219 protein-coding genes, 4 tRNA genes and 2 pseudogenes (1 of these 225 cut by a window edge) are annotated in these 230,686 nt (G+C 46.9%); 120 read left to right on the top strand and 105 right to left on the bottom strand.

The features are described 5' to 3' along the window. Positions 1 to 141, top strand: the final stretch of a protein-coding gene (locus T502_RS05200; RefSeq protein ID WP_042706078.1) for a hypothetical protein. Its footprint begins 705 nt before the window's first position; 141 of the gene's 846 nt are visible here — the last part of the coding sequence; the start codon falls outside the window, past its left edge; the stop codon is at positions 139 to 141. A gap of 51 nt (positions 142 to 192) precedes the next feature. On the opposite strand, the gene T502_RS05195 is transcribed toward T502_RS05200, so the two are convergent. The 4 genes from T502_RS05195 to T502_RS05180 form a co-directional block, all read right to left on the bottom strand. Further along, positions 193 to 1,173 carry a Vms1/Ankzf1 family peptidyl-tRNA hydrolase gene (locus T502_RS05195; protein WP_042706076.1) on the bottom strand — a complete coding sequence of 327 codons (981 nt, stop codon included), beginning with the start codon at positions 1,171 to 1,173 and terminating at the stop codon, positions 193 to 195. Between the two features lie 97 nt (positions 1,174 to 1,270). Continuing rightward, positions 1,271 to 1,792 (bottom strand): ZPR1 zinc finger domain-containing protein, encoded by a 522-nt coding sequence (locus T502_RS05190; protein WP_245597765.1) that lies wholly within the window; start codon positions 1,790 to 1,792, stop codon positions 1,271 to 1,273. 18 nt (positions 1,793 to 1,810) lie between these two features. Then, a complete protein-coding gene (locus T502_RS05185; RefSeq protein WP_042706074.1) occupies positions 1,811 to 2,182 on the bottom strand; it encodes a cell division protein SepF in 372 nt (123 codons plus the stop codon). A gap of 153 nt (positions 2,183 to 2,335) precedes the next feature. Next, the gene (locus tag T502_RS05180; RefSeq protein WP_042706073.1) at positions 2,336 to 2,836 is read right to left on the bottom strand and encodes an RNA-binding protein; all 501 of its coding nucleotides are present in this window, start codon (positions 2,834 to 2,836) and stop codon (positions 2,336 to 2,338) included. Positions 2,837 to 3,237: 401 nt separating this feature from the next. Between T502_RS05180 and T502_RS05175 the strand changes: the two genes are divergently transcribed. The 4 genes from T502_RS05175 (at position 3,238) to T502_RS09190 (ending at position 7,495) form a co-directional block, all read left to right on the top strand. After that, positions 3,238 to 3,465: an LSM domain-containing protein gene (locus tag T502_RS05175; RefSeq protein ID WP_042706072.1), complete on the top strand. Its 228-nt coding sequence runs from the start codon at positions 3,238 to 3,240 to the stop codon at positions 3,463 to 3,465. 38 nt (positions 3,466 to 3,503) lie between these two features. Beyond that, positions 3,504 to 3,683, top strand: coding sequence for a 50S ribosomal protein L37e (locus tag T502_RS08765; protein ID WP_084173062.1), 180 nt, complete (start codon positions 3,504 to 3,506; stop codon positions 3,681 to 3,683). Positions 3,684 to 3,687: 4 nt separating this feature from the next. Then, positions 3,688 to 5,118, top strand: coding sequence for an amidophosphoribosyltransferase (purF, locus tag T502_RS05170; protein WP_042706071.1), 1,431 nt, complete (start codon positions 3,688 to 3,690; stop codon positions 5,116 to 5,118). Positions 5,119 to 5,329: 211 nt separating this feature from the next. Then, entirely contained in the window at positions 5,330 to 7,495 is a 2,166-nt protein-coding gene (locus T502_RS09190; protein WP_052359177.1) for a PKD domain-containing protein, read from the top strand. Positions 7,496 to 7,629: 134 nt separating this feature from the next. Here the strand turns inward: T502_RS09190 and T502_RS05160 are convergent. Continuing rightward, a tRNA-Met gene (locus tag T502_RS05160) sits at positions 7,630 to 7,704 on the bottom strand. A 200-nt stretch (positions 7,705 to 7,904) separates the two neighbouring features. Next, positions 7,905 to 8,237: a 4a-hydroxytetrahydrobiopterin dehydratase gene (locus T502_RS05155; RefSeq protein ID WP_042706070.1), complete on the bottom strand. Its 333-nt coding sequence runs from the start codon at positions 8,235 to 8,237 to the stop codon at positions 7,905 to 7,907. Positions 8,238 to 8,418: 181 nt separating this feature from the next. Between T502_RS05155 and T502_RS05150 the strand changes: the two genes are divergently transcribed. From T502_RS05150 to T502_RS05130, 5 genes are all read left to right on the top strand, one after another. Further along, a complete protein-coding gene (locus T502_RS05150) occupies positions 8,419 to 8,958 on the top strand; it encodes a pyruvate ferredoxin oxidoreductase subunit gamma (protein ID WP_042706069.1) in 540 nt (179 codons plus the stop codon). Continuing rightward, entirely contained in the window at positions 8,958 to 9,215 is a 258-nt protein-coding gene (locus T502_RS05145; protein WP_042706068.1) for a 4Fe-4S binding protein, read from the top strand. The genes T502_RS05150 and T502_RS05145 overlap by 1 nt, the downstream gene beginning before the upstream one ends. Next, positions 9,215 to 10,378, top strand: a complete 1,164-nt coding sequence (porA, locus tag T502_RS05140) for a pyruvate ferredoxin oxidoreductase (RefSeq protein ID WP_042706067.1) — start codon at positions 9,215 to 9,217, stop codon at positions 10,376 to 10,378. The genes T502_RS05145 and porA overlap by 1 nt, the downstream gene beginning before the upstream one ends. Then, the gene (locus T502_RS05135) at positions 10,375 to 11,286 is read left to right on the top strand and encodes a thiamine pyrophosphate-dependent enzyme (protein ID WP_042706066.1); all 912 of its coding nucleotides are present in this window, start codon (positions 10,375 to 10,377) and stop codon (positions 11,284 to 11,286) included. Before porA ends, T502_RS05135 begins: the two co-directional genes overlap by 4 nt. 202 nt (positions 11,287 to 11,488) lie before the next feature. Next, the gene (locus tag T502_RS05130) at positions 11,489 to 12,274 is read left to right on the top strand and encodes a tetratricopeptide repeat protein (protein ID WP_042706065.1); all 786 of its coding nucleotides are present in this window, start codon (positions 11,489 to 11,491) and stop codon (positions 12,272 to 12,274) included. 123 nt (positions 12,275 to 12,397) lie between these two features. On the opposite strand, the gene T502_RS05125 is transcribed toward T502_RS05130, so the two are convergent. Next, positions 12,398 to 13,459: a DUF3821 domain-containing protein gene (locus T502_RS05125; RefSeq protein ID WP_042706064.1), complete on the bottom strand. Its 1,062-nt coding sequence runs from the start codon at positions 13,457 to 13,459 to the stop codon at positions 12,398 to 12,400. A 162-nt stretch (positions 13,460 to 13,621) separates the two neighbouring features. Between T502_RS05125 and T502_RS05120 the strand changes: the two genes are divergently transcribed. Then, positions 13,622 to 14,866, top strand: coding sequence for a YcaO-like family protein (locus tag T502_RS05120; RefSeq protein ID WP_281172079.1), 1,245 nt, complete (start codon positions 13,622 to 13,624; stop codon positions 14,864 to 14,866). After that, positions 14,820 to 15,521 (top strand): TfuA-related McrA-glycine thioamidation protein, encoded by a 702-nt coding sequence (locus T502_RS05115; RefSeq protein ID WP_042706063.1) that lies wholly within the window; start codon positions 14,820 to 14,822, stop codon positions 15,519 to 15,521. The genes T502_RS05120 and T502_RS05115 overlap by 47 nt, the downstream gene beginning before the upstream one ends. A gap of 61 nt (positions 15,522 to 15,582) precedes the next feature. Here the strand turns inward: T502_RS05115 and T502_RS08555 are convergent, their stop codons facing one another. From T502_RS08555 to T502_RS05085, 6 genes are all read right to left on the bottom strand, one after another. Continuing rightward, a complete protein-coding gene (locus T502_RS08555; RefSeq protein ID WP_052359175.1) occupies positions 15,583 to 16,071 on the bottom strand; it encodes an ArsR/SmtB family transcription factor in 489 nt (162 codons plus the stop codon). 137 nt (positions 16,072 to 16,208) lie between these two features. Next, a complete protein-coding gene (locus tag T502_RS05105; protein WP_042706062.1) occupies positions 16,209 to 16,991 on the bottom strand; it encodes a hypothetical protein in 783 nt (260 codons plus the stop codon). 180 nt (positions 16,992 to 17,171) lie between these two features. Continuing rightward, the gene (locus T502_RS05100) at positions 17,172 to 17,882 is read right to left on the bottom strand and encodes a hypothetical protein (protein ID WP_157197472.1); all 711 of its coding nucleotides are present in this window, start codon (positions 17,880 to 17,882) and stop codon (positions 17,172 to 17,174) included. 327 nt (positions 17,883 to 18,209) lie between these two features. Further along, a complete protein-coding gene (locus T502_RS05095) occupies positions 18,210 to 19,250 on the bottom strand; it encodes an AAA family ATPase (RefSeq protein ID WP_211248146.1) in 1,041 nt (346 codons plus the stop codon). Between the two features lie 3 nt (positions 19,251 to 19,253). Then, positions 19,254 to 19,976, bottom strand: coding sequence for a nicotinamide riboside transporter PnuC (pnuC, locus tag T502_RS05090; RefSeq protein WP_042706060.1), 723 nt, complete (start codon positions 19,974 to 19,976; stop codon positions 19,254 to 19,256). A 296-nt stretch (positions 19,977 to 20,272) separates the two neighbouring features. Further along, complete coding sequence (locus T502_RS05085; protein WP_042706059.1) at positions 20,273 to 20,917, bottom strand: NUDIX hydrolase; 645 nt, start codon at positions 20,915 to 20,917, stop codon at positions 20,273 to 20,275. 215 nt (positions 20,918 to 21,132) lie between these two features. Between T502_RS05085 and T502_RS05080 the strand changes: the two genes are divergently transcribed. From T502_RS05080 to T502_RS05070, 3 genes are read left to right on the top strand one after another with little or no spacing between them, the layout of a single operon-like run. Continuing rightward, positions 21,133 to 21,633 carry a flavodoxin family protein gene (locus tag T502_RS05080; RefSeq protein WP_042706058.1) on the top strand — a complete coding sequence of 167 codons (501 nt, stop codon included), beginning with the start codon at positions 21,133 to 21,135 and terminating at the stop codon, positions 21,631 to 21,633. 55 nt (positions 21,634 to 21,688) lie between these two features. Continuing rightward, positions 21,689 to 22,462 carry a DNA-methyltransferase gene (locus T502_RS05075; RefSeq protein ID WP_042706057.1) on the top strand — a complete coding sequence of 258 codons (774 nt, stop codon included), beginning with the start codon at positions 21,689 to 21,691 and terminating at the stop codon, positions 22,460 to 22,462. A gap of 2 nt (positions 22,463 to 22,464) precedes the next feature. Continuing rightward, positions 22,465 to 23,325, top strand: coding sequence for an MvaI/BcnI family restriction endonuclease (locus T502_RS05070; RefSeq protein ID WP_084173058.1), 861 nt, complete (start codon positions 22,465 to 22,467; stop codon positions 23,323 to 23,325). 80 nt (positions 23,326 to 23,405) lie between these two features. On the opposite strand, the gene T502_RS05065 is transcribed toward T502_RS05070, so the two are convergent. The 7 genes from T502_RS05065 to iorA all read right to left on the bottom strand — a co-directional run bounded on the left by T502_RS05065 (position 23,406) and on the right by iorA (position 30,048). Then, positions 23,406 to 23,996, bottom strand: a complete 591-nt coding sequence (locus T502_RS05065; protein ID WP_052359174.1) for a hypothetical protein — start codon at positions 23,994 to 23,996, stop codon at positions 23,406 to 23,408. A gap of 65 nt (positions 23,997 to 24,061) precedes the next feature. Next, a complete protein-coding gene (thrC, locus tag T502_RS05060; protein WP_042706055.1) occupies positions 24,062 to 25,264 on the bottom strand; it encodes a threonine synthase in 1,203 nt (400 codons plus the stop codon). Between the two features lie 135 nt (positions 25,265 to 25,399). Then, the gene (locus T502_RS05055) at positions 25,400 to 26,260 is read right to left on the bottom strand and encodes a metal-dependent hydrolase (RefSeq protein WP_042706054.1); all 861 of its coding nucleotides are present in this window, start codon (positions 26,258 to 26,260) and stop codon (positions 25,400 to 25,402) included. A gap of 24 nt (positions 26,261 to 26,284) precedes the next feature. Further along, the gene (locus tag T502_RS08550) at positions 26,285 to 27,151 is read right to left on the bottom strand and encodes a nitrilase-related carbon-nitrogen hydrolase (protein WP_052359173.1); all 867 of its coding nucleotides are present in this window, start codon (positions 27,149 to 27,151) and stop codon (positions 26,285 to 26,287) included. A gap of 134 nt (positions 27,152 to 27,285) precedes the next feature. Then, the gene (locus T502_RS05045) at positions 27,286 to 27,525 is read right to left on the bottom strand and encodes a hypothetical protein (RefSeq protein ID WP_157197471.1); all 240 of its coding nucleotides are present in this window, start codon (positions 27,523 to 27,525) and stop codon (positions 27,286 to 27,288) included. A gap of 105 nt (positions 27,526 to 27,630) precedes the next feature. Continuing rightward, a complete protein-coding gene (locus T502_RS05040) occupies positions 27,631 to 28,260 on the bottom strand; it encodes an indolepyruvate oxidoreductase subunit beta (protein WP_084173056.1) in 630 nt (209 codons plus the stop codon). Further along, on the bottom strand, positions 28,261 to 30,048 hold the full coding sequence (gene iorA / locus T502_RS05035) for an indolepyruvate ferredoxin oxidoreductase subunit alpha (protein WP_042706052.1): 1,788 nt from the start codon (positions 30,046 to 30,048) through the stop codon (positions 28,261 to 28,263). A 147-nt stretch (positions 30,049 to 30,195) separates the two neighbouring features. Here iorA and T502_RS05030 point away from each other — a divergent pair, with 147 nt between their 5' ends. From T502_RS05030 to T502_RS04980, 10 genes are all read left to right on the top strand, one after another. After that, complete coding sequence (locus T502_RS05030) at positions 30,196 to 30,825, top strand: DUF1648 domain-containing protein (RefSeq protein ID WP_042706051.1); 630 nt, start codon at positions 30,196 to 30,198, stop codon at positions 30,823 to 30,825. Positions 30,826 to 32,211: 1,386 nt separating this feature from the next. Next, on the top strand, positions 32,212 to 33,009 hold the full coding sequence (locus T502_RS05020) for a 2-amino-3,7-dideoxy-D-threo-hept-6-ulosonate synthase (RefSeq protein WP_042706049.1): 798 nt from the start codon (positions 32,212 to 32,214) through the stop codon (positions 33,007 to 33,009). A gap of 232 nt (positions 33,010 to 33,241) precedes the next feature. After that, entirely contained in the window at positions 33,242 to 34,024 is a 783-nt protein-coding gene (locus T502_RS05015; protein ID WP_042706048.1) for a 2-amino-3,7-dideoxy-D-threo-hept-6-ulosonate synthase, read from the top strand. Positions 34,025 to 34,072: 48 nt separating this feature from the next. Continuing rightward, positions 34,073 to 35,134 carry a 3-dehydroquinate synthase II gene (locus T502_RS05010; RefSeq protein WP_042706047.1) on the top strand — a complete coding sequence of 354 codons (1,062 nt, stop codon included), beginning with the start codon at positions 34,073 to 34,075 and terminating at the stop codon, positions 35,132 to 35,134. Positions 35,135 to 35,150: 16 nt separating this feature from the next. After that, positions 35,151 to 36,143, top strand: a complete 993-nt coding sequence (locus T502_RS05005; protein WP_084173054.1) for a prephenate dehydrogenase/arogenate dehydrogenase family protein — start codon at positions 35,151 to 35,153, stop codon at positions 36,141 to 36,143. Positions 36,144 to 36,162: 19 nt separating this feature from the next. After that, complete coding sequence (locus T502_RS05000) at positions 36,163 to 37,065, top strand: prephenate dehydratase (RefSeq protein WP_245597764.1); 903 nt, start codon at positions 36,163 to 36,165, stop codon at positions 37,063 to 37,065. Beyond that, a complete protein-coding gene (gene aroA, locus T502_RS04995) occupies positions 37,065 to 38,369 on the top strand; it encodes a 3-phosphoshikimate 1-carboxyvinyltransferase (RefSeq protein WP_042706045.1) in 1,305 nt (434 codons plus the stop codon). The genes T502_RS05000 and aroA overlap by 1 nt, the downstream gene beginning before the upstream one ends. Continuing rightward, a complete protein-coding gene (locus T502_RS04990; protein WP_342665747.1) occupies positions 38,333 to 39,877 on the top strand; it encodes a shikimate kinase in 1,545 nt (514 codons plus the stop codon). The genes aroA and T502_RS04990 overlap by 37 nt, the downstream gene beginning before the upstream one ends. A 38-nt stretch (positions 39,878 to 39,915) precedes the next feature. Continuing rightward, on the top strand, positions 39,916 to 40,932 hold the full coding sequence (locus T502_RS04985; protein ID WP_042706043.1) for a chorismate synthase: 1,017 nt from the start codon (positions 39,916 to 39,918) through the stop codon (positions 40,930 to 40,932). Positions 40,933 to 41,196: 264 nt separating this feature from the next. Continuing rightward, positions 41,197 to 42,003: a V4R domain-containing protein gene (locus T502_RS04980; RefSeq protein ID WP_042706042.1), complete on the top strand. Its 807-nt coding sequence runs from the start codon at positions 41,197 to 41,199 to the stop codon at positions 42,001 to 42,003. A gap of 243 nt (positions 42,004 to 42,246) precedes the next feature. Here T502_RS04980 and T502_RS04975 read toward each other — a convergent pair whose 3' ends face one another. Both T502_RS04975 and T502_RS08885 read right to left on the bottom strand, forming a co-directional pair. Next, positions 42,247 to 42,825 (bottom strand): HdeD family acid-resistance protein, encoded by a 579-nt coding sequence (locus T502_RS04975; protein WP_042706041.1) that lies wholly within the window; start codon positions 42,823 to 42,825, stop codon positions 42,247 to 42,249. Between the two features lie 206 nt (positions 42,826 to 43,031). Beyond that, the gene (locus tag T502_RS08885; protein ID WP_157197470.1) at positions 43,032 to 43,460 is read right to left on the bottom strand and encodes a hypothetical protein; all 429 of its coding nucleotides are present in this window, start codon (positions 43,458 to 43,460) and stop codon (positions 43,032 to 43,034) included. A gap of 13 nt (positions 43,461 to 43,473) precedes the next feature. On the opposite strand from T502_RS08885, the gene T502_RS04965 reads away from it, so the two are divergent. From T502_RS04965 to T502_RS04940, 5 genes are all read left to right on the top strand, one after another. Beyond that, entirely contained in the window at positions 43,474 to 45,045 is a 1,572-nt protein-coding gene (locus tag T502_RS04965) for a PKD domain-containing protein (RefSeq protein ID WP_042706040.1), read from the top strand. Positions 45,046 to 45,069: 24 nt separating this feature from the next. Beyond that, a complete protein-coding gene (locus tag T502_RS04960) occupies positions 45,070 to 46,284 on the top strand; it encodes a tRNA (N(6)-L-threonylcarbamoyladenosine(37)-C(2))-methylthiotransferase (protein ID WP_042706039.1) in 1,215 nt (404 codons plus the stop codon). Between the two features lie 333 nt (positions 46,285 to 46,617). Next, on the top strand, positions 46,618 to 49,611 hold the full coding sequence (locus T502_RS04950) for a methyl-accepting chemotaxis protein (RefSeq protein ID WP_084173052.1): 2,994 nt from the start codon (positions 46,618 to 46,620) through the stop codon (positions 49,609 to 49,611). Between the two features lie 52 nt (positions 49,612 to 49,663). After that, the gene (locus T502_RS04945) at positions 49,664 to 50,158 is read left to right on the top strand and encodes a chemotaxis protein CheW (protein WP_042706037.1); all 495 of its coding nucleotides are present in this window, start codon (positions 49,664 to 49,666) and stop codon (positions 50,156 to 50,158) included. A 194-nt stretch (positions 50,159 to 50,352) separates the two neighbouring features. Beyond that, a complete protein-coding gene (locus T502_RS04940; RefSeq protein WP_042706036.1) occupies positions 50,353 to 50,913 on the top strand; it encodes a hypothetical protein in 561 nt (186 codons plus the stop codon). A 151-nt stretch (positions 50,914 to 51,064) separates the two neighbouring features. Here the strand turns inward: T502_RS04940 and T502_RS04935 are convergent. The 4 genes from T502_RS04935 to T502_RS04920 form a co-directional block, all read right to left on the bottom strand. Then, positions 51,065 to 51,137, bottom strand: a tRNA-Ile gene (locus tag T502_RS04935). A gap of 100 nt (positions 51,138 to 51,237) precedes the next feature. Next, on the bottom strand, positions 51,238 to 51,705 hold the full coding sequence (locus tag T502_RS04930; protein WP_042706035.1) for a GNAT family N-acetyltransferase: 468 nt from the start codon (positions 51,703 to 51,705) through the stop codon (positions 51,238 to 51,240). Positions 51,706 to 52,399: 694 nt separating this feature from the next. After that, on the bottom strand, positions 52,400 to 52,594 hold the full coding sequence (locus tag T502_RS04925; RefSeq protein WP_042706034.1) for a helix-turn-helix transcriptional regulator: 195 nt from the start codon (positions 52,592 to 52,594) through the stop codon (positions 52,400 to 52,402). After that, the gene (locus T502_RS04920) at positions 52,578 to 53,015 is read right to left on the bottom strand and encodes a DUF2178 domain-containing protein (RefSeq protein WP_169736980.1); all 438 of its coding nucleotides are present in this window, start codon (positions 53,013 to 53,015) and stop codon (positions 52,578 to 52,580) included. Before T502_RS04920 ends, T502_RS04925 begins: the two co-directional genes overlap by 17 nt. A gap of 326 nt (positions 53,016 to 53,341) precedes the next feature. On the opposite strand from T502_RS04920, the gene T502_RS04915 reads away from it, so the two are divergent. Next, positions 53,342 to 54,343 (top strand): alpha/beta hydrolase, encoded by a 1,002-nt coding sequence (locus T502_RS04915; protein ID WP_042706032.1) that lies wholly within the window; start codon positions 53,342 to 53,344, stop codon positions 54,341 to 54,343. Positions 54,344 to 54,531: 188 nt separating this feature from the next. Here T502_RS04915 and T502_RS04910 read toward each other — a convergent pair whose 3' ends face one another. From T502_RS04910 to endA, 9 genes are all read right to left on the bottom strand, one after another. After that, a complete protein-coding gene (locus T502_RS04910; protein WP_042706031.1) occupies positions 54,532 to 54,726 on the bottom strand; it encodes a helix-turn-helix transcriptional regulator in 195 nt (64 codons plus the stop codon). After that, the gene (locus T502_RS04905) at positions 54,710 to 55,147 is read right to left on the bottom strand and encodes a DUF2178 domain-containing protein (protein WP_084173050.1); all 438 of its coding nucleotides are present in this window, start codon (positions 55,145 to 55,147) and stop codon (positions 54,710 to 54,712) included. Before T502_RS04905 ends, T502_RS04910 begins: the two co-directional genes overlap by 17 nt. A 195-nt stretch (positions 55,148 to 55,342) precedes the next feature. Beyond that, positions 55,343 to 56,533: an ABC transporter permease gene (locus T502_RS04900; protein ID WP_342665744.1), complete on the bottom strand. Its 1,191-nt coding sequence runs from the start codon at positions 56,531 to 56,533 to the stop codon at positions 55,343 to 55,345. Continuing rightward, positions 56,520 to 57,218: an ABC transporter ATP-binding protein gene (locus tag T502_RS04895; protein ID WP_042706029.1), complete on the bottom strand. Its 699-nt coding sequence runs from the start codon at positions 57,216 to 57,218 to the stop codon at positions 56,520 to 56,522. Before T502_RS04895 ends, T502_RS04900 begins: the two co-directional genes overlap by 14 nt. 16 nt (positions 57,219 to 57,234) lie before the next feature. Further along, positions 57,235 to 58,494 carry a hypothetical protein gene (locus T502_RS04890; RefSeq protein ID WP_042706028.1) on the bottom strand — a complete coding sequence of 420 codons (1,260 nt, stop codon included), beginning with the start codon at positions 58,492 to 58,494 and terminating at the stop codon, positions 57,235 to 57,237. Positions 58,495 to 58,686: 192 nt separating this feature from the next. Continuing rightward, entirely contained in the window at positions 58,687 to 60,327 is a 1,641-nt protein-coding gene (gene pheT, locus T502_RS04885) for a phenylalanine--tRNA ligase subunit beta (RefSeq protein ID WP_042706027.1), read from the bottom strand. A 2-nt stretch (positions 60,328 to 60,329) separates the two neighbouring features. Continuing rightward, complete coding sequence (gene pheS, locus T502_RS04880) at positions 60,330 to 62,054, bottom strand: phenylalanine--tRNA ligase subunit alpha (protein WP_052359170.1); 1,725 nt, start codon at positions 62,052 to 62,054, stop codon at positions 60,330 to 60,332. 3 nt (positions 62,055 to 62,057) lie between these two features. Further along, positions 62,058 to 63,314 carry a tryptophan--tRNA ligase gene (locus T502_RS04875; protein ID WP_042706026.1) on the bottom strand — a complete coding sequence of 419 codons (1,257 nt, stop codon included), beginning with the start codon at positions 63,312 to 63,314 and terminating at the stop codon, positions 62,058 to 62,060. A gap of 128 nt (positions 63,315 to 63,442) precedes the next feature. Beyond that, positions 63,443 to 64,609: a tRNA-intron lyase gene (endA, locus tag T502_RS04870; protein WP_042706024.1), complete on the bottom strand. Its 1,167-nt coding sequence runs from the start codon at positions 64,607 to 64,609 to the stop codon at positions 63,443 to 63,445. Between the two features lie 193 nt (positions 64,610 to 64,802). Here endA and T502_RS04865 point away from each other — a divergent pair, with 193 nt between their 5' ends. Continuing rightward, positions 64,803 to 65,801, top strand: a complete 999-nt coding sequence (locus T502_RS04865) for a 2-hydroxyacid dehydrogenase (protein WP_042706023.1) — start codon at positions 64,803 to 64,805, stop codon at positions 65,799 to 65,801. A gap of 22 nt (positions 65,802 to 65,823) precedes the next feature. On the opposite strand, the gene T502_RS04860 is transcribed toward T502_RS04865, so the two are convergent. From T502_RS04860 to fhcD, 5 genes are all read right to left on the bottom strand, one after another. Next, positions 65,824 to 66,717: a deoxyribonuclease IV gene (locus tag T502_RS04860; RefSeq protein ID WP_042706022.1), complete on the bottom strand. Its 894-nt coding sequence runs from the start codon at positions 66,715 to 66,717 to the stop codon at positions 65,824 to 65,826. Positions 66,718 to 66,757: 40 nt separating this feature from the next. After that, positions 66,758 to 68,170, bottom strand: coding sequence for an aldehyde dehydrogenase family protein (locus T502_RS04855; protein ID WP_052359168.1), 1,413 nt, complete (start codon positions 68,168 to 68,170; stop codon positions 66,758 to 66,760). Then, complete coding sequence (locus tag T502_RS08760) at positions 68,148 to 69,002, bottom strand: DUF7714 family protein (protein WP_157197469.1); 855 nt, start codon at positions 69,000 to 69,002, stop codon at positions 68,148 to 68,150. The genes T502_RS04855 and T502_RS08760 overlap by 23 nt, the downstream gene beginning before the upstream one ends. A gap of 168 nt (positions 69,003 to 69,170) precedes the next feature. Beyond that, complete coding sequence (locus T502_RS04845) at positions 69,171 to 70,124, bottom strand: tRNA(Ile2) 2-agmatinylcytidine synthetase (RefSeq protein ID WP_042706019.1); 954 nt, start codon at positions 70,122 to 70,124, stop codon at positions 69,171 to 69,173. A 129-nt stretch (positions 70,125 to 70,253) separates the two neighbouring features. Continuing rightward, entirely contained in the window at positions 70,254 to 71,138 is an 885-nt protein-coding gene (gene fhcD, locus T502_RS04840; RefSeq protein WP_042706018.1) for a formylmethanofuran--tetrahydromethanopterin N-formyltransferase, read from the bottom strand. Between the two features lie 919 nt (positions 71,139 to 72,057). On the opposite strand from fhcD, the pseudogene T502_RS09100 reads away from it, so the two are divergent. The 10 genes and pseudogenes from T502_RS09100 to T502_RS04790 all read left to right on the top strand — a co-directional run. Then, positions 72,058 to 72,291, top strand: a pseudogene (locus T502_RS09100) (4Fe-4S binding protein); the annotation flags it as partial. A gap of 209 nt (positions 72,292 to 72,500) precedes the next feature. Continuing rightward, positions 72,501 to 73,667, top strand: a complete 1,167-nt coding sequence (locus T502_RS04830; protein WP_042706017.1) for a 4Fe-4S binding protein — start codon at positions 72,501 to 72,503, stop codon at positions 73,665 to 73,667. A 15-nt stretch (positions 73,668 to 73,682) separates the two neighbouring features. Beyond that, positions 73,683 to 74,261, top strand: coding sequence for a CoB--CoM heterodisulfide reductase subunit C (gene hdrC / locus T502_RS04825; RefSeq protein WP_042706016.1), 579 nt, complete (start codon positions 73,683 to 73,685; stop codon positions 74,259 to 74,261). 6 nt (positions 74,262 to 74,267) lie between these two features. Further along, complete coding sequence (gene hdrB / locus T502_RS04820) at positions 74,268 to 75,173, top strand: CoB--CoM heterodisulfide reductase subunit B (protein WP_042706015.1); 906 nt, start codon at positions 74,268 to 74,270, stop codon at positions 75,171 to 75,173. Positions 75,174 to 75,187: 14 nt separating this feature from the next. Continuing rightward, on the top strand, positions 75,188 to 77,218 hold the full coding sequence (locus tag T502_RS04815; RefSeq protein ID WP_042706180.1) for a CoB--CoM heterodisulfide reductase iron-sulfur subunit A family protein: 2,031 nt from the start codon (positions 75,188 to 75,190) through the stop codon (positions 77,216 to 77,218). Beyond that, a complete protein-coding gene (locus T502_RS04810) occupies positions 77,218 to 77,634 on the top strand; it encodes a hydrogenase iron-sulfur subunit (RefSeq protein WP_042706013.1) in 417 nt (138 codons plus the stop codon). The genes T502_RS04815 and T502_RS04810 overlap by 1 nt, the downstream gene beginning before the upstream one ends. 9 nt (positions 77,635 to 77,643) lie before the next feature. Then, a complete protein-coding gene (locus T502_RS04805; protein WP_042706012.1) occupies positions 77,644 to 78,057 on the top strand; it encodes a molybdopterin dinucleotide binding domain-containing protein in 414 nt (137 codons plus the stop codon). 5 nt (positions 78,058 to 78,062) lie between these two features. Continuing rightward, positions 78,063 to 79,397 carry a formylmethanofuran dehydrogenase subunit B gene (locus T502_RS04800; RefSeq protein WP_042706011.1) on the top strand — a complete coding sequence of 445 codons (1,335 nt, stop codon included), beginning with the start codon at positions 78,063 to 78,065 and terminating at the stop codon, positions 79,395 to 79,397. Further along, positions 79,394 to 81,103: a formylmethanofuran dehydrogenase subunit A gene (locus tag T502_RS04795; protein ID WP_042706010.1), complete on the top strand. Its 1,710-nt coding sequence runs from the start codon at positions 79,394 to 79,396 to the stop codon at positions 81,101 to 81,103. The genes T502_RS04800 and T502_RS04795 overlap by 4 nt, the downstream gene beginning before the upstream one ends. 8 nt (positions 81,104 to 81,111) lie before the next feature. After that, on the top strand, positions 81,112 to 81,915 hold the full coding sequence (locus T502_RS04790) for a formylmethanofuran dehydrogenase subunit C (RefSeq protein WP_042706009.1): 804 nt from the start codon (positions 81,112 to 81,114) through the stop codon (positions 81,913 to 81,915). A gap of 217 nt (positions 81,916 to 82,132) precedes the next feature. On the opposite strand, the gene T502_RS04785 is transcribed toward T502_RS04790, so the two are convergent. Then, a complete protein-coding gene (locus T502_RS04785; RefSeq protein ID WP_042706008.1) occupies positions 82,133 to 82,342 on the bottom strand; it encodes a TOBE domain-containing protein in 210 nt (69 codons plus the stop codon). A 329-nt stretch (positions 82,343 to 82,671) separates the two neighbouring features. Here T502_RS04785 and T502_RS04780 point away from each other — a divergent pair, with 329 nt between their 5' ends. Both T502_RS04780 and T502_RS04775 read left to right on the top strand, forming a co-directional pair. Beyond that, positions 82,672 to 84,447, top strand: coding sequence for a formylmethanofuran dehydrogenase subunit B (locus T502_RS04780; RefSeq protein WP_084173046.1), 1,776 nt, complete (start codon positions 82,672 to 82,674; stop codon positions 84,445 to 84,447). After that, the gene (locus T502_RS04775) at positions 84,444 to 86,147 is read left to right on the top strand and encodes a formylmethanofuran dehydrogenase subunit A (RefSeq protein WP_042706007.1); all 1,704 of its coding nucleotides are present in this window, start codon (positions 84,444 to 84,446) and stop codon (positions 86,145 to 86,147) included. Before T502_RS04780 ends, T502_RS04775 begins: the two co-directional genes overlap by 4 nt. A gap of 71 nt (positions 86,148 to 86,218) precedes the next feature. Here the strand turns inward: T502_RS04775 and T502_RS04770 are convergent, their stop codons facing one another. Further along, positions 86,219 to 87,031 carry a PEGA domain-containing protein gene (locus tag T502_RS04770; RefSeq protein WP_042706006.1) on the bottom strand — a complete coding sequence of 271 codons (813 nt, stop codon included), beginning with the start codon at positions 87,029 to 87,031 and terminating at the stop codon, positions 86,219 to 86,221. A 139-nt stretch (positions 87,032 to 87,170) separates the two neighbouring features. On the opposite strand from T502_RS04770, the gene tsaA reads away from it, so the two are divergent. Further along, a complete protein-coding gene (gene tsaA, locus T502_RS04765) occupies positions 87,171 to 87,776 on the top strand; it encodes a tRNA (N6-threonylcarbamoyladenosine(37)-N6)-methyltransferase TrmO (RefSeq protein ID WP_084173044.1) in 606 nt (201 codons plus the stop codon). A gap of 62 nt (positions 87,777 to 87,838) precedes the next feature. On the opposite strand, the gene T502_RS04760 is transcribed toward tsaA, so the two are convergent. The 3 genes from T502_RS04760 to modA (T502_RS04750) are packed head-to-tail and all read right to left on the bottom strand — an operon-like array spanning position 87,839 to position 90,618. Then, positions 87,839 to 88,945: an ATP-binding cassette domain-containing protein gene (locus T502_RS04760; RefSeq protein ID WP_245597762.1), complete on the bottom strand. Its 1,107-nt coding sequence runs from the start codon at positions 88,943 to 88,945 to the stop codon at positions 87,839 to 87,841. Then, positions 88,938 to 89,756, bottom strand: coding sequence for an ABC transporter permease (locus tag T502_RS04755; protein WP_042706005.1), 819 nt, complete (start codon positions 89,754 to 89,756; stop codon positions 88,938 to 88,940). The genes T502_RS04760 and T502_RS04755 overlap by 8 nt, the downstream gene beginning before the upstream one ends. Before the next feature lie 46 nt (positions 89,757 to 89,802). Further along, the gene (gene modA / locus T502_RS04750) at positions 89,803 to 90,618 is read right to left on the bottom strand and encodes a molybdate ABC transporter substrate-binding protein (RefSeq protein ID WP_042706004.1); all 816 of its coding nucleotides are present in this window, start codon (positions 90,616 to 90,618) and stop codon (positions 89,803 to 89,805) included. Between the two features lie 279 nt (positions 90,619 to 90,897). Between modA (T502_RS04750) and modA (T502_RS04745) the strand changes: the two genes are divergently transcribed. The 6 genes from modA (T502_RS04745) to T502_RS04720 all read left to right on the top strand — a co-directional run bounded on the left by modA (T502_RS04745) (position 90,898) and on the right by T502_RS04720 (position 97,577). Further along, on the top strand, positions 90,898 to 91,749 hold the full coding sequence (gene modA, locus T502_RS04745) for a molybdate ABC transporter substrate-binding protein (RefSeq protein ID WP_084173042.1): 852 nt from the start codon (positions 90,898 to 90,900) through the stop codon (positions 91,747 to 91,749). Between the two features lie 152 nt (positions 91,750 to 91,901). Then, on the top strand, positions 91,902 to 92,717 hold the full coding sequence (locus T502_RS04740; RefSeq protein WP_052359164.1) for an ABC transporter permease: 816 nt from the start codon (positions 91,902 to 91,904) through the stop codon (positions 92,715 to 92,717). Next, on the top strand, positions 92,717 to 93,781 hold the full coding sequence (locus T502_RS04735) for an ABC transporter ATP-binding protein (protein WP_042706003.1): 1,065 nt from the start codon (positions 92,717 to 92,719) through the stop codon (positions 93,779 to 93,781). The genes T502_RS04740 and T502_RS04735 overlap by 1 nt, the downstream gene beginning before the upstream one ends. Positions 93,782 to 93,930: 149 nt before the next feature. After that, a complete protein-coding gene (locus T502_RS04730) occupies positions 93,931 to 94,116 on the top strand; it encodes a hypothetical protein (protein WP_042706002.1) in 186 nt (61 codons plus the stop codon). A gap of 312 nt (positions 94,117 to 94,428) precedes the next feature. Further along, a complete protein-coding gene (locus tag T502_RS04725; protein WP_042706001.1) occupies positions 94,429 to 95,640 on the top strand; it encodes a molybdopterin molybdotransferase MoeA in 1,212 nt (403 codons plus the stop codon). Next, positions 95,634 to 97,577 (top strand): substrate-binding domain-containing protein, encoded by a 1,944-nt coding sequence (locus tag T502_RS04720; RefSeq protein WP_052359163.1) that lies wholly within the window; start codon positions 95,634 to 95,636, stop codon positions 97,575 to 97,577. Before T502_RS04725 ends, T502_RS04720 begins: the two co-directional genes overlap by 7 nt. Before the next feature lie 27 nt (positions 97,578 to 97,604). Here the strand turns inward: T502_RS04720 and T502_RS04715 are convergent, their stop codons facing one another. Both T502_RS04715 and T502_RS04710 read right to left on the bottom strand, forming a co-directional pair. Then, complete coding sequence (locus tag T502_RS04715) at positions 97,605 to 98,105, bottom strand: peptide deformylase (protein WP_042706000.1); 501 nt, start codon at positions 98,103 to 98,105, stop codon at positions 97,605 to 97,607. Between the two features lie 209 nt (positions 98,106 to 98,314). Then, positions 98,315 to 98,914: a hypothetical protein gene (locus T502_RS04710; protein WP_157197468.1), complete on the bottom strand. Its 600-nt coding sequence runs from the start codon at positions 98,912 to 98,914 to the stop codon at positions 98,315 to 98,317. A 141-nt stretch (positions 98,915 to 99,055) separates the two neighbouring features. Between T502_RS04710 and T502_RS04705 the strand changes: the two genes are divergently transcribed. From T502_RS04705 to fmt, 19 genes are all read left to right on the top strand, one after another. Next, entirely contained in the window at positions 99,056 to 99,832 is a 777-nt protein-coding gene (locus T502_RS04705) for a formylmethanofuran dehydrogenase subunit C (protein WP_042705998.1), read from the top strand. 635 nt (positions 99,833 to 100,467) lie between these two features. Continuing rightward, positions 100,468 to 101,772: a coenzyme-B sulfoethylthiotransferase subunit beta gene (gene mcrB, locus T502_RS04700; RefSeq protein WP_042706171.1), complete on the top strand. Its 1,305-nt coding sequence runs from the start codon at positions 100,468 to 100,470 to the stop codon at positions 101,770 to 101,772. Positions 101,773 to 101,841: 69 nt separating this feature from the next. Continuing rightward, positions 101,842 to 102,267, top strand: a complete 426-nt coding sequence (mcrD, locus tag T502_RS04695) for a methyl-coenzyme M reductase operon protein D (RefSeq protein WP_342665743.1) — start codon at positions 101,842 to 101,844, stop codon at positions 102,265 to 102,267. A 1-nt stretch (position 102,268) separates the two neighbouring features. Beyond that, on the top strand, positions 102,269 to 102,889 hold the full coding sequence (gene mcrC / locus T502_RS04690; protein WP_042705996.1) for a methyl-coenzyme M reductase I operon protein C: 621 nt from the start codon (positions 102,269 to 102,271) through the stop codon (positions 102,887 to 102,889). Positions 102,890 to 102,908: 19 nt separating this feature from the next. Continuing rightward, positions 102,909 to 103,670 (top strand): coenzyme-B sulfoethylthiotransferase subunit gamma, encoded by a 762-nt coding sequence (mcrG, locus tag T502_RS04685; protein ID WP_042705995.1) that lies wholly within the window; start codon positions 102,909 to 102,911, stop codon positions 103,668 to 103,670. A gap of 5 nt (positions 103,671 to 103,675) precedes the next feature. Beyond that, positions 103,676 to 105,382 carry a coenzyme-B sulfoethylthiotransferase subunit alpha gene (mcrA, locus tag T502_RS04680; RefSeq protein WP_042705994.1) on the top strand — a complete coding sequence of 569 codons (1,707 nt, stop codon included), beginning with the start codon at positions 103,676 to 103,678 and terminating at the stop codon, positions 105,380 to 105,382. 213 nt (positions 105,383 to 105,595) lie between these two features. Then, positions 105,596 to 106,495: a tetrahydromethanopterin S-methyltransferase subunit E gene (gene mtrE, locus T502_RS04675; protein ID WP_042705993.1), complete on the top strand. Its 900-nt coding sequence runs from the start codon at positions 105,596 to 105,598 to the stop codon at positions 106,493 to 106,495. After that, positions 106,492 to 107,322: a tetrahydromethanopterin S-methyltransferase subunit D gene (mtrD, locus tag T502_RS04670; RefSeq protein ID WP_042705992.1), complete on the top strand. Its 831-nt coding sequence runs from the start codon at positions 106,492 to 106,494 to the stop codon at positions 107,320 to 107,322. The genes mtrE and mtrD overlap by 4 nt, the downstream gene beginning before the upstream one ends. A gap of 10 nt (positions 107,323 to 107,332) precedes the next feature. Beyond that, positions 107,333 to 108,193, top strand: a complete 861-nt coding sequence (gene mtrC / locus T502_RS04665; RefSeq protein WP_042705991.1) for a tetrahydromethanopterin S-methyltransferase subunit MtrC — start codon at positions 107,333 to 107,335, stop codon at positions 108,191 to 108,193. A 2-nt stretch (positions 108,194 to 108,195) separates the two neighbouring features. Continuing rightward, a complete protein-coding gene (gene mtrB, locus T502_RS04660; protein ID WP_042705990.1) occupies positions 108,196 to 108,483 on the top strand; it encodes a tetrahydromethanopterin S-methyltransferase subunit MtrB in 288 nt (95 codons plus the stop codon). Positions 108,484 to 108,494: 11 nt separating this feature from the next. Then, positions 108,495 to 109,223: a tetrahydromethanopterin S-methyltransferase subunit A gene (gene mtrA, locus T502_RS04655; RefSeq protein ID WP_042705989.1), complete on the top strand. Its 729-nt coding sequence runs from the start codon at positions 108,495 to 108,497 to the stop codon at positions 109,221 to 109,223. A 5-nt stretch (positions 109,224 to 109,228) separates the two neighbouring features. Then, positions 109,229 to 109,441: a tetrahydromethanopterin S-methyltransferase subunit F gene (locus T502_RS04650; RefSeq protein ID WP_042705988.1), complete on the top strand. Its 213-nt coding sequence runs from the start codon at positions 109,229 to 109,231 to the stop codon at positions 109,439 to 109,441. Between the two features lies 1 nt (position 109,442). Continuing rightward, a complete protein-coding gene (gene mtrA / locus T502_RS04645; RefSeq protein ID WP_042705987.1) occupies positions 109,443 to 110,186 on the top strand; it encodes a tetrahydromethanopterin S-methyltransferase subunit A in 744 nt (247 codons plus the stop codon). A gap of 15 nt (positions 110,187 to 110,201) precedes the next feature. Continuing rightward, positions 110,202 to 111,224, top strand: coding sequence for a tetrahydromethanopterin S-methyltransferase subunit H (mtrH, locus tag T502_RS04640; RefSeq protein WP_042705986.1), 1,023 nt, complete (start codon positions 110,202 to 110,204; stop codon positions 111,222 to 111,224). A gap of 162 nt (positions 111,225 to 111,386) precedes the next feature. After that, a tRNA-Glu gene (locus T502_RS04635) sits at positions 111,387 to 111,459 on the top strand. A gap of 207 nt (positions 111,460 to 111,666) precedes the next feature. Beyond that, entirely contained in the window at positions 111,667 to 111,912 is a 246-nt protein-coding gene (locus tag T502_RS04630) for a hypothetical protein (protein WP_042705985.1), read from the top strand. A gap of 120 nt (positions 111,913 to 112,032) precedes the next feature. Then, positions 112,033 to 112,106, top strand: a tRNA-Val gene (locus tag T502_RS04625). Positions 112,107 to 112,322: 216 nt separating this feature from the next. Continuing rightward, positions 112,323 to 112,925 (top strand): peptide deformylase, encoded by a 603-nt coding sequence (gene def, locus T502_RS04620; protein WP_084173040.1) that lies wholly within the window; start codon positions 112,323 to 112,325, stop codon positions 112,923 to 112,925. Continuing rightward, positions 112,926 to 113,936: a methionyl-tRNA formyltransferase gene (gene fmt / locus T502_RS04615; protein WP_245597761.1), complete on the top strand. Its 1,011-nt coding sequence runs from the start codon at positions 112,926 to 112,928 to the stop codon at positions 113,934 to 113,936. 280 nt (positions 113,937 to 114,216) lie between these two features. Here fmt and T502_RS04610 read toward each other — a convergent pair whose 3' ends face one another. Beyond that, positions 114,217 to 114,474: a ribbon-helix-helix protein, CopG family gene (locus T502_RS04610; protein ID WP_157197467.1), complete on the bottom strand. Its 258-nt coding sequence runs from the start codon at positions 114,472 to 114,474 to the stop codon at positions 114,217 to 114,219. Between the two features lie 102 nt (positions 114,475 to 114,576). Here T502_RS04610 and T502_RS04605 point away from each other — a divergent pair, with 102 nt between their 5' ends. Genes T502_RS04605 through T502_RS04585 form a run of 5 tightly spaced genes read left to right on the top strand, consistent with a single transcriptional unit; the run spans position 114,577 to position 119,253 of the window. Further along, complete coding sequence (locus T502_RS04605; protein WP_084173074.1) at positions 114,577 to 115,545, top strand: polysaccharide deacetylase family protein; 969 nt, start codon at positions 114,577 to 114,579, stop codon at positions 115,543 to 115,545. A gap of 19 nt (positions 115,546 to 115,564) precedes the next feature. Next, the gene (locus T502_RS04600; RefSeq protein ID WP_042705982.1) at positions 115,565 to 116,590 is read left to right on the top strand and encodes a hypothetical protein; all 1,026 of its coding nucleotides are present in this window, start codon (positions 115,565 to 115,567) and stop codon (positions 116,588 to 116,590) included. Positions 116,591 to 116,601: 11 nt separating this feature from the next. Beyond that, complete coding sequence (locus tag T502_RS04595; RefSeq protein WP_042705981.1) at positions 116,602 to 118,113, top strand: amino acid adenylation domain-containing protein; 1,512 nt, start codon at positions 116,602 to 116,604, stop codon at positions 118,111 to 118,113. 22 nt (positions 118,114 to 118,135) lie between these two features. Next, positions 118,136 to 118,975: a formyltransferase family protein gene (locus tag T502_RS08535; protein ID WP_157197466.1), complete on the top strand. Its 840-nt coding sequence runs from the start codon at positions 118,136 to 118,138 to the stop codon at positions 118,973 to 118,975. A gap of 50 nt (positions 118,976 to 119,025) precedes the next feature. Next, entirely contained in the window at positions 119,026 to 119,253 is a 228-nt protein-coding gene (locus T502_RS04585; RefSeq protein WP_042705980.1) for a phosphopantetheine-binding protein, read from the top strand. Between the two features lie 189 nt (positions 119,254 to 119,442). Here T502_RS04585 and T502_RS04580 read toward each other — a convergent pair whose 3' ends face one another. The 3 genes from T502_RS04580 to T502_RS08880 form a co-directional block, all read right to left on the bottom strand. Next, entirely contained in the window at positions 119,443 to 119,676 is a 234-nt protein-coding gene (locus T502_RS04580; RefSeq protein WP_042705979.1) for a plasmid mobilization protein, read from the bottom strand. 193 nt (positions 119,677 to 119,869) lie between these two features. After that, positions 119,870 to 120,064 (bottom strand): hypothetical protein, encoded by a 195-nt coding sequence (locus tag T502_RS04575; RefSeq protein ID WP_042705978.1) that lies wholly within the window; start codon positions 120,062 to 120,064, stop codon positions 119,870 to 119,872. Between the two features lie 166 nt (positions 120,065 to 120,230). After that, positions 120,231 to 120,383, bottom strand: a complete 153-nt coding sequence (locus T502_RS08880; RefSeq protein WP_157197464.1) for a hypothetical protein — start codon at positions 120,381 to 120,383, stop codon at positions 120,231 to 120,233. Positions 120,384 to 120,449: 66 nt separating this feature from the next. Between T502_RS08880 and T502_RS04570 the strand changes: the two genes are divergently transcribed. Together T502_RS04570 and T502_RS04565 are read left to right on the top strand one after the other, a co-directional pair. Further along, positions 120,450 to 121,532 carry a hypothetical protein gene (locus T502_RS04570; protein WP_042705977.1) on the top strand — a complete coding sequence of 361 codons (1,083 nt, stop codon included), beginning with the start codon at positions 120,450 to 120,452 and terminating at the stop codon, positions 121,530 to 121,532. Then, positions 121,513 to 122,967, top strand: coding sequence for an MBOAT family O-acyltransferase (locus T502_RS04565; RefSeq protein ID WP_042705976.1), 1,455 nt, complete (start codon positions 121,513 to 121,515; stop codon positions 122,965 to 122,967). Before T502_RS04570 ends, T502_RS04565 begins: the two co-directional genes overlap by 20 nt. 22 nt (positions 122,968 to 122,989) lie before the next feature. On the opposite strand, the gene T502_RS04560 is transcribed toward T502_RS04565, so the two are convergent. From T502_RS04560 to T502_RS04545, 4 genes are all read right to left on the bottom strand, one after another. Next, entirely contained in the window at positions 122,990 to 123,646 is a 657-nt protein-coding gene (locus T502_RS04560; protein WP_042705975.1) for a YczE/YyaS/YitT family protein, read from the bottom strand. 17 nt (positions 123,647 to 123,663) lie between these two features. Further along, positions 123,664 to 124,479, bottom strand: coding sequence for a hypothetical protein (locus T502_RS04555; RefSeq protein WP_042705974.1), 816 nt, complete (start codon positions 124,477 to 124,479; stop codon positions 123,664 to 123,666). 258 nt (positions 124,480 to 124,737) lie between these two features. Next, positions 124,738 to 125,226 (bottom strand): chemotaxis protein CheW, encoded by a 489-nt coding sequence (locus tag T502_RS04550; RefSeq protein WP_042705972.1) that lies wholly within the window; start codon positions 125,224 to 125,226, stop codon positions 124,738 to 124,740. A gap of 15 nt (positions 125,227 to 125,241) precedes the next feature. Continuing rightward, a complete protein-coding gene (locus T502_RS04545; protein WP_042706167.1) occupies positions 125,242 to 127,251 on the bottom strand; it encodes a methyl-accepting chemotaxis protein in 2,010 nt (669 codons plus the stop codon). A gap of 760 nt (positions 127,252 to 128,011) precedes the next feature. On the opposite strand from T502_RS04545, the gene T502_RS04540 reads away from it, so the two are divergent. From T502_RS04540 to T502_RS04530, 3 genes are all read left to right on the top strand, one after another. Beyond that, entirely contained in the window at positions 128,012 to 129,115 is a 1,104-nt protein-coding gene (locus T502_RS04540; RefSeq protein WP_052359159.1) for a glycosyltransferase family protein, read from the top strand. A gap of 189 nt (positions 129,116 to 129,304) precedes the next feature. Then, positions 129,305 to 129,988, top strand: a complete 684-nt coding sequence (locus T502_RS04535; protein ID WP_042705971.1) for a hypothetical protein — start codon at positions 129,305 to 129,307, stop codon at positions 129,986 to 129,988. Between the two features lie 34 nt (positions 129,989 to 130,022). After that, on the top strand, positions 130,023 to 131,219 hold the full coding sequence (locus tag T502_RS04530; RefSeq protein WP_042705970.1) for an Nre family DNA repair protein: 1,197 nt from the start codon (positions 130,023 to 130,025) through the stop codon (positions 131,217 to 131,219). Between the two features lie 30 nt (positions 131,220 to 131,249). Here the strand turns inward: T502_RS04530 and T502_RS04525 are convergent, their stop codons facing one another. Continuing rightward, complete coding sequence (locus T502_RS04525; RefSeq protein WP_042705969.1) at positions 131,250 to 132,902, bottom strand: ATP-dependent DNA ligase; 1,653 nt, start codon at positions 132,900 to 132,902, stop codon at positions 131,250 to 131,252. Between the two features lie 85 nt (positions 132,903 to 132,987). Next, the gene (locus tag T502_RS04520) at positions 132,988 to 133,773 is read right to left on the bottom strand and encodes an MBL fold metallo-hydrolase (protein WP_042705968.1); all 786 of its coding nucleotides are present in this window, start codon (positions 133,771 to 133,773) and stop codon (positions 132,988 to 132,990) included. Positions 133,774 to 133,889: 116 nt separating this feature from the next. Here T502_RS04520 and hisD point away from each other — a divergent pair, with 116 nt between their 5' ends. Continuing rightward, on the top strand, positions 133,890 to 135,137 hold the full coding sequence (gene hisD, locus T502_RS04515) for a histidinol dehydrogenase (protein ID WP_042705967.1): 1,248 nt from the start codon (positions 133,890 to 133,892) through the stop codon (positions 135,135 to 135,137). A 48-nt stretch (positions 135,138 to 135,185) separates the two neighbouring features. Here the strand turns inward: hisD and T502_RS04510 are convergent, their stop codons facing one another. From T502_RS04510 to T502_RS04490, 5 genes are all read right to left on the bottom strand, one after another. Then, positions 135,186 to 136,382 (bottom strand): hypothetical protein, encoded by a 1,197-nt coding sequence (locus T502_RS04510; RefSeq protein WP_042705966.1) that lies wholly within the window; start codon positions 136,380 to 136,382, stop codon positions 135,186 to 135,188. An 86-nt stretch (positions 136,383 to 136,468) separates the two neighbouring features. Further along, a complete protein-coding gene (locus tag T502_RS04505; RefSeq protein WP_052359158.1) occupies positions 136,469 to 137,566 on the bottom strand; it encodes an HD domain-containing protein in 1,098 nt (365 codons plus the stop codon). Between the two features lie 36 nt (positions 137,567 to 137,602). Continuing rightward, the gene (locus T502_RS04500; protein WP_042705965.1) at positions 137,603 to 138,313 is read right to left on the bottom strand and encodes a dolichyl-phosphate beta-glucosyltransferase; all 711 of its coding nucleotides are present in this window, start codon (positions 138,311 to 138,313) and stop codon (positions 137,603 to 137,605) included. A 93-nt stretch (positions 138,314 to 138,406) separates the two neighbouring features. Further along, a complete protein-coding gene (locus T502_RS04495; RefSeq protein WP_042705964.1) occupies positions 138,407 to 138,919 on the bottom strand; it encodes a DJ-1/PfpI family protein in 513 nt (170 codons plus the stop codon). A 66-nt stretch (positions 138,920 to 138,985) separates the two neighbouring features. Then, complete coding sequence (locus tag T502_RS04490; RefSeq protein WP_042705963.1) at positions 138,986 to 139,234, bottom strand: hypothetical protein; 249 nt, start codon at positions 139,232 to 139,234, stop codon at positions 138,986 to 138,988. Between the two features lie 82 nt (positions 139,235 to 139,316). Between T502_RS04490 and T502_RS04485 the strand changes: the two genes are divergently transcribed. The 10 genes from T502_RS04485 to T502_RS04440 all read left to right on the top strand — a co-directional run bounded on the left by T502_RS04485 (position 139,317) and on the right by T502_RS04440 (position 152,030). After that, positions 139,317 to 139,742 (top strand): PaaI family thioesterase, encoded by a 426-nt coding sequence (locus T502_RS04485; RefSeq protein ID WP_042705962.1) that lies wholly within the window; start codon positions 139,317 to 139,319, stop codon positions 139,740 to 139,742. A 205-nt stretch (positions 139,743 to 139,947) separates the two neighbouring features. After that, positions 139,948 to 141,525 (top strand): glutamine hydrolyzing CTP synthase, encoded by a 1,578-nt coding sequence (gene pyrG / locus T502_RS04480; RefSeq protein WP_042705961.1) that lies wholly within the window; start codon positions 139,948 to 139,950, stop codon positions 141,523 to 141,525. A 114-nt stretch (positions 141,526 to 141,639) separates the two neighbouring features. After that, positions 141,640 to 142,557: a glutamine-hydrolyzing GMP synthase gene (gene guaA / locus T502_RS04475; RefSeq protein ID WP_042705960.1), complete on the top strand. Its 918-nt coding sequence runs from the start codon at positions 141,640 to 141,642 to the stop codon at positions 142,555 to 142,557. A gap of 349 nt (positions 142,558 to 142,906) precedes the next feature. After that, positions 142,907 to 144,655: a S41 family peptidase gene (locus T502_RS04470; RefSeq protein ID WP_042705959.1), complete on the top strand. Its 1,749-nt coding sequence runs from the start codon at positions 142,907 to 142,909 to the stop codon at positions 144,653 to 144,655. A 161-nt stretch (positions 144,656 to 144,816) separates the two neighbouring features. Then, on the top strand, positions 144,817 to 146,526 hold the full coding sequence (locus T502_RS04465; protein ID WP_042705958.1) for a S41 family peptidase: 1,710 nt from the start codon (positions 144,817 to 144,819) through the stop codon (positions 146,524 to 146,526). 109 nt (positions 146,527 to 146,635) lie between these two features. Continuing rightward, a complete protein-coding gene (locus T502_RS04460) occupies positions 146,636 to 148,360 on the top strand; it encodes a S41 family peptidase (protein ID WP_042705957.1) in 1,725 nt (574 codons plus the stop codon). 237 nt (positions 148,361 to 148,597) lie between these two features. Beyond that, complete coding sequence (locus T502_RS04455) at positions 148,598 to 149,746, top strand: acetylornithine transaminase (RefSeq protein ID WP_042705956.1); 1,149 nt, start codon at positions 148,598 to 148,600, stop codon at positions 149,744 to 149,746. Positions 149,747 to 149,774: 28 nt separating this feature from the next. Then, on the top strand, positions 149,775 to 150,875 hold the full coding sequence (gene hisC / locus T502_RS04450; protein WP_042705955.1) for a histidinol-phosphate transaminase: 1,101 nt from the start codon (positions 149,775 to 149,777) through the stop codon (positions 150,873 to 150,875). Positions 150,876 to 150,921: 46 nt separating this feature from the next. Next, the gene (locus tag T502_RS04445) at positions 150,922 to 151,434 is read left to right on the top strand and encodes an adenylate kinase family protein (RefSeq protein WP_042705954.1); all 513 of its coding nucleotides are present in this window, start codon (positions 150,922 to 150,924) and stop codon (positions 151,432 to 151,434) included. Next, on the top strand, positions 151,431 to 152,030 hold the full coding sequence (locus tag T502_RS04440; protein ID WP_042705953.1) for a CDP-alcohol phosphatidyltransferase family protein: 600 nt from the start codon (positions 151,431 to 151,433) through the stop codon (positions 152,028 to 152,030). Before T502_RS04445 ends, T502_RS04440 begins: the two co-directional genes overlap by 4 nt. A gap of 52 nt (positions 152,031 to 152,082) precedes the next feature. On the opposite strand, the gene T502_RS04435 is transcribed toward T502_RS04440, so the two are convergent. The 3 genes from T502_RS04435 to cfbC are packed head-to-tail and all read right to left on the bottom strand — an operon-like array spanning position 152,083 to position 155,294. Continuing rightward, a complete protein-coding gene (locus T502_RS04435; RefSeq protein ID WP_052359157.1) occupies positions 152,083 to 153,417 on the bottom strand; it encodes a nitrogenase component 1 in 1,335 nt (444 codons plus the stop codon). After that, on the bottom strand, positions 153,404 to 154,513 hold the full coding sequence (locus T502_RS04430; RefSeq protein WP_042705952.1) for a nitrogenase component 1: 1,110 nt from the start codon (positions 154,511 to 154,513) through the stop codon (positions 153,404 to 153,406). Before T502_RS04430 ends, T502_RS04435 begins: the two co-directional genes overlap by 14 nt. After that, positions 154,473 to 155,294, bottom strand: coding sequence for a Ni-sirohydrochlorin a,c-diamide reductive cyclase ATP-dependent reductase subunit (cfbC, locus tag T502_RS04425; RefSeq protein ID WP_042705951.1), 822 nt, complete (start codon positions 155,292 to 155,294; stop codon positions 154,473 to 154,475). Before cfbC ends, T502_RS04430 begins: the two co-directional genes overlap by 41 nt. A gap of 202 nt (positions 155,295 to 155,496) precedes the next feature. On the opposite strand from cfbC, the gene T502_RS04420 reads away from it, so the two are divergent. The 13 genes from T502_RS04420 to T502_RS04360 all read left to right on the top strand — a co-directional run bounded on the left by T502_RS04420 (position 155,497) and on the right by T502_RS04360 (position 167,973). Continuing rightward, positions 155,497 to 156,477, top strand: a complete 981-nt coding sequence (locus T502_RS04420) for a Gfo/Idh/MocA family oxidoreductase (RefSeq protein WP_042705950.1) — start codon at positions 155,497 to 155,499, stop codon at positions 156,475 to 156,477. A 16-nt stretch (positions 156,478 to 156,493) separates the two neighbouring features. Beyond that, a complete protein-coding gene (locus T502_RS04415) occupies positions 156,494 to 157,465 on the top strand; it encodes a Gfo/Idh/MocA family oxidoreductase (protein ID WP_042705949.1) in 972 nt (323 codons plus the stop codon). A gap of 227 nt (positions 157,466 to 157,692) precedes the next feature. Further along, a complete protein-coding gene (locus tag T502_RS04410; RefSeq protein WP_042705948.1) occupies positions 157,693 to 158,679 on the top strand; it encodes an NAD-dependent 4,6-dehydratase LegB in 987 nt (328 codons plus the stop codon). A 7-nt stretch (positions 158,680 to 158,686) separates the two neighbouring features. Then, a complete protein-coding gene (locus tag T502_RS04405; protein WP_042705947.1) occupies positions 158,687 to 159,835 on the top strand; it encodes a LegC family aminotransferase in 1,149 nt (382 codons plus the stop codon). Positions 159,836 to 159,837: 2 nt separating this feature from the next. After that, positions 159,838 to 160,899 (top strand): nucleotidyltransferase family protein, encoded by a 1,062-nt coding sequence (locus T502_RS04400; protein ID WP_211248145.1) that lies wholly within the window; start codon positions 159,838 to 159,840, stop codon positions 160,897 to 160,899. Beyond that, positions 160,886 to 161,554 (top strand): acetyltransferase, encoded by a 669-nt coding sequence (locus tag T502_RS04395; protein ID WP_052359156.1) that lies wholly within the window; start codon positions 160,886 to 160,888, stop codon positions 161,552 to 161,554. Before T502_RS04400 ends, T502_RS04395 begins: the two co-directional genes overlap by 14 nt. Further along, positions 161,551 to 162,549, top strand: a complete 999-nt coding sequence (neuB, locus tag T502_RS04390; protein ID WP_042705945.1) for an N-acetylneuraminate synthase — start codon at positions 161,551 to 161,553, stop codon at positions 162,547 to 162,549. Before T502_RS04395 ends, neuB begins: the two co-directional genes overlap by 4 nt. Before the next feature lie 41 nt (positions 162,550 to 162,590). Continuing rightward, positions 162,591 to 163,430, top strand: a complete 840-nt coding sequence (locus T502_RS04385) for a formyltransferase family protein (RefSeq protein WP_245597759.1) — start codon at positions 162,591 to 162,593, stop codon at positions 163,428 to 163,430. Then, a complete protein-coding gene (locus T502_RS04380) occupies positions 163,427 to 164,086 on the top strand; it encodes a PIG-L deacetylase family protein (protein WP_042705943.1) in 660 nt (219 codons plus the stop codon). Before T502_RS04385 ends, T502_RS04380 begins: the two co-directional genes overlap by 4 nt. A 13-nt stretch (positions 164,087 to 164,099) precedes the next feature. Beyond that, on the top strand, positions 164,100 to 165,272 hold the full coding sequence (gene neuC, locus T502_RS04375; protein WP_042705942.1) for a UDP-N-acetylglucosamine 2-epimerase: 1,173 nt from the start codon (positions 164,100 to 164,102) through the stop codon (positions 165,270 to 165,272). Positions 165,273 to 165,298: 26 nt separating this feature from the next. Beyond that, positions 165,299 to 166,255, top strand: a complete 957-nt coding sequence (locus tag T502_RS04370) for a Gfo/Idh/MocA family protein (protein ID WP_211248144.1) — start codon at positions 165,299 to 165,301, stop codon at positions 166,253 to 166,255. A 3-nt stretch (positions 166,256 to 166,258) separates the two neighbouring features. Beyond that, a complete protein-coding gene (locus tag T502_RS04365; protein WP_042705940.1) occupies positions 166,259 to 167,209 on the top strand; it encodes a Gfo/Idh/MocA family protein in 951 nt (316 codons plus the stop codon). Continuing rightward, a complete protein-coding gene (locus T502_RS04360) occupies positions 167,206 to 167,973 on the top strand; it encodes an acylneuraminate cytidylyltransferase family protein (RefSeq protein ID WP_042705938.1) in 768 nt (255 codons plus the stop codon). Before T502_RS04365 ends, T502_RS04360 begins: the two co-directional genes overlap by 4 nt. Positions 167,974 to 168,037: 64 nt before the next feature. Here T502_RS04360 and T502_RS04355 read toward each other — a convergent pair whose 3' ends face one another. Next, positions 168,038 to 169,723 (bottom strand): UDP-N-acetylglucosamine 2-epimerase, encoded by a 1,686-nt coding sequence (locus tag T502_RS04355; protein ID WP_042705937.1) that lies wholly within the window; start codon positions 169,721 to 169,723, stop codon positions 168,038 to 168,040. 158 nt (positions 169,724 to 169,881) lie between these two features. Between T502_RS04355 and T502_RS04350 the strand changes: the two genes are divergently transcribed. Then, positions 169,882 to 170,928 carry a polysaccharide deacetylase family protein gene (locus tag T502_RS04350; RefSeq protein WP_042705936.1) on the top strand — a complete coding sequence of 349 codons (1,047 nt, stop codon included), beginning with the start codon at positions 169,882 to 169,884 and terminating at the stop codon, positions 170,926 to 170,928. Between the two features lie 228 nt (positions 170,929 to 171,156). On the opposite strand, the gene T502_RS04345 is transcribed toward T502_RS04350, so the two are convergent. The 30 genes and pseudogenes from T502_RS04345 to T502_RS09220 all read right to left on the bottom strand — a co-directional run bounded on the left by T502_RS04345 (position 171,157) and on the right by T502_RS09220 (position 205,129). Continuing rightward, on the bottom strand, positions 171,157 to 172,194 hold the full coding sequence (locus T502_RS04345) for a GNAT family N-acetyltransferase (RefSeq protein WP_042705934.1): 1,038 nt from the start codon (positions 172,192 to 172,194) through the stop codon (positions 171,157 to 171,159). A gap of 105 nt (positions 172,195 to 172,299) precedes the next feature. Next, positions 172,300 to 173,136, bottom strand: a complete 837-nt coding sequence (locus T502_RS04340; protein WP_042705933.1) for a class I SAM-dependent methyltransferase — start codon at positions 173,134 to 173,136, stop codon at positions 172,300 to 172,302. 230 nt (positions 173,137 to 173,366) lie between these two features. Next, positions 173,367 to 173,975 (bottom strand): acyltransferase, encoded by a 609-nt coding sequence (locus T502_RS04335; RefSeq protein ID WP_084173036.1) that lies wholly within the window; start codon positions 173,973 to 173,975, stop codon positions 173,367 to 173,369. A 5-nt stretch (positions 173,976 to 173,980) separates the two neighbouring features. Then, positions 173,981 to 175,405 carry a nucleotide sugar dehydrogenase gene (locus T502_RS04330; RefSeq protein WP_042705932.1) on the bottom strand — a complete coding sequence of 475 codons (1,425 nt, stop codon included), beginning with the start codon at positions 175,403 to 175,405 and terminating at the stop codon, positions 173,981 to 173,983. A 2-nt stretch (positions 175,406 to 175,407) separates the two neighbouring features. Next, positions 175,408 to 176,322, bottom strand: a pseudogene (locus T502_RS04325) (Gfo/Idh/MocA family oxidoreductase); the annotation flags it as partial. Between the two features lie 182 nt (positions 176,323 to 176,504). Then, the gene (locus tag T502_RS04320; RefSeq protein ID WP_042705930.1) at positions 176,505 to 177,590 is read right to left on the bottom strand and encodes a DegT/DnrJ/EryC1/StrS family aminotransferase; all 1,086 of its coding nucleotides are present in this window, start codon (positions 177,588 to 177,590) and stop codon (positions 176,505 to 176,507) included. A 342-nt stretch (positions 177,591 to 177,932) separates the two neighbouring features. Beyond that, the gene (locus T502_RS04315) at positions 177,933 to 179,111 is read right to left on the bottom strand and encodes a glycosyltransferase (protein WP_042705929.1); all 1,179 of its coding nucleotides are present in this window, start codon (positions 179,109 to 179,111) and stop codon (positions 177,933 to 177,935) included. Position 179,112: 1 nt separating this feature from the next. Then, positions 179,113 to 180,240 (bottom strand): non-hydrolyzing UDP-N-acetylglucosamine 2-epimerase, encoded by a 1,128-nt coding sequence (wecB, locus tag T502_RS04310; RefSeq protein ID WP_042705928.1) that lies wholly within the window; start codon positions 180,238 to 180,240, stop codon positions 179,113 to 179,115. Then, positions 180,240 to 181,349, bottom strand: a complete 1,110-nt coding sequence (locus T502_RS04305; protein WP_042705926.1) for a polysaccharide biosynthesis C-terminal domain-containing protein — start codon at positions 181,347 to 181,349, stop codon at positions 180,240 to 180,242. The genes wecB and T502_RS04305 overlap by 1 nt, the downstream gene beginning before the upstream one ends. After that, positions 181,346 to 182,401: a polysaccharide biosynthesis protein gene (locus tag T502_RS04300; RefSeq protein ID WP_052359155.1), complete on the bottom strand. Its 1,056-nt coding sequence runs from the start codon at positions 182,399 to 182,401 to the stop codon at positions 181,346 to 181,348. The genes T502_RS04305 and T502_RS04300 overlap by 4 nt, the downstream gene beginning before the upstream one ends. 138 nt (positions 182,402 to 182,539) lie before the next feature. Continuing rightward, the gene (locus tag T502_RS04295) at positions 182,540 to 183,451 is read right to left on the bottom strand and encodes a glycosyltransferase (protein WP_052359154.1); all 912 of its coding nucleotides are present in this window, start codon (positions 183,449 to 183,451) and stop codon (positions 182,540 to 182,542) included. Positions 183,452 to 183,999: 548 nt separating this feature from the next. Then, a complete protein-coding gene (locus T502_RS04290) occupies positions 184,000 to 185,088 on the bottom strand; it encodes a hypothetical protein (RefSeq protein WP_157197462.1) in 1,089 nt (362 codons plus the stop codon). 302 nt (positions 185,089 to 185,390) lie between these two features. Continuing rightward, entirely contained in the window at positions 185,391 to 185,615 is a 225-nt protein-coding gene (locus T502_RS04285; protein WP_042705924.1) for an acyl carrier protein, read from the bottom strand. A gap of 1 nt (position 185,616) precedes the next feature. Then, complete coding sequence (locus tag T502_RS04280) at positions 185,617 to 187,152, bottom strand: AMP-binding protein (protein WP_042705923.1); 1,536 nt, start codon at positions 187,150 to 187,152, stop codon at positions 185,617 to 185,619. 101 nt (positions 187,153 to 187,253) lie between these two features. Then, positions 187,254 to 188,204, bottom strand: a complete 951-nt coding sequence (locus tag T502_RS04275; RefSeq protein WP_042705922.1) for a glucosamine inositolphosphorylceramide transferase family protein — start codon at positions 188,202 to 188,204, stop codon at positions 187,254 to 187,256. A 406-nt stretch (positions 188,205 to 188,610) separates the two neighbouring features. Continuing rightward, a complete protein-coding gene (locus T502_RS04270) occupies positions 188,611 to 189,642 on the bottom strand; it encodes a UDP-N-acetylglucosamine 4,6-dehydratase family protein (protein WP_042705921.1) in 1,032 nt (343 codons plus the stop codon). Positions 189,643 to 189,773: 131 nt separating this feature from the next. After that, on the bottom strand, positions 189,774 to 190,703 hold the full coding sequence (locus tag T502_RS04265) for an NAD-dependent epimerase/dehydratase family protein (protein WP_052359153.1): 930 nt from the start codon (positions 190,701 to 190,703) through the stop codon (positions 189,774 to 189,776). Between the two features lie 109 nt (positions 190,704 to 190,812). Beyond that, positions 190,813 to 191,805 (bottom strand): glycosyltransferase family 4 protein, encoded by a 993-nt coding sequence (locus tag T502_RS04260; protein WP_281172083.1) that lies wholly within the window; start codon positions 191,803 to 191,805, stop codon positions 190,813 to 190,815. Positions 191,806 to 191,843: 38 nt separating this feature from the next. Continuing rightward, positions 191,844 to 192,932, bottom strand: a complete 1,089-nt coding sequence (locus T502_RS04255; RefSeq protein WP_042705919.1) for a DNA topoisomerase IV subunit A — start codon at positions 192,930 to 192,932, stop codon at positions 191,844 to 191,846. 99 nt (positions 192,933 to 193,031) lie between these two features. Beyond that, positions 193,032 to 194,843, bottom strand: coding sequence for a DNA topoisomerase VI subunit B (locus tag T502_RS04250; protein WP_042705918.1), 1,812 nt, complete (start codon positions 194,841 to 194,843; stop codon positions 193,032 to 193,034). A 370-nt stretch (positions 194,844 to 195,213) separates the two neighbouring features. After that, positions 195,214 to 196,587, bottom strand: a complete 1,374-nt coding sequence (locus T502_RS04245) for a hypothetical protein (protein ID WP_157197461.1) — start codon at positions 196,585 to 196,587, stop codon at positions 195,214 to 195,216. Positions 196,588 to 196,937: 350 nt separating this feature from the next. Next, a complete protein-coding gene (locus T502_RS04240) occupies positions 196,938 to 197,351 on the bottom strand; it encodes a GtrA family protein (RefSeq protein ID WP_042705916.1) in 414 nt (137 codons plus the stop codon). Positions 197,352 to 197,356: 5 nt separating this feature from the next. After that, the gene (locus T502_RS04235) at positions 197,357 to 198,673 is read right to left on the bottom strand and encodes an NAD(P)/FAD-dependent oxidoreductase (protein WP_042705915.1); all 1,317 of its coding nucleotides are present in this window, start codon (positions 198,671 to 198,673) and stop codon (positions 197,357 to 197,359) included. Then, on the bottom strand, positions 198,670 to 199,611 hold the full coding sequence (locus tag T502_RS04230; RefSeq protein WP_042705914.1) for an NAD-dependent epimerase/dehydratase family protein: 942 nt from the start codon (positions 199,609 to 199,611) through the stop codon (positions 198,670 to 198,672). Before T502_RS04230 ends, T502_RS04235 begins: the two co-directional genes overlap by 4 nt. A 28-nt stretch (positions 199,612 to 199,639) precedes the next feature. After that, on the bottom strand, positions 199,640 to 200,686 hold the full coding sequence (locus tag T502_RS04225; protein ID WP_042706158.1) for an NAD-dependent epimerase/dehydratase family protein: 1,047 nt from the start codon (positions 200,684 to 200,686) through the stop codon (positions 199,640 to 199,642). Positions 200,687 to 200,697: 11 nt separating this feature from the next. Continuing rightward, on the bottom strand, positions 200,698 to 201,390 hold the full coding sequence (locus T502_RS04220; RefSeq protein WP_052359152.1) for a class I SAM-dependent methyltransferase: 693 nt from the start codon (positions 201,388 to 201,390) through the stop codon (positions 200,698 to 200,700). 71 nt (positions 201,391 to 201,461) lie between these two features. Beyond that, complete coding sequence (locus tag T502_RS04215; protein WP_211248143.1) at positions 201,462 to 202,040, bottom strand: HAD-IB family phosphatase; 579 nt, start codon at positions 202,038 to 202,040, stop codon at positions 201,462 to 201,464. Positions 202,041 to 202,044: 4 nt separating this feature from the next. Then, positions 202,045 to 203,019, bottom strand: a complete 975-nt coding sequence (locus tag T502_RS04210; protein WP_281172082.1) for a decaprenyl-phosphate phosphoribosyltransferase — start codon at positions 203,017 to 203,019, stop codon at positions 202,045 to 202,047. Between the two features lie 201 nt (positions 203,020 to 203,220). After that, positions 203,221 to 204,456 (bottom strand): histidine--tRNA ligase, encoded by a 1,236-nt coding sequence (gene hisS, locus T502_RS04205; protein WP_042705913.1) that lies wholly within the window; start codon positions 204,454 to 204,456, stop codon positions 203,221 to 203,223. Between the two features lie 163 nt (positions 204,457 to 204,619). After that, positions 204,620 to 205,129, bottom strand: a complete 510-nt coding sequence (locus T502_RS09220; RefSeq protein WP_342665742.1) for a hypothetical protein — start codon at positions 205,127 to 205,129, stop codon at positions 204,620 to 204,622. 110 nt (positions 205,130 to 205,239) lie between these two features. Here T502_RS09220 and larB point away from each other — a divergent pair, with 110 nt between their 5' ends. From larB to T502_RS04185, 3 genes are all read left to right on the top strand, one after another. Next, positions 205,240 to 206,079 carry a nickel pincer cofactor biosynthesis protein LarB gene (gene larB / locus T502_RS04195; RefSeq protein ID WP_052359150.1) on the top strand — a complete coding sequence of 280 codons (840 nt, stop codon included), beginning with the start codon at positions 205,240 to 205,242 and terminating at the stop codon, positions 206,077 to 206,079. A 75-nt stretch (positions 206,080 to 206,154) separates the two neighbouring features. Then, positions 206,155 to 206,679 carry a nicotinamide-nucleotide adenylyltransferase gene (locus tag T502_RS04190; protein WP_042705912.1) on the top strand — a complete coding sequence of 175 codons (525 nt, stop codon included), beginning with the start codon at positions 206,155 to 206,157 and terminating at the stop codon, positions 206,677 to 206,679. A 21-nt stretch (positions 206,680 to 206,700) separates the two neighbouring features. Then, positions 206,701 to 208,017, top strand: coding sequence for a hypothetical protein (locus T502_RS04185; RefSeq protein ID WP_042705911.1), 1,317 nt, complete (start codon positions 206,701 to 206,703; stop codon positions 208,015 to 208,017). Between the two features lie 40 nt (positions 208,018 to 208,057). Here the strand turns inward: T502_RS04185 and T502_RS04180 are convergent, their stop codons facing one another. Next, complete coding sequence (locus tag T502_RS04180) at positions 208,058 to 209,257, bottom strand: MFS transporter (RefSeq protein WP_052359149.1); 1,200 nt, start codon at positions 209,255 to 209,257, stop codon at positions 208,058 to 208,060. Positions 209,258 to 209,452: 195 nt separating this feature from the next. Here T502_RS04180 and T502_RS04175 point away from each other — a divergent pair, with 195 nt between their 5' ends. Continuing rightward, a complete protein-coding gene (locus T502_RS04175) occupies positions 209,453 to 210,226 on the top strand; it encodes a nuclear transport factor 2 family protein (protein ID WP_042705910.1) in 774 nt (257 codons plus the stop codon). A 58-nt stretch (positions 210,227 to 210,284) separates the two neighbouring features. After that, positions 210,285 to 210,725, top strand: a complete 441-nt coding sequence (locus T502_RS04170) for an Rrf2 family transcriptional regulator (protein WP_042705909.1) — start codon at positions 210,285 to 210,287, stop codon at positions 210,723 to 210,725. A gap of 116 nt (positions 210,726 to 210,841) precedes the next feature. Here T502_RS04170 and T502_RS04165 read toward each other — a convergent pair whose 3' ends face one another. Together T502_RS04165 and T502_RS04155 are read right to left on the bottom strand one after the other, a co-directional pair. After that, positions 210,842 to 211,162, bottom strand: coding sequence for a hypothetical protein (locus tag T502_RS04165; protein WP_042705907.1), 321 nt, complete (start codon positions 211,160 to 211,162; stop codon positions 210,842 to 210,844). A gap of 259 nt (positions 211,163 to 211,421) precedes the next feature. Continuing rightward, positions 211,422 to 212,594 carry a redox-regulated ATPase YchF gene (locus tag T502_RS04155; RefSeq protein ID WP_042705905.1) on the bottom strand — a complete coding sequence of 391 codons (1,173 nt, stop codon included), beginning with the start codon at positions 212,592 to 212,594 and terminating at the stop codon, positions 211,422 to 211,424. A 138-nt stretch (positions 212,595 to 212,732) separates the two neighbouring features. On the opposite strand from T502_RS04155, the gene T502_RS04150 reads away from it, so the two are divergent. Both T502_RS04150 and T502_RS04145 read left to right on the top strand, forming a co-directional pair. Next, on the top strand, positions 212,733 to 213,326 hold the full coding sequence (locus tag T502_RS04150) for a pyruvate kinase alpha/beta domain-containing protein (protein WP_042705904.1): 594 nt from the start codon (positions 212,733 to 212,735) through the stop codon (positions 213,324 to 213,326). 36 nt (positions 213,327 to 213,362) lie between these two features. Further along, positions 213,363 to 214,217, top strand: coding sequence for a DUF7847 domain-containing protein (locus tag T502_RS04145; protein ID WP_042705903.1), 855 nt, complete (start codon positions 213,363 to 213,365; stop codon positions 214,215 to 214,217). Positions 214,218 to 214,225: 8 nt separating this feature from the next. Here the strand turns inward: T502_RS04145 and T502_RS04140 are convergent, their stop codons facing one another. Continuing rightward, positions 214,226 to 215,434: a TIGR00297 family protein gene (locus T502_RS04140; RefSeq protein WP_245597758.1), complete on the bottom strand. Its 1,209-nt coding sequence runs from the start codon at positions 215,432 to 215,434 to the stop codon at positions 214,226 to 214,228. A 194-nt stretch (positions 215,435 to 215,628) separates the two neighbouring features. Here T502_RS04140 and T502_RS04135 point away from each other — a divergent pair, with 194 nt between their 5' ends. After that, a complete protein-coding gene (locus tag T502_RS04135; protein WP_042705902.1) occupies positions 215,629 to 218,223 on the top strand; it encodes a valine--tRNA ligase in 2,595 nt (864 codons plus the stop codon). A 224-nt stretch (positions 218,224 to 218,447) separates the two neighbouring features. On the opposite strand, the gene T502_RS04130 is transcribed toward T502_RS04135, so the two are convergent. The 4 genes from T502_RS04130 to T502_RS04115 all read right to left on the bottom strand — a co-directional run bounded on the left by T502_RS04130 (position 218,448) and on the right by T502_RS04115 (position 223,172). Further along, complete coding sequence (locus T502_RS04130; protein WP_042705901.1) at positions 218,448 to 219,869, bottom strand: PAS domain S-box protein; 1,422 nt, start codon at positions 219,867 to 219,869, stop codon at positions 218,448 to 218,450. A gap of 373 nt (positions 219,870 to 220,242) precedes the next feature. Next, positions 220,243 to 221,667 carry a PAS domain-containing protein gene (locus T502_RS04125; RefSeq protein ID WP_042705900.1) on the bottom strand — a complete coding sequence of 475 codons (1,425 nt, stop codon included), beginning with the start codon at positions 221,665 to 221,667 and terminating at the stop codon, positions 220,243 to 220,245. Positions 221,668 to 221,863: 196 nt separating this feature from the next. Then, positions 221,864 to 222,460 carry a dTMP kinase gene (gene tmk / locus T502_RS04120; RefSeq protein WP_042705899.1) on the bottom strand — a complete coding sequence of 199 codons (597 nt, stop codon included), beginning with the start codon at positions 222,458 to 222,460 and terminating at the stop codon, positions 221,864 to 221,866. A 1-nt stretch (position 222,461) separates the two neighbouring features. Then, on the bottom strand, positions 222,462 to 223,172 hold the full coding sequence (locus tag T502_RS04115) for a HisA/HisF-related TIM barrel protein (RefSeq protein WP_042705898.1): 711 nt from the start codon (positions 223,170 to 223,172) through the stop codon (positions 222,462 to 222,464). 349 nt (positions 223,173 to 223,521) lie between these two features. Here T502_RS04115 and T502_RS04110 point away from each other — a divergent pair, with 349 nt between their 5' ends. The 6 genes from T502_RS04110 to hisE all read left to right on the top strand — a co-directional run bounded on the left by T502_RS04110 (position 223,522) and on the right by hisE (position 227,952). Further along, entirely contained in the window at positions 223,522 to 224,208 is a 687-nt protein-coding gene (locus T502_RS04110; RefSeq protein WP_042705897.1) for a (5-formylfuran-3-yl)methyl phosphate synthase, read from the top strand. Between the two features lie 9 nt (positions 224,209 to 224,217). Then, positions 224,218 to 225,681: an IMP dehydrogenase gene (gene guaB, locus T502_RS04105; RefSeq protein ID WP_042705896.1), complete on the top strand. Its 1,464-nt coding sequence runs from the start codon at positions 224,218 to 224,220 to the stop codon at positions 225,679 to 225,681. A 142-nt stretch (positions 225,682 to 225,823) separates the two neighbouring features. Then, positions 225,824 to 226,603 carry an ArsR family transcriptional regulator gene (locus T502_RS04100; RefSeq protein ID WP_042705895.1) on the top strand — a complete coding sequence of 260 codons (780 nt, stop codon included), beginning with the start codon at positions 225,824 to 225,826 and terminating at the stop codon, positions 226,601 to 226,603. Beyond that, entirely contained in the window at positions 226,593 to 227,039 is a 447-nt protein-coding gene (locus T502_RS04095) for a hypothetical protein (protein ID WP_052359148.1), read from the top strand. Before T502_RS04100 ends, T502_RS04095 begins: the two co-directional genes overlap by 11 nt. An 88-nt stretch (positions 227,040 to 227,127) precedes the next feature. Continuing rightward, positions 227,128 to 227,580, top strand: coding sequence for a NusA-like transcription termination signal-binding factor (locus tag T502_RS04090; RefSeq protein ID WP_042705894.1), 453 nt, complete (start codon positions 227,128 to 227,130; stop codon positions 227,578 to 227,580). Between the two features lie 78 nt (positions 227,581 to 227,658). Continuing rightward, positions 227,659 to 227,952, top strand: a complete 294-nt coding sequence (gene hisE / locus T502_RS04085) for a phosphoribosyl-ATP diphosphatase (protein WP_042705893.1) — start codon at positions 227,659 to 227,661, stop codon at positions 227,950 to 227,952. Between the two features lie 101 nt (positions 227,953 to 228,053). On the opposite strand, the gene T502_RS04080 is transcribed toward hisE, so the two are convergent. Then, positions 228,054 to 228,413, bottom strand: a complete 360-nt coding sequence (locus T502_RS04080) for a winged helix-turn-helix transcriptional regulator (RefSeq protein WP_042705892.1) — start codon at positions 228,411 to 228,413, stop codon at positions 228,054 to 228,056. Positions 228,414 to 228,493: 80 nt separating this feature from the next. Here T502_RS04080 and hcp point away from each other — a divergent pair, with 80 nt between their 5' ends. Beyond that, positions 228,494 to 230,071 carry a hydroxylamine reductase gene (gene hcp, locus T502_RS04075; RefSeq protein WP_042705891.1) on the top strand — a complete coding sequence of 526 codons (1,578 nt, stop codon included), beginning with the start codon at positions 228,494 to 228,496 and terminating at the stop codon, positions 230,069 to 230,071. Positions 230,072 to 230,686: the final 615 nt, after the last annotated feature.

Raw genomic sequence — 230,686 nt, 5'->3', positions numbered from 1 at the left:
GATTATGTTCCCGTAATTGCGGTGCCGACCGAGGCAACCGCGGTACCGACACCCGTTCCGACACAGGCATCCCCCGGATTCGGGTTTGTGATTGCCGTCATCGGCATTGTCGCGGCAATCGGAGCTGTGAGAAGGCTCTGAGCCCCCGCACTTTTTTTTCAATTCGGATATTTCGCGGATTACGTTCGTAATTTACAGTCTGTACCATCTTGCCGAGAAAAGTTCCCTGAATGCCTTATCTCCGCAATGTCTGTTGGGTTTTGTCTCAAACTGCCTGTAAACCGTTTTATATTCGCGCATTGCCTCTGCGCCCGCGATATCCGTTGCCGTCTTTTTGTCGCCGGCGATGACAATCGTATCCGTGATTCCGCGATATTCGTCAAGGATTTCAGTGAAGACCTCCGAAGCCTTCTCTATGTGATGGCGGATATCCTCATCGCGGAGTTTCTCGAAGCGCTTCTGTGACCAGCCGCCTTTGCTGTGCTTGTCCATGACGCTGCTGGATACGAACTCCTCTCTCAGGAGTTCCGATTCCGTGGCAAATCCCATGAACGACTCACCCGCATGACCTATGACGAATGCCGCATGCCGGCTGCGCTCGAAGATATCCTTTGCTTTGGCGCATTCAAACGAGGTACCGCGTATCATCTCGGTTTTGTCTGGCTGAAACGGCGGGACCGCAAAGAGCGAGAGGATAAACGGGGCTTCGGTATCGAAGAAACCGATAATTCCCGTCTCGGACTTGAGGCTCTCGATATAGATGCAGACATCCTCACCGAGACTCTCGCGGTTGGGTATCTTCTCGTTCGGGCGGAGATAGAGGGTTATCAGCGACTCTTTGGAGGACTTTATCGGGGCTATCTTATCGAGAAGTTCGAGTGAGCCTTTCTTCGGGAGGTAAAAGTTCTCTGCGCGGATATTTACGCCGAGTTCCTCAAGGGATTCCTCCCTCTCCAGAAATCCGACGCGGCTTTTAAGTGCTTCAATCTCAACGCGGGCACGCTTAAGCTCTTCGACCGTCTCCTGATAGCGCACGGGATCGCTCTGCGCTTTCTCCTCGCGTTTTGAAAGCCGCGTTCTGAGTTTATCGTTCTCTTTCTTAAGCGCCTCAATCTCCGCGCCGAGTTCGGCGACTTTCTCCTCAAGGTCCTTTCTGAAATAACTGCCTATCATAAAAAAGAAAAATTCGGTTTGATTTTGCCGTGAATTGTTTTAAACCGATTCAACGCAGCCTTAAATCCTGTTCTTCGGTCAGTACAATCCCGTATCCTCAGGCGGCGGTCTCCTGCGCGGTCTTTGGGAGTATCTCCTTAGCCGCCTTCTTGCTGACAATGCCCGAGTTGCCGCTCATGTCCTCGATGACAAGAGTAAATTCGAAGTTCCCATCGCGTGCCGCATCAAGTTTCTCTTTCAATGCGGCAATCTTCTCTTTCTCTTCATCGGTCGCGGTGCGTGCAATCGTATCGAGCGCATCGCTCATTCTGAGAAGCACCCCTTCCACATTCGAGATAAATGCCTCACACATGGGTCCCGGCGTCACCTCGATACCGAATTCGGGTATGCGCATCTCGGCGGAACTGCTTCTGATGACGCGGGCGGAGAGATCGTCGGCATTTTCAACTCTAAAAGTATATCTGACGGGCTCGCCGTCGCCCATGACATAAGTCTCGACCGATTTGAAACCGCAGTCGCAGACTGCCGATGCGAACATCACTTCCGCGAAATACGGTATCCTTTCGGTCTGATATATATATTGAATCTCTTTTGAACAGTTTGGGCAGGGTGCGGTCATTACGCGCCGCACGGAAGTTTATACCCCCCCGATCTTCTCGCGCGAGACCTTTACGGACATCGGTGTGAGAATTACGTATTTCTGGTCGCCGAGACCGACGATATCGCCGTTCACGTCTGCGGCAACGTCGCGGAGGTCTTTCAATACGCGCTCGTATGTTATCTTGTCCATCTTTAACCGTCCGATATCAACGATAACGATATTTCCGTTGTAGACCTCGTCTTTGATTCTGGGCGTGTCGCGGAGCTCGTTTATTGTAGCTATCTTGACGTACATTGATGCCGGACCCTCTCCGGGCGTGGTCTTTTCGATGGAGGCTAAGTCCAGCTCCATGTAGTCTGCTTCATCGGGCTGATTGTTCTTTTTAAAAAGAGAAGAGATCTTTCCCATAATAACAAAATGTCGACTGAATTTTATTTAACTGTATCCATTAAGGTCGGTGGTGCGGGTCGCGCTGCGGGTCCGACTTTTGTGTATTATTTTTGTATTTTATCGGAGTTATCGGGGTCGCGCCGCAGACCGCGGCATGAAACGCGGCGGAATTCAGATCTCCAGATTCCAGAGGTCGTCGCCGACATAGTGGATATTTTTAGCGACTTTTCCGGACTGCGCACTCTGCATCTCGTCCGCTTCCAGGAGGGCAATGCCGATTGCCAGCGGTTTTTTGTGATTGGCGTCCACGATAACGACGGGCTCGTCTTTTTTCACGTCATAGGAGATCTCAAGAACGCCGGGGCGCATGAGGTCTGCGCCCTTTACCATGAAGGGTATGGCGCCGGTATCGACGACGATTCTTCGCTTATCAAAGGGTTTTTCGACGGCGCCGCGGAGTGTCGGGAAGATATTGCCGTTAACCTCCATCAGATGCGGCTTTTTGTCGAGGAGATATACCACGATCTCGCCGCCGGACAACTCGGCGACTTCCACCATATCCGACTTGAAGAGTTCGGCGCTCTTGCCTATGGTTGCCTCAAGTTTTTTGTATATCTCGGAAAGCTTGGATTTTCGAACCGCATATCTCTTTCTTACTGTCAGTTTGCCCATCTTTAATCGCCTTAAATATCTGAAATATCTTAATTATCTTAATAATCTCACTAATCTTAATTTTCTTAATAGTGCATTTTATGAATCGGTAAGTATCTGATTACCGTTCATGATTCCCTTTCATTATTTACCGTATGGTGTAATTACTCTATCTTAGTACAATCTTAAGAGGCTGTTATCGGATATGCCGGATATGCCGGACTGTCATCTGATATGGCGGGCTGTCGCGTGTAGTGGAATGTTGCCGGCAGTTGCGGGAGCGCGTGCGTTTCCTTAAATACCGTCATCGAAAACCCGCTATGTGCGTTTTTCCGATGTACATGCGGGAGGGGTCTGCGCTATATTTATGTAGATTACGCTCGCAATTATAGTAATCCTCATAAAACTAATTAGGGAATCTCATGACACAAAGACCGTTGGAAATTTTAGATAAGGCTCTGAATCAGAAGCCTGTTATTGTCAGCCTGAAGGGCGGGAGAGAAATTCGCGGCGTACTTCAGGGCTACGATATTCATATGAATCTTGTACTTGAGAACGCAGAAGAGGAGACTGACGGTGCTGTCTCGAAATTCGCAACATTGATTGTTCGCGGCGATAATGTGATTTATATCTCGCCGTCAGTCAACTGAGAACTCTAAATGATAATTTTTTAACAAGGTGAATTAAGATGAAAGGAACTCCATCAAGAGGAAAAAGACAGACTCAGACACATGTAATCTGTAGAAGATGCGGTAAGATGTCTTACCACAAGCGCGATAAAGTATGCTCCGCCTGCGGTTTCGGCAGATCCAGCAAACTGCGCAAGTATAACTGGGTAACCAAGAAGTCAAGGGTACCTACCCACTGAAATTATGTGCGGAATCGTTGGCATCGTCGATGCTGGCGGCGTTTCATTCCCGCTTTACTATGCCCTGTATGCCTTGCAGCACAGGGGGCAGGAAAGCGCGGGAATCACTACTTTTAACGGCACGCAGCTCTTTAAACACAAAGGGCAGGGGCTGGTTTCCGAAGTTTTCGATGCATCCGTTCTCTCATCGCTTAAGGGCAATGTCGGTGTCGGGCATGTAAGATATCCGACGACGGGCGCAAAGATCCCCGAGAATGTGCAGCCGTTCAATTTTACGTTTCAGGGAAAAAATATCGCCGTTGTCCACAACGGCAATCTGACGAATACCGTTGAATTAAGAAACTATTTTGAGGAAGACCGCGGTCAGACCTTCTGCACGACAACCGATACCGAGCTTATCGGCAAGATCATCGTCGACGAACTGAGAGTATCCAATTCGATGACGGATGCGGTCCTTGCGTGCATGAAGAAGCTCGAAGGGTCGTATTCGGTCGTTGTTCTTGTCGACGATAAGGTGTATGCTTTCCGCGACCCTCTGGGTATTCGTCCGCTCTGTCTCGGAAAGACTCATGAGGGTCATATCGTCTGCTCGGAATCGGTGGCAATCGATGCGCTCAACGGGGAGTTCATCCGCGACGTCAACCCCGGCGAGCTTGTTACAATCTCCGCCTCCGGCGTCGAGTCGGTTCAGATAGCCGAGGCATCGAGCCATGCCCTCTGTATTTTCGAGTATATCTATTTTGCACGCGCCGATTCGGTTATCGACGGTCAGCTCGTCTATGATGTGAGAAGACGCATAGGAAAATCGCTTCATCTTGAGGCGCCGATTGATGCCGATATCATCTCGCCGGTACCCGATTCGGGAACGGCTCATGCAACGGGTTACTCCGAGAGCTCGGGTATTCCGTTCCGCGAGGGTCTCATAAAGAACAGGTATATGGGCAGAACCTTCATTATGCCGACTCAAAAGATGCGCGAGAATGCCGTCAGAATCAAGTTGAATCCCGTAAAGAAGCACCTGAACGGCAAGTCCGTCGTTCTTGTGGACGACTCGATTGTCCGCGGCACCACATCGCGCCGCCTCGTGGACCTTGTCCGTGCCGCAGGTGCCCGCGCAATTCACATGAGAGTGGGTTCTCCCGCAATCATTGCCCCCTGTTATCTGGGAGTTGACATGCCGACACGCGAGGAACTGATTGCAAGCAAACTCTCCTGCGAGGAGGTCCGTGAGAAGATAGGCGCGACCACGCTGCACCATATCTCAATCGAGTCGCTCATTCGCGCAACGGGGCATAATTATGACGATCTCTGCCTCGGATGTCTTACCGGCGAGTATCCGCTCTGCATAAAAGGCGAGAAGTCCTGCCCGCGGCACATCGATTTTATCGCCGGCACATATCAGTCCGATCTCGACGAGTTCAAGCCGAAGAAGTGATTTCGGGATATATTTCTCAGATGTCTCAGATAATATTTTATTTTTTTAATCCCCGGCAAAGACCTCGCTCAATGAACTTTGCACGTTAAAGCAACTTTTTTTTAATACGCGCTTAAATTACTATATACAGGTTAATGTTGCGGTATTTTGCGCGGATAATTCCGCGGGTTATTGCCGCAAAGATATGCCGTCTGTGTTTCCGTGGTTGCTTATGTCCGCTAAAATTGGAAGATTATCGGTTTATTCTTTATTTCTCGCGATATTTGTCTGTTCACTTGCCGCACCCGCAGGCGCAGCCGAGACTCTGGATTATACCGTCGCGGGCGATCTCAGATTTATCACGGACGACAACATGGCGCGCTGGAATCTCGATATCGACGGCGGCAAACTGATCTGGGTCGAGGGTAAGAACAGTCAGGCGCAGCAGAACATCTACTATTACAACCTGCTCTCCGGAAAAAAACTGCTCGTTACAAAGACGCAATACTCGGATGTTGACCCTGCGCTCTCCGGAAATTATGTCCTGTGGGGCGAAAGGAGCAGTTATCAGTCGCCTTCGCAGATAAACGGCTATTTCATGATAACCCGTCAGAAAGGCACCATTGACCCGTATCCGGCCAATCAGGGCAGCCCCGATTATGCGGGCGGCTATGCGGTCTGGCTTGACAGCCGCTACGGCGGGTTCATCAATATCATGATGAAGGATACGAAGACGGGCAAGTCGTATCTCTTCCACCAGTCCGGCACCAGTGACAAGCTGTCGCCGACAATCTCCGGCGGCTATGTCTACTGGGTCGAGAAGGGCAATCTCTACAGAATGGCGATAAGCAACCCGCGCGGCACTCCGCAGCTGATTGCCAAAGGAGTCCCGGGCGATTACTCGGTCGCGGACAACAAAGCAGTCTGGGAGATGAAGACTGCCGGCGGACACTACAGGGTAGTCATGCACGATCTCGAGAGCGGCAAGACCGTCGATATCACGGACGGCAGTTATGACTGCCGCCATCCCTGCGTATCGGGATCGATAATTGTCTATGAGTCCTACGTGAGCGGCGATTCGGATGTCTGGATTTACGATCTCTATACGGGCATCTCGGCATCGGCATGCAGGACGGGCGGCGACCAGATATCGCCGAAGATCTCCGGCGAGAGAATTGTCTGGATTGATCAGACAAACGGCAGATCCAATATCGCATACTTCAGGATAAATTCGGTTGCGGCGCCGAAGGCAGGATTTTCGGCTACGGCATCCTCGGTTCTGGACGGACTTGCGCCCTTAAGCGTCACCTTCCGCGGTATATCCTCGATATCCCCGGGAACCGCGACAAACTATGTCTGGGATTTCGGTGACGGCAGCACATCGACCGAGGGAGCGCCGACGCACACCTATCTGAAGCCAGGAGTCTACACCGTGACCCTTACGGTCTCGAACAGGTTCGGAAACGATGTCTCGGTGATAAAGGATTATGTAACGGTCGGCGAACTGCCTACGGTAACCTTCACCTGCGAGAACACTCTGGGCGCGATTCCGTTCGTCACCAGATTCCATTCGACGATAACGGGAAGCTACGATAAACATCTCTGGAACTTCGGCGACGGCGTTGGCTCGGTTCTCAAAGACCCGTATCATAACTATATCCGTGCCGGAACATATGACGTAAGTCTTACGGCTTACAGCAAATACGGCGAAGTCGTCGAGTATCGTAAGGATTACATCGAGGTCGGCGGCAAGCCCGAGTCGGCATTCGTCTACGCTTACGCTGCTGAGAGCACTGCAAAGAGCCCCGTGGTCAGGTTTACGAGCACCACTACCGGAAGTCCGACCGAATATCTCTGGTATTTCGGCGACGGCGAATTCTCGACCGAGGAGAATCCCGTGCACAGATTTAAAGCGCCGGGCATCTACGACGTGAGCCTCAAGACCGTAAACAGATACGGTTCGGATATCCATACCGAGTGGGGTCTCGTTATCGATGATGACAGCACCTCGTTTGTGCTGACGGACATGATGATTACGCCCGACAGAGTAGGCGCTCTGGTCGGCGATACCGTGCAGTTCGTGGCATCGGCAAAGGATTCCTCGGGTCAGAACAGGCTTGTCTTCCCCGAATGGTCGGTCACGAATCCCGAGGTCATAGAGATTACGCAGGACGGTCTCATGACGGCAAAAGGACGCGGAAGTTCATACATTACGTGCAGATACGGAAGCCTGATGGCGCAGGCAACGGTCATAGTCGGCGATGAGCAGTTCAGAAACGGCACTGCCGCACCTGCGCTTCTGATGCCGCATACGGATGATAACTCGGAGAAATCGTTTATCGATGAGATGCTGGAGAAGATTAACATCTTCAACATGTTCTCGGGTTCCGAGGACTGAAAAAGCGAATTGCTCCGAGAAAAAATAGCCTAAAAAACTAAATAAAACTCAACAAGACTGAAAAATAAATGAAATGTAGCTAAAAATACTGACAAAACAGCTAAAAATCTTAAAACTGAACCAAAACAGATGAGTAGCGAGGACTGGATTTGAACCAATGATCTACGGGTTATGAGCCCGTCGGGATTTCCTGACTACCCCACCTCGCTTCGTGTACCATACTACATGGTATTTTATGCATAAATATGTTTTGAAAGAGGATTAATTATATCTCTTTTTAATTATTTTGCCGCGATTATTCCGTTCTGTTTATAATACAATTTTCCTTCGGAATTATCTTCGTGATTCCCTTCGGAATTTGCTTTGTAATTATCTCTGAATAATCTCGGGAATAATCACTGCGGAATACTCACTGGAATCTGTCGCTGTGATTCATTCTGGACGCCATTATGAAATCATTTCTGGTAATGCCGCCGCATTTGTAGGTGTACCATGCAACCTCAAGGGATGAGCCTTTTGTAATCGAAACATCGGGGAAATGCCCTTCGCGTTTTGCAAGGTCGTCAAGCTCGGTAAGGAACCTGACGCAGTCCTCAAAACTCTCCTTCACATATATGCGCCTCAGTTTTCCGTCAACCACGGACCACCCCGGAACCACTCTGATTAACTCCAGTGTCTCTTTGCGTGTAAGTGGCGGCAATCTCTCAATGTTGGGGTTACAGCGCTCTGTACTCAGATCCATTGTATATTGATTATTCCCATGAACCAAAAAACTTTGTACAGATAATTCTTGATTGGGGATATTGCAGTAAATTGAATTTATTTTTGAAAAACAGCCATAATTTGTGCAGAATTATTTTGCGCAAAAGGTACGTATAGAAAATTCTTAATAAATAATCATGATAAATCTATTAGGGATTTTATTGAGAGAACTTAGAATACATGGAAGAGGAGGACAGGGCTCCGTGACCGCCGCCGAGCTTATAGCAATGGCGGCATTCAAGAGCAATGTCTATTCTCAGGCATTTCCCGCGTTTGGCGTCGAACGAAGGGGTGCACCGGTACAGGCATTCGTTAGGTTTGACGACCGCAAGATAAGACTTCGAAGTCAGATCTACGAGCCGGACTACATCATTGTTCAGGATATTACCCTTCTCAAAGACGTAAACGTATTTGCGGGACTGAAAGAAGGCGGCATTGCCGTAATCAACACCGAGAAGGATGTCGAGAACGCCCCCGCCGGCGTAAAGATCCTGAAGATAAATGCCACAAAGATCGCACTTGAGGTGCTCGGTCTTCCTATCGAGAACACCACACTCATGGGCGCGTTTGCGGCGGCAACGGGTGAAATCTCCCTCGATGCCCTCAAAGCCTCGCTTAACGAGAGATTTGCCGGACCTCTTGCCGAAAAGAACATACGTGCGGCAGAGACCGCCTACAATATCGTAAAGGGTGAGATGTAATGGCACTTAACGTAGGCGCGGTTGCGGCACCGGGACATGCACGCAACAATAAAACGGGCTCATGGCGTGTCTTCTGCCCGACGCTCGATACCGCAAAGTGTAACAAATGCGGCACATGTGCGCTAATCTGCCCCGAGGTCTGCATAACCCTGAGCGGTGAATTCTACAGCGTGGACTATGACTTCTGTAAAGGCTGCGGTCTCTGCGCGGAAGAATGCCCCAAGGATGCAATCACAATGAAGAAGGAGGAAAAATAATGCTTCAGATAACCGAAGGATCGCATGCCGTGGCGGAAGCGGTAAAGCTCTGCCGCCCGCAGGTTGTATCCGCATACCCCATCACCCCGCAGACGCATATAGTCGAGCGTCTTGCCGAGATGGTCGCAGACGGCGATCTCAACGGGGAATATATCTGCGTCGAGAGCGAGTTCTCGGCGCTGTCATCCTGTGTGGGTGCATCCGCCGCGGGTTCGCGCGTATATTCCGCAACGACATCACAGGGTCTAGCTTTCATGGCGGAGGTTGTCTTCAATGCCGCAGGTATGCGCCTGCCCATAGTCATGACGATTGCCAACCGTGCGCTCGGAGCGCCGCTCAATATCTGGAACGATCAGCAGGATTCAATCTTCCTCCGCGATTCCGGATGGATGCAGATATACGGAGAGGACGCACAGGAGGCAATGGATCTCCATTTCATCGCCTATAAGCTTGCGGAACGACATGATGTTCTGCTCCCGTGCTTTGTCTGCCTTGACGGATTCATTGTCTCGCACACCTTCGAGCCGGTCGATATCCCCTCGCAGAAAGAGATTGACGAGTTCCTGCCGGCATTCAACCCGCTTCACAGACTTGACGCGAAGAACCCGATGTCATTCGGTATGTATGCAACCCCCGACTGCTATCAGGAGTTCCGCTACGAGATTAACGCCGCCATGATACGTGCAAAAGCGGCATACCGTGAGATTGCCGCCGAATTCAAGGCGAAGTTCGGTCGCGACTACACGGGTCTCGTCGAAGGATACAGGCTTGAGGATGCCGAGACGGCAATCGTTGCCATGGGCTCGATATGCGGAACGGCAAAAGATGCCATCGATGAGATGAGGGATGCCGGCGAGAAGGTCGGTCTACTTAAGATCCGCTCGTTCAGACCCTTCCCGTCCGAAGAGGTCAGAACGGCTCTCAAAGGCGTGAAGAACATCGCCGTAATCGAGAAGAACATAAGTATCGGTTCGAGGATGCTTGGCGCGGTCGGTCTCGAGGTAAAGGATGCCGTCTACAAAGACAGTCCGAATATCTTCTCGTATGTCGGCGGTCTCGGCGGTCGCGACATAAGGAAGAGAGATATCAAACAGATAGTGCAGTGGGCAAAGGAGGGCAGAAATGACTGCTTCTTCGGTCTTCGGGAGGAGTTGCTGAAATGACAGGGAATACAGAGAAAGAGAACGTTTCCGTCGATTACTTCGAATCGGGTCACCGTGCATGCGGCGGATGCGGCCCGGCACTTGCGGGTAAACTGATTGCAAGGGCGGCAGGTCCGAATACAATCATAGTCGCGTCCACGGGATGTATGGAGGTCTTCTCGACGCCGTATCCCGAGACAGCATGGAAGACACCGTGGATTCACTCTCTCTTCCAGAATGCCGCGGCTGTCGCATCCGGCGTCGAGGCTTCGCTCAAGAGGCAGGGACGCGACGAGAAGGTAATCGTAATCGCCGGCGACGGCGCCACATTCGATATCGGCATGCTCTGTATCAGCGGCATGTTCGAGCGTGGTCACGATGTCACCTATATCTGCTACGATAACGAGGCTTACATGAATACGGGTATCCAGCGCTCGGGTGCGACGCCCTTTGACGCCAGCACGACGACAAGCCCCGCGGGTAAACTTTCGAACGGCAACTCAAGACCAAAGAAGGATATTCCCGCGATTCTCGCGGCGCACGGAAGTCCGTATGTTGCGACGACCTCGATTGCGACTCCGAAGGATCTCATGGACAAGGTAAAGCGTGCTTTAAGCATCAAAGGTCCCTGCTATATTCAGGTTCATGCACCCTGCTGCACCGGATGGGGCTTTGACGGCTGCAAGACCATGGAACTCGGAAGACTCGCGCTGAATTCAGGTCTTTGGGTCAATTACGAGATGGTAAACGGCGTTGTCGAGAAGGTAAAGAAGGTAAAGCGTATACCCGTCGATGATTATCTCAAGGCTCAGAAGAGATTCAGACATCTTTACAGGCCGCAGGAGAACAAAGACGAGATTGCAAAGATTCAGGCAATCGCCGACAGCAATGCTCAGAAATACGGCATTGATATTCCAGTAAAGAAGTAATATCACTGCTAAAATAGTAAATTCATAAATCATAAACTCATAAATTCATAAATTCATAGACACATAAATTCATGAACTCATAAAATCCTTAAAATCCCTAAAATCCCTATTTTTTTATTTTGCAGAGAAAAAGTCTGCATCCGTTTAACCGTTTCAATCCTAAATTTGAATACCGAGCAGATCTACTTAATATGAGAGATCCATGAAGATTAATATTGTAACAGTATCGGCAGTTCTCTTTATCCTGCTGCTTGCCGTATCTGCGGTATCGGCTGCGGAAAACGAGACAAATTCCGCCGGAGATTCCGTTAAAATCTCGGTCACAGGCGACAACGTTGTCGTCGAGACGCCGGCGGCGATTAAGTCCGATGACGGACTTGTGATGAGCGGTGCTCCCGTCTCCGCCATAGATTATTACAACAGGGCAAACGATCTTGCCTATCAGGGATATCTGGATAAGGCTCTTGAATATCTGGATCGTGCTGTCGAGTTAAATCCCAACCTCGCGGTTGCATATTCTGCAAAAGCCGGCATTCTGAGTATCAAAGCCGGCATCCTTAAGGAAAACGGCGAAAAGTATGACGGATTATATGATGAGGCACTGAAAGCGGCCGACAAGGCAATCGAGTTAAACCCGAAGCAGGGTGAAGGCTATGTCAACAAGGCATCTATTCTGAATGCGCTCGGCAGATACAATGAGGCAATCGCCGCCTGTGACACCGCACTTGCCCTGAATCTGAAGGATACCGAGACTCTTCTTGCGGCATACGCGAACAAGGGAACGGCGCTCGGCGGTCTCGGAAGATATGATGAAGAGATTGCGGTCTCGAAAGAGGGCTTGAAGATAGACCCGATGAACAATCTCCTTCTTGCAAATCTGAACTATGCGGAGAACAAGGTAGAGAAGAAGCAGACATCCCCGGTATCTGCGGCAGTTGTCGTTCTGGGCGTTATCGGTGCGGTATTCCTTGCGCTGAGAAGAAAATAACCTATATTCAAAACTGATACTAAGAATTAAGAATTAATTCTAAACTTAACTTTAATTTCGTTTTTTCCGATTTTTTCCGAGTGGCAATTTTGCAAAAAAGATATTGAAATTCGGTATTGGATTTCAGTCTTTTCTAATTGCCGCAAATGCTAAAATTCCGAGTATCAATGCGGACATAATGGTAACCGTGCCGAGCGGCGATGAGGGTGTTTGCGTCGGTACCGGAGTAGGTGCAGGTGTCTCGGTTACTGCCGCTGTCGGCTCGGCTGTCGAAGTCGGCGTTGGTGTGGGTGTTGCCGTCGTCGGTTTTGCCGTCGGCTTTACGGTCGGCGCCGTTGTCTTTATCGAACTCGGTGAACCCGAGGTCGAGACAGATGAAGTGGGTGTCGGCGTTGGGGTATCTATTCCCATGGATACCTCCTCGGTCTTTGTCTTCGTGCCTATTGTCGGCGATACGGTAACGCCCTGTATCGAGCCGAGATTATTGTAGATATTGTTGACATTTACCTTGGCATAGATTGTGTAATCACCCGTTTTGTATGCGGAATTTCCCGTATCCCATAAGCATGTCAGTGAGCCCGATGGCGCAAAGAACGAGGAAGTTGTGGGATGCAGATTAACTATTGAAACGGGGACGCCCGCACAGTTGTAAAGGGACGTCAGTGTGGCACCGTAATTATTGGTGAATACAATGTCCACTCCTTCATCCGAGGACGTGACACCCGTTCTGGAGAATATGGGGGCAAGATTGGAGTCGATTCTGAAGTCAAGAGTCTCACCCGAGACTATCTTTCCGTTCGTGATATCGAAGCTGTCGCCGCCGCGGTATGCGTATAGTCTCATATCAATGCTGGGATAGTCTACATAGAATGCCACATGACCGTTTTCCGCGCCTTTGGGATATGAATACCATGCACCCTGTCTGTCCTTAAATGTGCTTGCCATAACCGAAAAGCTTGACTTTGAAGGGGTATCTACGTATGCCGGGGCACCTGTCGTCTTACCCGATCCGAAGAACGCTATCTTTGTGTCATCGTCGTAAAAGACATCGTCGTTTAAATGCAGTCCGTCTTCGCCGACAAAGACCGTGTTTCCCTGATGAATTTCTGTGGTGGTTGCTCCCGCTATCGAGACAAGCGATAGCAGAATTAATAAAAATACTGAGAATTTGAAGATATCTGACATATTATCACTTCGCAAATATTACTGATGTAATCGTTAATGAATCTTTATGATGGTAAATAAAAATGTATTTTCACTTTTCCGGTTTACACATCTTCGACAGATATAAAAAAAGATCCGTCAATAATCTATTGAATGCTTCGAACCCGAACTCCTGCGGAAACTTTGGAGATTGTGTTGCCGCTGGCAAAAAAATGCGGAATTACACGCATTGCGGAGATAACCGGACTTGACAGGATAGGTATTCCCGTCTTCTCCTGCATACGCCCGGGGGCTGCCGACGGTGCAATATCGGTCTACAACGGCAAGGGGCTTACCGACGACGAAGCAAGGGTTTCGGCGGTAATGGAGGGAATAGAACGCTACTGTGCCGAAGTCGGCGACCGCAAACTGATATTTGACAGATATTCGAATCTGAATCCTGCGGAGGCTTTGGATCCCGCGGAACTGATTCTGCCGCAGGGGATTAGCCCCGATACCGTAATCCCGTGGTATCAGTGCCGCGATCTCGTAAGCGGCGACGAACTCCTTCTTCCGGCACATGCGGTCTTTCACCCCGTGCCGCATACCCACGGTCGATTCATGCGGACGAGCACAAACGGAATAGCGTCGGGCAACACCTTCAACGAAGCGGCGTTATACGGTCTTTGCGAGGTTATCGAGCGCGATGCGTGGTCGCTTGTCGAGGCTTCGGGCGTTGCGGGAAAGGTAATCGATATCGATACCATACCCGAAAAGCCCTCCGGAGCGGATGAGGCATCCGCATCTGCCGCGGGGGAATACCTTGATAAATGCGCCGAACTTCGTGAGCTTCTGAGGAGATTTGCGGATAACGGCGTTGACGTAATCCTGCGGGACATAACCGCTGATAACGGTATTCCTACTATTGCCGCCGTCAGCGACGACGTAAGACTCAAAGACCCGTCTCTTCTCTGCATAGGCATGGGGACGAGTCTTTCGCCGGCGGTCGCCGCGATACGTGCCGTTACCGAGACCGCACAGAGCCGTCTGACCCAGATACACGGCGCACGCGAGGATACGACCGAGGCCGAGTTTCGGAAGCAGATAGGCTACGATAGGACGAAGCGGCTTAACAAAAAATGGTTCGGCGTTCCCGAATCTAGGGCCGATATGCGGAACTTTGCCGATATTCCGCGGTTTGAGGCGGATTACGGCAGCGGCGTCTGCGATTTCTCGAAGGAACTTGAGTATATCTCGGAGAGGCTCGCGAGTTGCGGCACGAAACATATATTCGCGGCAAGTCTCTCTACCCTCGATGCCGATATCGAGGTGGTAAGGGTTATAGTCCCGGGGCTTGAATCTTTTGCAATAGATAATCAGAGAATGGGAGAGAGGTGCAGGAATGCCAGACGTAATCGTTTTTCTGGGGCCAAGTCTCAGACAGAGTGAGGCCGAACGCATTCTGCCGCGGGATTTCGACGGCGACTGCGGGAGAGTAAGCGTTGAATACATGCCGCCGATAAAGCGCGGTGATATTGAGTACGTGCTTGAACAGAAACCGCGGATTGTCTGCATCATCGACGGTCTTTTCTTCCAGGACTGTTCGGTGGGACACCGCGAGCTGCTCAGGGTCCTTAATGCCGGAATCGAGGTCTTCGGTGCGTCATCGATGGGTGCACTGCGGGCCTGCGAGCTGGATACCTTCGGCATGACCGGCGTGGGAAGGGTCTATGAGATGTATCGCGACGGCGTTATCGAGTCCGACGATGAGGTTGCGCTTGCCTGCGACCCGTTCACCAACGAAGCCGTAAGCGAGGCGCTTGTCGATATCCGCGCAAATCTGGATAACTGCGTTTATTCGGGAATTCTAACCGCGGATGAGGCGGCCGAGATGGTGCGGATTGCGGCGGCGGTCTACTATCCGCGGCGGAATTTCAATTCCCTTATCAAGGAGGCGGCATCGCGTAGGGTAATCTCGGATGCGGCTCTGAAACAACTCACGGAATACCGTAAAAGCCGCTGGTTCTCTCAGAAGGAACGTGACGCCCGCGAAGTGCTCGGCGTTGTTAAGGAGAGGATTGCGGAATTGAAGAGCAGGCGGTAATCGGACGGAATTGTGGTCGCGACCGAAACCGCAACTGCTTTCCTAAATTGTCAATCAGGTATCAATCAGTTTTTGCATATTCCGCATATCTCTTCCTGCATATCGTAATGTAGCCGAGGTAGACCGCCGCAAAGAGAAGGAACTCTCCGACGAAGAAGAAAACAGGATCGTGAAGGGTGAATGCCGCCGCGGCTTTGGGTTCATATCCGCGTATGAAGACTGCAAAGGAGTATATTGCGGCTGAAAACATCAGAATAGCCGAAAAGACAAATATGACGTTATGGCTGCTTCCGCCGTCAAGGATCTTCCTTGTTTCCCTCGTCAGCGAATAATACTTCCATTTTCTGCCGTCATCGTCGAGGTTAACCAGTCCCGATTCCGTGAGTTTTGTCATATGGTCGTGAACCGTGGAGACCGAAAGGTTAAGTTCTTCCGATATCTCCGATAATGTCATCCGGCGCCCTTTGAGCAGTTTCAATATCTCCCGTCTTGATTTTGATGACAGTGCGTCAATCTTTTCGGGATTTAAGATGATTTCATCGAGCGCCATTTATCAGTAATTTGATAGCAAAGGAATTATTATTTTCTGATTTGTTCTATTTGAAAGTATGAATGGCGCGAGAAAGATTTTAAAAAAAGGGTGTTTTGTTATCACAAATTTTATGTGGGATATGTAATTTTACATGTCTACTTAAAGCCGTTAACCGTGTAGACTGTTCCGTCCATTGCATCGATTGTTACATCGCCGCCCTGCGTAATCATGTCTTTGGGTTCGCCCGTAACCGTAATGAACCAGATAAGTTTTTGGTCTTTTCCGTTCGGATAATCCACAATAAGTTTTGAATTGCACTTGGCGCCCGATATGTCCTTATATTGTGCGACTGCAATTTCTTCTGCTTTTTCAATTGATATCTTAGGATTAAGAGATACATTAAGCGGACTGTTAATTGAGTTATAACTCATGACATCTCCGTTTGATGGATTAATTTTGATAATAACTCTGTTAAACAGCATTACATCATTTGATACTTCGCAGAATATAAAGTAATAATCCTTGAATGCCCCATGATCTTTCAGAGATTTCTCTATAATACTGAGTTCTCTTTTCTTGCCCCCTGAGGCATATTCAATGTATTTGCGTGCATACTCTTCCGCTTCATCCATGGTTATCAAGACATCCAATGTATTTCCGTCATCATAGTTCTCGGCGAAAAGTGCGCTGACAACATCTTTCAGATTTCCGTCAACCCGAAACATGCTTCCGTCTTTAGAGGTAAAGATGTAGTGCTTGGTAAAATACAAATCCTCAGTCCCTTTAAACGTCACATCGCGGTCTTTTGCCCCTAAAAATTCATGAAGTGAACTTTCCGCTATTTCCACCGCCGATTCGTTATTGCTATTTATTGCTGAAACGGAAAGAACTGCGATTAATACGGCAACAATTACTATCGGTATAATTCTCTTATTCATTAAAACACCTGATTTTCAAATACTGTGTGATTATCTGAATACTGCCCGAGCATCTTCCCTGTACTGCAATCATAATTATGGCGGCGATTTATATGAGATCTGGTTTTTCTTTCGGTTTTTTCCGAAATATCAAATAGCACTTATGCATCGGGGTAATATGATGAAAAAATGTTTAAGATCTCAAAGCGAGATACTCAATATGCCGCCCATATGTGTAAATCGTGCATTTTCAGGATCATGTCCGAATATTCTTACGTTGCTTCCTATATGCGGATCAGGATAACGTTCCAACAGTTTGTAATCTATCTCTATTTTCGGCAACTGAGTTTCGACATCGATTTCCGAATAACTTTTTGGCGGAATAGAAATATTCAGCGTATGGCGTTCATAATCATTGCCCGGATAATCATATTCCCTATTATAGATAACTGCCTGACCGTCAACATCCGTATACGCCCCTATTTCTGTTATTGAGACAGGCTCATCGCGGTAATTGAAGACCAGTATGTTATACTTCAGCGTGTTGTTTTCTATAACGGCATACGGATGATAGACTACATGCATGCACTGTGCGTATTTCGGATTGTAGTAATCCTGCGGCATCTTAAAATCCTTGGTTGAGACGACAGGGTAGGGTTCAAGCTGCTTAAAAGTATTATAATCGAGTATGTAGTAATGATCAAATTCTATCTCCGGCTCAAAAGAGCAGTTCAGCGCATAAGTATGATTCATGGGGTAGTAGATTATCTGATTGTCGGCATAATCTTTTGTGATCTGAAAAATACTGTGTGAATTATTCGCCGCGACAATTTCCTGAGTTATCCATGGGTTCATGAGACTTATGGAATATGGACCGAACCAATTCATCTCGACATAGGGAGTGTTTCTCATCCCGAAATAAGCGTATCCGCAGTATAGAATAACCAAAACATTGACTGCAATGATTATCATGACAAGAATAATTTTGGATATTTTTCTCAGATCGACGGGCATTAGTATTCCAAACAGAAATGGACTCTCGTAAGATATAATCCTGCGGAAATCTTTCGTAAAAAAGCGAAAATGAAGATGATGCCGTGATTCTTTCAACGATGAAGGGCAGAGATGTTTCTGAGTAAACAGCGTATTTTCTTAAAAAAGGTGCAGATCACGCAGATATGTGATCCGCATCGTTTGTGCATATAGTTTTTGAATATATTTTTTGTATATCGTTTCGGCTTATTTTTTATCGTTCGGTACAAAAAGCGCATCTATCAGTTTTATCGCTTTTTCGTATCTTTCGGCGTAGGTTCCCGAAATGTGTTCGCACCTGAACCCGAAGCGGTTGTAGAGTTTTTCCACACGTTCGCTGTAGTGCCTGCGATTTGCAGCCATTTTCTCGCTGCGGTCACCGTCCTGCACCCATTCGACGTCCGGTTCGGCAAGGAGTATGAGGTCATAGTGATTGAGTTTTGCAATACTTTCCGCAAGAGCCAGATTATCTTCGCTTTCGTTTTCGAGGAAATCCATAAAGAAACGGGTGATAAGACAGTCCGTATCCTCTATGAGTACCTTGTTGCTGAACTCTATAAGACGCATCTCCTTTGCCTTGTGCTCAAGAAGTATCCTTGTATAGTCTTCGGTGAGCATCATGGTCGGAGAACCTGAAAGAAAGGACATATCGCGTCCGACTTCTTCAAGAAAGTTTGTGTGGTAGTGGTGTGCAAGATTTATTGCAAGCACCGATTTACCGCAGCTTTCAATGCCGATTATCAGGACTTTCTTTACATAGTAGGGTCTTACGAATAACGGCAGCAGGTCCCAGTTCCCGTAAACATCATTGCGAATCGCGGTCGAGTTGCATCCGTCGCGTTCGAAGATTACGGGTTCGCTTTCCGGATAGCACTCTTTCCAGATGCCGTCCTTATCGTAGTCGCTGCCGAAGAAGACCGCGTCTATCTTTTCGCCTATCGCAGCTTTTATCTTTCGGCTGTCTTCCTCCCAGTATTTGCGTGTGTATTCGCTCTTGTTCTTCAGTCTGTCTTCGAGAAGGATTATCTTTACATTGCCGATGTGCGAAGTCAGTGTGTAGACCCAGCGGTATTTTACCTTTACGTCGATGTCGGATGCGTCGTTGCGGTATGAAATGACCACGAAGAGCTTTTCGCACATGGAAGCGGCTTTAAGAATGCATTCCATGTGACCGTTGTGCATGGGATTGAAAGCGCCGCCGTACATTCCGACATGATATTTCATTCCCGCTTTGAGTTCATTGCCCATAATTTACGCCCCCATCGGTTCTGCTTCGTATCTCATGGTTTCCGCTGAATCCCTGTACCATTTTACATACATTATGATTGCGTTGAGCAGGAAGATTATCCACATGAGGAGAACTGCAATGCTTTCGGTTCCGTTGAAGTATGCCGCAATCCACATTACAACCGAGACCGCGTCGACGATTATCCAGACTATCCACTGCTCGGTGAAGCGTTTGATCATGAGTATCTGTGCCACTACGGACAGAACCGTGCTCATACTGTCTATCAGCGGCAGATTGCCGCCGAGGGCTTTGAGAATCCAACTGTAGCCGATAATGCCCGCAATACAGATGACGGTTACGACTATGTCCTGACGTATGGTCATCCTCTTTTTGATGACCTCGCCGGTTTCGCTGTCCAGATACTTTTTCCACACAAACCATCCTATGATGTTGGCGGGGAGGTAGTAGAGGAGATTGAGCATTACGTCCCCGTAGTATTTTGCGTTCCATGCGACAACGGCGTATAATACCACGTTCACGGCTCCGAATATGTAGTTTGAAAGTTTACCTTTGCCGCAGAGTATTACGCAGGTGACACCGGTAAGTGAAGCAATTATTCCTATGGCAGTGTCGCCCATGTAAAGTGAGATGCCAAGGATAGCGACGTTGGCAAATGCAAGCCAGAATATTTCGCTTTTCTTCCATCCGGTGATCTCATTTTTCCAGAATTCGGTTAAGTTGTTCATACTGCACTATCCTTTGTGTAGTTTCCGCAGTGATCCCATACAAAGCGGCAATGACGGTTGCGCTGACAGTTACACTGAAACAGCGCTGACAGCAGCTATGACAGTTGTACCCGTCAGTGACTTAGTATAAGTTCACTACTTAGTAGTATATATGTACTAAGCATAGTATAAAAATACTACTATGTCGTGTGATAGTGCAGGCAAAAAAGTGATAATTTAAAATTGAAAATTTAAAAGTGTGAATTAAAATAGTGAGAGCGATGAGATGTGCCCTAAAAATAGTCAAAATTGCTATATCAGCCTTTTCTCCTGTAGAGTTTGCTCGGTCTGTGTGCCTGACCCGTGAGCATGTTTCCGGTCTCCTCTACGAGCGGCGATATCATTTTCCTGAAGTTTGCCTTGTAGAGTTTTTCGCCGAGGAGTATCTCGTAGACTCTCTGAAGCTGCGGCAGGGTAAACTCCTCGGGAACAAATTCAAAGGCAATCCCCGAGTAACTTACCTTCCCGCAGAGCCTTTTTCTGCCGTAATCTATCATCTCGCGGTGGTCGAAGGCAAGCGGCGAAATGCCTGCAAGTACTTCATTCACAGGCACAAGTGAGACTCCGTCGGCGTTATGAACGGCGATGAGCTTTTCGGGATCGGTGAGGGCGTAGTATGCCACCGAAACCGTCCTGTTTCGCGGATCGCGGTCGATAGCGCCGAAGGTGTAAAGTTGTTCGAGAAATATGTTTTTGAGTCCGGTGCGTTCTCCGACCGATCTCTCAGCCGCTTCCTCGAGAGTTTCCGATTCGCGCAGTGCAACTCCGGGAAGAGCGTATAAATCTTTGAACGGTTTTTCGTTTCGTTTTACGAGAACTATCTTGAGTGTGTCGTCTTCGACGGTGAAAATAAGAACGTCGATTGCGACCGATATCTTTTGATGCGGTGTATTATCCGTCATTTAAACACCCTTTTTGAGAATTTTTTTGCCGAACAATCGGTTTGCTGATCTATTTTGGTTAGTAGCATCTTTGTACTAATTATTATATAAAGATGCAACTTCTTATTTGATGAACTCCGTTTTTAAAAGACCCCAATCAGGCTGATTCGGCAGTTCTCACCATACGCAAATAATACGCAAATATATATCAAAACCCGTAAATTATTCATTACAAGATGAAAACGAAGATATTCTATTATTCATACTCGGGCGTGACACGCGAGCTTGCTCTGACTCTGAAAGCAAAGCTCTCGTCGGGTACCGACGATCTCGTCGATGTCGTTGAGATAAAACCGAAAAAAGCCTATAATTCGCTTACCGCGTATTCCGTCGGCATCAAGCGTGCACGCTGCGGTGACTGCGACCCGATTGAGGAGATAAATGCCGACGTCTCCGACTGCGAGGTCTTCCTTCTCGGAATGCCGGTCTGGGCGGCACGTCCCGCACCTCCGATAAACACGCTCATAAGCGATATTACGGGCGGCGCCGGAAAACCGGCGGTGATTTTTTCGACGATGAAGGGCAGCGGCGGCACGGAAACTCTTGATGCCGCGGAGAAACTGCTTAGTGAGAAGGGTGTGAAAGTCGCCGGCAAATTCGCGCTCACCGAGAAAGAATCCAGAATCGATGAGAAAATAGAAGAGATTGCCGCGGCTGCAAGGGCGGCTGTGCAGTAAGTCCTTCGGCAGTGATTATATTTTATCACTGCGTGAGTCATATCAATAAAGAGAGATGTCTAAATTAACCCTGCCGCTTGACAGGATCGTATGCGGCGATGTATTACCCGTTCTGAGGACTTTCCCCGACAATTCCGTTGATCTGGTAGTTACATCTCCGCCGTACAATCTCAAAAATTCCACGGGAAATGGGATGAAAAATCCCAATCACGGAAAATGGCAGAATGCGGCTCTGGTGCACGGATACGCAAACTATGATGACAATATGCCGCATGAGGAGTATGCGGCGTGGCAGCATGAGGTATTGCTTGAGTGTATGCGTGTACTGAAGGATGACGGGGCAATATTTTACAATCACAAATGGAGGGTGCAGGCGGGATTACTGCAAGACCGTGCCGATATCGTATATGACCTTCCTGTGCGGCAGATAATTATCTGGAGAAGAAAGGGCGGAATTAATTTCAATCCCGGTTATTTCCTGCCTACCTATGAGGTTATTTATCTTATTGCCAAACCGAAATTTAAACTCGTTCCCAAAGCCAATGCCTATGGAGATATCTGGGAATTTACGCAGGAACTCAATAATAAGCATCCGGCGCCGTATCCTGTGGCGTTGATAGACCGGATAATATCTTCGACAAATGCGCAGATAATTCTCGACCCGTTTATGGGAAGCGGCACTACTGCGGTAGCCGCTAAACAACTCGGAAGACACTATGTCGGTATCGAGATATCGCCGGAATATTGCCAAATGGCGGAAGAGAGGATTGCCAATACTAAGGCGGAATCAAAGAAACAGCCAATTTCATTGTATTCTTTTACGGAGTGATCATGACAGAATTAATTAGATGGGATGAAACGAACAAATGTGAGATACCATTTGATGTTCCCGCACATGTCGAAAGATACACAAAAAAGGAGTTAATAGCACGATTGCAGGAGATTGCGGAGTACGGATGGGTAAAAGGTACACGTAAAGGAAATTGCGGCTCTGCGGGAAACACATTGGAAGATCTGCTCGGTATGGTCGAGAATAATCTGCCGATACCGAACGCGGCAGAATGGGAGTTAAAAACGCATCAGAAAAATTCATCAAGTCTTTTAACTCTCCTTCACAGTGAACCTTCACCGCTTGCGTGCAAACATGTTCCGAAAACCCTGTTGCCCAAGTATGGATGGAAACACAAGGATGCGGGTGTAAGACATCCGGCGGATGAGATGAGTTTTAGGCAGACTATTTCAGGTCTGAGTTATTCCGAACGCGGTTTCAAGGTTATTGTTAATCGTGAAGAGAAGAAGATTGAGATATCCTTCAATGCCGATGCCGTTGATGAGAGCAAACATGCCGATTGGAAACAGAGCGTCAAAGACAGGGTCGGATTGGAAGATCTAAAAGATAAACCGTATTGGGGATTTGACGACCTTAAAAGTTTAATACACGTCAAATTGCGGAATTGCTTCTATGTGGAAGCTGACAGTAAAAAGATAAACGGCGAATTGTATTTCAAATTTGACCGTGCGCTGATGCTAAAAGACTTTGATTTTAACAAATTCCTTGATGCAATTGAAAGCGGCAGGGCATTCGTGGACTTTGATGCAAGAACAGGGCACAATCACGGCACAAAGTTCAGAATACAACAAAAACTCGTGCCCGAGTTGTATGCAGAGGTAAAGGTAGTTGTAGGTGACTGAACGCCTAAGAAAATCAGTGAATAAAAATAAGAATTTTTCTTAATAATTTGGTCTTCTTTCTTTTTTGGTATTTATCCATTTTATTCCATTCTGCGCCTTGTCATGATATACGGCACGGCGAAAATGGCGGCGACCGCAAGCCAGATTGATCCGAAAACTTCCAGCAGGAAGACCTGCTGATCGTCGTAGAATCTGCAATCCGCAAATGCACGATTCTGCCAGAAGACCTTAATCGTCCCGTTGCCGCCGGTAAACGTCACGTTCTTTGCGGCAAGCTCTTCCGTCAGATAACGTGAATCGACCGTGCTTACGACAGAGCCCGTGCCTGTCGCGCCGAGAAGCGGATTTCTCACATCGTAGCCCTGCGGCAGATAAAGCGTTATATTGTAAAGAGCGTTGAATATGAACTGGAAATTCTTGTTTTTCAGCGCGGCATCGTATTCTATCGTGTAATTGCCCTTCTCAAAGGAGATCGAGCGCCCGAAAGCATCCTCTTTGAACCCGGCCGCGGTCCTATTATCGGTATACCTGAGCGTCGTATTGGTCACGCTTCGAGGGACTTCCTCACCAAGAATGCCGGGCTCGACAAAAGCGTATCGCTCGGCATTAATTATCTCAATCTCGGCATGGAACGCTTCGGCGCCGTCATGCACGCAGAATGTCGCGTTCAAAGGCGCAGCCGCGCATACGGGAATGACAGCCGCAGCTAAAAAGAAGATTGCCGCTGATAAAAGTATCAGCGAAGAACGGCTCGAAGAGCGTCTATTGTCGCGTCTATCTCCGTCGGAGGTGCACATTGTTTGATAACTGTCTCGGGATCTTTTAACAGGTGTCCCGTAACCACGCATACAATCTTCTCATCGGCATCGAGGAGACCCTGCTCCGCCATCTTCCTGATACCCGCGACCGATGCCGCAGATGCAGGCTCGACTCCGATACCCTCTTTGCGTGCGAGATCGCGCTGCATTGCAAGTATTTCGTCGTCGGTGACGCTCAATGCATGACCGTTTGTCTTTCTGATTGCGGTAAGTGCCTTCTCGGCGTTTACCGGCGCACCTATTCTGATAGCGGTGGCGACCGTCTCGGGGTTAAGTTCGGGGACCAGAACATCGAGGTTATTCTTTATTGCGGAGACGACCGGCGCCGCACCTTCGGCCTGAACCGCGGTCATCTTCGGCATCGAATCCGTCCAGCCGAGTTCCTTAAACTCAAGAAGTCCCTTGTAGACCGCCGAGATATTGCCCGCGTTGCCGACGGGGAGTACGAATCTGTCGGGGACGCAGCCGAGCTGGTCTACGGCTTCGTATCCGATTGTCTTCTGACCCTCAAGGCGGTATGGGTTGACCGAGTTTAAGAGGTATATGCCGTCGGTAACGCAGAGCTCGTGCACCATCTCTAAAGCCTTGTCGAAGTTGCCGCGGATTGCGATAACTCTGGCGCCGTGCATGAGTGCCTGTGCAACCTTTCCGAGCGCAACTTTGCCTGCGGGCAGGAGAACGACGGCGGGAATGCCTGCTTTAGCCGCATATACCGAGAGACTTGCCGAGGTGTTTCCCGTGCTTGCGCAGGCAACCGTTCTCTTTCCGAGCTGCAGTGCCATCGAGACGCCGACCGTCATTCCCCTGTCCTTGAAGGATCCCGACGGGTTCATTCCCTCGTGCTTTGCGTAGAGGTGCTTGAGTCCAAGCTCTTCACCGAGTGCCTTTAAGTGATAGAGCGGAGTGCCGCCTTCCTGAAGTGAAATTGGTTCACGTGTGACGGGGAGAAGTTCTTTGTATTTCCAGAGACGTAAGGGTCTCTTGTCCATCTCTTTCTTGTCGATACCGATTGAGTCCAGGTCGTATTTTACGGTAAGAAGGTGGTCGCACTTCTTACATCTGTAGATAATCTCGTCCTGGCTGTATTCTGCGCCGCAATGCACACAGACTAAACGAAACATGATAACAGAATGTGTTTTCTTATAAATTATAGATATGGATGGTCATGAATACGAATAGTAATGTATACAGATGGTCATGATGCTATGGGTCATTGTGTGTATCCGCACATCCGCAACATCCTCTGCCTGCGGCGGCTACCCTCTGTGTGTTCCCGAGATGTAAAATGCCGTTATCCACGCGGCCGCAAGGTATATGATCGGCATTATCAGGTACGGTATCATCTCGGGTGTTACTGTCGATGCGGCTGCCAGGGTTATATCCGTCGTTATGTCTGCCGTTATGCTTTCCGTCAGGTTTATTCCCGTTATGCCGTTGATGCGATATGTATTGCCGAATGTTAGCGAGATTATTGCCGCGATTCCGAGTGTTACGACAATCAGCCAGTTTCTCCTGCCTTTCGGGGTCAGATTGCCCGAGAGCTTTACGCTACTGAACGGAAATAGCCAGTATACGCCTTCATGGGTGCATGAATCTTCGATGAGGTGCATGACGGCGCCGAAGAGTATGCCTGCGCAGAATGCCGGAAGATACGAATCGATGGCGGCAGTGACCTCCGCGGCAAAGATCGCCGCGAGCAGGATATCGGTAATCAGCCGGAGGTAGATTGCGAGGATTAGTGCGGCTGCGAGCGTTCCGAAGAGCGAGTGGAGGAGTCCGCGGTGTCTGGGTTTTATGCGACCGAGAGAGAATATGAACACCAGCGCCGATATCGGGTAGTATATGAGATAGCGGATGAGATATCCGAAGAAGGGCAGTATTATGACCGTATGACGTCTTGCCGTTCTCACCGTGCCTTTTCCGCCGGCAAGACCGTGCATTATCGCCGAGTCAGCCGCATCGGCGTCGGGTGCGAGAGAGCCTATGAAGACGCCGGCTGTGAAGACAATCAGTGCCGTAAGGGTCGTATACCCCGATGAGAGAAAACCGGCGAGTATGAGGGGGAGCAGAACGGCAAGCGAGAGAAGTGTGTAGAATACGTGCTGTTCACCCTTCATGGCGATTCATTCCTTTTGGATGAACTATCTTCGCCATTCCATGTAAAGTGATTCCCTGCGGTCCGAAAGTGTAGGAAGGTTTTGTCTTACGGCATTTACGCATTCGGAGTCGATTTCGGCAAAAAAGAGCCCCTCCGTGCCGTCCGCCTCAAGGATCGCGGCGCCTGCGGGGTCGATTACGTTGCTTTCTCCGAAATACTCATCCTGCGGGTTTTTACCTGCGATGTTGACGCCGATGAAGTAATACTGGTTCTCGACCGCCCTTGCTCCCGAGAGTATTCTTCTCTGTTCCATGCGTGCTTTCGCCCATGCCGACTGGTTAATGACGCAGTTGCAGCCGACTGCCGCGTAATAAGAGAACAGTTCCGGAAAACGCAGGTCATAGCAGATTGTAAGTCCGAATTTGAATCCTCCGTAGGTGCATACGGCGGGTTTCTCCCCCGCGACAAAACTTCTGTCTTCGCCTGCGGGGCTGAAGAGATGTATTTTTGAGTATTCGGCGAGGATTTTTCCGCTGTCGTCGATGAAAACCGATGTGTTCTCTTTTGGTGTGGTGTCGACATTATACCCGCAATAATCCCCGCAACTATCCCCTGCAATTTCCGCCGCATCATGCGCTTTGGCATCATGTGCTTTGTAATACGAACCGAGGACCGCGATGCCGTTTGCGGATGCTTCGTCCTTAAGCGCCGCGATTATGCCGTCCTGCTCTTCGCGTGAGTATCGTGTACACAGCGGGTCCCAGTTGTTAAAATACTGCTCGGGAAAGATGATTAAATCGGCATTGCTCTCGGCGGCGCTTTTTATGTATGACGCGGCAGTCGCGATGTTCTTTTCGACATTGTCTTTTTCGGGACTCAACTGAGCAAGTGCTGTCTTTAATTTCGTCATAAAAAGGAGTAATTCAGGTTGTTTTCGGTTGTGTCACGGATGCGTGCGAAGATCTTCACGGGAGACATACGCCTCCGAGACCTCTGCGTCTGTCACGTGTCTCAAGGTTTCTCGCGTTAACCGCAAAAACCGCATTATTTTGCGGGAGATGCCGCCGTTGTGCTCTCGGGACTCTCGTCCGCATTCATTTTGTAGATTATTGTAAATATCCCAACGATAAGAAGAACCGCAGTGCCTATAAGCGCGTATCCCACCCATGCGTCTACCTCGTTTCCCGCGTTTCTGGCAAGAATAATCATTGTAACCAGTACGCACGAGACCGTAAGGCTGGCAGCCGACAGCATAGCGCCGCCGTATATTTGTCGTTCATTCATGACTAGTACTTTTTCCTGTCACATTTTAATTCTTTTTAAACTCTTGCAATATTGCAAATATGCGGGACCGCATGATCCCCGCGGCAAAAAAGTCAAAATGAGAGCTTAAGCGCTCTCGTATCCCAGAAGGAAAGCCTTTTTGTTGATCTCAACCGTCTTCTTCGGGACAAGTTCTTCCACTGCTTTAAGAAGAGATTCCTTATTAAGCGGCAGTATCTTTGCGGCGGCGCCGAGCATCACGACATTCTGGGAGAGAATGCTTCCGGCATCCTTTGCCAGTTTTCCGGCATCGACCGTAATCAGTTTTATATCCGACATCTGCTCTTTTATCCAATCCGCGGACGGAATCTCGATATTGTTCTGGAATGCGGAGATGGGGACGACGATACCCTCAGCCGAGACCACGGTGCCGCTCGGCTTAAGGAAATGGCGATAGCGCAGTGCTTCAAGGAGATCGAACGAGATAATCATGTCCGCCGCACCCGTGGGGACAAGCGGACCGTATCTGCCGTCGATTCTGATATGCGTCTCGACACTGCCGCCTCTCTGTGCCATGCCGTGCGTCTCGGCGGAACGGACATTGCGCCCCTCGAGTATGCATGCCTCGCCTATGATGTTGGACGCCAGAATGGTTCCCTGACCGCCGACGCCTACGATAAGGAGATCAAAGCTGTCGTTGTCCCCGGTTCCGCGTGAAGTGCCTGCCTTTGTGCCTGTGCCTGCCTGTTGCGTCATTCAGATTACCTCCTGCGATATGGCTGATTTGGGACAAATCTCCGCGCAGATTCCGCATCCGCTGCAAAGTTCGGTGATTGACGCCGTCTTGTCGAAGAACTCTATTGCCGGGCATCCGAATCTGACACATGCCTTACAGCCTATGCAGACATCTGGGTTAACCGTAAGCCTTCTCCGTTTGAGTCCGCTCTTCTTTGCGGCGATAACGCAGGGCTGCCTTGCAATGATGACCTTGACGCCTTTCGTATCCTTTGCCTTTGTAGATGTCTGAAGGAGCAGAAGTAGATCGTAGGGATCGACGGTCTCGACAAAGGTCGCACCGCAGGCGCGACAGATTGCTTCGAGGGAGATTGTCGGCGATATTTCGCCCTTTGCCGTTATTCCCGTGTTCGGGTTGGGCTGATGTCCGGTCATTGCCGTGATTCTGTTATCGAGGATGACCACGGTCTGGTTTGCTCCGTTGTAAACGGCGTTGATGAGTCCCGGAATTCCCGTGTGCAGGAAGGTGGAGTCGCCGATTGTGCTGACAATCTGTTTATTGTCGACGTGGGAGATGCCGCTGCCGATTGTTATCGATGCACCCATACAGATTGTGGTGTCGACGGTTCCGAGCTGAATGCCCAGAGTATAGCAGCCGATATCCGAGGGGAAGACCGCATCTTTTCCGAATACCTTCTTCATCGCGTAGAATACCGCACGGTGTCCGCAGCCTGCGCAGAGAATCGGCGGTCTGGGCGGAAGGTCGGCGACGGGAGCGACCGGTGCAAAAGAGCGGCGGCTTTTTATGCCCGCTTTTTCGAATGCGGCGGATACTTTCTCGAGTGTGAGTTCGCCGTCGTAGGGGACGCAGCCGTTTTTCTTTCCGAAGACACCTGTCTTGCCGGCAACCTGCCTTACTTCCTCCTCGATGACCGGAGCAAGTTCCTCGACGACGAGGACTTTCTCATGCCGACCGACAAAAGAGGCGAGCCACTCCGTGTCAATCGGATATGCGCCTATCACGGCAAAGGACATGTCATCGGGCAGAATCTCTCTTACGTATTCCGCAGCGATGCCGCCGGCGATAACCGCGGTCTTGCTTCCTTCCTTTATCTCCGCACGGTTCAGACCGAGTTTGACGAGATGCTCTGCCATCGCATCCTGCTTCTCTATGAGTTTCTTGTGAAGGATGCGGGTATGCGCCGGAACGACGACATACTGCTTGGGGTCTTTACCGAAGTCGCCGGTTCTGTGCTCCGTTCCGACTCCGTCCTTACCTATTTCGTTTAACCCGACATTGCTCTTGGAATGGCAGATTCTTGTGGTCGGGCGGAAGAGGACGGGTATCTCGAACTCTTCTGACAGCGGATACGCTGTGAGTATCATGTCATGCGCCTCCTGGACATTTGCCGGGTCCAGACAGAAAATGCCGGCAAACTTCGCATATATTCTTGAATCCTGTTCGTTCTGTGAGCTGTGTGCATACGGGTCGTCTGCCGAGAGAATGACGAATCCGCCTTTTACGCCAGTATATCCGCTTGTCATGAGCGGGTCGGCGGCGACGTTAAGTCCGACATGTTTGGTGGTAAAGAGCGAGCGAACACCCGTCCATGCCGCTCCGAGTGCGTTCTCGAACGCCACTTTTTCGTTTACCGACCATTCAACGTAAAAATCGCGCAGTTTCTGTGCCCTGAGAGTGTCTATGACCTCGGATGAAGGTGTTCCCGGATATCCGCTTGCAAAGTCGAGGTTTGCCTCACAGCAGGCATATGCTATTGCCTCGTTTCCAAGCATGTATCTTGTAACCATATTACCAGTATTTGTATGTATATTGCCTTTAATCTGTCTGAATGAATTGTTATGCGGCATTTTTTATTATGCCGCCGCGACTGCCGCCGCCGTCACGGGTTTAAGTTCGTGTATCTTTTTTAGAGCGGAAATACAACATATATCCGAATGACGGCAAAGAAGTCCGTGAATAACGGCGGCAAGAACTGCGGTAATTACAGCGGCAATAAAGACAACAATGGCAGCGGTAATCAATACGGCAATAAAGACGGCAATAGCGGTGCAAAACATGCGGATACGGCTGCGAACACGATGAACCCGCCCGCAAAGAAGGGTATTGTTCTGACAAAAAAGCATGAAAAATGTCTGAAAATCGCGGTTCTGATACTTCTGGCACTTTATTTCGTAACGGCGTTCATTGCATATCCGATGATGCCCGATATAATGCCGACCCACTGGGGCTTAAACGGTGAGGTCGATTCGTATGCGGATAAGACGGTCGGCGTCTTCGCCGTTCCCGTAGCTATGGTGTGTATTGCGGGCTTTGTCTGGTATATGAAGAAGTATGACAGGCGCAGGAAGCATAAGAGCCGTCTTGAACTCGAGAGATACGATGCGGGAACTGCGGGGATTCTTCTGCTGATTGTACTCTATATGTATATCATTTATGTTTACACTCTGCTGTATGCGCTCGGAATGTACGGCGACATGACATATGTCATACTCATTCTTATGATTCCGATGTTTGCGGGGATGTTCTGGTTCTTCAATAAGATGGATCTGATAAAGCTGAAATAATGACGAAACTGCGTCAAATCCTTAACAATTCAAGATATCCGCGAATCTTTTTTTCCGCAGCGGTATCTTCATTGAACTTCTCCGTTCAATGCGGCAATACAAAACGGCAGACACTCCTCCGTATTTGTTATATCGACTCTCCTTGGGTATATTATTCATATATATGCCGCGGAATGGTTTTATTGTATAGAGTGTCGGAGAAGGGCAGACAACAAAAAGCAGGCAGAAACCTGCTCGGATAACCGCAAAATATCTGGGTCTTTCGGAAACCTGACAACTCGTCAAAATATACACAACGGCTACAAAGTAAGGAAAACTCCGTAATCATTCAAGCATAATCCAAACATACGGCACAGGAAAACATACAAACAAATCCAAACAAATCCAAACAAATCCAAACAAATCCAAACAAATCCAAACAAATCCAAACAAATCCAAACAAATCCAAACAAATCCAAACAAATCCAACCCTAAAAGAAATTCCAACCCCCAAAAAGATAAAGCAACCATAAGCAACCACAAACAGTCAAACTTCCAAAACCAAAAATCAAGACTTGCAAATCCATAAACTAAAACCACAAACCAAGTCCACAAGCACAAGCACAAACCGGAAACTAACCACAAACCACAACAAATCCGGAAACCACAAAACCGAATCTAAAGCTAAAACCCCAAAACCACAAAACCCCCAACCCCAAAATTTCAAGACCTGAAAACCTAAAGTCCTAAAAACCTGAAAATCTCAAGAACGAAAATCCAAAAACCCACACATCATACGGATAAGTCATCTTTTCATCCAACAAAACGTGCGTCAAGCACGAAAACCCACACGAAAAAGCAGAAAACCTCCCATAAGAAAAACCGGATATGACGCGGAATCAAAACCCGCGGATTATCTACAATTTTGCTTTTCAATTCTTGAAACTCGTCAAATTACGTCAAACTATTCTGTAAACGACTCTTTTTGCCGTACTCGTGCGTCCGTCTCCGGCGGCATAAAATATATTATCCGTCAGATTGACATATTATGGCATGTGCGGAGCACCGACTCAGTTATCGGCAAAAGTCCCTGAGCAGTTGCTGTCCGTACTCGCAGAATCATTCAGCGTATTCAGCGCATTCTTCTTTAGCTTTGGCTATTATCGCTATTTCTGGTATCGTCAGTAAGTAATGACTGCGCCGGAAATAAGCAAGCAAATATATCATATCGTGAGATTTTACTGTTTTTTCGGTGCAGCCGCAGCTATCGTCAATATCAAAAATCGTGATCCCGCAAAGTCTGAAGAGAAATCCGAAAATCCTGATGTAATCGGCAAATCGTAAAATTGCGTAAAGCAAACCCGAAAAACATTGAAAACGCAAAATTATCAAAAAAACGGGGTTAAAATGAGAGGAAAAGAGATAAGACTTGAAAGAATCATGAAGAGAGATACGAAAACGACGGTCATAGTGCCCATGGATCACGGAGTCACATCGGGACCGTTGCCGGGACTCATAAATCTCGACGAGACCGTAAACCTTCTTGCAAAGGGAGGGGCAAACGCCGTCATAGGTCATATCGGACTTGCACTCCACGGTCACAGAAAAATCGGTCCCGATATCGGTCTGATTCTTCATCTGTCGGCAAGCACCGATCTGGGTCCCGACCCGAACAACAAGGTAATCGTGAACACCGTCCAGAATGCGCTCAAGATGGGTGCCGACGGCGTATCGATGCACGTCAACATCGGCGCTCCCAGTGAGGCGCAGATGCTTGCCGATCTCGGTCGCGTCGCCGTAGAGTGCATGGAATGGGGAATGCCGCTTCTCGCGATGATGTATCCGCGCGGCAAATCGATAAACTGCGACAACACGCTCGAAGCCGTGAAGATTGCCGCACGCGTGGGCTCGGAGCTCGGCGCCGATATCGTAAAGACGGTGTATACCGGCGATCCCGACTCGTTCCGCGAGGTAACCGAGGGCTGCCATGTGCCCGTTGTTATCGCCGGCGGCTCAAAGACCGACGATCTGGCGACAATGGAGATTATCGAGGGCGCGATGCTCGGCGGCGCCGCGGGTGTATCCATCGGAAGGAATGCTTTCCAGCACAGCCGTCCCGACCTGTTCGTCAAAGCCGCAACCATGATAGTTCATGAACGCAGAACGGCGGCGGAAGCGATAGAGTTCATGAGATCGGAGATGTGATGCCGCATCGGAAATGTCACTCACCAAAAATAAAAAACCCATCAAGATCACTTAATATATACACCTGATAAGTACACCTGATTGATGTTCAAAAATGTTCGGGCATGAAAACCGTTCGAACTCTGAAAACAGCTCAAAAGAGTGAATATAAGGCTGAAAATAAGTCATATAATGTCTAAGAAAGTCTAAAATCGTCTAAAACAACGTATAAAAAATTAAAAAGAAGTGCAAAATGATTGGAAAAGCAATAAGACTCGAAAGAATAATGAATCGTAACACGGGAAGAACGGTTGTCATACCGCTTGATCACGGTTTCAGCATGGGACAGATCGAAGGGCTCGGAGATATGCCCAAGATTATAGCCGACATCTCGGACGGCGGCGCAAACGCAATCGTCCTGCACAAAGGAATGGTAAAAGCGGGACACAGAAAGCACGGCCGCGATATAGGGCTTATCGTTCACTTATCGGCAAGCACCTCGCTCAACCCCGACCCGAACGACAAAGTCATGGTCTGCACGGTCGAAGAGGCGATTGCACTCGGCGCCGACGCCGTATCCGTGCATATAAACCTCGGAGCGCCGCACGAATCCAAGATGATTGAAGAAGTCGGCAGGGTCTCCCGCGAGTGCACGAAGTGGGGAATGCCGCTTTTAATCATGATCTACCCGAGAGGAGAGGGTATTGACCCGAAATCTCCGCAGGCAATCGGTCACTGCGTCAGAGTCGCCGAAGAGCTGGGCGCGGATCTCATCAAGACAAGTTACACAGGCGATCCGGTGAGTTTCAAGAAGATTACCTCGGCATGTTCCGTCCCCGTTCTGATTGCGGGCGGCGAAAAAGCCGCGGATCTGGAGTCGCTCGAGACCGTCCGCGAGGCAATCACAAAGGGCGGTGCCGCGGGTGTGGCACTCGGAAGAAACTCGTTCCAGAGGGAGAATCCGAAAGAGTTCATTCAGGCGCTCTGCTGCGTTGTCCACGGGAACAAAGATCCCAGAGAGGCATTGAAGCTGTAAACTCAGGATTCGGGTTATAACCGATATCCATCATTTAACGGAATAATCATGAAGAAAGAATTCTGGGTAGATCTGCGCAGCTGGAACAAGGAATACGCGGTTACGGCGATTGAGTCGGGCGCCGACAGGCTTGTTCTTGACGGCGGCAGTCTGGATGAGGCAAAACGTCTGGGAAGGATAAAGGCGGTCATATCGTCCGATTCGGCGAACCCCGCGGCAAAAAAGTGCTCCCCGAAGGATGAACTCGTTCTCGGCGAAGACGTATTCGAAGTAGAGATAACTGACAAGAAGAGCGAGAACGAGGCGGTAAAACTCTCGAAGAAGGGCTATGTCGTTGTCAAAACAACGGACTGGAACGTGATTCCGCTGGAGAACCTTGCGGCACAGTCCGAGATGATTATAGCCGCGGTCTCGGATGCGAAAGAAGCCGCGATGGCTCTGGGCGTTCTCGAAAAAGGCGTAAGCGGCATTATGCTCAAGCCCTCGTCGCCGTCGGTGATATCCGATGTCGCAAAACTGATGAAAGAGAATTCGGGCAGCGTCGAGCTGACGCAGTTTAAGGTAAAATCCGTTGAGCCCGTCGGCATGGGCGACCGCGTCTGCGTCGATACATGCTCGCTCTTAAAAGACGGCGAAGGTATGATGATAGGCAGTTCCTCCTCGGCATTTCTGCTCGTTCATGCCGAAACGCTTGAAAATCCGTATGTTGCCCCGCGTCCCTTCCGTGTCAATGCGGGCGCGGTCCATGCCTATGCCGTGATGGCGGACGGCAGGACAAAGTATCTCGCCGAGGTTAAGGCAGGCGACAGCGTTCTGATTGCCGGTGCGGACGGAAAGACCTCCGAGGCGACGGTCGGGCGCGTGAAGATAGAGCGCCGCCCCATGCTTCTGGTGACGGCGGTCAGCGTCGGCAACGGCGGAAAATGTGACAGCGGCGGCAAGGAGATCTCGGCAATCCTTCAGAATGCTGAGACGATACGCCTCGTAAGCGGAGACAGGAAACCCGTCTCCGTCGTCGACCTCAAAGCCGGCGACATCATACTCGGAAGGGTCGAGGAAGGCGGGCGTCACTTCGGATATGCCGTAAAAGAGACTATTCTGGAGAAATAACCCGAGGTTCGATGCAATGACTGTTCGATGCGGTATCGGAGAAGGTTGCGCCTCATGCGGCGACCGTGCCTTAAACGGCGAGTCTGCATGTGCCGGATGTGCGGGACGCGGGTGCGGAAGTATCTCTTCCGCGGATAATAACGGTGTCCTTATCGGCATTATCGGCGGTTTCGGAGGCATGGGCACTCTCTTCAGAGGCATATTCGAGAGAGCCGGCATCGAGGTCATATGTTCGGGTGTCAATACCTTCTATTCCAACCGCTATCTTGCCGCCAAATGCGATATCGTGATTGTTTCCGTGCCCATTCACGAGACAATCGGGGTGATCGAAGAGATAGCGCCGATAATGAACAAAAATCAGCTCCTCTGCGATTTTACCTCCATTAAGACACCGCCCGTCGAGGCAATGCTCAAATCGGAAGCGCGGGTCATGGGGCTTCATCCCATGTTCGGACCCTCGCTTTCGTCGATAAAGGGTCAGACCATAGTCGCAACACCCGTGAGATGCAGCGAATCCGATAAAAAACTGCTCTTTGATATCTTCAGAAACGAAGGTGCGTCGGTCTGCATCATGACCCCCGGGGAGCATGACCGGGTAATGAGCATTGTTCAGGGGCTTGTGCATTTCGCAACGCTCTCGGTTGCCGAGGCAGTCCGAAATACGCTCGAAAAATCGGAGCAATCCGGAGATAAACTCACACTCGATACCGTGATCTCGGTGATGAGCCCCGTTTACCGCATAGAGATGGGGCTTATCGGAAGGATTCTCGGACAGGATGCGGGCTTATACGGCGATATTCTCAAGATGAACCCGTCAGTCGTTCCCGTTATCGAAGAGATGTCTGCGGCGGTCTCAAAGCTTAAGGGCATAGTCGAGGATGACTCAAAGGAGAGCTTTGATGACTTTGACAGGTTTTTCCTGAATAATCGTGAGGCTTTCTCATCGTATCTCCCGCAGGCAACCGCGGATACGGATAAGCTCATAGTTGCAATGACAAAGGAGGAATGATATCCTGACAATAGCAGTATTGGGTCCGAAGGGAACGTTCTCCCATGAGATTGCAGAGACGGTCTGCGACCGCGACGAAGAAATTATCTTTTTCCCGACGATTCGTGAGGTTTTCGCTGCTGTAACGGAGCGTTCATCCGAATATCCCGACCTCAGAGGCATTGTCCCCGTCGAGAACAGCGGTGCGGGAGGCGTCTTCGAGACTCTTGAGTGTCTTTTAAAAGAGGACTGCACGGTCCGTGCCGAGTATTATCTGCCGATTCGCTACGTATTTGCGGTCGCAAAGGGAAAAAGCGCGGATATGCGGGCGCAGGTGCTCGCGAAGGTCTATGCGCATCCGCAGGCGCATGCCCAGTGCAGTGCTTTTCTTGCGGGACTCGGCAATGCCGCGGTCGTTCACACGACGAGCAATGCAAAGAGCGCCGAAGAGACGTTAAACGATGTATCCGAGCTTACCGCCGCGGTTACCACGCGCAGTGCCGCGGGAATATACGGACTTGAGATTATCCGCGAGAATATTCAGAATTACGACACAAATACAACACGTTTCCTCGAGATCCGCAAGGCTGCGCCGGAGAAGCCCCGTGTGTACGGCAGTTCCGCGGATTCGGGAGATTGCTGCGGTTGCGACGGCAGCGACGGTTGCGGGACGAAATGCAGTATCGTGGTAATGCCCAAAGGTAACTACCCCGGGCTTCTGTATCGCATACTGAGCGTATTTGCCGGCAGGGAGATCAATCTGACAAGAATTGAGTCCCGTCCTTCGGGAGATATGATGGGGAAATACGTTTTCTTCATCGATTATGAGTTTGGTAGTGAGCTGGACGCCGACGGAAATAAGAAATTGCTTGACTGGCTGCGCACCATTACTGAGGTAAAGGAACTCGGATACTATCCGGAAGCGAATCTGGAGGGACAGTGATGGAGATAATCCTTCGGAAAGCGGCGAATATAAACGCGGAATTCACTGCCCCCGCTTCGAAGAGTTTTACGCATCGGGCGATAATCGCCGCGGCGCTCTCTGAAGGTCGCACGACTATAAGGAATCCGCTCTTCTCCGAAGATACCGAGGTTACGGTCAATGCCCTCAGGGCGCTTGGTATTGCAATCGAATGCAGCCCTTCGGAGATCGTCGTCGAGGGCTGTGCGGGCGTTATGCCGCAGTGCGGCAATCAGACCATAGACTGCAAAAATTCGGGGACAAGTCTGAGGCATCTCGTCACCCTCTCCCTGCTCTCGCCTTCGAAGACCGTACTTACGGGTACTAAGAGGATGCAGGAAAGACCAATCGGGGCGCTCTGCGAAGCGCTGAAAGGATGCGGCGCCGATATTGAGTATCTCGGCGCGGCAGGATGTCCGCCCGTAAGTGTCAACGGCGGCGGCTTTTCCGGCGGCAGAATCACGATAGACGCCTCAAAGAGCAGTCAGTATGTCTCCTCAATCCTCATCTGTGCGCCGTATGCGGAATCCGCGGTAGAACTGATGCCCAAAGGCAGTGTCGCCTCGAGGTCGTATATTGATCTTACAATCGCGGTCATGAGAACCTTCGGCGCCGAAGTCGATCTTACTCCGGACGGTATCTGGAAGGTAATGCCGGCGGTCTACAAAGCGCCCGACGGCGTTTATACGGTCGAGGGCGATTATTCCTCGGCATCCTACTTCTTTGCCGCCGCTGCCGTATGCGGGGGGTCGGTTACGGTAAAGGGACTGAATCCCGATTCCGTTCAGGGCGACAGGGTGTTTCTTGCGGCACTCTCGAAGATGGGCTGCCGCGTTTCGGTCGCGTCGTGCGGGGACAGTCCCGGCGACCCCGCGATAAAGGTGGAGTCCGACGGCAATCTGAACGGTATTGATATCGACATGAGTTCATCGCCCGATATCGTGCAGACTCTCTGTGCGGTTTGTGTCTTTGCGAAATCGCCGAGCAGAATACGCGGAATATCGCATCTCAGATACAAGGAGAGCGACAGGATTGAGGCAATCCGCATCCTCACCGAGTCCTGCGGATGCGGTTTTGTTCTCCGTGACGACGTTATCGAGATTATCCCGAGTGACGGCGGTGTTCACGGTTTCGAATGCGACCCTAATAACGATCACAGGACTGCCATGTCGGCGGCGGTAATCGGTCTGGGATGCGGCGATGTCCTTATCCGCGGCGCCGAATGCGTCTCTAAGTCGTTTCCCGATTTCTGGGAAAATTTGAAGGAGGCGGGATTATCAGAGTAGTATTAACAGGTTTTCGCGGAAGCGGAAAGACGACGGTCGGCGGCATTCTTGCGGATCGTCTGGGACAGCCGTTTATTGATACGGATAGCGAGATAGAGAATAAGAGCGGGATGCCGATTGAAGAGATCTTCAAAGAATACGGCGAGGCTCATTTCAGGAATCTTGAGCGCGAGGTTATCGCGTCACTTCCCGAATCGGACTGCGTTGTCGCAACCGGCGGCGGCTGTGTCCAGTCTGCCGAAAATGCGGCAAATCTGCGGCATGACTCCCTTGTCTTCTTCCTCGATGTAAGCCCCGATGTTTCTTACGGCAGGATATCGGAGAGCAGCCGACCGGCGCTCACCGACAAAGACCCCGTTGACGAGGTAAAATATCTGATAAATCTGAGATATCCCGCATATCTGAGGTCATCCGATTTCCGTATCGACGCCGACCGCGAAGCGGGTGCCGTCGCGGACGATATCGTCCGCATCATTGCCGATGCCGCAACCCCCGTATCGGATTCGGATATTGCCGCGGGCGAAGATTCCGCAGGCGTCCTGCGTTACCGTGAAGTCCTGCGGTCGTTTTCGGGTGTGCCCATGCCCGAAAGAAAGAGCGAGCAGCTCTTCTCTTATGTGAGGAAGCACCCGCTCGGCAGTATCTGTGCGATTGCGGGAAGACCGAGCGGTCACAGCAGAACGCCGTATCTGTTCAATACAATCTTTGAGCGTTACGGCATTCCCGCACACTGCACATATCTTGAGAAGGAGACCGCGGGCGATGTCGCAGACACCGTCAGATCCTGCGGACTGCGGGCGGTAAGCGTGACGATTCCGTTTAAGGAGGAAATTATCCCGTATCTTGACGAGATCAACGAGGATGCAAGGGCAATAGGCGCGGTAAATACCGTATTCAACACGGGCAATATGAGCAATACGGGCGGCGCCGGCGGCAGACTCCTCGGTTCGAACACGGACTGGTACGGCGTCATGAAACCGCTTGTAGAAAGCGGCGTTAAGGTGAAATCGAAGAAAGCGGTGGTAATCGGCGCCGGCGGAGCATCGAGGGCTGCCGTATACGCGCTCATGAAACTCGGCGCCGACGTTACCGTTGTCAACAGGACGGTCGGGAGGGCGGAGAAGCTTGCCGCGGATATGAACGCAAGTCTAATTGAAGGCGGCTGCCTTCAGACGGACGGCAAGCCCGTCGAAATTCCGTGCAAAGCGGGCGAAATCGAAATGTTGCGCGAGATAATGCCGGATATCATCATAAATGCGACATCAATCGGCATGCGTGCCGAGGATACGCCGGTTGACAGGGAGAACCGCGTATGCCTCAGAAAAGGCGTCTGCGTATTCGATCTTGTCTATACGCCGCCGGTGACCCGTCTGCTCTTCGAGGCGCGGACGGCTGGATGCACGGTTATCTCGGGAGTGGAGATGTTTGTTTATCAGGCGGCGGAACAGCTGTTCCGTTACTTCGGAATCCGCGTCGATGCCGATGAGATTAGGAATATTCTGAGATGATTTTAAGATAATAACGGGTAAACAGAGGAGTAACTGATATGAACACATTCGGCAGATTTTACAGATGCACGACTTTCGGCGAGAGTCACGGAAAGGCACTGGGCGTTGTGATTGACGGAGCGCCGTCGGGGATTCCTTTCCGCGAAGAAGATATAATCCCGCTTCTTCAGAGACGGCGCCCGGGTTTAAGTCCGCTCTCCACCCCGCGCAAAGAGGAGGATATGCCCGAGATTCTTTCGGGCGTCTTTAACGGGAAGACGACGGGAACGCCGGTTGCGATAATCGTCAGAAATACCAATCAGAACAGCGGCGACTACGAAGCCATCAAAGACCTCTGCCGCCCCGGACATGCCGATTATACATATGATGCAAGATACGGGCACGAAAACCGCGACTGGCGCGGCGGCGGGCGCAGTTCGGGACGCGAAACGGTCGCCCGCGTTCTCGGCGGCTCTCTTGCCGTGAAGATACTTGCGGAGCGCGGCGTCACCGTTCGGAGCAAAATCGTCTCGATTCACGGCGAAACCGCGCCGGAAAAGTTTGAATCCGAGATTCTTGCGGCGAAGGGGAACGGCGATTCGGTAGGCGGAGTTGCCGAGATAACGGTCAGCGGGCTTCCGGCAGGCATAGGAAACCCCGTCTTCGGAAAGCTCGACGCACTGATTGCCGACGCAGTCATGTCCGTAGGTGCGGTGAAGGGCGTTGAGATAGGCGACGGTTTTTCTGCCGCAGACGCCTTCGGAAGCGAGAACAATGACTGCATGCGGTCGCGGTCGGACAAATCCGCGGGGACGCCGTATCTCTCCAATCATGCGGGCGGTATCCTCGGCGGCATCTCGAACGGAAACGATATCGTCATCCGTTTCGCCGTAAAGCCGACGCCGTCGATCTCGAAAGTTCAGGAGACGATTGATGCCGACGGCAATAACGCCGAAATATCGGTAAAAGGCAGGCATGACCCCTGCATTGTGCCGAGAATTCTCGTGGTCGCCGAATGCATGACCGCGATGGTCATTCTCGACAGCTGGATGGAGAGTTCGGCGCAGTCATTCTGACAGGACAGTTCCCTTTTTTGATATCTCTCATCCGAAAAATTTCAAAATCTTTTTTGATCCCTGATTGCCGCGGACTGCGTTTGCGCATCATATTACGGGTGCGGCTGAATTGGTTGCGGCTAAAATAATAATTGCCGAATTATACAAATGTATAAATCTATATATTACTTGCGTTTAGTTTATAGTTGCGTTAATAATTAGCCATAAACCGAACAATTATATTATGTAAGTTCATAGTATATGTAATTTGGAGTGACCTTTGCTATGATTGCCAGAGCCGTGCCGGAAAAACTTCCCGAAGCGCTTATTTTTTCAAAGAATAACCGTACTATATTAGTCGACAGTCCGGCTAAAATAAAGATTCTCAGTATTATTCTGAATAAGGAATCCCGATTCGATGAGGTTGTCGACGAGATAGGCAAAGCCAAGTCGACGATCTCCGTTCAGATCAGGTCTCTTATAGACGACGGTCTTCTGGTTGAAAGGATTGACGAGGAAGATGCGAGGCGCAAAGTCCTGAGCCTCGGCGCCAAGTTCCTGGGCGTTGTTACGGGACCGTCCGCAAACGAGCCGCCCATGACTCCGATAATGCCGGAGCTGTCCCTCACAAGGTTTGACGATCCCGCAAAGGTATTTCGCGTCATCTTCAACTCGATACGCACGGGACTTATCGATAACGGCGTTAACGTTGAGCCCATCATGTATGCGGCGGGGACCTCGGTCGGCAAATACGTCGCTAAGCTCGTCTGCGACAGTTCGGACGATGTATTCTTAGAGAATCTTGCGGTATTCTTCTCCGGAAACGAGCTTGGAACGGTCACCGTCGACCAGATCTCTCCGTTCGTGCTTACCGTAAAGGGCTGCTATGAATGCCAGTCGCTGCCGCATATGGGCAGACCCGTCTGTTATTTCGATGCGGGACTTCTCTCCGAGGTCTTCTCGATTCAGAAGCAGGAGCGGTATGAGGCGGTAGAGACGCACTGTTATGCCGCGGGCGACGGTTTCTGCCGCTTTGTCGTCAGTAAAAAGGAGGATTCCCCGTCACAGGCGGTAAGCTGGACAATCATCTGAGAATCCGGCAGAATCTCATACTATAATTTATTTCGCTTCTTATTTTCATTCATTTAGCTTTCGCTGTTTTGCACGCTGTTTTGCAATATCTTCCCCGCCGTTTACATGAGATTGCGCGTATTGCACGTAGGATGATAAAACTCGGGCAATAAAAAAGGATTTTGGATTTTAGATTTTAGATTTTATATTTTTGAGTTTTGAGATTTTTAGTTTCGGTTTTGTCATTTCCGTTCGGATTTCTGCTTACTGTGATGCACCTTTTGCACATTTTGCGACGATGCCGGTTGCCACGTGCATGATTCCCCAGATCATCGCGAAGAGTCCGAATACCTGGAAGAGTATGACGTTACCGATGAACGGATATACGATAAGGTAGATTGCAAGAAGTACCGAGATGATACCCGCTATGATGAGCAGCGCTTTGTAACCGTTTCCGAAAGTGCCGTAAAATCCCATCAGTATATTCGAAAATCCCGTCATGAATGCCCATATGGCGACAAGGTAGTTGACAAGTAGCCATGTCGCAAGTATGTCCGTAAAGACGAATATGCCGACTATCAGTCCGAGAATGCCGAGTATCAAAAGCGCAAGTCTTGCGCCCGTTCCTTCTTTAGTCGTAATTCCCTGAATTATGGAGATTACACTCCATGCAATGACCATTATTCCGATAAGGTATCCTAACGAAAGTATGAATGCCGGCGTCCACGTAAATGCGAGGAAACCAAGGATTACCGCTATGATTCCGGTTAACACGAATGTCCACCATTCGGGTGTAATACTTAACGAAACCGCGGTACAGCTGGTTGATACTTCTTCAGTCATGATTATCACCGTTTTTCCGTATGATCCGGATAATTACTAATGATATTTTATGTTAAATAGATTTTTGCGTATTTTTGCCGGCGATATCATCCTGCCGTAAATTTAAGAAATTGCATAAAGAATATTATTGATTGCGTGTGAAAATTATTACAATAATATACCGTCCGCAAGTGTTTCTCCATGAAGTTAAGCCGTTCAGATTCATATTATAATTCCCCGTCCCGCACGGATGACTCCGCATTTTGCGGTTCATCGTGCAGAACTGCCGATACCTCGGGAAAGTCCGTGAAAAAATCAAAGATGCTGATCCTGTCGGGATTGCTGATTATCTTTTTACTTCTTTTTGCTGTTGTACCTGTATATGCTGACGGCGAAGGTAACACCACAGACACACCGACTTCGACCCCGACAACTACGGATACCGAACCGCCTACCGAAACACCTACTGAAACACCTACTGAAACACCTACTGAAACACCTACTGAAACACCTACTGAAACACCTACCGAAACACCTACTGAAGCACCAACAACAGCGACTTCAACCGCTACAGTGACACCCACACCTACGGGAACCACTACCACAGCACCCACAGCAACACCTACCGTAACAACCGCTCCGACTACGCAACCCAACGCAACATCCACGGTGGATAAAACCGCAACCTTAAACATTACACTTACGCCCGGAAAAACATGGTCGGACTTCCTGAAGTTGGAATATGCCGCTACCGTCTCATATGGAACTGCGACATATAAGTGGGACTTTAACGGTGAAGGTAGTCCCGAGGCGAAAAGCGGAACATTTACTTTTGGTACAACAGGCACTAAAACAATCACGGTTACCGCGACTCCGCCAAAAGGTGTAACTCTTAAAAATCCGACCGAGACAAAAACGGTTACAATCGCGGAGCCTAAACTTGAGCCTAAAATTTCCGTAGATGCTGTTGCAGGCACATATAAGATTAATTTCGAGGATAAAACGGGTGTCCCGGATGAATATGTCAAGTCAAGACTCTGGGATTTTGATGCAGGCAATACTTCTTCCAAGGCGACATCTGCCTCGAAGTCAGGTACTTATGAGTATAAGAATTCCGGAACATATACCGTCAAAATGAAAATTACCACTGTTGGCGGTCAGACCAAAACAGCCGAGCAGCCTATCAGTATAAAAGGGTTAACCGCCGATTTCAGTGCGGATCCGACATCTGGCGGAGCGCCTCTGGAGGTCAAGTTTACAGATAAATCCTCAAAGAATTCAGTTACGGGTGCGACGATTGATTTCTGGAAATGGGATTTCGGCGACGGTAGTTCACCGGTTTATGAGCAAAATCCGACTCACAAATACACTAAAGTGGGTAAGTATACAGTAACGCTTATGGTCAGCGATACGGACAGTTCGACGAAAACGTCCAACTCGGATACAGTTACGAAGAAAGATTATATTGTAGTCGATGAAGGTCTCTATCCGACGGCAAACTTCGACGTGGCGAGTTCTTCGTCAAGAAGCGGCAATGCCCCGCTGGAAGTTAAGTTCGTCGATAAATCCAAGCCTGCCGCATCGAGCAACGCGACCATAACCTCGTGGTCGTGGAAGATTACGAACTCCGGCGGTTCGACCGTAAAGACCGCAAGTACTCAGGATTTAACATATAAGTTTGAAGATGGCGGTAAATACACCGTATCGCTGACGGTAACCGATAAGAACGGCAAGTCCAATACCAAGACCGAGACGGACTATATCACGGTCAGTTCGGGACTGTCTGCGACCTTCACGGCATCGCCGACAAGCGGAACGGCGCCGCTCAACGTGCGTTTCGAAGCCAAACCCGATCCCGACAATACCTACGATATCGATGAATATGCGTGGAATTTCGGTGACGGCACTGCGGTATCCTACGGCAGGGTAATTTCGCATGTGTATCAGAGTGCGGGTACGTACACGGTCAAGATGACGGTCACGGATGAGAAATCCAAGACCTACACGGCGACGAGGAGCAACTACATTACGGTAACCGCCGCTTCAAAGACCGTGGCGCCGACAGCGACACCCACGGTAGCCGCCGGCAGTGAAAGCGATAAAACCAAGAGTTCAAAACTCTCCAAAGGAGACCGAATCTTCGGAATACCCGGCACCCAGCCAATACGCTCGGAGATGCAGAGAATGTACGGTTTCTTCGATGATTTCTTCACGCTCTTCTTCGGCATGTTCGGGAAATGAAGAGAGCGTATACGATTCAGATTCATGCATACCCTAAGAAACAAATCCGTATTCTTTGAGACATACGGATGCACCTTCAATTTTGCCGATACGGAAAAAATAAAGGAGATAGCCGCGGCTAACGGCTGTGTCATCGCCGAAAACGCGAAAGACGCCGATGCCGTCGTGATAAACACCTGTACCGTCGTATCGCAGACCGAGAGGGCGATGATACGGGCAATAAACGATTATGCGGATAAGGAAGTCTATGTAACGGGATGCATGCCCGTGGTTCAGAGAGAGAAACTCCTTGAACTGCGTCCCGATATTCATCTCATAATGCCCGACGAAATTTATGAGAACTCGGAGCGTGTCGGCGGCGTTGCTTTCGGAAACACTGGAATCGTTCAGATAGGTACGGGCTGTCTCGGAGCCTGTGCCTATTGCATAACGCGGTTTGCACGCGGGCGCCTTCGCAGTTTCGGTAAAGAGCGCATAATTGCGGAGGTAAAGAGGCAGGTTGCCGCCGGCGTCTCGGAGATACAGCTTACGGGACAGGATGTCAGTGCATGGGGAGCGGATATCGGCAGCAACCTCGGAGAGCTTCTCACCGCCGTCAATGACATCGACGGCAACTTTGCCGTCAGAGTCGGCATGATGAACCCCGCGACCGTGATGCCGCATATCGACGAAATAGCGGAGGCGTTCACCCTCGAAAAGATCTATGCCTTTATTCATCTCCCCGTTCAGTCCGGCTCGAACCATGTCCTTGAGACCATGAACCGCGGATATACCCGCGAGCAGTTCATAGACGTTGTCGGCGCATTTCGCAGACGGATTCCCGATGCCAGAATTTCGACCGACTTCATAGTCGGCTATCCGACCGAGACCGAGGAGGACTTTAACGAAACCCTCTCGCTCATTGAGGAAGTAAAACCCACAAAAGTCAATATAACGCGTTTTTCACTCCGCGAAGGGACACCTGCCGCCAAGTATTACGACATGCCGGACTGGATAAAAAAGAATCGTTCCAGAATGCTCACAATTGCCGCAAACAAAATCTATGACGCCAACAATGCCGCGATGATAGGGCGCACCGTTCATGCCGCCGTCACCGAGAAGAAGATGGCGGGAACGATTGTGGCACGCGACCGATACTATAACAATATCGTGGTAAAAGAAGACCTTCCGCTCGGCAAAAAACTCGATCTGCGGATTATCGACCACCACAGGCATTATCTTATAGCCGAAACCGTGTGAAAAGTTCCTTTCTGGTTTGGGTGCATTGTATAGCCTTATGTTTACCGTATCTTTATCGTAAGTTTACTGCATGTTTACGGGAAGTTCACGGGAAGTTTACGGGTATTCACGTGAGGTTGAGGGCACCGTCCGTGCCTTCGTGACCTTTCCGCATCGGCTCAAAAATGCGGTCGGTTTATGGGAAACAAACGCGCTTAAGGGGGCTGATATATTCCTTAATCCGTTAACCGAAAAGGATTGCGCAAAATATTATTTCGTTTTTTGATTGACAAAGACATAAATAATATATGTCTTTGAGTAATAGTCTATTTTAATAATAGGGAGACTTTTGTTATGTCAATATCTGATCTAAAAAGTACAGTAAAGAAATTTTTGGCAGACAGGAATTCCGCTGTGGTAAATCCCAACGATTATTCCGGTGATGAAAAGGAAATAGCCGAAATCATCGCAGAGCTGATGACGACAATCAAGGAAGAAGAGAAGGTCAACAGAGCACTTCAGAGACGTGCGGAACTCTTCGTAACCGACAACCCGCAGGGTATTGCCGTACTCGCTCCCGACAAGCACAGACTCGACCTTAACAAGGAATACGAGAGAATCTGGCACGGCACATACGACGAGCTGATGGCAAAGAAGCTCTACGACTTCAACATCGAGGTCACGGGCGACGACTTCTACAAGTCCTTCGAGACCAAGAAGAAGGCAGTCTCCGACATGAAGATCAAGTGGGAAGACGGCACGTTCAGCTACCTCAGACTCTTCCAGACACCTATCCTTGACGAAAACGGCGAGATCGATGTCAACTACTACATCTACCAGGACTTAACCGAGATGAAGGCACAGATCGAGTCGAACAAGGCACTCCAGAGACGTGCGGAACTCTTCGTAACCGACAACCCGCAGGGTATTGCCGTACTCGCTCCCGACAAGCACAGACTCGACCTTAACAAGGAATACGAGAGAATCTGGCACGGCACCTACGATGAGCTGATGGCAAAGAAGCTCTACGACTTCAACATTGAAGTAACGGGCGACGACTTCTACAAGTCCTTCGAGACCAAGAAGAAGGCAGTCTCTGACATGAAGATCAAGTGGGAAGACGGCTCGTTCAGCTACCTCAGACTCTTCCAGACCCCAATCCTCAACGAAGACGGCGAGATCGATGTCAACTACTACATCTATCAGGACTTAACCGAGATGACCGAGCAGCTGGAGTCCATCAAGACGCTTCAGCAGCGCACGGATGCAATCGTCCAGGAAAACCCGATGCCGATTGTCATCTGGAATACCGATATGAAAGCCGAGGTTACAAACAAGGCATTCCTCAAACTGTCCGGATACACGCCTGAGGAAGCAGCCAACCTTACAATAAAGGATATGATATATCTCAAGCAGGCGGGTAAATCCGTCAAGGAGACACTTGAGACAAAGACCGCAAGCCACGGCGAAGCGGCAGTCAGATTCCCCAGCGGCGACAAGGATGTCGAGAGATACAATATACCGCTCCTCACAGCCGGCGGCAAGGTGGACAGTATCCTTACGGTCTACAACGATATCACCGAACTGCGTAAAGAGATCGACAACTCCGCAAAGCTTCAGAGACGTGCCGATGCCTTTGTCAGAAACAACCCGCAGGGTATTGCCGTACTCGCTCCCGACAAGCACAGGCTTGACCTTAACAAGCAGTACGAGAAGATCTGGCACGGCAGTTACGATGAACTGATGGCAAAGAAGCTCTATGACTTCAACGTCGAGGTCACAGGTGCCGACTTCTATGAGTCATTCAACTCCAAGAAGAATGAAATCTCGGACATGACGGTCAAATGGGAAGACGGAACAAAGAGTTACCTCAGACTCTTCCAGACGCCTATTGTTGACGATAAGGGCGAGATTGATGTCAACTACTACATCTATCAGGACAGAACACCCGAGGTCACCCAGAGCGAGTACATGGATGTCCATGTCCAGCGTATAGCCGCAAGCCTTGAATCTCTGGCAACAGGAAACAAGGACGGTCTGCAGCTTGACGTCAACGATGCCGACGTATACACAAAGGAGATGCGTGCGCAGTTTGTCGAGATCTTCAACTCGGTCCAGCGTCTCAGAGATGTTCTTGCAGGTGTCATCACCGATATCGAGAAACTTGCGAATGCGGGTATTGACGGTAAACTCGAATACCGTATCGATGCCGATGTCTATCAGGGTCTCTTCAACCTGCTCGGTCAGGACCTGAACAAACTCATGGAGTCTGTTGCCACACCGCTGAACGAAGCAATGCAGATCTCGGAGTTCTACGCGGCAGGCGACTTCTCTGCCAGATTCTCCGAGGATATCGCCGTAAAGGGCGACTTCGACAAGTTCAAGCAGTCGCTTAACAATATCGGCGAGAAGGTCTCAGAGAATGTCCGCGAGTCCAACAAGGTCACAATGCAGGTCTCCCAGACCTCCGGCGAGATCATTAAGGGAACCGATGAGATTGCAAAGGCTGCAGAGAGCGTTGCCGGCGCAAGTCAGAGAGCTGCCGACCTGACAACCGCACTCTTCCAGAGCATTGAGGAGATCAGCAACCAGATATCCGATCTCTCGGCATCCAACGAGGAGATTGCAAGTACGTCACAGGAAGTCTTCAACGCGGCGAATCAGGTTGTCGACATCGGTAAGGAGGCACAGTCCCTCGGTAACGATGCAAACATAAAGATGAACAATGTCGAGAAGATTGCAAGCGGCAGTGTCCAGAGTATCTCCGAGCTCTCCGAGAAGATCAAGGAAGTCAGCAATGTCGTAAGGATGATCAATGCAATCGCGGGTCAGATCAACCTGCTGGCACTCAATGCGGCTATTGAAGCGGCACGTGCCGGTGAACACGGTCGCGGATTCGCCGTAGTTGCCGGCGAGGTCAAGAACCTTGCGGCAGAGGCCCGTGCGGCAACCGAGACCATCGAGAGCGTTGTCTCCGTGGTTCAGGCGAGCAGCGAGAAGACCGCCGAGGCAATCATCGCGGCAAACAAGGAGATTGTCGAGGGTGTCGACAGCGTCAACAAGACAATCGTCGCACTCAATACAATCATTGCGAAGTCCGGTCAGGTCACCAACGATATCGGCGAGATTACCCGTGCTATCGAGGATCAGGCAAATATCTCCAATAACATCGTAAAGGCTGCCGACAGCGGTACACAGAAGACCCGTGAGGTTCAGAAGGAGACCGAGGAGCTTGCCGCACTTGCCGAGGAGGAGAGTGCTTCAATTGAGGAGATCTCCAGTGCAATCCACGAAGTCGGTAACCTTGTCAAGAACCTTGAGAATGCGAATGCGAAGTTCAAGTGCTGAAACAATCACCTGAACTTTAATTTTAATTCGTAGAAAAACAGGAGGAGGTACAGTGATAGATATTGTGCAATTTGAGATATCGGGAGTAAACTATGCTCTGGATATCCAAATGACAAGAGAGATCGTGGAGATGATGCCGATTACTCCCGTGCCGCGTGCACCCGAGTATATTGCCGGAATTATCAATCTTCGCGGTGAGATAACAAATATTCTCAGTCTGAATTATCTCATGGGTCTTCCCGTGGAAGAGCGTGACGACAAGAAGATCATCGTTCTTGCGCCGGATGCGACCGAGGGCTCTAACGTGGGACTTATAGTCGACGACGTCCACAGTGTCAGAAGGATCTCAGAGGATTCCGTCGATCAGATCGATAATTCACTCTCGCGTGAGGCATACGTTAAGGGCGTCATCAAAATAGGGAAGGAAGACGGCGGCAAAGACGAGAACAGCGGCGATTATCTGATTATCTGGGTCGATATCGCAAAGATACTTTATGATATTCTGGTTCGCGGCAACAACAGCAACGGTGCCGCTAAACCGGCATAATCTCCCTATCTGCTTTTTGAATATATTCACGATATTTTTTGACCGTTAACCGTCAACGGTCTGAGTGCTTTTTTGCCGGCTTCGAGTTCAGCCTATTTATTGTATCCGTTTCATGTTGTTTCCTTACGGTTTCATATTCTTTTATATCTTGACGGCGAATAGTTTAGTAACGGATGAATTAAGGAACCGATAGTATGGACAGCGAGACTGCGGATATAATAAAAAAAGGCTTTGATGCCATAGTCAGCGAGATTGACGCGGGCAAAGCGAAAGCCGATGAGCTTTCTGAAGAAGTGAAGAAGAACCGTGCCGAACTTCTCTCGGCAATGGGCAGGACCGCGGCTCCGCTTGCCGAAAAGATGGGTGTGAATCTTCTCATACGCGGCAAGGCGGGTGCGAACGGCGAGATGTACGATCAGGTTTATTCCGATGAGAAGATGTTCATTCTCGGAAAGACAGATCCGATGCCGTATCGTCCCGACGATATGACGAAGAAGGTCGATACCCAGTTCTGTGCCTTATCCGAGAAAGGTGTCTTCTCCGAGATTATGTATACGAATTCCGAGTTCATGACGGATTCGTATATCCGCGAGATAAGCGCGGAAGAGGCATTCGATCTTTACGGCTTTGATATCATGTTCATGCTCTATAAGGCGTTCGAGCAGTATCTCAGGAGAAGCGACGATCTGGTATCGTCTCTCGAGAAGACCCTTGCTTATGTTTTCAAGAGCGAAGATGAACAGAATACACAATAAACAATAATTCTATTTTACATTGATGTTTTTGTATTGACGTTTTTCTGTTGACGTAAATTCATTGAAGTAAATCCGATGACTTTAATCCTTTCCGAATCTGCGGACGTAAATCTGCGTACAGTTAAAATCTTTCAAAACAGCGTAAAAAGAGTGGGCCCGGTGCGACTCGAACGCACGACCTCCCGGTTATCAGCCGGGTGCACCACCGACTATGCTACGGGCCCTGTTATGTTGCCTAATAAACTTAGTGTTAGTCATTATTATATGTTTTGTATTGATTCCATGAGTGTAAACTCATCCCGAAGTATCCGCTAATCGGAAAAATCACTGCAATTGGAGGATCATCTCGGGATGGCGGGGCACTTTCGGAACGAAATTGAGTTTCTGATAGAGCGGTCGCCCCTCATCCGTTGCCGTCAGTTCCAGATAGGAGAGATCAAGCTCTTTGCTCTTCTCGATTACCCGATTTAAGAGCGTGGTTGCAAAACCGTGATGGCGGTATCTCTCGTCCGTGAACACATTGAGGATAAGTCCCGTCTTTCCCGTTGCGAAGAGCTGATTTGCGGGTTTTTCCTGAACAAGCAGAAAGACCGAGGAGTAGATATGACCGTTTTCTTCGGCGATATACGCAAAGAAATCCTCGTTTAAGTGCTTTTCATAAAACACGGGCAGCTGCGACTTTATCTTATCGAGCAGGTCATCGGACATTGTGCCGTATTCGAGATGAAGATAATCGAGCCTCTGCCTGACAAGTTCATCGATATCCGATTTATCCGCCGTTCTCAAATTCATATGGATCAACGACCGCCGTGATAATGTGCAGTATCTATAGATAGCAGTGTGAAATAAAAATAGCTTTGCATGTTATCTTATCGGCATAAAAGAGATCGAAGAAACGAATATGAAGAAGATTGCCCGAAATTCTTTGGAACGTTATGGGTAATTTGTTCCCGTATTCAGGCAATTGTCAGCCGTTTTATGCACATTTAGGAATTCAGGAGATTTACTCCCGTTTTACGGCTGTTCCGTATCCTCTATTATGGTTTTATGTTTGTAATCGCCGTTGGGTTTTGTATGGTTGCTTACTGTTGTGTATGGTTTTTAATGGATATGTCCGGATTTAATTCCGATCTTGTGTGAATTTTGGATGATTGGATGTTTTTGATGATTTGGATGACTTGTGAATTCAATTGACTGAGATTTCGGTTTAAATTTTCGCAATATTTGGAATCCTTTTTGTGAGCAGTTGCACCTTTGGGTCTGAGTGCACTCTCTGAATAATAATGTGGGGAGCGGAGTATATAAATGAATGAAATCCCCCTGCACAGGTCATATAACGTTTCGGTTAAATGAATGATTTTCGCATTATGCAACATCGGGGAGAAAAAGTGCGGTGTGGGGAAATTGGCATGGGAATATGTCGGAGATAACCGCGCCGTAGCGCCGCCGGCGTTGGTTCCTTTTTTTTCGTTTTTGCCGTCGGGTTTCAGCCGTCGTACTGGAATATGTCCTCTATCTTCGCATCAAAACGTCGGGCAATCCTGAATGCAAGTTCAAGCGAGGGGGCATACTTATTCTTCTCTATTGCTATAATGGTCTGACGGGTTACTCCCACGTCATCGGCCAGATCCCACTGCGTCAGATCGAATTTCGCACGAAATACCTTAATCTGATTCTTCATCGTCCTCAGACCCTGTATACATTTTGGTATAGTATATCCTGAAGATGGCATAGATCAGGAGCATAATTGCAAGATTGATCACAAACGGCATTGCCAGATAAAGCATCCTGGTTCTTAATAAATCATTATCCGCTATCAGAATCAGGGAAAGGTTGGCGATTACGGATGCAAACAGCAATAACCATGTTATCTGAAGGGAGCGTGTTGCCGCCATCTCGTTTATCCTTGAGATGAGCTCGTCCGTTACCAGAGCATCGTCTATCCTGTTCCTCAGAACGTAGATGGTTATTGCCGAAATTATGACCAGTGCCGCCACTAGTGGCATTGCGGAAGGTCCCCAGACGGATACCGCACCATAGATGATTATGGCGGCGATGAGGATTATAAGCGAGGCAATAATGTAATAGTTATTTTTTTTCATGTTATCTCCGCCTTGTAATTCCGAATGAATAATTATTCGGATACCGCATCCGTTAAACGTATTGGTATTGTCAAAAAGCATCTGCGTCTGCTCATCCGCCGATTTGCCCGTCTGAATTGAAGAATAATTATCGTTCATCAACAGCATAGCAATCGCAGATGTGTCGAATTTATCCGTTTTCGTCTTTCTAATGCTTTGACCTTTTTTGTAAAGATTTGTGTGTGCAGGAAAAATAAGCCAATCCGCAGCATCTTTACGGCATACCCGAACCTATTTATAAGATTATGTAAAGAACGGGTATAATAATATAATACGGGGCATTTAAGATGATCGGAAAAGAAGAGCTGAAACTGGTGCAGGAATGGGACAAGACATTTCCCAAGAGCGAGAAAGTTGCTCACAGCAAGGTGACATTTGTTAACCGTTACGGCATCACGCTCGCAGCGGATATGTATGTGCCAAAGGATGCGGAAGGAAAGCTTTCCGCCATTGCGGTATGCGGTCCTTTTGGCGCAGTCAAGGAACAGTGTAGCGGTTTCTATGCGCAGACTATGGCGGAGAGGGGATTCGTCACGATAGCTTTTGACCCTTCCTTTACAGGAGAAAGCGGCGGAAACGTGAGATATATGGCTTCTCCCGATATCAATACTGAGGACTTCATGGCGGCAGTAGATTTCCTTTCGCTGAACGATAAGGTTGATCCTGACCGTATCGGCATCATCGGAATCTGCGGCTGGGGCGGTATGGCAATCAATACGGCTGCACTTGATACAAGAATCAAAGCTACGGTAGCGTCTACCATGTATGACATGACAAGAGTAAGTGCAAATGGGTATTTCGATGCGGAAGACAGCGAGGAAGCCAGATACGAAAAAAGAAAAGCAATGTGTGCACAGCGGCTTGAGGATCTGAAAAACGGAGAATACAAGTCGGGCGGAGGTGTGCCGGAGATCGTTCCTGACGATGCACCGCAATTTTTGAAGGACTATCACGATTATTACAAAACCGGGCGCGGCTATCATGCAAGGTCATTAAATTCCAACGAAGGCTGGAATGTGATAGGAACAGAATCATTTATGAATCAGCCTATTCTTAAGTACAGCAATGAGATTCGGAGTGCCGTGCTGGTTGTTCACGGAGATGCGGCACATTCCTGCTATTTCGGCAAGGATGCCTATGCAAATATGACGAAGGACAGCAGATATACGGACAACAAGGAACTTCTGCTCATTCCCGGTGCAAACCATACAGACCTTTATGATGGCGGAGATAAGGGCTATATTCCGTTTGATAAGCTGGAGAGCTTCTTTACAGAGTATTTGAAGTGATTATAGAGACGTGGTTGCGGGATAAGCCCCTACCCGGTTTTGGAAATGGGGATGTAATGATATGGGGTTATATGATGGTATGGTTCTATTTGGTGATATATGGAAATATTTGGTTGGATATGAATGTCTGTGGGGGCATAAGGTCTTTATGCGGGCTTTAATTGTCCGCATTGCTCCCTTATCGCCGTTTATCCTTCATACTGGAAGACATCTTCTATTTTTGCATTAAAACGTCGGGCAATCCTGAACGCAAGATCAAGCGATGGCGAATACTTATTCTTCTCGATTGCGATAATGGTCTGACGGGTTACCCCTACGTCATCCGCCAGATCCCACTGAGTCAGATCGTATTTTGCGCGATATACCTTAATCTGATTCTTCATCGTCACCAAGCCCCAGATACTTATGCGTGTAATAAATCCTGAATATGGTATATATCATTATCATAATCGCGAGATTGATGAGAAACGGCATACCCAGATGAAGCAGAGCGGATCTTAATACGGGATCATCCATATACCAGACAATGTTCAGGTTGGCAACCACGGCTGCAAAAATTAAAATCCAGGTAATCTGAAGGGAACGTGTTGCCGACATCTCGTTTATCTTTGAGATGAGTTCATCGGTTACAGGCGCGTCATCGATTCTTCTCCTCAAAATATAGACTATTGTTGCCGCAATCAGGACAGAAGCCGTCACAATAAGCATGGCGGGATATCGGTTTAAGCATACCGCGCCATAGTTGATTAAAGCGACTATGAACACTATAAACGAAGTAATAATGTAATATGTATTCTTTTTCATGCTGTCTCTGCCCGAAAAATCAGAATGCACTATTATTTCGGATACCGTTTTTGTTAAATCTTTGGTTATTGTTCGAAAGAAGTCCAAAGATGTTAAATTAGGTTAATCAAAAAAGATAAAAAAATTGCGGATTCCGTTATCCGCATAATCGTTAATCCCCGTCAATACGCTATCGTCGCGTAGTTCCGTTCCCCGTCAGTCCGCTCTGAGCGCTTCTATCGGGTCCATGTTTGAAGCCTTCCATGCGGGATACACTCCCGAGATCACACAGATTACGATACCGATGAGAATACCGTAAGGGATCTGTATCAGACTCTGCATCGTAAAGAAATACTCGGTTGTATTAAGCATAAGGTATGTCAGTAAAAAGCTTCCGATGAGGCTGAATACCGCACCCAGTGTCGAACCTATGATACCGAGTATCGCCGACTCGTACAGGAACATCCTTCGAATCTCGGAGCGGCGTGTTCCTATGCTTCGAAGAATGCCTATCTCCTTGATTCTCTCGGTAACCGACATCAGCATCACATTGAATATCGAGACTGCCGCGACCAGAAGCGAGATGGCGCCTATTGCCGACATGAAAGCGATAATAATGCCGATTGTAGCGGAAATACTCTCAATCAGGGATCCCGAATCCATGATTCTTACCTCATCCTTGCGGTAGTTGAGTGCATGATCCAGTTTATCCACCAGATCGTCGATGGCATTGATATCGGCAACGACAATGTTTACCTGATCGTATTTACCTTCGTCGCCGTAGCGGTTGGTAAACCATTTCTCCATCGTAATTATCGCGTTATCGGAGCTTAAATCCATGGACATGCCCCTCTCCTTGAGTATGCCCGATACGCGCACCGTTGTCTGCTTAGGGTCTTCCTTGTCCTTATCGCCTATCTTTATTCTGCTGCCGACCTTCAGTTTATAGCGTTCGGCAAGAGACGGTCCTACAACGACACTGGTCAGAGAAGTCGGATAATCGCCGGTCTCGACCTCGACGAGATTCTTGAGGACATCCATATCCAGAGCGTAAATCGACGCCCTCCCTTCCTCGGAACCGACAGTTATCTTGTCGGAATCGGAATAAATCGCGATTACAAGATTCTCGGTACCTACCGTCTTCTCAATCTTGGCAAGCTGTTTCTGGGAGATGTAGTCGTCGTCATCGCTGAAGAAACCGCCGCCCTGAGGCGAGAGCATGATAACGTTGCCGTTTGCCGATAAGTCCGCGGTAACCGACTGCGTCATGTTTGCTCCGAGGATACCTATGGAGGTAATCGCAACCACGCCTATGACAATACCGATGGCGGCAAGCAGGCTCCTTAAGAAATGGAGTCTTACGTTCCTTACCGAGAGTTCAAAGAAGATATCGTCAAGAATTATCATTGAACCTCTCCTCTATAATCTCTCCGTCCGAGAAGAGAATCTGGCGTTTGGCATACGCCGCCGTCTCTTCGTCGTGCGTTACCATGACTATGGTTCTTCCCTGATTGTTCAGGTCTTTTAGCATTTCCATGACCTGAATACTTGTCTTCGAGTCGAGATTACCCGTAGGCTCGTCACAGAGAATGATTGTCGGGTCGTTTACGAGCGCCCTTGCTATTGCAACCCTCTGCTGCTGACCGCCGGAGATCTCTTTCGGCTTATGCATTATCCTTGACGTACCCAAGCCCACCATCTCCAGCAGTTTTTCCGGGTACCCCGTCGTGTCGCGTTTTTTGGTCTTGAGTATCAGCGGATACTCCACATTCTCGCGGAGGTTAAGCAGCGGAATCAGGTTGAACTGCTGAAAGATATATCCTATCTTGTCGCGCCTTAAGTCCGTGAGCTGATCGTCGTTGAGAAGGCTTACGTCGTTTCCGTCTATGTAGAGTTTGCCGGATGTGGGCACGTCAAGGCACCCTATCTGGTTGAGGAGCGTGGATTTGCCCGAACCCGACTGCCCCATGATGGCGACAAACTCCCCTTTATATATCTCAAGGGATACATTGTTCAGCGCAGTCACCTGATCGGTCGGAAGAACGTAGATTTTAGTCACATTTTCCAGTTTTATGACCGGTTCTTCTGTCATGTTGTTTCCCCGCGACTCAGTTCTTCTTTTCCGTCTGTTTATTTATCGCATCCGTTGCCTTTGTGAGATAGCCCTTCTTCCATGCCACGGCAACACCGCCGGCTATGATTATGAGTATGATTATCCAGGTAATCGGGAGACCTCCGCCGCCCATGCCTCTCATCATTCCGCTCATGCCTCTGCCGCCGTTCTGCGGGAACTGTCCCTTACCTTCGCCTGTAGCGCTTTCCGAAGTGAGTTCACCATCTGAATTGCTCTTTATCTTATCGGTCTTTGTATAGGTGTTTCCGGCGGCATCCTTGAAGGTGATGAGCACGGGTATCTCTTCACTGTCGCATCTGAATGTAATCTCGAAGCTTGAGAAGTCATCCGAGTCAAGCGATCCGATGACCGAGGATTTGTACGGGTCTACCGGGACCGCAGGTGAGGCTGCCGTGACAACCATCGATTTTGCGTCTTCGATTCCGGCATTGTTGACATCGCCGGAGAGTGTTTTGTATCCGCCGTTGTCGGTTAACTTGACATTTGTGATAATGGGATTGGGCGAGACCTTGCTCGTGCCGTAGACTATGGGCAGGGTCAGTTCGGACGTATGCGTGGTCATGCCGTTCTTATAGGATACCTCAAAGGTCATTGTGCCCTCCGAAGTCGGTGTAACCTCGAATTCCGCCGTTGCCGAGGCATCCGCGGCAAGTGCGCCTATGAACCGGCTTGTCTGTGTCGTGGTAACGTCACCCTTAACGTTTACGGTAACGCCCGAAACCGCGTTCTCTCTCGGGTTTCCGACAAGGACATTTATCTTCTTGCTTATGCCTTCCTGATAGTAATCGGGAGCGTTCAGCGCCGAAATCACAAGCCCCGAATTCTCTATCTTGACGGGCACGTTGTGGCTTACACTGCCCGAGCCTTTCATATCAAGATAGAAACGCGGATAGTATATTCCGTCATTAGATGTTGCTTTGACATAGAATACGAATTCAATCTCGTTGCCTCCGCCGATGAATCCCGCTGTGTCGTATGCATCGTCATTTAAGACTTTTATGTCCTTCGAGAACAGGTCGGCACGCTGATAGTTGACGCTTGTAGTACCAGTATTCTTGATTTTTACCGTGACCGTTCCGGTATCGCCGTACATGAAGACGGCGGGATCGGAGGATACACCCGTGATTGTAAGGTATGCCGAGCCCGAATTTTCGTCTGCCGCCGATACCGTGCCTGCGAATGCCGCAAGCATTATCAAAAATATTGTTGCGAGAAATTTATTCTGAAGTTTCATGTTTTGCCCTCAAATGGCGGGAATATTTTGACGTACAGTATTTTTTGGATTTGAATTTATATGTTACCTATGTATCCGGTGCAACACATCAAAAAACAGGGTTTGAGACAGGATATCTCAAACGTTTCGATATATTTTCAAATTTATTTTCAAATTCATTTTCAAAAGTATTTTTGAATGGATTATTCAATCTTATTCAATCTTTTCCGGATAGAGCACTCTTAAGTCAAACTCGAAAGCGCTTACCGGCTGATCCATGTCGAATGCGGTTATGACCTCGGGGTGAATCTCTCCGAAGACGCCGACTTTTTTGCCGTTCACGATTATATCCGCACGCCTTCCCTTGAGGAACGCTTCATCATCCGAGACTTCGGCGGTATATTCCAGACCGAGTTCATGCATGAATGCGTCGACAATCGCATAAATCTCGGAGAAATCCGCGGCACTGTGCATGGATACGGCGGATACGGTCTGATAGGTCTCGCGTCCGTGAACGACGTCGCCGGCGGAGAAGAGCCTCTGCGGAAGTTCGCGGTGCTGGTTCGTCTGCAGGGTCTCCATCATGAGCGGCAGGATATCGGTTCTGAACATGGTCTGCTCCTCGGAGATTGGGTGCAGGACATAGAGCGCATCCGCACACTTCGGTCTGCGCATGTTCTGATACATAACCCTGTCATTCGAGAGGGTAAAGGGCATCATCTCCATGAACCCTAGTCCGGTCATTATTTTGCGCACAAGCCCGAGATTCTTCTGATACGGATGTTCCTTGCCGATTGTGAAGGTATTTGGCAGTTCCGCGACGAGATTGTCAAAGCCGTAGGCAATGGCAACGTCCTCGAAGATATCCCAGTCGTGCATGATGTCGTTTCTGTAGCAGGGCGCCAGAACACGGACTTTATCCGTGGTCTTAGGATCGCCGACAGGCTCGGCATCGAATCTCATTCTTCTGAGATTCTCGCACATCTCTTCGGCATTAAGGCTGAATCCGAGAAGTTTGTTGCACTCCGAGACGCTGACCGTTCTCTCCACAGGTTCCATGTTTGGCATGGTAACGCCGTCGACCTCCACACTCTCAATCTGTCCGCCGGCTTCCGCAAGAGCGGCGCAGATGATGTTTGCCGCAATTCTGACGGCTTTCTCGTCGGTTCCCGTGCAGTCGAGGAGAATGTTCTTTGTCTCGGTCGTGACCTTGGTGAGTTCGCCGTTTATGATCGGCGGGAACGAGAGCACATTGTCTTCGCTGTCGACGATGAGCGGATATCTCTCGAATTTCTCGACGAGTTTTGCGTAGCTGACTCCTTTCGGGTGCTCCTTTAATATCTCGTCCATGCTCATCTCGCGGTCGAAGTCGAGCGGAACGAACTTGCGGCTCTTCTCCGAGGCAATGTATCTGAACGGCGCTTTGACTTTGTCGAGGTCGTGAATGCCTATGGCTACCTTTGAGCGTCCGCGTCCGATTGCCCAGTGAAGAGCCTCCTGAAGTCCCATGATGCTCTGAATGCTCTCGGAGGTAAAGTTAAGCCCGCGGATAACCGCGGATGCAAGGAATGGTCTGATATCCTTTAATTTCGGGTCGGTCGTGAACCTGATTCCGGAGGGCTTTACGTCATATCTCTTAAGACCCGTCTCTATATTGAGGAAACCTCTCATTGCGCGTGCCACGCCTTCGGGTGAGTACATGTCGGGTCTGTCTGGGAAGAACTCGACATCGAAGTGATCGTCCTCGTATCTCTCGATATCCGCGGCGATCATCGGAAGTCTCTCGATTATTGTATCTTTGTCGACGCCGGTAAGTTCCTCCAGATACTTATACGGAAGTGTTATGACTGCCATTTTTACTCCTCCCCGTTCTTCTGATTTGCGACTCTTTCATCGGTATCACCGCATGCCGTCGCCTTTATCTCGTTTCTGTTCATGGGCACGCTCCTTATCCAGTCGACATCGCTCCTGTAGAGCTGACGCAGATCCTTAAGTCCCATCTTCAGCATGGCAACCCTTGAGATTCCCAGTCCCCATGCCAGAACGGGGTATTTTACGCCCCAAGGCGCCGTAACTTCCTCGCGGAATATGCCTGCGCCGCCGAGCTCGACCCATCCCAGACCGTCGACGTAGACCTCGGGCTCGACCGAAGGCTCGGTGTAGGGGAAGTATGCCGGTCTGAACCTGACATTTGTGAAGCCCATCCTCTGATAGAACTCCTTTAAGAAGCCCATGAGGTGTCTGAACGAGACATCCGAGTCCATGACTATGCCTTCGAGCTGCTCGAACTCGGGAGTATGGGTCGGGTCTATGGCTTCGCGGCGATATACGCGTCCTATGCAGAAGACCTTTAAGGGATCGTGCGGGTGATCCTTCAGATACTGAATCGAAAGACCCGTGGTATGCGTCCTTAAGACACACTGTTTTGCCTTCTCCTCGCTCCATTTGCCGCCCCAGCCCGTCGATGACGTATCTCCGCCGTGCTCGTGTATGTCGCGGATTGCCTTGTAATACGGCGGCAGCTCCGCTTTCATGTCGAGGAAGAAGGTATCCTGCATCTCTCTTGCAGGGTGATCCTGCGGCTGGAAGAGTGCGTCGAAGTTCCAGAACGAGCTTTGAATTACATTGCCGTACATCTCGGTGAAGCCCATACTTATGAGAATGCCTCTCATCTCGTCGATAAGCTGCTGATACGGGTGTTTTTTGCCGGCGAAGATTCTCTTGGGCGGAGTCTGAACGTTATAGTTGCGGAGTTTGAGTTTTGTCCATTCGCCCGTGCGTATCTGCTCGGCGGTAAGGGTGCTGGTCTCGATTCTCAGGTCCAGACCTTTCTCGACGAGATCTTCGCCCTCCTTTGTTATCTCGATGAAGTATTCGGTTATCTCGTCTTCGGTGATGAGTTTTCTCTTAAGGAGTTCTTCCGTGCCTGCCGACTTGACCGAGAGGTCTTTGAGTGCGATTTCGTCGGGACCCAAAGGAACGTCGCCGACCTTTGTGGCAATGCCGTCTTTAATCGTTACCCAGCCCTTCTTTCTGAGCCAGCCGATTCCGAGTTTTGCGCTCGGGTTTGCCTGTAAGTCCTTTAAGGCAATGGAGTTCTCAAACGAGTCGTAAAGACGACGTTCGGGCAGTCCCTCCTTAGCATACTTTGCACCCTCTTCGGTGCAGGCATAGGCGACGGTCTTTTCGGCGATCAGCTTACAGTAACCGCGTGAGTCGAGGAGTTTTGCATACTGCACCACAGCCTCCTCGGATGTGTCCATTATTATTGCGAGATACTTTACCGAAGGTCTGGCGAGGCTCAGTCTCTTTAACGAAAATCCCGATTTCTCGTCCGAACCCGACTCGAGCATGTTTACGGCATTGCGTATCGGATTGAGCGCAATGTTCTTCTTCTCTTCGAGGACGCTGAGAATGTCTTTTAACGAGTTTAATGCCGAGATTATCGGAAGGTTATTGCCGGAGAGGGATGTCGCTATCGTCTGCTGATAGTACTGTTTCTTCATCTCCGCATCTTTGAGCGGCTTTAAAACCGCAAGCAGTCTTTTCTCGTTGTATGTCAGTTCGTTTGTCTTTTCCATCTTTTACTCCGCCATATGTGATACTTCATCGAGTTTTTCGTTGAAATCTTTTGTAAATTCTTTTATTCTCTCAAATGTCTCTTTCTTGCAGGTGCCGCAGAGGAGTTCGCCCGCCTTGCAGGCTCTGCACATCTCTTTGAGTTCTTCGTCGTCCTCCTGCATGTGGAAGACGTTTAAGAGATATATTGAGCATTTTTCGGGCTCGCCGCCGAGTTTCTTCTGCTCTTCGAGCGTCATTCTGCCGCCGGTGAGGGCGCCCATGATCTTCTTTTTGATGTCTTTTTCGGGCTCGTCGAATCTGAAGAGACTCTCGGGAACGCTCGAGGACATCTTGCCGCCGGTAAGCCCCTGAAGGAATGTATGATAGGTTGACGAGGGCAGGTAGAATCCGTATCCGCCGCATTCGACCTCAATCTTTCTGACGATTTCGTCGGCATAGGCAATGTCGACGCCCCTGACATCGATATGTCCTTCAAAGCGTTTGCAGCCGTTTTTGCCGAACTCTTTCTCTACCATGTCCATGGCTTGAGCGGGTGCGTTCTTTGACCTTATGCTCACGCCGTCGTCGGTCTTGAGGATTGTGAACATCCTCAGACTGTTTGCGACGTCGCGTGTCAGTCTGATATGCGGGTCCTGGTCGATTCCGACGGGCACGACGGTCGGCGCCGGTCCGTATTTCAGCTGCGGATAGAGGATATCGGCGACCTGGGTTGCCACGCTCATAGCATGGGCAAGCGAGGTTTCGGGTGTAAATCCGTAGATTGCCGTAAGCTGCGAGAAGTTGATTCTGATTGCGCTCTCAAAGGCGAGATCCTTGAGTCTGTCGTTCTCGCTCTGATAGTATCTCTCGCCTTTGTATCCGAGAGCGTAGAGCCATGAAAGATACTTCTCGCCGAAGAATTTGCATTTCTCCCGCGAGAGACCTCGGACTGCGTGGGCTTCGCGGTCGGCGATGGATATGAAACCAGTGCCGCCGCGTTTCGTGTGCCAGACGACCTCTTTCATGACCATGAGATGTCCGAGGTGCGGATATCCCGAGGGCATGAAACCTGTCATGACATAGAATTTCTTCTTTGCGGCGATTGCGTCGGCAATAAGAGAATAGTCGCGGTTGCCGCTGACGATATTTCTTCTCAGGAATGTCGGGGCATCTTCGATACCTTTTACGATATCTTCGATAGGCTCTATTCCGAACTCCCTGTATAATTTCTCCATGTCCAAATTTGGAGTGCTTGACCACGGATTTATCTCGGACTGCATGTTATCTTAAGGGTCTTCTCTATTATTTTGTATCTTCAGTCTATTATTCTTGCACTTTCTTTATGGCTTTCCTGACTTTCTTTATCACGGTCGACGCCTGCGTCCTTTCGCATTACGTCTTTTGAAACTCACATCTTGACGCGGGCAAACTCGATGTATTCTATATTGTCTGTATTTACACAGGCAAAAAGCATCTTCTTGCGAACGCTGTGGGCAAGCCTTACCGAGCGCGATACCACGCTCATGGGCATTGACTCGGTCACGGGGATTGCGTGCACGAGAAGCTCGGAATGCTGGGTGCCTCCCGAATACACTCTGAAGTGGTGTCCGAATTTGTAGGCTGTCCTCGGTATGTTCTTCAGGTCGCGAAGATGCGAGTATGCTTTGATCTTGTAGGCAAGTTCGTGGTCGGCGGCGGTGACGCGCCCGAAGTATTCTTCGCGTGTCACGGGTATGACTCCTTTGCAGCCCGTTTCCGCGGCACGTGATATTTCTTCGGGTTCGGCGTCGAATCTGTCCTCTTCAAGTTCCAGAATGCCCCTGTCCATGAGGTAGAGCGCTTCCGCGGGTGATAGCGAGAGTCTTTCGCCGTCGAGGCGGGTGCCGAAGAGTACCTTCTCGTATTCCGATTCGGGGCTTACGTGCAGGATTACGGTATTTCCCATGACCTTGCCCTTTACCTTTCCGAACTCGAATCCCGATACGCCTTCGGGGGGGTTTACGGACTTTACCTCGTAGTAGGTTATCTCGTTTTCGTCGTCGCCGACCGCGAGAATCAGCTGTTTTCGCATGTTTCTTGCGGTGCGTGTCTCCTCGATTACCTTTTGGAACACGACGAGGTCGCGCTCGGAGAGCACCCGCATCGTGTAGAAGGACGTGCCTGTGCCCGGCTTCTGTCCGCGTTTAAAAACCCTGAAATCATGCGGTCCCGACTGAATGACAAAGCCGCGTTCGCGGATGTCGCGATAGACCAGAAACTTTCGCAGAAATTCGGATTTTTCGGTGCATACGGTCAGAAGTTCGTCGTATGTGTAGTTCTTTACGGTTATCTTCTCTCTTCCGATAAGGTATAGCGCTTCTTCGGGAGAGAGTCTGAGGGCGGTTTTTGTAACTGCGGTTTTGCTGTCGCTTTTACTCTCGCCTTTACAGGCGGTTTTGCCGGCTTTATCGTCGGCGTCACGATTTGCGGTCGTTCTGCCGTCCGGCTGCACGGGTCTGCCGTAACCTCCCTGATCATAGAGAATAAGACCATCTTCACCCAGATTTATCCATTCTCCGTCGTATTCTCCTATCAATTCCTGAATTCTCCCGCCGCTTTGAAAGTAGCGGCATGTCCATATAATATTGGCTTATAATGTTGTCTTATATTGTTGGTCTTAATCCATAATTGATATGTCGACTGAGAGCATACTTTACAGATTGACCGAATAAAGAATACTCAAACTAAGTAATTCACGTAAGTAATTCACATAACCATTGCGGACGACCATGAAAGCCCTTATCCTTGCCAGCCGACAGCGTTACGAGAGATACATGCCGGATAACGAATTTGTAAAGAGTGCGGAGAAGATCTATATTCCGTTCAATCAGCCCGAAGACGAGATAATAAAAGCCGCGGAAGCTGCGGGTGCCCTCGACGCCGAGGTCATATTTGCCGACGCCATAGGTCGCGTTGGCAGGGCGCTCATATCCCGTATGCCGAATCTGAAGCTTATTCAGTCCGAAGGCGTGGGCTATAACGGAATTGATGTTGCCGCCGCAAAAGAGCGCGGGATATTCGTCTGCAACAATAAAGGAGTGAATGCCGACAGCGTTGCGGAACAGACGATTCTTCTGATGCTCGGACTTCTGAGAAGGGTGGTGGTCTTCGACGGTCGCGTCCGCGAGGGTCTTCAGATACAGACGAAAGAGGAGATGATGCTCGGCGGCATTCGGGACCTGTCGGAATGCACGGTGGGTTTAATCGGTTTCGGCGATATCGCAAAGGCGGTTGCGCTGAAGTTGAAGCCTTTCGGCTGCCGCGTCGTCTACTTCACACGTCATCCGCTCTCCGCCGCGGATGAGGCATACTACGGCGCAGGCTACGTCCCGCTCGACGAACTCCTGCACATTGCCGATATCGTAAGCCTTCATCTGCCGGTTACGGAATCAACCGTAAACACAGTCAATGCCGATTTTATCGGCAAAATGAAGAATACGGCGTATCTCATCAACACCGCACGCGGGGAACTGGTCGATAACCTTGCGGTCTGCTCCGCGCTCACGGAAGGCAGGATTGCGGGCGCGGGTTTTGACTGCGTTGCCCCCGAGCCGACACTCCGAGACAATCCGCTCCTGAATCTTCCCAAGAGCGCCGCGGAGAAGGTCATCTTCTCACCGCACGTGGGCGGCATCTCCGAGAGATCGTTTGTCGTGGCGCATAAAAGAATCTGGGAGAATGCGCAGGCGGTAATAAACGGCAAAAATCCGCAGAATATCGTTTCTTAAGGCGGTTTAAACGCGTGCGGCTTCACTCCGAGCCCGCATCTCCCGCCATATCTTTTACGACTGCGATATTCTCTTTGTCGCCGCGTGTCTCGTCGATTGGGGTTTCGAGTATGAAGATGCGCTTTGAGAGCGTCGGGTGGGTGACGATGCGTTTTAGTCCCTCCTTGCCGATTCTGCCGAGTCCTATGTGCTCGTGCCTGTCGAGATGGGATGCGCAGTCGCCTTTTGTGTCGTTTAAGTGAATCACCTTCAGTCTCTTCAGTCCGACGGCGTCTTCGAAATCGGCGATTGTTCTCTCAAAGCCTTCGGCGGACGTGAGATCGTATCCGGCGGCAAAGGCATGACAGGTGTCCGTGCAGACACCGATGGCATTGGGGAAGGTTTCGTCGGTAATCTTCAGGATATCCCCGATATCCGCGAACTGACCGCCGATTGAGTTCTTTGTCCCCGCCGTGTTCTCGAGAAGGATGGCAAACGGCGTTTTTGAGGATGAACTCACTGTCGCCTCTTCCGCCGCGGTAAGTGCGCCGGTGAGTGCGTCGGCAACCCGATTGATTCCGAATTCGCGGCCGCTCCCGCCGTGACTGCCGAGATGAGTCACAAGATATGCTATACCGAGTCTGCGGCATCTCAGGATTTCGCGGAGAAGGACATCGCAGGACTTTCCGTAGATCTCGTCCTTCGGCGATGCCGGATTGGGCAGGTAGGGCATATGGGCGACGACCTCTCCGAAATTGTATTTTTTATACGCGGCATTGAAGGCGACCGCGGTCTCTTCGTCAATATCCTTTGTGCTCCAGCCCCGCGGATTTCCCGTGAATATCTGAAACGTGTTTGCGCCCGACTCTTTTGCGCGTTCGAATGCCTTTACGTGCGAACCCGCAATCGATACGTGAGTGCCTATCTTAAGTGTCATATCCGTGCCTCCTGTGCTGCTGTTCTGCCGAATCACGTCGTTACGGCGAGATAATCACGGTCTTCTCTCTGGTATAATGTTTCAGTGCGTCAAGACCGTTCTCGCGTCCGTATCCGCTTGCTTTCTCGCCGCCGAAGGGGACTTCGGGAGGTATCTTGAGATGCCGGTTCACCCAGACAATCCCTGCGTCTATGTTTTCGGCGAAGGTGTAACTGTTCCTGAGGCTCTTTGTCCATACCGATGCCCCCAGACCGAACGGCGTTCTGTTGGCATATTCAATGGCGCTCTCGAGCGAGTCGACGCTGACGACGGGGAGTATCGGTCCGAATATCTCTTCGTTTAAGAGCGGGCTTTTTTCGTCGGGATTGAGAACAATTGTCGGCTTAAAGAAGTTGCCCGCGCCGAAAGCCCCTTCGGTAAGGCGTTCTCCGCCGCTGACGACCTCTCCCGTGCCTCTGCGCTCAAGCGCCGATTCGATACCCGCAAGTCCCTCCCTGCTGTTCAGGGGTCCCATGCGTATTCCTTTGAGAATGCCGTTGCCGACCGTAATCTTCTCCGTCTCGGCTTTCAGTCTGGCGGTGAACTCATCCGCGATATCATCGGCAACAAAGAGGCGTTTTATTGCCGTGCAGGTCTGACCGCAGTTATAGAAGCGCCCCGATACAGCCCCCGCGACCGCTTTGTCTAAATCGGCATCGGCGCAGACTACCATGGGGTCGCTGCCGCCGAGTTCCATGATGAGCCGCTTTCCCGTGCCGCAGGAGAGCTTTTCGACCTCTTTACCCGTGGCAACCGATCCCGTAAATGAGAGCGAGGCAAGTTCGCGGCTTTCCGCAAGCGCTCTTCCGACGGTTTCGCCCCTTCCCGTGACAATCTCCAGAACGCCGTCCGGCATCCCCGCCTCTTTTGCAAGCGCCGCTATCGCAAGAGCGGTCAGCGGAGTTTTTGCTGAGGGCTTAAGGACAATCGGGTTTCCGGCGGCGATTGCGGGCGCGGTCTTCCATGCCATTATCAGAACGGGCATGTTCCACGGGATGATTGCGCCGCAGACGCCTATCGGCTCGCGCCTCGTGAACGCATATCCGTAATCCGATTTGGGAAGGGCATCGCCGGTGAGGGCAGTGCCCGTGATGGAGGCATAGAACTCGTATACGGCAGCAAATCCCTGCACTTCGTTCTTTGCCTCGGGAAGAATCTTGCCCTGCTCCGTTGTCAGAAGCCGTGCGAGTTCGTCCTGATTTCTGCGCACGAGTTCCGCCGTTTTGAAAAGAATCGCGGCACGCCGATTCGAGCTTACCGCCGACCATTTTTGGTATGCCGCATATGCTTTCTCAATCGCGGCTTTCGTGTCATCGGCATCGCAGAGCTTTGCCGTGCCCGCAATCTCGCCCGTTGCGGGGTTGGTTACCGTTATCAGTTTCTCGGATTCGTTATTCGTCATTGTTGCCGGCATTTTTCTTTCTCTCTTCCTTCTCTCTGTAGACGCGGCATACCTCGAAGACGGCGTCGATGATGGTCTTCGGCGATGCCCCCCATCCGAGTATGTATCCCGTGACATTGTCCGTGGATTTCAGTCCGAATCTGTATTCCTGACAGCATTTCGCTATGAAAACCCCTCTGTTCTCGGAGAGCGCCCTCTCCGCGGGGCAGATATTCCTGTATTTGAACCCGGCGGCATCCCCGTACATCTCGGATAGGAGAAGTCTGGAGGTCTCGCAGCCGGCGACGGTCTCCGTGCCGGTAAGATGCGTCTTGTCCACCGTCTTTTTGAACCCCGACGCTCTGCACGGATATACGTCGGTCCTGAGTTTGCTTATGTCGAGGACGCAGTTGACGAACTCCACGCCCAGTTCCCCGAAGACGCCGTCTTTCTCGAGGAGTCTGATATTCTCGTAGATATTGGCATACGGCGGCGTAACGTCGTAGACATAGATCTTTAAGAGCGAGTCTTCGGAAGGGTCCATTATGAAGGTGACGTGATTGTCGGCGCCGCGGAAAATTGTGCAGCGCTTGCCGGATTTAAGCGCAATTTTGATGAGATTCGTGCTGTCGTAGAGGTTTACGGTCTCTTCGTGTACGGTGCAGTCTTCGGTATCGGCGATAAGCGTCATCGATTCCTTTTCGTGCATGACGCTGTTATTATGATCAAGTTCCACGGAGTATATCTGATATCCTTTTTCCGTGTGCCTAATCAGGTAGCGTGTACGGAAGTAGACCTTCTCGCCGTAGGGCATCTCGTCGGCAATGCCGATCTCTTTGGAAAATTTCGGGAATATCATCGTCATGGCGCCGTATTTACGAAACTGTGTGCGATACTTTATGCGCTAATGTATGCTGTACTGTTGCGATACTGTATGTGCGATATTGAATGTTGATTATTAATGTTGTAATTAAGATCTTCAGATATATCTATTGATCCGATAGATTGATCCTGTTATTTTGAACGGCTCTTTTCAGAGTTTTTCGCCGTAGAGACCTGCGGCTTCGACACCGCGGTTTGCCCAGAGAATTGCGCCGAGCGCCCCGATTCTGCCCTTGCTCTTTGCCGAATCGATATATTCGATGCCGAGCCTCTCCGCCTCCGTCTCGCATTCGTCGCGGTTTAAGACCTCGGTCTTGACCTTCTTCAGATACGGTGACTCGGGGAGTTTAAGACCGCGGTAGACCGCAATGCCGGTATCGCCGCTCACGGCATTGGATTCAATGTATTCTTTGACGAATGCCAGAAGTTCCGCCTCTTTGTCGGGGAGAACGGCGAAGTTAAGAGCGGTTCCTACACAGTTCGTAGTCTTGTTCGGGACCTTGGGGTTGAGCTGAATGAGGCGCATGTTGAGGAACTCCGCGCCTTCGATATTGCATGCCTCGGCGCATTTCGATGCCAGAACCCATGTGGCACCAGACTCTTTGGTATCGGTATCGTCGATTCCGATGGTAATCCTGTGATATTTCGCGGTGACGATCTGCGTTCTGCAGGTTCTGGCGCCGCCTGCCTTAAGGTCGTCTTCGGTGGGGAAGATCGTCTCGATGACACCCGGCGCCTGCGGAAGGCATACGGCGACACCCACGCCCGCGCCGGCGATTCCCGCCCAGTGCGTTGTGACGCGGTTGCCGTCGACGACAACACCCTCGAGAGCCTGACCGCCGATATCGTCACCCGCCGCTCCGAAATTCGCCTTATACATGCCGAGTTTTGCGTTTATGGTCATGGATGCACCTTCGACCGTAATCGATTCGACGGCGCCGCCGGCACGCCTGCGGTTCATGACATCCCATTCGATAGTGCCGCGGTTACGACATTGTTCTATAATCTGAGCTTTGTTTTCCTTTTCGTCGACGATAACGAGGAATCTCTTACAGAACATCTGCCCGTACTTCTCTTTAATCTCCCGAGGTGTCATGCGAATCATATTTTGTCACCGATTTTTTCGTTAACAAATCTCTGTCGGCATCGGATATATACTAATTGGAAATATGTCGGAAATTTTGAAAGCCAAAAAATAAAAAATTAAAAAAGTGGAATATCGGATTCTTCGTATTTACTGAAGAATCTCGTGAAGGTGGAACTTGAAAGGTCCGAGGTTTCCGCCGAAGTTACCTGCGGAGATGAGTTTTACACCTGGGATCTTTGATGCTGCCGTGACACCGACCTTGGTTGCCTTCCTGATTGATGCCTCGTCAACGCCGTCGATGACAATCTCGTAGACTGCCTTGACGCCTTCGGGGATCTTTGTGTCGGCGACTTTGTCGCGGATTGACGGGCAGTACTTCTCGTTCGTGCTTGCCGCCATGAACTTGTATTTGTTCGAGCCGACCTTTGAACCCGATGCAACAACCGGGAACGAGCATATTGTGCCTTCTTCGTTCTGGATTGCCTCTACGGCAGCCTCTGCCGCCATGAGTGCCGAGGGCTGTGTCTCGCCCATGATGAAGAAGTTGCCGCCGGCGATACCCTTTACGATACCGAATGACTCCTCACCGACGTATTCGCCGTTCATGATGGGGATTGCCCAGCACTGGCGTCCGCCGACTTCCTTCTTGTATTCGTATCCGTCGCCGAAGAAGTGGAGCTTTACGTCAATCTTCTCTTCGGCATCCGGCATTCCGTCGAATGCGGCTGTTGTCGGCTGTGTAAGGACACACTCGGCAATGCGCTCAAGGACCTGCTCCTTTAACTTCTTCTTTCCGCCGGCAAAGAACATGACCGCAACGCCGGGTCTGTTGTCCGGAGTCTCGCAGGGGCAGAGAATTCTCTCGATACCCGCTTCGCAGGGACATCCGATTGCCGATGTAGCAAATCCTGTTGCTTCAGTTGCCGCTTTGATTGCCCATTTCTCACTGATTGCAGTGATGATAACTCTGCATGCCCAGTTAGGGAATGCCTCCGCGTACTCATTATCGATTGTAACGCCGTTTAATTCCATAATAAACCTCGTTATTTATCAACCGGCAGGCACTTACCGTGACGCCGCCGTATTGTAACATTTCTATTTCATCCTTAATAGTAAAAGAGCATTTCTTTTATGTCGGCTAAGACAGGGCGGCGGTGTGCGGGTTGACGGTGCGGCAGACAACTCCGTTTATGCGTCAATAGGCGTGGATTATTTATGTCGGAGAAGGCGTCCGCATATTATGCACAAATTATGCACTATACTATAATGCAGTATTATACGGCAATATGGCATTGCGATAGAATAAAGCTGGATGAATAAAATGTAGAAAATAAAATGCGGGGAATAAAGTGGAGTGAATAATGTATGGTCTGGAAGAAAGTCTGACTGAGCATGAATGATCATGAAAGTATATCCCGTGTGGCTGTGCGGATACCTTCGGACAAAAACCGTAATCAGACTCACGCCGATTGAATACAGCCCGAATCATGCACGGATCCCCGTGAACCCGGATCGATTATCACGGCATCCGCCGCACTTTTGTCACGGTGTATTAACCGTGCAGAAATTTTCCGTACAATGGTATGAAATGTTAATTTAATTTGCTTCTGCCTAACAAATTATGACTGCCTTTAACCGTCGCCCCGACCTAAAAATCGGATTGCGCATCCCTTTACGCAAACAGGCAGAGTATACTTTTTGAATTCCGCAGGCACCGTCCGACGTCTGACAAAATATCTTATTAAACATTTCCATTTGCATCTCTAAACGCGGTCGCCGTAGGATACAGAATTAAGTTTAACAGATCTACTTTTAATGTAAATTAACTACAGATGATCTACTCTGTGAGGTTTCGGCATGGAAAACAGTCCGATCGATTCATAACATTTATCTGTTTTTTTTGCGAAGTTTTTATGATCTATTAACGATCGATATAGCGGTGCGTGAAAAAATGGCATTTGCAGTTCATGTAAACATGAATAATTGTACAGGATGTAACAATTGTGTGGTTGCATGCCCCGTCAATGCATTGGAACTCAACACGGTTGATCCTGCCACTACTGACAAGATCTACTGTGTCATCAACGGAAGAGCAAGATCTCTTGACGTTGACGAAGAGCTCTGTGCAGGATGCGGTATTTGCATCGAAGCATGTCCATACGATGTAATCACCCTGGAGGGTAAATGGGTCCAGCTTCGCAACGAAGAAAGGTTTACTCATCCCACTATGGAAGGACTTGAAGACATCAGAGACTACGAGGAAGAGTGCGAAGCTCTCGAAGAGAGACAGGCAAGCCTTAAGAAATTCCCCGAGTTCTGGGAGCTCAGAAAAGAGTTTACCAAGTCCGGAGCACAGGAATAAACGAATTGTATTTTTTAGGAGTGTTGTAATTCATGAATACGCTTTTTCCAAAGTACTCCAAGAGGCAGGACGGCTGTTTCACCATAATGGAGCAGAAGCTCTTAAAACAGGTAAACAACCTCGTACAGGATAACTCCAAGTGTACGGGATGCGGCATCTGTTCCGAAGCCTGCCCCGAAGAAGCGATTAGCATCGGACCTGTCGGCGCATACCGCAGGGGTGCAATCGAATACGGCTCACCGATTCAGGTTGACGAGACAAAATGCTCATACTGTGGTGTATGTGTGGTAATGTGCCCGTTCAATGCAATGAGCCTTGAGATCGACGGCGAAGCAAAACTCCCGATCCTCGAGAAGGAAGGATTCCCCGTCTACGACATGGTTACCGAGATTGACCATGAGAAATGCTCACAGTGTACAACCTGTGAGGATGTTTGCCCGCGTGAAGCAATCATCCGCGACGTACCGCTCTTTGAAGGTACGGACATTTTTGGCCTCAAGAAAGCCGAGGCAGTCAACGCAAATACGGAATTCACCTGCAACGACGAGAAGTGTACATACTGCGGTCTCTGCGGCGAAATCTGTCAGGCAATCGACGTTGTCAGAAAGCCGTTCACACCCGAGACGGGTGTCCTCGACGGCGAAGTCATCTGGAACAAGGACTTCTGCGACGGTTGTCAGATCTGTCAGTCAATCTGTCCGAACGAGGCAATCGAGGTCAAGCGCGGCAAGATTGAGAAGAAGCTCAACAACAGCGGTTTAGTCGAGATCGAATCCGAAGAATGCTGTACGTGCCGCTGGTGCGCAATCAGCTGCCCGACCGAAGCAATCACGGTAAACAAGATCTTCGAGGGAGAGATTACATTCAACCCGTCGAAATGCCCGGGCGGATGTTCAACCTGTTACGAGGTCTGTCCTGCAAATGCAATCTACATGCCGACACCCAAAGCGCCTGCCGACATGCACAACGAAGTTGAAGCAAAGATTGCCGTCAACAAAGACTTCTGTGTCCTCTGCGGCGCTTGTGTCAACTCATGTCCGAGTGAAGACGCAATCGTCCTCAAGCGCACGGCAGTCCACATGAAGGGCAAGAAGACCGATCTTTTCAAGAAGATTGAAGCAAAACTGCTTGTACCGAGAACTTCCAAAGTCCGCGAAGACAAAGACGTATTCGGTAAAGCTCAGGTAAAAGCTCTGTAACCGTGGTGAAATCATATGGTAGAGAAAAATTACGGAAACCCTGAACTTGAGAACAAACTCAGGGACAGGAATTACTACGTCACTGATTCAAACAAAGACTTCAGCGCCGAAGTCAAGAAGCTCAGTGGCACAATATCACACATGTGCTACCAGTGTGGTACCTGTACAGGTTCATGCCCGTCAGCGCCACGCAGTTCATACCGCATTCGTGTGTTTATGAGAAGAGCAATACTCGGTCTTGAGGAAGAGGCATTATCGGATCCGGATCTCTGGCTCTGTACAACCTGTTACTCATGTTCCGACCGCTGTCCGCGTGACATCCTTCCGACCGATGTCATCATGGCAATGAGAAACCTTGCATTCAAGACGGGACACGCGGTTCCGAAGAACTTCCTGCAGACCGTTCAGCTGATCTACAAGACGGGACACGGCGTACCCAACAACGATGCAAACCGTGCCGTACGCGAGAGACTCGGTCTTCCGAGAGATCCTCCGACAACCCACACATATCCGGAATATATCCCCGGAATTCAGAAGATTATCGATCACTACAACTTGAAAGCGGAAGCAGACCGCATCCTTTCGGAGGAGTAAGTTAATATGGCTACACACATGGAACACTCATATGCATTCTTCCTTGGTTGTATTGCACCGAACCGTTACCCGGGATGTGAAGCATCCGCAATCAAGACAAGTGCAAAATTAGGAATAGAGCTTCTTCCGCTCAAGGGAGCAAGCTGCTGTCCGGCACCTGGTGCATTCGGTTCAATAGATTTAAACGTCTGGTATGCAATGGCGGCAAGAAACCTCTGTCTTGCAGAAGAGATGGGTAAAGACATTGCTCTCATCTGTAACGGTTGTTACAAGTCAATCTGGGAAGTCAACCACAAATTAAAGCACAACGATGAACTTCGCGACGGCGTAAACGAGGTCCTTGCCGAGATTGACATGCAGTACAAAGGAACAATCAACGTCTGGCACCTTGCCGAACTTTACTACGACGACAAGATCTGCGGTGTAAAGAAGGTCGCAGACAGCGTCACAAGACCTCTTACGGGCACAAAGGTTGCCGTCCACTACGGATGCCACCTGATGAAGCCGCAGAAAGACCGTCACTTCGGCGACACCGAAAACCCGATGTGGCTTGAAGAGCTCGTAGGCGCACTCGGTGCGGAGCCCGTTCAGTACCGCAACAAGATGCAGTGCTGCGGTGCGGGCGGCGGTGTCCGCGGATACGATCTCCTTCACGCACTCGATATCACAAACGAGAAGTTAATCAACATTAAGGAAGCGGGAGCAGACGCATTAACGGAAGTCTGTCCGTTCTGTCAGCTTCAGTTCGACCGCGGTCAGGTTGAGATCGCACAGAACTTCGGTAAGAAATACAACCTGCCGATCCTTCACTTCAACGAACTGTTAGGACTTGCACAGGGAATGACACCCGCGGAACTTGCAATCGACCTTCATGCAGTCGACTGTACATCGTTCCTGGAGAAGATTCAGTAAGGAGGATGAAAAAAATGGTAGAAGATCAGACCCCAAGAATTGGAGTGTTTATTTGCCACTGCGGTACCAACATTGCAGGTTCACTCTCTGTTGCCGATGTCGTAAAGTATGCTCAGACCCTCCCCAATGTAATCGTTGCAAAAGATTACCAGTACATGTGTTCGACCCCTGGTCAGACCATGATCAAAGAGGCAATCGCCGAGCACAAACTCACAGGCGTTGTAGTTGCGGCATGTACGCCCCGTCTGCACGAGCCGACATTCAGGATTGCAACCAGAGAAGGAGGACTCAACGAGTTCCGCTTCGAGATGGCAAACATCCGTGACCAGAACTCATGGGTTCACATGCACGACTGGGACGGTGCAACGGCAAAGGCAAAAGATCAGGTCAGAATCGCGGTTGCGAAAGCAAGACTCCTCGAAGACCTTACACCCAAGAGCGTACCCGTAGAGCACGCGGCAATGGTCGTCGGAGGCGGTGTCGGAGGTATTCAGGCATCACTCGATCTTGCAAGCGCAGGTATCAAGACATACCTCATCGAGCAGACCCCCAGTATCGGCGGCAGAATGTCACAGCTCGATAAGACCTTCCCGACACTCGACTGTTCGCAGTGTATCTTATCACCGAAGATGGTGGATGCCGGACGTCACCCCAACATCATCCTCAAGAGCTACACCGAAGTCGAGTCCGTTGAAGGTTACATCGGAAACTTCGAGATTACGCTCAGAAGAAAAGCACGCGGAACCAGAAACGCTGCCGAGATGGAAGCTGCAGGCCTCAAAGGCTCCGGCTGTAACGGTTGCGGTGACTGTACATCGGTCTGTCCCGTAATCAAGCCCAACCCGTTCGAGTTCGGAATGGCTCCGAGAAAGGCAATCTACATTTACCACCCGCAGGTTGTACCTCTCCAGTACACAATCGACTTCGATGCATGTGTAAAGTGCGGACTCTGTAAAGAGATCTGCGGACCCGAGAAGGCTGCAATCGACCTCGACATGGTTGACACGTTCGAGAAGGTTAAAGTCGGTTGTGTAATCCTCGCAACAGGTTACGATTTAATCCCGATCGAAGACAAGACCGAATGGGGTTACAAGAGATACGAGAACGTCATCACCGGTCTCGAGTTCGAGCGCTTAATCTGTGCATCAGGACCTACCGGCGGTCACTTAATCCGCCCGTCCGACGGTGTAACACCGATGAAAGTCGGTTTCGTACTCTGTGCGGGATCGCGTGACAACACAGGCGGTTCTTCAAAGCCCTACTGTTCGAGATTCTGTTGTATGTACTCGCTCAAGCACGCTCACCAGGTCATGGAAAAGATTCCGGGCTGTGTACCTTACATATTCTACATGGATATCAGGTCATTCGGTAAGATGTACGAGGAGTTCTACTACCGTATCCAGAACGAGGGTGCAAAGTTCATCCGCGGTCGCGTAGCATCACTGCAGGAAGACCCTGTCACAAAGAATATCTATGTAAAGGCAGAGGACACACTCTTAGGCAGACCTGTTACAGTAGAGTGTGACATTGTTGTCCTTGCGGCGGCTATCAAACCCAAGGCAGACGCCGAGCACATTCGTCAGATGTTCGGTATCTCCAAGTCGCAGGACGGATGGTACCTTGAAGCTCACCCGAAGCTGAACCCGTGCGGCACCACAACTGCAGGTATCTTCCTTGCCGGTGTCTGTCAGGGACCGAAAGATATCCCCGACACGGTCGGTCAGGCCGAAGGAGCGGCATCCGCTGCAAGTATCCCGATCCACAAGGGTGAAGTAGAGCTTGAGCCTTACTTCGCACAGTGTGTCGAGTCGCTCTGTGCAGGATGCGGAATGTGTATTCCCCAGTGTCCGTACAAGGCGCTTTCACTGAAGTCACTTGACGATGGCAGACAGGTTATGACAGTAACCGAAGCAAAATGTAAAGGCTGCGGTACCTGCGGCGGATATTGTCCGGGTGGCGCAATCAAGATGCAGCACTTCACCAGTCCCCAGATCTGCGCTCAGATTGATGCATTTCTTCTTGGCGGACTCGGAGGTGAACAGTAATGGCAGATGAAGGATGGAACCCTAAAATTGTAGCAATCATCTGTAACTGGTGTTCATATGCCGGTGCCGATCTTGCTGGCGGTGCCCGTATTCAGTATCCCCCCGACATTCGTGCAATACGTGTAATGTGTACGGGTCGTGTCGATCCCCTCTTCATAATGAAGGCATTCAACGACGGAGCAGACGGTGTACTGGTATCGGGCTGTCACTTTGGTGACTGCCACTATCTTGAGGGCAACTACAAATGCGCAAAACGCATGTTCCTCATGAAGAATGTCCTGAAGAACATAGGTGTTAACGATAAGAGACTCAGAATGACATTCGTCTCGGCATCCGAGGGTGCAAAGTGGGGAGTTGTCATGAACGACGTCATTAACACAATAAAAGAACTTGGTCCAAGCCCATTTAACAGGTGAATTGAGAATATGGCAAAGATATTATTGAACATGATAACCCAGCGTTCCATTGAGGAAGGTATTGCAATGGAGATTGGAAAACCTTCCAAGGAATACTTTGAAGCATGTTCTCTCGTTGAGATGAATGAGGACGATATCAAGGCACTTGGTATCACCCCTAACACCAATGTAAAAGTAACAAGCGAGAGCGGCGAAGTAATCGTAAAAGCCGTTGTCGCACGTCAGACATGTTACAGAGGACTTTGCCACATCCGTCAGGGTGTCTGGGCAAATCAGGTTGTTCCGCCGAGAACACAGTCAACGGGCGAACCGCAGTACAGCGGTTTCCCCGTATATATTGAACCCGCACCGTTTGAGCGCATCAAGTCAGCTCTTGAGTGTGTTCAGGGTGCTGTAGGTCTTTGGAAAGAAGGTAACGAGTGATTTAAATGCCGAAAGTAATCAAAAACGTAGGATGTCCATACTGTGGTGCCTGCTGTGACGATGTAGAGGTAACTGTTTCCGATGACGGAAAGAGAGTCCTGGAGGTCAAGAACGTATGTGCAATCGGAACACAGATCTTTATGCACGGCGGAGACCACGACGGACGTATCAAACTTCCACGCATGCGCCAGCCCGATGGCACAATGAAGGATGTCAGCTTTAAAGAGGCAATCGACTTTACAGCAAAGACACTCCTCAAAGCAAAGAAACCGTTGATGTACGGATTCGGTTCAACAAACTGCGAAGGTCACGCTGCAGCGGCACGTGTCATGGAGAGAGCCGGCGGCTGTCTCGACAACTGTGCTTCAATCTGTCACGGAAGTTCATTCCTTGCAATCTTCGATAACGGATACCCGTCCTGTACGCTCGGTGAAGTCAAGAACCGTGCAGACGTAATCGTCTACTGGGGATCAAACCCGGCACACGCACACCCGCGTCACATGTCGAGATATGCAATCTTCCCCCGCGGTTTCTTCACCGGTAAGGGACACAAGTCCAGGACAGTCATTGTAATCGACCCGAGATTCACTGATACCGGACGTGTTGCCGACTACTACCTGCAGGTCAGGCAGGGACACGACTACGAGCTGTTCGATGCATTCCGTATGGTCTGCCACGGACACGCCGACGATATCCCCGACGTAGTCGCAAACATCCCGAAAGAGACCATCCTCGAAGTAGCCGAAGTAATGAAGAACGCACGTTTCTGCAACTTCTTCTACGGTATGGGTCTCTGCCACTCCGACGGACGCAACCACAACATCGATATTGCCATCTCGCTTACACGCGACCTCAACGAGTTCACAAAGTGTACAATCATGGCAATGCGCGGACACTACAACATCACAGGTCCCGGAGCGGTCTGGTCATGGCAGTTCGGATTCCCGTACTGTCTCGACCTGACAAAGAAGACAATGGTTCACATGAACCCGGGAGAGACCAGTTCGGTCGATCTTGCAATGCGTGACGAGATTGATGCATTCATCAACATCGGAACCGATGCAGGAGCACACTTCCCGATTCCCGCAGTACAGCACTTAAAGAAGCACCCGTTCATCACAATCGACCCGAGCCGCAACATGGCAAGCGAGATCTCCGACCTTCACGTCCCCGTAAAGATCTGCGGTGTCGATGACGGCGGTATTGTATATCGTATGGATAACGTCCCGATTCAGTACAGAAAAGTCGTTGACGCACCTGCGGGTGTCCCGTCAGATGAAGAGTTCCTTGATGCGGTCTATGAACGCATGGTTGAGCTGGAGGGAGAAGGATTCATATGAGCGATTACATTATCAAAAACGGATTCGTATTTGACCCTCTTACAGGAATCAAAGGCGACAAAAAAGATATCGGTATCAAAGACGGCAAGATCGTCGAAGCTTCCGAAGTTAAAGGCGGAAAGACAATCGATGCATCGGGTAAGACCGTTATGGCCGGCGGTGTCGATATTCACACACACTGTGTCGGACCAAAGGTCAATGTCGGACGCTTAATGCGCCCTGAGGATAAACTCTTCAGAAGCCGCACAAAGGTCGGAAACACAAGAGTCGAGATGGGATTCTCGGTGCCGAGCACATTCGCAACCGGATATGCATACGCACGTATGGGATACAGCTTCCTTAACGAAGCGGCAATGCCTCCTCTTCACGCACCTCACGTTCACGAAGAGATCAGAGATACACCTATCGTCGATATCGCGGCAATGCCCGTTATGGGTAACAACTGGTTCCAGCTCGAGTACTTAAAGAACAGAGAGCTTGAGAACAACGCTGCATACACGGCATGGCTCCTTAACGCCACAAAAGGTTTCGGTATCAAGTGCGTCAACCCAGGCGGAACCGAAGCATGGGGCTGGGGTATGAACTGTACGACAATTCACGACCCCGTACCGTACTTCGATATCACACCCGCGGAGATTGTAAAGGGACAGATGGAGACCAACGAGCTCCTCGGACTGCCGCACTGTCTGCACGTCCACCCCAACAACCTCGGAAACCCGGGCAACTACACCACGACACTTGACACACTCAAGCTTGCCGAGGGTATCAAGCCGAACAACAAATTCGGTCGCGATGTTGTCCTGCACAACACTCACCTCCAGTTCCACTCATACGACGGAACAACATGGGCAGACTTCGAGTCGGGATCAAAGAAGGTCATGGACTACGTCAATGCACACGACAACATCTCATTCGATGTCGGTTTCGTTACGCTTGACGAGACAACGACAATGACCGCAGACGGTCCGTTCGAGTTCCACCTCAACAGACTTAACAACCTGAAGTGGGCAAACACCGATGTCGAGCTTGAGACAGCAGCCGGTATCGTTCCGTATGTCTACGACAAGAACATCAAGGTCTGCGACATTCAGTGGGCAATCGGTCTTGAGCTTGCACTCCTTGCAAAAGACCACATGAGATGCCACCTGACAACCGACCACCCGAACGCCGGTCCGTTCACACGTTACCCGCGTGTAATTAAATGGCTCATGTCAAAGAAGGCACGTGACGACCTCCTCCACTCGTTCAAGTGGTCCGAGAAGGTTATTGCGGCAACCCAGCTCGAGTCCATGGACAGAGAGCTTTCACTCTACGAGATTGCACAGATGACCCGTGCAGGTCCCGCAAAGTGTATGGGTATCTCCAACATGTACGGTTCACTCAAAGAGGGAACGAACGCAAACATTGCAATCTACGACATCAACCCCGAGAAGATGCCCAAAGATCCGGAGCTTATCGAGAAGGCATTCTCGGAGACCGCATACACGTTCAAGGACGGCGTCATGGTTGTCGAGAACGGTGTTGTCATTGCTACGACACCCAAGTACACGGTCTGGACCGATGTCAAGGTTAAGGAGAACGCAATTGTCGAGCGTGATATCCACGAGAAGTTCGCAAAGTACTACTCCGTAGGACTCGAGAACTACAAGGTATTTGACGAGCACATGCACAACCCGCGTGCAATCGAGGTCGATGCAACCAACTGAGGTGAACTATGAGTACAGTTACATTAACAGCAAAAGGAACTCATGAACTCTATCTTGAGGCATACAATGTCACACCTGACGCGTTTGCAGGCAAGACAGCTGATGAGATTGCAGGACTCGAATGCCATGAGGGTAACCGCAAGGGCAAGCTCGGAGAGTACTTTGATATCGACGGTAACGGCGGCGAAACCGCTGCCGATACCCAGATTATCGTAAAGGGCAACTGCAAGAAGATTAAGCGCATCGGTCAGCAGATGACTGCCGGCGAGATCATAGTCGAGAGCGACTGCGATATGTACACGGCAGGCTGGATGAAGGGCGGCAAAGTAACCGTAAAGGGTAATGTCGATTCATTCTGCGGTATCGGTATGGCAGGCGGAGAGTTCATTGTCGAGGGTAATGCTCAGAACTACCTCGGCAGTGCATACCGCGGTGACTGGCGCGGCATGACCGGCGGATTAATCCACGTCAAAGGAAATGCAGGTAACGATGTTGCAACCTTCATGAGAGGCGGCAAGATCATTATCGACGGCGATGCATTCCTCCATGTCTGCACACACGGCGAGGGCGGAACGGTTGTTATTAAAGGCAATGTCGAGTCGCGTGTCGGCGGTCAGATGGTCAAGGGAGATATCTACGTTTACGGTCAGATCAAATACATGATGCCGGGCTTCAAGTATGTCGACGATGTCGAGGCTGAAGCGGTCGAAGGCGAAAAATTAACATTTGCACACTATATCGGTGACCTGGGTGAGCGCCACTCCAAGAGGAAGGGCGAGATCATCTACGGTAACATTTACCTCAAAAAATAACTTTTTTTTCACGGTCGGCTGGATGTCTCACCGGCAGAATTCTTAATTTACGTATCTGTTCTAATGTTTGTCTGTCAATCTGTCTGCTCTTTTGTCAGTCAGTCTGCCTGTTAATCTGTCTGTTAATCTGTCGGTTAGTCTGTCCGTTATTATGCCGATCGGCGTTTTTCCGGATAAGATTTGTTGCGGGACTTTGCCCCTAAAAAAAGGATTAGATTTAGTCTGCTCCGAGAATGACGTTGGATGCTTTGATGATTGCGTATGCATCCGAGCCCTTCTTGAGTCCGAGGTTTGCTACCGATTCTTTTGTAACGGTTGAGACAATCTCCGAGCCGCCCGGGAGTGTGATGATGACTTCCGCCATGACTTCTCCGATCTTGATCTCTTTTACCGTACCTTTGAATACATTTCTTGCACTGTATTTCATAGTATCAATTATCTATTGTCGGCTCTCCAAAAAATGCTTTTGGCAACGTAGTTAAGTTGATTTTGTAAACGGGCTGTGATATGTTGATTTTTTAATTTTACATGCTTTACATGTTAACCTAATAACGGATTATTATGACAGAAAAGAAATCTTTATCCGACTTGGTGTCAGAGTTCAATGTTAACTTGATAAATTATCCGTGCTGAACATTCGGTTGTCGGGAGTTATTATACGGCGGATGCCGGAGTGTTAACGGCGTGAACTTAAAAACTATAAAATACATAGATATTCTTGAAATAACTGCGGCAATTTGAGACGGAGGGAGTGCATTGAAACTGTTATTCACAAGCGGTCGGACAATCAGGCAGGGCGAGCAGCTCTATTATAAGGATAATCCCAAGTATACGGAACAGACATCGCTCTGTTACATAAATCCGCTTGATCTGGTCGAGATCGGGGTTTTCGACGGCGACCTTGTAAGGATTAAGAGCTGCGAGGGAGAGACGGTCTTTAAGGTCGTGGAGACCCGCGACGTTCAGCAGGGCATGGTCTTTATTCCCTGCGGTCCGCACGCAAACTCGATTCTGCACTCGCATACTCACGGGACGGGAGCGCCGGACTACAAATGGCTGGATGTCGATGTCGTTCCCGCAGAGGAGGGCGACCGCATTCTTTCGGCATGGGAAATTCTGGAGTCCGAAGGCGGTCTGAGATATGACAATACGTATCCGGGCGTTCTTACGAAGTCCCCCGACGGCGACTGCGTTGTCGAGGATGTGACCTGTCCGCTCTGCGGGTGTCTCTGCGACGATATAAAACTGACAATAAAGGACAACGACATTGTCGGCGTCGATAACGGCTGTGCGCTTTGCAGCGGCAAATTCCTTGCAAAAGAGAGGCTGAAGGCACCGATAATGCGCACCGAAAACGGCTGGAAGGATATCTCCTACGATGAGGCGATAGAGTATACCGCCGACATTCTCCTCAAAGCCAAGCGCCCGCTCCTCTTCGGCTGGTCGGGTACCTACGGCGAGGCCCAGTGCGTCGGCGTCTCGATTGCCGAGGCGATAGGCGGCGTCATTGATAACTGCTCTTCAATCTGCCACGGACCGTCAATCATGGCGATTCAGGAAGCGGGGCATCCGGGATGCACGCTCGGTCAGATAAAGAACCGTGCCGATCTCATCGTTTACTGGGGCTCTAATCCCATAGAGTCGCATCCGCGGCATATGAGCCGCTATTCGATGTATCCGGACGGTTTCTTCTTAAAAGACGCTTTCCGCGACAGGAAACTGATTGTCGTCGACATAAGGGAGACGGATGTCGCAAAGAATGCCGACGAGTTCGTGAAGATAAAGCCCGGCGGCGATTATGCGGTCTTCTCGGCACTTCGCGCAATTGTCCGCGGCAGAAGCGATGTCGTGCCCGAGACGGTTTCGGGGGTAAAGAAGACGCAGCTCATCCGTGTCGCCGAGATGTGCATGAATGCGAAGTTCGGCGTCTTCTTCACGGGTATCGGTCTTACGGAGTCGCCGGGGAAATACAAGAACGTGCGCAACGGCATCGAGCTTGTCGATGAACTCTCGAGGCATACGAAGTTTACTCTGACGCCGATGAGGGGTCACTGGAACGTATACGGCACGAATCAGACATTCACGTATATGGGAGGATATCCGTATGCGATGGACTTCTCGCGCGGAACGGCGTTCTACAACCCGGGCGAGACCTCGACCGTCGACCTTCTCCTTCGCGGCGAGGTTGACGCCTGTATAATTATCGGCAGCGATCCTGGGGCGCATCTGCCCAGAAAGTGCAATGAGGCGCTCTCGAAGATACCCTGCGTGGTCATCGACCCGTTCCCGAGCATGAGCACGGCGACGGCAAACGTGCAGATACCCGTGGCAATCTGCGGTATCGACGCCGAAGGGACGGCATACCGTCTCGATTCGATTCCGCTATGGGTAAAGAAGGTCCTTGAACCGACCCAGCCCAACGACGAGGAGATTCTTACGAGAATCTATGATATAATCGCCAGGAAGAAAGGCATTGTGAAGTCCGAGGACAAGATTAAGGCACAGTCCGCGGAGTGGGAGGCAAGAAAATGAATGAACTGCTGATCAGAAACGCATACGTTATCGACCCTGTTAACGGCGTTAACGGGGAAATCCGCGATATCACCGTGAAAGACGGCAAAATCGTCGAGTCGGTCGGTTCCCGTGCCGTCGTTGTCGATGCAAAAGGTCATCTCACGCTTCCAGGAGGTATCGATTCGCATACCCATATCTGCGGAACCAAGGTTAATTTCGGGCGCTACATGAGTCCCGAAGATATGCGTGCGGGACGCGGTCGTGCCCAGCCGCATATGCATGCCGTCTCGGGTTACAGTGTGCCGACGGTCTACGCCAATAATTACCGTTACAGTGCTATGGGGTATACGACCATCCTTGAGGGTGCGATGGCGCCTATGGAGGCAAGGCATACCCACGAAGAGTTCAGGCACATGACCCTTCACGACACCATGGCGAATACGCTCTTTGACGGCAACTGGTCGGTGATGGAGGCTATTGCCGAGGGCGACCTGAAGAAAGCCGCCGCCGTTGTTGCGTGGACACTTTCGGCGGTGAAAGGTTTCGGTCTTAAGCTCACAAACCCCGGCGGCTCGGAGATGTGGGGGTTCGGCAAGAACGTTTCCTGCATTCATCAGAAGGTTGACCATTTCGGCGTCACTCCCGCCGAGATCATAGAGTATATGATCCGCGCTAACGAGCTTCTGAAGCTTCCGCACTCGGTGCATCTGCACTGCAATAATCTGGGCAAGCCCGGTAATTACAAGTGCACTCTGGAGACTATGAACAGGACGCCGGATCTCAACGATAAGCGCCAGTCGCTTTATCTGACGCATGTTCAGTTCCATTCATACGGCGGTTCGAAATGGTCGGATCTCTGCTCGAAATCTGATGATATAGCGTGGATGGTCAACCGCAAGCCGCAGGTTGCCATAGACATGGGTCAGGTGATGTTCGGAAAGACGACCACAATGACCGCCGACGGTCCGATGGAGTTCAATCTCTACCGCATGTATCATAATAAGTGGAGCAATCACGATGTCGAGCTTGAGACGGCGTCGGGAATTATCCCGGTGTTTTACTCCCGCAAGAATCTTGTCAACTCGATTATGTGGGCTATCGGTCTTGAACTTGCGCTTCAGGTCAAGAGTCCGTGGCAGTGCATGCTGACGACGGACAGCCCCAACGGAGCGCCGTTTGTCAAATACCCAGAGATAACCGCGCTTTTGATGAGCCGCAAATACAGGGACGAGGAACTTTCGCGCACGCATCCGGATACTGAGAAGAGGACACTTCTTCACTCGCTTGACCGCGAGCTTGACTGGTATGACATTGCGGTCATGACCCGCAGTGCGCAGGCGAAGGCGCTGGGTGTAACAGGTCTCGGTAAAGGACATCTCGGAGTCGGTGCCGATGCCGACATCGCAATCTACCCCGTTAAAGTCGGCGATATCGATCCGACGGTCGAGTATGAGAAGGTTATCAAAGCGCTCTCTCAGACCGAGTATACGATAAAGAAGGGTCTTATCGTCTGCAGGAACGGCAACTGCCTTGTCGAGGGCAGGAATACGGTTTACTGGGTCGATCCGCAGGTACCGGACGAGTACAGACTTGAGAACGATCCCGAGTTCATTAAGAAGTTCGAGAGATATTACTCGGTAAAACTCAGCAACTACCCCGTCCGCGAGAGCTATATGCACGAGAATTACAGGATTGAGACCCATCCCGATTTCGATTAGGTCAAAAAAGAATTATATTTGGGATTATTTTTATTTTTCATTATTTTATATTATTTTCGTTATTTTCCCGATTATGCCGCCGAGAGAGGCGTAAGCGTCATGAAGATGTCGCCGGACGAGTCATAGACGGCATTGTAGGTCTCGGAACTGTCTTTGTAGCCGGAGAGGGAGTATCTTATCCGATGCGTCCCGGGCGCGATGTGATAACTTCTGAACGGCGTCGTTCCGATGTATTTTCCGTCAACGGAGATTGTTGCTCCCGAAGGTTCGGATATGAAGTTGCAGACGGGATCGCGGTTGGCTTTCGGCGTCAGCGTAACCGAGAGCGAGGATACCTTTCCCGTGTCCGCCGCGATTGCGGATGTGACGCTCTCGTATCCGTCGAGCGTGTATTGTATGGAGTGTATGCCGAAGAAGACCGGCAGGTTGTTTATCGGCGTTGTTCCTATGTATCTGCCGTCCATCGTCACGGATGCGCCCGCGGGGTATGAGTAGAGGCAGACAAATGCCATGGGGCTGTTCTTCTCCTCAAGATTCAGTCTGATTGTCGTCCGTTCGCCGGCCGCGACCGTAAAGGTCTTTTCCGCGGTCTTATAGCCGGTCTTTGACATCGCGACCGTGTGCTCGCCGGCGATAAGGTAGTGGTTGAGTATCGGTTCCGTGCCTGCGAGTTTGCCGTCGATGTAGATCTCCGCGCCGTAGGGGTTGGATGAGAACGAGCAGACTGCGTAGCGGTCTAAATACCGGAAAGTTACGCCCGTATCGGTACCGGAGTCCGTAGCTGTTGCCGGCGATGCCGCCGCTGTCGCCGTCGCGGTTGCGGTTGCAGCGCTGAGAAGCAGTAAGAGCAGTAAAACAGTCGGGATATTCCTGAAGAAGTCCATATAGAACACCTCTTTGTTATGCAGATAATGGACGTCCGCATATTTAGCATTTGTCCAATAGGCATTTTTGACCGTGCAATTTTGCGATTTGCCGCGAATAATTGAATAATTATTTCACGGTTGCGGTTAATGATATATTATGGATAATTGCGAAAAGTCAAGTGATAATAAAAACGGAAAGTTTCCCGATGACGGTGCCGAAAAACTTTCGGCATGGAAGGGCAAAGACATAGTCTATCATCCCATAGGCATAGTGCGATCCGAGCATACAATACAGGATAACACGCCCATACAGGGCGTTTTCAACGATTCCGTCGGCGAAATCGTGCTCTATGACGAATACGTCCTGGGTCTGCAAAATATCGAAAACTTCTCGCACCTGATTCTTCTCTATCACTTCGACAGGGCAACGGGCGTTCAGCTCGTCCGCGAGCCCTTCCTTGACGGCGGCAATGCGAAAGGTATCTTTGCCATACGCCACTTTAACCGCCCCAACCCAATAGGTTTCTCTATAGTCACCCTTCTCGGCAGGGATGAAGAGAGGAAGAACGTCCTTAAGATCGGCGGCGTTGACATATTAAACGGCACTCCGATAATCGACATAAAACCATATGTCTACAAGTTCGATCACAGGGATGAAGTCACGGTAAAGAACGGCTGGGTCGAGGACAAGCACCTTGACGATATCTTCAACTGGAACGCGACTCCCAAGGGACTCAGAGATAAGGAAAGGACGCACAAATAAGATATAATAATGCCGTATCCGCGGCATTTCAATCTGTTTTTGAAATTTAAGTTTGTAAAAAATCAGAATACATGAACCGCCGTTGCCTTGAAGGTAAGATAAACGGTATCACCGATGCCGATATTCATGCTCTCTATGCTCTGTTTTGTGAGCGCCGCCGTGAAAACCGTCCCGCTTATCTCTTCGGCAACGGCAATCTTTGAGAATATGCCGTTGTCCGTGATCTTAATGACCTCCCCGCGGACCGAGTTGCGTGCCGAAGATGTCAGTTTTTCCTTTGATATGATCAGTTCTTCGGGTCGGATGCCTACGTTGACGTCGCCGATTCTCTCGGAGACCGCATAGATTTTCAGCCCGTCAATATCTATCTCCGCGGCTTCGTTGCCCGCGGGAGTGCATATGCCGCTGAAGACATTCTCCATGCCCGTAAAATCGGCGATGAATCTCGAATCGGGTTTTCTTACAACCTCATCGACCGAGCCGCACTGTATTATGCTTCCCTCCCGCATTACGACGACGCGGTCGGCAAGTGAGTATATATCCTCAAAATGATGCGTAATGTGGATGATTGTCGTATGCATCTCATTATGCAGTTTTTTCAGTTCGCGGCGCAGACTCTCGCGTGTGGTATTGTCAAGCGCCGAGAGCGGCTCGTCGAGGAGCAGGACTTTAGGGCGCAGGATTACGGCACGTGCTATTGCCGCACGCTGTTTTTCGCCGCCGGAGAGTGTCTGCGGATAACGCCCGAGAAGATGACCTATACCAAGTTTATTCGCTATTTCTGCGGTCTTTCTCACGCGTTCCTCCCTGCTTACGCCACGCTGTTTAAGCCCGAATGCGATGTTATCGCCGATTGTCATATGCGGAAAGAGCATGTAGTCCTGATAGACTATGCCGATGCCGCGAAGTTCGGGAGGCATATCCGTGATATCCCTGCCGTGCAGGTAAATCCTGCCCGTCTTCAGGCGGTGTATACCCGCGATGGTCTCGAGAAGAATCGTCTTTCCCGCTCCCGTCGGACCTATGATTATGCAGTATTCGCCGGCATTCACCTTCAGATTCAGGTTCTCGGCTTTGAAATCGCCGAGAGTAATCGAGAAATTCTCAATTGTCAGGCAGTTTTCGGATACGCCGCGGTCGGCATTCCCTTTCTCAGACATACTAGACATACTCAACACCTTTATCCTTTCCGAAGTGTTCGACGACAACAAGGACAACTGCCGAGATAACCAGAAGTATGATCGCCGCCGCCACCGACTTCTCGATATCGCCCGTGGTCATGTTGATGAAGAGCGCCATAGGAAGCGTCTCGGTCTTCATGGCGATGGCGCCGGCGAACATGAGCACGGCTCCGAACTCGCCCATTGCCTTCGACCACGTAATTACGATGCCCGCGATAAGTCCGCTCTTTGCCATCGGCAGCGTCACCTGAACGAAGGTGTTCCATTCGCTGCATCCGAGAGTGCGTGCGGTATGCTCGTAGCGCGGGTTTACCATGGCAAACGAAGACCTGAGCGACCGTATCATATACGGCGTATTGACAAAGAACTGCGCAATGACGATTGCCGCCGACGTATAGACTATGTTAATCCCGATTGACGCCAGAAAACTCCCGAACGGCGACAATACCGGTGAGAAGAATATGAGAAGCGCAATACCCGCCACGAGAGGCGGAAGGGAGAGCGGCAGGTTAAGCAGAATATTTGCGGCTTCCTTGCCGAAGAAATCGAAACGCGTCATCGAGTATGCGGCGGGGATTGCAATAACTGCGCATAAAAAAGTAGAGATAAGTGCCGTAACCATTGAGAGCGTTATTGCAAACCGTATCTCTTCGGATAAAAGACAGTCAATGAGGTCGTTGAAACTCGGATAGAGAACCATTCCCGAGAATATGACGATAAGCCCGAGTACTGCCGCCAGAGCCGTACCTGTGCAAAACAGTTTGAACAGGGAAAAATGGTGTTTGGTTCGGATAGTCATTGACCGTTGACCGCAATTAATCGGACTTAGAAGTCTTCAGGTTCATTCAAGCCGTGTATTTCGGATCCGGATAGGGCGGGAAGCCGTATTTCTTGAAAATGGCTTTACCCTCGTCCGATGCGGTGAAGTCAGCGAACTTCTGCGCAAGTGTCGGATTCTTCGTGAAGGTCGTGATGCCTATCGGCGTTATTAGGATTGAGTTGTCCGATACGGGTATCTCGATTATGTCAAACTTATCCGCCTTTGCATTGTCCTTCGTAAGGAGTGCGACATCCGCATTGCCCGATGCAAGCGCGGTTACGACCTCGTTGATGGTTGCGCCGCGCATAACGACGTTCTTCTCGACATCGTCAAGGATTCCCGCTTTCGTGAAGATCTTTACGCCCGCCTTTCCGATAGCGGTTGCGTTCGCATCGCCGAGTGCCACACGCATTCCGCTCTTTGCAAGGTCGGTTACGTCCTTAATCTCTTTCGGATTGCCCTTGGGTACCGCGATTACGGGGACGTGGTAGGCTACAAGCTGCGGGTTTGGCTGAACAAGTCCCTGATCGACTGCCGACTGATAATCCGGCTGACCTCCGGGTATGAAGACATCGCCGAGGTTTGTCGTCTTCATCTGCGAGATCAGCACACCCGAACCCGCAAACGTGAATTCGACCTCGTTGCCGTATTTCTCGGTAAAGAGCTTGCCTATCTCGGACATCGGACCTTTTAAGCCGGCGCCGGAGTAGACGAAGATTTTTTCATCGGCGGAATCGGTTGCGGACGGTGCGGAAGGTGTCGTTCCCGTGCATCCGGCAAACATTGTCAGAGCAAGCAAAAGAAGCATTGCCGACATTACAGACAGAATTGATCTTTGCATGATTGAGTTTTGGCGATCCTGTTTAAAAAAGGGACGGTTTTTTAACGAATGTGTTAACTTAATGTAATTAACAATTTCATACTGCCGTTTGCTGCTGCCCGCATATCGTTTTCATCTCTAAATGTGTCCTTTTAGTGATTGCATCACGCTGTGAATTTTGCGGCACTCTCGCGTGTGTATATACGTCACTCTCTGACGCGCGGTATTTTGTAAACTACATATGCTTAACTTATTCAGTCGGTATTATATCGGATAAATGTGATATTTACTGGTGATATTATGAGTCGTAAAAATGTTCTGTTGATTGCGGCACTGGTATTCGGTATTGTTCTGTCTGCATTCGCCGCAGGATACACCGCCACACCGTCAGGAAATACCGGAACCGCAGGTACTGCCGAAAAAACGGTTACGGTCGTTACGGAAGAACCCGTCGAGATAACGGTCTTTGCAGCCGCATCGCTTAAAGGTGCGCTTACCGATATTGTCAATAAATTCATGGAAGAGAATAAGAATATCAAGGTAATTACGAACTTTGCCGGAAGTCAGACCTTAAAGACGCAGATTCAGGAAGGTGCCGACGTTGATATCTTTATCTCGGCAAACGACAAGCAGTTCGATCCCATTAAGGATGCGGGTCTGATTACCGAGAAGAAAGTTCTTTTAACCAACAAACTTGCAATCGCCGTTCCTGCCGAAAACAAAGCAGGCATCAAGGAACTCGGCGATCTCTCCAAAGAGGGAACACTACTTGTAATCGGCAACAAAGACGTGCCGTTCGGTCAGTACACACGTGACATCATCGGTAAATATCAGGATGACGGCAATGAGGGATATGTCGATGCATTCATGAAGAACGTGGTCTCCGAGGTTGACGCCGTCGATAAAATCAAGCCGGTTCTGGTTCTCGGCGAAGCCGACGGTTCCATCGTCTATAAGTCGGATATCAGCAAAGCCGACAGGAAGGATATCACACTGATTGAGATCCCCGACAAATACAATGTGATTGCAAGCTACCCGTATGGAATCCTCAAGGCAAATGCGGACAAAGATGCGGTAAAGCTCTTTGAAGCATACCTCACCGGCGATAAGGGAACCGCGGTTCTCAAAGAGTACGGTTTTGACGTGGCATAATCACAAAACCAAAAAACCAAATCTTATTTTCGGCATAATATAACTGCAAACCGTTTGCATTAAGATTGCATCAGGTTTACATTAGTTGCATTAAGTTTCATTATGCCATGAATCACGGGTCGGCATTTTTGCGGTCCCGATCGGAGTTAAAAATGAATACCTGTTCGATACAGAAGACCGGTGCAGGCAGGACGCTTACCGCGGTTATAGCCGGCATTCTGATATTCGGTTTCCTGTTCTTCATTACGATTCCGCTTGCGGCGTTGTTCACGCGTGTCACGCCTGCGGATTTTGTCACCGCAATAATGAGCCCCGCGGCTCTTGATGCACTCTGGCTGAGTGCCGTGACGGCATCGATAAGCACGGTGATTGTGGTCATTTTGGGAACGCCGCTGGCATACGTCAATGCAAGGGTGGCATACCGCGGACGCAATATCGTCGATACCCTCACCGATCTTCCGATTGTTCTGCCGCCCACGGTCGCGGGTCTTGCGCTCCTGATTGCGTTCGGAAGAAACGGTCTGGTCGGTCAGTCTCTGGGCATATTCGGGATATACCTGCCGTTTACGACGCTGGCGGTAATCATATCGCAGATCTTCGTGTCATCGCCGTTTTACATCCGTCAGGCACGCTCGAGTTTTGAGGCTGTCGACAGGGATTACGAATCGGCATCGAGGACGCTGGGGGAGGGTCCTGCCGGGACATTCTTCAGGATAACGCTCCCGATTGCCGCAAGCGCTCTTCTGTCGGGCATAATCATGACCTTTGCAAGAGCTCTCGGAGAGTTCGGTGCGACTCTCATGTTTGCCGGCAACTTTCAGGGAACGACTCAGACGATGCCGCTCGCGATATACACGACAATGCAGAGCGATATGAATGTCGCCGTCGCACTTGCGATTGTGCTTGTGGTCTTCTCGTTCAGCGTGATTCTGACCGTAAAATACATCTCTGGCAGGGGTGAGAGCTGATGCTGAAATCTTCTTTCAAATCCGTTCTTCGCGATTTCACTCTCGATGTCGGCGAACTCAATGTAGGGGACGGAAAGACTCTGGCGCTCATAGGGGAGAACGGTGCCGGCAAATCAACGGTTCTGAAGATTCTTTCGGGGCTTATCCGACCCGCATCGGGCAGAATCGTCCTGAACGGCAGGGTGCTCTGCGATATCGAACAGGGTGTCTTCGTTGCACCCGAAGACAGAAATATCGGATATATGTTCCAGAATTACGCACTCTTTCCGCATATGACCGTGGCAGAGAATATTGCCTACGGTCTTAAGGCAAGGAAGATGCCGCAGGAGGAGATCGATGAACGCGTTCGTGAACTCTGCGAGAGAATGGGCATAGAGGGCATCATGAACGAACGCGTGACAAGGCTTTCCGGCGGTCAGCGTCAGAGAACGGCTCTTGCACGCGCTATTGCACCCAGACCCGGTCTTCTTCTTCTGGACGAGCCTCTCGCGGCTCTGGATGTCCGCACTCAGGAGCAGATGCGCCGCGAACTTGCGTCCGTGATACGCACCGAAGGTATTCCCTGCATCATAGTGACGCATTCCATAGTGGACGCTCTTGCCGTTGCCGACAGTATGGCGGTCATAGATAACGGTAAGATCGTAGCCGCCGGATCGCCCGAAGAGGTAATTCATAACCCGTCACACGGTTTCGTCTCGTCATTTGCCGAGAATTTGAACCTGTTCCGCGGCGAAGTCCTCGTAGAGAACGGTGGCACGGTCTGCGTCGATATAGCGGGCGTGAGGGTTCGTGCCGTTACCACGCTCTCGGGAACGGTAAGTGTGGGTATAAGACCCGAAGAACTGATCATCTCGCGTGAAAAGTTCCAATCCAGTGCCGCCAACGCGTTCCGCGGCAGAATTACCTCGATAGAGGATAACGGCTCTTACGCCTACGTCTATGCGGATATCGGAATAACGCTGGCGGCGGCGATAACGAGACAGAGTATTTCAAGGCTCGATCTTAAGGTCGGCGACGAAGTTACGATAACGTTTAAGGCAACGGCGGTTCAGGTATTTGTCTGATACTGCCGTATTCCCGTTTTTCCGTTTTCATTTTTAGACCATGTTCTGAAATTTTGTCCGTGTTTTACCGTGTTTTATATTGTACCGTAAGTATGCCGTAAGTTCACGTCATTCGATAAACTCTAATATTTTGTAAATCAATACTGGTTATGAATGCTGAGTATAAAGACAAGATTGCGGATCTTTTAAAGAAAGAGGGTATCGGGGAAGTAATCACATGCGAACAGGCATTGTCGATTGCAAAGAAGAACGATATTCCGGTCGAAGATATCGGAAAATTCTGCAATACACGCGGTATAAAGATAAGACAGTGTCAGCTCGGATGTTTTAAGTAACGCTTTTTACATTTTGAGTATTTCAGGACAGTTTCGGCTAACTTGGGGCAGCTTGAGTAGTCGGAACTGACTGAAAATTCACGAATAGTCCCATTCATCAATAATCTCATTATGGACAATCCATTCATGAACAATCCCATTCATGAATAATTCAATTGAAAATCAATTAATAATCAATTAAAACTCAATTAAGACTCAATTAAAACTCAATTCAAATTCAGTTAACAATCAATATTTTAAGAAACAATATCATTATTAAATCAACAAAAATGCCGTAAAACAACAATAATTACGAAAAACGGAGACAAAAAATTGAGCGGAAATTTTCTGAAAGTTATCGCGGTCAGCGAAGCAGTGAAGATTGCGGAGGGTATTGTGCCCGTTGTCGATTCCGAGACCGTGGGTCTTGAGGATGCATACGGACGAATACTTGCTGAGGATGCCGTATCCGACATAGACATTCCGGGATTTAACAAATCCTGGAAGGACGGATATGCCGTGATTGCCGCCGATACCGTGACGGCAACCGATTCCATGCCCGTCATGCTCAGGCTTGCCGGCAGGATACCCATGGGTGTCGGCGAGGACAGGAGTATAGTAAAAGGGGAATGCCTGAATATCCCCACCGGCGGCAGAATGCCCGCCGGCGCCGATGCGGTCGTCATGCTTGAGTATACCGACGAGGTCGCGGGCGACATCCTCGTAAAGCGCCCCGTTGCCCACGGCGAAAACGTCATCTATGCCGGCGAAGACTTCAGGAAGGACAGCGTCGTCTATAAGGCGGGAAAAGTTCTTACGGCTTCGGATATAGGTGCGCTTGCCGCCATCGGTTATGCGCAGGTGCCGGTAAAGAGAAAGCCCGTAATCGGAATAATCTCCACCGGCATCGAGATCGTCGATGTCGACACCGTCCCCGAGATAGGTCAGATCCGCGATGTCAACAGCTATCTCTGTTCGGCGTTTGCGAAGAAATACGGGTGCATTCCGCGGCGTCTGGGTGTTGTCCGCGACGACTGCGAGGAGATGAAAGCGCTTCTGAGAGAAGCGAAGGACAAATGCGACCTTATCCTTGTCTCCGGCGGCAGTTCCAAGGACTTGAAGGACGTGACCGCACAGGCAATCTACGGCGTCGGCGACGTCCTCGTGCACGGCATTGCGCTTGCACCCGGAAAGCCGACCATCATCGGAAAGATAGGCGAGACTCCGATAGTGGGCATACCCGGTCACCCTGCCGCGACCTACATGGTCCTCTCCGTGCTCGTAAGGCATATGCTGAGAAGATTATGCGGTCTTGAGAAGGATACCGCGACTTTGAAGAGCGCAAAGCTCCTGACCAATATCGCCTCGGAGAAAGGGCGCGAGGAGTATGTCCGCGTCCGCATCACGGAGGACGGACTTGCCGAGCCGCTCTTCGGTAAGTCGGGTCTTTTGAATACCATAGTCGAGAGCGACGGCGTCGTTAAAATTCCCGCAGGTTGCGAAGGGCTTGAAGCGGGAGAGTTTGTCGAGGTGTTCATGTGGTAGACGGTAAGGCGGCAGACGTCAACAGCTCCAAAAAACCCAAGGTTACCCGCTACCTCAATCAGATAAGTCTGGATGAGGCGGTCGCCGCAATGCGTTCTTCTTTCGTGAGACCCGACGGTCCGAATAACCGCGAGACCGTCCCGCTTCTCGACGCCTGCGGCAGAATATCTGCGGAGTCGCTTCGTGCGGGCTATTCGGTGCCGCCCGCAAACGTATCCGCAATGGACGGCATTGCCGTAAAGAGTGCGGACACCGTGGGGGCAACCGAGCAGTCGCCGGTAAAGATAACTAATTATCTCCGCGTCAACACCGGCAACCACGTCCTGCCCGAATACGATGCCGTCATAATGATTGAGGATACATGGGCGGACGGAGACGGTTTTCTCATAAGGAAGGCCGCAAGACCCTGGCAGAATGTAAGAGCCGCGGGTGAGGACATAAAGAAAGGCGACCTTGTCATACCCGCGGGTCACAGGATACGTCCGTTTGACTGCGGCGCCCTCGGAACCTACGGTTTCTCGGAAATTGCCGTGCATAAAGTCACGGCGGGGCTGATTCCCACCGGCAGCGAACTCATTAAGATAGGCGAGACACCGAAACCCGGACAGGTCGTCGAGAGCAATATACCGATGGCGGCAATCTGGCTCAAAGAGCGGCACGTGGTTCCGAAAATCTATCCGATGACGCCGGACGAACCCGATCTGATTCGTGCCGCCATTCAAAAAGCGGTCGAGGAGAACGATGTCGTGATCGTATCCGCGGGCTCGTCCGCCGGAACAAAAGACTTCACCGGCAGCGTCATCGCAGAGCTCGGCGAACTTATCTTCCACGGTATCGGAATAATGCCGGGTAAGCCGATGATTCTGGGCAGAATCAATAATAAACCGATAATCGGACTCCCGGGTTATCCAATCTCGGCGCAGGTTGTTCTTCGCGAGGTAGTGGGCCCGCTTCTGGATTCATGGGGATACACGGGATTTGACTGCGGCAGAACCGACGCCGTTCTCACGGCCGATCTCTCGTCCAATGTCGGATTCGACGAGTTCGTCCTTCTCTCCGTCGCCAAAAAAGGCGATGTCTATTATGCGGCACAGCAGTCGCGGGGTGCGGGCGTGCAGACCGCGACTCTGAAATCCAATGCATATCTGCGCATTCCCGCACCGCTTGAAGGATATTCCGCGGGAGAGAGCGTAAGCGTCTGCCTCACACAGCCGCAGGAGTATGCCGACCGCTCTCTTCTCGTAATCGGAATGACCGACCCGGCGCTCGGCGCTCTCTCCGAACTGCTCAGAGAGAAGGGCGTAATTCTTCATATCTACAATTCCGGCAACATGGGCGGCGTCATCGCTCTGAAGAAGGATATCTGTCACTGTGCGCCGCTTCATGCCCTCGGTCCCGACGGCGACTACAACACGGCGGCGGTAAAACGCTACCTGCCCGAGGCACGTGTTCACCTTATTGCCGCCGCCGGAATAGAATACGGCTTTGCGATGCGGAGATCGATGACCGCGGAAGAGACACTGAAGTCGCTTGCCGCAGGCGGGATCCTCTTCGCCTCACAGCCTAAGGACTCCGAGTCCGAGCTGATATTGAGAAGACTTCTTGCAGAGAAAGGTCTTTGCGGAAAGGATGCCGAATCCGACACGCTTAAGCGCTCGGATATAATATTCGCGGGCGAGATGGCGGCGGCGGTCTCGGTCGTAAACGGCAGAAGCGAATGCTGTTTCGTGCCGTGCAGCATAGCAAAATCCTGCGGGCTTGAGTTTGCCGGCATTGCAAAGGCACGCTACGAGATTGCAATAAGAGATAGCGAGATCTCGGATAAGAGGATACAGACGCTCATCGATGTCATCTCATCCGACGCCTATAAAGAACGCCTTAGCGGCATTGGCGGATATGACGCGGCGATTGCCGGCGAAAAGAGGATTATCGAATAATCCGACCCATTTTATTCAATCGAATTATTACTCATTATTTTTTGCCGATTCGCTTATTTTATCGAGATCTTTCTGAATGAGTTTTCTCTGGAAGGGTTTGAGGTGATCTATGAACATGATGCCGTCATGGTGATCCTTCTCGTGCAGGAATGCCCGTGCCGCAAGCCCTTTGAGTTCGCGTTCCACGGTCTCGCCGCTCTCGTCAAGATAGCGGCAGACAATCTTCTTCGGGCGTCTTATCGGACGATGAATCCCCGGGATGCAGGGGCTTCCTTCGGTATCCTCGGACATTACGCCCTCGCTCAGAACTTCGGGATTTGCACCGCGGATGGATACTCCGCCGGCGTTCACGACGAAAAGCCGCTTTTTCACTCCAATCTGCGGTGCGGAGAGACCAACGCAGTTATTGTGAAGCATGGTATCCCACATATCTTCCAGTATCGCCTTCTCACTGTCGCCGATTGACTCAACCGTATCACAGCTCTCGAAAAGAACGGGATCCCCGTAAAGGCGGATTTTTTGAATCATTCCCGAAAAGTAAGACTTACAGATATTTAGTGATTACTGAGAATTGGTGATTACTGAAAATTTGTGATTCCTGAAAATCAGTGATTGCCGAAAACGAAAATCTGCGGCGAGATGCCGCGGAAAAAATGTGGTTTTGAATAATGTGATTTTGAATAATGTGGTTTTGAATGTCTTGAATGACATTCCCGACGGAATTATGCCGGATGTGTTTATGCCAGATGGGTGCTTACGGGATGAACGGGGAAGGGATTCGTTCCGTCTTCCATAGCATCCATGACCTCGTCTATATGCATGATCTCGTCATACTCGGGACCCACGATACAGTATCCGTTCTTGTCCATCGCCCATGCAGGATACTTGATTGCGACCTCGGGCATCTCAATGCTCGGCAGTCTTCTGAAACTCATGAGATCGTGCGGGTTGCGGTTAAGCTTCACGCAGATCTCCTTGAGATCGTTAATCCAGCGCTTGAGTTCACGCACATCCGCCTTGTTCCAGCGCAGTATCTGGTTAATCTTCATGTATGCATCTCTCTCGAGAAGAACGACGCCGACCGAGTTCTTGTCCTTAAGATAGAAATCAAGGAAAGCCTCGACATCCTTAATGCGCTGAGCAACGCTGCCCGCGGTAGCCTCGAGACCGTCCGCAGCATCATCGAGATCTGTCCCCGAAAGCCCCTTGAGTTTTGAGGCATCTTCCTTTATGCCTTCGACAATCTCCCTTATGTGTTTTAATTCCGTGACATTCTCCTCATATTTCTGGTGAAGTTCGGAGAGGAAGAATGCCGCCATCAGCTCATCTTCAGCCATAATTATATTTTATGGCGAGGTTTGAATATAAGATTTGGTAATGTTGCCGGGGTGTATCGGGTCTGTTCGGGCTTTAAGGTGGGTGCCGGCAAGTTGTGGTAAGGTTTTTTAGGATCGTAATCAAACTGAAAGATAATCGTTATGAGAACCGTCAGACTTACAATAAAGGAACGCGAGACACCGAATATATCCGTGGAAGCCGAGTGTATAGTGCCGAAGAACTTCGTCGACGACAGCTACGGGCAACTCACCGTCTGGGAGGGCAACCGCGAGATTCTTCTGACCGATTTCTTTGATACCGAAGTAACGGGAGATGCGCAGAGTGCCGAAGATGTGGAGATAATCCTGAACGGCGAATCGCTCAAGACGGTGAAACGCGTGGGCGAGTATATGGACGGCGGCAGGATAACGGTCGAGGGCGATATCGGGATGCACTGCGGCAATTTCATGACCGGAGGCTTCATCGAGATAAAGGGATGCGCCGACGGCTGGCTCGGGCGTGAGATGAAGGGCGGCAAAATCCTCTGCCACGGGAATGCCTCGCATTACTGCGGTGCCGGATACCGCGGTGTAAAGACGGGTATGAAAGGCGGCGTCCTCGAGGTAATGGGCAATGCGGGTGACTACTGCGGCGAATGTCTTGCCGGCGGCGAACTCATAATTCACGGCTCATGCGGCGACATGGCGGGCGTCGACATGAAAGGCGGCAGATTCGTGGTCTACGGCGACTGCGTGCGTCCCTGCGGAAACATGAAGGACGGAGTTGCCGAGATACACGGAAAAGCCTATCAGATGCCGCCCGCCTTCTCCTACGAGGGCGAAGAGGTAATAGACGGCAGGACCTTCTCGGTATTCAAAGGCGATGTTGCCAACCGCGGAAAAGGTCTTCTGAAGACCGCCGAGTACGAATATTACTGATTGTTATAACTCCGTCAGTCTTCAACCGTTGAACGCCGGATCGCGACATTGCTCGGATCATTGATCATGACATTGCCCCATATCATGATCATTCATTGATCGAATCGGATCCGTCATCTCATCAATTTCTTATCCTGTTCTTTTTGACGGATCCGATTAACGGATCCATTAACGGATTCATTAACACATTAAAGGATCATATTAACGGATTGCATTAACCGGACCCTGCAATCGATCCCGTTAACTTATCGGCGTATCATGAAAAAATTTTGATTTCAGTAATAATCTCAATGATAAAATCTGTAAAAAAGGAAGATTTTACGAAAGCGCAGTGATTTTTTTCAATGATCCCGTTTTTCAGTCACACGGAGTGTTACGGATGGGGTTTGTCAGTAGCAAAAAAAGTTAAAAATCTCAAAAAATGCTTCGTTTGCCGAAAAAAACTCGGATAAAATAATCCCTTCCGAATGTCCGACAACGGGTACTATTAGGAATGCTTATATTCTGTTTTCAAGATAAAGTACTTATGTCCCATGCGGGGACGTGCATTAGTACTTACCAGTATCACGACAGTCAATACTGTCAGCGTTCAGTAAAAGAAAAGCATTGCACAAATGGGTATAGGAGACATAAATATGGCAAAATATAAAGAGACAATCGATCTTTATTCAGACGACGGAAAAGTTCTGAAAAGCAACGTAACTCTTGACAAGATCAGCCCGCTGGTTAACCCGGCATCAAAGAAGCTCATCGATCTCGCAAAGAGAAGCGTGGCAGTAAACCTCGGCGGCATTGAAGCTGCTCTCAAGACAGGTAAGCTCGGAAAGGGCGGCGTAATCATGGGCCGTGAACTCGACCTTCCAATCCTTGCAAACAAGGACGCAATTGTTGCAAAGATTAAGGACATGGTTGACGTCAACGGCGGCGAGACAGTCGTCCACGAGTACAAAGGCGGAAACCTTCTTCTTGTCGAAGTTCCGGAAGCACGTATTGCATCGGCATCAACCTACGATGCGGCAATCACCGCTGTTGCGGCTGCAACAACATATGCAATCGTTGACCAGTTCAAGGTCAGCATGTTCGATGCACCTGCAGTAAAAGCAACAACATTCGGTGCATACCCGCACACAATGGATATGGAAGGAGCATTCGTCACCTCGATTCTGTCCAACCCGCAGAACAACGAAGGTCTCGGATACGGATTCCGTAACATCGGTGTCAACCACTTCGTAATGATGACCCACAGAAACGCAATGCAGGGCGCAGCACTTGCATCAACACTCGAGACAGCAGGAGAGTTCGAGATGGGCGGAGCAATCGGTCCGTTCGAGCGCCACATGCTTCTCCAGTACGCATTCCAGGGTCTTAACGCAAACAACCTCGTCTATGAGCTCGTAAAAGAGAACGGACAGACAGGTACCGTCGGTACTGTTCTGCAGTCACTTGTCGGCAGAGCAATCGAGGACAAAGTAATCGTACCCGGAAAGAAGGGCGGCTACTTCCAGTTCTACGACACAAAGGACCCGATGATGTGGAACGCATACGCAGCGGCAGGTACCCTTGCGGCAACCATGGTCAACTGCGGTGCAGGACGTTTCGCACAGGCAGTCTCGGCAACAATGCTTTACTTCAACGATCTGCTTGAGCACGAGACCGGTCTTCCGGGTACAGACTTCGGACGCTTAATGGGTACATCCGTCGGATTCTCATTCTTCTCACACTCAATCTACGGTGGCGGCGGTCCGGGTATCTTCAACGGTAACCACGTCGTAACCCGTCACGCAAACGGTTGCGGTATTCCTTGTGTAGTAGCAGCCTGTGCACTTGATGCAGGTACACAGATGTTCACACCCGAGGGCACATCGGCAATCATGGGCGAGACCTACGGTCAGATCCCCGAGTTCAGCAAGCCGATCGACCAGATTGCAAAGAGCATCTGAATAGAGATTTAAATTTAAGTTGAAATGACTGAAAGCCAGTTTCCCCAGTGCAGGGTAGTACCCCTCCGCATGCTCAAACCCGAGACCTCGGAGAGATATCTCAACGAGGTTGTAAAGGTTGAAGGAATACGCAGAATGATGGTCAACGGACCGTCAATTCCTGCGGTCGTTCCTTACGGGCCTGCAAGAGGAAGCCCGAATCCGAACTCGAATCGCAGGACCATCAAAGTCGGCGACGCGACAATGGAATTACGGGTACAGGTAGGGTCAATCACCTTTGAGGTCGAAGACGCGGGCGTAATCGAAGAGATAAGGAAAGTGACGAATGCATTCTTCACTCAATTTCCGGCACAGGTCCTTGAAGGCAAATTCATGAAGACCGAAGCGTCTCTCGTGGATTACTGCCGTTACGGTCCCAACGCCGATCCTTCGGTAATCGGTCTCGTCGACCCCAGAAGAAAAGAAGCTCCGGTAATAATACAGGGTAGAAAATAAGATGCCACTAGGTAGAGTCACCCAGGTAGTCGACTGCCGCGAAAGTATGGGCATGGGTAAAGGCGGAGGTCTCGCACAGCGGGGCACAATATCGGAATGCCGCCGACCCGATGTAGTCATAGTCGGCATGTCGCCCGGAAGACGCCATGTGACAAAACCCGTATGTGATATCACATCCGCACTCAGACGCGAAGGTGTCGAGTTCTCGGTAAGCACCATGGTGCTCAATGCCGGAAGCGGAATACCCGCAGATGCGGAAAGCATTGCCGGATCCGTGCTCGGCGCACATTTCGGTGTGAACGAGAAGGAGACCGCTCAGATTGAGCAGCATAAAGTGGCCGTTCTCCATCACGGAAACGTCCGTTCCCATGTTGTAGAAAAGGTCAGAAAGATCCTTTCGCAATGCAATATAGATGCGGTCGTGGTAACACAGGCACCGATAGACTGTGAAGACCTTGCCAAAGTCGGTGTAAAAACCGCTTTTGTACTTCCGGCGGAGAAGGATATCCGCACAAAAGGACGTGTCGTTGCGATTGTCACGGGCGTGACACGCGGTCAGACACCGCCAAGGGAAAAGATCGCTGAAGTGATTTCAGCTGTAATGAACGTAATCAAACATTAAAATTTGAGGTGAAAAAACAATGGCATACACACCACAGTATGGACCGGGTACATCAATCGTTGCGGAAAACAGACGCAAACAGATGAACCCAAACTACAAACTCGAAAAAGTACGTGATGTAACAGATGAAGATGTCGTACTTATCCTCGGTCACCGTGCACCCGGATCAGCATACCCGACAGCACACCCGCCCCTTGCCGAACAGCAGGAGCCGGACTGCCCGATCAGAAAGATTGTAAAACCGACAGAGGGAGCAAAGGCAGGAGACCGCGTACGCTACATCCAGTTCGCAGACTCAATGTTCAACGCACCGTCACAGCCGTACCAGAGAACATACATGGAAATGTACCGCTTCCGCGGTATCGACCCCGGTACACTTTCAGGACGTCAGATCGTCGAGTGTCGTGAGCGTGACCTTGAACAGTACGCAAAGATGCTCATCGAGACAGAGGTCTTCGACCCGGCACTTGTCAGCTGCCGTGGTGCAACAGTTCACGGACACTCACTCCGCCTTGCAGAAGACGGTATGATGTTCGATATGCTCCAGCGCTGTGTCCTCAAGGACGGCGTTGTAAAATACGTAAAGGACCAGATTGGTGAACCCTTAGACCGTGAAGTTTCAGTCGGAAAGCCGATGGACGACGCATGGGTAAAAGCACACTCCACAATCTTCCACTCACTTGCAGGTGTTGCCTTCCGTGACGACAAAGAGTACGTCGAATACATCCAGCGTATCCACGCACTTAGAACAAAATACGGCTTCATGCCGAAAGAGGAGTGATTTAAATGGGAAAAATTGAGAGATCACAGAAACTTTTCCTCGATGCACTTAAGGAGAAGTTCCATGGACAGGACCCCAAGTCCGTAAACACAACATTCTACAACTTCGACGGTGTAAAACAGTCTCCGCGTAAGCGCGAGTTCATGGCTGCAACAAAAGCAATCGAACAGAAGCGCGGAATCTCGATGTACGATCCTGAGCACTGCCACCTCGGCGGTATCCCGATGGGTCAGAGACAGCTCATGACCTACGAAGTTTCCGGAACCGGAACATTCGTAGAGGGTGATGATCTTCACTTCGTCAACAATGCCGCAATGCAGCAGATGTGGGATGATATCAGAAGAACAATCATCGTAGGTATGGACCTTGCACACACAACACTCCAGAAGCGTCTCGGCAAAGAAGTTACACCTGAGACAATCAGCGAGTACCTCCACATCTTAAACCACGCAATGCCGGGCGGAGCAGTCGTACAGGAACACATGGTTGAGACACACCCCGGACTTGTCGACGACTGTTACGTAAAAGTCTTCACAGGCGACGACGAGATGGCAGACTCAATCGAGAAGCAGTTCGTCCTTGACATCGACAAGCTCTTCACACCCGAGCACGCGGCAGTTCTCAAGAAGAACGTCGGCAAATCAATCTACCAGGCAATTCACATCCCGACAATAGTCTCAAGGACTTGTGACGGTGGAACAACCTCCAGATGGTCTGCAATGCAGATCGGTATGTCATTCATCGCAGCATACAGAATGTGTGCCGGTGAAGCGGCAGTAGCAGATCTTTCCTTCGCTGCAAAGCACGCAGGTGTCATTCAGATGGCAACACACCTTCCGGCACGCCGTGCACGCGGTCCGAACGAACCCGGAGGAATTAAATTCGGTCTCTTCTCGGATATTATTCAGGCAAACAGAAAATACCCGAACGACCCTGCAAAAGCATCCCTTGAGGTTGTAGGCGCAGGTACAATGCTCTTCGACCAGATCTGGCTCGGATCTTACATGTCCGGCGGTGTCGGTTTCACACAGTATGCAACAGCCGCATACACGGATAACATCCTTGATGAGTTCACCTACTACGGTATGGACTACATTAAAGACAAATACGGTGTTGACTACAAGAACCCATCCCCCGCAAAGCTCGTAAAACCAACCCAGGAAGTTGTAAACGACATCGCAACCGAAGTCAACCTTAACGGTATGGAGCAGTACGAACAGTATCCGACAATGATGGAAGACCACTTCGGCGGTTCACAGCGTGCAAGTGTCCTTGCGGCATCCTGTGGTATCACCACATCAATCGCAACAGGTAACTCCAACGCAGGTCTCAACGCATGGTACCTTTCGATGCTCATGCACAAGGGAGGCTGGTCACGTCTCGGATTCTTCGGATACGATCTTCAGGACCAGTGCGGTTCGGCAAACTCACTCTCTATGGAGCCTGATCGCGGTCTGATCGGAGAACTTCGCGGACCGAACTACCCGAACTACGCAATGAACGTAGGTCACCAGGGTGAATACGCCGCAATTTCCGGTGCAGCTCACTTCGGACGCGGCGACGCATTCTGTTTCAACCCGCTCGTCAAGATCACATTCGCAGATCCGTCACTGAAATTCGACTTCTCCGAGCCGAGGAAAGAGTTCGCAAAGGGAGCAATCCGCGAATTCGTACCTGCCGGAGAGCGCTCACTGATCATACCTGCAAAGTAAGATCAACCCAATATTTTTTTTCTTAATTAAAAATAATGTGTTAAGCAATTGCAGAAATTTGCTTATATCGCTGTTTTTTTCTCCGTTTGAATTTTTTCAGGCGGGAATTCTTTCGAAAGGTTTAATTAAATATCAAATCAACTATTTTTTGAATCCAAAAGGGTTTAGTGAAATGTGTATCTCTGGTGCAAAAGCACACAGGAGGATGCCTTAATGGAAGAGTTACTATTTGGCATCGGTATAAGCGCTGTTGCAGGCGCTCTTGCCACCGTGTCCGGTGCAGCGGAAGATACTGAATCAGATATCGGTTCACAGGGTGACCCGAACTCACAGGTTCAGTTGGCTCCGCAGATGGGATATATTCACCGTATTTACAGCAAAGCTATTTCCGGTGAACCCCCTGCATACGGTTTATGGTGTACGTTGGGAGCAGGCCTCGCATGGGCGCTGATGGCGATAAACTACAATCCGGTTCTTGCTATAGTCTTAGGTTCGGCTATCGCCGTATTTGTACAGGGTGTATATGCAACTACGGCATACCTGGGCAGGACTGCAAGTCTGGCAAAATTCGAACAGCCGGTTTACATTGATTTAATCAAATCAGTTACAACCGTGACCATGGCACATGCATTTATTGCTATATTTACATGTGTGTCAATGTGTTTCCTTATGGTAAACGCACTCGGACATCCTTTCCCTCTCCCGCTTCTGGGAATTGTATGGGGTATCGCACTCGGTGCGGCAGGTTCCGCAACAGGTAACCCGTTCTACGGAAAGGAACGCCAGTACCAGTCACAGAAGTTTGGTGCGGGTGTCCCGATTTCTGCTTCCGGTAACATCGTACGTTACGCAGAGGCAGGTCAGCGCAGCTCACTCGATAACGGTTGGTTCACCTCAAAGATGGGCGGACCCGCATCCGGTGTCTGTTTCGGTCTCATTGTATTCCTTGAACTGTGGCGTACTATCTTCTTCGAAAGTTTCGCGGCAGGCTGGGGTGCAGTTGTTGCCGGTATCGTATTAATCATCATCTTCATGATAATCGACAGAATGGTCGAGAAGTGGGCACGTAAGACCTACGGTCCCTACACCGAAGAGAAGGAGGCCACAGCATGAGCGCAATTAAAGCGGGCGGCGGCAGCGAAGGAATGAAACCGGTAGCTGTTGTTGTCGGTATCATTCTTTTAATCCTCGCACTCGGAGTTGTATACTATCTCTCGCCCGGAGTCGCATTCATGGGACTTCTCGGAGTCGTCATCGGCGGTCTTCTGATCGGTTTCGGTGTTCACTTCGTTCCTGTCGGCGGTGCTCCCGCAGCTATGGGTCAGTCACCCGGTATTGCAACTGGTGTAACAATGCTTGCAGCCGGTGCGGGTCTTGCAGGTCTCTTCGGAGGCGCATGGGCAGCCGAGTACGGTCTTGCCGTTGCACTCGCAGGCGGAGCAATAGGCGGCGGTCTCATGATGGCAATCACCTGTTTAATGGTCAACATTATCTACGTCTATGCAATGGGTATCCCCGCTGCATCAGGTAAGGTAGCAAAAGACCCGATTACAGGCGACACATTTGAGGCATACAAGTCACAGGGTACCGAGGGTCACGGTCTTCCGTTCATCTCCTACGTAGGCGGTGTTATCGGAGGTATCCTCGGCGGTCTCGGCGGTACGCTCATCTACCTTGAGCTTCTCGAAGTCTATGAGACATTCCTTCCGACTCTGCTCAATGCATCTCCGGATGAGGTTAAGGCGCTTGCAGTCGGACTTGCGGGTATCTTCGCTATCGGTATGTTCCTTGTCAACGCGGTTATTGCCGCATACAACATTACGGGTACTATCGAGGGTCCGCACGATCCGAAGTTCAAGAGATTCCCGCGTGCGGTTATCGGCTGTGCAGTGGCATCCGCAGTCTGCGGTGTTCTTGCAATATTTGTGGTATTGGTGTGAGGTATAAAAGATGACAGTTCAAATTACAGCTTCAGAAGGCGGAATGTCGCACAACAAAGTGCTCGGCATTGGTCTTATCGGTGCAATTATCTGCATGTATCTTACATACCTCAATACACTGCTCGGAGTTCAGTATTTCTCGTTCTTCGGCGGTATTGCAGCAGTATTTGCCCTCTGGTGGGGTACGGATACAATCAAACACCTGTGCAGCTACGGTCTCGGTACCGGTGTGCCGTCGGCAGGTATGATTGCACTCGGCAGCGGTGTTATTGCAATGATTCTTGCAACAAAGGTCAACACATTCGGACCGCTCGTAATTCCGGTCTTATGTGTCGTTATTGCAGCAATCCTCGGCGCAATCATCGGTTACGTCGCGAACAACATTGTTAACATGAACATTCCGGTAATGGTTGTCTCAATCGCGGAACTCTGTATCGTCGGTGCGGTTACCGTCCTCGGTCTTACCGCAATGGCAACGGGTACTTTCGTATTCACTGACCTCATTGCAGGCACGGCAACATTCTTCGGAATTCCTGTAACAAACTACGCCGCGTCGTATCTCGGCGGCGGTGCAATTGCCGTTGTATTCATGCTCGGCGCAATTGCCGTTCAGCATGCGTTCAATGCATGTCTCGGACCGAACGAGTCCCAGGACAGAACACTCATGCTTGCCGCGGAGTGCGGTTTCATCAGCATGTTCTGCGTATCAATCATGTCGGTTGCATTCTTAAGTCTTTCAGCCGTCCTGGTTTCATTCCTTGTCTCGCTTATCGGATGGGTCTACACCTACAAGAAGTACTTCGTACTCTCCAAGCGCGACGCATTCATGTGGCTTGACGCAAAGCCGATTCGTGAGAAGGAGGAGGCGTAAAAATGGGAACCAATATATTAGTGCTTCCGGAATACGGACTCGTTGCCGATCCGAAAGTCGGTATTGTCGGACATGAGGGTGCATCTTACGGACCAATCATCGATAAGGTCGGGGAACTCGAGCTTATTACGGATGATATCGTCGGAATGCTCTCGGGAGAAGGCAGTTTCCTGTCATCGTTCCCGCACAGAGAACAGTCTCTGGTCTATGCGGGTAGCGTGACGGCAATGTGGTACGGTATAGCGGTCGGATTACTTGTGGCAGGTTTACTTGCATTTGCGTTCATCTGAGGTAAAAGAAAATGGCAGATAAAACATCTCCGGCCTCGGGCTGGCCGAAAATACAGGGAGATTTCCACGTAGGCGATGAAAAGAGCGCCGTTGCGGTTATTACCGTCGGTTCTCACCTCGACGAGCAGGCAGTCTGTGATGCGGGCGCCGCAATCTGCGGTTCCTGTAAGACGGAAAACCTCGGTCTCGAGAAGATCGTCGCCAACATTATTGCGAATCCGAACATCCGATTCATCATCACATGCGGAACCGAAGTTAAGGGTCACCTCTCCGGTCAATGTTTACAGGCTCTCCACAAAAACGGTGTTGAGGGCGGAAAGATTGTCGGCGCAGAGGGCGCAATTCCGTTCATCGAGAATCTTACCGAAGATGCCATCAAGCGTTTCCAGGAACAGGTCGAGATAGTCGACATAATGGAGACAGAAGATCTTGAGGTCATCAAAGCAAAGATCAACGAGCTTACCGCAAAGGATCCGGGCAACCTGCCCAAAGAGCCGATTGTCGTCGAGGTAAAGGACGACAGCGCAGGCGGAGCGGATGCGGGCGAGAGCGGCGAAGAAGCCGAGATGACGGCGGAAGTAGCCCTCATTACCGCAAGGATGAAGGTCATTCAGCAGTCGGTTACAAATATCGGTCTTCAGAACCGTTTCTATGCGGGTGTCTACTCTGGTAAGATTGAAGGACTCATGATAGGTCTTATCATGTCATTTGTCATACTTGGTTTCCTGTTAATGGGGTGAGATAAATGTCAGACGAAGAGAAAAAATCGACACTTATTAGAATGGCGGCAATCGATGACATGATTGAGGACATGCGCTACAAGGGTCAGATAATGGCAAGAACAAACAAGCTCGAGTCCGGTGTTATGAGCGGAGGTCTTTTAGGTCTCGCTATCGGTCTTGGTCTCTCGTTTGTATTCGTCTTTGTCCCCTGGTTTGTCTTATCGGGAGGCGTCTGAGATGGCAGACAAGAAATCACCGGCGGCAGGCTGGCCGAAGATTCAGGGTGATTACCACAAGGGCGACGAGAACAGTCCTGTTGTAGTCGTAACCGTAGGTTCTCACCTTGACGAGCAGGCAGTCTGTGATGCCGGTGCCGCAATGTGCGGTTCCTGTAAGACAGAGAACCTCGGTCTCGAAAAAATTGTTGCTAACGTTATAGCAAACCCGAATATCAGATTCCTCATTACATGCGGAACCGAAGTTAAGGGTCACCTCTCCGGTCAGTGTCTGCAGGCACTCCATGCAAACGGTGTTGACGGCGGAAAGATTGTCGGAGCACAGGGTGCAATTCCATTCATTGAGAATCTCTCAGCAGAGGCTATCAAGCGTTTCCAGGAACAGGTTGAGATAGTCAACATTATGGAAACGGAAGATCTCGGTGAGATCAAAGCGAAGATCGCTGAGCTTACGGCACGCGATCCGGGAGCCTTCGGAGCCGATCCGATTGTTGTTGAGGTTAAGGAGGACGACGGCGGTGCCGGCGGCGATGCGGCTGTTGCAACGGCAAATCCGCAGTTCCTTGAGATTGAAGCTCGCCTCAACGAGATTGAGAAGAAGCTGGAGTTCGCAGACGGAGAAATCATGCAGCGCAACGGTCGTAAGATCGGTAGGGATATCGGTATCCTTTACGGTCTTACAACAGGTCTGATTGTGTTCATGATGTTATTGGTATTACTCCCGAAACTTTTACAGTTGATATAAGGAGGAGTGACAAAAATGTTCAAATTTGAGAAAGAGCAGACAGTACTTGATTTCAACGGTACTAAGATTGGCGGGCAGCCCGGAGAATATCCGCGTGTGCTCGGCGCTTCAATCTTCTATAACAAGCACGAGACTGTTATCGATGATGTGAAGGGCATTATTGACAAGGACAGGGCAGAGGCACTCTGGAACAGATGTCTTGAACTCTCCGACATTACGGGAGTTCCGCATTTTTGCCAGATTATCTCTGAGACAGGAGAGGCATTCGAGAACTACTTCCAGTGGTTTGACTCGGTCGACAGCAAGACATGTTTCCTTATGGATTCGTCGGCACCTGCCGCACTGGTTCACGCCTGTGAGTATGTTACCGAGGTCGGTCTTGCGGACCGCGCCATCTACAACTCAATCAACGGTTCAATCGTTCCCGAGAACATTGAGGCATTAAAGAACAGTGACGTTAACGCGGCTATTGTTCTTGCATTCAACCCGGGAGACCCGACAGTTGTAGGTCGTGAGAAAGTATTGAACGACGGCGGTGTCGCAGGTCAGGCAAAGTCCATGCTTGCAATCGCGGAAGAGTGCGGTATCACACGCCCGATCCTCGATACGGCTGCAACCCCGCTCGGACTCGGTTCCGGCGGTGCGTTCAGAGAGATTCTTGCATGTAAGGCAATCCACGGTCTGCCGACCGGCGGTGCATACCACAACATGACGGTTTCATGGCCGTGGTTAAAGCGCTGGAGAAAGACCACGCTTTTCGAGCAGTACGAAGGTAAGGATCTCCTCCTCGAGCAGATGGCACACCACCACTTCGGCGGATTCGACGGTATCAGACAGGCTGCATGGTCTTCACCGGATATCGGCTGTAACATCATGGCAGCCACACTCGGTGCGGATCTTATCATGTACGGACCTATCGAGAACTGTGAGGCGGCATCAACCGCTATTGCATTCAGTGATATCGTCCTTGCAGAGGCTGCAAAAGAGTTCGGTCTCGAGCCTCAGGTGGACACTCACCCACTCCTCCATCTTGTATAAGAAAAACCCTAACAATATTTTTTTATTGTTTGCAGAGTCGCGAGATTTATTCTCACATAACTCTGATTTTGCCGCAGTATAATCATTAAGTTTAAGTATTTTTTATGCGAATAAGAAAAAGCATCTTGTGCGAATTGTTTTGCGCGGGTGTCACCGTATCGTGCTGATATAGTGTAGAGGCCAATCATGCAGGACTCTCACTCCTGCGACTCGGGTTCAAATCCCGATATCAGCACTTTTCTGACAGTTTCATAGATTGTTCAGATTGTTTCATTTTCGGTTGCTTTTTTGTGCAGGATACTCGAATATATATAGTATTGACGATTATCATAATTTAGAAAAATATGCGGACTGTTTGTAAAGCCCCTCCGATGCCCGTTATGAGACGCGGCGTCACAATACAGCGGGTTTTACGGATTGTCCGCAAAATGGAGATAACGGTATGGCTAGGAGATGCAGGTATCAGTCGGATGATTATGATGAGGATTCATTGGATCACGAGGATGCGTACGGCGATGACTCGGATTATGAAGGCGATTCTTATTATGATAACGATGACGGCGAGGATTCGTATTATGACGATGAAGACCGCGATCTTTATTCGGACTATGATTCGGATGAAGACGGGCTCGACAGCGATATCTGCGACAAAGAGGTTCGCAGGTATTTGAAGAAGAACCGCAGATAATTTATTTTTTTGTCCTTTTGCCGAATTAATGAACTTTTAATGAAAATTAAATCCAATACCGTACAAAAAAAGAATATTTTTATAGGTCAAGAACATATTTATTAAAGCACACAGTGCGATGGACCTGTGGTCTAGTTGGTTAGGACGTTGCCTTGACATGGCAGAGATCTTGGGTTCGAATCCCAATGGGTCCACTATTTTTGCGGTTTTTGATAAATATTTTTCGTCAGTTTCGGCTTTCATTTTCCTGTATGTCCTGCCGTTATACCTGACTTTCCGTTCATTTTTTCTTTACCGTTCATCTATTCATGTCACATTTTCCTGTCACATTTTCCAGTCACATTTTCCAATCACCTGTTCCTGTCATTTCCCTCGCCACTTTAATCAGTTACGGCGTCGAATACTATGCAATGAAGATAAGAATATTCGGCGATAAGGTTCTGGCGGAGACCGCAAAGCCGGTTGAGATTACGCCGGAGCTTGTGAAACTGCTCGATGAGATGGTGCCTTTCATGCGTAGCGCAAGGGGGGTCGGGCTTGCCGCACCGCAGATTGGTATCTCCGGAAGGTTTTTTGTTATGGATGCCGGCGATAAGGTCCGCAAGGTTATCAATCCCGAGATCGTTTCCTTCGGCAGTAATCAGATTGAGATGGATGAGGGCTGTCTCAGTCTCCCTGGGGTTCACAGAAAGGTGAGAAGACCCAAGAAGATTAACGTCAGGTATACGTCCGAGACGGGTGAGGTTATTGAGGAAGAGCTGAAGAACCTTCCGGCAAGAGTCTTTCAGCATGAGTTCGATCACTTGAACGGCACCGTGTTTACCGACCGCCTCGGTCCCATTCAGAAAAAGATGGTCTCGGGAGAGCTTGAAAGGCTGCGCAAACGTTCGGAGGCTGGCGAGACTTTATCCGCGGATGACAGTTACGCTATCCGCTCTTCGGAATCGTTTCCCGATTACATAAAAGTGAGTTCGGCAGCGGATTCGTCTTCGGAATCGGAGAATAAGGAATAAGTGGGGAAGTATAGAAGTATGCGCATATTGTTCATGGGAACGCCGGAGTATGCGGTCGCGGCTTTGAAGATGCTCTGCGAGAAGCATGAGGTCATAGGCGTCGTGACACGGGCGGATAAGCCCAATAAGCGCGGCAATAAGATTCAGTTTTCGCCGGTGAAGGAGTTTGCGCTGGCGAAGGGCATTCCCGTGTTTCAACCGGAGAATCTGAACGATGACGGCGTTTTCGAGGCGCTGTCGGATCTGAATCCGGAGTTGTCGGTCGTTGTCGCATACGGCATGATTGTTCCCGACAGACTGATAAATATGCCCCGTCACGGGACAATCAATATTCACGGCTCTCTACTTCCGCGGTATCGCGGGGCTGCTCCGATGCAGTATTCCGTTCTCAACGGCGATTCGGAAGCGGGGGTTTCCATTATGTATATCACGAGGGAGCTTGATGCCGGCGATGTGATTCTGCAAAAGTCAATTCCCGTAGGTGCGGATGAGACCTTCGGCGAACTACATGACCGTCTGTCCGTTCTCGGCGCCGAAGCACTCGAAGAGGCAATAGGACTTATAGAGTCGGGGAACGTGAATGCGGTGCCGCAGGACGGCAGCAGGGCCACGTTTGCACCCGCGATCTCAAAAGAGGAGTGCGTCATAGACTGGTCGTTGCCCGCACAGCAGGTTCACAACCGCATCAGAGGTCTTTCCCCGATTCCGTGTGCGAATACGCATTTCTCCGACGGCAAACTTCTGAAAGTCTACAGGAGCGAGATTGTAAGATGCGCTCCGAACGGGGTTTCCGGTGAATCCGCTGCTGCCGGTTCGGATATCACGGGTTTTGATTTTGCCGGCGCTGATTGCGGCACGGTTATCGGCGTTATCAGGAAGAAAGGGGCTGTAATCAAGTGCGGTACCGATGCCGTCTGTATCACTTCGGCAAAGCCCGAGGGTAAGAAGGAACTTCCTGGATTTGAGCTGATAAACGGACATTACCTTAAGGTCGGCGACAGGTTGATCTGAAGGGATTATGTACATTTATATAATAGGAGTTACAAGTCTAAGAGTACCCCATAAACCGAACGAATATACAGATTCTATTTAGTGCGTCGATTTTCATATCCGCATCCTGTGCTGTATGCTGTATACCCCGCAGTTTTAAGCTGTTATGATATGATAACATTCCGGCGTTGCCGAATAGAATAAAGGGTCATTTTTCTGATTTGTGTTGTTTTTTTTAAATTTATGTCAGTTTATCAGTTATTTTTTTCTCTTTTTTATTTTGTGAGCTATGTGATTTTGTTTATTTCCGGTTGTTTTGCATTCTTTCTTTGTTTATCCGATATTTAACCCCAATTTCGTCAAGGACTTCAAGGACTGCTTTTTTGATATTGTCGGGGTCCTGTGCGTTCTTGGAATCGCGGTCAAGTTTTTCGCGGCAGGCGCGTCTGATGTATTCCATCGAAGATATTCCGAGGATTTCCGCGGCCGAGTCTATCTCTTTCTTCATGGATTCGGACATCCTGACCGTGGTTTGCGCCTGTTTAAGTTCCCTGACCATTTGTTGAATATGATAAAATCGTGATTTGGAATGTTAATGGGAATTAAAGAACATCAAAGAACATCTTTTATGTGTCTGAGCGTCCAAGTATTCTACACAAGCATGAAGAAAGGAAATACCAAGTTATTCATATCAATGTACCATTACACTAGGGACTTAAGACATAGTCGATATCCTGAAATTAAAGGATTGGATGTTGACCTGTTTCGAAAACAGTTGGAGTTTTTTGAGGAAAACTTCAATGTTTTAAGGATGGAAGAAGTTATCGATGCCGTAAAGGGTAATGATACATTGCCGGACAACGCCGTTCTTCTTACCTTTGATGACGGATACATTGATAATTATACGACTGCATTTCCTATATTGGAGGAATTTGGATTCCAGGGTTCCTTTTTTATTCCCGGAAAGACATTTACGACGCATCAGCTTTTGGACGTAAACAAAATTCATTATATCCTTGCAAGTGCGAACATTAAAAAACTGGTAGCGGACGTAAAGGAAAAGATGGATTTTTACAGAGGAAAGGAGTTTAACTATCCTTCAACAGAAGAGTTATGGAATAAGTATGCAATTGATGATAGGTTTGACAATAAATATACTGTATTTGTTAAGAGGATATTGCAAACCGTACTTCCCGAGAGATTGAGAAATCAGATATCAAGTGATCTCTTTGAAAAATATGTCGGTGTTACGGAGGAACAGTTGGCATATGAGCTCTATATGACACCTGAACAGATTCGCACAATGAAAAAACACGGTATGTTTATTGGAATTCATGGCTATGATCACTATTGGCTTGGGAATCTGTTGCCAGAACAGATGCGTGAAGATATCTCCAAAGCTTTGGAAACAATGTCGGAGTTTATTGATCGCAAAGAGTGGGTCATGAATTATCCGTACGGCAATTTCAACGACGATGTTCTTGCTTACATTAAAGAAAAAGGCGCCTGCTTGGGATTGACAACGGAAGTTAGGACCGCGGATATAGGTAAGGATTCAGCGTTTAAGTTACCGCGGTTGGATTGCAATGATTTTCCGCCGAAGAGTGATAACTATAAGAAGTGGATGTAAAACCCTTATTGGAGTTAATATGAATAATTATGATGAGCAGTATGAATTTCGTGTAGCTAATAGAAATGATATCTCTGACATTATGTGTTTTATAGAGAAATACTGGAAGACTGATCATGTCATGGCTCAAAATCGAGATTTCTTTGAATATGAGTTTTTAGAAGAAGATGGTACGGTAAATTTTATTTTGGCAATTGATAAGAAAAAAGGGACTATAGAATGTCTTAACGGATTCTTAAAAGCTTCACATGATGCTGAACACCTCGATGTTTGGGGTAGTTTTTGGAAAGTCTTGGAAGGGAATATGGGTATGCTTGGCGCAGAGTTGATAAGGAGGAGAAAAGAATTAACAAAATGTAGGTGTGATTTAGATGTTGGTGACAACCCTAAAACTGCAATTCCTGTATTAAAGGTTCTATTAAAACGATACACCACAAAAATGGTACACTATTATATTCTTTCGGAACAAAAAACCTATAAAATTGCAAAAGTATCCTATTTGCCTGAGAAAAAAAAGGGATCATGTTGTTACAATGTTGTAAGGTTTTTTTGTATTGAAGAACTTATGGAACGGTTTGATACGTCCCAGTACATTCATTCTACGCCATATAAGGATCATTGGTACATAAATCATAGATTTTTCGAACATCCTGTATATGATTATGAAGTATATGGTATCGAAAAGGATGGTCGGATAGGTGCATTATTTGTTTTGAGAAATCAGCCGTATGATGATCGGGTTGCTATACGACTAGTTGATTATATTGGCGACAAATCGTTGATCGAAGGAATTGGATCGTTTTTGGAGAATTATCTAGCTCAGAGCGATAAAAATGAGTATATTGATTTTTATTGTGCAGGTATTGATGAAGAATTAATCCTTTCCGCAGGTTTCGTCTCTCTAAAAGATGGTGATGAGAATATCATACCTAATTATTTTGGTCCTTTTGTGCAAGATAACATAGATATTTGGGTAGATTCAAGAGATAATAATTCGCTGTTTATGAAGGCAGATGGTGATCAAGATAGACCAAATGTCATATAAGGGTGAGTTCTATGAATAATTCCGTATTAAATTGGTTAATATATACGTCAAACCGATTCCCTAATAAAGATGCTATTGTTGACGAGAATGGGGGTATTACTTATTTGGAATATCGATGCAAGTCGCAGGCGATAGCAAGACATATTATTGACATCACTGGTGGGATAACCAAGAAACCAATTGTTGTATATATGGACAAGAGCAAAGAAGTTTTAGTCTCTTTTATGGGTATAGCATATAGCGGTTGTTTTTACTCGCCCATAGATATTGATATGCCAAAGTCAAGAGTAGATAAGATACTTGAAGTGCTTGCTCCTCAAATTGTAATTACGACGAAGGAATTAAAGCCTTCTTTTGAAGAGTTCGATTATGACGGAGACTATCTTATTTATGAAGAGATACTTCCTAAAGATGATGATGAAAGAATTGTGAATGGATATACGGCACGTATTATTGATACTGATTTACTGTATGTCCTTTTCACATCTGGTTCTACAGGTATACCCAAAGGTGTTTCAATATGTCACAGATCAGTTATTGATTATACTGATTGGGTATCCGAAACGTTTAAAATTACCGAGCAAGACTCTTTTGGAAATCAAGCCCCTTTTTATTTTGATAATTCGATATTAGACATTTATACCTGCATGAAGACAGGCGCGACTCTATATATAATTCCTAAAAAATTGTTTTACCAGCCTGTTCCATTGCTCGAATATTTAAGAAACAATAAAATAAATACAATATTTTGGGTGCCGTCTGCATTAATTGTTGTTTCAAAGCTGAAAGCATTTCGAAATGTTGATCTGAAAGATACACTAAAAAGAGTTTTATTCTGTGGCGAGGTCATGCCGAATAAACAACTCAATGTCTGGAGAAAGTATCTCCCAAATGTTGTTTATGCCAATCTTTACGGACCAACAGAAATAACTGATGCGTGTACATATTACATTATTGACAGGGATTTTTCGGATGATGAACCGTTGCCTATAGGTATTCCTATGAGTAACACAGATATTCTAGTCCTAAATGATCAAAACCGGATTGTTGAAGGAGATGAGGTGGGAGAACTTTGTGTTAGAGGCACATCTCTCGCAATGGGGTATTATAACAATCTTGAGAAAACACAAGCAGCATTTGTTCAGAATCCTTTGAATAGTGCGGTTCCCGAGATCATTTACAGAACCGGTGATTTGGTTAAGTATAATGAATATGGTGAAATTATTTATTTGTCCCGAAAAGATTTTCAGATAAAGCATATGGGTCATAGGATCGAACTTGGAGAAATTGAAACAGCTGTTTCTTCCTTAGATGAAGTAACTCTCTGTTGTTGCTTGTATGATGAGAATAAACAAAAAATTGTGCTCTTTATTGATTCTGATGTAGATAAGGATTATATTAAAGAAAAACTTGAAAAAATGATTCCTGAATACATGATGCCCGGAAAAGTCGTATATATGGCTGATATGCCGATAAATGCTAACGGAAAAATAGATCGGGTTAAGTTGAAGGAGTTGATGTAACTTGACTAAGTACAATCAAGTGATGGTTATAGGGTATGGTCTGGTAACCAGAAATGTGTTATCTTTTATAGATTCGGTCTCGGATAGACACGGTTATTCGATCACATATGTTGAACATGAAAAGTATCCTTTCAACGGAGCCAAAAAATATGCCGAAAGCAACAAATTAGAATCCTTTCTCATAGATGATAAATATGAATTAACTTCTTTCATATTGAAAAGGGCTGAACTAGGACATCTTCTTATTATTAGCGCGAGTAATAATTTCTTGTTCCCAAAGAAAGTTGTTGAGAATAAAAATATAAGAATAGTGAATTTTCATAATGCATTGTTACCTAATCTTCCGGGAAGGAATGCGCCCAGTTGGGCTATTTATAACGGATATGAAAAGACGGGTATAACATGGCATTATGTTGATGCAGAGATTGATACCGGAGATATTATTATTCAGAAAGAATGTTCAATATATTCTGATACAAAAGCATATGAGTTAGTAACTGTACAGATGAAGTTGGCGGGTGATGCTTTTATGGAGTGCTTTGAAAAAATACTTGCTGATTCAGTAGTCACAAAGAAGCAAGACCTTGATCCCAATCGTAAGGTGTACAAATCTTCTGAAATTCCCGGCGACGGTATGTTTGATATAAATGATTCAGCTGAAAATATCTATAGACTTCTTAGGGCTATGGATTATGGTAAAAATGATCTTTTTCCACACCCCACTACGATTTATAATGGGCATATGATCACAGTTAAACGCTATAAAAAGGTGAGTTCGGAAGAAAAAATGGACAGTGCAAACAAGTTGTACATACCTTTCGGAGATGGTATGTTTTTGATGCTAAGGTATGATATGAGATGAATTTTTGAAAAGTTAGTGACAATTTAGTATAAATTAAGAGAGGTAACAAAATGGAAGAGAAAATATTAAAAATTTTAGCACAAGTAAATGAGGATATAGTTACGTATGACGGAGACAATCTTTTTGATGCAGGTATTCTTGATTCGCTTCAAGCGGTTGAAGTTATAGCGTCATTGGAGGATAATTTAGATATTGATATTGACGCTGAGTATGTAATTGAAGATAATCTTAAAACAAAGGAAGCAATTATAGAAATGATAAAGAAAATAATAGATTAACTTGTGTATTTATCTTTTGCAGAGATATGCCTTTCAATTGGACATCATCAAAATGATAAAGATAAATTATTTTTAAAAGCCACTGTCTAACATATAGTCAGTAATTCTCTGTATATCTAATTGAAGCATAATTATATTGCTGATGCATATCTGGAGTTTGCTACAAGCCAGTATAATATGACGTTTCGATTATTTATTTATCCGATATTTAACCCCTATTTCGTCAAGGACTTCAAGGACTGCTTTTTTGATATTATCGGGGTCCTGTGCGTTCTTGGAATCGCGGTCAAGTTTTTCGCGGCAGGCTCGTCTGATGTATTCCATCGAAGATATTCCGAGGAGTTCCGCGGCCGAGTCTATCTCTTTCTTCATGGATTCGGACATCCTGACCGTGGTTTGCGCCTGTTTAAGTTCCCTGACCATTTCTATTCCATAATATTATTCAGATTTAATATATTTTAATATGTAATATAACATCTGTCATAAAATGGGGCTGATATTATGCGAAAATCTTTCCTTTCCGCATTGGTCTGATTATCTCAGGGAATAGACGCGCATCATCCTCACATTCCGTAAGTTATGCGGCAAAAAAAGTTTTCACATTTTCATGTGAGGATTATTTGTTGATATGATATTTGATTCCTATTTCGTCAAGGACTTCCAGAACAGTCTTTTTGATATTATCCGGGTCCTGTGCAGTCTTGGAATCGTTATCCAGTTTCTCGCGGCATGCACGTCTGATGTATTCCATTGATGATATTCCGAGATTTTCCGCGGCCGTGTCGATCTCTTTCTTCATGGATTTCGACATCTTGACCGTTGTTTGCGCTTGTTTCAATTCCTTAACCATTTCTATTGTATAAGGTTATCTGAAATTGATATATTATGATGGAAAACAAAGAACATCAAAGAAAATCATTTAAAGATGTAAGTGCGGAATATTCGGACCGTCGGGAATTTTATGCTAGTGGAATTGCTCATCCTGCATTCTCCGTCACCCTTTTCACCCACCTCTCCGCCGGCTTCTTGAACTGTTTCACGAAAAGCCCGATCAAAACAGCGGAGGCAACCGTTCCCTCGCGTATGCCCAGAAGCGTCGAGAACGCCGCAAAGGAATAAATCGGTTTCATATTTTGATTGGAAGTAATGGACATCTTTTATGTATGTTTACACCAAAGTATTCTGACAGTTGATTTATGCCGAAGATAGAGGATCTGCTTAATAAGACCGTTAGGGAAGAAACTGATGTAACAAAAGGCTCTATCTCTCTGTCTATCACAGTGTATATAGTAATCATATGCAGCGTCATAATCAGTGTTATATTGTGTCCCAGTTTATTGCTGGGATTTTATTGCGTGACGAATGTTGATGGATATCTGCAGGATACTAAGCAGATAATTAATTTATATGATTTCTATGATCAAAAGGTAGGGGAGAATGAAACAGCCGTATTTTTTTTAGGCTCAAGCATTGTGGGTTGGTCCATGTATCCGACTGAGATAAATCGTATCGTCAAAATGGATTACCCAAATATTACAACATATAATCTGGCTGAAAGTGGCGACCTTCCTATTGAAAGAGCTTTGGAGATTCAAAAGATAATCGATGCAAAACCGTCATTGGTCATATATGGGATAACATATCGATCTGTCATGGATAAAATAGATTATGGACGCTTTTTTGATAGAACAAAACTTGTTTATCCCCGATTGGATATACGAAATGACAGTTTACCTCTTTACAATGCGGAAGAAAAGATGTATTTTACACCATTTAATGAGTTCGAAAAGAAGAGATATTTAAAATCAGCAATAGATTATAAATTTGCAGGATCATCTGGATCAGTGAATTATAGTTTCGATTACTTAGGTGGTGAACAAAGCAGGAAATTAGCAGTTAAAAACGACCAGAAAATAATAACACAGGTAAATGATCCTAATTTTATTTTCCGTCCCGTTGTAACAAATGAAAGTACGCGTTATAAAGATGCTTTAATATATAATGTTAAGACTCTTCAAGATGCTGGAGTACCAGTAATTATCATCAATATGCCGTTACATCCGTTGCTTTCTGAGAGAATAACCGATGAATCGAGAGCTAATTATTATGATCTGCTCAATGAAACCGGTGCAGTATGGTATGATTTTGAACACTGTTTGGATGAAGATAGCTTTAGTGACTCTCATCATGTCATACATATCGGTGCCCTAAAACTTGCACCTCGTATAGCAGATCTCATAATAGAGCAGGTGGAGAAAGATGTTATTCACTACACCTGATTTTTTCATATTTCTGACTGTAGTTCTGATCTCGGCAGAACTGCTCAGAAGAGAACTCCTTCAGCATGCTCTTTTGCTTGCGGCAAGCTACTTCTTCTACTGGTATTCGGGATCGATACATGTCCTGCTCCTTGCGTTTGTCACACTGACGTCATACTACTGCGGATACAGGGTATTCAATTCCGATACAGTTAAGGAGAAAAAAATATGGCTGATCATCGGAACCCTAATTCCTCTTGCGGTCTTGGGATACTTCAAGTATATTGACTTTGGAATCGAGTCGATAAATTCAATCCTTGCGGCAATAGGCATAACCGCGCAGATATCGCTCTTAAACATAGCACTGCCGGTTGGCATATCGTTCTTTACATTCCAGGCACTGAGTTATGTCTTTGATATTTATCTGGGTCGCCTTGAACCCGAGCCGAAATTCCATAAGTATGCTCTGTTTATAGCTTTCTTCCCCCAACTTGTCGCAGGACCCATTGTCAGGGCAAGTGAGTTCCTGCCGCAGCTGAAGAGTAAAATCACCATTACCGTAGATAATCTTCAGGCAGGTGTCACGCTTATAGTCTGGGGACTATTCAAGAAGATGGTCATTGCCGACAATCTCGCCCCCTTTGTAGATTCCGCATTTGCAAATCCGATGTCATATTCATCATTCGGTCTGATACTGGCTGTATTCGCATTCGGCATTCAAATTTACTGTGATTTCTCAGGATATGCGCATATTGCGATAGGCTGCGCCCGAATACTCGGATTCAAACTTCCGGAAAACTTTGACATGCCGTATCTGGCAAGTAATATTCAACTCTTCTGGCGCAAGTGGCATATGACACTGTCGCGATTCATAAAAGACTATGTCTACATCCCTCTCGGCGGAAACCGTTGCGGTCATACAAGAACCTATCTCAACCTCTTTGCCTCAATGCTTCTCTGCGGATTATGGCACGGCGCCGCATGGACTTTTGTTCTCTGGGGTGCTTACCACGGATTACTGCTGGCTCTTCACAGGTATTTTATCGGAGAGAATAAGTTATTCTGCGAAAGCAGATTTTTGAACTCCGGTGCCGGACTCCTCTTCAGCATACTTGTTACCCAGATTCTTGTATTCTTTGGCTGGCTTATCTTCAGGGCAGAGAGTTTTGACAATCTGGTATATTATCTGCAGGCAATATTCGCGTCAAAAATACCTGTCTCATCATTGACCGAGCTTGCAATTATCGCAGGTGTCATAGGTCTGATTGCGTTGTTTATCTTGATGCTGAACAAAAAATTTGCGGACTTTGTCCATGAGATCCTTTATTTTGACTATCTTGACATCGTATCAAGGCAGAAGATGAGATACTGGATAATCTATCTTGTAATTTTTATTACAATGATACTGGCTCTTTCACCACCCGAAACACCCGAGTTCATATACTTTGCATTTTGAATAATCCAAAAACTTCTCTTTTTCAGACATTCCCAGTCACTCGTTTCACAAACCTCTCCGCCGGCTTCTTGAACTGTTTCACGAAAAGTCCAATCAAAACAGCGGAGGCAACCGTTCCCTCGCGTATGCCAAGAAGCGTCGAGAATGCCGCAAATGAATAGATGATGCCGAGCGTAACGAGCGTAACATCGATGGCTATCTTAGTCCTCTCCAGAGGTATGTTGTATTTCTGAAATGCCGCAAGCATAAGACCCTCGGATGCCATCACGAAGACACGCGGCGTTATCTGAAGGCATATGCCGATGGCGAGAATAATGCAGCTTGCGATAAGAACGACCCACTGCATAAGGTAGCCCTGCGGCACTATCCATGAGCAGAGGAGGCAGGCAACGTCAATGAACATGCCGAAGACTATCGTTACGGGAATCTGGAGGAGGGAGAGCAGATAGAACTCTCTTTTGAGGATGATAATCTCGCATGCCAAAAATCCCGTATGCAGAATAATGGTAAGCAGGCCCAGCGATATAGGCATGCCGAGACTCAGGACATACGGCAGCGAAGATATGGGGGATATACCCATATCCGCCCGCACCGAGAGTGCAATGCCGATTGCCATAAGGAATAAGCCCGCGACAAAAATGCAGTAGCGTATGAGAAGTTTCTTTGACGGCAGTCTCATCTGTATATCTTACCCGATTACTTTCTCTTCCAGAACGGCTTTTTAAGCTCTTCAATATCGGCTGCGGCATCGGCGACCGACTTCTTAAGACTGTTGCATACGGCATCCTGAGAGGCTTTATACTCGTCAAGCGACTTCTCAAAGTAATTCACCCAGTCGTTTGCGATATCGGTGCGCTTCTCCAGAGAACTCAGCATCTCCTTAATGTCGTTCATGTTGCGCTCCGAAGTCTTCTGCATCGCGGCAATCTCCGACTCAATCTTTTCAATGCGGAGTGTAAGCTTTGATATCCTCAGTTCCGCGGACCCTATCTTATCGGCAACCTCACTGTCGGGAGCGCTGTCGGCAAGCGAGATAAGTCGGTTAACACGTTTTTCGGCGGTAGAGACGGCATCGGTGACCATACTTATCATGGACGGAGGTTCCGCCGTTTCCGCGGACTTTGCCGTGCCGGACGACTTTGTCGAAGTCTTCGTTTTTGTGCCGGGCGGGATTGAGTTGCCGTAATCTTTTGTGATGTGTGCCGCCCTTGCACCCAGCGACGCCTGATTCTTTCGCAGGCTCTCGGTCATTCTCTCCTTTGTGCTCTTCTTTGCCGGCGCAGCCTTGCCGAACTGCGTGAAGATATCCTCGCTTGCCGTTCCGCTCTTTTTAAGCGAGTTTATCTTTGATATGACATCCACGGCTTTCTCTTCGTAGATCTTAATTCTGCCGAGAGTGTGGCTCGGAATGATGCTTGCGAACTCATCCGAGATACTCTTGACCTCTCTCTCGCTTATGCCGCTTATCTCGGCGATATCCGCCGCTTTCAGTTTCTTATCGGTATCTGCCATCCTCTTTACCTGTCTGTTAACTTTATCTGTCCGTTAACCTTACATGTCCGTTAATCTGCCGTCAACCTGTATCTGTGAATTGTTTACCTATCTGTGAATATATCTATAATAGATTGTCGTCCGAAGTTTTTCGGTTTAATGCCGTGAAAGAAAGTACATGAAATATGAGATGCCTAAATAACGACTTTAAAAGTTTGAAATGCTAAAAAAAGATTGTTGATTTTATGACTTAATTATCTGATTATATGATTGTCTGATTTATGCCTTTGTTGACGCAAGAATATCTATAAGGACCTGACCCACGTCTAACCATACGATAAGGCGCTTCTTCTCTCCCGTCTCGGTTTCGCTGGCTTCCTTATCGTCAATCTTGATAACGCCCTTGACATAGGCTTCGTTGGACAGAGGACCTTTCATAGAATCGATCTCATCGTCGGTAATCTGAAGAACGGCGTGAACATCGTCGACTATGATACCCGTATTCGAGCCTTCCGCTGCCTCGGGAACGAGGACAATAATCTTCTGATCCTCTCTGTTCTTGTTTGACGTCTCGGGAAGATCCAGAATCTTGTTGAGATTAATTATGTTTGTAATCTCGCCGCGAAGATTAATTATGCCCGCAATATGCGCCGGAGCTCTGGGAACCGGTGTAATAGGCACCATCTCAACGATCTCACGTGTAAGCGTTATATCCAGTGCGTAACGCTCATTTCCGATCTCAAACTCAACTATATCAATAACTGTCATAAATCAACTCCATTATCAGATTTTAAGTGTATCCAGCGACGCTTTAAGATCATTCGAAAGACCGTTGACTTCCTGAATTGCGCTGTTGATCTCCTGGACGGATGCGCTCGTCTCCTGCGAAAGTCCAGCAAGTCCTTCAATCTCGCCCTGGGTGTTGCGCGTAAGGTCACTGCTCTTCTCGCAGTCTCCCACTATATTATTTGTAATATTCGCCTGATCCTCAATAGCTTTTGCTATCTCGCCCATGTTGCTGGTAAGATACTCGGCACCTTTTACAATCTTATTGAGTGAATCTATTGTCGCATTAACACTCTCTACGCCCGAAACCACATGGGCGTTTGCGGACTTAATCGACGCAACCGTCTTCTCGCTGGTCTTCTGGATACCGTTTACGACCCTGTCAATCTGTGCGGTTGCATTCTTGGCGTCGGTTGCAAGATTCTTGACCTCACCCGCAACGACCGCGAATCCTCTGCCGTGTTCACCTGCGCGTGCCGCTTCGATGGCAGCGTTGAGCGCGAGCATGTTAATCTGATTTGTAATATCGTTTATCAACTTAATTACACTATTGATCTGGACAAGCTGTTTGTTGAGTTCGTCCATCTCGTTGACGCTGTCGTTTGTGATGGTAACGACGGAGTTCATCTTCTCCGTTGCCTCTCTTCCGAGCTGCTCGGCGTTCTTACCCATGGACGAGACATCTCTCGCCTGGTCGAGAACTTCCTGCGATGTGCTTGCTATCTCCTCGTTCGATGCCGAAAGGTCGGAGATTGAACGTGTGATGTTCTCTATCTGCGCAAGGAGATTGCGCGAGAGTTTTGCGGCATTCTGTGTTCTTACAGCCACATTCTCGGCAGCATGTGCGATGCCTTCGGAACCGTTCGAGGCATCGTTCATGTTCTGGTTAATGGTATTCATTGCAGTGAACACGTTCTTTATAATGCCGCTGAAGTCCGCCATGGAACTGTTATAGTTCGCTTTAAGGTCTTTTAACGGATCATCGTCTTTTGCCGCGAGTTTGCATGTAAGGTCGCCGTTGCTTAAGCATTCGATTGCCTTGTTTACGTTTTCGATGCTTGCCTCGAGAATCTCTTCCTTCTCTTTGGCTTCGTTCATCATGTCAACGATCTCTTTTTCCTTGGCGCGTACTTTGGTGACATCGTTGTAGACAATGAGAATGTTGCTTACATTGCCTTTTGCGCTGAGTACGGGAATACCGTACTGTTCGAGGATAAAGACGCCGTTGGGGAATTTAACCGTGACCGTGCCGAAACTTCTTGTTTTTGTCTCAAAGACCTTTCTGAGTCCCTCGCCTTCGGTATTCAGGACATCGAAGTCGTGAAGGGTCATATTGAGAAGTCTGTCTTTGCTTATGCCCGAGAGATCTGCGTATGCCTTGTTGACAACGCGAATATTGAAGGTTTTGTCGCAGAGAAGTATGGGCATAGGGTTATCCTGAACAATTACCTCGGATCTTGCCTGAAGGACCTTGATTTTTTCCAGTTGCTTAGTAATCTCGTCTTTTTCGACGATTTCGGTGGTGACGTCTTTAAAGACGAAGAGACCCATGTCCACGTTTCCGTTCGAGTCCATGAGCGGCACGCCTCTCTGCTCGACGAAGAGTTTTTTGCCGTCTTTAAAGGTTATCTCGACGAGGGATTGCGTATTGTGACCCGCTATGAAAAGAGTTTGTGTGTCGTCGCCCGAGATACGTCTGGATTTGTAGTCCGATGCCTGCATTGAGAGAATCTGATCCTTGTTGTATCCCATCAGTTTCTCGTATGCGATGTTTACATCGATAGGCATGAAGTTCTTGTCCAGAAGCATCATAGGATAGGGGTTTTGCTGAATCATCATCGAAACATTGTCGCAGGTTCGTTTAGAGTCTATAATAAACTCTATTGCCGTGTTTACGGTTTCAGCAAGTTCTTTTAATTCATCTTCAGTATCATCGACATTGACTCTTAATGAGTAGTTGCCCATCAGAGCATTTTCAAGTATTTTCGTGATGTCTTTTAACGTCATCTTTTTCCCCATGTTTGCGAGACCCAGTCTGCAGTTTCCGGTTTTCGGCGTTATCGTATGCGTAGGGTATTGGGTATCTTCGTTTTTGCCTCTTTACCTTTGTTGCTGCCGACGCGTCATGATGAGTTTTATGAAAAGCGATTGTTCAACGGGTCCGACGGATATCAGAGGATCCGGTCGTAAGACCCGAATAATAATTCATGCAAATATCTGCAAGTTGCCGTCTGAATTACCGAATCCGGATAAAAGGTAATCTCTGTATGCCGGCGATATCTGCGTATTTCATCATTCCGTGTCGTATACGGTTGCAGATTACTGTAAACTGTTGTAAACTGTCTGAATTTTATCTGATCAAATCGCGTTGTCAGATATATGAACACAATGTTCAATGAGATACATTTAATCCATATTTCTATAAATAAGTAATCTTTTATTTTGCAACCGCATGAAACAATCTTTCATTTTAGACTCCCGAGGGGAATCATTTATTTCCGAAAATTGCGGTTTATGTGGTTTATTTAATGTTATTATGTTGTAATATTCGTGAAAAAACATTTTGCGTTTAAAAACCTTTTTTAATTGAGGCGTTAATAGTACCTGAAACAGTTTAATATCTGTTTGCCGAACCGTGTTTGTGAATCCGTAGTTACGAATTCATATTTACGAATTCATATTTGTTAAGCCGTGTTTGCGGGACCGTCATGCAGGAATTGGTTTTGATATTTGCATCCCGGATCCGTTGATTTATCGTTGATGTAACATGAGATTGTTATTTGTAGTCTGCGGCGAGGGGCTGGGGCATGCCTCGCGTTCGACGAAACTTGCAAAGTATCTGGAGAAATTCGGGCATAAATGCTATTTTGCCTCATACGGTAAGGCTCTGGATTTTATCTCCAAACAGGGTTTTACTGTTTTCGATACATACCGCGAGGTCATTTTGGAGGGCGAATCCGGATATTTCAGCCTTTCAAAGACGGTCTGGTCGTCGAAGGGTGTGCTTCTGTCGCTTGCGCGTTCCCTTCGCGATATACGCAGAATCATAATCGAGAAGAAGATCGACGTTCTCATAGCGGATACCATGTATGCGGCGGTTTTCGCGGCGAAGATACAGGATATTCCTTCGCTTTTCATCACGAATCAGAATAAATTCGCGTCGGCAAACGATGAGCATTCAAAGCACTGGGAGATTTTGAGCAGCGTCGTCGAGAAATACCTGACACTTCCCGACAATATCATAATTCCCGATTTTTCGTATCCCAATACGGTAAGCGCCTACAATCTGGAGATAAAGCGCGAGGACGCCTCCAGATACAAGTTTGTAGGCCCCATAATGGATGCTAAACTCTCGGACTATAAAATCGAGAAAAAGATCATCTTTGCAAGTTTCGGCGGCGAACCGTTCAAAATCCCCATGTACGGCATGCTGAAAGAGATCGCAAACGAGCGCCCCTTCCATCAGTTCGAGGTCTTCTCCACATCCCCGGGACTGCCCGCCGAAAGCCGCAACTTTAAAACTCACGGCTATACGGAAGATATTCTCACCTATATGGCGCAATCGCGGGTTAACATCCTCCACGGCGGTCTTACCTCGATTCACGAATCACTCTTCCTCGGAAAGCCGATTGTGATGATTATCGACCCGTATCATCCCGAGCAGTGGAATAACGGCAGGAAGATCGAAGAGATAGGCGCAGGCATCATGCTCCCCGGCGATAAGGTCACGAAAGAGACCCTTAGCGATGCCATAGACGAGGCGCTGAATATGAAAGTCCCCGACATGTCCTATCTCTTCGTTCAGGAAGACGGACGCGTAAAGACGATGGCGGCAATCGAGGATGCGGTAAGAAAACACAATTCCCGCTGATTCATTGCATCCGGTCGATTATGGTCCCTCCGATTGACGAAAAACACCCAAATATTCTGCGTGAATGCCCCGATAAACTTTGAAAGTTTAATGCCCGATAACTGCCTTTTTTCATACCTTTTTTTGGAAAAGATTTTAGACTATTGTTCATGAATAATTAATTAGGCTAATTCATAAGGAAGAGAAGATATGGATCTCGAAAAAATGGAGACCGGCAAATTTCTTGCACTGTTAATAGTAATACTCGTGATATTTGCGGGTCTGTTGATGTTTGTGGCAGGTTTTTTCTATCCGCTCGGTTTTGATGCACTCGGCATCGATCCCGTGAGCACATATACTTATACCGCCACGGTTGACGCAACCGGAGAACTGACGGGCGTGACCATGTTCCTGCCGGTTCCGTCGAATAAAGGAAACTCGCCGCTCGGCGTCGAGTTCGCGGACGGCAGAGGTACCGGTCTCGGAAGCGGCATCACGGCAGACTATTTCGCAGCCAAGGATGCCGCGTTCATAAAGGTGGTCGGCGACAGACTCAAGAGCGAGAAACTCGGTGCCGAAGTTGAGATAGATCCGATGATTATCGATACAAAGAATCCCGTTGCGAACGCCTATCTCTTTGCGCCCGCCGAAGCGGACTCCGATCCGGCGAACTACAAGGTAAACGTATATCTGAAATATAACTGCGCCGAGGACACGGTCGTGAAGATCTCGCTCAAGTGTGTCGGCAAAAACCAATGGTCGTATTATAACGGCGATAAAGACAACTCCTACGTCAACACGATGGAGTTATCCGTCAAAGGACCTCAGAGCGGCTGGGTAACCGCGGATGCCTCCTGCGTAAGCGGTATGGGCGACTACAGAATCTCATTATAATCTTTTTTTCGCGGATAAGCGCAAAGGAAAACATATGTCCCGTTCGCAACAGTGCGTTCAGTGTAAAGGCAGGGGGTTCTGCGGACTCCCCAAATGCCCGATAACGAGCCGTTTTTATGCGAAGCTGAAAGAAAAGCCGCGACCGTTCGAGAGTTACATGGGCGAGAGCCCTTCGGTCTTCATAGGCAGTTACAGTTATCCCAGGGTGGCGGGCGGACCCATGATGACGGCTCAGGCGGACGATCCCGAGGAATGGGTAAGGAAAGGGTGCAGTATCGACGATATCGTGGCAATGCGCTCATCGACCGTCCGCGGCTCAAAGACTCTCAATGCCGCGGCAGGCAAGGCATTCCTAGCGAGAACCGCCGATTCGATACAGGAGGTGGCAATCTCGCAGAAGCCTATTGATATCGAGGTCGCGTTCGAGAAACCCGTATCTTTCGATCTCAAGTTTGACGGCACTCTTGCGCCCGTGGGTCTGTCGGGGGAGATAAAGAAGATGGATGTCCTCGATAATGCCTTTGTTCCGCGAATTGTCGACAAGATCACGTCCGACGGCGATCTGAGGGCGGTCGACGGAATGTACGAACTCTTCAAAGGCGGCATCGACGTCCATCACATTCAGAACGTTTTGGGCGCGGGACTCCTCGGTATCGAGAAGAATCGCCGTTTTGTGCCGACAAGGTGGGGAATAACCGCGATTGACGATTCAATATCCCGCCGTCTGAAATCCGAGATCATGAAGTATCCGCCGATATCCGACGTGACCGTATTTTCCGGCGCAATTCATGCGAATCATATCGTCTGTATGCTTGTCCCGGGCGACTGGAAGTTCGAGATGATAGAGATCTGGGAGAAGAACAGCATGTGGGCGGGAGACAGCGATGTCATTGTCGTCGATTCCGAGACGAAGAAGAGCAAGAACGATTATTCCCCCATTGGCGGCGCCTATTACTCGGCAAGACTCGCGGTTCTCGAATATCTCTCGGATATACGCAGGAATGCGGAGGTAATCCTCGTCCGCCGCGCCACAAAGGATTATTGGGCGCCGCTGGGCACATGGGTAATACGGGAGGCGACACGCAACGCCATGAACTCACAGCCCGTCAAATGCGAAGATACCAAAGAGGGTGCCGATACCGTGACTAAGTTCTGCGGAGGCGACACATGGCTTAAGCACAGCCGGCTCTATACCGAACTCCGCACGCAAAAAAGTCTCTTTGATTTCTGATTGGCAGGGATGAGTAAGGATGCTTCCGCTTCATCCCTGAAGTCTTTTTGTCTGCTCGGCGAATCTGGCCTCGATTGATTGCAGGGTCTCGATTTCTTCAACGCTCTTATCGTCGCGGAGGCGGATGAATCTCGGGAAACGCAGGGCATAACCCGCCTCATAGGTCGGACTCTTCTGAATTTCGGCATAACCGACCTCAAAGACAGTATCCGGCTCAAAGGTTACGGTATTCTTCGACTCCGAGATTACGATGTCTTTGAGCATGTCGTAGAGTATGTCGAGCATATCGTCCGAGATTCCGGTAGCCACCTTTGATACGGGGATAAGTTCGCCGAGTTCGTCGCGGCATGCGAGGAGGAACGAGCCGAAGTGCTTTGCGCGTTTGCCCTCGCCCCATTCGGCGCCTATGACCGCGAGATCCATGGTGTCGACCGCTGGCTTGATCTTGACCCATTCTTTTCCGCGAACGCCGGGCGTATAGTGTGCTGAGCGCGATTTAATCATGATTCCTTCGTGTCCGTCCGCGAGTGCCGAGCGATAAAACGCCTCTATTGTTCCGATATCGTCCGAGACTATCTGCGGCGCAACGAATTTCGAGACGGATTCGGTCAGAATCTTTCTTCTTTCCGAGAAGGGCTCGTCAATGAGAGTTCTGCCGTCAATGCAGATTATGTCGAAGATATTGGGGACAAGCCTGATCTTCTGCATATGCCCCTCGACATCGTGTTTTCTTCTGAACCGGCGAAGCACATACTGAAACGGCAGGGGGCGTCCCGTATCCTCGTCGATTGCGATAACTTCGCCGTCGAGAATCGCGTCATGCGTCGTCGCTTCGAGGAGCATATTTGCGACATCGGGTATGGCTTTTGTGACCTCCTCGAGTTTTCGTGAGTAAATTCTGCACTCGCTGCCTTTCTTGTGGAACTGGAACCTTGTCCCGTCGTATTTGTATTCGGCGGCAAGCACCCCTTCTTCTTCGAGCATTGCGGCAATGGTTCCCTGACGGGCAAGCATCATCTTGACAGGTCTGAAGAGTTCAACCCTGACGGTTTCGAGATCGCCGACGCCGCTCTTTGCAAGCACTGCCACCTCGCCGAGATCGTTCGAGGCCTGGAATGCGTGCTCAACGGCGGCGGCAGGCACATCGAATGCTTTTGCAACGGCATCGCGGATATTTCCCTCGCCGATACCTATTCTGAGTTCGCCGAGAATGAGTCTTGTAATATAGCGCGCCTCTATCGGCTTTGCATTCGCAAAGATCTTCTTGAGAACCTTGAGTTTCTCCTTCTGCGAGCTGCCGCCCCCTACGCCCGAGATATAGATGAAGTCATTGTAGACCTCCAGAAGATCGAGTGTCTCGGAGAAGAAGGATGTCTGCTCTTTCTTCAGCAGCAGCCCCTCGATTGCCCTTCCCGCGTCGCCGCCGGCGTTTATCTTTCTTATGACCGTGTTCCTGCTGTCGCCGACAACGTAGGCAACCGCGTCATAGACGAGATTGGGTCCGATTCCTATCTTTTCGGGGCTCCAGTCGGGAAAGATCCTTCCCATGAGGAATCTGACAAATACGGGCAGCTCTTCATCGGTCAGTGTTTTGAGGACGCCCGACACTATATCTATCGAATCGAGTCTGCCGCGGGTCGACTCGATTCTGTCGCATATCTCTGAAAATTCCGAAAACTGCATCCTCCGACTTCCCGTTATCTCTTATTTTCCGTATTGATTTATTTTCCTTAATGATTACGGTTTAATTTTGCTTTTGTGTTCCGTATCATATTTTGATTGTCCCGCAGACCTTATCCTGAAGCGAGACCTCAAAGAGCATGTCATCGACCGAGAGTCCCGCCGAGTTCTTTGCGCTTGTGAGCGCTTTCTCGGGAGTATTGTTCTCCTGACTCAGGTGTGCCAGAATTATCTCGCCGATATCGCCGTGACTTCGTTTTATAAACTCCCCCGCCGCGGTATTGGAGAGGTGACCGCGTTTTTTGTCGCGGATTCTCTCCTTGAGAAACTTAGGATAAGGTCCGTTTTCGAGCATGACCGGGCAGTGGTTGCTCTCAAGCACGACGGCATCGCAGCCGAAGAGTTCCTCTTCCATCTTCTCCGTTATCTGTCCCGTATCCGTGCAGAATCCGAATTTTGAATCGCCCTCCAGAATCCTGAAACCGCAGGGATCGATTGCGTCATGATACGTTGAGAACGGCTTTATTCTGAATCCCGCGAACTCAAAGATGTCGCCGGTTTTAAGAGGTATCATCGATATCTCCTTCGATCTGCTCTTGGGATTTCTCTTGCTCTCGAATTCCCAGAGCGTCCCCTGCGTTGCCAGGACGGGCACGTCGAGTTTTCTCGCGAGGGTGTCAAGCCCGCTTATGTGGTCACTGTGCTCGTGCGTGACCAGAATTCCCTCGATAAGTTCGGGGTTTCCGCCGGCGCACTCGAGCCTCAGCAGGGTTTCGCGTGCGCTCAGACCCGCATCTATGATAAGAGCTCCGCTCCCGCCTTCAAGATAGGTGCAGTTACCTTTACTTCCGCTGGCAAGGACAGTTGCTTTCATCCGATATAGATATGGATTGTATCCCAAAAAAGTGTATCATTTCGGATTGCGGCAGATGAGATATTGCCATACCAAATTATATTCCGATTAAGATTCAAAACTAATAGGGAAGAGCGATGTTAAAAGAACTTGATGTTGAGGCATGGATTAACGGACGGCGTCAGGGGCTGACCGGAGTTTACGGAACGGTCTCCGAGATTATCGATAATGTCCGGAATAACGGCGATTCCGCACTTTATGAGTATGCAAAGAAGTTTGACAAAATCGAGCTTGAACATCTCAGAGTCACGGAGGATGAGATTGACGAGGCATATAATTCGGTCGAAGACCGCCTGATTGAGTGTTTGACGCAGGCGGAGGCACGGATTGCCGAGTTCCACGAGTTCCAGAAGCACAACGATCTCTGGCTGAGAGAGGTATCGCCGGGAGTCACCTTAGGTGTCAAGACCACCCCGCTCAGCCGTGTGGGCTGTTATATCCCCGGAGGGCGTGCGTCCTATCCGTCGACGGCGCTCATGACAGCGGTTCCCGCACGTGTTGCAGGTGTTAAGGAGATCTGCGCCTGTTCGCCGCCGCCGATAAACCCGCTTACCATAGTGGCATTCGATATCGCGGGCGTCTCCGAGATATACCGTGTCGGCGGTGCGCAGGCAATCGCAGCCATGGCACTGGGCACGGAGTCGATAAAGAAGGTCGACAAGATTGTGGGTCCTGGCAATGTCTTTGTGACTGCCGCAAAGATGCTCCTTCGCGACAATGCCGAGATTGACTTCCCCGCGGGTCCCTCGGAGATAGGAATAATTGCGGATTCAAGCGCAAATCCGAGCTTTGTCGCGGCGGATATCCTTGCACAGGCAGAACACGATCCCAACTCCGCCTGCGTCCTCGTGACCGCGGATAAGTCCCTCATAGATGCCGTCTCGAAAGAGGTCGAACGTCAGTTTTCGACCGCCGCAAGACGCGAGATTATAGAGAAATCGCTTAAGAATTCGGGATATGTGCTTGCGGACTCGCTCGAAGACGCCGTCGAAAAGATGGACAGGATCGCACCCGAGCATCTCTCCATTCAGGTTGCCGACACGTTGAGCGTCTTAAACAAAGTTCACAATGCGGGTTCGATATTTGCCGGTCCGTATACGCCAGTTGCCTGCGGCGATTATGCCTCGGGAACAAACCACGTTCTGCCGACCGCAGGTTACTCGAAGATATATTCGGGACTTAATGTCAATCATTTCTGCAAGACCTCGACCGTTCAGATAGTCGACCGCGAAGGTCTCGAAGAGATAGGGGATATCGCCGAGACTCTGGCAACGGCTGAAGGTCTCATCGCTCATGCGGAATCCGTAAAAATAAGAAGAAAATAATTTGAAAAAATCTTTTTTTATTTTTTATATTTCAGCAGTTAAAAAATTTCAGAAGAGATAGTCGTCGCGCTTTGGCGCGTCCTCTTCCGATTTTTCTTTTTCGTATCCGTAATATTCTTCGTAGGTTGACATGGATTCGTCGCCGCTTTCCGTGTCGTCCTTGGGCGGAAGATGGACATCGGCATCCTGCATGAGGCCTAAGTCAACGCCGTTGAAAGGCGAGTTTCTCGGCTTGTCAAGACCGCCCGCCTCGGCGAACTCTTCCGCAAGTGTCTTCCTTACCGGTTTTTCCGGCGGCGTCACGGGCTCTTCATACTCCCGTTCTTCCCTGCCGTCTCCGCTCCGTGCAGGTTCTTCCGAATAATCACGTGACGGAGCGCTTTCGGTCATGTAGTCGGATTCGTCTGGTTCGGCATTCTCCGCGCGATAATTCGGGATACGCGGCGGCGTTACAAAGTCATCGGGCTCAATCCCTCCGGCATTGGCGCCGGTGTATCCGCCGCTGTCGTGATCGGAATAACCGCCGGAGTAACCGTCGTTTTGGTAGGCGGCGTTTGCGTAATTCTCGGGATAACCGCCGTAGTCGGAGCTTTGAGCCGCGGCGGCGTTGGGGATACTGCGGTATCCGTCTTCGGTGACGTATCCCGCCGCAGCCTTCGCCTGCGTTACCGCCGATGACGTAATGAACTGCTCCTGAACGTCGATAATAAGCGAGCCGAGTTCGCAGAGGACTCTCTGAGACTCTCCGCTCCACTTGATCACGGTATTGTTCATCAGCATGCCGTTTGACCTGCACTCCTTATTGCACTGGAAATTGAGCTTTAGCCTCTTGGAGCCTACAATTACGGCGATGATGCCGAAGAGAAGACCTATGGCCGCAACCGCGGGACCCGCATAATTATGACCTATATGCATGTTGATGTCATAGAATATCCCCGACATCGGCTTGTAAGTTCCGAATGCGCCTGCAAGAAGGATAATTAGACCGATTATTAAAAGAGGGCGATTGACTGCTTTGTTCTCATAGACCTCGACGCCGCGGATATCCTCGATTCTGAGATCCTGCGAGAGTGAAGGACGGTTCATCTTCATGGCTTTGCGCGTCATTGCGTAGAGAATCAGCCTCTTTGACGTCACCGCAATTGTCAGGTCCGCGGATTGCGGTTTGAGCATCTTGAACCCTTTGTATTCACGTATTACTTCTTCATCGGCGGAGAGCTTGATGAAGTCCGAAACTGCTGACATTATAAAAATTCTTGATTTACGGAAGTATAAATTATTGCATAACGTTTGAGGCTTATTGTTGCCTCATCGTTGACTTGTCGTAAGGCTTATCGGAATGAATCCGTTATGCTCCGCTGGCTCTTTTTTCCGTCCCTGTCGTTTCCGCTTTCTTTGTTTCCTTTTGCAGGCGGCGTTGTGCCCTTTGCGCCCGTATTGCCCGTGCCGTATGCCGCATCCGATTGTGTCAGAGGCGACCTGTATACGAAGGAATCCGATCTCCAGCCCCTGACCGATTCGCCGGGCTTCACGGATTTCAGGTCTTCGTCAACCTCATGTAGTTTGGCGCTGATATTGTCGGCAAAGTGAACCGCCCATGCTTCCGGTGTCTGCGGGAGTGTCTCGCCGTGCTCGCCGTGATGCGACTGGACTATGTGCAGAAGTTCGCGGAACGTCTCCGCATCCGTGAATGTCCGGTAACGGGAGAGATACATCATCCCGGTTGCCGTATGCCCGAGAAGGGAGTATTCCGGCAGAGCCGCGTATGAGAGCCCTTTCTTCTCGAAGGATTGACATTTGCCGATATCGTGAAGGAGTGCGCCCGCGATAAGCAGGTCGCGATTGAGTCTGACATCGCTGAGGCTTTCTTCAATCGAGAGCGCCGTCTTTGCGACCTCCAGGGAATGCTCGCAGAGTCCCCCGAAGTAACCGTGATGCCGTCCCTTTGCCGCGGGCTTCTCGAAGAATCCGTCCGCCTTCGTGACGGCGCTTGACACCAGTGTCCTAAGATCTTCGTCGCCGATGCTCTCTATCAGAGCAAGAATCTGTTTTTTGCATGCGGCAATATCCACGGGCGAGTTGATGAAATCCGAATCGGAGAGTTTCGAGGAATCCGCGGGCTTACCGAGGTATACGATGCCGTCGTTGACATTTATTCCCAGTTCGCCCTTGTAGAGCGCGGCTCTGCCCGCAATCCTGAATATGTCCCCCTGCGATTGCGAGAGAGTATTGTAGTATCCTTCGATATCGGACTCGTTCATCCCCGCATCTCCCCAGATCTTACAGGGAAGCCTGCCGGTGCGGTCCGATACCGTGCACGAGATATAGGATTTTTTGTTGCTGCTGTTTCGAAGCGTTACTTCGTCCACAACGAAAAGCGAATCAACGGCCGCGTTTGGTAAAATTGATGATATGAATTCCGTTTTCATTTATGATCCGCTCCTTTGACATGCTCCGCCCGCCGTTCAGCCGAGTCTTATTTTTATGAGATTTATGAGCATCTTTATTGCATCCGCGATGCCGACATGCGACCCGCCCATCTCGGACCAGAGAATGGGAACCTCTTTAATCATGAATCCGCCGCGATAGAGGATATAGAGAATCTCGGCGTCGAAAGCGAACCCCGACGATCTCACCCGCGGAAGCAGGGCGTCGACCGCCGTTCTCTTAAAGACCTTCGCTCCGCACTGTGTGTCTTTGAACGGAATGCCGAGGATCAGTTTGACGCAGAGGTTGAAGATGCGGCTCTGCAGTTTTCTGCTGAAAGACTGTGATTTTTCTATCTTCGATGCCGAAAGCCACCTTGAGCCGAATGCGCAGTCGCAGGTCTCAATTTCCGAGAACAGCCTGCGCATCTCCGATATCGGCGTGGCGCCGTCGGCATCGCAGTATCCGATATATTCCGTGGCTGCGGCTTTCATCCCCGCGGTTATGCCGCCGCCCTTTCCCAGACGTTCGTTGAACGAGAGAACCGTGATGTCGGGATATTTTTTGCCGCTCTCATCCGTGACCGGCGAGTCGGTGTAACTTCGGATTATCTCCGGCGTTCTGTCGTCGCCGTCGCAGACAAAGATGACTGGACCGCGGTATGACGAGATATCGGCAAGACATCTTTCTATTCTCTTTTCCTCGTTGTATGCGGGAATTATGAGGGTGCACTCTTCTTCTGTTATCATTGGTATTGCTGATTTGCCTGCCGATCTGCGATTGTTTCGGGTTTTACCGCGGTCTTATTATGTTTCGGTTCGATTCCAGAAAATCTGTTGAGATCAGTTGAGTTTTGCGAGAATTTCCTGTGCAAACTTAACCGATGCCACGGGATGATCTCCCGTTACGATGTTCTTGTCCGAGACCACGGCTTCTTTGACGTATTTTGCGCCGCTCTGTCTTAAGAGCTCGACGCTTGCGGGAGTGTCGAAGACCGTCGCCTTTATGCCGTTAAGGACTCTTGCATAGGCAAGAATTACCGGAGCGAGACAGATTGCGCCGATGACTTTTCCTTTTGCGTTAAACTGCTTTACAAGCTCGATTAACGGCTCGTGCGTCCAGAGAAAATCGCGTGCGCCGATACCGCCGCAGATGACAAGTGCATCGTAATCCGCTTCTTTTGCATCGGCAACAGCCAGCGATGCATTCTGCACCGACCCCATCATGCCTTCGCAGTCGCCCGCCGCGGTTGACGCGACATCGTATGCAACGCCGGATTTCTCGAAAACTTCGGCAGATTTACTGAATTCTTCATCCCTGTATCCTTTCGGAGCTATAACCATCAGAACTTTCATACCTGATACCTGACTTTTTGTTCTTTTACTTTATGTGCTGTATATTCTTTAATTCTGTCATATGGATTATTGGTGCTTTAAGAGATGCTCTTTCAGCCCCGTGTTCGGCTTGTATCTCTCCGCGATATCGAGTGCCGCGGCTCTCAGTTTGCCGTGCTCGATTCTGCATGACTCGGGAATATCCGCTTTACGCAGAATCTGCGAGGAGTTCTCGGTAATCTGAATAAGTTCGGTCGCGATAACCGAGTTCAGCCATAAAAGTTCGCCGAGCATCTCCTTTATCTCTTTCAAATCTTCAGCATTGTTTTCTGTCATGTTTTTACCTCGAAGATTATCTTATATTCTGGAATATCTGCGGGCTTATAATATATATCTGATGAACAATAACCTAAATCGCATGAGTTATCCGGAAGAGATGAGGAAGAAAGGAAAGGATGCAAACCCCTTCTTCTGCCTGATGGGAATAGAGCCCGTATACTTCGGCGACGGAAAAGCCGCACTCTCCATGACGACACGCCCCGATATGCTCAACGGCGTCGGCTGGCTTCAGGGCGGTGTCTATTTTGCATTGATCGACGAATCGATGGCACTCGCAATCTGCACGATCATCGACGACGATCAGGGTATCGCGACAATCTCGGCTACGACCGACTACTACAAGGGCGTCGGCGCCGGTGCCGAACTTGTTGCGGAAGCGCATGTCGTAAAGCGCGGTCACAAGATTATATTTGCCGAAGGTGTGGCACACCTTAAGGATTCGCCCGAGACAATCCTTGCGAAAACTTCGGCATCGTTCCTGATAACGGGTTGCGGAAAGAAATAATTTCAAAAAATCTCAAAAGGTCTCAAAAAATATCAAATAACCGTCAAAACAGTAAAACTGTAAAATCCGCGTCGGTAGTTCATAATTCGCGAATGTCCGTGCAATGCGTGACGTGTGCCTTATGAATACCCGATGAATGTAAATCTATCATTTTATTTTATTGAAAGTTCAATCACTCTCTATATTTATTTTTGGAGAGGGTCAAGTGAAGTATATTTTTGTAACTGGGGGTGTGATGAGTGGGCTCGGCAAAGGCATCACTACTGCATCCATCGGCAGAATTTTGAAGAACCGCGGTTTTCTCGTGACTGCGGTCAAGATTGATCCGTATCTCAACATTGATGCGGGCACCATGAATCCGGCGCAGCACGGCGAGGTCTTTGTCCTTAAGGACGGCGGCGAGGTCGACCTTGATCTCGGAAACTACGAGCGTTTCCTTGACATAAATCTGACGTCAAAGCACAGCATAACGACGGGTAAGATCTACCGTGCCGTCATCGAGAAGGAGAGGCACGGCGATTATCTCGGCGGCACCGTGCAGATAATTCCGCATATCACCGATGAGATAAAGCGCCGCATAAAAGACGCCGCCGAGTCCTACACCGAGAACGGCCGTAAGGCGGATGTATGTCTTGTCGAGGTCGGCGGCACGGTCGGCGATATCGAGAGCATGCCCTTCCTCGAGGCCGTAAGGCAGCTTGTCGGCGAACTGCCCAAGAGCGATATTGCTCTCGTGCATGTGACCCTTGTCCCCGAGGACAATATGGGCGACCACAAGACAAAGCCGACACAGCATTCCGTGAAGGCTCTGCGCGAATCGGGTCTTCACCCCGATGTTATCGTGGGACGCTGTATTACGGTGATGAGTCCGTCGACGAAGAGAAAGATCTCGGACTTCTGTGACGTTCCCTCACGTGCCGTGATTACGGCGGCGACGGCAAAGGATACCTACGAAGTCCCGATTGAGATGGAGAAGGAGGGAATGGCATCCGTTATCATGGACCTGCTCGGTCTTGGAGAGAGGTCTGCCAACAACGACTGGTATCGGATGGTCACGGTCGAGTACACGAACCGCATCACGGTCGCCGTCGTCACGAAATACGGCGTTGAGGATGTCTACATATCGATAAAAGAGGCTCTGAAGCACGCGGGTCGAAAGCTCTCGACCGAGGTCATAATTAAATGGATTGATGCCGAGAACTTCACCGATGCCGATTTCGCCGACGTCGACGGCATTATCATCCCGGGCGGTTTCGGTCCGCGCGGTATCGAGGGCAAGATCAATGCCATCAGATATGCCCGCGAGAACAATGTTCCTCTTCTCGGTCTGTGCCTCGGTTTCCAGCTGGTCGTCATCGAATACTGCCGCAATGTTCTCGGCTGGAAGGATTCGACCTCCGAGGAGATGGGTCCCGGAAAGCATGTCATTGCAATCCTTCCCGAGCAGGAGAATGTCACCAACCTCGGCGGCACCATGAGACTCGGCGACTGCGAGATCGATCTCAAGAAGGGCACGCGTATCGAGAAACTCTACGGTGCCACAAAGATTGTCGAGCGTCACCGCCACAGGTATGAGGTAAATCCCGCATATATCGCGGAGATTGAGAAGGCGGGACTTGTCTTTTCGGGTTCGTCGGGCACAAGGATGGAGGTCGGCGAGCTGAACCGCGATTCGTTCTTCCTTGCGACCCAGTTCCACCCCGAATATAAATCCACACCGAGCCATCCGTCCCCGCCGTATCTCGGATTTGTCGAGGCGTGCGCAAAGAGCAAGAGAGTGTAGATATGCAGGTATTTTACACTGAATATCAGATCGAATAAACACCAAAAACCCCTCCCGAATAATTCAAAGACACAAAACCGCCGATAAAGAGTCGGTGCAAATACAGGTACGAAAATGGTAAACACAGAGAAGTTCATTGCAAAGGCAATTGATGAGATAAAAAAGAAGTCCGACGGCAAAAAAGTCGTCATGGCACTTTCCGGCGGCGTTGATTCCTCGGTCTGTGCCGAACTCGCACGCCGTGCCATCGGAGACAATCTGATCCCGATATATGTCGATACGGGACTTATGAGAAAGGGCGAGACGAAGAAGATTCAGGAGGTATTTGCGGGACTCAACCTGATTACGGTCGATGCCGGTGCGGAATACCTCGAAGCCCTTAAGGGTGTCGTAGATCCCGAACAGAAGAGGAAAATTATCGGCGAGAAGTTCATCCGCATCTTCGAGCGCGAGGCAAAGAAGACGGGCGCGGAGTATCTCCTTCAGGGTACTATTTATCCCGATATCATAGAGAGCGAAGGCGGAATCAAGAGCCATCACAATGTCGGCGGTCTGCCGTATAATATCGAATTTAAAGGTTTAATCGAGCCTCTTGTCGATCTCTACAAGGATGAGGTAAGGGAGGTTGCCGCCGCTCTCAACATGCCGCAGGAGATTGTGCAGAGAATGCCTTTCCCGGGTCCGGGGCTTGCCGTCCGCGTTATCGGAGAGCTTACCGAGGAGAAGGTCAGGGTCTGCCGTGAGGCAAATGCTATCGCCGAGGAGGAGATAGTGCCGAAGTTCAACCCGTGGCAGTGTTTTGCCGCGGTTATCGGCCGCGGTACGGGCGTTAAGGGAGATAACCGCCTTCACGGGTATATTGTCGCGGTAAGAGCGGTTTCCTCGAGGGATGCGATGACTGCCGAAGTTGTCGAGGTTCCGTGGGATGTCCTGCACACGATTGCCACGAGGATTACGGCGGAGATACCCGAGGTCTCAAGGGTTGTCTACGATATCACACCCAAGCCGCCGGCGACGATTGAGTATGAGTGAATGTTGACGGTTTTGAGACCGATCAACATTTTTTGTTCTGTTTTGCTTAATTCTTGTTTAATTCTTGTTTAATTCTTGTTTAATTTTTGTTAATTTTGGATTATTTTTGGCTCATTTAGGTTTTATTAGGTTATATTTTGCAGGATATTGCTTTTTATCGATAAATCCTGCGGAAACCGAATTTCAACTAAGATATTTTTATAATGATCATAAAGAAATAATCTCTTACAGGTGATTATGTTCCTGCTTTACTCATTCCGAAGACGACATGGGCGAAGCCGGACTCAAAAATCACTTATTCCTCTAAATCGGTTTTCAAACAGGAATATTGACTCCAAGGTGATTGGCGATGAATAAAAAAATTCTGTATTCAATCTTGATGATCTGTATCGCGGTTTCGCTGGCTTTTGCGGGCTGCGTAAATCAGACACAGGATTCGGCAACGGCGGATAACACTCACGGAAAGGTCTCTGAAAAGAGCATGCCCTTCGATCCGAAAACGGTTTCGATAACCGAAAAGGCGTCCCCGATGTATACCAACTCCGTTGATCATACGGAAGAAGTTACGCTCTATTTCATGAACGGCGGCGATGTCCCGTATGTTTCCCTTGAGGAATTCATGGGTATTTTTGAGGAATGGGGCTTTGATATGACCTTTGATGCTGACGGCAGCATAGCATACTATATCAATCCCAACGGTTATTCCGCGGATTTCGACTTTGAAAAGAACACCATACACTTTACCGATTACAATATGTTCTATAATAAGCCGGGAAATGCACTGATTGATGCCGCAGATCTGAGCAAAGGTGTCGAACCGCTCTTCCAAAAGGATGATGAAAAGAGCTATGAGAGATACGGTCGCGAGATCACCTTCAGACTCGGCGATTACGGCATTCCGATGGTGCATAAGAACGGCAGATACTATATCCCCCTCCAGACCTTCAGCGATGTCTTCCTCTCGGTTAAGGAATATTTCAGCCTGTATAACGGTCAGGATTTAATACTCACAAATGAGTTGACCGATGACCTCAGGGCTCTATATTACAGCGCCCCCAAACTTGAAAGATCAAAAGAACTTGCGGAATTTGACTATAACGAACTCTGCTTTGCGCTGGATCATCATTACGGACTGAAGGATACTCACAGAATCACGAGCTTTGATGCTTTCTTCCACGAGTGCGGATATGACGATGAGCTAAAAAGCACCAATCAGACCCTTGCCGACGAGGCTCTTTATCAGTTCATAGACCTGCATCTTGATGACAAGCACAGCGGATTAACAGCCGTTTCCTTCAGAACCGACAAAAAGGCTTTTCTTGAAGAAATGCCAAATCTGGGAGAAGGTCTGTCCTCAACCGCTTTCATAAATCAGAAGGAAGAGTTTGAAAGAGTCCGTGCGAAGTATTTCCCAAGCGGCGTCCCGCATTATGAGGAGATAGGAAATACGGCTTACATCACCTTCGATCACTTTGAGGATAATGGCTGCGATGACTACTATTCGGCACCCCGCGAAGATGAACTTGACAATACCATACGTCTTATGCAGTATGCCTATGACAGGATAACGAGGAAGGACAGCCCCGTGGAGAATGTCGTCATGGATCTCTCGCTCAACACCGGCGGTCTCGTATATACGGCAGTCTATGTAACCGGTCTCTTCCTCGGAGAAGGACAGCTAAGTCTTGACTATGAACTCACCGGAGCTTTGGTCTCGACTTACTATCATATCGATACAAACAGGGATCATGTCTTTGATGAGAAAGACACGCTTGCCGGAAAGGGCTATAAGTTCTACTGTCTTGAGACCGACACAAGTTTCTCCTGCGGCAATCTGGTTCCAAATTTCTTCAAAAATTCCAACAGAGTAACGCTTATCGGACAGACCTCCGGCGGCGGATCCTGTGCCGTGCAGCCGTTAAGTACTGCGGCGGGCACACAGTTTCAGGTATCAGGAAACATGCGTTCGTCATTCATAAAGAACGGTGCTTTCTACGATATAGACAGAGGTGCGGATCCCGACGTCTACATAAAGGATCCCAACTTCCTGTATGACAGAAAAGCGCTTACGGACTACATCAACAATAATATAAAATGAGACAATCCGGTGATTGATAATCGGATGATCATGAAAGTTGATCCGAGTATGATCTAAACCCTAATATCCTTTTTTAGCATATATTCCGGTATGGAGTGATTTTTGTGAACAGGAATATTCTATGTTTACTCCTGATGGTCTGCGTTGCGGCAGCAGTGGCTTTGGCAGGTTGCACCGCTCAGACACAGGATACGGCAACGGCGGATAACACTCACGGAAAGGTCTCTGAAAAGAGCATGCCCTTCGATCCGAATACGGCTTCGGTCAGTTCAAAGACGGTTGCGCTCTATTTCGTGACTGCGCATGAGCCCGGAAATACAACCCTGTATTTCGTGAACGGCGGCGAGATACCTTACATTTCCATTGAAGAATACCTGGGCTATCTGGAAAAAATCGGCAGTGCAGTTACGCAGGGCTATAATCTGACCTTCAAAGCCGACGGCGACAAAGCATCGTTTGTCAGGGAAAACGGATATTCTGCGGATTTCGATTTCCAAAAGAACACCGTTCACTTTACGGACTATAACATGTTCACCAAGACGCCCAACGGACCTCTGCTTGATGTTACATTTATTCACGATAATGTCGCGCAGCTTTTCCAAAAGGATGAAGACCGGAGCTATGAGAGATACGGTGAGGAGATAACGATACCTCTGAGTGATTACGGTATAGGAATGCTGCATAAGGACGGCGGTTATTATATTCCGTTGCAGACCTTCAGCGATCTCTTTATGGCAACCAAGTCCACGTCTCTCATGTATAACGGAGAAGTTGTAATTATTGAGGTTTCTTTGACGGATGAACTGTCGGAAATATATTACAGCGTCCCGAAATCGGATAGATCAAAGGAAGCTGCGGAGTTTGACTACAATGAACTCTGTCTTGCACTTGATCATTATTACGGACTGAAGGAAGTCCACAGGATTAAGAACTTTGATGCGATATTCCATGACTGCGGATATGATTATTTCCTCAAAGGCACTAATCAGACCCTTGCGGATATTGCACTTTACCAGTTCCTGAATACGCAGCTTGATGATCTGCACAGCGGATTTAAGAGTGTTTCCTTCAGAACCGACAAAGAAGCGTATGATAAGGAAGTATCCGGTATTCTTCGCGGCTATTCGGGAAGATCTTTAATAGACGAAAGAAGTATGCTGCAGAAAGCCCGTGCGAAATATTATCCGAACGGAGTTCCGCATTATGAAGAGGTAGGCAATACTGCATACATTACCTTCGACAGTTTTGATGATTCCCACCTCAAGGATTACTACTCGGTACCCAAAGAAAATGAGCTTGACGATAACATACGTCTGATGCAGTATGCATACGACAGGATTACAAGAAAGGGAAGCCCCATAAAGAATGTGGTCATGGACTTATCCATCAATACGGGCGGCGCTATCTATGATGCGCTCTATGTGACGGGTCTGTTCCTTGAGGAAGCACAGATCAGTGCTGCCGATGAGCTTACCGGTGCACTTACCTCGGCACATTACAGAGTGGACATCAACAGGGATCATGTCTTTGACGAAAAAGATACTCTTGCCGGAAAAGGCTATAATTTATACTGTCTCGAATCGAGAGTCAGTTTCTCATGCGGTAATCTGGTTCCGAATATCTTTAAGGATACCACTCATGTGACACTTATCGGACAGACTTCCGGCGGCGGATCCTGTGCCGTGCAGCCCTTAAGTACGTCTTCGGGTTCACTGTTCCAGGTTTCGGGAAACAAGCGCATGTCATTCATCAAGAACGGCGCCTTCTATGATATAGACAGGGGCGCGGATCCTGATATATACATACATGATCTCTCCGTCCTCTATGACAGAAAGAAGCTGACGGACTACATAAACAATAATATAATCTGACGGAATATCGGGTGATCACAGATCTGATCTAAACCATAATATCCTATTTTAACATATATTCCGGTATGGAGTGATTTTTGTGAACAGGAAAATTCTATGTTTACTCCTGATGTTCTGCATTGCGGCGGCAACGGCGTTTGCGGGCTGCACCGATCAGACAACAGCGCAGGATACCGGAAAGGCTGCGGCAAAGAGCCCGACCTTCAATCCGGCGACCGTATCGATTACCGAAAAGACCGTTCCGATTTATTTCGGCGTCGTCGAGGAAGTGCAGAACGTATCCGTGTATTTCATGAACGACGGGGAAATCCCTTATGTTTCCCTTGAGGAATTCATGAACGTTTTGATGAAAATTGTCCGGGAGGATGCGGAAAACTACACCCTGACCTTTAAGGCAGACGGCGACAAGGCATGGTTTGTAAGGGAAAACGGTTATTCGGCTGATTTTGACTTTGCAGACAACACCATCCATTTCATGGATTTGGATATGTTCCAGAAGAATCCGAACGGAGCGCTGGTTGACGGTATGGGAATGTCCGATACCGTTGCACCTCTTTATCAGAAGGACGATATGTTAAGCTATGAGAGGTACGGTCGCGAGATTACAAAGAACCTGAATGACTACGGCATCCGGATGGTTCATAAGGGTGACGGCTACTACATGCCCTTACAGACATTCAGCGATCTTTTCCTTGCGGGCAAATGCTGTTGCTGCGTCTACAACGGGGAAGCGGTATTTCTCACGGGCACTAATCTGAGTGACGATCTCTCGAAGATCTATTACAGCGCACCTAAAACGGAGAGAACTCCGGAAATAGCAGAGTTTGATTATAATGAACTGTGCATGGCGCTGGATCATCATTACGGACTTAAAGAGATCCATCAGATAAAGGACTTTGACACGCTCTTTACCGAATCGGGATATGACGTGTACCTTAAAGGAACGAATCAGACCATTGCTGATGCGGCACTTTTCCGCGTCGTTAATGCACATCTGGGGGATCTGCACAGCGGTTTTAACGGTGTATCTTTCAGAACGGACCCTGACGCGTTTAACGACGAAGTATCCGGAATGTCCGTAAGTCTTGCCGCTTTAGGTCATCTGGAAAAAGCAAATGAACTCGAAAAAGCCCGCAACAAATACTATCCGAACGGCATTCCTCATTATGAAGAGGTAGGAAACACGGCGTATATTACATTCGACCATTTTGTCGATGAGGGTTGCGATGATTTTTATTCGGCACCAAAAGCCGATGAACTTGACAATACCATCCGTCTTATGCAGTATGCCTATGACCAAATCACAAGAAAGGGAAGTCCGATTGAGAATGTTGTCATGGACCTTTCGCTCAACGAAGGCGGCACCGTATATACGTCGGTTTATGTGACAGGTCTTTTCCTCGGCGAAGGACAGATCAGTCTTTTCGATGAACTTACGGGCGCGCTTGCATCGGCTCATTATAAGCTGGACACGAATCGCGATCATGTCTTTGACAAGAAAGATACGCTTGCCGGAAAAGGCTATAATTTCTACTGCATAGAATCCGGAGTAAGTTTTTCATGCGGCAATCTGGTTCCGAACGTCTTCAAGAACTCCGAAAGAGTTACGCTTATCGGTCAGACCTCCGGCGGCGGTTCCTGTGTGGTCCAGCCGTTAAGTACGTCTGCGGGTACACTGTTCCAGGTATCCGGCAACACGCGCATGTCTTTCATTAAGAACGGCGCTTTCTATGACATAGACCGCGGCGCCGAAACCGATATCTACATCAGGGATTTCTCGGTCGTGTATGACAGACAGAGACTGACGGACTACATAAACAATAAGATAATCTGATGAGATAAAACAAATAACATATCTCATTCACGAATACTTTTTTAGACTGTTTTCAGAAATTTTTCAGAAATTTTTCATACTTTTTCGGATTGAGCGCCGTTACGAATATTTAGTATTGCTTGGAATTATTCCGAACATTTTCCGAAGAATTGATGAATTAATCCCGACTATTCAAAGATACTATAATGTTAACGGAAAACCGATTTAATAGGTACATTATACAATACGGATGATATCATGGCATCGGATATGACCTCGAAAGAACTTGAAGACAAATACTTCATGAAGGCATTCGGACGCGACTTAAAGATAGTAAAAGGCAGCGGAAGCTATGTCTGGGACGAGAACGGGAAGAAATATCTGGACATGCTCGCGGGAATTGCGGTCTGCTCGACGGGTCACTGCCACCCCAAGGTAGTCGACGCAATATGCAGACAGGCACACGAACTTATACACATATCCAACCTCTTCCTCGTGCCGGGTCAGGGCGAACTCGCAAAAGAGCTCGTCGAAATCTCGGGGCTTAAGAACGGACGTGCGTTCTTCTCGAATTCGGGAGCGGAGGCTAACGAAGGCGCACTCAAGCTCGCCCGCATCCGCACGGGACGCAAGAACTTCGTCGCTTTCGTTGACGGTTTCCACGGCCGCACCATGGGTTCGCTTGCCGTGACCTATAAGCCCGCAATACGCGAGCCTTTCATGCCGCTGGAGCCGAAATGCACCTTTGTCGAATACGGAAACCTCGAGGCGCTCGAAAAGGCGGTTGACGGGGATACCGCCGCGGTCATAGTCGAGGGTGTGCAGGGCGAAGCGGGAGTAGTCCCCGCACCGAAGGGATTCTATGAGGGCATACGCAGAATCTGCGACGAGAAAGGCGCACTCATGATCTGCGACGAGGTGCAGACCGGCATCGGACGCACGGGAAAGTGGTTCTGTTTCCAGCACACCGGTATCACCCCCGATATCATCACGATTGCAAAAGGAATAGGAAGCGGTTTCCCGATGGGCGCTCTTGTGGCACGCGAAGGACTGACCTTCAATGCCGGCGAACACGGAAGCACGTTTGCGGGCGGACCTCTGGCATGTGCCGCGGCACTCGCAACCCTCGATGTCCTCAAAGGCGTCCTCCCCGATGTCTCGAAGAAGGGAGAGATTCTCATGAAAGAGCTTGCCGAATTCTCGCCGCGCGGAATCGGTCTCATCATCGGCATCCCCGCAGGCGAGGAACGTGCAAAGAAGATCTATGACATCTGCCTGAAAAACGGCGTCATAGTAAACTGTGCATCGCACGGAGCAATCCGTCTGGTCCCGCCCCTCACAATCTCCGAAGAGGAGATAAAGGCCGCAGCCGCGGTGATAAAGGACGCGTTTAAACAAACGGCATAAATCATCAGAAAGCAGATTGAAGGTAAAAATGGGCGGAGATACCGAGTCACTCAAGTCACAGGTAAGGAAGGTCTTTGAAGGCGGCGGCTACGTATTCGCGACAAAAGCCGCGAACATTGCGCGCGACGCGGGTTTTACAAATCCCGCAAGACTCGCAAGCAATGAAAACCCGTTCGGAACGTCGGATGCTGCGATCAATGCCGCAAAGGAGGCACTGTGCAGCGGCAACCGCTATCCGGACGAGACCGCCGACTCCCTTGTAAGAGCGCTTGCCGAATATCACGGCGACTGCGGCTTAAAGCTCAATGTTGTCACCGGCGTCGGAATGGACGGCGTTATCGAGAACGTCATCAGGACCTTCATCGGCGCCGGCGACAAGGTCGTGGTAAGCACGCCGACATTCTCGTTCTATAACCTTGCCGTGACGGCGCAGGGCGGCGTTGTGGAAAACGTGCGCAGGAGAGAGGATTTCACGGTCGACGTCCCCGAGTTCGTCGGGGCATGCCGCGGCGCAAAGATTGCCTTCCTCTGCTCTCCCAACAATCCGACGGGAACAATAACGCCCGCAGAGGATATCGAGGAGATTCTTAAAGGACTTCTGAAAGAGAACTGCATGCTCTTCCTCGACAATGCCTACGTCGATTTCTGCGATACCGATTACCGCAGGCTCATGAAGGATTACGATAACCTGATAATCGGCAGAACCATGTCGAAGGCATTCGGTCTTGCTGGAATGCGTGTCGGCTATGCATTCGTTCCCGACTGGTATCTGCCGTATTACAAAAGAGCGCAGACGCCGTTTGCATTGAACAACATCTCCATTGCCGCGGCTGTCGGCGCAATCGGCGACCGCGAATTTGTGAAACGCTATGTAAATCACGTCAAAGAGTGGAGAGATGCCTTTGAAGCGGGATTAAAAAAATACAGGATGTATCCCGCGGGCGCCAACTTCGTGATGATAGACGTGGCGCCGCAGAAGAGCGATGATGTTGTCGTAAAACTTGCAAAGAAAGGCGTCATTGTCCGTTCCTGCGCGAGTTTTCCCACCCTCGGCGATACCTTCATACGTGTGAGCATCGGCGATTCTTGGGAGAATGAGATGTTTTTAAAGGCGATTAATGAGATATAACTCATATAACAGCGACATCTAATAGGACTCATATAGCGGCAAAAGTATGATGGTAAGCATTACGGGAACACCCGGCACGGGAAAAACTGCGGTATCCTCGGTTCTGAGAGCGAAAGGCTATAATGTGTTGGCTCAGAATGATACGATAGAGAAGTATATTCTTGAGAAGGACGAGGAGCGTGACGCAATCGTCATCGACGAAGATCTCTGGGCAGACGAGTTTCCCGCCGTTGACGGAATCATAGAGGGTCATATAACCCACATCCTCCCGTCAGAGCGCGTTATCGTTCTCCGCTGCCGTCCCGATGTTCTTGAGGACCGCCTGCGAAAGCGCGGTTATTCGGCTGTGAAAGTAAAGGAGAATGTTCTTGCCGAAGCGCTTGACACCATACTTATCGAGACCGTGGAATGTCACGGCGATGAAGAGATACTGGAGCTTGACACTACGTCTGCCGCGGTTGAGGATACCGCCGCAATGATTGATGAATTTATTAAAGGACTCAGACCCGCGCATTTCGGAGATACCGACTGGTCCGAGTTTCTTGGGTATGATCTATGACACTTGACAATTACCGACCGCATGTAGCGGGAATTGTGACTCCCGTTGCCCGTTTCTGCATAAAACTGCATCTGACGCCGAATGCCTGCACGATACTGGCGTTTATTGCCGCCATCGCCGCGGGTGTCGTATTTTACAAGTCATGGGTATTGTTTGGTGTCGTTTTCGTGATGCTGAACGGCTTTTTCGACGCCATAGACGGCGCCATTGCCCGCGAGATGAATATCGCAAGCCCGCGCGGTGATTTCCTCGATCATGTCCTCGACAGATACGCGGATATCTTCATAGTCTGCGGCATATTCTGGGGAGATTTATGCCCGTGGTATATCGGTGTCTTTGCGCTTACGGGCGTTCTCATGTCCTCATATCTCGGAACGCAGGCGCAGGCTGTAGGTGCCGGCAGGTTCTACGGCGGCGTTCTCGGACGCGCCGACAGGCTGGTTCTTCTGATGGCGGGCGGCATTATCGCATACTTCGTCCCCGCAGGCATATACGGAATGAGTATCCTAGGATGGGCGCTCCTGCTCTTCGGTATTCTGGGACACTTTACCGCAGTTCAGCGCTTTGTTCATGTCTGGAAGGAATTGAAGCACTGAAATATTGAAAAAGGAATGGGCGGGGCTGAAAAGCCCAATACTCATTCATGAATTAATTGCTCTTTTTGTTGCCGTTCTCAAGCGTTTCCGAGATCTCGTCCATCAGGTAGAGCGCGCCCTGGATTCCAGCTACGGGTCGGTCATAAAGCATCTTTCTGTGTCTTATCGGGAATGTAAGTCCAACAAATGCGGAGTCCGGAAAAGCGGCATGCTCGAAGGATGATCCTATTATCAGGTCGAAATCCTTCTTAGAAAGAATCTCCTTTATCTGATGGAGAGTGCATATTCCGCCGATATTGTAAGGGTTTTCGCCGCCGTTTAAGTCGGAGTCGGGAGGGTTGTTTCTCGCGGCGGCATGAACTATCTCGCCGTCCATGTAGTTTGCAATCATATCGCATGCAAATTCCGTGTAGGCATATGTTGAGTAGACGGCAACGCGCGGCGGGTCATGTCTTCTCAGATATCTGTCCCCCTCTGTTGTGAGAATCTCATCCGTCTCCTCGCATTCCGACTCGATCTTTGAGATGTCAATGTCAATCCCGGCATCGGCAGTTTCAGTGAGCCTGTCGGATAGTTCTTCAAAGGTTCTCAAGACGTTCTCAAGACCCAAAAGCGAGCCCGTAGAATTCCGCGCGTCTGCGTTCAGGCGACGATTCATTACATCCGCGCAGTTGTAATCGGGGTTGACCGATACGGAATACGGTGACGGGTGCGTTATGCTCTCATAGGTGTCATGACAGAACACAGCCGCGGTCTTAAGCCCGCATAGGTTTAAGAGGCGGGTTGCCTCAATGAGACTTCCCTTATGGAACGGATCCATTGAGCAGACTCCGTCGATATTGACGCGGATATTGCCCTTTGAATCCTTTGATAGGTCGGTTAGTGGTGCATCTGTATTTGTGTTTGTATTTGGGTTTGAGTTGTTTATCGGAATCGAGTCGGCAAGTTCTCTGACGGCAAGTTTCCAGCCCTCATCGAAGTAACCGATGAAGCCCGGCGCATCTATGCAGATTGTGTCATAATCCGCAAGAATCTCCTTTATGTCTTCGCCCATCACCGAAGGAACGCAGGTGTTTATGACCGCGATCTTATTGTAGAGTTTTGAGACGCTCTCGACTATCTCGGTAAGCCTCTCCGCGGAACCGAAGATGACCTCGTCCTGAACAATGAAGGTGCTGTGAAGCGTGTCGGGGACTGCCATATCCGCGTAGTAGTAGCAGCCCGACGAGCCGTGTATGATGACTCCCATATCGGATATGCCCGCAAGCGCGGATGCCGCGCCCGTCATGGCGCATGGGTACAGGGGGTTTGCGCACACCGCCGATTGCCTGCCTTTCTTCTTCGGGACGGCACTATTTCCCGTATCCCGTGAATTATCTTTTGCCATTGATAAAGCGCCTCCACTGCACAAGCATCTGTTTTACCCCCGCGGTTCCGACGGGTGTGTAAAACGGAATCATAATCGCAGGTCCGTCAATGTCGATCTTGAGCCCCGCGCGCTCCGCAATCTCGTCGAGAAACGCGCTGTCCAACTTCTGAAATCCGAAGAGGTCGAACGAGACCTTCTTCCCCTTTAAGTCGGCAAATCTCTTAAGCATCTCTTCCTGATTTTTCAGCTCGGAGCTGACTGCCGCATCTATTACTGCTTCATCCAGATTCATGAGTCTTCCGGCATCTTTCAAGAACTCTATCGTCCCGCTCAACCCCGTGGGAAAGGCTCCGATAACGGGTATGTCCGAGACTGATTTGATATGTGCGGATATCTCGCCTGTCGGGTCGTCGCGGACTATGTTGAGCGCGGCATTGTTGAAGCGGGCAATGTCCGCGACCGTTGTCCTGCGCGCTATCCTTGTGTTTACGTCCGCGCCGAGAAGCGAGAGCAGGCGCTTTATCTCCGCGAAGTTCTCGTCGACCTCATACTCTAGGTTCTTCTCCGCGATTATGTTCACGGTCTTGTGTTCGGGTTCGGAGGGAGCCTCCTTTGTCTCTGCCTCTGTCCTGCGCGGCGGTATCAGTTCGGTAACGCCCCTGATTGCGGAGATAAACCCTTTCTCGAATGAGCCGCCGAGAAAACCCGAGGCATCTATGGGGATTATCGGAATGTTGTATTCCGCGGAGGCATTCTTGCAGACCGTCTCAATGTCATCCCCGATTGTATCGCTTATGCAGGTTCCGATTACGAAGATTGCTTTGTATCTGCCGTCGGCGACCGTTTCACGTATTGTCTCTTTGAGCCGCTCTTCGCCGCCGAAGATAATCTCCTCTTCGTTCATGTCGCTCGTGAAGATCTCGGGGATGCCGTAGCATTCGTTATAGATATAGATCATTGCCGACTGTATCATCGACGCCGACTGGTGCGCGCAGCCTGCCGGACCGTGAACTATCGTAGCCGCGTCAGTGACAAAAGAGGTTACGGTGAGTGCCCCGATTACCGTGCAACCTTCAAGCCTTGATATGTTTTTGTGCGAGTTCTTCGAGTTCATCCATCGTGAGCGGCGTCGGTTTCTTCGTGACATCGGGGCTGTTCTGCATTATCCTGTCGGCGATTGTTCGGTAGATTCCCGCCTGTTCGGATTCGGGAGCATATTCGAGGACGGTCTTCTTGTTTACCTCGGCGACGCGGACGATCTGACTTCGCGGTATGAATCCTATCAGTTGCGAGTTTATCATCTGCGCGAATTCGCTGACGAGTTCGAGTTCGCCTTCGATGTTCTGAGAGTTGCAGATAACTCCTCCGAGCGAGCAGAAGTTTCTTGAGCGGTTTGACAGCCGCGCTATTGCTTTGCTGATGTTGTTTGCGGCATAAAGCGCCATGAAGTCCCCCGATGTTACCAGATAGACCTCGCGTGCGTATCCTTCGCGCATGGGCATTGCAAAGCCGCCGCAGACCACGTCCCCCAATACGTCGTAGACGATGACGTCGCCGTAGAGTGCGTCGAGTTTTTCAAGGAGCTGGAATGTTGCTATGATTCCCCTGCCGGCGCATCCCACACCGGGTTCGGGTCCCCCCGCTTCAACGCAGCGGATGTTGTTGTATCCGGCGAAGACTATCTCATCGGCGTTTATTTCTTCCCCTTTATCGCGTATTGTGTCAAGGACGGTGGGTATCCATCTGCCGCCCATGAGCATGCGTGTGCTGTCATGTTTCGGGTCGCAGCCTATCTGCATTATGCTGAGGTTCTTCTCGGATAATGCCGCGGAGAGGTTGGCGGAGGTTGTCGATTTACCTATGCCGCCTTTTCCGTAGAGTGCTATCTGCTTCATCTGTTTTATATTTGGTTTTGAGGGGTGATAAGGAGTGCGGGGTGGGGGATGGAGTTTTTGATTGGAAATGGGTGGATAATGTTATATGTTATGATAATCCGCAAATTAACCAATGTTTATGTGAGATTATTCTTGCGTTCTCACTCCTAGACTCACTCATCTCTTCGATTCATTTTTAGTGAGTTGAGATAATATATTTTTAATGAAAAAAAATATCGCATTAATTGGTGTAGGCGGTATAGGTTCAAGACATCTTCAGGCGCTGACTAAATTAAAAGATGATGTGAATATCTGGGTTGTTGATCCCTCATCAGAATCTATTGATAAAGCAAAAAAGCTGTTAGATACAGAAAATTCCAATCAAAATAAGGCTAATATTCCATATTGTCATAGTGTCAATGAGATACCATCAAATATCGACGTGGCAATTATTGCAACTACTTCAGGAATACGCAGGGCTGTTACTGAAGAGCTAATCGCCAAATGCAATGTTAAAAATATAATCTTTGAAAAAGTACTGTTCACAAAAGTAGAAGACTATTATGCGGTCCAAAAAATACTTGAACAATATGGTATTTCTGCATGGGTAAATTGCGGCAGGAGACTCTTTGATTTTTATGTCTATCTGAAGTCTGTATTGATTGATGCAAACAGCATTGATATGTACGTTTCTGGGAAAAATTTTGGATTGGGTTGTAATGCAATTCATTACTTAGATTTGTTGGCATATTTGGGTAGATACATTGGAGACATAGATGTTGATATAAGTGATCTTGATAGAGAGATAATTCCTTCAAAAAGAAAAGGATATGTTGAATTTACCGGTAAATTGTGTGGTAAAATAGGTACTTATTCATTTACATTAGTTTCGTCTTTAAATGATTGTCCAAATCAAATAATTCTAAAAAGCAATGTCTGCGACATATTCATTGAAGAAAAATCTGATGTCATTGCTGCAAAAATAATAAGGCACGATAACACTCGATCTGAAGAAAATATCAAATATCCTATGCAATTTGTAAGTGGCTTAACCAATCATGCAGTTCATGATATATTAGTAACAGGTGATTGCAATCTGACATCCTATGAAGACTCTATGAAATTACATATTCCGATGATTAAAGCATTTCTGGAGAAAATCAATGCCGATATTGGTGTGACCGATATTTGCAATATTACATAGTCAACAGGAAGAGAGTATGTTTTGTGAGAAAGAAGTACTGTTAATAGGTACCGGGATGATGGCTGTAGAATATGCCAAAGTACTCAATGCTTTAAACATTAATTTTACAGTTATCGGTCGAAGTGCTACAGGATGTGAAAGATTCAAAGAAATAACCGGTATAACAGCATTATCTGGAGGGATTGAAAAATATTTAAAAAAACATCCGTCATTAGATGAGCACTCATCAGTAATTGTTGCCGTATCTGCAAATCAATTGTTCAATGTAAATATGCAATTATTGGATTCCGGATTTAAACACATTTTGTCGGAAAAACCCGCAGGTCTCAGCAAAAAAGATATTGCCGCATTATTTAAAGCATGTCGCGATAATGATGCAGAGATATACGTAGCATATAACAGGCGAAACTATGCCTCAACAATAAAAGCTTTGGAAATAATTGAAGAAGATGGGGGCGTTTTGTCCTGTAATTTTGAATTTACAGAATGGAGCCATGTCATAAAAGAATTGGATCAGCCCCCTGAAGTCAAAAACAACTGGTTGCTTTGTAATTCTACCCATGTAATTGATCTGGCATTTTTTGTTATTGGTATGCCTGATGTATTCAATTCATATAGTCTGGGAAAAGTGAATTGGTCTGATTGTAAAGCTGTATATGCCGGATCCGGAATATCCAAAAATGGTGTATTATTTACGTATAATGCAAATTGGGTATCTCCAGGTCGTTGGGGAGTAGAATGGCTGACTTCAAAGCACAAGATTATTTTGCGTCCTTTGGAAAAAATTCAAGTTCAGGAACTTGGAAGCATTGAGGCAAAATATCTCGATATTGATGATTCGTTGGATGTTATGTATAAACCTGGGATATATAAAGAAGTTTCGGGTTTTTTGGGTCTGGATTCAGAAGCACTATCTAGATTAAAGACTATTGAAGAGCAATATCTATCTATGGATATTTACCAAAAAATTGCGGGGAAATCTATTTAGAACATTTTTATTGACATAAACTGGGTGTTTCAAAAGCATTTTCTTGAATATCATTTACATTAATCGAAACCACAGCCCATGCCCGTCACACAATTCCCACGATATACTGTTTAAACAGGACACATTTTTCACGGATACGAGGAGCATTTCCCCGAAAATTATCCGCGAGAATAATCAATCCATCACATACTTTTTTAACCCCACACCTAACAAACTATATAACAGAGATGTCTGAGACAATACTTGTAACAGGTGCGGACGGATTCATAGGCAGCCACCTGACCGAACTGCTTGCACAAAATCCCGACAACAAAATCCGTGCCTTCGTATATTATAACTCTTTTAACTCATGGGGCTGGATAGATACGCTCCCCAAAGAAATCAAAGACAGACTGGAGATTTTTGCCGGAGATATCCGCGACCCTAACGGAGTTCGCGAAGCGATGAAAGGAGTCGACACCGTATACCACCTCGCGGCGCTAATCGCAATTCCTTTCAGCTATCATTCTCCAGATTCCTATGTGGATACCAATATCAAAGGAACCCTAAACGTCCTTCAGGCGGCTCGCAATCTGCACACAAGCCGCGTCCTCGTCACATCCACATCGGAAGTCTACGGAACCGCGCAATATGTCCCCATCGATGAAAAACACCCATATCAGGGTCAATCTCCGTATTCGGCAACGAAGATCGGTGCGGACAGGCTTGCCGAGAGTTTTTACCGCTCCTTCGATCTTCCCGTTTCGATTGTGCGTCCTTTCAACACCTTCGGACCGCGTCAATCCGCACGTGCCGTGATTCCGACAATAATCACGCAACTTCTTTCGGGGTATAAGGAAATCAAACTCGGATCGCTGACTCCGACGAGAGATTACACCTTCGTAAAAGATACGGTTCGGGGATTCGAGAGTATTGCAAAATGCGACGCGGCAATAGGTCAGGAGATAAATATCGCATCGCAGTTTGAGGTCTCCATCGGCGATCTGGCAAATGAACTGATAAATCAGATCAATCCCGAGGCAAAGATTGTCTGCGACGAAGACCGTATAAGACCCGAGAAGAGCGAGGTCAACAGACTCTTCGGTTGCAACGAGAAGATTAGAAGGCTTACCGGATGGAAACCCGAATATACTCTTGAAAAAGGTCTTTCCGAGACAGTTGACTGGATAAAAGACAACTTAAGCGCTTACAAAGCCGATATTTACAATCTCTGAGGCAGTTATGGAAAAATTCATACCCCTATCCGTCCCGAATCTAAAAGGGAACGAGAAAAAATATGTCGATGATGCCATAACTCAGGAATGGGTATCAACCGGCGGCGCCTACATCACACAGATGGAAAAAGCAGTCGCAGAGTATGTCCATACGCCGGATGCGGTGGCCTGTCAGTCTGGAACCGCGGCACTTCACCTTTCATTGATCTGCTGCGGAGTGAATGCGGGCGACGAAGTGATTGTCCCCACCCTTACCTTTGTTGCGGCAGTCAACCCAGTCAAATATGTGAATGCCGAACCCGTATTCATGGACTGCGACGATACGCTCTGCATGGACATGGATAAACTCGAGCGTTTCTGCCTCGAAGAATGCGAAATGCGCGCGGGAAAACTTGTCGACAAAGCTAACGGCAGGCACGTATCTGCCGTCATCGTCGTCCATGTCTTCGGAAACATCGCGAACATGGAAAAACTCATGGATCTTAAGAAGCGCTTCGGATTCAAGGTAATAGAGGATGCAACGGAAGCGTTCGGAAGTTACTTCAAGACAGGCGCTTATGCGGGGAAGTTTGCAGGAACAATCGGCGATATCGGCGCGCTGTCTTTTAACGGCAACAAGATTGTGACCACCGGCGGCGGCGGTATGCTGATATCGCAGGACGCAAAAATTCTTGATAAAGCACGTTACCTATCGACACAGGCGAAAGACGATGCCGTATACTTCCTGCACAACGAAATAGGATACAACTATCGCATGACAAATCTTCAGGCGGCGGTGGGCGTTGCCCAAATAGAACGCATTGAGGAGTTTGTCGCAATCAAGAACACAAATTATGATAATTACGTAAAAAACGGAGTTAAACTGTACCCCTTCCGCGACGATATCAGATCGAACCGCTGGTTCTACAGTTATCTTACGGACAGGCGCGACGATCTGATAAAATATCTGGGAGATAACAATATACAGTCCAGACCGATATGGCATCTGATTCACGATCTGCCGCCTTACAAAAATTCGCGGGCATATCGTATAGAAAAAGCCCAATACTTTTGGGAGCGCGTCGTAAATATTCCGTGCAGCACGAATCTGACGGCGGATGACGTGAACACGGTCTCGGAAACAATCATGAGATTCAATGAAACTGCAAAGGTATGACAATGACGGATATAGGTAAATATTTGATCACGCCGAAGGCGACGGTGCTGGATGCAATGTCCGCAATAGATACGAATGCCAAAGGTATTGCCTTTGTCTGCAGTGACAAAAAGATTACGGCAGTGATTACTGACGGAGATATCCGTAGATACATCATCGGCGGCGGTGATCTCTCGCGTAATGTGACGGAGATCGCGAATAAAAATTTCAAATATCTGACCGAGACCGACACTGTTGATTCCGATCTTATTGCCGCTATAAAAATAAATTATAAAGCAATCCCCGTTCTGGATGCCGAAGGAAAAATCCTGTCAATCGTATTCGCAGACGAAACCGCTTCCCTCCCTCACCGAAAGCTGAATATTCCCGTAGTCATAATGGCGGGGGGCAAAGGAACCCGCCTGTATCCGTATACGAAAGTCCTCCCTAAACCTCTGATTCCGATAGGGGATGTGCCGATTACGATGCACATAATGCAACATTTCGAGAGATTCGGCTGCACGCATTTTACTCTTGTCGTCAATCACCAAAAGGAACTGATTAAGGCATATTTTTCGGATCCGGAGATACCGTATAACATTGATTTTGCCGAGGAAAACACGCCTCTCGGAACCGCCGGCGGTCTGAAACTCCTCGACGGCAAGATTAACGGTACTTTCTTTATGACCAATTGCGATATCCTCGTCGATGCGGATTACGATAAGATCTATGAATATCACAGGAAATCCGGCAACCTGATAACCATGGTCTGCGCGGTCAAGAAGATAACCATACCTTACGGAACCGTATCCATGAACGAATCGGGGCATATCGGGAGTATGGTCGAGAAGCCAGAGGTATCTTATCTGGTGAATACCGGATACTATGTGGTCGAATCCGAGGTACTTTCAGAGATTCCTAAAGGCACTTTTATTCATATGACCGATGTCGTGCAGAAATGCATGGATGAAGGAAAGCCCGTGGGAGTCTTCCCGATAAGCGAAAATCAGTGGTCGGATATGGGACAGATTGATGAGATGGAGAAGATGAAAGAGAAAATGGTCGGCGGCAATGGCGGATATTGAACATAATGAACGGAAGTATCCCAAACTTGTTCTCGTAGGCGGCGGGGGACACTGCAGATCGGTATTATCTTCGATTGACCGCAGTAAATACGCCGATATTGTTATTGTCGACTATCCGGAAAATGTAGGAAAGAGAGTGGACGGTATTTTGATCGCCGGAACCGATGATGATCTTGTAAAACTTCATGATGGGGGCTATTCCGAGGCATTCATTACGGTAGGATCCGTATCAAGCAATCCGAAGAGGCACGGTATCTACGAATCCTTGAAGAAGATCGGGTTTTCGTTTCCGTCCGTTATTGATGATTCCGCCGTAATCGCGGATTCCGCAGAGATCGATGAGGGTGTTTTTGTCGGGAAAAATGCGGTAATCAATGCGGGATCACGGATTGGTAAATTCTCGATAATCAATACGGGTGCAATAGCCGATCATGACTGCATAATCGGATCTTTTGTCCATTTGTCTCCCGGTGTTGTCCTATCGGGTGCTGTTACCGTGGGTGAGAACACCCATATAGGAACGGGATCATGTGTTAAGCAATGCGTCAAAATCGGTGAGAAAAGTACTGTCGGCATGGGCAGTGTTGTCATAACGGATATTCCGTCAAATTGCGTTGCGTATGGCGTTCCGTGTCGGGTAAAGGAGGTATTATGAGTCATACTTTCATCATTGCAGAGGTCGGCGTCAATCATAACGGATCTGTCGATATCGCAAAGAAAATGATTGATACGGCAAAAGCATGCGGCGTTGACGCCGTTAAATTCCAGACCTTCGTATCCGAAAATTTAGTCTCGCGGTTTGCAGATAAAGCCGAATATCAGAAAGAAACTACGGGAAATGACGAGAGTCAGCTTGCCATGATCAAAAAGCTTGAGTTATCTTACGATGATTTCAGTGATTTGAAGAGATATGCGGAATCCGGGGGTCTCGAGTTCATGTCAACACCTTTTGATCATGGCAGTATTGATTTTCTCGCCGAACTCGGTATGGATATCTTCAAGATCCCGTCCGGCGAGATCACGAATCTGCCGTATCTGATGAAAATTGCCAAATTAAAGCGCAGGGTTATTCTTTCCACCGGCATGAGTACTTTGCCGGAGATTAAAGAAGCAATCGACATCCTAAGAAAATATGGAACTACAGATATCACTCTGCTTCACTGTAATACGGCATACCCGACACCATACGTGGATGTAAACCTCAACGCAATGAAAACGCTCCGCGATTCTTTCGGATTGCCCGTCGGGTACTCCGATCACACAAAAGGTATAGAGGTGCCGATAGCGGCGGCGGCATTGGGTGCGGTCGTCATAGAGAAGCATTTCACTCTAGACAGAAACATGGAAGGTCCCGATCACAAGGCAAGTCTCGAACCCGATGAGCTTAAACAGATGGTGACTTCGATAAGAAACATAGAGGACGCGCTCGGCAGCTACGAGAAGAGGCTCACGGAATCGGAAGCGGTTAACCGGGATGTTGTCCGAAAGAGCATTGTTGCCAAGTGTAATATAAAGAAAGGCGAGATTTTTTCAGAGGAAAATATCACGGTCAAACGCCCCGGTACAGGTATTTCTCCTATGGCATGGTTCACCGTATTGGGACAGACAGCATCAAAGGATTTTCAGGAAGATGAGTTGATCAAATTATGAGAATACTATTTATCGGGTGCGTAAAATCTTCGGCAGTACTGTTGGAAGAATTATTGAACCGTGGTTTTGACGTAGTTGGGGTTATCACAAAAAGCGAATCATCATTCAATTCAGACTATGTCAATCTATCAGATATTTGCCGCAGGAAAAATCTGGAATATATTTACGTGAATAATGTGAATGACCAAAACAGTCTGGATTTTGCGAGAAAATTGCATCCTGATTATATCTATTGCTTTGGGTGGTCAGAGTTAATCAAAAGAGAACTGTTGTCTATACCAAAAAAAGGTATTATCGGGTTTCATCCGGCAGAATTGCCTAATAATAGGGGAAGACATCCGACAATCTGGGCACTGGTATTGGGTCTTAAACAAACTGCATCGTCTTTTTTTATAATGGATGAATATGCAGACAGAGGAGCAATCATTTCCCAGGAATTGATAGAAATATCCTATGATGATGATGCCAATTCATTGTATGATAAGATACTGTCAGTAGCAAAGAAACAGGTTGTTGATTTTAGTACCAAATTGGAAAACGGCACATGTCCGCAATTACCTCAGGATGTGAACGCTGGCAACAGTTGGAGAAAGAGAGGGATGAAAGACGGAGAAATTGACTGGCGTATGTCGAGTTATGCAATATACAATCTCGTTAGAGCATTGACGAAGCCTTATGTGGGCGCACATTTCTCCTATGGCGATAAGCATTACAAAGTTTGGAAAGTTGAGGAAGTAGCCGCAGATAATTTAAGCAACATTGAACCTGGAAAAGTACTGGATGTTATTTCCGATACGGAGTATTATGTCAAAGCGTATGATAATATTGTACACGTAATGAGTTCCGATCCTATAAAATTGCAAAGCGGTGATTATTTATGAATATACTTGTTATATCCCCTCATCCAGATGATGAAACATTGGGTGCAGGCGGCACGATCCTTAGGTACGTTGATGAAGGGAACAATGTCTTTTGGCTGAATGTCACGAACATGATGCCTGAGTATGGATTTGATGACGAAATTGTTGAGAGACGGCTTGGTGAAATTGCAAAGGTCAAATCTGCGCTCGGAATAAAGAAATTATTTGATTTAAAATTAAAACCCGCATCTTTAGATAACTATCCAAAATCAGAGATAATTCAAAAGATGAAAGAGGTTTTTGAAGAGGTCAGACCGGAAATAGTGATTCTTCCGTATATGCATGATGCGCACTCGGATCATAAGGTTGTGTTTGATGCCGCATATGCATGCACCAAATCATTCCGCGCACCTTATATTCAAAAAATACTCTGTATGGAAATAATTTCGGAAACAAATTATTCTAATCCCGAATTTGAATTCAAACCAAATTATTATGTGGATATCAGCAATTATATTGATAAAAAGATAGAGATTGCTTCAATATATTCAAGTGAAATATCCCTGCCGCCGTTTCCGAGAAGCATTGAAGCAATCAGAAGTTTGTCGGTGTATAGAGGATCTTCATGCTCAAAATGTGCTGCCGAATCGTTTATGTTGATAAAAGAAATTCTGTGATTGTTGATATACAATGAAAAAAACTATTTGTATTGTTACAGCAACCCGTGCGGAATGGGGTCTTTTAAAGCCTCTGGCACGGCAAATTAAAACGGACAGGAAATATGAACTGATCATTGCCGCAACAGGCACCCATTTTTGTCCGGAATTCGGAGATACTTACCGAGATATCCTTAACGACGGCTTCGAAATAGACGAACGTGTGGACATACAGCTTTACGGAAACAGCCCCTCTGCTATAAGCAAAACAATGGCACTTGCAACAATAGGATTTGCTGATTTATTTTCAAGACGACATATTGATCTTTTGATTGTACTTGGAGATCGCTATGAAACACTGGCAGTTTGCCTTTCGGCAATGAATCAAAAGATACCAATTGCACATTTGCATGGCGGCGAACTTACGGAAGGACTGATTGACGAAGCGATAAGACATTCTATCACGAAACTCTCCTACCTTCATTTCACGAGCTGCGAGGCATACCGCCGGCGTGTTATACAACTGGGTGAGCAGCCGCAACGTGTATACAATGTCGGCGCTATCGGAATCGACAATATTCGGCAGATGAAACTGCTATCGAGAGAAGAACTTTCATCCGCGATTGGTTTCGATGTTTCCGATTCAAAGTATGCTGTGGTAACGTATCATCCCGAAACCCTGAACGGCAACGTAAAATATCAATGCGAGCAGCTTTTAGAGGCATTATCCGCATTTCCGGAGATGAAATTCATAATCACCAAATCCAATGCTGACGAAGGGGGCCTTATCATCAACGAGATGGTTGACGATTATGCAAAATATCATCCAAACGTCCTTGCAGTATCATCTCTCGGAAATCTGAAGTATCTGAGCGCACTTAAGCACGCATCCGCGGTTATCGGGAATTCATCCAGCGGCATTGCGGAAGCGCCGTATTTTAAGATCCCGACCGTGAACATCGGCGTTCGTCAGAGGGGCAGGATACAGGCGGAGTCAATTATCAATTGCAATGCGGTTGCATCCGAAATTGCCGGCGCCATTAAGAAGGCTATGTCGGATGAATTTGCGATGATTGCTGCGAAGTCGGAGTATCCTTACGGCGACGGGCATGCATCTGAGAAGATTGTTGCGATATTGCACGAGTGGCTGGATAACGAGAGGATTGATTTGAAGAAAGAGTTTTATGATCTGGAGGTTAGTACGTGAATGTCTTAATTGTCGGTTTGGGATCCATGGGTAAAAGAAGACTCAGACTTATACAAAATAACTATTCCGAATATTCTCTCTCCGGCGTGGAATTTTCTGCGGAACGCCGAGAAGACGTATCAAAGAACAGTCAAATAAAGTGCTATGACTCCATATCAAATGCATTGAATGCATCCGAATTTGATGTGGCATTTGTATGCACCCCTCCGGCAACACATCACGGAGTAATTAAAGAGTTGCTCGAGAACAAAATCAATGTGTTTACCGAGCTTAACCTCATCAATAACGGATATGATGAACTCTCGGATATTGCAGGTCAGAACAATGTTCGGATATTCATGTCGTCAACGCTGTTGTATAGAAAAGAAATTCAAAAGATTACCGAATTGGTGAGTTCACAAAAACAGCCTCTGCAATACATCTATCATGTCGGTCAGTATCTGCCGGATTGGCACCCCTGGGAAAGTTACAAAAATTTCTTTGTCGGGAACAATGAAACAAACGGATGCCGTGAGATCTTTGCAATTCAGTTGCCTTGGATACTGAACTGTTTCGGTAAATCGGTATCAATAGGATATACGTCCCGAAAGAAAATAAGCAATTTAGATCTTGATTATCCGGATTCATTTATAGTGACATTGGACCATGAATCAGGTAACAGAGGCGTAATGGTTGTTGATGTTGTATCAAGAAAAGCCACAACAGCATTGGAGATAGTAGGGGAGAATCTGCATCTGTTCTGGGACGGGACACCTGTCGGCTTGAAAAGATATGATTTTGATGCAAAGTCACTTGAAAGTATTACGTTATATGATTCGTTTGAGCATAATCAAAAATATGCGTCAAATATAATCGAAGACGCTTATCTTGCTGAAATAGATTGTTTCTTCAATATGCTATCGGGTAAAGGTGCGCCTTTGTATTCATTATATGAGGATAAATTGACACTTGATTTGATCGATAAAATTGAAGGGAGAACTTAAGGTATGAAGATCTGTTTCATCGGACTTGGTTCAATAGGCACAAGACATCAGAGAAATCTTGTAAAGATACTCTCGGAAAGAGGCATTGCATATGAGATTCATGCTCTCCGCACGAGCAATAGAGAACTCCCCGACGATGTGGAAAAACTAATCGGTAAGCAATTTACATCCTATGAAACAATGGATAATGATTATGATATTGTGTTCATAACAAATCCTACGAATAAACACTATGAGACATTAATGAATGTCATTCCAAAAACAAGACACATTTTCATGGAAAAACCATTGTTTATGGATTTAAAAAATGGCATTGAATCAATTTCTGTAAAACCGGATTCTGTATATTATGTTGCGGCACCTTTGCGATACAATGCGGTTTTTCCTGTTATCGAAGAATTTGTAAAAAAGAACAGAGTATATTCCGCAAGGGCAATTTGCTCCTCATATCTTCCGAAATGGCGCAAAAATATTGATTATCGCGATAATTACAGTGCTAAAAAAGATATGGGTGGGGGTGTCAGTTTAGATCTGATTCATGAATGGGATTATCTGAAATTATTGTTCGGTAAACCGCGTAAGCTGTTCTATCTGTGTGGTACAAAATCCGAATTAGAGATCAACAGTGATGATATTGCAGTGTATATTGCAGAATATACTGACAAAATCGTTGAATTGCATCTTGATTATTTTGGAAGACGGTCGGTGCGTCAGTTGGAATTATTTACCGAAAGCGGAACAATGAAAGCTGATTTTATCAGTCAAACAGTTTCATTCGATAATGGAACCGAAATAAAAGATATTCCTGTAAACAGAGTCAATGATCCGTATGTTTTGGAGATGAATTATTTCATTGATCTCTGCACCGGTGTGAAAAAAGATAATTTGAATGATATTAAAACGGCGTATGATACATTAAAAATTGCATTGGGAGAATCTGGTGACTTAGAATGAACATATTATTCACGGTATGCGGCAGAGCCGGCTCAAAAGGTGTCAAGAACAAGAACCTTAAAAACATGCTCGGAAAGCCGTTAGTATACTACACATTATCGGCAATTGATTTATTCATTAAACACAACAAAGGATTGGATACAATTCATGTGTGTGCAAGTTCGGACAGTAAAGAATTACTGAGTTTGATAACATCCCAGAAGGCTTTTGATGTATTTTGTGTCGACAGGTCAGAAGAACTCAGCGGAGACATGGTTGGTAAAATCGCGGTTATAAGGGATGCCCTTATTCGTTCCAATAAGTATTATGGAATATATCACGACATTGTGATTGATTTGGATATCACGTCTCCGATAAGAAGACTTCAGGATATTGTTAATGTTTATGAGAAAAAACGAAATAATCCCCAATTTGACATAGTTTTCTCGGTTACAAATTCACGGCGCAGTCCTTTCTTTAATCAGGTCAAGGAGATTTCCGAAACCGGCGAGTATGAGTTGGTGATGAATTACGGGTATACATCGAGGCAACAGGCGCCTGTTGTTTATGACATGAATGCATCAATATATGCTTATGATGGTCGATTCCTTGAAGAGTCTTCTTCAGATAAACTGTTTGAGGGAAGATGTTCAGCGGTAATGATGAGGGATACGGCGGTGTTGGATATCGACAGTGAGGAGGATTTTGAATTGATGGAGTATTTGTGTAGTTATTTTGCTACATGGGATGATGATTTTAGGAAAATTGTTGAGAATATTTTTTGATTGATAATAACATTAGATAATCTATGTGTTGGAGACAATTTGATTTGTGGATATTATTCACTATTTATTGTCTATGGATATTGTCTTCAATTATTTTAGCTATTCTTTTTGCTGCAAGTCCATCTATTCTATTCATGTGATTGGTAATATAAGTATCTTGATTGTCTCTTGTTATGGGGTTGTTTTGAAGACAGGTAATTAATGCATTGCGTAATGACCCTTCGCAGTAAGCAGGAACAGCAACATTTTCTTTAACATATTCGAGAAGATCTTTTTTCTCAGAGAAGTCTAAAATGATTATTGGTTTATGAAATGCAACTGCCTCTTGACCAACTGTAGATGCTCTTATGATGAGGATGTCTGATGAGAATACCATTTCAGTAGTATCCTCCATTTTATCCGGCAGAATAATTTGGAATCTGTCCTTATTTTTTTCCATTGCGTCCCTATATATTTTGGTATGTTCTGGTTGCTCGTTAGGATGCTGCTTAATGATTAAAGTGACATTTGGGATGACATTGCATGCAGATATTACTTCGTTAATATATGCTATATTATCCTCATAATTTTCACCGTGTGTACCTGTTGTCCAAAGAATGATCCTATTACTTGGATTAATATTGTATTTTGTACAAAAAGCAGATCTGGAATATTTCTCGTGGGCCTGGCTCAAGTAATCATATCGTGGATTTCCTGTAATAATTACTTGATCTTTGGGGTATCCAGCATACTTTACCAGTACATCATAATCTGATTTACCCCATACGCATGTTATATCGGGAATGGGATATGATGTACCAATTTTTTTACCTGCGACCGATACATCTTGTGGATTATGATTAAGGCAATATTTTTGGTGATTTTTTGAAATAGTCCCGTGTTGTATCGCTATAGACTTTACACTGTGCTTTTTGGCAGCATATATCCACCCACGACTATGCATAGAGTACTCATTAGTTAGTATAATTGCGCTTGGTTTTTCAATCATAATTGCCCTTTCGGCCATTGCAAAAAAGGAAATTGCTTTTGGAATTAGATGAATCACCAATGTTTTGAAATATTCTTTGAAATCAATTGTATTAATTCCAAAAGCAAGATTCCATTTTGAAAACCAATTATCTGCTACTGATATTTGATCCCATATCTCTTGAAAATGTGTAATCGATTTTTTTTCTGAAATCCAGGTTGACCAAGACCAATATTCCCAATAAATACATGATACATATCTATAATTTGAAGAAATAATCTTTGGATATACTGAATGATGTGATTTAAATGAAAAAATATCCGCATCGTAGGGTGTAATTACTTTAACATCGTTAGGAAGTTGTGATATTATCTCCTTGTTATAGATGTTTTCAAGATTTCGTGAATTACTTTTTTTATCCAGTCTCCAATCATAATGATCAAATGGAAAAATTATTGAGGATGTAGTTTTTTCAGCTTTGTTTGACTGAGTCCTATATAATTTGTTCTCTATCTGGAATATGATGTAATTAATCAAATCATATGCCATACATAAATAGATATCTATAATTTTTATGCTACGTATTTTGGTGAATATTCTGGTTATTATTGACTGAGAGTATGTATTGGAGGGTATTGAATGGTTCAATACACTTGTATGAATGTTGTATTCCAATGACCACCAGTGAGAGTAATTATCATATTCCAATAATTCAATAATAGTCTTATCATTTATAATTGGTATATCTAGAATCTCTTGAAAAGGGCTACCGGAATCTGTCATTTTATTACTCTCTTATAGATATTGATTAGATCTATATCTAATTTAGTTTTAGTTAATCTGAGTGGGCTGAGAGAGCGCCTATGAATATATGAATAATATATTTTCGAATGGTCTTATAATGACATACATTTTATGCATTAATGCACTAATTAATTATTATGAAAACGGACTATCTCTCAAAATTAACTCCGGAACTTTGGGATATTGCAACCTCTAAAGAAGAATATCATTTCAAATATCCCGACAATTTTGGCAGATTTCCACATTATGAAAGCAGTAATCGAGATGTTTTTGTACCGAAAGTATCTGCTATGCTCACAAAAGAGGAAGAAAATATACCAATATATCCCTCTGGAAAATCATTTGCAGTCTGTTTGACTCATGATATTGATGTTTTGTTTGTATCATTAAGAGCAAACGGACTTACGTGCATGAGATCAGCTTGTAATCTGAAAATATTGGAGACCCTTAAGAATATCAGATCGCTTGCCGACAAAAAGCGACCATATTTTAATCTTACCGACATACTTGACATTGAAGAAAAATTCGATGCCAAATCATCATTTTATTTTCTGGCATTGGCCCCTAACGAGATGAGTTATAACTATGATCTTAATGAAATTTCAGAGTTATTATTTGAGATTGATGAAAGAGGTTGTGAAGTGGGGCTTCATGGAGGACATAATGCGTGGAACACATATGATAATCTAATATCCGAAAAAGAACGATTAGAGAATGTATTAGGTAAAAAAGTTGCTGGTTATCGAAATCATTGTCTCAAATTCAAGGTTCCCGATACCTGGGAGATTCTTGCTAAAGCTGGATTTAAATATGATACTACGTTTGGATATGCTGATTGTGTAGGTTTTAGAAGCGGTATGTGTTTTCCGTATTATCCATATAATTTGAATACAAAGAATTACGTAAATATTTTGGAAATTCCATTAATTGTAATGGATGTCACTCTGTTTAATTCATATATGAGACTTACACCTAAATGTGCATTGAAGTTAATTAAAGAATTAATTGATACAGTTGCGGATCTTCATGGCGTATTTACATTACTTTGGCACAATTCCTCAATAATTAAAGGAACAATGGAGTGTGAAATGTACGAGAAAATCTTGTCATATTGTTTGGAAAAAAATGCATGGATGACAAGTGGAATAGAAATATGTGAGTGGTTTAAGAAAAACGATCTATAGTTGTAAAAGTAATCCATATTGAATAAACTAGAAAACTAACATGGTTTATAGGGTATTGATTATTTTACATATTATTTAAAAAAGATACTATGATTGTTTGCAGGGTATATCCCCATACAAAAATGGGAAAGAGACACTTTTTGTAGATTACAGTAATTACAGAATAATCTAAAAAAAGTTATTTGCTCCTAAAAAAAATGATTGTCGGTAATATTGTCAATAATTTGCTTAATCAGATTTTTTCCTGTAATTTACCAGGCGATTGAAATATTTCCTCAGAGCATATATTGGATATGCTTTCAATCCATAATATTCAGCACTGTAATATATTTCGAGATCAAAATTATATCGTGACTTAAAATAACTTATTGATTGCGTGTTTGCTCCAAGAATCTCACAATATTTGTATCCATGATCAGATGCCCATTTTATGATTTCCCATTGCAATAAATCAACAGGGTATAAGCCAGGCATATTTACTTGTGTTGCACCTACCCATATTGAAATTTTCTCATGATACCCAAAGACAATTATCCCTGTGACAACCTCTCCGTCTAATTTTGCGACAAAATTTTTTAAGGTGTCTTTGGAGATTGTTTGGTATAATGATCTGAAATATTCACAAGGTGTCGTAGCATCACGCCCCTGATCACTTAGCCTTTTTACAACAAACTCATATATTTTGATATATTCATAGATATCCCCTTCTTCAATTGAAAATTTCAGTTTTGATGCTTTTTCAATATTCTTACGCAATGTCTTTTTGAAGTTTTTCCAGACTATTTCAAGGTCCGATATATCACAGACGTAGTTATATTTCGGGGTAACAATGTAATTGTTCCAGTTGTATGGACGTGCATCTACCAATCCCGGTGGAGTAACAATACTCACGACATCAGGTTTGATTGTTTTAGCGAGATATTTGTTAAACTCTGTCATGAATTCACGAAAGTAATACTCTCTTTTGTCTTGCTTTAATGAATTATATTCCGGGATAATCAGTCCTAAATTCTGAATGACAACATTTGCCGGGGGTGATGATAAAATTTTAAAAAAGTGCTTCTTTGAATAAAACAATGGTATTGCCGCAACAATCTCGTCACCGATGTAGCCCACAAACAGATATAATTTAGTATTCGTATATGTTTCAATTATTTTTAGCCAGTCATATAGGTGGACAGGTGTTGAATGTGGGGAGCGTTTGACAATGTCATCCCATCGTTCTTTCTCATTTTCGTTCAATATTTTAATAGTGACAGTAGACATTTATAGATATCTCCTTACATACATTTTGCATCATTTATTTCAACATTTATTGCATAATCTGTTATTGTCTGTATTGCTGTAATTGTTGATCAAACCCCTTATTTATCATGTATTCCGTTGAAATCGAATGATAAGGTGGCTTCTGTAACTACAATTTGAATCAATTATCTCTGATGACAATCCGAATGAGAGTACAATATGTTCCATCATTTTAAGATCTTGCCAATAGCTTCCATCAGTATAAATTGCATTGAATTTATCTAACAGAGAATCACAGTTTTCAAGGGTCAACGAAGACAATTTGTAGTGATATTTATAGTATTCAAAAGCTTTTGATTTATCGGGGATATCTAGTATTGCAATTAGATAATCTTGCATATCATCTTCTCTCTTTATCTGTGTTTTATTATCGAATATGCATTCCACTTGTTGTTGTATAAATGTTTTAAGATCTGCTGGATTACAATATTGCGCAACACCATATGAGAATAACTTATTTGCTTTATATTTTGGATATTTGTCCAGAAAAGAATGTATTTCATATCTGCATTCCGGATTCTTTTTACGTGCCGCGTCGATTTTTGATTCAGAAAAATCAAATCCTGATAATGTATGGCAGTTTTGTTTAAGGTAATAATCGATTGATCCTTCTCCGCATCCAATATCCAAAATGTCATCAGAGGGCTGTATGTCTATGGCATCACTGATAATTATAGACATATTTTTGAATGTACTCTCATCAGTTCTTGTATGTACTGTGCTACTCTCAAGTTCCCAGTGATTTTTAGCGCTAGAATAACTCATTTGTGCAAAATTGGTGTAATGTATTAATCCAATTAAAAAGCATTTTTGGAATAGTGGTCTACAGAAAAATTTATGCTTAAACATATGTAGTGCAGCACCAATTGTGAGATTAACCGCCCGTTCAATGAATTTAGTCATAATTGTACTTCGATATTAGGAATAATAAATTGATAGCATATGAAAATATGATTTATCCAAAATTCAAAAGACGTTGTCTATCGGTACTGATAATTATATTTAATTCTTTCTGGGAAGCCATACTTGTTAGATAGATTATGTTCTGGTCTCCACTCACTCTTATATTCTAGGTGTCATTTTGTTATTCTCTGGAATTGCAATTAACAATAGTATTTATAGATTCTCTAAATTTATACTACGTTATTGTCGTCATTTTTTCTCATTGCTTTTGGTAGATCTTTGATCTTTGCCGGATTACCTATTGCCATCATGTCTTGAGGCACATCTTTTGTCACTACAGATCCTGCCGCAACAAAAGAACCTCTGCCTATAACCACTCCAGGAATTAGAGTTGCATTTGCACCGATTGCTGCAAAATTTTCAATTGTCGCACCCTGGAGACCTCCGATACCTGTCGGAGGGTACATATCATTTGTTATGACAACATTAGGGCCTATAAAAACATTGTTCCCAATTTTTGTTCCCGGAGGTATGTATGCCTGACTTTGAATGCTTACATTTGTGCCGATTGTAACGTTACCGTCTATCACAGTTGCTGTGCCGACTGCAGTGTAATCACCGATAACTGTTTTTTCACGTATCAATACGTTATGCCCTGTTTGGCATCCTTTACCCATAATTACGTCGGAATATATTATAGATCCCGAACGTATAATACAACCATCACCGATGACGACACCGTTCCATTCATTCTTTCCAATATGCTCTCTTGAAGGAAATCCCAATTGAACAGGCTCAAATATTGTGACATTTTTACCAATTGCATTTTTTGCTGACATAGTTATTAACTCAGATTGTTTTTGTCTCCGCGACCTATTCCACGGTAAATCCAACCGTTATTGATGAATGAATCCGGATCAAATATGTTTCTTCCGTCTATTACTGCGGGATGCTCGTTAGCTGTCATTTTTTTAAGCAATTTGGGGTCCAGCTCTTTGTATTCATTGTGGGCAGTAAGGAGTATAACCGCGTCGGCACCTTTGACCGTTTCGGAAATGTCCTTGTCTATCACAAGATCGGGTTTTTCCTGATCTGATTTCACCCAAACATCATGTATTTTTATACATGCTCCTTCCGCTTGTGCCAGTGAACGGTATGTTTCGGATGGTGTGTTTCTTGCATCGTCTGTGTTTGCCAGGAACGCCCAACCAAGCAAAGCAATTTTCTTGTTTCTTAATGAATCACAGCGCAGAGCATTTTTTGTCAGATTTATCATGTGCTTCGGCATGAAATCATTAATGTGACGTGCCAGAACATATATTGACTCTTCACCTTTGGGATAGTCATATTTCTCACCCGAAAGTGTGTGCATTCCGCGCTCAAGATGATATGTATCCTTTGTAAGGCAGTGTCCTCCGACACCGGCACCCGGCAATAGCAGTGCACGTGTCAGACCTTCACCTTTCAGAGAGTCAATTCCTGCTTTTACGTTATAAAAATTGATTCCCATAGCTTCACAATAAAGAGCAAGTTGGTTTGCAGCGGCAATCTGAAGATCTCGGAGAGTATTTTCGGTTGTCTTGGTTACTTCAGCCTCTGTTGCACTCATTGGTATTACCTTTCCTTTTGTGAGAATCGGGGCATATAGTTCTATGGCACGTGCTGTACTGACATCGTCTATTCCGCCTACGCAACGATCATATTCACGTATATTTTGTAAAAGTCGTCCGACCATAACACGTTCCGGCGCGTGGGCAAGAGCAAAATCCACTCCTGCTTTAAGGTCCGATTCTTTTTCAAGAATATCTTTGGCCAGAATCGTGGTAGTTCCGGGTGTGATTGTCGATTCTAAAACTACTAATGTTCCCGGAACAAGATATTTTCCAACATTTTTTAGGCCTTCGATTAAAGCATCAAAATTAGGTATTAAATCCTTGGGATCTTTAAATGGCGTTTGAATGGAGAGTGTAACCGCATCCAGTTCGGAAATTTTTGAAAAATCTGAAGTGCATGTGAATTTTCCTTCGTTGACAACTTTCTTTACAAGTTCTTCAAGACCGGGCTCTATACCTTTTAATGGACACTCCCCATTATTTAGCATATCAATCTTGTAACCCGACGTTTTTGATTCTCGTTGGAATCCGTAGACTTTGCGGTTGGGTACATCTGCCTGAAGCATTGCGGCAGGTATCCCTACATATCCCATTCCAATAACCCCTACTTTGTTTATCGGTCCACGTGCTTTTATGATATCTTCCAGTTTATTCATGTTTATGCCCCTGCTGCTTTGTGGATCTTTTCGCATAGCTTGAGGTTTTCTGTTGCCTGTTCAAGTGTGATCGGGAATTGGATCTTGTTTTTGACGCAGTCCAGAAATGTTTGCAGTTCAAGTTTGAGTGGCTCTACTTTAGTAACCATTACTTTTTCTACAACATTTTCTTGCACATAGCGCATGTTCTCAGCATGGTATACTCCTGCTTTGCGATAAATGTATACTTCCTGAGTCATGAAATCTCCTTCAATAGTAAAATTTTCTGTTTCGACAGATATTGATCGAATTTTTTTGGATGCTTTTCGGCTTGCAGAGAGATAAATAGGAGTATTGTTATTGTTTATCAGAACTCCCATTACATCATCTGTTCCGCATGCGCTTAGAGAATAATCTCCTTTGATAAACTTGTTGAGAACAATATCGATGTCATGAATCATGAGATCTTCGACAACAGGTGTTCCTGTAATTCTTGCCGAAACAGGATTATGTCGATGTATCGCTACATAATGTGGTTTTTCGGCAATTCGTGAAATCTCATTGATAATTGGGTTGAATCTCTCAATATGTCCAACACCTGTAATGATGCCTTTCGGAATATTCTCAATTAAGTATTCTGCATCGGAAACTGTAGAACATATTGGTTTTTCAATGAGTGCCGCTACACCTGTATTCAATACTTGAAATGCCGTGTCTTTGTGAAACTGTGTTGGTACACATATGCTTACGGCATCAACTTTGTCAAGCAGTTTATCTACTGATGGTACAGTTTTCGCATTCAAACGTTCGGCTGTTTTTTGGGCAGTTTCGGTAAAAACGTCAAAAAGATAAATCTCGTCTATGCCTTTCATATCTGCGTAGTTACGGGCATGGTTTTGTCCCATAACTCCGGTACCTATTACACCAATATTCATTTTAAAATACTGCCTTAACTCTCTATTTACTGATAATTTTTAGCAGTAATTTATAATATGTTTTGTGTGAGTGTTTTTTATTCAGTATGGGGAGATATCCTAAATTGCACAGACCTTATCGAGCATAAAAATAAATATTATAACATGCAGCATTTTTGAAAATGATGTGTCATTTTTTCACCAAATCAAATACTGTTTAATGTATCAGCTATGTATAAACATTCATCTTCTGTAACTGCCGGATGTACGGGTATGCTGAGTACGCGTTTTGCGCAGTCTTCGGATACCGGTAATTGTGTGTTAGCATTATTCTCAGCAAAGTATGGCTGTTTGTGAAGTGGTATTGGGTAATGAACTGCTGAACCAATACCCTTTGATGCTAAATAGGACATGAGTTCATCACGTGTCATAGGAAAGTCATCTTCAACACGAATGACATATTGGTGATACACATGTTTTGCCTTGGGTGAAACAAAAGGGACTGTAATGCCTTTGGTCTGTATTGTTTCCGAAAGAATCTTTGCGTTCCTAATGCGCATTTCCGTAAATTTTTCAATACGTTTTAACTGTTCCAGACCGATTGCAGCATTGATATTTGTCATGCGATAATTGTAGCCAAGCATAGTATGACGATATTTTTCTGTTTGACCGTGGTTACATATTACACGCGCAAGTTCTGATTTGCTATAATCATTTGTCACAATCATCCCTCCCTCACCTGTTGTCATGTTTTTAGTGGGGTAAAAAGAGAATGTTGCCATGTCACCGAGGCACCCGGAACGTACACCTTTCCATTCGGCACCGTGAGCCTGTGCCGCGTCTTCTATAAATGTTATGTCGTTATTTTTGGCAATACGCGAGAGTTCTGTAACGTTGCAACATTGTCCAAATAAGTGCACTCCAATAATTGCTTTAGTTTTATCTGTTATTTTATTTTCAACCGATTTAGGATCTAGATTGTATGTATCTGGTAAAATATCTGCAAAGACGGGTGTTGCGCCACACATTGAAACACAACTGGCGGATGCATAAAATGTGAATGCGGGAACGATTACTTCATCGCCCTTCGATATTCCGGAAGCAAGAACCGCCGCATGTAAAGCTGAAGTTCCGTTGGTTGTTGCCACTCCGTATTTAGCGCCACAAAAATCCACAAATTTTTGCTCAAACTCGTGAACGATATCTCCTGCTGCCATCATTCCTGAAAGAATAACTTCACGTACATGTGTTGCTTCCTCTTCTGATGCATAAGGTTTTGCTATAGGTATCATTAGATATTATCTTATTTTTAATCATGAATGAGTGTTGTGATTCTGATTCACATGTGTTCTATATCTATTGGAATGTATACAATTTTTATCTATCAATTCATGTGCTAGTTTTGTTATAGGGTGAATATTCTAAACATATATACAAAAAAAAAGACTCAAAAATGAAATAATCAACGTGTGTTATTTTTTTAGTTTTCAGATTTCTTCAATAGTGGATATCATCCAGCGAAATTCTTGTTCAATGAATGTTGTATCCTATCTATACAATTAATACTTTGAAATTATTGCCCTAAAAAAAGATCATGTATATTATATTTAGTAACTTGATTCAGTAATTAACTCTCACATTAGTTCTGTTGCTGCTTTAAATTTATCCACATATTCCTCAAGATTTGATGCATATTCTCTTGAATTAGGATTTAATTTTTTACATTTATTTAAGATGCTTACTAACGAATTGATATCTCTGGCAACATATAATTGGATATTATCATGATATTTTTTGTCAATGATGTCTAAATTGACTTCACTATTGGGAGAATATGGTATAATTACGTGGCATCCTGCGTATAGCCCTTCATTTACCGTTCTCCCCAGACAAAATTTGTCTTCTCCTCGAATAATATAATCGCTAATCTTGAATATTTCACTCGGGTTCTCGAGATCTCCTGTAAATATGATATTTGAGTTATTTTTTGCAATATTTATACACTCCTTATAGTAACTTTTGTGTTCGAATCTGCCAACAATGAACAATATTATCTCATCATTATTTGCTTGATTATACGCATTAATAACAAAATCAACACCTTTTATTGAATCAATTACACCCAGAATAGATATTATGATTTTATTGTGATCTATATTATACTTTGAGAAAACATCTTCTGAATTTATCTCTTCAACATGTCGCATATCAAAAGGATTTTCCAAAATAATTGAATTCAGAGCTATTTCTTTAAACGGTAAATATGTTGAATTATCTATGAATATAACTAATTTTGCTAGTGACAAGTGCTTGGAAACATTTTCAAACTCACTTTCAGAACCTCTGAAGACTTCCCGAACATGTATCACGTAATTTTGTTTTTTGTCAATCAGATCACAGTATCCCAATGAGTTTAGGTGAATAAATTTGTATTTCCCGATTCGTAGGACTATTTTTAAGCATAATTTAGACAGGGCATAAGCACATTCTTTGATGCATTCTTTTAGCAGATTGGTTTGTTTAGACGAGCTATGATATTTCTCCCCATATATAGCACTGTAATTGAATGGTAAAAACAGGTTAAAGTAGATATGATACACAGAATTTCCACAATATTCTTTTAGATTTGATCTCTTTATGAAATTACGATTAAATGGTATAATAGGGAACATAATATCAAAAGGGTATGATATTTCTCTTAGTAGCATTCCCAGACTTCTTGCGGCACCATAATTTAGGTTTGACGATGCATGTGTAATAAATAATATTTTTTGTTTATCTAAGTTATCTTTCTTGTAACTGTGTATTGCCAATTTACTCTATCCCCCACCACTTATTGCTCAATTTACTTGTACCCAGAATCAATTTAACAACTCTCTCCGAAACATTGGCTACCGCATACTCATCCGGAACAGCCCTGCTAACGTCTTCAGAACGTTTATCTATAGCCAAGGCAACCGCCGCCATAATGACATCCTTGTCAAGTCCTGTCATGATTATAGATCCCGCATCAAGAGCTTCCGGTCTTTCAATAGCTTCTCTTATTGTAACTGCCGGGAATTTCATTATGGCTGATTCTTCGGATATGGTTCCTGAATCTGAAAGGGTACAAAGCGCATGCATCTCAAGGTGTACATAATCAAAGAATCCGAAGGGTTTAAGGAATTTGACCCGCGAATCTATTGTAATATCTGAAGCAGACTCCAGACGTTTGCGTGTTCTGGGGTGTGTGGATACAATAACGGGCGCATCATACTTTTCGGCAAGTTCGTTAAGAACACTCAAAATACTTTTCAAATGTTCCGGATTATCTACATTTTCTTCGCGATGTGCACTTACAACAAAATATTCCCGATCTTTAAGGTGCAATTCTTTTAAGATTTTGGAAGATGTAATTTTATCTTCATATTTGTGCAGAACCTCGTACATAGGAGAACCTGTAAGGTATATTCTTCTGTGAGGCAGTCCTTCAGACAAAAGATGTCTTCGTGCATGTTCCGTGTATACCAGATTGAAATCGGCAATATGGTCTATTATTCTGCGGTTGATTTCTTCGGGAACATTCAGATCAAAGCATCTGTTTCCTGCTTCCATATGGAAGATTGGTACTTTCAGCCGTTTTGCAATAATTCCGGCTATGCTGCTGTTGGTATCACCAAGAATTAATACCGCATCCGGACACTCGGCACGAATGATCTCCTCAGCTTTGATGAGAACACCGCCTAGGACATTTCCAAGACTTGAAGTGTCCACATTCATAAAATAATCCGGCTTTCGAAGTCCAAGTTCCTTAAAGAATATTTCATTCAGTTCATAATCATAGTTCTGACCCGTGTGAACAATGACTTGAGTTACGTATTTGTCTAATTCCTGCATTACACATGCAAGGCGTATAATCTCAGGACGGGTGCCCACAATTGTCATTACTTTCAGTTCAGTCATTACACTTCCTCATAAAATGTGTCCGGATCATTGGGGTCAAATATTTCATTAGTCCAAAATATTGTAAGCAGTTCTTCTTCTCCAATATTTTTAATGTTATGCGCATAAAAAATTGGCATGTCAATAAACGCCGGTTTATTGCCACTTACCATGTATTCATTAACATGATCTGTTCCAATTTTTCGTGTTTGAATAAGTGCTTTTCCTTTAACAACGCAAAACCTTTCTATTTTGCGCATGTGAAAGTGATTTCCGCGGGTTATTGACGGTAACGTTGTTGAAAATGAAGTCTGACCACCGGTCCTCTCTTTTATGACCTCGACAAATGTTCCTCTTGGGTCTGAATGAAGATCGGGATAAATGGGCATAATATCATTTGCAAAAGATCTGAATGTGTTAAAGAGATTAACCTCAAAAGAATTCTGAAGATTAGGAATCATGCCTTTGTCAAAATACCATTCTTTGAATAGTTCTAATTTATACAGAAGACCACTGACATTAATTGATGTAACCGGTTTTGGTGAAACAACCGATGATTTTGTATCGTTAATGTGTGCAAAAAAATCACTGACTAAATCTCCGACATATATGAGATTCATTTCAGTATTTGTTATAATAACGGGTTTTTCACCATGCGTTAACTGATAACAGAATGTTGCAACAACTGTATTGTAATATGGTCTGCTGAACGGACCGAATACATTGGGAATTACGTAGTGAGTAAATACGGAATTATTGCTTTGCGACCATTGTGAAAACAGTTCAGCACCTATTTTTTTGGAGTTTCCGTATGGGTTGCCTTTATTTTCTTGAGTAGATGAAGAAAATAAGATGTGCGGAGTTACACCCGCATCATCCATTGCGGAAATCAGTTTTTTGACCAGCGAGATATTTGTATCATAGATCTCTTGTTCATCCCCTCTATTCATTGCAGCCAGATGGATAATTACATCACATTTACTTACAAAGTCTGTAAGTTTTTGAGGTGTGTTGAAAAATTCCTTTTCAAAAGGAATAATCTCGTATAACTCCGGTTGAAGCCTCAAATGTTGAAGAACATGATATCCTATGAATCCGTTCTGTCCCGTGATACCTATGCGCAGTTTCATACAATTGGATGTTTAAGTGCTTCCTTTATTTCACGAAGTGATAACAGGAGTTCTTTAGTCTCATCTAAGCTTAATCTGCGAGTGTTGAATGAATTGTAATCTTCTTTAGGCACTGGAACGGCCTGACCTGCAGAGAAATATTTGTCATAATCGATTCTCTCTAAACTTCTGATCCTAAAATAATCATCGTATTCAACAGCTTTCATCAGTTCTTCACGGGTGACTAGTGTCTCATGCATCTTCTCCCCCTCACGAATACCGATTGATTTAATCTCGGCATTCGGCTTAAATAAGTCACGCATTGCTTCAGCCATATGCTGAACGGTTGCTGCGGGTGATTTTCTTACGTGAATATCTCCGTTTTCACCGTTAGCCATGGCAAAAAGGACCAGGTCTATTGCAACCGGAAGAGGGAGCAGGAAACGCGTCATATTGGGTTCGGTAACGGTAATCGGCAAGCCTCTTTGCATCTGTTCCAGAAAGAGCGGGAAAACAGATCCGCGGGAATACATGACATTGCCGTAACGGACTCCGCAGAATATTGTGTCTGATGTGTGAGATCTTGCTTTGGCTAGCATGAGTTTTTCCATCATTGCTTTGGAAATTCCCATTGCATTTATGGGATATACCGCTTTGTCGGTACTTAGAATAACCATCTTTTCAACGTTTGCTTCTTCTGCCGCATCAAGCACGTTGGACGATCCGATGATATTTGTTTTTGCCGCTTCAAGTGGGAAAAATTCACATGAAGGGACCTGTTTAAGTGCCGCCGCATGAAATACGTAATCAATGTCACGTCTCATGACTTTTGAAACCGAGTCTTTGTCACGGACATCACCTATGAGGAAAGTGAGTTTATCGTTTTGAAACTCATTCCTCATATCAAATTGCTTTTTTTCATCCCGACTGAATATGATTATTTCTTTTGGATTTGCGGTTTGCAGTATCTTTTCAACGACATTATGACCAAAAGAACCCGTTCCTCCGGTTACAAGTATTGTTTTATTTGCAAGTGCTTCTTTGTAACTTCTGTTTCCGTTATTATTGCTCATACAGGCTCCCATTATAATATTGAATTTTAAGTTATAATATCTTCATCGATATTTTTCGTAAGTATATATTCCTATTATACATTTTCATCATATGATTAGGTTTGCTTTATAGCTACATATCACATAGATCTGTTGTCATTACCAATTATTACGGATATATGCTTTTATTTTTTTTGGGAGAATTGCTCTGGCTATTTCTTTAGGCATTTCACTTAATTCTGGAATATTGTGTTGTATACAAAGTTTTAGGTATTTCAAATAGATCCCTGATGAAAATTGTAAAACAATTAGCTTAATTTTAGACATATTTGGATTTAATAATTCGGGATAAAACTCTTCTGTTCTGGTTTTCCTGTATAAATAAAGTCTGGTTTTTCTAAATTCATCATGGCATGATATGTTATGTATATATCCTGTTTGCTCTGGATGGACTCTTGATTGTGAGTATTTACCTTTGCAAAAGCCCAGATCATATACTTGTGCAAGTCTATACCAAAATTCATAATCTTGACAGTACCTCAGATTCTCGTTAAAGACTCCTATTTTCTCAAAACATTCTTTGTTGATTATTGTGGTTAACCCATCTACAATATATCCACTTCTGAGCATTTGTCGTAGCATTTTTCCTTTTGGATACCATCTACCTGTGGTATTGTATATCTTCAAAATTTTATGTTCTGAGTTAATATGATCTATTTCGCCATAGCACATCCTATAATTGGGGTGCGCGTTGAGAAATTCGATCTTTTTTTCGATGTTTTCCGGAAGCCACAGATCATCATGACTGAGCCATGCAAACCATTCACCTCGCATATTTTTTATTCCCATATTCAGTGCGGTAGATACCCCGCCGTTTTGTTTATGGTATTTTCTAATTTTATCTCCGTAAGACTGAAGGATATCCCATGTATTATCCGTGGATCCATCATCTATCACTAATATTTCAATATTTTTGTATGTCTGCGCAAGAGCACTGTCAATAGCCTCTCTGACGTAGTTACTTCCGTTATATACAGGAATTACTACACTAACTAACGGACATTTGTTCATTAATACTAATGTTTCTTTTATGCGATAAATATCATCTGTTTCTCTCTATAAAGGTATAAGACTATGATTTCAACTCTCAGCCATATGAATATGTGCTCTTAAGGATATTGTCATGATTAGATCAAACTATAATTAATGCACTTTGTCTTGACCTAAAAACATTATGTATTGACTGAACTATAAGGTTCTCTTTACACCGATCTAATTTTATAAACCGCCGTCTACAGTGAGTATTCACTCCACTAAAATTTACGATTTCTGAAGTTTTTACTCATCTTAGAAATCTGCCCCAGAATAATTCATATAAAAGATGCATAAACAATTGTTATTTTGGTTTTTAAAAACACCGAAAAATCGTTCCGTCTCGGCAGATTTTGCAGTTTAGCCTTCTCATCATTGCGAACTAATACAGGTTAATTTAGGATCATAGTTAATAAAATATGGATGTATACATTGATGATATTTTGTGTTGCAATATTATATCACATTTAGGATGGGGTATATAAAAATTTGTTAACAAATGAAATGGGGATATCTTATTGACTGTATTATACAAATCCGAGATCTGGATCCAATGCAGAGGCATAAAATTCATCAAGCGAGAAATCTCTGTCATTTGGCAGTTTTACAAGATAATTATTTTTGCCTTCTTTTTTCAGACGAATAACTTTTCGAAGCATAAGATCCAAATTTACATCAGGCATTATTAATCTGATTTGTATCATGAAACAACCGTTTCGTTTAGCTACAACTTTTAAATATTTCTTTAGGGCTTTTAGTATATTTACATCAGAGACTATCAAATCAATTTGTCTCACCAACAGATATCTTTGAGAACGACTCTCTTCTTTAATGTCGAATACACAATACCCGATATAATTCTCTGCCTGATCCCATATCGAAATTACAGACCTGTGCAACAAGCTTTGAACTTCTTGTGAAAATAAAATCCAGTTTAATGATTCAATTTTTCGGGATAATAATATACGTTTGTCAACGGTGTGACTATTAATACAGTTCATGAATTCGGAAACTGACGAGATACGTTTCAAGCTGTATCCATGACTTGTGAAAAAGTCTAAATTTTGTATATCAAACCTACTTTGAGAGACCGGTTGCCCATTATTTTCAAAGTATTTTAATTTTTTTGAATGAAACAGATTTGATTCATGGACATTGTTCGAATGATACTTATTATATAGATACTTTAATAATGAAAATGGGGCTATAACAATGATATAACTTGTAATGTACTCAACACGAATTTTGTTAAATTTTAGTTTCTCAAATATCTTTTCCGCAGTCTCATTGGGAGTGCTATCAATGAGGATGTCAGTTTTTTGTTTTATGAATGATATGCACAATCGTGCACCCTCAATACCTGCATATTTTTTGGATACATACAACGAATCTGCTCCGGATGCATTTAAAACAATATTTTCATATTGGAATTCTACAGGGACGTTACCCAGAAATCCACATATTTCATCGTCATCGTTTTTTAGGATCCAGCCTGCTGGGACATCATCTGTAAGATATGGATTAGAATGCCAGATTAGATTGAATCTTAACTTCCATATTTCATTTATTTCAGAATGGAAATATTCAGATAGAAAAGAAGCAATCTTATTCTCCAATTCAGATGACAAATCCTGTTTATATATTGTTATAATATTCATAATATCAGTAAAAACAAATATATAGCGATTCAATCAGACATATTTTTCCGATTCAATAAGCAACAGCATGTTTTATACATATGTAACCCCAGTACATACATATTATATGCCATTCTACTAAAGAGGGTCATCATAATTTCAACTACGTTTACGCTATTATGATATTAGGGATGTTCAATAATAATATTTTTATCCGATATACTATTCTGATCCCTATCATACATATGTATTTCAATTGGGAAATGTATAATACTTGATTCTCAGTGCTGCTTATTCTCCACAAAACTCTTTATTTTATTCATTGACTCAAAGTTATTCGGAATTATTTCAATTGGATCAATGTCAATGTTAAAATTATCTTCCAATTCGGTCACCAAAGCAATGATGTCAAACGAATCCAATAACCCATCATCCAGATAATTTGTACTTTTTTCGTAATCATATTCGGGGTGCAATGTTTTTAATATTTCTAAGATTTTCTCCATATTATTCTCCGTGTAAGCACAATTCTTTAAGATACAATCGATCTATCTTTCCATTAGTATTGCGCGGCATTGCATTTAACTTAATGTACTTTGATGGGATCATATACTGTGGAAGTTCGTTGCTTAGTCTTACGCGAATATCTTGCGGAGTAATATTTGACATTGTTTCATAATACAGTACTATTTCCTTTGCTACCGAATTATACACAATGCAACCGTTTTCGATCAGCTTCAATTTGTTTATGATTGTATGTTCTATCTCACCAAGTTCGATTCTGTAACCCGCATGCTTTATAAGTGTGTCTTTACGACCCCTAAAGATCATCTCTCCTGCTTCGTTAATTACCCCTATATCTCCGGTTTTATAGATTATCTCTGGATATTGCTTATTTAACGGATTTTGCACAAATACTTTGGCCGTCTTCTCCGGATCGTTGTAATAGCCCATGGCAAGCGATGTTCCCCGGATACAAATCTCTCCTTCTTCACCCGTTTTGCAAGCGGTATTTTCCTCAGATAACAGGAATACATCAGTGTTCTCACAGGCATACCCTATAGGTATTGGATCTTCATCCGCGATTTCTTTCTCGACAACGTAATAAGTTACATCAACCGTTGCCTCTACCGGTCCGTACAAATTAACGAACTTTGCCTGCGGCAGATGTTTTTTCCAAACATTATACTGTTTTGTGGGGAAAACTTCTCCCGAAAACCATATTGTCTTCAAATCAGGTAACGAAATTTTGTCCAACAAGCTCATATTTGCGATATTTACCATTATGGTCGGAACCCAAAAAATGTAACTTACTCTGTTATCACGTATCGTCTCCAACAAATATGTCGGAAATGCGGCATGTTTCTCCGAAAGTAAGACAATGCTTGTTCCATATCTCATCATCATACAGAGATCGGAGCAATATAGATCAAATACAATCGGGGACAGATTTCCAATTATATCAGTATCATGGATTAATCCTGCGTCATGTGCCCATTTTGTAAAGTCCATGAAACTTCTGTGATTCAACACTACTCCTTTAGGAGTACCTGTAGATCCTGAAGTTGTAATAATGCACATCGGATCAGCATCAATTATTCTTGATAATTGGTGATGCTTAAGAGTTTGATCTATATTTACTGCACTGAATTCAATGTCATCATAGATAAGAATGTTACATATTGGATAAATCGATTCCAGATTTTTGGCAGATTCCTTTGTTGCTATAATTAATCCCGGTTTAATTGCCGAAAGAATTGCACTTATTCGATTCGCTGGTGATTTTACATCAAGATTTAAGAATGCATTTCCGGAATATAGTATTCCTATATCTGAAGCTACATTTGCAATTGATTTTTTTGTATATACGGCAATAGGTTGTTTGACCTCATTTTGCATCTTTGAATTGATAATGATGCTTAATTTCAAGCTGATCTCTTGCAGCTTTGTAAAAGTAACCTTTTCATTACCATCTATTATTGCAGTCTTATCTGCATTCTTTCGAACCGTTTCATCGAAACAATTTATCAGTAAATTTACCATGTATACCTAAATTCTTTTTCAAGCATTCTATTTATATCAGTAATATGTATCCGTTACATAACTTATGGAATGAAGTCTGTATATTTGCTGGATTGTCATTATCATTTTCGCAGTAAATTTTTTGCATTTTGAATTGCAGTCCGGATACTGTATTTATAACGATTACCATCAATAACCGAGATATTTTTGCAACTGTTGAATGTATGAAATGCCTCATCATATGGTTTATAACCACCTAACTTTGAAACAACTTCTTCTTTAAACTCAGTTGGCGTTAGTTTTATGATCTTATTGATTACAAGTTTCTCTCCATAACGATTTGTACAATCCTGACTTAAACGGTATAGAGTATCGCCCATAAGAATCGGTCTTCCTCCATTCCTTGCAATCGGTTCGGAATATATTATGGGATTCAATGGGTGTTCTTTCCATTTACCAAGAGGAGTTTCAGAGTACCAAATATGCAAATTCGTTCGGGAAATATTATTGTCTTCATCATAAGGTGTTGCAAATAACCACCATATTCCATCATACTCAAAAATAATAGGATCTATTCCTGGAAAGTTCTCTATACAACATGCACATTCTCTCCATTTTGCAGGGGAATTTTCCGATACATAGAAGCGAATTTTGTTAGATTGATAATTTTCAGGAACCATATACAAATTTTCTTGATATTCAAATAGATATGGAAACGAGAGATGTGTCGCTTCTTCCAAAGCTTTATGAATCATTTTAGAGGACATTAAATTAATTGATCCTTTATCGTCATTTAATTCAAAGTATGATATATTTCCAAGTCCTCTATTCATATCATAGTTTTCAAAGAAAACTGTTGTATTTCCAAAATAGTCTGTAATAAATGGATCTGCACGGAAATAACCTCCCTTCAAAGGAGGAAGCCAAGCAATATCCGTACAGTTTTTCGATAATAAATCCGATTGTGAATAATTGTATATCACACCGATATTCCAACTTTCATATCTGAATGGCAATAATGGGTTATGAAGTACTTTAATGAGTAATTTTCCGTGAAACATATTATCAAGCATATATTCTCGCTATACATGTAGTATTGAGAACACTCTAGTTTATAGCAGTTGTCATTGCATCATTTGAAAGTCATTGTTACTTTGAATTATATGTGAGATTATAGCATGATTTTGAAAAATGATTTAGTATCTTAATGTCTGAGACGCAGTAATACAATTTGTGATTTCATTCTTATGTTGTATATGAAGACATATTTAGTTATGTAGGTTTTCTGTTTTGTATTCTTGAATTCATTAAAGAGTGATAAGATTTCTTGATCAGGTTCTTTTTTAGTCATATAGGCAGTATGGGGTTATATTTCATTTATAGATTATTTTGCAGAATTTATAATTTGCTTAAAATATAACAATATATACATATATATATATGTTTTTTTGTGAAAAATGTTGACCTACATATTTCTCATTATCTGAAAATCTTTTCAATATATTCTCCAATCTCACTCAATGACAACTGCACAGCATTCTTGGATGAATAATCCGAGATCTTACATTTGGTAAATCCCGCCGGAAGTTTCTGCTTAATTAAGGCATCATCCGCGACAACATCCGGCGGATAGACTATAAACATATCATCGTCTTCAAATGAATACGCGGACTCCTGCAGCGTCAGTAACTCTTCGTACAATTTTTCTCCGATGCGTATGCCTATATTTTGAATAGGATTCTTTTCGCGATTGTATGAGTATTTTGCCGCCAACTTATCCAGCATAACTTCAGCCAGATCAATTATCTTCAGGGCAGGCATCTTAAGAATGTAGATCTCTTTTCCCGTTGCAATTGCGCATGCATGCATGACAAGCTCTGCCGCCTCGGGTATTGTCATAACAAAACGGGTCATCTTTTCATCCGTAATTGTCAGCGGCAGATTATTTTGTAACTGATTCATAAATATCGGTATAATCGACCCGCGCGAATTTAGTACGTTTCCGAAGCGGACTACGGAAAAGACCGTTCCGTTATTTTGCGGATTATTATTTGCCGCGATAGTCAGCCTCTCCGCAAGATATTTGCTGGCACCCATTGTATTTATCGGATTTACTGCTTTATCGGTTGAAATAATTATTACTTTGGAGACTTTATCCAATATAGCCGCATCAAGCACGTTCTGTGTTCCGACAATGTTTGTCTTTACCGCCTCATACGGGTTATATTCGCAGAGAGGCACATGTTTTAAAGCTGCGGCATGAAATACTATATCCACTCCAGTGAAAGCGGTAACCAGACGATCCCTGTCACGGATATCCCCTACAATAAGTTTTACACGATCTGATTTTAATTCCTGTTGCAGATCAAAGAGACCCGTCTCATTGTTGTCATATACAATTACCGCTTTAGGAGATAATTTCACTAATTTTTTGACAATTTCGCTGCCGATGGATCCTACTCCGCCGGTGACTAAGACAACTTTGTTCTCAAAAAAATCCGCATATTTCATGTATACTATGATATGGATCGTTATTTAATATGAATTTCACCAAAAAAATACGGAATTGTTTACGTCCGAAAGAATGAATGTCACACAGTGCGGTCTGTTACTCAAATTGTCCTCAATATTCAGTATATTTCTCATTTGCTTGAGTTATGCAGTTCATTCCCGTAAAGCGCATTTATCATCTCATTCAATCCTTTATGCAATGAATATTCAGGGGAATATCCGAAACCTCTTTTTGCTTTTGATATATCGGCGGAAGAATGCAGAATATCACCTATACGTGCATCCTGATAGTCGATACTTACATTAATGCCTGTTATTTCCATTATCATAGCAGCAAGCTCTCGAAGTGGTGTTGCTACACCTGTACCTACGTTGTAAATCCCAAATTCTCCGTAATTCATTGCTTTAATGCTCGCCTGAGTGATGTCGTTAATATATACAAAATCGCGCGTTTGTGTGCCGTCTCCGAATATCACCGGCGATTTTTTCGATATTATGCTGTTTATGAATTTGAGCACGACAGATGCAGGAGAATCGGGGCGCATACCTGGGCCGTACGGATTAAAATACCTTAATGATTTGATGTTCATTCCGTACTGTGATGAATAGATATTACAGTATTCTTCAGCCATTAGTTTTGAAGCGGCATATGGCGATAAGGGGATTGTTTCTCCGGATTCTTTCTTCACAGGTTCGGCAGAATTGCCGTATACTGCCGCGGTTGAAGCAAATACCATTCTTTTTACGTCATGTCTTCGCATTGCTTCCAACAGGTTTACCGTCCCGATTACATTCAGATTAAATGTTTCATAAGGATCCGCGATTGATCTTCTTATATCCGATATTGCAGAGAGATGGTATATTCCCGTTATTTCATTCTCCGAAAAAATGCGATTTAAAAACTCGGTGTCCAGTATTGTACCTGTTACGGATATTTGCGGACTGATGTCCGTATCATTGCAGGGCGTACTGCTTAATAACAGCACTTCTTCGTTATCTGAGAGAAGTCTCCTTATCAGATCTTTACCTATGAATCCGCGTCCGCCGGTGACAAGGTACATAATTAGGTTATATTAGTGATGAGTATTTCAGAATATCGCTGATATGAATGACAATCTGAACTGTACTTATAGGAAATGCTTATTTAGTCGATTATTATGTTGAATGTTTCTAAGTAATAAGATTCGTATGGACATTGACCAGTCTGTCAATCATCTTTTCATGTTCGTATCGGTTAATCATATCAGTTCTTCCGTACTCTCCCATCTTCTCCCATAATGAACTGTTTTCATTCATCCAGTCAATTGCTTCAATTATTGCATTGACATCTTTTGGTGCTATCAGTATTCCCGATTTGTAATTTTCAACAACCTCGGGACATCCCCCTACAGATGTTGCGATAACGGGGGTCTTACAGGAGAGTGATTCCATTAGGACATTTGGAAGCCCTTCCGAATAACTTGGGAGAATAAAACAGTCTGCGGCGCAGATATACTCAATGATCTTCTCATGAAGTATTTCTCCCGTAAAAAGGCAGTTATCGGTATGTTGAGGGATTTCCCCGGGTCCGCATATTAGAAAAAAAATATCCTGTCTCTTCTCTGCCGCTTTAAGTAATTCCCCTATGCCTTTTTGCGTATGAAGTCTGCCCACGTAGAGACAGATCATCTTATCAGAAGGAAGCCCTAACTTGTTGCGGCAAGTATCTTTGCCTGGATTACGAAACTTTTGGGTGTCAACTCCGGTGGAGATTACCGTTATCTTTTCAGAATCTCCGCCTAACTTAAGAATATTCTGTTTAAGCTCTTCGCTGACAGCAATGATATGATCGGCACGGCGATTCATATACTCGATAATTTTGTGGTTAATTTTATTCTTGTAGGGGTATATTCGTCCGTCCGTACCCAAGTATTTAATAATCAGCGGCGTATCTCCCTTAAAAAACGCCGGAACAAAACTGCTGTGCGGGATATACTCCGCTTGAAAAATATCGCATTCTTTGCTCTTTGCAAGTTTGAAGCTGTCCATGAAAAATTTCGGATACGCCGATACCGACTTGGATGTTTTTACTGCCTTTTTTACGATAACTCCTCTCTTTTCAAGTGAGTCGACATCGCGTTTGATAAAATTGCCGAACGAACTCTTATCATCGGCAGGATACATATTCGCAAACAACCCCAGCGTATACTCAAAATCCACCATCACAGCACCCCAAGTTCACTCAGTCTCGCCGGAAGATACTCCTTCGTGACATAATCAAGTCCTCTTGCCGCAAAAGCCTGCTGTTCCGACTTCAGACCAAGCTTTAACTGCAGATTAATCTCGCGTCTCCAGTAATCCGTATCAAATCTCGGATCGGTCAGTTCTGCCTTAAGCGCCTCGATATCCTTCTCGGATAAGGTATCCGACGGCAGATTGTAATGACTGATATCCGAGGGCTGAACGCCGATAAACTGCGCGCTCGGCGTTGCCAGAGTCTCGGACATATGCGCCGCCTTAATCGAGCCGTAGGCAACACTAGCATAGATACGGTAAGACCACGGATCGCCGTCGGTGAAGACAACGACCGGCAACTTCAGTTCGTCATTGATGCGGTGCAGAAACCTCCTCGTTGCGCGCGCAGGCTGACCTTTCAGGTGGACGAGGATTGCGTTATACTCCTCATCGAAACCGTTCTCCATCAGACGCGCATACATACCGCCGGTCTCCATCGCAATCACAAACTTGGCGTCGTGCTCCACGAAATCGACGTTCTCGATATTATTCGGAATCGAATACCCCGACTCTCCGACATCCTCCTGACAGTGCAGAACCTTCTCGCCGCGGCGGGTGTTCTCTTTAATCCTGAGCGGACCGTATACGGACGCGCCGTCCTCCTCGGGTCTTAAATGGAATGCCTCTCTGGAAAGTTCGGTAATAATCTCCAGATCCTCTATAAGATGGTTGCTCTCGTCCTGCGCGCCGAACTTCGCGCGTTTCCAGCCCTCCGAGATATAATACATCTCTCTCAGCGTCGAAGAGCGGTTCTCGCGAAGCTGCTGCCTGATAAACCAGACGACGTAAGCCATCTTCAGCAGATGCGTCGCCCCCTTGGCATTGTTTGCATTGCGCAGAGTCTCGCGGTCGCCGTACTTCCAGACCTCGGACCTCTCGTCATACTCGATATTGTGCTTTGTCCTCGTCGGCAGCGAGATGAACGGAATCAAAGCATTCTGCATCTGATTATACCATTTATCGGCGATATCGTAGAGCTTTGTATCCGCAAGTCTGTCCAGTTCTTCTTTTCTCATATTATCCCCTTAATCCGTTAATCATGACAATTCCGTTTTTCCGCTTCAGATACGATTTCGTTTCGTATACCATATCGTAGGTTACCATCCCTTTACCTTTCATATACCCGCAAGGTCGACAACGACCAGAAGTTTCTCTTCAACGCCTCTCACGCTGACCGTGCTGTGCGCAGTTCCGGAAAACTCCGTTTTCCACGAGGACTCCGGCTCCACGTTTATCTTCCAGACGATATTGAATTCGTCCCCGATAGTGTCGGTAAAGTCGGGTTTCACAAGCGAATCCGCCGCATTATCCGGCGACATGCAGTATAATGTAAGCGTAACCGCGTTGCGCGTGAAGTTATTGATGACAATCTCGGTCTTGCCCGTTTCATTGTTGACGCGCTTTTTGACGACAACCTTGCGCATTATCTGCGCCTCCAGAGGAGTCACGTCGGGCACGGGCTTCTCGACAATCTCCGAGACCTTTGCGGCAATATCCGGCAAGATTGCACAGACGGCGCGGGCTCTCTCCTCGACCTGTCTGTTCTTGTCGCGGCGCGATATGAAATTCTTGAGCTCGCGGCCGAGTTCCTGGAGCGCAAGCGTAATCTCCTTCTGTATCTCGGGAATGGCGGCAATGGCATCCTTGCTTTCGCTGGTAAAGGGAACGTTGGTTGACGCCACATGAACCAGAATGAGCACGGGACCCATCGGAAGCCCCTGCTGCGAGAGATTGTAAAGTTTCCAGTTTATACCCGAAACCGCCTCGGTGATGACGCAGGCGCCCTGCTGGTAAAGGAGGGGGACGCGGTTTGCAAACCTCAGAAGTTGCCCGGGACCGTCGCCGTCCAGCTTGCCGCCGTATCCGATTGCCGCCTCGACTATGAACGGATGACCCGAGAAGACCTGACTCTTGCGCGTCTTTGACCGCACGAAATCCAGTTCGTATTCTTTGTCGATACCCTGAACAATGCTCTCTTCGCCGATTGGTGAGAGACAGACCGATGCCGGCGGCGGGGGAATCTGGACGGTCTGCATGGCATCCAGCAGAACCTTGAGTTCATCGGATGTAAGACCCGATGCCTTTCTGTCGGGTTTTATCTTAGCGATGCCCAGAATTTCATCCGCGCTTTTCTCGCCGACCCTTGAGAAGCCGTTTATGAGGAAGTCCTTCACCTTGTCTTTGCTGGTGTCGGCCATTCGTTTCAGCTGTCCGAACTCAATGCCGTGCGGGTGCGGTGCTATGGCTTTGGGGGGAACTATTGCCTGCTCGACCGCGCGTTCGTAGGTGTATTTTTCGCCGTCGATATCCGCCTGAATTCTTGCGTGCGGGTTTACGACTGCCGTGTATCTCAGATAATCGATGAGCTTCTTCTTTGCCGCAAGCGTGCTCTTGAACTCAATCTCCACGCGCGTGCCGTGCATGCGATCCCAGTCTATTTCTTCGTCCTTTAAGACCTGCGGCTCGTTCTGCTCGGTCTTTATGAGTATCTCGAACCTGTGCGCCTTTGACTTGTGACCCGTTCTCGAGATGACCACGGTCGGCACTCCCGTTGTCAGCTGGGCATACATGACGGCGGCACTGATACCGATACCCTGCTGACCGCGGCTCTGCTTTATCTGGTGAAATCTTGAGCCGTAGAGGAGTTTTCCGAAGACATATGGCACCTGTTTCGGAATAATTCCGGGGCCGTTGTCCTCGACGATTATTCTGTAGACATCTTTGTCGACCCTTTTGATGCCGACATAGATATCGGGAAGCACCTCGGCCTCTTCGCAGGCGTCGAGAGAGTTATCGATTGCCTCTTTGATTGTAGTAATTATCCCGCGTGTCGGTGAATCAAAGCCCAAGAGATGCTTGTTCTTCTCAAAGAATTCGGCTACGCTGATACTTCTCTGCTGTGCCGCAAGTTCTTCCGCTAAATCCATGATTTGTGTATATCCATCCCATTTTGATAATATTTATCGTATTGCTGTTATGTTTGTTATGTTTTGTTATGCTTGTTTTGTTCTTTTTTTCATAATTAGTTCTATTTTAAAAATTGTATCGGTTATATCTATGCGAATATTTCGTTAATATGTTTTTAAAGTCTGTAGAATATATATAATGCTATGCATAGGATATGTTCGGTTCATTTGTTTACCAGTTTCGATTATTTAATTTGAATCAATCTTTTTTGCTCTGTGCGTATTGATTACTATTTCAAAAAAATAGGTTCACAGTCTGATGTTCATGTATAATTTGCTGATTGTTTTTTGATACATTATTTACAATCATTTTTCAATATGTATTTATCATTTATCTGCTTTTGAAATTATGCAATAATGATGAATTAATTTCATACACTCTCTTTCGATCAATGGTAGTTGTTACATTATCGACTATCTTTAAATAGCATAACTCTTTATCCGTTAGGTATAATAGTTTATATCCTGTAAATGGAACACCATTATACGATGAGTATAGCACTACATTGCTACTAAATGATGCATTTTGTAGCATTTTAGATAATGACCAGTGTCTAAGACCCTGTGAATTATATATGCCTATTCCGTTCTTTTTATCTTGAACAAAAGTATCATGAATTTCATCCTTAAAAGATGAGGAATTGAAATATATTAAATCAGATTGACTGATTATTTCAGAATCTAGTTGAATTAGATTATTTACATCTTCTTGAAAATCTCCGCAAGACACCCAATTAGCATAGAAACCTTGATTGACAACTAAAAGTAAAAATAAAAATATTACAAATACATTTTTCTTTAAATGATCTATTTTCTCAAATAGTGGTAAATAAATTACAAATCCTAAGATTATCAACGCAACAGCAGTTTCTATCAAATATGCATGCCTAGTTTCACCTATGAATGCAGTTAAACCATCTCTGATCATGAACGGCATTGCCAAAACAATGAACAAACTTACAGCTACTGCCATAGATTTTATCAGTTCTTTAGAATCATTGATTGATTCAGTTGGTATGTTATCAAATGAGCGATATACAAAAAACACAATGACGATATCCAAAAGCACCAGCAATAAGATTGACAATGTGCCTAAATTTAAAAGTCCGGCTGGAGAGTAAGTTAGGTATGTTATTCCGCCATTTATGTAGTAATCAATCCCTCTTATCGCAACATTTGATGCTGCATCATAGTTGGTTATATGCCCTAATACATCGCCAGTAGTTATATTTTGATGGATCCTAAATATAGCATATATACCGCATACACAGCAGTAACATATAAACTCTTTTAGCCATTTTTGTTTAGTTATTATGCAGTATAACGCAATAAATATTGGGAGACATAAACCGACTTCATACGTAAAAGCTGCAAATGCATAGCATATCAGCGAATAAATTAGATAATGATTATTCTCATCTCTGTATAAGAAGAAATAGAGCATTAGGATATACATTATCATCGCAAAATTGTTTCCTGATGCCATAGTGGGCCAGGCATACATTTCATCTTTAAATGGCAATACACAGAATATTAATGCTGCAGTATATGCCAAAAGCATCGATTTATCAAAATTTAATTGTTTCAGGATCTGCTTTATGCAAAAATAAAAAATAATTAGAAATAATGATGTTTCTGCGATTAAAGTAATTTGATAGAGTAATGCCGTTTGACCAAATAGTGCTTGTTGGATATTTGGAAGCATGAAAAGTAATGGACGTTCGCTTGTGAAATACGGTGACAGATCAAAAGTTGCATAATATAACAATGTCCAATCATCAGAATAAAATTTGAGGCTAAAAAAAAATATGTGATTACAAATTATGTTGATTAAGACCAATATTGCAAGATATTTTTGTTCAGTCGACAGACGAATATTTGAGATATGTTTCAGATTGCCAATCGGTATGTATTCTCTCATAATTTAACTCCCAGCAATAAGTGTCCTATTTATGACATATTATTTAGTACCTCTAAATATATGCCTGCCGATAACTCTTGAACAAATCAATTTGATGTTATTTTTTGTGATCATCAATTATTATAAGACAATCATTAATTTGCAAACGAAATATATTTGTGACCGAGATAACTGGTAAACACCGGAATACCGACGCCAATCATATGTGCAATTGTATCCGGATAGAATGTCCAGTTTATTGCTGGGAAAATTATTTCATAGAACAGCAAACTGAATACTACTGTTTGTAGAACCCCAATAATATTTATTGCAATAAATGCGCATATCTGCCATTCTGTTGAAGTTTTACTTTTCTTGAAAATTAAATATTTGTCCAGTATGAAGCCGGTAAGTAAACCTGCAACAAATGCTAATAATATAGATATAACATATGATGGTAAAATAGCATTGAAAATTATTCGTGATGTAATATTTACGGCTGCGGCAATAGCTCCGCATACAAAGAAGCCAATAAATTCGATACTCTTAAAATCACTAATATACTTCATGACTATTAAATTGTCTTTTCAATAACGTCTGCAATGTTTACTGCTGCCTTTATGCTCTCTGTAATTGATCTGTCTTCCGGATAACAATATGCAGTATCTGACATGTAAAATCCTTTACGGCCATCTGAGTAAATCGGCGGCAATTTCTCCAAGAAATGAGTTGTAGATACCGGCTGAGCATATTCATATCTAAAAACACGAATGTCCTTTACTTTATCCGGTGTTATTGAGGGATTCACTCTTATAAGGTATCCTTTCACTTTATCAATGAAATAGTCATCAGGCAGACTATACTTTGGATTATCCTTGTGTAAATAAAAAGGTACATACTGAACATGTTCCTTTAATTCTGTGTTTAAATTGGATATTTCAATAATTCCCGGAATATCCATTTCATTATCTGAAATATTCAGCCAAAAATTTTCTGTAAGGGCTTGACTAAGTTTGACGATAACACAGACCACCCCTACATTATCAAGCAATTTAAGCTTATCTTTGTCAATTTTTGGCAAAGATGGAGCTATTTTTGTAAGATACTGAATAGGGATTGTAGATGCAACTATGTCATAATTTATGAACTGACCATTGATTTTTATTCCCGATACTGCATTGTTCTCAAAAACAATTTCATCTACCGGTGATGATGTATGTATACGACCACCATATTCTTTAATTTTATCTGCCAAAGCATTTATGACAACTATTGAACCTCCGGAAATGTAACCCATTCTCTCCTGGAAAATACTTTTACGGGATTTTGCCACTCGTGCAAGTCTGGACCACAGCCAGGGTGCAGAAATTTTAGATTTTAGGTCATAGAACTTTAATTGGAACAAACTGTCCCAAAACATATCATAGCCTTTCTTACCTTCCCATTTTTTTATCCAATCAAGAGATGTTGTATCATCCAATTTATGCCAATTTTTAATTTTGCTGGCATAAAATACATGGAAACCATATCTTAACTTTAAAAATAGTCCTGCTTTTGGAAATGATAGCAGTTCAAAAGGTCCCCCCCATTTATATAATGTACCGTCATAAAATAGACCCATCTTTGTATCCGTCCAACGGAGTCTGTCAAATATTTGCAGTTCTTTCATCAGGTTAAACAGAGGGTAATCGGGTCCGCATACAAAATGATAATATTTCTCTATATCAAGACCTGAAAAATCAAAATGGGCTGACATTCCGCCAAGAATACTGTCTGCTTCATATACATCTACAGAGTGTCCTTTCTTTGCCAAGCAATAGGCACATGTCAGCCCCATAGGTCCACCGCCGATTACTGCAATTTTTTTGGATATGCTTTCTTTTGCTGTCATGGCTTTAATACAATGTCTGAATACTTACTGTGACCAAATGTTTCTTCTATTGCTTTATCGAACGGTGTTGATTCGACATTAAAGATATCCCACCAGGGATCCCCCTTAAAGTAATCTCCTGCTACAAGAGCATCCAACTGTTGAGCAGTAAACGGCGGATGACTGGAGAATAATGCATAAAACTTCATGAGAGATTTAAACATCCAAAATGGTATGCAAAGAATAACGGTCCTATATCCTTTGACTTTCTTTATGCATTTAATTATATCGATATAATCAATTTCCTCTTTTCCAATAATATTGTATGTTTCACATTTTGGTTGCATTTCCATTGCAGAAATGATAACTCTTGCCATATCTCGTGCATAGAGTGGTTGACGAAGATATTTGCCGTTTCCGGGTATGGGAAAGACAGGGGTTTTTTTCATAAATCTTGACAGCCATCCTAAATGCTTTTTATCAAACCAGCCAAACATGAGTGTAGGGCGAAGTGAACAATATGGGATTCCCGAATCTTCGACTAATTTTTCCTGAGTCTTTTTTGTATTGGTATAATAATCATTTGCAACAGAGATGACTACTGATGAGCTTATGTGAACAATATATGGAACATGGTATTTTTTTGCTGAATCAAGAACGTTCTCAGTAGCAGTAATATTATTTCGTTCAAATTCATTCAAGTACAGACTGGTAATCTGAGCATGAAGTTGCAACAAGACATCAGCCCCCTCAAATTCATTCATCCAAGATCCTTTTTCAGCTAGATCACATTCTATTATCTTTACATCAGGATTTAGATCTTTGAGTATGGCTAAATTGCTGTGGTGCTTATCTATTGCAACTATATGGTTATATCCCATCTCTCTCAAGAGCAGTATCGTGTTTTGTCCTAACAGTCCGGAAGCTCCTGTTATAATGATCTTCGAATCTTTGTTCATTCTTAATCCGCTTTATGTGCTAAAAATATTAAAAAAATCTCTTCGCGATACTTAGAATGCCCTGTTTCCAAGGAACCCTGTGCGACACTCCCGATTTATTTTTAAACTCATCTTTGTGCTGCAGGTACCATTCAAAATTTCTAAGAAGTGCATCTTTATTGGAATATATTGGTTTCCAACCCAGCTGCTTCTTCGCTTTTTCAATAGATACAAATGATTCTTCACCGGCAGTTTCGTAAACCCACTTGTATAACGGCGACAGATGCAAAAATTCAAGGAAGCGAAGAGACCAGATTATAGGTTTTTTCGGGAAACCAATAACTTTTTTTCCAAAACCTGCTTTATCTAATACAGCTTGATAATCTTCACGCATAGTGGTAAAGACTTCTGCACCTATATTGAAAGTATCATTTACAATTTCGTTGTCTAATGTGGCGCACAGATATATGGCAGAGCATAAGTCATATACATCTAAAAGCTGATATCGATTGTTTCCGCTGCCAATCATAGGAAATCCTCTTCCGTCCTGTGCCCAGTCATACAGCAGAACAAAAACACCCAATCTTTCAGGACCCACAAAAGATTTGGGTCGGATAATCGGAACAATCATACCCTCTTTTCTGAATTCCGCACACGTTTTTTCGGCTTCTATTTTTGCAACACCATATGGCCCCACTCCGTCAAGTTTATCGGTTTCAAGCAACGGATGGTGATCCGGTATGCCATATACTGCAGTAGATGATATTTGAATGACACGAGAGATACCATTAGCTTTTGCAGCGAGTAAGACATTTCGGCTACCATCAATATCTGTGCTGAATATATCTTCCTTTTTATATAACGGTAAAGCAGCTGCCGTATGAACAACAATTTCACAATTGTTCATTGCATTTTTCATGGGTTCATAGTCTCTTATATCTCCGGATATTACAGTGACACGAGGATCCTCTTTTTCAGGATAATCATATTCTTTGCTTATATCGTATGAAACAACAGTGTTTCCTTTTTCCAACAAATAACGTGTTAGATTGATGCCTAAAAATCCGGCACCGCCTGTGATGAAATATTTTGCCATTATTTCCACCATTACTTTTTTAAGATTATTAGTGATTGCGCACCTAAGAAAATACTACTTATAGGCATTAATTTGCAATAACATATTATTAAAAAGCTATGCATGGGTATTTTGCTTTTTTGCGTATATGGGAGTGTTCTTTTATAACATTTAACGACTTTAAGATTTAGAATGTTGGCACATTCTATTAGTGATTTTTCTGTTAAAGGAGTTTTGTGATCAAAAAAATCCCAATAGCGTCCTTTAACATATCGAATGTTTGGCTGTAAAATAATTATTTTTCCATTTTCATTCAGATATTGTTTTGATTTATTAATTACACGTTTTACATCTTCTTTAGAATCAAGATGTTCTAAAAAATTACTTATGAAAACTATGTCAAAATAATTAATTGGCAAATTGGTTTTGTCATCCAAAATGTCTTCATGGATAACTTTTATAGATTTGTCTGCAAAATTGGTGATGTCTGGATTTAGGTCGATTGCATATTTTTCAGATCCTTCAATATTATTAATGAATTCACAATACCCGCTTGCAATATCTAATATTTTTGCATCTTTTGGAATATATTTCTGCAAGAAATATTTACAAATACATTTCCACATTACATCTCTTTTTTTTAATGTTTGATCTCCATCAAATCTATTTGAGTAAAGTTTTTCCAAATCTTGAGAAGTATCAATCTGTTTGTCTGTCATTGCCATATCAATCACTTATTTTCTATATCATTTATGAATATAGTATTTCTTTATCAGAGTTAAAATCCTGCATACTATTATTTCCATAGCTTAATTTTGCTTCCACACACTAAATATGCTTCATTTGATAGTTCTGCAAAAGGCATGTCACTAACAGAATCTGAATAAAATTTGTTCACTAATATACCTGAATACTCATTTTTAAATCGTCTCACTTTTTCTTCTCCTCGACAATTTTCACCCTCAAAAATACCTGTTCTTTTATCGATTTTGGATGCGATTAAACGAACACCTAATTCATTGCAAATTGGTCGCAATAAAAAATCAGGTGACGCGGAAATAACTAAGTCATCATTTGATTTTAAATCAAGGTACCATTTTTTTATCTTGCATGAGTTTTCTTTCCAAAAAAGATAAATTTCCAAATCAGGATCGGGTATTTTATCCATAAATGAAAAAAAAACCTCTTTAAACTCCGTTTTACTCTGGAGACCAATTATTGATATGAAATATGCGAATATGATTTTTGGAACATACAGTAAAATCGACTTGTTTCTTTTCATGCAGAATATCCAAAAATCTATTGTTGAATCCCCGTCATAGATTGTCTTGTCGAAGTCATAGACATTTATGGAATTGAGAGGGACTGTAATCATTTCTTCACCTAATAATGTAAATTATCACTATACAGAATAAAATCCAAAGACCCAGATCAATTATCATTGGTTTATCATGAATTGCGATCTCTTCAGGGGTTTCACCTTTATTTCCGGAATCCGTCAGCATCTGATAACGCAATAGTCCGAAAATAACAAAAGGTATTGTCAGAATCATATATGGTGATGTTTCAGACTGAAATGTATACAGGCAGTAAGCAGTAATAGTTACTGCACCGAGTGTAACTGACATATCGCGGAGCATTGGCTCGGTATAGTTTTTAAGAACGCTACGACCTTCAACATTTCCGTTACCCATTGATGCAATTTCTCCTTTTCTTTTCTGGACCGCAATTAAAACGGAGATAAAAAATGTACACACGATTATCCATGGTGATATTGTCGAACAGTGTATTATTACAGCACCGGCAACGACACGGAAGACATACATGGTCGCAACGCTGATCACATCGACGATTGCAATGTGTTTCAGTACATATGAATAGAGTATATTAAAGCAGAAATATGCTGCTAAAACTGCAGTAAATGAGATGTCCAAATAGATACTTGCAGCAAATACAGATATAACAAGTGCCAAAAGAAGAATTAGTGCGGTATGTATCGATACTGCGCCGCTTGCTATCGGACGTTTACACTTAATTGGATGCTTACTATCTTTCTCTCGGTCAACAATATCATTTAAAATGTAAACCGCACTTGCCGCAAGACTGAAAAGAACCGCTCCGCAAAATGCAAGAGTAAATAGTTTAATGTCGAACAATCCGCCTACGAAAAGAAGCGGAGCAAAAACGAATCCGTTCTTTATCCATTGTTTGGGACGCATTAATTTAAACAATGATTTTGGCAGTGATTGTTTTTCAACCGAAACTGAATTACTCATCTTAGTTTTAGTCTTATTTTGATCAGTAATAAAAGATGTTCTTTGTTTACTTTGGTTATATTGGTCTGTTCCACCTATGATTTTTTTTATAGATTAATGTGCTGAAAAAAGTAAATAAACTCTGTTTGGGCGATATTGGGAAAATATATGATGTGATGTATGTAAAAGAAATGTTTGCATATTTATTATTCGCACTTTGCATCATAATGTCCATTAGTAAATGGTCTTGGATTTTCTGATCTTGTTTACATATTTTGATATACTTTTGATATTTGTAATCTATAAAATACTTTGTACCGCATCCGCGACCGTGCATTCCTTCTGTTCGCCGGACTTCAGATCTTTAAGCGTGATCGTTCCCGCTTCAGCCTCGCGTGCGCCGATTACGACCGCATAATCCGCAGTCTTTGCGGCATACTTCATCTGTGCGCCTATACCGCGGTCAAGAAGGTTGAGTTCGGTATTTATCCCCGCACTTCTGAGTTCTTTTGCGGCGGTGAAGGCATATCCCGCGACATCCGAAGTATACACGACCGCGACCGTCGGTGACGATGCGGGTTTTACTTCTCCGAGTGAGACCATGACTCTGTCAAAGCCGATTCCGAAGCCGCATGTTGCCGTATCGTCGCCGCCGAAGAGGTGCGCCAGACGATAGCTGCCGCCGCCGAGGATCTGGTTTTCGGCGCCGAGGTTGTCGGCGAATCCCTCAAAGACCATGCCAGTATAGTAGTCGAGTCCCCTTACAATGCCCAGATTCAGTTTATAGTCTATCTTCTGACTGTCGATGATTGCGATAAGCTCTTTCATCCTGTCTTTGTCGGGCATATCGCTCGAAACTCCGCAGTTATTGCAGAGCTCGATTGCTTCGTCTATGTTTTTGCATTCAATGAGTTTTATGAGTGAATCGTAGAGACCCGCGGCATTGATGCCTTCGAGATATTTCTTCAGATCCTCGAAGTTCTTCTTGTCGAGCAGTGCCATGACGGCTTTTCTGTCGGCATCCGACAACTCCGAGAGGATATGCTTCATGGGCGCGAGGTGACCTATATGCAGTTCGAAGCGGACGCCGGTCGACTTCAGCATTTCATATGCAAGGAGAATAATCTCCGCTTCGCCGGCGGGGGTGTCAGCGCCTATCTGTTCGACGCCGAACTGCCAGAACTGACGGTATCTGCCTTTCTGCGGGCGCTCGTAGCGGTAGCAGTCCGATAGATAGCACCATCTGAGCGGCTTTGAAAGCACCTTAGCCTCGTTGACATACATCCTGATCACGGCAGCGGTTCCTTCGGGACGCAGGGCAAGTTTGCGTCCGCCCTTGTCCTCGAAGGTATACATCTCGTTGATGATGCCTTCGCCGGAGCGCAGGACATACAGTTCCTGTGTCTCGAATGTCGGGGTGCAGATCTCCCTGTATCCCCAGTTTCGCGCGACTTTGCGCAGGCGCATCTCTATCTCGCGCCTCTGTTCCATCTCGTCGGGCAGGAAATCTCTTGTTCCTCGTGGTTTCTGAAGCATTGATTCACCTTAAACTTAAATCTGTTTAAAATCTGTAGATATTTTATCCGAAATTATCCGAAATTATCAGATTGTGTATATGATTCGGTATATGATTTTGTATCTGTTCCGCATTTAGTCTTGTTATCTTTGATCGTGATTTTGCCGTTATTCTGCGGATATTTTATTTTGAGGATGTTTCGTTCGTTGAATCTCCGTTTGTCGAATCTCCCGTCTCCGTATCAGTTTCCGTATCTTTATCATCGGCATCCTTCTTTTCCTTATCCTTACCCGCCCTTTCCTTCATCTTTCTCTCGTGTCTTGAGAGTCTGACATCGGATTCGTCTGCCAAACCGGCTGTTTCGGATTTCCGGTCGGCTTTCTGTAAGACTGCTTTTCCGAGTGCCCTGTCGAGTGTGCCGGAATTCGCACTCCATATGCGGTCGCGTTCCCTTACGATTGCGCTCTGAAGGTATAATGCCAGAAGAATCATGCCGAGTCCCAACAGTTCCATGAAACTCATCATGAAGAGGACGCCCGTAATTGAAAGCGCCGTATATGCGACCCCGTAGTATGCCGCCTTGCGGTATCCGGGCAGTGCCGTTCTGTAGAATATTCTTGCATCCCTCATCCAGAGATATGCGGCAACCGCGCAACCGAAGATGCCGACATATATGAGATACGTGTGCTCCATGACAATAGTTATTATTCAACGCCCGAGAATATCTTAGTTATCGAAAAGTTGCGGCATAAGCAACTGTGAATAATGCGTGCGGTCTTATATGCCCGAATCGGAGAAGAACTATGGTTATTAACAACAGTCTGAAGGGAGTCCTTGAAGGTTATGCCTCGGGAGAGATTTCTCTCGAAGAGGCGGAACTTCTGATAGGCGGTCTGCGTCTGGATATGATAGGCAGTTGCGCAAAGATAGATACGGGGCGAAATATCCGGTGCGGCATTCCCGAGGTCGTTCTTTCCGAGAACAAGGACCTGCCGCATCTTATCTCGATTGTCGATAAGATAACGCAGGCAAACGGCAGATGCCTTGCCTCCCGCGTCACTCCCGCTCAGGTCGAAGAACTTACAAAATTTGCGGTTGAAAAAGGCTATATTCACGAATACAACCCCGAAGGGCGCATGTTCATCATGACCCGCGATGAAAAAGTCAAGGCACGCTGCGAGAAGAGAACGGGCGGCATAGTAGGAATCATCACCGCGGGCACCTCGGATATCCGCGTCGCCGAAGAAGCCAAGGTGATTGCGCAGGAGATGGGCTGCGTTGTAAAGACGGCATACGATGCGGGTGCGGCGGGTATACACAGGCTCTTTCCCGCCGTCAAAGACCTCCTCGATGCGCATGCCTTTGTGGTCTGCGCCGGCAGAGAAGGAACGCTTCCGACCGTCATCGCGGGACTTGTCGACCGCCCCGTTATAGGCGTTCCCGTGAGCGTGGGATACGGGTATATGGGCGGCGGCGAGGCGGCTCTGGCGAGTATGCTTCAGTCCTGCGCCGTGCTGACCGTCGTCAATATCGATGCGGGATTTACCGCCGGCGCATATGCGGCGCTGATTGCCAATATGGCGGCGGGCGCTTCCGGGTCTGGGAATGCCAAAAACGCCGAAAACGCCGATGAACAAAGATAAATTATCATAGCGACAAGAGTAGTTTAACGAGTAACAGGAACGGAGTAACAGCAGAGGGTAAGACAGAGGGTAAATATGACCGAGATTGTAGTAAGAGGTCTTTATATCGGGCGTTTCCAGCCGTATCATTACGGTCATCAGTCGGTTCTTGAGCGCATATCAAAACAGGTCGACGAGATAATCATCGGTGTCGGCAGTGCACAGATGAGTCACGACATAAATAACCCGTTTACCGCCGGCGAACGCATCATGATGATCACAAGGAGTCTTGAGGATCTGGACTGCCGCTATTATGTCATTCCCATCGAGGATCTTCAGAGAAATGCGCTCTGGGTCGCGCATGTTACCTCCATATCGCCGCCGTTTCAGAGAGTCTTCTCAAGTAATCCGCTGGTTGTTCAGCTCTTCTCCGAGCGCAACATTCCTGTGGAATCTCCCGAGATGTATGAGCGCAAGAGTCACAGCGGCACCGAGATACGCCAGAGGATGCTCTCGGGCGGCGACTGGCAGAAACTCGTTCCGCCCGCGGTTGTCGACGTTATCGAGGAGATAAAAGGCATAGAGAGACTTCAAAGGATAGCGGGTACGGACGACGAGTGAGTTTTTTTTAAAGAGGTAAATATGGCAGGTTTTCTGAAAAAACTTTTTTCAAAGGATGACAATTCGCCTTTGATATGCGATTACAATACCATTCCTTCGGATCTTGAGTCGGAGGAGAATAGTGTGTCAGCCTCGCTCAATGATGTAGCGAAGAGATCGCGCGGGATTATCTCGCAGGCGCTAAAGGATGTAGCGGCGGTCGCCGATAATTTCATGAATTTAAAGGTGGACTCCGATGCCGAGCTCAACGCGCGCGTGAAATCCGTTGTCGAGAGGTCTCTGCCCCAGTTTGCGGCGGCGCTCAGGAAGACCGTTCCCGACGAGGACAGTTTTCCCGAGGATCCGCAGGAGTATTACAATGCGGTTGCGGAGACTTTGAAGTCCGTCACGAAGTGCATCCGCGGTCAAGGCAGATATGTCATTGCGGCGTTTCCCGAGGAGATGAAAGAGCTTAAAGGTCATATTGACGTAATCGGTCGCGAGATCAACTCAATGAACGGGACTTTCAGACCCGCGCTCGAGAAGACCGCGCGCATTGATGCGGTCTCGAAATCCTATGAGAGATGCAGGGATATCGCGGAGAGACACGGAGCCCTTCTCGAAGAGAACATGCGGCTTGAGAAGGAGATCGGGGACTCGGAACCGGAACTCTCCGAGATTGAGAGGAGTATCTCGGAACTGAAAGATTCGTCGGAATACGGAGATTACGAAGCGGCGATTGCGGGCAAGACCGCCGCCGGAGAGGAGCTTGTCCGCATTGCCGACAGCCTCCATCTGATAACCGCCAATCTCGGCAATGTCCTCCGCAAAGTGTCGTATGCGGCGGAAAAGGACGGTGCAAAAGAACTCGTGAAGGATATCGCGCGGTTCGAGGCGGCGTTGAATGCATACGATTTAAGCGCCGAAGAAAAGGAGGATGCCTCGGAGATTGAAACTCTCTGGTCGCCGCTATATTCCGCGGTCGCGGGTTATGTCCGAGACAATCCCTCGTTTATCAAGACAAAATCGGAAGAGCGCCTCTTAACCGATGACGGCGCGCTGATCTCGGAGATATCCGGACTCCGCAAGAGTTATGCCGCGCAGAAGCAGTCCCTTTCCGAATATGTTCTGAAGATTGAAAGTTCGGATGCGGCAAAACGGCTTGCTGAGTTATCCTCACGCAGGACAGAATTGAAAGAGAATTTGCAAAGGTCAAAGAATACGATTGCGTCCAACAAAGATGCGGTTGCCGGTTTGGAAGCCGAATATCCGTCCGCATGCGAAAAACTTACGGAGGCATTGTCAAATCTGAAAGGAAAACCCGTTCAGCTTGAAAATCTGCCGCAATTACCTCAATAACTCCTGTTTTAACGGATCAATCCTTAAATCAATCCTTAAATTAATCCATTCCTCTTAATTTCATGCCGCTCTTCACGAGTATTATCCACAGAACTGCCGATGCAATCGACGCGCAGATACTGCATGTTCCGAGACCCGTGATATAGTCGGGCCACGGCAGGGTGCCGATTATCATGCCCGTGCAGCCGATAAACATGACCGTGAAGTTGAAGAGCGATGAAACCGAGCCCGTATCGCCGTCATACTGCTTAAGGAGATTGCTGATTGTGTAGGGTCTTACTCCGATTGCGGAGATTCCGCAGGGGATGAAGCATAAGAGGCAGATGTATGCGCCGGCATGTCCGAAGGTCAGCATGAGAATGCCGCTTAAGAACCCGAGCGCGATAAATATCGGTCCCGTTCTTCTGCCGCCGATGCGGTAGCCTATCTGCTGAATGACAAGCATGCCCGCGGTTCCGACCACGATGTCTATTGCCAGAAAGATACTGTAGAGCGAGCCGCTGATTCCGTATCCGGCGATAAAGATGTAGGACGATACCGCAAGGAATGCCATGAACGGCAATTTCAGCATGCTTGTCGAGAGCAGGAAGAGCGTGAACGCCTTATTCCTGCAAAGCGTTATCTGATGAAGGATTACGCCGAGAACGCTGCCCGTAAATTTCTCGTTTTCGGGCAGGGATTCCGTGAAGAACAGACTCACAATGACCGATGCGGCGGTCAGAAACGCCGGCGCGATAAGCGTCGACTGCCAACTGATTGCTTCAATAAGGTATGCGCCGACGATCGGGGAGAGCAGGGGTCCCACGACGCCCATCACGACAGTCAGCGTGAGGATTCTGTCGCGTATCGATGCCTCGAAGCAGTCTTTTATGAGCGCGGTTGAGATAACCAGCATGCCGCCTGCGGCAATACCCTGTATGATTCGGAGAAGAATGAATACCCGGATGTCGGGCGAAAACGCGCAGAGGGTGCTGATTATCGTGTATGCTATGAGCGATACGAGCAGTATGGGTTTTCGTCCGTATTTGTCGCTTATGGGTCCGAGGATGAGTATGCCCACAGCCATGAACATCATGAAGCCGTAGAGCGTCATGTTGAGGATGGCATCCGTGGTCCCGAAGTATTCCACGATTATCGGCAGACCCGGGAGATACATGTCGGTTGAAAACGGTGCGACTATCGAGAGAATGACGATGAGAACAATCAAAATATGCGGCGTCAGATATTTTTGAGGATTCATGCGGGTCGTCCGTTTCGCTTTATTTGTAGATTTCAGGTTTATTTCTGGTGTAACTGCGAGATTACTCGATTAATGTCCGAGTAATTTTGGCGGTAATCGGTATTGAAATTATTTAGGGGTATTGCCTGCCTATGTTTGTTGTAACCATAATGGTTATATCAAAAGAGGTCATACAATAATTTGGTGAAAACCATCATGACAAACAAGGAAAAAGCATTGGCACTCATTAATACATTTGCTACCGGAGATACAGGAAAAGCTGAGTCCCTTCTTGCTGAAGGTTACATTCAGCACAACCTTGCATACGGCACAGGTCGTGTTGCCTTTGTAAACAGCGTGGCATGGCTTGCTTCCGCGCCGGTCAAGACAACAGTAAAGAACATTCGCGCGTTTGAGGACGGCGATAAGGTATTTCTTCAGACCGTATACAATTTTGCGGGAGCGGGAGATCAGGTTGCTTTCGACATATTCCGTATCGATGAGAACGGTCTGATTGCCGAGCACTGGGATAACCTTGCCGCTAAAGCAGAGCTCAATCCTTCGGGTCATACGCAGATAGACGGTGCAAACATGCTTAAAGATCTTGACAAGACCGAGGAGAACCGCCGGCTGGTGAAGAATTTCCTTCACGATGTTCTGCAGGGCAAGGCACCCGAGAAGACACCTTCGTATTTTAACGGCGATGTCTACATCCAGCACAATACGGGTATTGCCGACGGACTCTCAGGTCTAGGTAACGCGCTGGCCGCTCTTGCGGAGAAGGATATCCGTATGGTCTATGATACGGTTCATCAGGTCCTTGCACAGGGCAATTTTGTTCTTGCGGTCTCGGAAGGCACTTTCGGCGGCGTACCCACTTCATACTACGATCTCTGGCGCATTGAGAACGGAAAGATTGTCGAGCACTGGGATGTCATGGAGACCATTGCCTCAGAGGATACGTGGGCAAACAGGAACGGAAAATTCTGATGTAATCATCTGAATTACAGCAAAACAGTTCTATACTGGCGGCGTCTATCTTGATGTAATGCAGATATCAAGCAGATTTACCGTGGCCCTACACATCTTCACCTGCGTGGATACCTTTAAAGAGAACTATAAGGTGACCAGCGACTTCCTTGCCGCCAGTATCAATACCAATCCGGTAATCATACGTAAGATTTTGGCGAAACTGAAGAAAGCGGGACTCATTAAGGTTGCCAGGGGCACAGGCGGTATCACACTGACAAGGGATTTATCCGAGATCAGTTTTTTCGACGTTTATCAGGCTATAGAGCCGTTGGAAGGCGGAGACCTTTTCCGTTTTCATGAAGCGCCTAATCCCGATTGTCCGGTCGGACGGAATATTCATGCCCTGCTTGATGACAAACTGAAAGCCATACAGACCGCAATGGAGGATGAACTGAAGAAGTACACACTTGCGGATCTGAGAACCGGAATGCGTGAGATTCTGGAAACAGAAAAATAAAAATCAACTCTTTTTGAATTTTATCTATAATTTCATTTTTGAATGACAATATTTCGCAGAATTGCGAAGTCAAAAAAGACCGAAAAAAAAGTTATTTATGACCGACGCCCCGTATTTCAGAACGAGTCAAGGCTTATTGAGTTAAACGTATCCGCCATATCCGAGATCTCGCGGACGCCGAAAGCGGTCTGCACGTGAGTAATGTCAATCTCGGCGGCGCAGGTGCACATATAGTCTATGATATCTATGGAAAGCTCCTTCTTAACCTTGCTCTTCTTCATCTGATCGATGAGGTGAGCGAGCTTTTCCGGCTCTTCCGAGCGCAGTTTAGCAAGACTTATAACGCACATGTAGATGCGGGTAAGATTCCTATCGGTACCTGTTATAGTGTCAAAGAAGTTTCGTATAACCTGTGCCTGATAGATCTCAGTACTCATAATTGACACAGTATTGGACTTTATCTATAAAAATGCTTTCTGCCGAAAAGAGTCGTCCGACAATTGTCAGACGTTATTTTTTGATTTCGGCTCGTCATGTCGGCTTTCGTGACGGGCACGGCAACGGGGGCGATCGCAACCTTCGTCAGGATGTACAAAAAAGAAAAAGCAAAAAAAACAGAAAAAACCAAAAAAAGCAGAAAAACCAAAAAAAGCAGAAAATACCAAAAAGCAGAAAATGCCAAAAAGGCAAAAAAGATTATTTCTTTGTGGAAACTATCTTGATTACGTCGCCGTTTTTGAGTTCGTGACTCTCTTTGATGCGCATCTTTGTCTTTGCATCGACTGCGTAGAGGAAACCCTTTCCGATATCGGTGTGGACCTGATATGCGAGATCGTGCGGGGTTGAGCCGCGTTTCATGAGGTATGCATCGGGGAGAATCCTGTCTTTGCCGTCGCAGTATTTGTTCTCATCCTCGACCGGATATACGACAATCATGTCGAGAAGGTCGAATACCGCGCTGTTTATCGCCTGCTGAACGCCGGTGCCGCCGAACTGTTTCATCATGGCGCGGATTGCCTCAAGACCCGCCTTCTGCGGCGCGGTAAGTTTTTCCGGCGCATTTATCGTGAAATCGCCGTCGCCAGCGATATAGTTGATGAGTCCCGCTTCCGCGGCTTTCTTCAGGGCAAGTTCGCCAGCGGCGCATGTGAACTTTATGTCCTCCTTCTTCAGTTCATCCAGAAGTTCCGCCGGTGCGAAATCCGCCTTGTTTCCGATGACTATGAAGGGCTTTGCGTGCTGAACAAGGACGCCGCAGAAGTTGATGAGTTCCTCCTCATTGCAGGTCTTGAGGTTTATGCCCGTGATTCTGACCGCTTCCTCGACATGATTGACCGTGATCTGAAGTCCCGCGAGCTGATCGGCAACCGCGTCCTCAATAGAGTAGTTCTTCTGCTGGGACGAGCGCTGAATCTTGTTCCAATTCTTCTCGATAAGACCGTAGACCCACATCTTCATCTCTGACTCGATGAATCCGATATCCTGTTTGGGATTATGCGAGCCGCGGTCAACGGGGTTGCCCTCCGCATCCGTAGAGCCGCTTGCGTCCAGAATGTGAATTATTGCATCGGCTTCGCGAAGGTTGTCAAGGAACTTGTTTCCCAGACCGCGCCCTTCATGCGCTCCCTCGACAAGTCCCGCGACATCTATGAGCCCAATCGGGATGAAGCGCACGCCGTTCTGACATGCGGGGCAGTTTTCGATCCCGAGACTTTTGCATGCGCACTCCACACGCACGTATGCAACGCCGTTATTGGCGTCTATTGTCGTGAAAGGATAGTTTGCTATCTCAGCGGGTGCCATTGTTGCCGCGGCGAAAAATGTCGATTTTCCGCAGTTCGGTTTGCCCGCGATTGCTAAGTTTATCATTTTTTCATCTCGCCGTCCGTGATATCCTGATAATCTCAGTTGGCTTTGTTTTGATATAATTCTGACTTTTTTCTCTGCATTTTCCGACGAAATATTACGATAAAAAATAAATCGGTTCCTGCCGACAATATAGTTATCATGACATATACGCAGAAGATTGTCTGTTACTTCGACAGACCCGGAGCCGAGAATACACGCGACTGCGCAAAGATTGCCGTTGAACGCGCAAAAGAACTCGGGATATCAAAGATTGTCGTTGCCAGTTGCAGCGGTGCGACCGCGGTCGAGTTCCATAAGGAGATCTCAAAGGTAAGCGGGCTTAAAGAGATAGTCGTGACGCATGTCGTCGGTTTCTCAAAGCCCGGCGAATGGGAGTTCTCGACCGGGATTGCCGAGGATCTGCGCTCCAAGGGTGTGACGATTGTCACGGGAACACATGCCCTCTCGGGTCTTGAACGTGCAATCTCCAGAAATCCCGCACTCGGCGGAGTCTCGAGGACCGAAGTTATAGCCGAGACTCTTAGGCGCACCATTGCCGTAGGACTCAAGGTCGCCGTCGAATGCACGCTCATTGCCGCGGATCAGGGCTATGTCAGTCCCGATGAGGAAGTTATCGCCGTCGGCGGCACAATGGAGGGCGCCGATACCGTATGCGTCATCAAGCCTTCTCACACGGCATCTTACTTCAACCTTCAGGTAAGAGAGATTGCGGCAATGCCGAGAAACCGCTGATATCATAATTTTTGGGAAAAACGGACTTGAATATTTATGGGAATGCAGGCACTTAATCAGGGAATTTTGACGCTGAAGAATCCGGTAATGTGGATATATCCGATAATTGCCGGATTGTTCGTATTTGCGGCGGTAATGTTTGGTCTTGCGGATATCACGGATTATTTCGGACTGAAGCTTGCGATTCTCTTCTTCATCTTCGTAAGCCCCTTCTTCATCGCCGGAACTTATGCCGCGGTGAAAAGCGGCGATTTCTCGGTCAATGCTTACATTAAGTCCGCCGCCGGGGGCTACTTCAGGGTAATGCTCCCCTGCTTCTTACTGCTCTTTGCAATTATTCTGCTAACGTTCATTGCGACCGTACCTGCGTTTTTCACCGGTGCCGCAGGGCTCTTCGTATTTGCGTATATCATCGGCATCGCGCTGATTCTGCTGACATTCTTCTTTGATACGGCGGCAATATTCGAGGATAAGAAGATCTTCGAGAGCCTTAAGAGAAGCATTGAGCTTGTAATGGCAAAGCCGCTCGAGGTTATTCTGTTCTATATTGTCGCGGCTCTGCTCGTCTTCGTCTTATTCATGGGCTATACGATGATCTGGTCTTCTCTGCTTGCGGAGGAGTTCGAACCTCTGCTTACCATGTCGCAGTCCGAGCTTGCGGCGTTCTCGCAGGATCCCGCAAACCTCGTCAGCCTTCTCGGAGAACACGGCGTCTTTGTAACCGCCGTTCTTGCGGGAATTGCAGTTCTCCTCTTTACACTTCTCTTTATGCCGTATAAGGCGATATTCTACCGCGATGAACTTACGGTGTCTTTGATCTCCATGCTCGGAAAGATACCTGAAAAATCTGACGACAGCAACTTAAGCGTCGACGATTTTTATAAAAAGTGACTTGGCGCTCAAATAAGCAGAATATAGAGGAGCACGGCGAAGAGACCGCCCGAGAGCGTGCAGATAAAATTGGTTCCCGTATTGTGGATATAGCCGCCGCGTTCGAGAGTTGCGCCGACAAGGCTGTCGATATTCGTGCCGACGAAACCTGCCGCAACGCATATGGCGGCAATCTCCGGCGTTGCCATACCCATGAAATATGCCGCGGCGCATAGAATAATCGCGGCAATCACCGCCGCCACCTCGCCGAAGAGCGTGACGCCGCCGTCCGTACCTTTCGGCACGCGCTTGAATGTCGTAATAAGATACGGGCGCTTGCCGAGCATACCCAGTTCGCTTGCCGTCGTATCCGCCATTGCCGCGGATACGCTGCCCAGGAAGAGTGCCGCGAATATGAGATTCTGATCGTAGATGCCGTAGAGGATGGCTGCGGCAAGCGACACCATGCCGTTTGCGTAGACATTCAGGAATCCGCGCATACCTCCGCGCGACTCGGCAACGCCCTGTTTTCTCTTGACATCATACTTGAATTTCGTAAATCCCGAGCCGAGTATGAAGAAAGTCAGCATTACAAAGAACCACGTGATATCCGAGAAGACAATGATGAGGATACCCATGAGTGCGGCGCTGAATAGACCCGACAGATCGGCGGCACGCATCTCGTATGCCGCGATTCCGAATGCAAAAGAGATAATTATCGCAAAGATGAGCAGATCCATCCTCGGAACGTAACTGATATCCTCAAAGAGAAGCATGGTCATTGCCGTTCCGAAACATTCCAGAAGCAGTGCATCCTCACGCCTCTTAAGAATGGTCTTTAACATCGCGGCAACGATGATACCCGTAAGCGGGACGAGATAGAGCGTATATCCGAGATAAAATGTCGTGGCAAACGAGGCTACGACCGCGACCGCAAGGAATGCCAGCGGTTTACGTTTTTCATCCCGACATATTCTGTAAGCCGACTCTCCCATAATGACGATGGCAATCGTCGATAGGAAGATCATCAGTGAGATCATATCCGCGGCGTAGAGAACCGCGATTATTCCTATACCTATTGCGGGATAACGCGAATTGGCAATCAGATAGTAAAGTGCGCAGATAATTATTGCGGCAACGGCAACAATCCACTGCGGTCTGATATGCGGCGCTATCGCGACGGCGACAACTGATGCGATAAGCGCCAGCCACAGTTCCGCATTTTTACCGACTGCCATGATAAATAAAGTTTGTTACTGACCGATTTAATATTAATCATGGTCCGTGCGAATCACAATCCTTAGTATAACTCTTACCATAGCTCTGACCATAGTCATTACCACATCCTTACGAATAAAGTTCCGAGGCAGGGTGTTTCCGCGATCCTCTCTCAACAAATATATCTCATAACAGGAACAAAATATAAGGGAATATGTCTCAGCCAAAGGAAATACCTAAAAACTATGATCCAATAGAGGTAGAAGAGCGTTGGATGAACACGTGGAAGAAAGAGGACTATTATTTTGATCGTCACTCCAAAAAGCCGCAGTTTGTAATCGACACTCCGCCGCCGTATCCTACCGGAAACTTCCATATCGGAAACGCGTTTAACTGGTGCTATATTGATTTCATTGCCAGATACAAGAGAATGTGCGGATATAACGTCATGTTTCCGCAGGGCTGGGACTGCCACGGACTTCCTACCGAAGTTAAGGTAGAGGAACTCAACGGAATCACAAAGAACGACGTTCCGCGTGAAGAGTTCAGAAAGATGTGCCGCGAGCTTACACTCTCCAACATCGAGAAGATGCGCAAGACAATGTGGCGTTGCGGTTTCTCAAACGACTGGTCCAACGAATACATCACGATGATGCCCGAGTATTACAAAAAGACTCAGTTATCATTCCTCAGAATGTATAAGATGGGCGACATCTATCAGAGCGAGCACCCCGTAAACTTCTGTACACGTTGCGGAACGGCAATCGCTTTCGCCGAGGTCTCATACGAGGACAGGACAACAAAACTCAATTACTTCGACTTTGACGGTCTGGAGATAGCAACCACAAGACCCGAACTTCTTGCGGCATGTGTCGCGGTTGCCGTCCACCCCGACGACGAGCGCTACACGTCGCTTAAGGGCAAGACACTCAAGGTTCCTCTTTTCGGTCACAGTGTTAAGATTATCACGGACGAAGCCGTCGATCCCTCGTTCGGAAGCGGCGCCGTAATGATCTGTACCTTCGGTGACAAGCAGGATGTTCACTGGTGGAAACAGCATAAACTCGACCTGAGAAAAGCAATCGACATGACAGGCAGAATGACCTCGATTGCCGGCAAGTATCAGGGAATGACCTCGACCGAATGCCGTGAGGCAATCCTCGCCGACATGAAGAGTCAGGGTATCCTTAAGAGACAGGTGCCTCTTGACCAGCACGTTGGTACATGCTGGAGATGCAAGACGCCGATTGAGATTCTCTCGGAACGCCAGTGGTTCGTCAAGGTTCACAACGACGAGATTCTGGAGAAGGCAAGGCAGATCAGCTGGACGCCGGAGCACATGAGATCGCGCCTCGAGAACTGGGCACAGCAGATGGAATGGGACTGGTGTATCTCAAGGCAGAGAATCTTTGCCACCCCGATTCCGGTATGGTTCTGTAAGAAGTGCGGCGAGGTCATCCTCCCCGACGAAGCCGATTTACCTGTCGATCCTACCGTGGATAAACCCAAGCATGCCTGTCCGAAGTGCGGCGGCAACGAGTTTGTCGGCGAGACCGATGTTCTGGATACATGGATGGATTCATCGATCTCCGTTCTCAACGTAACCGGCTGGGACGGCTCGAAAGTGCCCGACCTTTTCCCCGCGCAGATTCGTCCGCAGGGTCACGATATCATAAGAACATGGGCATTCTACACAATTCTGCGCGCGAATGCGCTCACGGGCGGAAAGCCGTGGGAGCAGATCCTCGTCAACGGTATGGTGCTCGGCGACGACGGTTTCAAGATGTCGAAGAGCCGCGGAAACGTCATTGTACCCGAGGAAGTCCTCTCAAAGCACGGCGCGGATGCATTCAGGCAGTGGAGTGCGAGCGGTGCGGCAACGGGACAGGATATTGTCTTCAGCTGGAACGACATAACCGCGGGTGCGCGTTTCCAGACGAAGATGTGGAATATCTGCCGCTTTGCAATGATGCAGCTCGAGAAGGGAGGTCCCGAATCCGACAAGGCGGAGGTTCTTGCGGACAGATGGCTCATGCACAGACTTTCGCAGGTCGAGAAGGATGTCACGGGATTCATGAACGTCTACAACTTCGACGGCGCCATCCGCGTCATCCGTGAGTTTGCAAGGGATATCTTTGCCGACAACTACATAGAGCTCGTAAAGGGACGTCTCTACAGTGACGGCGCTGGAAGGGCAAGCGCTCTCTATGCGCTGCGCACGACAATCGATGCCCTGTGCAGGATGCTTGCGCCGTTTACTCCTTTCTTCGCGGAGGAGTGTTATACGATTCTTACCGGCGGCAAGAGCGTTCACAAACAGTCCTGGGTTGACTTCGACTATGTCGACAAACTTGCTCTCGATGAGGGCGATCTGGTTGTAAAGGTCGTATCCGAGATTCGCCGCTACAAGCACGATGCGGGAATGGCACTCAATGCCCCGCTCGGACATGTGGTTGTCTACACGCCTTTCGAGATCAACGACGGCGGCGACTGCGCATCTGCAATCAATGCGAATGTCGAGTTTAAGTGCGAGAAGCCCAAGCTTACCCGCGCGGTCTCGGATGTGAAGTTTAACTTCGGTGTCATCGGTCCCAAACTAAGAAAGCAGGCGAGCGGTTACATGAATGCAATCAAGGCACTCCCGGAGGATCAGATTCTGAACCCGCCCAAGACGGTCAAGGTTGACGGTGCCGAGATTGAGGTTATTGCGGATTCGTTTGAGCCGGTATACTCATTCAGCGTTGAGGGCGAGAAAGTGGAAGTTCTCACACTCTCCGAGGATGTAATCGTAACGGTTCACAAGAACTGAATTGTAACGGTTCACAATAACCGAATTACCAATTTTTCAATTTACCAATTTTTCAATTTTTCAATTTTTCAGCAGGAATTTTCTTGACGAGATCAAAAAACCTGTCGGTATATCGGGCAAAACCCGCGAAAAGTGCCGGACAGACAATCATAACGCAGAAAAGAAAAAAAGAATCGTATTAGGGATATTTTAGGGGATAGCTTCAATCAGTATCAGTATTTTGATTATTTCTTGTCAAATTTGTATTTGGCATTCATCTGCACCATATTGAGCTGAGTCTCGTATTTTGACCAGAGAATATCGAATGCCAGAAGTTTATGCTCCACTTTCTTTGTCAGTTTGGCAATCTGAAGCACCGTGGGGTTTCTGGCTGTGGCAGGACACTTCTCGACGAATTTTACGACTTCATACATCGACGATCTGAGATCGGATATATTTGTCTGGATCTTCTTGAGAAGCGCCCTGTTCTGCATGAACTCCTCCGAGATATCCCTGCTCTTCTGGCGTAAATCTTCCGTCTCGGTTATGTCGCGCATTATTGTAACAATCTGAGTTGTAATGCCGTTTGTGACGAGCGGAATAAAGTGGAAATACATATAGAGCGATTCTTTATCGGAACCGTATCTGCGCATCTGAGTCGTCTCCGCGTTTGTCCTGAAAAGTTCCTCATACATGTTTACGGCACCGATCTTCGAGAACTTCGAGATCTCGTATATCGGGTGAGTGAGTTGATACTCGGTAATTCCCAGACGTTTGGCGAATACGAAGAACTTGGAATTATAGTGTGTAATCTCAAGATCTCTGTTCAGAACAAATATCATGTCGTCAAGGGAGTTCAGGACTTTGGAAAAGATTATGTCCATTCCTCTGGTTGCGAACTCGACCTCGCCCGTCATTTTCTTGAAGATCAGCAGTTGTTCGTCCAGATTGTCCCCGTAGGTCTTGATGAAACCCGATATAATAAGGACATTTGCGGTACTTCCGTCGGCAATCTTAAGACCGACTTTGTCGGGCCATATCTCCACGTTGTCTTCCTCATCAATCTCGTGACCTTTTATGTATTCTATGCGGTCCGTTGTATCGATAAGTGAGAGGAATTTCCTGCCGATGAGCTCGGTCTTTGTATATTTTGTAAGTAATTCCATCTCCTTGTTCATTCGTGTGATTGCGCCGCGTTTGTTGATTGTAATCGCCGGAGCCTGTATGGAGGCAAGTTTCGTCTGAATGGGGTCGATGTTTGCCATCGCCTTCTCCTCAAGGAGTTTCGTCTCGGCAATATGACGGGTTATGGCGGAATTAATACTTTTAATGAGATCGGCTTCCTTGAACGGTTGGAACAGGATAACGGGATTGTTTATCTTTTTTATAAGATTCACAAGCTCAACGTCGTTATCTCCGACTATGAACATAACCGGCAGATTGTAGGTTGATATGATCTTTGAGGCGGCATCAATGACACCCATACTTCCCGAGATACCTATCTTCATCAGGACAAGATCGGGCTTATCCGCACCCGCCTCCTGAATGGCATCAACGATATCGATAACCAGACCCGCAATATTGAACTTATTCTTCCTCAGAATTTGTCTTATTGCGATAGCCTCCGAGACCACATCGTTGACAATAAGTATCTTCTCACCTGTCATTTGTCTTCCCTTTGCCGTTTCTCAAGTTATTTGGTTGGACATCCGGTTTGGATATGGTTGGGGTATTTTGCAGCGCTATTCGTTATCGGGTCATGATAATACCAAAAATTCAATCTATATACCGGTGATTGGCGGTATTGTTTAAGAGCAACCGAAGTCGGTATATATACTTATACTTTCTTATATGCCTATTAGATAATAAAGTTTATTTTCATTTGACACCCTCTTTCCGATTCATTGTAATGTGCGCAATTCCTTCGCAAAGAGCGTTTATCCCGTGAATGCCGGTCTGTAATAAGCAATTTTATTTGAAAAATGGTTTTAAGGGTTAATGTTTTTATTGACTTTTTGTCTGATGCTTTTTATGCATTCGTTATTTTTTGTCGAACTTATATTTCGCATTCATCTGCAGCATATTGAGTTGTGTCTCGTATTTTGACCAGACGACATCGAAAGCGAGAAGTTTCTGCTCCGCATTCTTTGTCAGTTTTGCCATCTGCTTGAGTGAAGGATTTGTGGTTCTCTCCGGATTTTTCTCCACGAACTTGATAATCTGGTACATTGAGGCTCTGATATCGGACATTCCCCTCTGAATCTTGCTGATAAGTGTCCTGTTCTTCATGAATTCTTCATAGATGCTCTTGCTGTTCTGGCGCGCCTCCTCAATCTCGGTGATATCGCGCATGACCGTGATCATATGCGTTGTTTCACCCTCGGAGATTAACGGAATAAAGCGGAAATACATATATAGCGGCTCTTTTTCCGAACCGTATCTGCGCAGCTGTTTTGTCTCCGCACCTGTCCTGAAGAGTTCCTCATACATGTTTACCGAGGCAATCTTTGAGAACTGAGATATCTCATAGAGCGGACGTTCGAGCTGGAACTCGGTAATACCCAGACGTTTTGCGAATTTAAAGAATCTTGAGTTATAGTGGGTGATCTCCATGTCTTTGTTCAGGACAAATACCATATCTTCAAGGGAGTTTAAGACCTTGGCAAAGATTACGTCTATGTCCTTTGTCGAGAACTCGACCTCGCCCGTGACCTTCTTGAAGATAAGCACCATCTCGTCGAGATTGTCGCCGTAGTCCTTGAGGAATCCGGACATTACCACGACTTTTTTCGTGCCGCCGTCCGCCGTCCTGATAAGCACTTTATCCGGCCAGATTCCCGTAATGCTCTCTTCGTCAGCGTCATCTACCTTTTCTTCTGAGACGGCGCCGTCGGAAGCGGCGATAAGGGACATTACTTTCCTGCCGATAAGCTCGTTCTTTGAGAATTTCGTCAGGAACTCCATATCCTTGTTTATCCTTGTAATGGCGCCGCGTTTGTTGATTGTGATTGCCGGCGCGGGTATTGCCGCAAGTTCCGTCTGGACGGGATCGACATTTGCCGATTCCTTCTCGTGCATGGCTTTCATCTCGGCGGCATGACGGGTGAGGGCTATTTTTATGCTTTTTACAAGCTCGATTTCGGTGTAGGGATGAATTACGATTACGGGATTATTCAGTTTCTTGATCTTACTCAGAAGTTCTATGTCGTTGTCTTTGACAATGAAGAGAACCGGCAGATTATAGTTTGCAATAATCTTGGATGCGGCGTCAATGACATCCATGCCTCCCGAGATGCCCACCTTCATCAGAACGAGATCCGGTTTATCCGCACCCGCCTGCTGGATGGCATCGACAATGTTTATGACAAGACCCGCAATGTCGAATTTATTGCTTCTCAACAGTTTACGTGTGTCGATAGCCTCCGAAACTTCATCGTCGACAATAAGTATCCTTTCTCCGCTCATCTCTATTCCCCGCTGCCTCTTTCTGTCTCTTTCAGTATCAATAATTTTCCCGTAATTTTTTAATATACTATCGGCTGTACGGGTTAAAAAAATGGCTGTAATTGCATGGAGTGAGTCGGAATAAAGTGAATAAAAATGAATGCGACCGGATAAAAATGCATGATTTTGATTGAAGATTATGTCTGACGGTACTTTGTTAAACTATCTTAGATCTTATTACCGACGCCACAAATTTCAATATCTCTTCTTTATCCTTTTTGGCATCGACTATCACAAAACGTTTCGGCTCCTCTTCGGTGAGTTTCATGTAATTTTCCTGAACTTCGCGGAGGACACCGTCGGATTCGAAGTGCTCGGTGCTCTCTCTTTCGGCATTGATTCTGCGCAGGGACTCTTCCACAGGAAGAACAAGCAGGAATGTGATATCGGGGACGACCGTCCATTCACTCTGCATGTCTTTCAGCCATTTCACGGGATCGGCAATATATCCCTTGAGGGTCTTTGACTGATACACATATCTTGAATCCGAGTAGCGGTCGGAGATAACGAGTTTTTTCTCCCGCAATGCCGGTCTGATTACGGTATTTACATGCACAGCATGATCGGCTACGAAGAGCAGTGCCTCGGCTATCGGATTGATCTCTTCCTTTATGCCGCGCCTTACCGCCCCGCCGATCCACGAACTTCCGGGTTCGCGGGTGAATACGGGGTTCAAATCGGCAAGTTCGGTTTTAAGCCCCTCAATCAATGTGCTCTTTCCCGTACCGTCAATACCTTCGATTGTAACCAGCATCTCAGATCTCCCCCGCACGCAGTAACTCCAAAGGCACGCGCCCTTTATGAACCGAGGTCGCAATTATCGCGCCGTCGTAACCTGCGTCTTTGAGTCGCATAAGGTCATCCGTGCTGTTGACGCCGCCGCCGTAGAGAAGTGTCTTCGGATGCGGGTATGCTTTTCTGATGGCTTCTATATCGAGTCCCCCCATACTGTCCTCCGCGCCGACACTTGAGAGATTCATCACGACGCCGCCTTTAAAATTCCAGTTTACGCACTCTTTGAAGACTTTCTCCGGTACCTCCCCCGACGGAGAGGCGAGTCCGTCCTTTATCACTATGCTGAAGAACTCGAAATCGAAATCGCTCTGTATGCCGCGGCATGTCTCCGTACTTATGACATATTCCAGTTTATCCGCCCAGTCCGCGTATCTCCCCGAAGGGTCACCCATACGCGCTTCAGGCATTTTCGAGCCGCGGTTGATGACGGCGGAATCTATCCCGTCCTTCAGGATGCCGCAGGCAAGAATAGCCTCATTGTTGTCGCCCTTGCCAAGGATTCGGTTGAGGTCGGCGATATAGACATTCTTAGGCCGCATCTCCGCCAGATATTCGTGAGGTATGACCGACTTCGCCAGACCCCAGTCCAGAGGTTTGTAGATATCTCTCTGACCCTTATATCCCTGAACGACCCTGCCGTCGAGGATATCCACAGCTAAATATATCTTCATTGTGATGCCGTCTCTCTCGGAATTGTTTGCAATTAGATTTTTGTAATTTAATTATTGTAATTCAATGTTTGCAATTCAATGCTTTATTCTGAGTAATAGTAATGTTTCTCTTTTATTTTGCGACCGCGTCATTGTGCGCACCGTGAGTCACCGTGTGTCAACGCGGGTCGCGTCCTGTTTACTGACCGTCGCAGGAATCTGGCATAGGGTATCGGAGATTGATTCGGCACGGGCATTCGTATGCGTCGTATGCGCGATACCCTTATGCGCGGTCCTGTTAGTGACGGTTTTTGCCTCCAGACGCGAATGGATAATAATCACTAATTATATTGAATACCATAATCTTAATATGGATTTGTTAGTTAGTCCGGCAAGTGCGGAAGAAGCAAAATACGCACTTTCCGCTGACATAATTGATGTGAAAAAACCCTCGGAAGGGTCGCTCGGCGCAAACTTTCCGTGGGTAATTGCGGCTATAAAAGATATGACCGATAAACCGGTCAGCGCCGCAATCGGAGATTATGCTTTTTTGCCCGGCGGCGCATCGCAGGGAGCATTCGGCGCGGCATGTGCCGGCGCGGATTATGTCAAAGTCGGTCTGATGTTTGACGGTGATGAAAAGGCTCTTGAGTTTATTCAGGCGGTTACACGCGCAGTAAAGTGGAAGTTCCCCGAAAAAACCGTCGTAATCGCGACCTATGCGGATTACGGCAGGGTGGACTCGATCTCTCCATTTGACATGGCGCCCATCGCGGCAAAGGCGGGCGCGGATGTCGCAATGATCGATACCGCAATCAAGGACGGAAAGAGCCTCTTCGATCACTTAAACGAGGCTGAACTGACCGAATTCACCTCAAAGAACCGCGCACTCGGTCTCAGGACCGCACTTGCGGGTTCGCTGAAGTTCGACGATCTGCCTGTTTTAAAGCGCATCAACCCCGAGATCATCGGCGTCCGCGGTATGGTCTGCGGCGGTGACCGCAGTAATGCCATACGTGAAGAACTTGTGCAAAAAGCTATTGCAATGGTAAGGTGAATATATTATATGTATACCGAAAAACTGGATATGCAAACCGGTTTCACATTTGATGACGTTCTTTTAATACCTGCGGCATCGTCTGTTGAGCCGAATCAGGTAAATGTAAAATCACGTTTTTCAAAGAATGTAAATCTGTCAATACCTCTTGTTTCTGCCGCAATGGACACCGTTACCACCTCGACAATGGCCATTGCCCTTGCACGCGCCGGCAGTATCGGCGTAATTCACAGAAACATGACGCCCGAGCGCGAGGTCGAAGAGGTGAAACTCGTCAAGCGTGCCGGCGAATTTATCGAGAGGGATGTTCTCACGGTATCCTCGGATGCAACCGTTGCCGATGTCCATTACCTCATGCGCGAGAGAAATATCGGCGGTCTGCCTGTTCTTGAGGATAACAAGATTGTGGGCATTGTCTCGCGCCGCGACTTAAGGGGCATAATGCCTTCACGCGCATCCGAGAATATCTGCACGGTCATGACGAGAAACCCGATAACCGTGGATGCTTCCGTCAAGCTCGAGAGTGCGCTTGAGCTTATGTATACAAAGAAGGTCGAGAGGCTGCCGGTCGTTTCCGAAGATAACAGCCTTTTGGGTATCATCACAATGCAGGACCTTCTCGAGAGTCAGCAGTATCCCAACGCCAACCACGATAAGGACGGAAAACTTCGCGTTGCCGCGGCAGTCGGACCTTTCGATATTCCGAGAGCCAAACTTCTCGATGAGGCCGGCGTCGATGTAATCATATCGGACTGTGCGCACGGTCATAACCTGAATGTAGTCGAGTCCGTAAAGAAGATCAAGGAAGCCGTATCCTGTGACGTCGTTGCCGGAAACATCGCGACCGCCGCAGCCGCGGAAGCGCTTGCCCCGTATGTCGACGGTCTTAAGGTGGGTATCGGACCCGGGTCAATCTGTACGACAAGAGTTGTCGCGGGTGTCGGCGTCCCGCAGATTACGGCAATTTCATCGGTTGCCGAGGTTGCGTCGCGCTACAATGTGCCGGTTATCGCGGACGGAGGTATCAGATACAGCGGAGATGTCGCAAAGGCAATCGCCGCGGGTGCCGACTGCGTAATGCTCGGCAGTCTCTTTGCTGGAACTGACGAGGCTCCGGGACGCGTCATCTCGATTCAGGGCAGGAAATACAAGCAATATCGCGGCATGGGATCTCTGGGCGCGATGACGGGCGGTCATTCCAGCGACAGATACTTCCAGAAGAATATCGGTCAGAACAAGTATGTTCCCGAAGGTATCGAGGGTGCAACACCTTATGTGGGCACGGTCTCCGAGGTCATTTATCAGCTTATCGGCGGTCTTAAATCCGCGATGGGATATACGGGTTCGGCAACAATCCGCGACCTTAAAGAGAACGCGAAATTCATCAGAATTACCGCAGCCGGTCAGATTGAGAGCCACCCGCACGATATTCTGATCACGGACGAGGCACCCAATTACAGAATTTCAAAATAAATTTCGAATACAAATCCGTTCTCATCGATACAATATTCCTTTTTTTTCAGATTTTTTCGTAAGTATCCGTCACGGTTTAACCGCCTCATGCCTCGGGGTATTGACTACATTAATATATTACTTACACTTACTTTTGGTATATATGCTTGAAGATGAGAATGTCTCGCGCATGCTCGATATTCTCGGCAACAAAAACCGCCGCAGAATTATCATGCTCCTGCGTGAGCGGCCGTGTTTTGTTACGGAGATATCCGATCTGCTTATGATAAGCCCCAAAGCAGTGATAGATCATCTTCAGCTTATGGAGCGCGAACAGATATTATCGGTCAGATACGACTTAAACCGCAGGAAATACTACTATCTCTCGAATAATTTCCAGATAGTCATAAGTCCCGAGGCTATAAGCAATGCCGAATATGAAGGTCTGCCTGCCGATTCCGCTCTTCTGAAAGAAGCAAAGTCCCGGGTGCCGCATAATGAGGCTGCCGGCGCTGACGGTTACTGCGCCGCATCGGATTCATCATCGGATACGCGCGGCACATCCGTCGCAGACAAAGATAACGCCGCCGTTTCCGGACGCATTTCCGACGCGGATGTCGGGCGCACTTTGGGCTGTATATCTGATATCCGTTATCTTATGGAATCGCGCTCTGAAATTCTCTCGGATCTGAGAGCTTTGGAGTCCGAGGTAAACGATAAAATACTGGAACTGAAAACAGCCTGCAAAGAAATAATAGGTAGCGAGACAGAGTTGAACTTAGTACTTGCACTTGCGGGATATGAGATAAGTGCTGAGGATCTGAGTCAGTTACTGAAAACTCCGGTCCCGGAGGTTGCCGAAGGTCTGCGGGGACTCGAGGCAAAAGGAATAGTGGAGAGAACAGGCAGTCTATACAGGATATGTGATAATTATGTCAGATGATACGGGCGACGATGTCTTTAAGAATATTGCAAAAGTAGTGGAGGGTATTATCGAAAACCTGCAAAAGGATGGCAATACCCGCTTTATCGGATGCACGGTAATCTCCGGACCCGACAGTGAGCCGCGTATCATCACGCACGATATCCCCGGCGGCAGAATCAAGGCGGATGCACGCGAACTGGAATACGAGATCGTGGAAGGGGATGATCTTCTTTACCTTACGGTCGAAGTTCCTTTCGATATCGCGGTCTTGCCGGAGATTGACGTATCCGAGAGATCCGTGCATATCGGTTTCGGCTTAATCGATTATCATATCGACCTTCCCTGCGCGGTTACAGCCCGCGGATTTACTCATTGCATTAAAAACGGCATTCTCGACATTGTATGCAGGAAAAAGCGGGTTATGTATGAAGACTGCATTGAGCCTATCGACTGATCAATTGACCCCCAATCATTTTATCATTTTTTTGCATGTGTCTGTGCAAGTAATTTAATGAAGCAGGTTCTATCTATTATAGTATTTTATGCGGTCTGATATCGGGTTTAAAGAGCGGCGGTATATTGAGGAGCTTAAGAATGCTTCCAAGTCGACGGCGATTGACTGCATAATCGACGACGGTTTCGATCGTATCATCTATGTCATAAAGAAAGGCGATATGGGTCTTGCCATCGGAAAGGACGGCGCAAACATAAAGCGTCTTACGAAGACACTCGGTAAGCGCATAGAGATGGTGGAGGAAGGCGAAGACCTTCAGACATTCGTCGAAAATATCTTTAAACCCGCGCAGATTCACAGTGCGAAAGCGGACGAAGAGTCCGGAAAAGTGAATGTTTATCTCTCGCAGCGGAGTTCTCTCGGGATTGCAATCGGCAAAAACGGCTGCAATGTCGCGAAAGCGGGTCTGCTTCTGCAGAGATATTTCGGAATGGATATGGGGGAAGTCCTCCTTTTAAATGAGAGTGAAAAAACCGAATGAAAAAACCGAGTGAAAAAACAGATTGAAATATAGAATGAAAATATTGAGTAAAAAATAGAGTAATAATAGAGTGAAAAAATGACCGATACTGCAATACTGGACGAGATATGGGAGACAATTCTCTCAAGGATTGAGAATCCGCCTGAAAAGAGCTATGTTCTTGATATTCTCAATCACAGAAAAGGAATGGACAAAGCTCTCGAGAAGGTCGGCGAAGAGGCAACCGAGTTCATAATCGCTGCCAAGAACGACAGCTACGAGCGCAAGGTCGAGGAAGCCGCCGATCTCTTATTCCACCTGATACTCGCGCTCAAGGCGACCGATGTCGAGTTTGCGGACGTTCTTGCCGAACTTGAGAAACGGCACCGCTGATCTGCGAACTGCGGGTATTTGAAATATTGAAAAATTTGAAAACTCTTTTTATGTCGTTACGGACACTTTTCTGTTTTTTCCTTTATTTATCCGGTTTCGTCTCAGAGGCGGCAGTTTTTGCATTCCTGATTGCCGCAGGGGATATTGTCTATCTTCCATTTCAGTGCCCAGTATTTTATGCCGCGGATAACGTCTATAAGTTCAAGACCGCTCTCGGTAAGTGTATATTTTGAGATTATCGGCACTTTTGAAGCATCAACCGTTTTTTTGACTATTCCTTCCGCTTCCAGTTCGGTGAGACGTTCCGAGAGAATCTTCGGGGTAATTTCGTCAAGTCTATCTTTAAGTTCGGAGAAGCGCCGCGTTGAGTTTTCGCCCTTATAGATCTCCAGAATGATAAGCAGAGTCCATTTCTTTGTCAGATATTTCACGGTCAGATTCACCGTGCAGTTTTCGTCCATGGTATAGTTTTGGAAACTCTTTCGTATATATCTTAGTATACTCAATATACTAAATATCAAAAAGAAAGCAGGTGACACAGATGTATTGTCAACAATGTCAGGAATCAAAAGCACCGGCATGCACTCACGGCGGCGTATGCGGTAAGGATAAAGTAACGGCGGCTTATCAGGATGCGGTACTGTACTGTCTCTCGGGACTCTGTTACAGACTGAATGCGGAGGGAAAACTCCCCGAACCCTGTATTATAGAGCCGCTCTTTGCTACACTTACGAATGTAAGCTTCGATAAGGCGCGCTTTGTCGGGTATCTTAAGTGCATAACCGATCACCGCGACAGTCTTCCGTCCAAAGCGGATGAACCCGAAGCATGCTCGTGGAAACCGGCAAACGAAGAGGAAATTGTCGGTTCGGAGAAGATCGGGCTGGATGCAATCGCGGATGAGAACGAACGTTCGCTCTTCTCGCTGCTGCTCTTCGGCGTGAAAGGGCTTGCGGCATACTACTCCCATGCGGTCGCACTCGGTGAGAAGAATGACGCCTTTTTGGCTTTCATCACCAAAGCGCTCGCGTCAAGATTCATGAAACTCTCAATCGAGGAGAGAACCGCGCTTGTTCTCGAATGCGGAAAGTACGGCGCTGATGTTCTGGCTCTGCTCGACAAGGCAAACCGTCACTACGGCGTTCCCGAGATAACGAAGGTGAACACGACGCCAGGAAGCAACCCGGGAATTGCGGTAAGCGGTCATGATCTCAAAGATCTCGAGATGATTCTGAAGCAGACCGAAGGAACGGGTGTTGACGTATACACTCACGGCGAGATGCTTCCCGCGCATGCTTATCCGGAATTTAAGAAATACAAGCACTTCAAAGGGAACTACGGAACTTCGTGGGCAAATCAGAGAGCCGAGCTCGAGTCCTTCGGCGGTCCGGTGGTATTTACCACGAACTGTATTGTGCCGCCGCTTCAGTCCTACAAGGGCAGAGTCTTTACAACAGGCGCCGTGGGTTTCCCGGGATGCGTTCACATACCCGAGACTCCGTCGGGAAAGGACTTCTCCGAAGTGATTAAGCTTGCAAAGCAGTCTCCGGCACCGAAAGATCTTAAGATTCCGCCCATGCTTACCGGATGCGGTCATGATGCGGTTCTGGCGCTTGCGGGTAAGGTCATCGAGCTTATCAAGGCAGGAAAGATTAGGCGTTTCGTTGTTATGGCGGGATGCGACGGACGCGACAGTGCGCGCGAATATTACACCGAGTTTGCAAAAGCGCTGCCGAAGGATACCGTGATTCTGACGGCGGGCTGTGCGAAGTACAGATACAATACTCTTGATCTGGGGGATATCGACGGCATTCCGCGTGTTCTTGACGCGGGACAGTGTAATGATTCCTACAGTCTTGTCGTTATCGCATCCGCTCTTGCCGAGGCATTCGGTTGCGGAATAAACGATCTTCCCGTATCCTACAATATCGCCTGGTACGAGCAGAAAGCGGTTCTTGTCCTTCTTGTTCTGCTTCATCTGGGTGTAAAGAACATAATGCTCGGACCTTCTCTTCCGAAGTTTGTCTCGCCCGCAGTCCTCGATCTGCTTGTGAAGACATTCGGCATTCAGGCGGCATCGGACGTTCAGACCGATCTAAAAAAGCTGAACTGTATCTGAGAGTGTTGTGATCAAATCAAATTATATTCAATCTTTTTTTGAGCAATGCCTGCCTTGGTTGTTGCGTAAGGGTATTGCATATGGTTTTGCCGTATGGGTCGCGATCATGCGATATTTGACGGTGTGAATCTGCGCGATTGTATTATTGTAGCGGAAAAAATTCCGATATGTCGAGTTTTTCATATGCCGCAATGCCGTTGCATACCCATATTCTCTTTCGCAATTGGCAACTCTTATATACGCCGCACACTAACATTGTAAGGCTGAAAGTATTACGCCCCAAACACGGGAAAACGCCCGTGATAAAAACGGCGTAATAAAGCAGAAATTCAAAAATATCGTGGATTGCTCAAAGAAACGGTGAAAAACCGCGAGCAGAAAAAGTCCGCTGTATAGGTAGGAAACAACGTACTTTATTAGTAATAAAGTCCAATATTGTTTCCTCGAATTTCTTCTGATGGGGAGCCAAAATCGCTCGGATGGGAGTGTTGGTTCCGACGTTGGTACTGATAATGCGGAAATTTATTTATTAACCGCTAATTCCTTTAGATTTAAACAAAGTCGATAGAATCAGTGTGCCGAAGTGAAACGTATCTTCAAAACCGGTGAGACACA

This window comes from Methanomicrobium mobile BP (genome assembly GCF_000711215.1).
GTDB classification, from domain to species: domain Archaea; phylum Halobacteriota; class Methanomicrobia; order Methanomicrobiales; family Methanomicrobiaceae; genus Methanomicrobium; species Methanomicrobium mobile.
Note: the sequence above shows the minus strand (reverse complement) of the source record. Positions and strands in the feature narration are given on the sequence as shown.

Excerpts from the sequence above, each read along its gene's own strand:
- T502_RS04115 (WP_042705898.1), bottom strand. The coding sequence starts at position 223,172 with ATGAAGATATATTTAGCTGTGGATATCCTCGACGGCAGGGTCGTTCAG.
- T502_RS05010 (WP_042706047.1), top strand. The coding sequence starts at position 34,073 with ATGAAGAAAGAATTCTGGGTAGATCTGCGCAGCTGGAACAAGGAATAC.
- wecB (WP_042705928.1), bottom strand. The coding sequence starts at position 180,240 with ATGACTGAACTGAAAGTAATGACAATTGTGGGCACCCGTCCTGAGATT.
- T502_RS04100 (WP_042705895.1), top strand. The coding sequence starts at position 225,824 with ATGCTTGAAGATGAGAATGTCTCGCGCATGCTCGATATTCTCGGCAAC.
- T502_RS04150 (WP_042705904.1), top strand. The coding sequence starts at position 212,733 with ATGACATATACGCAGAAGATTGTCTGTTACTTCGACAGACCCGGAGCC.
- T502_RS05100 (WP_157197472.1), bottom strand. The coding sequence starts at position 17,882 with ATGAGAAACACTCCCTATGTCGAGATGAATTGGTTCGGTCCATATTCC.
- T502_RS05055 (WP_042706054.1), bottom strand. The coding sequence starts at position 26,260 with ATGAAGGGTGAACAGCACGTATTCTACACACTTCTCTCGCTTGCCGTT.
- T502_RS04080 (WP_042705892.1), bottom strand. The coding sequence starts at position 228,413 with ATGGACGAAAACTGCACGGTGAATCTGACCGTGAAATATCTGACAAAG.
- T502_RS04555 (WP_042705974.1), bottom strand. The coding sequence starts at position 124,479 with ATGGCAGATACCGATAAGAAACTGAAAGCGGCGGATATCGCCGAGATA.
- T502_RS04340 (WP_042705933.1), bottom strand. The coding sequence starts at position 173,136 with ATGACTAAATTCATTGAACGGGCGGTTAATCTCACAATTGGTGCTGCA.
- T502_RS05190 (WP_245597765.1), bottom strand. The coding sequence starts at position 1,792 with ATGACCGCACCCTGCCCAAACTGTTCAAAAGAGATTCAATATATATAT.
- pheT (WP_042706027.1), bottom strand. The coding sequence starts at position 60,327 with ATGGCAGTCATAACACTTCCGTATAAGTATCTGGAGGAACTTACCGGC.
- T502_RS04795 (WP_042706010.1), top strand. The coding sequence starts at position 79,394 with ATGAGCGATTACATTATCAAAAACGGATTCGTATTTGACCCTCTTACA.
- T502_RS04550 (WP_042705972.1), bottom strand. The coding sequence starts at position 125,226 with ATGACAGTTATTGATATAGTTGAGTTTGAGATCGGAAATGAGCGTTAC.
- T502_RS04630 (WP_042705985.1), top strand. The coding sequence starts at position 111,667 with ATGGCTAGGAGATGCAGGTATCAGTCGGATGATTATGATGAGGATTCA.
- T502_RS04925 (WP_042706034.1), bottom strand. The coding sequence starts at position 52,594 with ATGAAGAATCAGATTAAGGTATTTCGTGCGAAATTCGATCTGACGCAG.
- tmk (WP_042705899.1), bottom strand. The coding sequence starts at position 222,460 with ATGCTGGTTACAATCGAAGGTATTGACGGTACGGGAAAGAGCACATTG.
- T502_RS04565 (WP_042705976.1), top strand. The coding sequence starts at position 121,513 with ATGTTATTCACTACACCTGATTTTTTCATATTTCTGACTGTAGTTCTG.
- modA (WP_084173042.1), top strand. The coding sequence starts at position 90,898 with ATGAGTCGTAAAAATGTTCTGTTGATTGCGGCACTGGTATTCGGTATT.
- T502_RS04500 (WP_042705965.1), bottom strand. The coding sequence starts at position 138,313 with ATGATAACAGAAGAAGAGTGCACCCTCATAATTCCCGCATACAACGAG.
- T502_RS04445 (WP_042705954.1), top strand. The coding sequence starts at position 150,922 with ATGATGGTAAGCATTACGGGAACACCCGGCACGGGAAAAACTGCGGTA.
- T502_RS04585 (WP_042705980.1), top strand. The coding sequence starts at position 119,026 with ATGGAAGAGAAAATATTAAAAATTTTAGCACAAGTAAATGAGGATATA.
- T502_RS05075 (WP_042706057.1), top strand. The coding sequence starts at position 21,689 with ATGTCTAAATTAACCCTGCCGCTTGACAGGATCGTATGCGGCGATGTA.
- mtrA (WP_042705987.1), top strand. The coding sequence starts at position 109,443 with ATGGCAGACAAGAAATCACCGGCGGCAGGCTGGCCGAAGATTCAGGGT.
- iorA (WP_042706052.1), bottom strand. The coding sequence starts at position 30,048 with ATGGTTACAAGATACATGCTTGGAAACGAGGCAATAGCATATGCCTGC.
- neuC (WP_042705942.1), top strand. The coding sequence starts at position 164,100 with ATGAAAAAAACTATTTGTATTGTTACAGCAACCCGTGCGGAATGGGGT.
- mcrA (WP_042705994.1), top strand. The coding sequence starts at position 103,676 with ATGGGAAAAATTGAGAGATCACAGAAACTTTTCCTCGATGCACTTAAG.
- T502_RS04280 (WP_042705923.1), bottom strand. The coding sequence starts at position 187,152 with ATGGTAAATTTACTGATAAATTGTTTCGATGAAACGGTTCGAAAGAAT.
- larB (WP_052359150.1), top strand. The coding sequence starts at position 205,240 with ATGGTTATTAACAACAGTCTGAAGGGAGTCCTTGAAGGTTATGCCTCG.
- T502_RS04250 (WP_042705918.1), bottom strand. The coding sequence starts at position 194,843 with ATGGATTTAGCGGAAGAACTTGCGGCACAGCAGAGAAGTATCAGCGTA.
- hcp (WP_042705891.1), top strand. The coding sequence starts at position 228,494 with ATGTATTGTCAACAATGTCAGGAATCAAAAGCACCGGCATGCACTCAC.
- T502_RS04395 (WP_052359156.1), top strand. The coding sequence starts at position 160,886 with ATGGCGGATATTGAACATAATGAACGGAAGTATCCCAAACTTGTTCTC.
- T502_RS04815 (WP_042706180.1), top strand. The coding sequence starts at position 75,188 with ATGGTAGAAGATCAGACCCCAAGAATTGGAGTGTTTATTTGCCACTGC.
- T502_RS04130 (WP_042705901.1), bottom strand. The coding sequence starts at position 219,869 with ATGACAGGTGAGAAGATACTTATTGTCAACGATGTGGTCTCGGAGGCT.
- T502_RS04460 (WP_042705957.1), top strand. The coding sequence starts at position 146,636 with ATGTTCTGCATTGCGGCGGCAACGGCGTTTGCGGGCTGCACCGATCAG.
- neuB (WP_042705945.1), top strand. The coding sequence starts at position 161,551 with ATGAGTCATACTTTCATCATTGCAGAGGTCGGCGTCAATCATAACGGA.
- T502_RS04125 (WP_042705900.1), bottom strand. The coding sequence starts at position 221,667 with ATGAGCGGAGAAAGGATACTTATTGTCGACGATGAAGTTTCGGAGGCT.
- T502_RS04830 (WP_042706017.1), top strand. The coding sequence starts at position 72,501 with ATGAATACGCTTTTTCCAAAGTACTCCAAGAGGCAGGACGGCTGTTTC.
- T502_RS04790 (WP_042706009.1), top strand. The coding sequence starts at position 81,112 with ATGAGTACAGTTACATTAACAGCAAAAGGAACTCATGAACTCTATCTT.
- T502_RS04350 (WP_042705936.1), top strand. The coding sequence starts at position 169,882 with ATGAAAACGGACTATCTCTCAAAATTAACTCCGGAACTTTGGGATATT.
- T502_RS04370 (WP_211248144.1), top strand. The coding sequence starts at position 165,299 with ATGGGTAAAAGAAGACTCAGACTTATACAAAATAACTATTCCGAATAT.
- T502_RS04875 (WP_042706026.1), bottom strand. The coding sequence starts at position 63,314 with ATGCAGTCCGAGATAAATCCGTGGTCAAGCACTCCAAATTTGGACATG.
- pheS (WP_052359170.1), bottom strand. The coding sequence starts at position 62,054 with ATGGAAAAGACAAACGAACTGACATACAACGAGAAAAGACTGCTTGCG.
- T502_RS04495 (WP_042705964.1), bottom strand. The coding sequence starts at position 138,919 with ATGAAAGTTCTGATGGTTATAGCTCCGAAAGGATACAGGGATGAAGAA.
- T502_RS04845 (WP_042706019.1), bottom strand. The coding sequence starts at position 70,124 with ATGATTCGCATGACACCTCGGGAGATTAAAGAGAAGTACGGGCAGATG.
- T502_RS04090 (WP_042705894.1), top strand. The coding sequence starts at position 227,128 with ATGCGGTCTGATATCGGGTTTAAAGAGCGGCGGTATATTGAGGAGCTT.
- hisS (WP_042705913.1), bottom strand. The coding sequence starts at position 204,456 with ATGCTTCAGAAACCACGAGGAACAAGAGATTTCCTGCCCGACGAGATG.
- mcrB (WP_042706171.1), top strand. The coding sequence starts at position 100,468 with ATGGCAAAATATAAAGAGACAATCGATCTTTATTCAGACGACGGAAAA.
- T502_RS04595 (WP_042705981.1), top strand. The coding sequence starts at position 116,602 with ATGAATAATTCCGTATTAAATTGGTTAATATATACGTCAAACCGATTC.
- mcrG (WP_042705995.1), top strand. The coding sequence starts at position 102,909 with ATGGCATACACACCACAGTATGGACCGGGTACATCAATCGTTGCGGAA.
- T502_RS04110 (WP_042705897.1), top strand. The coding sequence starts at position 223,522 with ATGGATTTGTTAGTTAGTCCGGCAAGTGCGGAAGAAGCAAAATACGCA.
- purF (WP_042706071.1), top strand. The coding sequence starts at position 3,688 with ATGTGCGGAATCGTTGGCATCGTCGATGCTGGCGGCGTTTCATTCCCG.
- thrC (WP_042706055.1), bottom strand. The coding sequence starts at position 25,264 with ATGTTTCGTTTAGTCTGTGTGCATTGCGGCGCAGAATACAGCCAGGAC.
- T502_RS04800 (WP_042706011.1), top strand. The coding sequence starts at position 78,063 with ATGCCGAAAGTAATCAAAAACGTAGGATGTCCATACTGTGGTGCCTGC.
- T502_RS04860 (WP_042706022.1), bottom strand. The coding sequence starts at position 66,717 with ATGACACTTAAGATAGGCACTCACGTATCGATTGCGGGTTCGCACGTA.
- modA (WP_042706004.1), bottom strand. The coding sequence starts at position 90,618 with ATGCAAAGATCAATTCTGTCTGTAATGTCGGCAATGCTTCTTTTGCTT.
- T502_RS04305 (WP_042705926.1), bottom strand. The coding sequence starts at position 181,349 with ATGAAACTGCGCATAGGTATCACGGGACAGAACGGATTCATAGGATAT.
- T502_RS04960 (WP_042706039.1), top strand. The coding sequence starts at position 45,070 with ATGCATACCCTAAGAAACAAATCCGTATTCTTTGAGACATACGGATGC.
- T502_RS05070 (WP_084173058.1), top strand. The coding sequence starts at position 22,465 with ATGACAGAATTAATTAGATGGGATGAAACGAACAAATGTGAGATACCA.
- T502_RS04185 (WP_042705911.1), top strand. The coding sequence starts at position 206,701 with ATGGCAGGTTTTCTGAAAAAACTTTTTTCAAAGGATGACAATTCGCCT.
- T502_RS04600 (WP_042705982.1), top strand. The coding sequence starts at position 115,565 with ATGAATAATTATGATGAGCAGTATGAATTTCGTGTAGCTAATAGAAAT.
- hisE (WP_042705893.1), top strand. The coding sequence starts at position 227,659 with ATGACCGATACTGCAATACTGGACGAGATATGGGAGACAATTCTCTCA.
- T502_RS04165 (WP_042705907.1), bottom strand. The coding sequence starts at position 211,162 with ATGAGTACTGAGATCTATCAGGCACAGGTTATACGAAACTTCTTTGAC.
- T502_RS04285 (WP_042705924.1), bottom strand. The coding sequence starts at position 185,615 with ATGGAGAAAATCTTAGAAATATTAAAAACATTGCACCCCGAATATGAT.
- T502_RS04270 (WP_042705921.1), bottom strand. The coding sequence starts at position 189,642 with ATGAAATATGCGGATTTTTTTGAGAACAAAGTTGTCTTAGTCACCGGC.
- T502_RS04510 (WP_042705966.1), bottom strand. The coding sequence starts at position 136,382 with ATGTCAGCAGTTTCGGACTTCATCAAGCTCTCCGCCGATGAAGAAGTA.
- T502_RS04170 (WP_042705909.1), top strand. The coding sequence starts at position 210,285 with ATGCAGATATCAAGCAGATTTACCGTGGCCCTACACATCTTCACCTGC.
- T502_RS04345 (WP_042705934.1), bottom strand. The coding sequence starts at position 172,194 with ATGTCTACTGTCACTATTAAAATATTGAACGAAAATGAGAAAGAACGA.
- T502_RS08550 (WP_052359173.1), bottom strand. The coding sequence starts at position 27,151 with ATGACGAAATTAAAGACAGCACTTGCTCAGTTGAGTCCCGAAAAAGAC.
- T502_RS04900 (WP_342665744.1), bottom strand. The coding sequence starts at position 56,533 with ATGATAATTCTTGACGATATCTTCTTTGAACTCTCGGTAAGGAACGTA.
- T502_RS05180 (WP_042706073.1), bottom strand. The coding sequence starts at position 2,836 with ATGGGCAAACTGACAGTAAGAAAGAGATATGCGGTTCGAAAATCCAAG.
- T502_RS04420 (WP_042705950.1), top strand. The coding sequence starts at position 155,497 with ATGAAAAAAAATATCGCATTAATTGGTGTAGGCGGTATAGGTTCAAGA.
- T502_RS05080 (WP_042706058.1), top strand. The coding sequence starts at position 21,133 with ATGAAAACGAAGATATTCTATTATTCATACTCGGGCGTGACACGCGAG.
- T502_RS04895 (WP_042706029.1), bottom strand. The coding sequence starts at position 57,218 with ATGACAGAAGAACCGGTCATAAAACTGGAAAATGTGACTAAAATCTAC.
- T502_RS04580 (WP_042705979.1), bottom strand. The coding sequence starts at position 119,676 with ATGGTCAGGGAACTTAAACAGGCGCAAACCACGGTCAGGATGTCCGAA.
- T502_RS04230 (WP_042705914.1), bottom strand. The coding sequence starts at position 199,611 with ATGAACAAAGATTCGAAGATCATTATAACAGGAGCTTCCGGACTGTTA.
- T502_RS04265 (WP_052359153.1), bottom strand. The coding sequence starts at position 190,703 with ATGTACCTTGTCACCGGCGGACGCGGATTCATAGGTAAAGATCTGATA.
- T502_RS08555 (WP_052359175.1), bottom strand. The coding sequence starts at position 16,071 with ATGGCGCTCGATGAAATCATCTTAAATCCCGAAAAGATTGACGCACTG.
- T502_RS04920 (WP_169736980.1), bottom strand. The coding sequence starts at position 53,015 with ATGAAAAAAAATAACTATTACATTATTGCCTCGCTTATAATCCTCATC.
- T502_RS05135 (WP_042706066.1), top strand. The coding sequence starts at position 10,375 with ATGACAGGGAATACAGAGAAAGAGAACGTTTCCGTCGATTACTTCGAA.
- T502_RS04140 (WP_245597758.1), bottom strand. The coding sequence starts at position 215,434 with ATGGCAGTCGGTAAAAATGCGGAACTGTGGCTGGCGCTTATCGCATCA.
- T502_RS05040 (WP_084173056.1), bottom strand. The coding sequence starts at position 28,260 with ATGACGCAACAGGCAGGCACAGGCACAAAGGCAGGCACTTCACGCGGA.
- T502_RS04470 (WP_042705959.1), top strand. The coding sequence starts at position 142,907 with ATGAATAAAAAAATTCTGTATTCAATCTTGATGATCTGTATCGCGGTT.
- mcrD (WP_342665743.1), top strand. The coding sequence starts at position 101,842 with ATGCTCAAACCCGAGACCTCGGAGAGATATCTCAACGAGGTTGTAAAG.
- hdrC (WP_042706016.1), top strand. The coding sequence starts at position 73,683 with ATGGTAGAGAAAAATTACGGAAACCCTGAACTTGAGAACAAACTCAGG.
- T502_RS08760 (WP_157197469.1), bottom strand. The coding sequence starts at position 69,002 with ATGACGATGATATTCCCGAAATTTTCCAAAGAGATCGGCATTGCCGAC.
- T502_RS04865 (WP_042706023.1), top strand. The coding sequence starts at position 64,803 with ATGAAAGCCCTTATCCTTGCCAGCCGACAGCGTTACGAGAGATACATG.
- T502_RS04980 (WP_042706042.1), top strand. The coding sequence starts at position 41,197 with ATGATTGCCAGAGCCGTGCCGGAAAAACTTCCCGAAGCGCTTATTTTT.
- T502_RS04145 (WP_042705903.1), top strand. The coding sequence starts at position 213,363 with ATGGGAATGCAGGCACTTAATCAGGGAATTTTGACGCTGAAGAATCCG.
- T502_RS04320 (WP_042705930.1), bottom strand. The coding sequence starts at position 177,590 with ATGATACCTATAGCAAAACCTTATGCATCAGAAGAGGAAGCAACACAT.
- T502_RS04785 (WP_042706008.1), bottom strand. The coding sequence starts at position 82,342 with ATGAAATACAGTGCAAGAAATGTATTCAAAGGTACGGTAAAAGAGATC.
- T502_RS05095 (WP_211248146.1), bottom strand. The coding sequence starts at position 19,250 with ATGGGCAATGAACTCAAAGCGGGAATGAAATATCATGTCGGAATGTAC.
- mtrH (WP_042705986.1), top strand. The coding sequence starts at position 110,202 with ATGTTCAAATTTGAGAAAGAGCAGACAGTACTTGATTTCAACGGTACT.
- T502_RS04810 (WP_042706013.1), top strand. The coding sequence starts at position 77,218 with ATGGCAGATGAAGGATGGAACCCTAAAATTGTAGCAATCATCTGTAAC.
- porA (WP_042706067.1), top strand. The coding sequence starts at position 9,215 with ATGCTTCAGATAACCGAAGGATCGCATGCCGTGGCGGAAGCGGTAAAG.
- mtrC (WP_042705991.1), top strand. The coding sequence starts at position 107,333 with ATGACAGTTCAAATTACAGCTTCAGAAGGCGGAATGTCGCACAACAAA.
- mtrA (WP_042705989.1), top strand. The coding sequence starts at position 108,495 with ATGGCAGATAAAACATCTCCGGCCTCGGGCTGGCCGAAAATACAGGGA.
- T502_RS04380 (WP_042705943.1), top strand. The coding sequence starts at position 163,427 with ATGAATATACTTGTTATATCCCCTCATCCAGATGATGAAACATTGGGT.
- T502_RS04770 (WP_042706006.1), bottom strand. The coding sequence starts at position 87,031 with ATGGACTTCTTCAGGAATATCCCGACTGTTTTACTGCTCTTACTGCTT.
- T502_RS04535 (WP_042705971.1), top strand. The coding sequence starts at position 129,305 with ATGGATCTCGAAAAAATGGAGACCGGCAAATTTCTTGCACTGTTAATA.
- T502_RS04215 (WP_211248143.1), bottom strand. The coding sequence starts at position 202,040 with ATGATTACAGTCCCTCTCAATTCCATAAATGTCTATGACTTCGACAAG.
- T502_RS04890 (WP_042706028.1), bottom strand. The coding sequence starts at position 58,494 with ATGAAACTTCAGAATAAATTTCTCGCAACAATATTTTTGATAATGCTT.
- T502_RS04190 (WP_042705912.1), top strand. The coding sequence starts at position 206,155 with ATGACCGAGATTGTAGTAAGAGGTCTTTATATCGGGCGTTTCCAGCCG.
- T502_RS04260 (WP_281172083.1), bottom strand. The coding sequence starts at position 191,805 with ATGTATCCTGCCGATGATAAGAGTTCGTTCGGCAATTTTATCAAACGC.
- T502_RS04295 (WP_052359154.1), bottom strand. The coding sequence starts at position 183,451 with ATGAACAAATGTCCGTTAGTTAGTGTAGTAATTCCTGTATATAACGGA.
- T502_RS04910 (WP_042706031.1), bottom strand. The coding sequence starts at position 54,726 with ATGAAGAATCAGATTAAGGTATATCGCGCAAAATACGATCTGACTCAG.
- T502_RS05085 (WP_042706059.1), bottom strand. The coding sequence starts at position 20,917 with ATGACGGATAATACACCGCATCAAAAGATATCGGTCGCAATCGACGTT.
- T502_RS04335 (WP_084173036.1), bottom strand. The coding sequence starts at position 173,975 with ATGTCAGCAAAAAATGCAATTGGTAAAAATGTCACAATATTTGAGCCT.
- hdrB (WP_042706015.1), top strand. The coding sequence starts at position 74,268 with ATGGCTACACACATGGAACACTCATATGCATTCTTCCTTGGTTGTATT.
- T502_RS04135 (WP_042705902.1), top strand. The coding sequence starts at position 215,629 with ATGTCTCAGCCAAAGGAAATACCTAAAAACTATGATCCAATAGAGGTA.
- mcrC (WP_042705996.1), top strand. The coding sequence starts at position 102,269 with ATGCCACTAGGTAGAGTCACCCAGGTAGTCGACTGCCGCGAAAGTATG.
- T502_RS04545 (WP_042706167.1), bottom strand. The coding sequence starts at position 127,251 with ATGACGTTAAAAGACATCACGAAAATACTTGAAAATGCTCTGATGGGC.
- T502_RS05115 (WP_042706063.1), top strand. The coding sequence starts at position 14,820 with ATGCCAGACGTAATCGTTTTTCTGGGGCCAAGTCTCAGACAGAGTGAG.
- def (WP_084173040.1), top strand. The coding sequence starts at position 112,323 with ATGAAGATAAGAATATTCGGCGATAAGGTTCTGGCGGAGACCGCAAAG.
- T502_RS04155 (WP_042705905.1), bottom strand. The coding sequence starts at position 212,594 with ATGATAAACTTAGCAATCGCGGGCAAACCGAACTGCGGAAAATCGACA.
- T502_RS04490 (WP_042705963.1), bottom strand. The coding sequence starts at position 139,234 with ATGACAGAAAACAATGCTGAAGATTTGAAAGAGATAAAGGAGATGCTC.
- T502_RS05030 (WP_042706051.1), top strand. The coding sequence starts at position 30,196 with ATGACGGCAAAGAAGTCCGTGAATAACGGCGGCAAGAACTGCGGTAAT.
- T502_RS04275 (WP_042705922.1), bottom strand. The coding sequence starts at position 188,204 with ATGCTTGATAATATGTTTCACGGAAAATTACTCATTAAAGTACTTCAT.
- mtrB (WP_042705990.1), top strand. The coding sequence starts at position 108,196 with ATGGGAACCAATATATTAGTGCTTCCGGAATACGGACTCGTTGCCGAT.
- T502_RS04485 (WP_042705962.1), top strand. The coding sequence starts at position 139,317 with ATGAGTTATCCGGAAGAGATGAGGAAGAAAGGAAAGGATGCAAACCCC.
- T502_RS05130 (WP_042706065.1), top strand. The coding sequence starts at position 11,489 with ATGAAGATTAATATTGTAACAGTATCGGCAGTTCTCTTTATCCTGCTG.
- mtrD (WP_042705992.1), top strand. The coding sequence starts at position 106,492 with ATGAGCGCAATTAAAGCGGGCGGCGGCAGCGAAGGAATGAAACCGGTA.
- T502_RS08535 (WP_157197466.1), top strand. The coding sequence starts at position 118,136 with ATGGTTATAGGGTATGGTCTGGTAACCAGAAATGTGTTATCTTTTATA.
- T502_RS04505 (WP_052359158.1), bottom strand. The coding sequence starts at position 137,566 with ATGAAAACGGAATTCATATCATCAATTTTACCAAACGCGGCCGTTGAT.
- T502_RS08765 (WP_084173062.1), top strand. The coding sequence starts at position 3,504 with ATGAAAGGAACTCCATCAAGAGGAAAAAGACAGACTCAGACACATGTA.
- T502_RS05175 (WP_042706072.1), top strand. The coding sequence starts at position 3,238 with ATGACACAAAGACCGTTGGAAATTTTAGATAAGGCTCTGAATCAGAAG.
- T502_RS04705 (WP_042705998.1), top strand. The coding sequence starts at position 99,056 with ATGAGAACCGTCAGACTTACAATAAAGGAACGCGAGACACCGAATATA.
- T502_RS04520 (WP_042705968.1), bottom strand. The coding sequence starts at position 133,773 with ATGAAAGCAACTGTCCTTGCCAGCGGAAGTAAAGGTAACTGCACCTAT.
- T502_RS04760 (WP_245597762.1), bottom strand. The coding sequence starts at position 88,945 with ATGTCTAGTATGTCTGAGAAAGGGAATGCCGACCGCGGCGTATCCGAA.
- T502_RS05155 (WP_042706070.1), bottom strand. The coding sequence starts at position 8,237 with ATGGATCTGAGTACAGAGCGCTGTAACCCCAACATTGAGAGATTGCCG.
- pnuC (WP_042706060.1), bottom strand. The coding sequence starts at position 19,976 with ATGAACAACTTAACCGAATTCTGGAAAAATGAGATCACCGGATGGAAG.
- T502_RS04730 (WP_042706002.1), top strand. The coding sequence starts at position 93,931 with ATGAATGCTGAGTATAAAGACAAGATTGCGGATCTTTTAAAGAAAGAG.
- T502_RS04440 (WP_042705953.1), top strand. The coding sequence starts at position 151,431 with ATGACACTTGACAATTACCGACCGCATGTAGCGGGAATTGTGACTCCC.
- T502_RS04735 (WP_042706003.1), top strand. The coding sequence starts at position 92,717 with ATGCTGAAATCTTCTTTCAAATCCGTTCTTCGCGATTTCACTCTCGAT.
- T502_RS04175 (WP_042705910.1), top strand. The coding sequence starts at position 209,453 with ATGACAAACAAGGAAAAAGCATTGGCACTCATTAATACATTTGCTACC.
- hisC (WP_042705955.1), top strand. The coding sequence starts at position 149,775 with ATGGGCGGAGATACCGAGTCACTCAAGTCACAGGTAAGGAAGGTCTTT.
- T502_RS04610 (WP_157197467.1), bottom strand. The coding sequence starts at position 114,474 with ATGGTCAGGGAACTTAAACAGGCGCAAACCACGGTCAGGATGTCCGAA.
- T502_RS04650 (WP_042705988.1), top strand. The coding sequence starts at position 109,229 with ATGTCAGACGAAGAGAAAAAATCGACACTTATTAGAATGGCGGCAATC.
- T502_RS09220 (WP_342665742.1), bottom strand. The coding sequence starts at position 205,129 with ATGGAGCACACGTATCTCATATATGTCGGCATCTTCGGTTGCGCGGTT.
- T502_RS04455 (WP_042705956.1), top strand. The coding sequence starts at position 148,598 with ATGGCATCGGATATGACCTCGAAAGAACTTGAAGACAAATACTTCATG.
- T502_RS05015 (WP_042706048.1), top strand. The coding sequence starts at position 33,242 with ATGATTGGAAAAGCAATAAGACTCGAAAGAATAATGAATCGTAACACG.
- fhcD (WP_042706018.1), bottom strand. The coding sequence starts at position 71,138 with ATGGAATTAAACGGCGTTACAATCGATAATGAGTACGCGGAGGCATTC.
- T502_RS04225 (WP_042706158.1), bottom strand. The coding sequence starts at position 200,686 with ATGGCAAAATATTTCATCACAGGCGGTGCCGGATTTTTAGGCATCAAT.
- T502_RS05020 (WP_042706049.1), top strand. The coding sequence starts at position 32,212 with ATGAGAGGAAAAGAGATAAGACTTGAAAGAATCATGAAGAGAGATACG.
- T502_RS04740 (WP_052359164.1), top strand. The coding sequence starts at position 91,902 with ATGAATACCTGTTCGATACAGAAGACCGGTGCAGGCAGGACGCTTACC.
- T502_RS04430 (WP_042705952.1), bottom strand. The coding sequence starts at position 154,513 with ATGAACTCGAAGAACTCGCACAAAAACATATCAAGGCTTGAAGGTTGC.
- T502_RS04905 (WP_084173050.1), bottom strand. The coding sequence starts at position 55,147 with ATGAAAAAGAATACATATTACATTATTACTTCGTTTATAGTGTTCATA.
- guaB (WP_042705896.1), top strand. The coding sequence starts at position 224,218 with ATGTATACCGAAAAACTGGATATGCAAACCGGTTTCACATTTGATGAC.
- T502_RS04095 (WP_052359148.1), top strand. The coding sequence starts at position 226,593 with ATGTCAGATGATACGGGCGACGATGTCTTTAAGAATATTGCAAAAGTA.
- T502_RS04180 (WP_052359149.1), bottom strand. The coding sequence starts at position 209,257 with ATGAATCCTCAAAAATATCTGACGCCGCATATTTTGATTGTTCTCATC.
- T502_RS04575 (WP_042705978.1), bottom strand. The coding sequence starts at position 120,064 with ATGTCGAAATCCATGAAGAAAGAGATCGACACGGCCGCGGAAAATCTC.
- T502_RS04560 (WP_042705975.1), bottom strand. The coding sequence starts at position 123,646 with ATGAGACTGCCGTCAAAGAAACTTCTCATACGCTACTGCATTTTTGTC.
- T502_RS04805 (WP_042706012.1), top strand. The coding sequence starts at position 77,644 with ATGGCAAAGATATTATTGAACATGATAACCCAGCGTTCCATTGAGGAA.
- T502_RS05185 (WP_042706074.1), bottom strand. The coding sequence starts at position 2,182 with ATGGGAAAGATCTCTTCTCTTTTTAAAAAGAACAATCAGCCCGATGAA.
- T502_RS05195 (WP_042706076.1), bottom strand. The coding sequence starts at position 1,173 with ATGATAGGCAGTTATTTCAGAAAGGACCTTGAGGAGAAAGTCGCCGAA.
- T502_RS04715 (WP_042706000.1), bottom strand. The coding sequence starts at position 98,105 with ATGATTCAAAAAATCCGCCTTTACGGGGATCCCGTTCTTTTCGAGAGC.
- hisD (WP_042705967.1), top strand. The coding sequence starts at position 133,890 with ATGTTAAAAGAACTTGATGTTGAGGCATGGATTAACGGACGGCGTCAG.
- T502_RS04300 (WP_052359155.1), bottom strand. The coding sequence starts at position 182,401 with ATGAGCAATAATAACGGAAACAGAAGTTACAAAGAAGCACTTGCAAAT.
- tsaA (WP_084173044.1), top strand. The coding sequence starts at position 87,171 with ATGGATAATTGCGAAAAGTCAAGTGATAATAAAAACGGAAAGTTTCCC.
- T502_RS04360 (WP_042705938.1), top strand. The coding sequence starts at position 167,206 with ATGAACATATTATTCACGGTATGCGGCAGAGCCGGCTCAAAAGGTGTC.
- T502_RS05125 (WP_042706064.1), bottom strand. The coding sequence starts at position 13,459 with ATGTCAGATATCTTCAAATTCTCAGTATTTTTATTAATTCTGCTATCG.
- T502_RS05105 (WP_042706062.1), bottom strand. The coding sequence starts at position 16,991 with ATGAATAAGAGAATTATACCGATAGTAATTGTTGCCGTATTAATCGCA.
- T502_RS04405 (WP_042705947.1), top strand. The coding sequence starts at position 158,687 with ATGGAAAAATTCATACCCCTATCCGTCCCGAATCTAAAAGGGAACGAG.
- T502_RS04605 (WP_084173074.1), top strand. The coding sequence starts at position 114,577 with ATGAAGAAAGGAAATACCAAGTTATTCATATCAATGTACCATTACACT.
- T502_RS05045 (WP_157197471.1), bottom strand. The coding sequence starts at position 27,525 with ATGAATGAACGACAAATATACGGCGGCGCTATGCTGTCGGCTGCCAGC.
- mtrE (WP_042705993.1), top strand. The coding sequence starts at position 105,596 with ATGGAAGAGTTACTATTTGGCATCGGTATAAGCGCTGTTGCAGGCGCT.
- T502_RS05005 (WP_084173054.1), top strand. The coding sequence starts at position 35,151 with ATGACTGTTCGATGCGGTATCGGAGAAGGTTGCGCCTCATGCGGCGAC.
- T502_RS04570 (WP_042705977.1), top strand. The coding sequence starts at position 120,450 with ATGCCGAAGATAGAGGATCTGCTTAATAAGACCGTTAGGGAAGAAACT.
- aroA (WP_042706045.1), top strand. The coding sequence starts at position 37,065 with ATGGAGATAATCCTTCGGAAAGCGGCGAATATAAACGCGGAATTCACT.
- T502_RS04410 (WP_042705948.1), top strand. The coding sequence starts at position 157,693 with ATGTCTGAGACAATACTTGTAACAGGTGCGGACGGATTCATAGGCAGC.
- T502_RS04985 (WP_042706043.1), top strand. The coding sequence starts at position 39,916 with ATGAACACATTCGGCAGATTTTACAGATGCACGACTTTCGGCGAGAGT.
- T502_RS04400 (WP_211248145.1), top strand. The coding sequence starts at position 159,838 with ATGACGGATATAGGTAAATATTTGATCACGCCGAAGGCGACGGTGCTG.
- T502_RS04950 (WP_084173052.1), top strand. The coding sequence starts at position 46,618 with ATGTCAATATCTGATCTAAAAAGTACAGTAAAGAAATTTTTGGCAGAC.
- T502_RS04855 (WP_052359168.1), bottom strand. The coding sequence starts at position 68,170 with ATGCCGGCAACAATGACGAATAACGAATCCGAGAAACTGATAACGGTA.
- T502_RS04355 (WP_042705937.1), bottom strand. The coding sequence starts at position 169,723 with ATGACAGATTCCGGTAGCCCTTTTCAAGAGATTCTAGATATACCAATT.
- T502_RS04330 (WP_042705932.1), bottom strand. The coding sequence starts at position 175,405 with ATGAATAAACTGGAAGATATCATAAAAGCACGTGGACCGATAAACAAA.
- T502_RS04930 (WP_042706035.1), bottom strand. The coding sequence starts at position 51,705 with ATGAATTTGAGAACGGCGGATAAATCGGATATCGATGAACTTGTCAGG.
- T502_RS04530 (WP_042705970.1), top strand. The coding sequence starts at position 130,023 with ATGTCCCGTTCGCAACAGTGCGTTCAGTGTAAAGGCAGGGGGTTCTGC.
- cfbC (WP_042705951.1), bottom strand. The coding sequence starts at position 155,294 with ATGAAGCAGATAGCACTCTACGGAAAAGGCGGCATAGGTAAATCGACA.
- T502_RS04775 (WP_042706007.1), top strand. The coding sequence starts at position 84,444 with ATGAATGAACTGCTGATCAGAAACGCATACGTTATCGACCCTGTTAAC.
- T502_RS04915 (WP_042706032.1), top strand. The coding sequence starts at position 53,342 with ATGATCGGAAAAGAAGAGCTGAAACTGGTGCAGGAATGGGACAAGACA.
- T502_RS04220 (WP_052359152.1), bottom strand. The coding sequence starts at position 201,390 with ATGGCAATGACAGACAAACAGATTGATACTTCTCAAGATTTGGAAAAA.
- T502_RS04540 (WP_052359159.1), top strand. The coding sequence starts at position 128,012 with ATGAGATTGTTATTTGTAGTCTGCGGCGAGGGGCTGGGGCATGCCTCG.
- T502_RS04940 (WP_042706036.1), top strand. The coding sequence starts at position 50,353 with ATGGACAGCGAGACTGCGGATATAATAAAAAAAGGCTTTGATGCCATA.
- T502_RS04365 (WP_042705940.1), top strand. The coding sequence starts at position 166,259 with ATGAAGATCTGTTTCATCGGACTTGGTTCAATAGGCACAAGACATCAG.
- T502_RS04240 (WP_042705916.1), bottom strand. The coding sequence starts at position 197,351 with ATGAAGTATATTAGTGATTTTAAGAGTATCGAATTTATTGGCTTCTTT.
- T502_RS04415 (WP_042705949.1), top strand. The coding sequence starts at position 156,494 with ATGTTTTGTGAGAAAGAAGTACTGTTAATAGGTACCGGGATGATGGCT.
- T502_RS04235 (WP_042705915.1), bottom strand. The coding sequence starts at position 198,673 with ATGACAGCAAAAGAAAGCATATCCAAAAAAATTGCAGTAATCGGCGGT.
- T502_RS04975 (WP_042706041.1), bottom strand. The coding sequence starts at position 42,825 with ATGACTGAAGAAGTATCAACCAGCTGTACCGCGGTTTCGTTAAGTATT.
- T502_RS04755 (WP_042706005.1), bottom strand. The coding sequence starts at position 89,756 with ATGACTATCCGAACCAAACACCATTTTTCCCTGTTCAAACTGTTTTGC.
- T502_RS04255 (WP_042705919.1), bottom strand. The coding sequence starts at position 192,932 with ATGAGAAAAGAAGAACTGGACAGACTTGCGGATACAAAGCTCTACGAT.
- T502_RS04710 (WP_157197468.1), bottom strand. The coding sequence starts at position 98,914 with ATGGCTGAAGATGAGCTGATGGCGGCATTCTTCCTCTCCGAACTTCAC.
- T502_RS04245 (WP_157197461.1), bottom strand. The coding sequence starts at position 196,587 with ATGCTTCCAAATATCCAACAAGCACTATTTGGTCAAACGGCATTACTC.
- T502_RS04435 (WP_052359157.1), bottom strand. The coding sequence starts at position 153,417 with ATGGCAAAAGATAATTCACGGGATACGGGAAATAGTGCCGTCCCGAAG.
- guaA (WP_042705960.1), top strand. The coding sequence starts at position 141,640 with ATGGTAAACACAGAGAAGTTCATTGCAAAGGCAATTGATGAGATAAAA.
- T502_RS09190 (WP_052359177.1), top strand. The coding sequence starts at position 5,330 with ATGTCCGCTAAAATTGGAAGATTATCGGTTTATTCTTTATTTCTCGCG.
- T502_RS08880 (WP_157197464.1), bottom strand. The coding sequence starts at position 120,383 with ATGAAACCGATTTATTCCTTTGCGGCGTTCTCGACGCTTCTGGGCATA.
- T502_RS04525 (WP_042705969.1), bottom strand. The coding sequence starts at position 132,902 with ATGCAGTTTTCGGAATTTTCAGAGATATGCGACAGAATCGAGTCGACC.
- T502_RS05145 (WP_042706068.1), top strand. The coding sequence starts at position 8,958 with ATGGCACTTAACGTAGGCGCGGTTGCGGCACCGGGACATGCACGCAAC.